At 71.1% G+C, this 223989-nt stretch carries 219 protein-coding genes and 2 tRNA genes (2 of these 221 only partly in view); 133 read left to right on the top strand and 88 right to left on the bottom strand.

Annotated features, from left to right (window positions below; translation table 11 throughout):
- Together ACH54P_RS29265 and crgA are read right to left on the bottom strand one after the other, a co-directional pair.
- Positions 1-290, bottom strand: partial view of a PH domain-containing protein gene (locus ACH54P_RS29265; protein ID WP_489906556.1) — the 5' portion only. The gene continues 88 nt to the left of window position 1, outside the view; 290 of the gene's 378 nt are visible here — the first part of the coding sequence; it begins with the start codon at positions 288-290; its stop codon lies off the left edge, out of view.
- 112 nt (positions 291-402) lie between these two features.
- Positions 403-669, bottom strand: a complete 267-nt coding sequence (gene crgA / locus ACH54P_RS29260) for a cell division protein CrgA (RefSeq protein WP_043787021.1) — start codon at positions 667-669, stop codon at positions 403-405.
- Between the two features lie 243 nt (positions 670-912).
- Between crgA and ACH54P_RS29255 the strand changes: the two genes are divergently transcribed.
- From ACH54P_RS29255 to ACH54P_RS29240, 4 genes are read left to right on the top strand one after another with little or no spacing between them, the layout of a single operon-like run.
- Positions 913-1959: a class E sortase gene (locus tag ACH54P_RS29255; RefSeq protein WP_489906555.1), complete on the top strand. Its 1047-nt coding sequence runs from the start codon at positions 913-915 to the stop codon at positions 1957-1959.
- Positions 1959-2114 carry a hypothetical protein gene (locus ACH54P_RS29250; RefSeq protein WP_489906554.1) on the top strand — a complete coding sequence of 52 codons (156 nt, stop codon included), beginning with the start codon at positions 1959-1961 and terminating at the stop codon, positions 2112-2114. The genes ACH54P_RS29255 and ACH54P_RS29250 overlap by 1 nt, the downstream gene beginning before the upstream one ends.
- A gap of 53 nt (positions 2115-2167) precedes the next feature.
- Positions 2168-2662, top strand: coding sequence for a protein-tyrosine phosphatase family protein (locus ACH54P_RS29245; RefSeq protein WP_489906553.1), 495 nt, complete (start codon positions 2168-2170; stop codon positions 2660-2662).
- Positions 2659-3648 carry an LLM class flavin-dependent oxidoreductase gene (locus ACH54P_RS29240; protein WP_489906552.1) on the top strand — a complete coding sequence of 330 codons (990 nt, stop codon included), beginning with the start codon at positions 2659-2661 and terminating at the stop codon, positions 3646-3648. The genes ACH54P_RS29245 and ACH54P_RS29240 overlap by 4 nt, the downstream gene beginning before the upstream one ends.
- On the opposite strand, the gene ACH54P_RS29235 is transcribed toward ACH54P_RS29240, so the two are convergent.
- The 3 genes from ACH54P_RS29235 to ACH54P_RS29225 form a co-directional block, all read right to left on the bottom strand.
- Positions 3617-4009, bottom strand: a complete 393-nt coding sequence (locus tag ACH54P_RS29235) for an SCO5389 family protein (protein ID WP_257922765.1) — start codon at positions 4007-4009, stop codon at positions 3617-3619. The two genes, ACH54P_RS29240 and ACH54P_RS29235, sit on opposite strands and share 32 nt — an antisense overlap.
- A 99-nt stretch (positions 4010-4108) precedes the next feature.
- Complete coding sequence (locus ACH54P_RS29230; protein ID WP_489906551.1) at positions 4109-4843, bottom strand: ABC transporter permease; 735 nt, start codon at positions 4841-4843, stop codon at positions 4109-4111.
- The gene (locus ACH54P_RS29225; RefSeq protein WP_489906550.1) at positions 4840-5553 is read right to left on the bottom strand and encodes an ABC transporter ATP-binding protein; all 714 of its coding nucleotides are present in this window, start codon (positions 5551-5553) and stop codon (positions 4840-4842) included. Before ACH54P_RS29225 ends, ACH54P_RS29230 begins: the two co-directional genes overlap by 4 nt.
- A 168-nt stretch (positions 5554-5721) precedes the next feature.
- Between ACH54P_RS29225 and ACH54P_RS29220 the strand changes: the two genes are divergently transcribed.
- Together ACH54P_RS29220 and ACH54P_RS29215 are read left to right on the top strand one after the other, a co-directional pair.
- Positions 5722-7542 (top strand): sensor histidine kinase, encoded by a 1821-nt coding sequence (locus ACH54P_RS29220; protein ID WP_489906549.1) that lies wholly within the window; start codon positions 5722-5724, stop codon positions 7540-7542.
- Positions 7482-8138 (top strand): response regulator, encoded by a 657-nt coding sequence (locus ACH54P_RS29215; RefSeq protein ID WP_489906548.1) that lies wholly within the window; start codon positions 7482-7484, stop codon positions 8136-8138. Before ACH54P_RS29220 ends, ACH54P_RS29215 begins: the two co-directional genes overlap by 61 nt.
- Here the strand turns inward: ACH54P_RS29215 and ACH54P_RS29210 are convergent.
- Positions 8135-9454, bottom strand: coding sequence for an FAD-dependent oxidoreductase (locus ACH54P_RS29210; protein WP_489916688.1), 1320 nt, complete (start codon positions 9452-9454; stop codon positions 8135-8137). The two genes, ACH54P_RS29215 and ACH54P_RS29210, sit on opposite strands and share 4 nt — an antisense overlap.
- 112 nt (positions 9455-9566) lie before the next feature.
- Here ACH54P_RS29210 and ACH54P_RS29205 point away from each other — a divergent pair, with 112 nt between their 5' ends.
- The 4 genes from ACH54P_RS29205 to ACH54P_RS29190 all read left to right on the top strand — a co-directional run bounded on the left by ACH54P_RS29205 (position 9567) and on the right by ACH54P_RS29190 (position 12045).
- Complete coding sequence (locus ACH54P_RS29205) at positions 9567-10211, top strand: aminodeoxychorismate/anthranilate synthase component II (protein WP_489916686.1); 645 nt, start codon at positions 9567-9569, stop codon at positions 10209-10211.
- Entirely contained in the window at positions 10208-10999 is a 792-nt protein-coding gene (locus tag ACH54P_RS29200) for an ATP-binding cassette domain-containing protein (RefSeq protein ID WP_489906547.1), read from the top strand. The genes ACH54P_RS29205 and ACH54P_RS29200 overlap by 4 nt, the downstream gene beginning before the upstream one ends.
- Complete coding sequence (locus ACH54P_RS29195) at positions 10987-11628, top strand: hypothetical protein (protein ID WP_489906546.1); 642 nt, start codon at positions 10987-10989, stop codon at positions 11626-11628. Before ACH54P_RS29200 ends, ACH54P_RS29195 begins: the two co-directional genes overlap by 13 nt.
- 99 nt (positions 11629-11727) lie before the next feature.
- Positions 11728-12045: an effector-associated constant component EACC1 gene (locus tag ACH54P_RS29190; RefSeq protein WP_489906545.1), complete on the top strand. Its 318-nt coding sequence runs from the start codon at positions 11728-11730 to the stop codon at positions 12043-12045.
- Positions 12046-12097: 52 nt separating this feature from the next.
- Here ACH54P_RS29190 and pknB read toward each other — a convergent pair whose 3' ends face one another.
- The 7 genes from pknB to ACH54P_RS29155 form a co-directional block, all read right to left on the bottom strand.
- Positions 12098-14071: a Stk1 family PASTA domain-containing Ser/Thr kinase gene (gene pknB / locus ACH54P_RS29185; protein WP_489906544.1), complete on the bottom strand. Its 1974-nt coding sequence runs from the start codon at positions 14069-14071 to the stop codon at positions 12098-12100.
- Positions 14068-15378 (bottom strand): serine/threonine-protein kinase, encoded by a 1311-nt coding sequence (locus ACH54P_RS29180; protein ID WP_489906543.1) that lies wholly within the window; start codon positions 15376-15378, stop codon positions 14068-14070. Before ACH54P_RS29180 ends, pknB begins: the two co-directional genes overlap by 4 nt.
- 3 nt (positions 15379-15381) lie before the next feature.
- A complete protein-coding gene (locus ACH54P_RS29175; RefSeq protein ID WP_489906542.1) occupies positions 15382-16848 on the bottom strand; it encodes a peptidoglycan D,D-transpeptidase FtsI family protein in 1467 nt (488 codons plus the stop codon).
- Positions 16845-18332 carry an FtsW/RodA/SpoVE family cell cycle protein gene (locus ACH54P_RS29170; protein WP_489906541.1) on the bottom strand — a complete coding sequence of 496 codons (1488 nt, stop codon included), beginning with the start codon at positions 18330-18332 and terminating at the stop codon, positions 16845-16847. Before ACH54P_RS29170 ends, ACH54P_RS29175 begins: the two co-directional genes overlap by 4 nt.
- A complete protein-coding gene (locus tag ACH54P_RS29165) occupies positions 18332-19729 on the bottom strand; it encodes a PP2C family protein-serine/threonine phosphatase (protein ID WP_489906540.1) in 1398 nt (465 codons plus the stop codon). Before ACH54P_RS29165 ends, ACH54P_RS29170 begins: the two co-directional genes overlap by 1 nt.
- Positions 19726-20187, bottom strand: a complete 462-nt coding sequence (locus ACH54P_RS29160) for an FHA domain-containing protein FhaB/FipA (protein WP_003079002.1) — start codon at positions 20185-20187, stop codon at positions 19726-19728. Before ACH54P_RS29160 ends, ACH54P_RS29165 begins: the two co-directional genes overlap by 4 nt.
- A gap of 100 nt (positions 20188-20287) precedes the next feature.
- The gene (locus ACH54P_RS29155) at positions 20288-21529 is read right to left on the bottom strand and encodes an FHA domain-containing protein (RefSeq protein ID WP_489906539.1); all 1242 of its coding nucleotides are present in this window, start codon (positions 21527-21529) and stop codon (positions 20288-20290) included.
- A gap of 130 nt (positions 21530-21659) precedes the next feature.
- Here ACH54P_RS29155 and ACH54P_RS29150 point away from each other — a divergent pair.
- Positions 21660-21745: transfer RNA gene (locus ACH54P_RS29150), tRNA-Leu, on the top strand.
- A gap of 194 nt (positions 21746-21939) precedes the next feature.
- Here ACH54P_RS29150 and ACH54P_RS29145 read toward each other — a convergent pair.
- From ACH54P_RS29145 to ACH54P_RS29130, 4 genes are all read right to left on the bottom strand, one after another.
- The gene (locus ACH54P_RS29145) at positions 21940-22680 is read right to left on the bottom strand and encodes a S1 family peptidase (protein WP_489906538.1); all 741 of its coding nucleotides are present in this window, start codon (positions 22678-22680) and stop codon (positions 21940-21942) included.
- A 115-nt stretch (positions 22681-22795) separates the two neighbouring features.
- The gene (locus ACH54P_RS29140) at positions 22796-23548 is read right to left on the bottom strand and encodes a S1 family peptidase (protein WP_489906536.1); all 753 of its coding nucleotides are present in this window, start codon (positions 23546-23548) and stop codon (positions 22796-22798) included.
- A gap of 161 nt (positions 23549-23709) precedes the next feature.
- Positions 23710-24465, bottom strand: coding sequence for a S1 family peptidase (locus ACH54P_RS29135; protein WP_489906535.1), 756 nt, complete (start codon positions 24463-24465; stop codon positions 23710-23712).
- Between the two features lie 89 nt (positions 24466-24554).
- Positions 24555-24929: an FKBP-type peptidyl-prolyl cis-trans isomerase gene (locus tag ACH54P_RS29130; RefSeq protein ID WP_489906534.1), complete on the bottom strand. Its 375-nt coding sequence runs from the start codon at positions 24927-24929 to the stop codon at positions 24555-24557.
- Positions 24930-25069: 140 nt separating this feature from the next.
- Between ACH54P_RS29130 and ACH54P_RS29125 the strand changes: the two genes are divergently transcribed.
- From ACH54P_RS29125 to ACH54P_RS29110, 4 genes are all read left to right on the top strand, one after another.
- Positions 25070-28288, top strand: coding sequence for a penicillin acylase family protein (locus ACH54P_RS29125; RefSeq protein WP_489906533.1), 3219 nt, complete (start codon positions 25070-25072; stop codon positions 28286-28288).
- A gap of 90 nt (positions 28289-28378) precedes the next feature.
- Positions 28379-29419, top strand: coding sequence for a trans-sulfuration enzyme family protein (locus ACH54P_RS29120; protein ID WP_489906531.1), 1041 nt, complete (start codon positions 28379-28381; stop codon positions 29417-29419).
- Between the two features lie 59 nt (positions 29420-29478).
- On the top strand, positions 29479-30231 hold the full coding sequence (locus ACH54P_RS29115; protein WP_489906530.1) for a hypothetical protein: 753 nt from the start codon (positions 29479-29481) through the stop codon (positions 30229-30231).
- Positions 30228-30809: a class F sortase gene (locus tag ACH54P_RS29110; RefSeq protein WP_489906529.1), complete on the top strand. Its 582-nt coding sequence runs from the start codon at positions 30228-30230 to the stop codon at positions 30807-30809. The genes ACH54P_RS29115 and ACH54P_RS29110 overlap by 4 nt, the downstream gene beginning before the upstream one ends.
- On the opposite strand, the gene ACH54P_RS29105 is transcribed toward ACH54P_RS29110, so the two are convergent.
- Positions 30795-31835, bottom strand: a complete 1041-nt coding sequence (locus ACH54P_RS29105; RefSeq protein WP_489906528.1) for a patatin-like phospholipase family protein — start codon at positions 31833-31835, stop codon at positions 30795-30797. The genes ACH54P_RS29110 and ACH54P_RS29105 overlap by 15 nt on opposite strands.
- A gap of 10 nt (positions 31836-31845) precedes the next feature.
- Positions 31846-32592 (bottom strand): FadR/GntR family transcriptional regulator, encoded by a 747-nt coding sequence (locus tag ACH54P_RS29100; RefSeq protein ID WP_489906527.1) that lies wholly within the window; start codon positions 32590-32592, stop codon positions 31846-31848.
- 66 nt (positions 32593-32658) lie between these two features.
- Between ACH54P_RS29100 and ACH54P_RS29095 the strand changes: the two genes are divergently transcribed.
- The 10 genes from ACH54P_RS29095 to ACH54P_RS29050 all read left to right on the top strand — a co-directional run bounded on the left by ACH54P_RS29095 (position 32659) and on the right by ACH54P_RS29050 (position 42371).
- Positions 32659-34146 carry an ABC transporter substrate-binding protein gene (locus ACH54P_RS29095; RefSeq protein WP_489906526.1) on the top strand — a complete coding sequence of 496 codons (1488 nt, stop codon included), beginning with the start codon at positions 32659-32661 and terminating at the stop codon, positions 34144-34146.
- Complete coding sequence (locus tag ACH54P_RS29090; RefSeq protein WP_489906525.1) at positions 34143-35087, top strand: ABC transporter permease; 945 nt, start codon at positions 34143-34145, stop codon at positions 35085-35087. The genes ACH54P_RS29095 and ACH54P_RS29090 overlap by 4 nt, the downstream gene beginning before the upstream one ends.
- Positions 35087-35893 (top strand): ABC transporter permease, encoded by an 807-nt coding sequence (locus ACH54P_RS29085; protein ID WP_489906524.1) that lies wholly within the window; start codon positions 35087-35089, stop codon positions 35891-35893. The genes ACH54P_RS29090 and ACH54P_RS29085 overlap by 1 nt, the downstream gene beginning before the upstream one ends.
- Positions 35890-36621 (top strand): ABC transporter ATP-binding protein, encoded by a 732-nt coding sequence (locus ACH54P_RS29080; protein ID WP_489906523.1) that lies wholly within the window; start codon positions 35890-35892, stop codon positions 36619-36621. The genes ACH54P_RS29085 and ACH54P_RS29080 overlap by 4 nt, the downstream gene beginning before the upstream one ends.
- On the top strand, positions 36618-37388 hold the full coding sequence (locus ACH54P_RS29075; protein WP_489906522.1) for an ABC transporter ATP-binding protein: 771 nt from the start codon (positions 36618-36620) through the stop codon (positions 37386-37388). The genes ACH54P_RS29080 and ACH54P_RS29075 overlap by 4 nt, the downstream gene beginning before the upstream one ends.
- The gene (locus ACH54P_RS29070) at positions 37381-38793 is read left to right on the top strand and encodes an aldehyde dehydrogenase family protein (protein ID WP_489906521.1); all 1413 of its coding nucleotides are present in this window, start codon (positions 37381-37383) and stop codon (positions 38791-38793) included. Before ACH54P_RS29075 ends, ACH54P_RS29070 begins: the two co-directional genes overlap by 8 nt.
- A complete protein-coding gene (locus ACH54P_RS29065; protein ID WP_489906520.1) occupies positions 38790-39545 on the top strand; it encodes an SDR family NAD(P)-dependent oxidoreductase in 756 nt (251 codons plus the stop codon). Before ACH54P_RS29070 ends, ACH54P_RS29065 begins: the two co-directional genes overlap by 4 nt.
- Before the next feature lie 9 nt (positions 39546-39554).
- Positions 39555-40940: an amidase gene (locus tag ACH54P_RS29060; protein ID WP_489906519.1), complete on the top strand. Its 1386-nt coding sequence runs from the start codon at positions 39555-39557 to the stop codon at positions 40938-40940.
- Between the two features lie 62 nt (positions 40941-41002).
- The gene (locus ACH54P_RS29055) at positions 41003-41527 is read left to right on the top strand and encodes an RNA polymerase sigma factor (RefSeq protein WP_489906518.1); all 525 of its coding nucleotides are present in this window, start codon (positions 41003-41005) and stop codon (positions 41525-41527) included.
- The gene (locus ACH54P_RS29050) at positions 41520-42371 is read left to right on the top strand and encodes a CU044_5270 family protein (protein ID WP_489906517.1); all 852 of its coding nucleotides are present in this window, start codon (positions 41520-41522) and stop codon (positions 42369-42371) included. Before ACH54P_RS29055 ends, ACH54P_RS29050 begins: the two co-directional genes overlap by 8 nt.
- 15 nt (positions 42372-42386) lie before the next feature.
- Here ACH54P_RS29050 and ACH54P_RS29045 read toward each other — a convergent pair whose 3' ends face one another.
- Both ACH54P_RS29045 and ACH54P_RS29040 read right to left on the bottom strand, forming a co-directional pair.
- Entirely contained in the window at positions 42387-43244 is an 858-nt protein-coding gene (locus ACH54P_RS29045; protein ID WP_489906516.1) for an HpcH/HpaI aldolase/citrate lyase family protein, read from the bottom strand.
- A complete protein-coding gene (locus ACH54P_RS29040; protein WP_489906515.1) occupies positions 43241-44311 on the bottom strand; it encodes an HpcH/HpaI aldolase/citrate lyase family protein in 1071 nt (356 codons plus the stop codon). Before ACH54P_RS29040 ends, ACH54P_RS29045 begins: the two co-directional genes overlap by 4 nt.
- A 422-nt stretch (positions 44312-44733) precedes the next feature.
- Here ACH54P_RS29040 and ACH54P_RS29035 point away from each other — a divergent pair, with 422 nt between their 5' ends.
- Genes ACH54P_RS29035 through ACH54P_RS29025 form a run of 3 tightly spaced genes read left to right on the top strand, consistent with a single transcriptional unit; the run spans position 44734 to position 47017 of the window.
- The gene (locus ACH54P_RS29035) at positions 44734-45387 is read left to right on the top strand and encodes a hypothetical protein (RefSeq protein ID WP_489906514.1); all 654 of its coding nucleotides are present in this window, start codon (positions 44734-44736) and stop codon (positions 45385-45387) included.
- A 32-nt stretch (positions 45388-45419) separates the two neighbouring features.
- Entirely contained in the window at positions 45420-46070 is a 651-nt protein-coding gene (locus ACH54P_RS29030; RefSeq protein WP_489906513.1) for an SDR family oxidoreductase, read from the top strand.
- Entirely contained in the window at positions 46067-47017 is a 951-nt protein-coding gene (locus ACH54P_RS29025) for a ribose-phosphate diphosphokinase (RefSeq protein ID WP_489906512.1), read from the top strand. Before ACH54P_RS29030 ends, ACH54P_RS29025 begins: the two co-directional genes overlap by 4 nt.
- Here the strand turns inward: ACH54P_RS29025 and ACH54P_RS29020 are convergent.
- A complete protein-coding gene (locus tag ACH54P_RS29020) occupies positions 47014-48312 on the bottom strand; it encodes a D-arabinono-1,4-lactone oxidase (protein WP_489906511.1) in 1299 nt (432 codons plus the stop codon). The genes ACH54P_RS29025 and ACH54P_RS29020 overlap by 4 nt on opposite strands.
- Before the next feature lie 87 nt (positions 48313-48399).
- Between ACH54P_RS29020 and ACH54P_RS29015 the strand changes: the two genes are divergently transcribed.
- A complete protein-coding gene (locus tag ACH54P_RS29015) occupies positions 48400-49584 on the top strand; it encodes an amino acid deaminase/aldolase (RefSeq protein ID WP_489916684.1) in 1185 nt (394 codons plus the stop codon).
- 15 nt (positions 49585-49599) lie between these two features.
- Here the strand turns inward: ACH54P_RS29015 and ACH54P_RS29010 are convergent, their stop codons facing one another.
- Both ACH54P_RS29010 and ACH54P_RS29005 read right to left on the bottom strand, forming a co-directional pair.
- Positions 49600-49905 (bottom strand): hypothetical protein, encoded by a 306-nt coding sequence (locus tag ACH54P_RS29010; protein WP_489906510.1) that lies wholly within the window; start codon positions 49903-49905, stop codon positions 49600-49602.
- 825 nt (positions 49906-50730) lie between these two features.
- Positions 50731-51378: a TetR/AcrR family transcriptional regulator gene (locus tag ACH54P_RS29005; RefSeq protein WP_489906509.1), complete on the bottom strand. Its 648-nt coding sequence runs from the start codon at positions 51376-51378 to the stop codon at positions 50731-50733.
- A gap of 130 nt (positions 51379-51508) precedes the next feature.
- On the opposite strand from ACH54P_RS29005, the gene ACH54P_RS29000 reads away from it, so the two are divergent.
- Complete coding sequence (locus tag ACH54P_RS29000; RefSeq protein ID WP_489906508.1) at positions 51509-52825, top strand: GH1 family beta-glucosidase; 1317 nt, start codon at positions 51509-51511, stop codon at positions 52823-52825.
- Entirely contained in the window at positions 52818-54077 is a 1260-nt protein-coding gene (locus ACH54P_RS28995; RefSeq protein WP_489906507.1) for an MFS transporter, read from the top strand. Before ACH54P_RS29000 ends, ACH54P_RS28995 begins: the two co-directional genes overlap by 8 nt.
- A gap of 322 nt (positions 54078-54399) precedes the next feature.
- Here ACH54P_RS28995 and ACH54P_RS28990 read toward each other — a convergent pair whose 3' ends face one another.
- Together ACH54P_RS28990 and ACH54P_RS28985 are read right to left on the bottom strand one after the other, a co-directional pair.
- Complete coding sequence (locus ACH54P_RS28990) at positions 54400-54819, bottom strand: hypothetical protein (protein WP_489906505.1); 420 nt, start codon at positions 54817-54819, stop codon at positions 54400-54402.
- A 13-nt stretch (positions 54820-54832) separates the two neighbouring features.
- Positions 54833-55177 carry a hypothetical protein gene (locus ACH54P_RS28985; protein ID WP_003069007.1) on the bottom strand — a complete coding sequence of 115 codons (345 nt, stop codon included), beginning with the start codon at positions 55175-55177 and terminating at the stop codon, positions 54833-54835.
- Between the two features lie 318 nt (positions 55178-55495).
- On the opposite strand from ACH54P_RS28985, the gene ACH54P_RS28980 reads away from it, so the two are divergent.
- On the top strand, positions 55496-56881 hold the full coding sequence (locus ACH54P_RS28980) for an NsdA family TPR-like regulatory protein (RefSeq protein ID WP_489906503.1): 1386 nt from the start codon (positions 55496-55498) through the stop codon (positions 56879-56881).
- A 31-nt stretch (positions 56882-56912) separates the two neighbouring features.
- Positions 56913-57800: a phosphotransferase family protein gene (locus ACH54P_RS28975; RefSeq protein ID WP_489906502.1), complete on the top strand. Its 888-nt coding sequence runs from the start codon at positions 56913-56915 to the stop codon at positions 57798-57800.
- 211 nt (positions 57801-58011) lie between these two features.
- On the opposite strand, the gene ACH54P_RS28970 is transcribed toward ACH54P_RS28975, so the two are convergent.
- The 4 genes from ACH54P_RS28970 to ACH54P_RS28955 form a co-directional block, all read right to left on the bottom strand.
- Positions 58012-59040 (bottom strand): copper resistance D family protein, encoded by a 1029-nt coding sequence (locus tag ACH54P_RS28970; protein ID WP_489906501.1) that lies wholly within the window; start codon positions 59038-59040, stop codon positions 58012-58014.
- Positions 59040-59588 (bottom strand): copper resistance CopC family protein, encoded by a 549-nt coding sequence (locus tag ACH54P_RS28965; protein ID WP_489906499.1) that lies wholly within the window; start codon positions 59586-59588, stop codon positions 59040-59042. Before ACH54P_RS28965 ends, ACH54P_RS28970 begins: the two co-directional genes overlap by 1 nt.
- The gene (locus ACH54P_RS28960) at positions 59589-60350 is read right to left on the bottom strand and encodes a YcnI family copper-binding membrane protein (protein WP_489906498.1); all 762 of its coding nucleotides are present in this window, start codon (positions 60348-60350) and stop codon (positions 59589-59591) included. It abuts the gene before it with no gap.
- Between the two features lie 71 nt (positions 60351-60421).
- Positions 60422-60916: a hypothetical protein gene (locus ACH54P_RS28955; protein WP_489916682.1), complete on the bottom strand. Its 495-nt coding sequence runs from the start codon at positions 60914-60916 to the stop codon at positions 60422-60424.
- A 306-nt stretch (positions 60917-61222) separates the two neighbouring features.
- On the opposite strand from ACH54P_RS28955, the gene ACH54P_RS28950 reads away from it, so the two are divergent.
- From ACH54P_RS28950 to ACH54P_RS28935, 4 genes are read left to right on the top strand one after another with little or no spacing between them, the layout of a single operon-like run.
- Complete coding sequence (locus tag ACH54P_RS28950) at positions 61223-61870, top strand: ABC transporter permease (protein ID WP_489906497.1); 648 nt, start codon at positions 61223-61225, stop codon at positions 61868-61870.
- Positions 61863-63029, top strand: coding sequence for an ABC transporter ATP-binding protein (locus ACH54P_RS28945; RefSeq protein WP_489906496.1), 1167 nt, complete (start codon positions 61863-61865; stop codon positions 63027-63029). The genes ACH54P_RS28950 and ACH54P_RS28945 overlap by 8 nt, the downstream gene beginning before the upstream one ends.
- Positions 63026-63808, top strand: a complete 783-nt coding sequence (locus ACH54P_RS28940) for an ABC transporter permease (protein ID WP_489906495.1) — start codon at positions 63026-63028, stop codon at positions 63806-63808. Before ACH54P_RS28945 ends, ACH54P_RS28940 begins: the two co-directional genes overlap by 4 nt.
- Entirely contained in the window at positions 63805-64764 is a 960-nt protein-coding gene (locus ACH54P_RS28935; RefSeq protein WP_489906494.1) for a glycine betaine ABC transporter substrate-binding protein, read from the top strand. Before ACH54P_RS28940 ends, ACH54P_RS28935 begins: the two co-directional genes overlap by 4 nt.
- A 37-nt stretch (positions 64765-64801) precedes the next feature.
- On the opposite strand, the gene ACH54P_RS28930 is transcribed toward ACH54P_RS28935, so the two are convergent.
- Positions 64802-65263: a DUF6474 family protein gene (locus ACH54P_RS28930; RefSeq protein ID WP_489906493.1), complete on the bottom strand. Its 462-nt coding sequence runs from the start codon at positions 65261-65263 to the stop codon at positions 64802-64804.
- Between the two features lie 90 nt (positions 65264-65353).
- Between ACH54P_RS28930 and ACH54P_RS28925 the strand changes: the two genes are divergently transcribed.
- The 3 genes from ACH54P_RS28925 to ACH54P_RS28915 all read left to right on the top strand — a co-directional run bounded on the left by ACH54P_RS28925 (position 65354) and on the right by ACH54P_RS28915 (position 68563).
- Positions 65354-66994, top strand: a complete 1641-nt coding sequence (locus ACH54P_RS28925) for a TM0106 family RecB-like putative nuclease (protein WP_489906492.1) — start codon at positions 65354-65356, stop codon at positions 66992-66994.
- A gap of 83 nt (positions 66995-67077) precedes the next feature.
- Positions 67078-67770, top strand: a complete 693-nt coding sequence (locus ACH54P_RS28920; protein ID WP_489906491.1) for a PadR family transcriptional regulator — start codon at positions 67078-67080, stop codon at positions 67768-67770.
- A 133-nt stretch (positions 67771-67903) separates the two neighbouring features.
- On the top strand, positions 67904-68563 hold the full coding sequence (locus tag ACH54P_RS28915) for a class I SAM-dependent methyltransferase (protein ID WP_489906490.1): 660 nt from the start codon (positions 67904-67906) through the stop codon (positions 68561-68563).
- Between the two features lie 42 nt (positions 68564-68605).
- On the opposite strand, the gene ACH54P_RS28910 is transcribed toward ACH54P_RS28915, so the two are convergent.
- A complete protein-coding gene (locus ACH54P_RS28910) occupies positions 68606-69364 on the bottom strand; it encodes an SDR family NAD(P)-dependent oxidoreductase (protein WP_489906489.1) in 759 nt (252 codons plus the stop codon).
- 142 nt (positions 69365-69506) lie between these two features.
- Here ACH54P_RS28910 and ACH54P_RS28905 point away from each other — a divergent pair, with 142 nt between their 5' ends.
- The 3 genes from ACH54P_RS28905 (at position 69507) to ACH54P_RS28895 (ending at position 73139) form a co-directional block, all read left to right on the top strand.
- A complete protein-coding gene (locus ACH54P_RS28905) occupies positions 69507-70811 on the top strand; it encodes a UDP-glucose dehydrogenase family protein (protein ID WP_489906488.1) in 1305 nt (434 codons plus the stop codon).
- Positions 70812-70958: 147 nt separating this feature from the next.
- Positions 70959-71342, top strand: a complete 384-nt coding sequence (locus ACH54P_RS28900; RefSeq protein ID WP_489906487.1) for a VOC family protein — start codon at positions 70959-70961, stop codon at positions 71340-71342.
- 30 nt (positions 71343-71372) lie between these two features.
- Positions 71373-73139 carry a gamma-glutamyltransferase family protein gene (locus ACH54P_RS28895; protein WP_489906486.1) on the top strand — a complete coding sequence of 589 codons (1767 nt, stop codon included), beginning with the start codon at positions 71373-71375 and terminating at the stop codon, positions 73137-73139.
- On the opposite strand, the gene ACH54P_RS28890 is transcribed toward ACH54P_RS28895, so the two are convergent.
- From ACH54P_RS28890 to ACH54P_RS28875, 4 genes are read right to left on the bottom strand one after another with little or no spacing between them, the layout of a single operon-like run.
- Positions 73136-73531, bottom strand: coding sequence for a hypothetical protein (locus ACH54P_RS28890; protein WP_489906485.1), 396 nt, complete (start codon positions 73529-73531; stop codon positions 73136-73138). The two genes, ACH54P_RS28895 and ACH54P_RS28890, sit on opposite strands and share 4 nt — an antisense overlap.
- 46 nt (positions 73532-73577) lie before the next feature.
- Positions 73578-74465, bottom strand: coding sequence for a VOC family protein (locus ACH54P_RS28885; RefSeq protein WP_489906484.1), 888 nt, complete (start codon positions 74463-74465; stop codon positions 73578-73580).
- On the bottom strand, positions 74458-74982 hold the full coding sequence (locus tag ACH54P_RS28880) for an RNA polymerase sigma factor (protein ID WP_489906483.1): 525 nt from the start codon (positions 74980-74982) through the stop codon (positions 74458-74460). The genes ACH54P_RS28885 and ACH54P_RS28880 overlap by 8 nt, the downstream gene beginning before the upstream one ends.
- Positions 74983-75034: 52 nt before the next feature.
- Positions 75035-76465 carry an MFS transporter gene (locus tag ACH54P_RS28875; protein WP_489906482.1) on the bottom strand — a complete coding sequence of 477 codons (1431 nt, stop codon included), beginning with the start codon at positions 76463-76465 and terminating at the stop codon, positions 75035-75037.
- A 101-nt stretch (positions 76466-76566) separates the two neighbouring features.
- Between ACH54P_RS28875 and ACH54P_RS28870 the strand changes: the two genes are divergently transcribed.
- The 3 genes from ACH54P_RS28870 (at position 76567) to ACH54P_RS28860 (ending at position 79245) form a co-directional block, all read left to right on the top strand.
- The gene (locus ACH54P_RS28870; protein WP_489906481.1) at positions 76567-77400 is read left to right on the top strand and encodes a helix-turn-helix transcriptional regulator; all 834 of its coding nucleotides are present in this window, start codon (positions 76567-76569) and stop codon (positions 77398-77400) included.
- Positions 77401-77476: 76 nt separating this feature from the next.
- Positions 77477-78583, top strand: coding sequence for a sensor histidine kinase (locus tag ACH54P_RS28865; protein WP_489906480.1), 1107 nt, complete (start codon positions 77477-77479; stop codon positions 78581-78583).
- Positions 78580-79245, top strand: a complete 666-nt coding sequence (locus tag ACH54P_RS28860; RefSeq protein WP_489906479.1) for a response regulator — start codon at positions 78580-78582, stop codon at positions 79243-79245. Before ACH54P_RS28865 ends, ACH54P_RS28860 begins: the two co-directional genes overlap by 4 nt.
- Here the strand turns inward: ACH54P_RS28860 and ACH54P_RS28855 are convergent.
- Entirely contained in the window at positions 79226-79819 is a 594-nt protein-coding gene (locus tag ACH54P_RS28855; RefSeq protein ID WP_489906478.1) for a hypothetical protein, read from the bottom strand. The genes ACH54P_RS28860 and ACH54P_RS28855 overlap by 20 nt on opposite strands.
- Before the next feature lie 247 nt (positions 79820-80066).
- On the opposite strand from ACH54P_RS28855, the gene gmd reads away from it, so the two are divergent.
- Both gmd and ACH54P_RS28845 read left to right on the top strand, forming a co-directional pair.
- Entirely contained in the window at positions 80067-81062 is a 996-nt protein-coding gene (gmd, locus tag ACH54P_RS28850) for a GDP-mannose 4,6-dehydratase (protein ID WP_489906477.1), read from the top strand.
- Positions 81059-81979: an FkbM family methyltransferase gene (locus tag ACH54P_RS28845; protein ID WP_489906476.1), complete on the top strand. Its 921-nt coding sequence runs from the start codon at positions 81059-81061 to the stop codon at positions 81977-81979. The genes gmd and ACH54P_RS28845 overlap by 4 nt, the downstream gene beginning before the upstream one ends.
- Here the strand turns inward: ACH54P_RS28845 and ACH54P_RS28840 are convergent.
- From ACH54P_RS28840 to ACH54P_RS28815, 6 genes are all read right to left on the bottom strand, one after another.
- Positions 81973-84330, bottom strand: a complete 2358-nt coding sequence (locus ACH54P_RS28840) for a glycosyltransferase (RefSeq protein ID WP_489906475.1) — start codon at positions 84328-84330, stop codon at positions 81973-81975. The genes ACH54P_RS28845 and ACH54P_RS28840 overlap by 7 nt on opposite strands.
- Positions 84327-85460: a hypothetical protein gene (locus ACH54P_RS28835; RefSeq protein WP_489906474.1), complete on the bottom strand. Its 1134-nt coding sequence runs from the start codon at positions 85458-85460 to the stop codon at positions 84327-84329. The genes ACH54P_RS28840 and ACH54P_RS28835 overlap by 4 nt, the downstream gene beginning before the upstream one ends.
- Positions 85461-85476: 16 nt before the next feature.
- Positions 85477-86760 (bottom strand): alginate O-acetyltransferase AlgX-related protein, encoded by a 1284-nt coding sequence (locus ACH54P_RS28830; RefSeq protein WP_489906473.1) that lies wholly within the window; start codon positions 86758-86760, stop codon positions 85477-85479.
- Positions 86757-89168 (bottom strand): glycosyltransferase, encoded by a 2412-nt coding sequence (locus ACH54P_RS28825; RefSeq protein WP_489906472.1) that lies wholly within the window; start codon positions 89166-89168, stop codon positions 86757-86759. Before ACH54P_RS28825 ends, ACH54P_RS28830 begins: the two co-directional genes overlap by 4 nt.
- A gap of 1 nt (position 89169) precedes the next feature.
- Positions 89170-90378 (bottom strand): hypothetical protein, encoded by a 1209-nt coding sequence (locus ACH54P_RS28820; protein ID WP_489906471.1) that lies wholly within the window; start codon positions 90376-90378, stop codon positions 89170-89172.
- 105 nt (positions 90379-90483) lie between these two features.
- On the bottom strand, positions 90484-91632 hold the full coding sequence (locus ACH54P_RS28815; RefSeq protein ID WP_489906470.1) for a hypothetical protein: 1149 nt from the start codon (positions 91630-91632) through the stop codon (positions 90484-90486).
- Positions 91633-91854: 222 nt separating this feature from the next.
- Between ACH54P_RS28815 and ACH54P_RS28810 the strand changes: the two genes are divergently transcribed.
- The 3 genes from ACH54P_RS28810 to ACH54P_RS28800 all read left to right on the top strand — a co-directional run bounded on the left by ACH54P_RS28810 (position 91855) and on the right by ACH54P_RS28800 (position 95966).
- Positions 91855-93624, top strand: a complete 1770-nt coding sequence (locus ACH54P_RS28810; protein WP_489906469.1) for a hypothetical protein — start codon at positions 91855-91857, stop codon at positions 93622-93624.
- A 98-nt stretch (positions 93625-93722) separates the two neighbouring features.
- Complete coding sequence (locus tag ACH54P_RS28805) at positions 93723-94346, top strand: hypothetical protein (protein ID WP_489906468.1); 624 nt, start codon at positions 93723-93725, stop codon at positions 94344-94346.
- 66 nt (positions 94347-94412) lie between these two features.
- Positions 94413-95966, top strand: coding sequence for a serine/threonine-protein kinase (locus tag ACH54P_RS28800; RefSeq protein WP_489906467.1), 1554 nt, complete (start codon positions 94413-94415; stop codon positions 95964-95966).
- Here ACH54P_RS28800 and ACH54P_RS28795 read toward each other — a convergent pair.
- Positions 95951-96631 (bottom strand): alpha/beta fold hydrolase, encoded by a 681-nt coding sequence (locus ACH54P_RS28795; RefSeq protein WP_489906466.1) that lies wholly within the window; start codon positions 96629-96631, stop codon positions 95951-95953. The two genes, ACH54P_RS28800 and ACH54P_RS28795, sit on opposite strands and share 16 nt — an antisense overlap.
- Before the next feature lie 135 nt (positions 96632-96766).
- Between ACH54P_RS28795 and ACH54P_RS28790 the strand changes: the two genes are divergently transcribed.
- Together ACH54P_RS28790 and ACH54P_RS28785 are read left to right on the top strand one after the other, a co-directional pair.
- Positions 96767-97306, top strand: a complete 540-nt coding sequence (locus ACH54P_RS28790; protein WP_489906465.1) for a DUF2716 domain-containing protein — start codon at positions 96767-96769, stop codon at positions 97304-97306.
- Between the two features lie 42 nt (positions 97307-97348).
- Positions 97349-97750, top strand: a complete 402-nt coding sequence (locus ACH54P_RS28785; RefSeq protein WP_489906464.1) for an immunity 7 family protein — start codon at positions 97349-97351, stop codon at positions 97748-97750.
- A 408-nt stretch (positions 97751-98158) separates the two neighbouring features.
- Here ACH54P_RS28785 and ACH54P_RS28780 read toward each other — a convergent pair.
- Positions 98159-98231: transfer RNA gene (locus tag ACH54P_RS28780), tRNA-Gly, on the bottom strand.
- Positions 98232-98418: 187 nt separating this feature from the next.
- On the opposite strand from ACH54P_RS28780, the gene ACH54P_RS28775 reads away from it, so the two are divergent.
- The 13 genes from ACH54P_RS28775 to ACH54P_RS28715 all read left to right on the top strand — a co-directional run bounded on the left by ACH54P_RS28775 (position 98419) and on the right by ACH54P_RS28715 (position 112342).
- Entirely contained in the window at positions 98419-99981 is a 1563-nt protein-coding gene (locus ACH54P_RS28775; RefSeq protein ID WP_489906463.1) for a sigma-70 family RNA polymerase sigma factor, read from the top strand.
- Positions 99982-100084: 103 nt separating this feature from the next.
- Positions 100085-100525 (top strand): DUF983 domain-containing protein, encoded by a 441-nt coding sequence (locus ACH54P_RS28770; RefSeq protein ID WP_206784122.1) that lies wholly within the window; start codon positions 100085-100087, stop codon positions 100523-100525.
- Between the two features lie 39 nt (positions 100526-100564).
- On the top strand, positions 100565-101425 hold the full coding sequence (locus ACH54P_RS28765) for an Fpg/Nei family DNA glycosylase (RefSeq protein WP_489906462.1): 861 nt from the start codon (positions 100565-100567) through the stop codon (positions 101423-101425).
- 248 nt (positions 101426-101673) lie between these two features.
- Positions 101674-102999: a histidine kinase gene (locus ACH54P_RS28760; RefSeq protein WP_489906461.1), complete on the top strand. Its 1326-nt coding sequence runs from the start codon at positions 101674-101676 to the stop codon at positions 102997-102999.
- A gap of 19 nt (positions 103000-103018) precedes the next feature.
- Positions 103019-103864, top strand: a complete 846-nt coding sequence (locus tag ACH54P_RS28755; RefSeq protein ID WP_489906460.1) for a S49 family peptidase — start codon at positions 103019-103021, stop codon at positions 103862-103864.
- Positions 103865-104022: 158 nt separating this feature from the next.
- A complete protein-coding gene (locus ACH54P_RS28750) occupies positions 104023-105429 on the top strand; it encodes a glycoside hydrolase family 16 protein (protein WP_489906459.1) in 1407 nt (468 codons plus the stop codon).
- A 90-nt stretch (positions 105430-105519) separates the two neighbouring features.
- Positions 105520-106353 (top strand): LytR/AlgR family response regulator transcription factor, encoded by an 834-nt coding sequence (locus ACH54P_RS28745; protein ID WP_489906458.1) that lies wholly within the window; start codon positions 105520-105522, stop codon positions 106351-106353.
- A gap of 13 nt (positions 106354-106366) precedes the next feature.
- On the top strand, positions 106367-106897 hold the full coding sequence (locus tag ACH54P_RS28740) for a hypothetical protein (protein ID WP_489906457.1): 531 nt from the start codon (positions 106367-106369) through the stop codon (positions 106895-106897).
- Between the two features lie 30 nt (positions 106898-106927).
- Complete coding sequence (locus ACH54P_RS28735; protein ID WP_489906456.1) at positions 106928-108718, top strand: sodium/solute symporter; 1791 nt, start codon at positions 106928-106930, stop codon at positions 108716-108718.
- Positions 108719-108922: 204 nt separating this feature from the next.
- Positions 108923-109273 (top strand): DUF485 domain-containing protein, encoded by a 351-nt coding sequence (locus ACH54P_RS28730; RefSeq protein ID WP_489906455.1) that lies wholly within the window; start codon positions 108923-108925, stop codon positions 109271-109273.
- Complete coding sequence (locus ACH54P_RS28725) at positions 109270-110898, top strand: solute symporter family protein (RefSeq protein WP_489906453.1); 1629 nt, start codon at positions 109270-109272, stop codon at positions 110896-110898. The genes ACH54P_RS28730 and ACH54P_RS28725 overlap by 4 nt, the downstream gene beginning before the upstream one ends.
- Positions 110899-110951: 53 nt before the next feature.
- The gene (locus tag ACH54P_RS28720; protein WP_370969930.1) at positions 110952-111311 is read left to right on the top strand and encodes a rhodanese-like domain-containing protein; all 360 of its coding nucleotides are present in this window, start codon (positions 110952-110954) and stop codon (positions 111309-111311) included.
- Between the two features lie 2 nt (positions 111312-111313).
- Positions 111314-112342, top strand: coding sequence for a DUF4328 domain-containing protein (locus ACH54P_RS28715; RefSeq protein WP_489906452.1), 1029 nt, complete (start codon positions 111314-111316; stop codon positions 112340-112342).
- Here ACH54P_RS28715 and ACH54P_RS28710 read toward each other — a convergent pair.
- Positions 112339-112935 (bottom strand): TetR/AcrR family transcriptional regulator, encoded by a 597-nt coding sequence (locus tag ACH54P_RS28710; RefSeq protein ID WP_489906451.1) that lies wholly within the window; start codon positions 112933-112935, stop codon positions 112339-112341. The genes ACH54P_RS28715 and ACH54P_RS28710 overlap by 4 nt on opposite strands.
- A 102-nt stretch (positions 112936-113037) precedes the next feature.
- Here ACH54P_RS28710 and ACH54P_RS28705 point away from each other — a divergent pair, with 102 nt between their 5' ends.
- Entirely contained in the window at positions 113038-114384 is a 1347-nt protein-coding gene (locus tag ACH54P_RS28705) for a DHA2 family efflux MFS transporter permease subunit (protein WP_489906450.1), read from the top strand.
- The gene (gene mca / locus ACH54P_RS28700) at positions 114381-115226 is read left to right on the top strand and encodes a mycothiol conjugate amidase Mca (RefSeq protein ID WP_489906449.1); all 846 of its coding nucleotides are present in this window, start codon (positions 114381-114383) and stop codon (positions 115224-115226) included. Before ACH54P_RS28705 ends, mca begins: the two co-directional genes overlap by 4 nt.
- Positions 115227-115321: 95 nt before the next feature.
- Here the strand turns inward: mca and ACH54P_RS28695 are convergent, their stop codons facing one another.
- Positions 115322-116488 (bottom strand): cytochrome P450, encoded by a 1167-nt coding sequence (locus tag ACH54P_RS28695; RefSeq protein WP_489906448.1) that lies wholly within the window; start codon positions 116486-116488, stop codon positions 115322-115324.
- A gap of 53 nt (positions 116489-116541) precedes the next feature.
- Between ACH54P_RS28695 and ACH54P_RS28690 the strand changes: the two genes are divergently transcribed.
- The 4 genes from ACH54P_RS28690 (at position 116542) to ACH54P_RS28675 (ending at position 119450) form a co-directional block, all read left to right on the top strand.
- A complete protein-coding gene (locus ACH54P_RS28690) occupies positions 116542-117423 on the top strand; it encodes a DUF5926 family protein (protein ID WP_489906447.1) in 882 nt (293 codons plus the stop codon).
- A 129-nt stretch (positions 117424-117552) separates the two neighbouring features.
- Positions 117553-117906, top strand: coding sequence for a DUF952 domain-containing protein (locus ACH54P_RS28685; RefSeq protein WP_489906446.1), 354 nt, complete (start codon positions 117553-117555; stop codon positions 117904-117906).
- 210 nt (positions 117907-118116) lie between these two features.
- Entirely contained in the window at positions 118117-118629 is a 513-nt protein-coding gene (locus tag ACH54P_RS28680) for a SigE family RNA polymerase sigma factor (RefSeq protein WP_489906445.1), read from the top strand.
- Positions 118626-119450, top strand: a complete 825-nt coding sequence (locus tag ACH54P_RS28675; RefSeq protein WP_489906444.1) for a hypothetical protein — start codon at positions 118626-118628, stop codon at positions 119448-119450. Before ACH54P_RS28680 ends, ACH54P_RS28675 begins: the two co-directional genes overlap by 4 nt.
- 77 nt (positions 119451-119527) lie before the next feature.
- Here the strand turns inward: ACH54P_RS28675 and ACH54P_RS28670 are convergent, their stop codons facing one another.
- The 3 genes from ACH54P_RS28670 to ACH54P_RS28660 all read right to left on the bottom strand — a co-directional run bounded on the left by ACH54P_RS28670 (position 119528) and on the right by ACH54P_RS28660 (position 122267).
- Positions 119528-120082 (bottom strand): ferritin, encoded by a 555-nt coding sequence (locus ACH54P_RS28670; protein ID WP_489906443.1) that lies wholly within the window; start codon positions 120080-120082, stop codon positions 119528-119530.
- Between the two features lie 147 nt (positions 120083-120229).
- Entirely contained in the window at positions 120230-121414 is a 1185-nt protein-coding gene (locus ACH54P_RS28665; protein WP_489916680.1) for an arginine deiminase, read from the bottom strand.
- 40 nt (positions 121415-121454) lie between these two features.
- Entirely contained in the window at positions 121455-122267 is an 813-nt protein-coding gene (locus ACH54P_RS28660; RefSeq protein WP_489906442.1) for a CPBP family intramembrane glutamic endopeptidase, read from the bottom strand.
- 22 nt (positions 122268-122289) lie between these two features.
- On the opposite strand from ACH54P_RS28660, the gene ACH54P_RS28655 reads away from it, so the two are divergent.
- Complete coding sequence (locus tag ACH54P_RS28655; RefSeq protein WP_489906441.1) at positions 122290-122751, top strand: PPOX class F420-dependent oxidoreductase; 462 nt, start codon at positions 122290-122292, stop codon at positions 122749-122751.
- Here ACH54P_RS28655 and ACH54P_RS28650 read toward each other — a convergent pair.
- On the bottom strand, positions 122743-123603 hold the full coding sequence (locus ACH54P_RS28650) for a DUF2470 domain-containing protein (RefSeq protein ID WP_489906440.1): 861 nt from the start codon (positions 123601-123603) through the stop codon (positions 122743-122745). The genes ACH54P_RS28655 and ACH54P_RS28650 overlap by 9 nt on opposite strands.
- A gap of 157 nt (positions 123604-123760) precedes the next feature.
- On the opposite strand from ACH54P_RS28650, the gene ACH54P_RS28645 reads away from it, so the two are divergent.
- A complete protein-coding gene (locus tag ACH54P_RS28645; RefSeq protein WP_489906439.1) occupies positions 123761-124786 on the top strand; it encodes a hypothetical protein in 1026 nt (341 codons plus the stop codon).
- On the opposite strand, the gene ACH54P_RS28640 is transcribed toward ACH54P_RS28645, so the two are convergent.
- A complete protein-coding gene (locus ACH54P_RS28640; protein ID WP_489906438.1) occupies positions 124753-125991 on the bottom strand; it encodes an MFS transporter in 1239 nt (412 codons plus the stop codon). The genes ACH54P_RS28645 and ACH54P_RS28640 overlap by 34 nt on opposite strands.
- Positions 125992-126083: 92 nt before the next feature.
- On the opposite strand from ACH54P_RS28640, the gene ACH54P_RS28635 reads away from it, so the two are divergent.
- Positions 126084-126992: a LysR family transcriptional regulator gene (locus tag ACH54P_RS28635; RefSeq protein WP_489906437.1), complete on the top strand. Its 909-nt coding sequence runs from the start codon at positions 126084-126086 to the stop codon at positions 126990-126992.
- Here the strand turns inward: ACH54P_RS28635 and ACH54P_RS28630 are convergent.
- The 3 genes from ACH54P_RS28630 to ACH54P_RS28620 all read right to left on the bottom strand — a co-directional run bounded on the left by ACH54P_RS28630 (position 126989) and on the right by ACH54P_RS28620 (position 130800).
- A complete protein-coding gene (locus tag ACH54P_RS28630) occupies positions 126989-127726 on the bottom strand; it encodes a hypothetical protein (protein ID WP_489906436.1) in 738 nt (245 codons plus the stop codon). The genes ACH54P_RS28635 and ACH54P_RS28630 overlap by 4 nt on opposite strands.
- Positions 127727-127738: 12 nt before the next feature.
- Positions 127739-129547 (bottom strand): substrate-binding and VWA domain-containing protein, encoded by a 1809-nt coding sequence (locus ACH54P_RS28625; RefSeq protein WP_489906435.1) that lies wholly within the window; start codon positions 129545-129547, stop codon positions 127739-127741.
- Between the two features lie 80 nt (positions 129548-129627).
- Positions 129628-130800 (bottom strand): homogentisate 1,2-dioxygenase, encoded by a 1173-nt coding sequence (locus tag ACH54P_RS28620; protein WP_489906434.1) that lies wholly within the window; start codon positions 130798-130800, stop codon positions 129628-129630.
- 85 nt (positions 130801-130885) lie between these two features.
- Here ACH54P_RS28620 and ACH54P_RS28615 point away from each other — a divergent pair, with 85 nt between their 5' ends.
- Both ACH54P_RS28615 and ACH54P_RS28610 read left to right on the top strand, forming a co-directional pair.
- Positions 130886-131740, top strand: coding sequence for a hypothetical protein (locus ACH54P_RS28615; RefSeq protein ID WP_489916678.1), 855 nt, complete (start codon positions 130886-130888; stop codon positions 131738-131740).
- Positions 131737-132378, top strand: a complete 642-nt coding sequence (locus ACH54P_RS28610; protein ID WP_489906433.1) for an IclR family transcriptional regulator — start codon at positions 131737-131739, stop codon at positions 132376-132378. Before ACH54P_RS28615 ends, ACH54P_RS28610 begins: the two co-directional genes overlap by 4 nt.
- On the opposite strand, the gene ACH54P_RS28605 is transcribed toward ACH54P_RS28610, so the two are convergent.
- Positions 132375-133037, bottom strand: a complete 663-nt coding sequence (locus ACH54P_RS28605; protein ID WP_489906432.1) for a DUF998 domain-containing protein — start codon at positions 133035-133037, stop codon at positions 132375-132377. The genes ACH54P_RS28610 and ACH54P_RS28605 overlap by 4 nt on opposite strands.
- 56 nt (positions 133038-133093) lie before the next feature.
- Complete coding sequence (locus ACH54P_RS28600) at positions 133094-133681, bottom strand: TMEM165/GDT1 family protein (RefSeq protein ID WP_489916676.1); 588 nt, start codon at positions 133679-133681, stop codon at positions 133094-133096.
- Between the two features lie 187 nt (positions 133682-133868).
- Here ACH54P_RS28600 and ACH54P_RS28595 point away from each other — a divergent pair, with 187 nt between their 5' ends.
- The 5 genes from ACH54P_RS28595 (at position 133869) to ACH54P_RS28575 (ending at position 142148) form a co-directional block, all read left to right on the top strand.
- Positions 133869-134828, top strand: coding sequence for a S41 family peptidase (locus ACH54P_RS28595; RefSeq protein ID WP_489906431.1), 960 nt, complete (start codon positions 133869-133871; stop codon positions 134826-134828).
- Between the two features lie 79 nt (positions 134829-134907).
- Positions 134908-136383, top strand: coding sequence for a cytochrome ubiquinol oxidase subunit I (locus ACH54P_RS28590; protein WP_489906430.1), 1476 nt, complete (start codon positions 134908-134910; stop codon positions 136381-136383).
- A gap of 163 nt (positions 136384-136546) precedes the next feature.
- On the top strand, positions 136547-137554 hold the full coding sequence (gene cydB / locus ACH54P_RS28585; RefSeq protein WP_489906429.1) for a cytochrome d ubiquinol oxidase subunit II: 1008 nt from the start codon (positions 136547-136549) through the stop codon (positions 137552-137554).
- Positions 137551-140769 (top strand): thiol reductant ABC exporter subunit CydD, encoded by a 3219-nt coding sequence (cydD, locus tag ACH54P_RS28580; RefSeq protein WP_489906428.1) that lies wholly within the window; start codon positions 137551-137553, stop codon positions 140767-140769. Before cydB ends, cydD begins: the two co-directional genes overlap by 4 nt.
- 59 nt (positions 140770-140828) lie before the next feature.
- Positions 140829-142148 carry a GAF domain-containing sensor histidine kinase gene (locus tag ACH54P_RS28575; RefSeq protein WP_489906427.1) on the top strand — a complete coding sequence of 440 codons (1320 nt, stop codon included), beginning with the start codon at positions 140829-140831 and terminating at the stop codon, positions 142146-142148.
- A 215-nt stretch (positions 142149-142363) separates the two neighbouring features.
- On the opposite strand, the gene ACH54P_RS28570 is transcribed toward ACH54P_RS28575, so the two are convergent.
- Positions 142364-142990: a response regulator gene (locus ACH54P_RS28570; RefSeq protein WP_489906426.1), complete on the bottom strand. Its 627-nt coding sequence runs from the start codon at positions 142988-142990 to the stop codon at positions 142364-142366.
- A gap of 296 nt (positions 142991-143286) precedes the next feature.
- On the opposite strand from ACH54P_RS28570, the gene ACH54P_RS28565 reads away from it, so the two are divergent.
- Positions 143287-143775, top strand: a complete 489-nt coding sequence (locus tag ACH54P_RS28565; protein ID WP_489906425.1) for an excalibur calcium-binding domain-containing protein — start codon at positions 143287-143289, stop codon at positions 143773-143775.
- Positions 143772-144422: a class F sortase gene (locus tag ACH54P_RS28560; RefSeq protein WP_489906424.1), complete on the top strand. Its 651-nt coding sequence runs from the start codon at positions 143772-143774 to the stop codon at positions 144420-144422. Before ACH54P_RS28565 ends, ACH54P_RS28560 begins: the two co-directional genes overlap by 4 nt.
- Here the strand turns inward: ACH54P_RS28560 and ACH54P_RS28555 are convergent.
- From ACH54P_RS28555 to ACH54P_RS28530, 6 genes are all read right to left on the bottom strand, one after another.
- Entirely contained in the window at positions 144392-146689 is a 2298-nt protein-coding gene (locus ACH54P_RS28555; protein ID WP_489906423.1) for a helicase-associated domain-containing protein, read from the bottom strand. The two genes, ACH54P_RS28560 and ACH54P_RS28555, sit on opposite strands and share 31 nt — an antisense overlap.
- 38 nt (positions 146690-146727) lie before the next feature.
- Positions 146728-147693, bottom strand: coding sequence for a hypothetical protein (locus ACH54P_RS28550; RefSeq protein WP_489906422.1), 966 nt, complete (start codon positions 147691-147693; stop codon positions 146728-146730).
- Positions 147686-149671 (bottom strand): hypothetical protein, encoded by a 1986-nt coding sequence (locus tag ACH54P_RS28545; protein ID WP_489906421.1) that lies wholly within the window; start codon positions 149669-149671, stop codon positions 147686-147688. Before ACH54P_RS28545 ends, ACH54P_RS28550 begins: the two co-directional genes overlap by 8 nt.
- Positions 149668-150393, bottom strand: coding sequence for a hypothetical protein (locus ACH54P_RS28540; RefSeq protein WP_489906420.1), 726 nt, complete (start codon positions 150391-150393; stop codon positions 149668-149670). The genes ACH54P_RS28545 and ACH54P_RS28540 overlap by 4 nt, the downstream gene beginning before the upstream one ends.
- 127 nt (positions 150394-150520) lie before the next feature.
- Entirely contained in the window at positions 150521-150748 is a 228-nt protein-coding gene (locus tag ACH54P_RS28535) for a helix-turn-helix domain-containing protein (protein ID WP_489906419.1), read from the bottom strand.
- The gene (locus ACH54P_RS28530) at positions 150745-151191 is read right to left on the bottom strand and encodes a Crp/Fnr family transcriptional regulator (protein ID WP_489906418.1); all 447 of its coding nucleotides are present in this window, start codon (positions 151189-151191) and stop codon (positions 150745-150747) included. The genes ACH54P_RS28535 and ACH54P_RS28530 overlap by 4 nt, the downstream gene beginning before the upstream one ends.
- A gap of 97 nt (positions 151192-151288) precedes the next feature.
- On the opposite strand from ACH54P_RS28530, the gene ACH54P_RS28525 reads away from it, so the two are divergent.
- Together ACH54P_RS28525 and ACH54P_RS28520 are read left to right on the top strand one after the other, a co-directional pair.
- Positions 151289-151840, top strand: a complete 552-nt coding sequence (locus ACH54P_RS28525; RefSeq protein WP_489906417.1) for a P-loop nucleotide/nucleoside kinase family protein — start codon at positions 151289-151291, stop codon at positions 151838-151840.
- 23 nt (positions 151841-151863) lie between these two features.
- On the top strand, positions 151864-152181 hold the full coding sequence (locus ACH54P_RS28520) for a DUF3024 domain-containing protein (protein ID WP_489906416.1): 318 nt from the start codon (positions 151864-151866) through the stop codon (positions 152179-152181).
- Here the strand turns inward: ACH54P_RS28520 and ACH54P_RS28515 are convergent.
- Positions 152178-152495, bottom strand: coding sequence for a nucleotide pyrophosphohydrolase (locus tag ACH54P_RS28515; RefSeq protein WP_489906415.1), 318 nt, complete (start codon positions 152493-152495; stop codon positions 152178-152180). The genes ACH54P_RS28520 and ACH54P_RS28515 overlap by 4 nt on opposite strands.
- Positions 152496-152630: 135 nt before the next feature.
- On the opposite strand from ACH54P_RS28515, the gene ACH54P_RS28510 reads away from it, so the two are divergent.
- The 3 genes from ACH54P_RS28510 (at position 152631) to ACH54P_RS28500 (ending at position 156736) form a co-directional block, all read left to right on the top strand.
- Positions 152631-153551, top strand: coding sequence for a nitrate- and nitrite sensing domain-containing protein (locus ACH54P_RS28510; protein WP_489906414.1), 921 nt, complete (start codon positions 152631-152633; stop codon positions 153549-153551).
- Between the two features lie 88 nt (positions 153552-153639).
- On the top strand, positions 153640-154980 hold the full coding sequence (locus tag ACH54P_RS28505; RefSeq protein ID WP_489906413.1) for a hypothetical protein: 1341 nt from the start codon (positions 153640-153642) through the stop codon (positions 154978-154980).
- 247 nt (positions 154981-155227) lie between these two features.
- Positions 155228-156736, top strand: a complete 1509-nt coding sequence (locus ACH54P_RS28500) for a hypothetical protein (RefSeq protein WP_489906412.1) — start codon at positions 155228-155230, stop codon at positions 156734-156736.
- 3 nt (positions 156737-156739) lie between these two features.
- Here ACH54P_RS28500 and ACH54P_RS28495 read toward each other — a convergent pair whose 3' ends face one another.
- The 3 genes from ACH54P_RS28495 to ACH54P_RS28485 form a co-directional block, all read right to left on the bottom strand.
- Positions 156740-156895 (bottom strand): hypothetical protein, encoded by a 156-nt coding sequence (locus ACH54P_RS28495; RefSeq protein WP_489906411.1) that lies wholly within the window; start codon positions 156893-156895, stop codon positions 156740-156742.
- Between the two features lie 228 nt (positions 156896-157123).
- On the bottom strand, positions 157124-158056 hold the full coding sequence (coaA, locus tag ACH54P_RS28490; RefSeq protein WP_489906410.1) for a type I pantothenate kinase: 933 nt from the start codon (positions 158054-158056) through the stop codon (positions 157124-157126).
- Positions 158057-158172: 116 nt separating this feature from the next.
- Complete coding sequence (locus ACH54P_RS28485; RefSeq protein WP_489906409.1) at positions 158173-158793, bottom strand: macro domain-containing protein; 621 nt, start codon at positions 158791-158793, stop codon at positions 158173-158175.
- Positions 158794-158892: 99 nt separating this feature from the next.
- Between ACH54P_RS28485 and pheA the strand changes: the two genes are divergently transcribed.
- From pheA to ACH54P_RS28470, 3 genes are all read left to right on the top strand, one after another.
- On the top strand, positions 158893-159801 hold the full coding sequence (gene pheA / locus ACH54P_RS28480) for a prephenate dehydratase (RefSeq protein WP_489906408.1): 909 nt from the start codon (positions 158893-158895) through the stop codon (positions 159799-159801).
- Positions 159798-160415 (top strand): histidine phosphatase family protein, encoded by a 618-nt coding sequence (locus tag ACH54P_RS28475; RefSeq protein WP_489906407.1) that lies wholly within the window; start codon positions 159798-159800, stop codon positions 160413-160415. The genes pheA and ACH54P_RS28475 overlap by 4 nt, the downstream gene beginning before the upstream one ends.
- Before the next feature lie 153 nt (positions 160416-160568).
- The gene (locus ACH54P_RS28470) at positions 160569-161198 is read left to right on the top strand and encodes a DUF4232 domain-containing protein (RefSeq protein ID WP_489906406.1); all 630 of its coding nucleotides are present in this window, start codon (positions 160569-160571) and stop codon (positions 161196-161198) included.
- A gap of 44 nt (positions 161199-161242) precedes the next feature.
- On the opposite strand, the gene ACH54P_RS28465 is transcribed toward ACH54P_RS28470, so the two are convergent.
- The 4 genes from ACH54P_RS28465 to ACH54P_RS28450 form a co-directional block, all read right to left on the bottom strand.
- On the bottom strand, positions 161243-161728 hold the full coding sequence (locus ACH54P_RS28465) for a hypothetical protein (RefSeq protein ID WP_489906405.1): 486 nt from the start codon (positions 161726-161728) through the stop codon (positions 161243-161245).
- Between the two features lie 39 nt (positions 161729-161767).
- Positions 161768-163009, bottom strand: a complete 1242-nt coding sequence (locus tag ACH54P_RS28460) for an MFS transporter (RefSeq protein WP_489906404.1) — start codon at positions 163007-163009, stop codon at positions 161768-161770.
- A 96-nt stretch (positions 163010-163105) separates the two neighbouring features.
- Positions 163106-163456, bottom strand: coding sequence for a metallopeptidase family protein (locus ACH54P_RS28455; protein WP_372667721.1), 351 nt, complete (start codon positions 163454-163456; stop codon positions 163106-163108).
- Positions 163456-164484 carry a septum formation family protein gene (locus ACH54P_RS28450; RefSeq protein ID WP_489906403.1) on the bottom strand — a complete coding sequence of 343 codons (1029 nt, stop codon included), beginning with the start codon at positions 164482-164484 and terminating at the stop codon, positions 163456-163458. Before ACH54P_RS28450 ends, ACH54P_RS28455 begins: the two co-directional genes overlap by 1 nt.
- Positions 164485-164638: 154 nt before the next feature.
- Between ACH54P_RS28450 and ACH54P_RS28445 the strand changes: the two genes are divergently transcribed.
- From ACH54P_RS28445 to ACH54P_RS28430, 4 genes are all read left to right on the top strand, one after another.
- Entirely contained in the window at positions 164639-165187 is a 549-nt protein-coding gene (locus ACH54P_RS28445; RefSeq protein WP_489906402.1) for a hypothetical protein, read from the top strand.
- A complete protein-coding gene (locus ACH54P_RS28440; protein ID WP_489906401.1) occupies positions 165188-166354 on the top strand; it encodes a glutathionylspermidine synthase family protein in 1167 nt (388 codons plus the stop codon).
- Positions 166355-166399: 45 nt separating this feature from the next.
- On the top strand, positions 166400-166852 hold the full coding sequence (locus ACH54P_RS28435; RefSeq protein WP_489906400.1) for a DUF350 domain-containing protein: 453 nt from the start codon (positions 166400-166402) through the stop codon (positions 166850-166852).
- 66 nt (positions 166853-166918) lie between these two features.
- On the top strand, positions 166919-167824 hold the full coding sequence (locus tag ACH54P_RS28430; protein ID WP_489906399.1) for a haloalkane dehalogenase: 906 nt from the start codon (positions 166919-166921) through the stop codon (positions 167822-167824).
- Positions 167825-168022: 198 nt separating this feature from the next.
- Here ACH54P_RS28430 and ACH54P_RS28425 read toward each other — a convergent pair whose 3' ends face one another.
- A complete protein-coding gene (locus ACH54P_RS28425) occupies positions 168023-169315 on the bottom strand; it encodes an aspartate aminotransferase family protein (RefSeq protein WP_489906398.1) in 1293 nt (430 codons plus the stop codon).
- Between the two features lie 121 nt (positions 169316-169436).
- On the opposite strand from ACH54P_RS28425, the gene serS reads away from it, so the two are divergent.
- Together serS and ACH54P_RS28415 are read left to right on the top strand one after the other, a co-directional pair.
- The gene (gene serS / locus ACH54P_RS28420; protein ID WP_489906397.1) at positions 169437-170699 is read left to right on the top strand and encodes a serine--tRNA ligase; all 1263 of its coding nucleotides are present in this window, start codon (positions 169437-169439) and stop codon (positions 170697-170699) included.
- A 64-nt stretch (positions 170700-170763) separates the two neighbouring features.
- On the top strand, positions 170764-171765 hold the full coding sequence (locus ACH54P_RS28415) for a DUF3558 family protein (RefSeq protein WP_489906396.1): 1002 nt from the start codon (positions 170764-170766) through the stop codon (positions 171763-171765).
- Here ACH54P_RS28415 and lhgO read toward each other — a convergent pair.
- The gene (gene lhgO, locus ACH54P_RS28410; RefSeq protein ID WP_489906395.1) at positions 171762-172952 is read right to left on the bottom strand and encodes an L-2-hydroxyglutarate oxidase; all 1191 of its coding nucleotides are present in this window, start codon (positions 172950-172952) and stop codon (positions 171762-171764) included. The genes ACH54P_RS28415 and lhgO overlap by 4 nt on opposite strands.
- Positions 172953-173030: 78 nt before the next feature.
- Here lhgO and ACH54P_RS28405 point away from each other — a divergent pair, with 78 nt between their 5' ends.
- Together ACH54P_RS28405 and ACH54P_RS28400 are read left to right on the top strand one after the other, a co-directional pair.
- A complete protein-coding gene (locus ACH54P_RS28405; RefSeq protein ID WP_489906394.1) occupies positions 173031-173639 on the top strand; it encodes a TetR/AcrR family transcriptional regulator in 609 nt (202 codons plus the stop codon).
- Positions 173636-174121 (top strand): nuclear transport factor 2 family protein, encoded by a 486-nt coding sequence (locus tag ACH54P_RS28400; RefSeq protein WP_489906393.1) that lies wholly within the window; start codon positions 173636-173638, stop codon positions 174119-174121. The genes ACH54P_RS28405 and ACH54P_RS28400 overlap by 4 nt, the downstream gene beginning before the upstream one ends.
- Positions 174122-174130: 9 nt before the next feature.
- Here ACH54P_RS28400 and ACH54P_RS28395 read toward each other — a convergent pair whose 3' ends face one another.
- Positions 174131-174997, bottom strand: coding sequence for a helix-turn-helix domain-containing protein (locus tag ACH54P_RS28395; RefSeq protein ID WP_489906392.1), 867 nt, complete (start codon positions 174995-174997; stop codon positions 174131-174133).
- Positions 174998-175006: 9 nt separating this feature from the next.
- Positions 175007-178111: an AfsR/SARP family transcriptional regulator gene (locus tag ACH54P_RS28390; RefSeq protein ID WP_489906391.1), complete on the bottom strand. Its 3105-nt coding sequence runs from the start codon at positions 178109-178111 to the stop codon at positions 175007-175009.
- 183 nt (positions 178112-178294) lie between these two features.
- Here ACH54P_RS28390 and ACH54P_RS28385 point away from each other — a divergent pair, with 183 nt between their 5' ends.
- From ACH54P_RS28385 to ACH54P_RS28370, 4 genes are read left to right on the top strand one after another with little or no spacing between them, the layout of a single operon-like run.
- On the top strand, positions 178295-179428 hold the full coding sequence (locus ACH54P_RS28385; protein ID WP_489906390.1) for a DegT/DnrJ/EryC1/StrS family aminotransferase: 1134 nt from the start codon (positions 178295-178297) through the stop codon (positions 179426-179428).
- Between the two features lie 24 nt (positions 179429-179452).
- Positions 179453-180382 (top strand): NAD-dependent epimerase/dehydratase family protein, encoded by a 930-nt coding sequence (locus ACH54P_RS28380; protein ID WP_489906389.1) that lies wholly within the window; start codon positions 179453-179455, stop codon positions 180380-180382.
- A gap of 32 nt (positions 180383-180414) precedes the next feature.
- Positions 180415-181611 carry a glycosyltransferase family 4 protein gene (locus ACH54P_RS28375; protein ID WP_489906388.1) on the top strand — a complete coding sequence of 399 codons (1197 nt, stop codon included), beginning with the start codon at positions 180415-180417 and terminating at the stop codon, positions 181609-181611.
- On the top strand, positions 181598-182224 hold the full coding sequence (locus ACH54P_RS28370; RefSeq protein ID WP_489906387.1) for an acyltransferase: 627 nt from the start codon (positions 181598-181600) through the stop codon (positions 182222-182224). The genes ACH54P_RS28375 and ACH54P_RS28370 overlap by 14 nt, the downstream gene beginning before the upstream one ends.
- A gap of 188 nt (positions 182225-182412) precedes the next feature.
- Here ACH54P_RS28370 and ACH54P_RS28365 read toward each other — a convergent pair whose 3' ends face one another.
- Entirely contained in the window at positions 182413-183039 is a 627-nt protein-coding gene (locus ACH54P_RS28365) for a hypothetical protein (protein WP_489906386.1), read from the bottom strand.
- A gap of 141 nt (positions 183040-183180) precedes the next feature.
- Here ACH54P_RS28365 and ACH54P_RS28360 point away from each other — a divergent pair, with 141 nt between their 5' ends.
- From ACH54P_RS28360 to ACH54P_RS28350, 3 genes are read left to right on the top strand one after another with little or no spacing between them, the layout of a single operon-like run.
- Positions 183181-183690, top strand: coding sequence for a SigE family RNA polymerase sigma factor (locus ACH54P_RS28360; protein WP_489906385.1), 510 nt, complete (start codon positions 183181-183183; stop codon positions 183688-183690).
- A complete protein-coding gene (locus ACH54P_RS28355) occupies positions 183687-184400 on the top strand; it encodes a hypothetical protein (RefSeq protein WP_489906384.1) in 714 nt (237 codons plus the stop codon). Before ACH54P_RS28360 ends, ACH54P_RS28355 begins: the two co-directional genes overlap by 4 nt.
- 55 nt (positions 184401-184455) lie before the next feature.
- Positions 184456-185847, top strand: coding sequence for a M20/M25/M40 family metallo-hydrolase (locus ACH54P_RS28350; RefSeq protein ID WP_489906383.1), 1392 nt, complete (start codon positions 184456-184458; stop codon positions 185845-185847).
- Here the strand turns inward: ACH54P_RS28350 and ACH54P_RS28345 are convergent.
- Together ACH54P_RS28345 and ACH54P_RS28340 are read right to left on the bottom strand one after the other, a co-directional pair.
- Positions 185844-186800, bottom strand: a complete 957-nt coding sequence (locus ACH54P_RS28345; protein ID WP_489906382.1) for a Gfo/Idh/MocA family protein — start codon at positions 186798-186800, stop codon at positions 185844-185846. The genes ACH54P_RS28350 and ACH54P_RS28345 overlap by 4 nt on opposite strands.
- Positions 186797-187903: a DegT/DnrJ/EryC1/StrS family aminotransferase gene (locus tag ACH54P_RS28340; protein ID WP_489906381.1), complete on the bottom strand. Its 1107-nt coding sequence runs from the start codon at positions 187901-187903 to the stop codon at positions 186797-186799. The genes ACH54P_RS28345 and ACH54P_RS28340 overlap by 4 nt, the downstream gene beginning before the upstream one ends.
- A 149-nt stretch (positions 187904-188052) precedes the next feature.
- Here ACH54P_RS28340 and ACH54P_RS28335 point away from each other — a divergent pair, with 149 nt between their 5' ends.
- Genes ACH54P_RS28335 through ACH54P_RS28305 form a run of 7 tightly spaced genes read left to right on the top strand, consistent with a single transcriptional unit; the run spans position 188053 to position 194421 of the window.
- On the top strand, positions 188053-188772 hold the full coding sequence (locus tag ACH54P_RS28335; RefSeq protein ID WP_489906380.1) for an acyl-ACP--UDP-N-acetylglucosamine O-acyltransferase family protein: 720 nt from the start codon (positions 188053-188055) through the stop codon (positions 188770-188772).
- An 11-nt stretch (positions 188773-188783) separates the two neighbouring features.
- Complete coding sequence (locus ACH54P_RS28330) at positions 188784-189029, top strand: acyl carrier protein (RefSeq protein WP_489906379.1); 246 nt, start codon at positions 188784-188786, stop codon at positions 189027-189029.
- Positions 189022-189753 (top strand): SDR family NAD(P)-dependent oxidoreductase, encoded by a 732-nt coding sequence (locus ACH54P_RS28325; RefSeq protein ID WP_489906378.1) that lies wholly within the window; start codon positions 189022-189024, stop codon positions 189751-189753. Before ACH54P_RS28330 ends, ACH54P_RS28325 begins: the two co-directional genes overlap by 8 nt.
- Positions 189750-191144, top strand: a complete 1395-nt coding sequence (locus tag ACH54P_RS28320) for an AMP-binding protein (protein WP_489906377.1) — start codon at positions 189750-189752, stop codon at positions 191142-191144. The genes ACH54P_RS28325 and ACH54P_RS28320 overlap by 4 nt, the downstream gene beginning before the upstream one ends.
- Positions 191141-192193, top strand: coding sequence for a LuxE/PaaK family acyltransferase (locus ACH54P_RS28315; RefSeq protein WP_489906376.1), 1053 nt, complete (start codon positions 191141-191143; stop codon positions 192191-192193). The genes ACH54P_RS28320 and ACH54P_RS28315 overlap by 4 nt, the downstream gene beginning before the upstream one ends.
- Positions 192190-193434, top strand: a complete 1245-nt coding sequence (locus ACH54P_RS28310; RefSeq protein ID WP_489906375.1) for an acyl-CoA reductase — start codon at positions 192190-192192, stop codon at positions 193432-193434. Before ACH54P_RS28315 ends, ACH54P_RS28310 begins: the two co-directional genes overlap by 4 nt.
- A 12-nt stretch (positions 193435-193446) precedes the next feature.
- Positions 193447-194421, top strand: a complete 975-nt coding sequence (locus ACH54P_RS28305; protein WP_489906374.1) for a lysylphosphatidylglycerol synthase transmembrane domain-containing protein — start codon at positions 193447-193449, stop codon at positions 194419-194421.
- Between the two features lie 207 nt (positions 194422-194628).
- Here the strand turns inward: ACH54P_RS28305 and ACH54P_RS28300 are convergent, their stop codons facing one another.
- Positions 194629-196509: a DUF6541 family protein gene (locus tag ACH54P_RS28300; protein ID WP_489906373.1), complete on the bottom strand. Its 1881-nt coding sequence runs from the start codon at positions 196507-196509 to the stop codon at positions 194629-194631.
- A 275-nt stretch (positions 196510-196784) separates the two neighbouring features.
- Here ACH54P_RS28300 and ACH54P_RS28295 point away from each other — a divergent pair, with 275 nt between their 5' ends.
- The 3 genes from ACH54P_RS28295 to ACH54P_RS28285 are packed head-to-tail and all read left to right on the top strand — an operon-like array spanning position 196785 to position 200614.
- Positions 196785-198440: a DUF8728 domain-containing protein gene (locus tag ACH54P_RS28295; protein ID WP_489906372.1), complete on the top strand. Its 1656-nt coding sequence runs from the start codon at positions 196785-196787 to the stop codon at positions 198438-198440.
- Positions 198437-199876: a glycan biosynthesis hexose transferase WsfD gene (gene wsfD, locus ACH54P_RS28290; protein WP_489906371.1), complete on the top strand. Its 1440-nt coding sequence runs from the start codon at positions 198437-198439 to the stop codon at positions 199874-199876. The genes ACH54P_RS28295 and wsfD overlap by 4 nt, the downstream gene beginning before the upstream one ends.
- A gap of 9 nt (positions 199877-199885) precedes the next feature.
- Positions 199886-200614: a lysophospholipid acyltransferase family protein gene (locus ACH54P_RS28285; RefSeq protein ID WP_489906370.1), complete on the top strand. Its 729-nt coding sequence runs from the start codon at positions 199886-199888 to the stop codon at positions 200612-200614.
- On the opposite strand, the gene ACH54P_RS28280 is transcribed toward ACH54P_RS28285, so the two are convergent.
- A complete protein-coding gene (locus tag ACH54P_RS28280; RefSeq protein WP_489916674.1) occupies positions 200611-201411 on the bottom strand; it encodes an HAD family hydrolase in 801 nt (266 codons plus the stop codon). The genes ACH54P_RS28285 and ACH54P_RS28280 overlap by 4 nt on opposite strands.
- A 151-nt stretch (positions 201412-201562) precedes the next feature.
- Between ACH54P_RS28280 and ACH54P_RS28275 the strand changes: the two genes are divergently transcribed.
- The gene (locus ACH54P_RS28275) at positions 201563-202450 is read left to right on the top strand and encodes an LLM class flavin-dependent oxidoreductase (RefSeq protein WP_489906369.1); all 888 of its coding nucleotides are present in this window, start codon (positions 201563-201565) and stop codon (positions 202448-202450) included.
- A gap of 155 nt (positions 202451-202605) precedes the next feature.
- On the opposite strand, the gene ACH54P_RS28270 is transcribed toward ACH54P_RS28275, so the two are convergent.
- Positions 202606-204615, bottom strand: a complete 2010-nt coding sequence (locus tag ACH54P_RS28270; protein WP_489906368.1) for a DUF6541 family protein — start codon at positions 204613-204615, stop codon at positions 202606-202608.
- A 79-nt stretch (positions 204616-204694) separates the two neighbouring features.
- Between ACH54P_RS28270 and glf the strand changes: the two genes are divergently transcribed.
- From glf to ACH54P_RS28245, 5 genes are all read left to right on the top strand, one after another.
- Positions 204695-205918 carry a UDP-galactopyranose mutase gene (glf, locus tag ACH54P_RS28265; RefSeq protein ID WP_489906367.1) on the top strand — a complete coding sequence of 408 codons (1224 nt, stop codon included), beginning with the start codon at positions 204695-204697 and terminating at the stop codon, positions 205916-205918.
- On the top strand, positions 205911-206429 hold the full coding sequence (locus ACH54P_RS28260; protein WP_489906366.1) for a phosphatase PAP2 family protein: 519 nt from the start codon (positions 205911-205913) through the stop codon (positions 206427-206429). The genes glf and ACH54P_RS28260 overlap by 8 nt, the downstream gene beginning before the upstream one ends.
- Positions 206426-207400, top strand: a complete 975-nt coding sequence (locus ACH54P_RS28255; RefSeq protein WP_489906365.1) for a decaprenyl-phosphate phosphoribosyltransferase — start codon at positions 206426-206428, stop codon at positions 207398-207400. Before ACH54P_RS28260 ends, ACH54P_RS28255 begins: the two co-directional genes overlap by 4 nt.
- Before the next feature lie 114 nt (positions 207401-207514).
- Positions 207515-208348, top strand: coding sequence for a hypothetical protein (locus ACH54P_RS28250; RefSeq protein WP_489906364.1), 834 nt, complete (start codon positions 207515-207517; stop codon positions 208346-208348).
- 115 nt (positions 208349-208463) lie between these two features.
- On the top strand, positions 208464-209981 hold the full coding sequence (locus ACH54P_RS28245; protein WP_489906363.1) for a hypothetical protein: 1518 nt from the start codon (positions 208464-208466) through the stop codon (positions 209979-209981).
- Between the two features lie 35 nt (positions 209982-210016).
- Here the strand turns inward: ACH54P_RS28245 and dprE2 are convergent, their stop codons facing one another.
- Both dprE2 and dprE1 read right to left on the bottom strand, forming a co-directional pair.
- Positions 210017-210772, bottom strand: coding sequence for a decaprenylphospho-beta-D-erythro-pentofuranosid-2-ulose 2-reductase (gene dprE2 / locus ACH54P_RS28240; RefSeq protein ID WP_489906362.1), 756 nt, complete (start codon positions 210770-210772; stop codon positions 210017-210019).
- The gene (gene dprE1 / locus ACH54P_RS28235; RefSeq protein WP_489906361.1) at positions 210769-212103 is read right to left on the bottom strand and encodes a decaprenylphosphoryl-beta-D-ribose oxidase; all 1335 of its coding nucleotides are present in this window, start codon (positions 212101-212103) and stop codon (positions 210769-210771) included. Before dprE1 ends, dprE2 begins: the two co-directional genes overlap by 4 nt.
- A 161-nt stretch (positions 212104-212264) precedes the next feature.
- On the opposite strand from dprE1, the gene ACH54P_RS28230 reads away from it, so the two are divergent.
- Complete coding sequence (locus tag ACH54P_RS28230) at positions 212265-212801, top strand: GtrA family protein (RefSeq protein WP_489906360.1); 537 nt, start codon at positions 212265-212267, stop codon at positions 212799-212801.
- Positions 212802-212809: 8 nt separating this feature from the next.
- Positions 212810-214729 carry a glycosyltransferase gene (locus tag ACH54P_RS28225; protein ID WP_489906359.1) on the top strand — a complete coding sequence of 640 codons (1920 nt, stop codon included), beginning with the start codon at positions 212810-212812 and terminating at the stop codon, positions 214727-214729.
- Positions 214730-214783: 54 nt separating this feature from the next.
- On the opposite strand, the gene ACH54P_RS28220 is transcribed toward ACH54P_RS28225, so the two are convergent.
- Entirely contained in the window at positions 214784-215029 is a 246-nt protein-coding gene (locus tag ACH54P_RS28220) for a hypothetical protein (protein ID WP_465442913.1), read from the bottom strand.
- A 132-nt stretch (positions 215030-215161) separates the two neighbouring features.
- On the opposite strand from ACH54P_RS28220, the gene ACH54P_RS28215 reads away from it, so the two are divergent.
- The 4 genes from ACH54P_RS28215 to ACH54P_RS28200 all read left to right on the top strand — a co-directional run bounded on the left by ACH54P_RS28215 (position 215162) and on the right by ACH54P_RS28200 (position 218567).
- Positions 215162-215926, top strand: a complete 765-nt coding sequence (locus ACH54P_RS28215) for an ESX secretion-associated protein EspG (protein WP_489906358.1) — start codon at positions 215162-215164, stop codon at positions 215924-215926.
- A gap of 130 nt (positions 215927-216056) precedes the next feature.
- Positions 216057-216500, top strand: a complete 444-nt coding sequence (locus tag ACH54P_RS28210) for a hypothetical protein (RefSeq protein ID WP_489906357.1) — start codon at positions 216057-216059, stop codon at positions 216498-216500.
- Between the two features lie 4 nt (positions 216501-216504).
- Positions 216505-217077 (top strand): DUF3558 domain-containing protein, encoded by a 573-nt coding sequence (locus ACH54P_RS28205; RefSeq protein ID WP_489906356.1) that lies wholly within the window; start codon positions 216505-216507, stop codon positions 217075-217077.
- Between the two features lie 11 nt (positions 217078-217088).
- A complete protein-coding gene (locus ACH54P_RS28200; protein ID WP_489906355.1) occupies positions 217089-218567 on the top strand; it encodes a hypothetical protein in 1479 nt (492 codons plus the stop codon).
- Between the two features lie 53 nt (positions 218568-218620).
- Here ACH54P_RS28200 and glfT1 read toward each other — a convergent pair whose 3' ends face one another.
- Genes glfT1 through wzm form a run of 3 tightly spaced genes read right to left on the bottom strand, consistent with a single transcriptional unit; the run spans position 218621 to position 221301 of the window.
- Positions 218621-219529, bottom strand: coding sequence for a galactofuranosyltransferase GlfT1 (gene glfT1 / locus ACH54P_RS28195; protein WP_489906354.1), 909 nt, complete (start codon positions 219527-219529; stop codon positions 218621-218623).
- Positions 219529-220344: a galactan export ABC transporter ATP-binding subunit Wzt/RfbE gene (wzt, locus tag ACH54P_RS28190; protein WP_489906353.1), complete on the bottom strand. Its 816-nt coding sequence runs from the start codon at positions 220342-220344 to the stop codon at positions 219529-219531. Before wzt ends, glfT1 begins: the two co-directional genes overlap by 1 nt.
- Positions 220345-220347: 3 nt before the next feature.
- On the bottom strand, positions 220348-221301 hold the full coding sequence (gene wzm / locus ACH54P_RS28185; RefSeq protein ID WP_489906352.1) for a galactan export ABC transporter permease subunit Wzm/RfbD: 954 nt from the start codon (positions 221299-221301) through the stop codon (positions 220348-220350).
- Positions 221302-221445: 144 nt separating this feature from the next.
- Between wzm and ACH54P_RS28180 the strand changes: the two genes are divergently transcribed.
- The 4 genes in view from ACH54P_RS28180 to pseI are tightly spaced (at most 31 nt apart) and all read left to right on the top strand, a layout consistent with a single transcriptional unit that may run on beyond the window.
- The gene (locus tag ACH54P_RS28180; RefSeq protein ID WP_489916672.1) at positions 221446-222072 is read left to right on the top strand and encodes a hypothetical protein; all 627 of its coding nucleotides are present in this window, start codon (positions 221446-221448) and stop codon (positions 222070-222072) included.
- Positions 222073-222103: 31 nt separating this feature from the next.
- A complete protein-coding gene (locus ACH54P_RS28175; protein ID WP_489906351.1) occupies positions 222104-222538 on the top strand; it encodes a hypothetical protein in 435 nt (144 codons plus the stop codon).
- Position 222539: 1 nt separating this feature from the next.
- The gene (locus ACH54P_RS28170; protein WP_489906350.1) at positions 222540-222992 is read left to right on the top strand and encodes a GNAT family N-acetyltransferase; all 453 of its coding nucleotides are present in this window, start codon (positions 222540-222542) and stop codon (positions 222990-222992) included.
- 26 nt (positions 222993-223018) lie between these two features.
- Positions 223019-223989 carry the 5' portion of a pseudaminic acid synthase gene (pseI, locus tag ACH54P_RS28165; RefSeq protein WP_489906349.1) on the top strand. The gene runs 79 nt beyond the window's last position, so 971 of the gene's 1050 nt are visible here — the first part of the coding sequence; the start codon lies at positions 223019-223021; the stop codon falls past the right edge of the window.

The following is a 223989-nucleotide window of genomic DNA, read 5'->3' as shown; positions in this document are numbered from 1 at the left end:
TCGTCGTGCTCGACTTCGAGCGTGACGCCGTCGCGGCCCAGCCGCCGGGTCGTGCGCAGCCGGGTCCGGGTCTGCGCCCACGGCAGCCGGTGCGTGCCGCTCAGCGTGCGGGCCAGGAGGCCCTCGGCGTCGGCGGCGAGCCGCGGCCGGACGAGCGTCGCGTGGGCGGCGAACAGCCCGACGGCCACCGCCGCGAGCGCGAACAGCACCAGTCCGCCGCGGTCGCCGACGAGAGCGTCGGCCACCACGCCGACCAGGAGCAACGCGGTGACGGCCCAGGCCGATACCACAACGGCCTGCCGCGGCGCCCAAGAGGTGGGGTAGTTATCCACAGGGGTTATCCACACTGGGGATGAGTCACACCGGTGTAATTCGGCGTCAAGCCGCCATTCGGAGTAATAATCAGCGCCAGCGCATAGTCATGAGCAACCCGGCGATCATCAGCGCGAACCCGCCGGCGAAGTTCCAGTTGCCCAGGTCGGCCATCCAGGAGATCTTGTCGCCGGCGATGTAGTTCACCAGCAGCCAGACCAGGCCCAGGAGCATCAACCCGAACATCGGGATCTTCCAGGCGAGGCCGGTGGGACCGGCGGCCCGCACCTTCACCGGCGTACGCCGGTCGGCAGGCGGGGTGTAAGCGGTCTTCTTGCGGACCTTGGACTTGGGCATCGTGTGTTCCTCGCGGTGCTGTTCGGGCTCGTCTGGTGGCGATGTCCCGCTGAGGGTGCGCAACCAGCGCCACGTGCACACGTTAACGTAAATGACCGCAGGAAAGCAGCGGCCGGGAGTGGTCGGATTTCCCGTACCGTGACGTCGGGGTCACCAAGTGTTCGACGCGGCTTGAGAGGAGCTTGCGTGGCTACGCGCGAAGGACCGGATGACGACCGGCGCAGAAACCCCGGGCAGCGGCCAGTGCCCCCGCGCCGCACCCCGGCCACGCCCCCGCGCGGACAGGGCCAGGTGCCGCCCCGCCGCCGTCTGCCCGACCAGCCCGTGCGCGGGCCCCGTGACCAGGCACCCCGCCGTCCGCAGGGCCCGCCGCCGCGCCGCTACACCAGCCCGGCCCCGCCGCCCGGCGCCAACGAGGAGACCATCGTCTTCGCCCCGGTCGGCAAGGGCGGCACCGCGACCAAGGAGAAGCCCGCTCCGGCGCCCCTGGGCAAGGGTGGCGTCGCGATCCGGACCGCCGGCGAAATCCTCATCACGCTCGGCCTGGTCGTGCTGCTGTTCATGGTCTACGAGCTCTACGTGACCGACCTGTTCTCGGCGGGCAAGCAGTCCGAGGCGAGCGACCAGCTCGACGGCGAGTGGGCGCACGACCGCACGCTGCACCCCGAGCTGATCGACGGCAAGGCGTTCGCCCGCATCCACATCCCCAGCTTCGGCGTCGACTACAACTTCACGATCCAGGAGGGCACCGACGAGACCGCCCTCGAAGTCGGCCCCGGTCACTACAAGGGCACGGCGCTGCCCGGCGAGCCCGGCAACTTCGCCGTCGCCGGCCACCGCGTCGGCAAGGGTGCCCCGTTCAACGACCTGGACAACCTCTCCTCCTGTGACCAGATCGTGATCGAGACCTCGACCGACTTCTACATCTACAAGGTCCTGCCGTACGACGACGAGGTCGAGAACTGGGCCGGCGGCAAGGGCGCGGACCCGCAGTGCAAGGGCGTCTCGACCCTCCGCGACGCGAACGCCGAGGACGGCGGCGCGTACAGCGAGACGTTCGGCCGCAAGGTCGTCCTGCCCAGCCAGGGCACCGCGGTGAACCCGGTCCCGTACAAGGACGCCGAGGTGCTGCCGAAGGCCCAGCAGGCCGCGCTGCTCACGCTCACCACCTGCCACCCGCAGTTCTCCGCCCGCGAGCGGCTCATCATCACGTCGGTGCTGACCCAGCAGGTGCCGAAGAACCAGGTCAAGGACTACGGCGACCTGCTTTCGAAGATCGGGGAGTCCTGATGTACGCCTGGCTCTGGCGGAAGTTCCCCGGCCCGTTCGCGGTCAAGCTGATGATCGCCGTGGTGCTCGCGCTCGGCGTGGTCGCGCTGCTGATGTTCGTGGTGTTCCCGTGGCTGGAGCCGCGCCTGTGGTTCAACGAGGTCGCGGTCAACTGAGCCGGAACCCGCCGGGCGTGCGGTCCGTTGCCCTTCTCGGGAGAGGGGCCGCCGTGAAGACACGCCAGAAGGACCGGGACAACCCGCCGCCGGAGTCGCCCTGGAACGAGATCCGGCCGGGTCTGTGGATGGGCGGCCACGTCCGCGCGGGCGAGGAACCGGTCGTCGTCGGGCGCGAGTTCGACCTCGTGCTGAGCCTGTACCAGCGCGACGGGCACGGTCCGCCGCCCGGCGTCGAGCACCACTTCGCCGAGATGCCGGACGGGCCGTTGAGCGAGGCGCAGATCGGCGAGGTCGAGCGCTTCGCGGTGCTCGCCGCCGAGGCGGTGCGCGCGGGCCGCAAGACGCTCGTCCGCTGCCACGCCGGGCTCAACCGGTCGGGTCTGGTCGTGGTCCAGGCGCTGGTCGAGCTCGGGCTGGGCGTGCCGGAGGCGATCGCCCTCGTCCGGCAGCGGCGGTCGCCGTGGGCGCTGCACAACCGGCTGTTCGTGCAGTACCTGGAGAGCGGGCTGCCGACCGCGCGGCTGCTCGTCGGGCTGGGATCTTGAGGTTCGGGCTCTTCCTGGTCAGCGGACGCTTCCCCGGCCAGGGGGACGGTGAGGTCCTCCGCCGGTCGGTGCGCGCCGCCGAGCTGGCCGAAGAGGCCGGCTTCGACGACGTCTGGTTCGCCGAGCACCACTTCCTGCCCTACGGTGTGTGCCCGTCGGCGATCACACTGGCCGGGCACGTGCTCGGGCGGACGTCGCGGATCGGCGTCGGGACCGCGGTGAGCGTCCTGTCGACGACGCACCCGGTGGCGCTGGCCGAGCAGTGGGCGATGCTCGACGCCGTCTCCGGCGGGCGGCTGCGGCTCGGTGTCGGGCGCGGCGGGCCGTGGCAGGACCTCGAGGTCTTCGGCACCGGGCTGGACCGCTACGAGACCGGCTTCGAAGAGACCCTCGACGTCTTTCTCGAGGCAACCACCGGCCGGGCACGAGCCAACGGACGGCACTTCGCGTTCCGGGAGGTGCCCGTGGTGCCCGCGCCGGAACGGCGGCCGGACGTCGTCGTCGCGTGTGGTGGGCCGGAGTCGGCCGCCGTGCGCCAAGCCGCCGATCGGGGCCTGCCGCTGCTGCTCGGCCTGCACGCCGACGACGACGAGAAGGCCGCCACCGTCGCCGCCTACGGGAAGCCCGCGGACCACGTCTCGACCGTGCTCTGCCAGGTGGGCGACACCGACGTCGTCCGGAGCGCCCTGCCCGGGTGGCTGAAGGACGGGCTCGGCGCGCACGTCACCGTCGACGGGCGGCCGGGGCCGTCGCGCGATCCGGGGGAGTACACCGAACGGCTCTGCGCGATCCACCCGGTCGGCGACGCGGAGCACTGCGTCCGGACCCTGGAAACGAGCCTCCGGCGCACCGGCGTCTCCCACGTGCTGATGCTCGTGGAAGCGTCGGGTACGCCGGAGGGCACGTACGCGAACATCGCGCGGATCGGCACCGAGGTGCTGCCCGCGCTGCGGGCTAGCAGTCCCGCAGCTCCGGGCTCTGGTTGAGCAGCTGGCCGCGCGGCGAGACGAACGCGCGGTAGCGGTCACCGTCCAGCTCGGAGTTCTTGAACACCGCGACCCGGTGGCAGTTCTGGAAGGCCAGCTTGACGCCGAAGTGCCGCTCGAGGCCACCCCGGATCGCGTCGGAGGCCAGTGCCCGCAGCAGCTGCCCGCGGGCGGCCTCGCTCGGTGGCGGCGTCTCGTTGTCGGCGAAGCCGTCCGCCGCACCCTCGGCGTCGGCGATCACGCCCGTGATGACCTCCCAGGCGTAGGGCAGGGATTCCTTGACGCAGGTGACGAACTCGGCGTCGGTGACCTCCCCGCGCTCGGCCTTCTCCAGCAGCGCGGGTGACACGTCCAGGGACATCGAACCTCCAGTTTGAGCAGGGCCACCTCCCTGGCTACCTGCCCGGTGGTCTCGCCACAAGAGAAAACGATGATCATCACCACTTTGGCGGAAGGGTGGTCACTCCCAGCGGAAGAGCCGCGCCGCCAACGCCGTTCCGCAGACCGCGAAGGCGGCGAGCACGACGAGCTGCAGCGGCTGCACGCCGGTGCCGACCCAGGCGTCCTGCAGCGGCTGCGTGCCCGGCGGGAGGTAGTCGCCGATCCGGCGGAGGACCTCGGGCAGCAGCGGCCGAGGCAGGTACACGCCGCCGAAGAACATCGTCGGGATGAACGCGATCAGCGCGAACCCGCCCGCCGCCTTGGCCGTCCGGGCGACCGCGGCCGCCAGCAGGCCGAACGAAAACATCGAGACCGTGCCGAGCAGCAGCGTCACCAGGAACAGCAGCGGGTGCTTCGGCATCGGGACGTCGTAGGCCGCGTTGGCCGCCGCGAGCACCAGGCCGATGCCCGCCAGCGCGACCACGACGTGGATCAGCAGCTGCGCGCCCAGCAGGTTGACGGGGTGCACCGGCGTCGTGGCCAGCCGGCGCAGCACGCCCTGCTCGCGGTAGGTCGCGACGGCGCCGGGGATTGACTGCAGGGCCAGCATCGCGAGGCTGACGACGACCAGCGACGGCACCCACGCGTCGATGAAGCGGTACCCGCCGGCGGCCGGGCTGGGCTCCGTCATGCCCGGGATGGCGCCGACGGCCAGCAGCACGGCGGTCGGCAGCAGGAGCCCCGCGATCGCCATGAACGGCGAGCGGAGGAAGAGCCGGGTCTCGGTGGCGGTGAGCTTGGCGAAGGTGTTCACAGCGTGCTCCTCGTGAGCGAGACGAACGCGTCGTCCAAAGTGGAGGCTCCGGCCGCGGCGCGGAGCTCGGTCGGGGTGCCCGTGGCGACGACGCGCCCGGCGTCGAAGATCGCGACGCGGTCGCAGAGCCGCTCGGCCTCGTCCATGAAGTGGGTGACCAGCAGGACCGTGACGCCGGTGGCGCGGACGCCTTCGACCAGCCGCCACGTCTCGCGGCGGGCGTGCGGGTCGAGCCCGGTGGTCAGCTCGTCGAGGATCGCCAGCTCGGGGCGGCCCACCAGGGCCAGCGCGATCGACACGCGCTGCTTCTGGCCGCCGGACAGCCTCCCGAAGAAGCTGCGGGCGTGGTCGCGGAGGTCGAGCTGGTCCAGCAGGACGTCGACGTCGGCCGGGTCCGGGTAGAACGAGGCGAACAGCTCCAGCGCCTCGCGCACCCGCAGCTTCGGCGGCAACTGGCTTTCCTGCAGCTGCACGCCGACGCGGCGGGCCAGCGCAGCGCGGTCCGTCGCCGGGTCGAGGCCGAGCACGGAGATCTCCCCGCCGTCGGCCCGGCGCAGGCCCTGGAGGCATTCGACGGTGGTGGTCTTCCCGGCGCCGTTCGTGCCGAGGATGCCGAAGATTTCGCCGCGCTCGACGGTGAACGAAACGCCGTCGACCGCGACCCGGGTGCCGTAGCGCTTGCGGAGATCGGTGACTTCGATGAGGGGCATGGCTACGACGCTACGAAGGTTCGCGGCCGCCGGTAATGACGCTGAATCCCCAGCTCAAGTAGGGTTTTGCTGACGCGGGGGTGGGCCTGGCCCCACCCCGGCCGGGGAGCTTCGGCCAGTGCGCGGACGCGGGTGGTCCGGCGAAGATCCGGGGGAAGGAGGTGCCGGATGACGTACCTGCGTGCGCTCGGGCGGGCCTGCGCGCTGGCCGCGTTCGCGTTCGTCAGCTGGGTCGACGTGCTGGTCGAGCTGATCGCGTTCGCGCTGCTGTGCGTCGGCCTGGTGTTCTTCCTCGACCCCGCGGTCGAATGGACGCGCGGCCGATCGAGGGTGGCGCGGACGCTGGCCGCGCGCTGGTGCGGCATCGAGATCGCCTCGCCGTACCGGCCCGAGCCGCCGGAACCGGTCCGCGAACGCGACGGCTGGTACCGCGACGGCAACCAGCTCTACAAGCGCGCGTTCTGGATCCGCTGGCAGCACCGGCTCACGTGGGCGCTGGAAGACCCGGCGGCGGGCCGCGAGTTCACCTGGCAGCTGGTGAACCCGCCGGTCACGCTGCTGCTGCCGGTCGCCGTCCTGCTCGGCGGCCCGGTGGTGCTGCGCGGCTACGGCCGGTGGACCCGCTGGTGGATCGGCCCCCGGCCGCCCGCCGAGCCGCGCAAGAGTTGGCTCCACCGGCACCTCGAAGCGCTGGGCCACCAGGGCGGCATCTTCGCGCTTTCCCTGGTGCAGCTGATCTTTTCGGTACCGCAGCTGGTCCTCATGGTCGGCTTCCCGCCGTTGGCCGTGCCGGTCGTCCTGTGGACCCGGTCGGTCACGGACACGCTGCGCCGGGAGGCCGGGAACTGGACCGGGGTGCGGATCGCCCGGCCGTACCTGCCGCCACCGGGCTTGCCGGTGCCCCGCCCCGATGGGCTCTACCAGGTCGGCAAGCAGCTGCACGAGGAGCCGTTCTGGCCGGTCCAGCACGCCCGCACGCGGTGGGTCCTGCGCGACCGCGCCACCTGGCGCGACCTCGCCGGCGCCGTGCTCGGCACGCTGGTTTCGTTCGTCCTGCTCCTGCCGACGGTCGTGCTGGTCACCCGGGGACTCATCGGCCTCGGGGCCCTCTGGGTGTGGCGGCCGTTCGTGTCGTCGCCGGTCGGCTGGTTCCCGCTGCCGGAGGTGTCGACGCACCTCGGCGCGCTCGCGCAGACCCCGGTCATGCTGGCGATGGTCGTCGCCGGCCTGTGGCCGGCACCCTGGCTCGCGCGGCAGCAGGCGCGGTTCGCGCGCGGCTGGCTGGGCCCGACGGAGGCGACCCGGCTCGCCGCGCGCGTCGAACGGCTGAAGCAGACCCGCAGCGACGTCACGGTGACGCAGGCGGCGGAGCTGCGGCGGATCGAACGCGACCTGCACGACGGGATCCAGTCGCGGCTGGTCGCGATGGGGATGAAGCTCGGCGCGGTCGAGGCGCTGGTCGACACCGACCCGGCGGCGGCGAAGCGGCTCGCGGCCGAGCTGCGCGCGGCGTCGTCGGAGGCGCTCACCGAACTGCGCGTGCTGATCCGCGGCATCCACCCGCCGGTGCTGTCCGAACGCGGGTTGCTCGACGCCGTGCGCGCGCTCGCTTTGGACAGCCCGCTGAAGACGGAGGTCACCGGCTCGCTGCCGGGCCGGGTCGAGGAGCCGGTCGAGGCGTGCACGTACTTCGCGGTGTCGGAACTGCTGGGCAACGCGGCGAAACACGGCTCGAAGCGCGCGTCGATCGAGGTCGGGTTCGCCGACGACCTGCTGACCGTGGTGGTGACCGACGACGGCCCGGGCGGCGCGAACCCGGCCCGTGGTTCCGGGCTCCGGGGAATCGAGCGCCGGTTGGGCGGCTTCGACGGTAGGTTGACGCTGACCAGCCCGCTCGGCGGCCCGACGAAGGCGACCCTGGAGATCCCGTGTCAGATCGACCCAGAACCGTCGTCGCCGAGGACCAGTACCTCCTCCGAGACGGCTTGACGCACCTGTTGGCAGCACACGGCTTCGACGTCGTCGCGGCGGTCGGCAGTGGCCCGGAACTGGCGGCGGCGTTGCGCTCCCACCGCCCCGAAGTGTCTATTGTGGACGTCCGCATGCCCCCGACGAACACGGACGAAGGGCTGCAGGTCGCGCTGGCGGCCCGGCGCGAAATCCCGGGCTTGCCGATCTTGGTGCTGTCCCAGCACGTCGAGCAGCTGTACGCGCGCGAGCTGCTGGCCGACGGCACCGGCGCGATCGGTTACCTGCTGAAGGACCGGGTCTTCAACGCGGACCAGTTCATCGACGCGGTCCGCCGGGTCGCGGCCGGCGGCACGGTGATGGACCCCGAGGTGATCGCCAAACTGCTGGCGGGCAACGCTTCCGACCCCCTCGCCGCCCTGACCCCGCGCGAACGCGAGGTCCTCGGCCTGATGGCGGAAGGCTGTTCCAACGCGGCGATCGCATCGAGGCTGCACTTCAGCGAGGGCGCGGTCGGCAAGCACACGGCGAACATCTTCGCGAAGCTCGGGATCTCGGCTTCGGACGACACGAACCGCCGCGTGCTCGCCGTACTGGCGTACCTCGGTGCCGCTTAGCCGTGCGAAACCCGGGTCATCTCTTCGCGCTCCACGACCTTGATCCGCTCGCGGCCCGCGGCCAGGCCCAGCGCCTTCTCGTGCGCGTCGAGCTTGCCCCAGCCTTCCCAGGTCGTGAACGGGATGCCCCGCGCCGCCAAGAAGTCCAGGATCGCGTCCGGGGAGCCGTACTTGGGGGCCGTCAGCGTGTCGGTGTCCGCCAGCAGGCTCGCGATCGTCTCCGCCGCGTCGCCCTTCGTGTGGCCGATGAGGCCGATCGGGCCACGCTTGATCCAGCCCGTCACGTACACGCCAGGGACCTGGTTCTCGTCCAGGTCCAGCACGCGGCCGGCCTGGTTGGGGACCACGCCCGCCCCGTGGTCGAACGGCAGCTCCGGCAGGTGCGACGACAGGTAACCCACCGCGCGGTACACCGCCTGGACGTCCCAGTCGTGGAACTCGCCGGTCCCGCGCACGGTGCCGTCGCCGGTCAGCTCGGTGCGTTCCGTGCGCAGGCCCGTCACGCGGCCGTCCTCGCCGAGGACCTCGGAAGGCGAGTGGAAGAAGTGCAGGTGCAGCCGGCGCGGCCGCGACCCCGGCTCGCGGATCGCCCACTCCTGCAGGGTCTTCACGACCATGTCGATCTGCTTCGACGCCCGCAGCGCCGCGATGCTGCCGTCGTCGAACTCGATGTCCTCCGGGGACACGATGACCTCGACGTTCGGCGAGTGGTCCAGCTCCCGCAGCTCCAGCGGCGTGAACTTCGCCTGCGCCGGCCCGCGGCGGCCGAACACGTGGACGTCCGTCACCGGGCTGGTCTTCAGTCCCTGGTAGACGTTGTCCGGGATGTCGGTGGTCAGCAGCTCGTCGGCCGTCTTCGCGAGGATGCGCGCGACGTCCAGCGCCACGTTCCCGACGCCGAGGACCGCGACCGAGGTGGCGTCGAGGGGCCAGTCGCGCGGCACGTCCGGGTGGCCGTCGTACCAGGACACGAAGTCGGCGGCGCCGTGGCTGCCGTCCAGGTCGATGCCCGGGATGTCGAGCGCGCGGTCGGCGGACGCGCCGGTCGAGAAGATCACCGCGTCGTAGAACTCACGCAGCTCGTCGAGCTTGATGTCGGTGCCGTAGTCGATGTTGCCCAGCAGCCGGATGTTCGGCTTGTCCAGCACCTTGTGGAGCGCCGTCACGATGCCCTTGATGCGCGGGTGGTCGGGCGCGACGCCGTACCGGATCAGGCCGAACGGCGCCGGCATCCGTTCGAACAGGTCGATCGTCACATCGGCGTCGGACTTGTCCAGGATGTCGGCGGCGTAGATGCCGGCCGGACCGGCACCCACCACGGCTACACGAAGAGATCGGCTCACTCGCTCCACGGTAAGTTAGGATCACCTAACCTAAAATGTGATTTGGCGTACGGTCCACCAGGTGGGAGCCGGTAAGCTCGTCGCCATGCGCGTTCTCGTCGTCGACAACTACGACAGCTTCGTCTACAACCTGGTCCAGTACCTGGCCCAGCTCGGCGCCGACTGCACGGTCTGGCGCAACGACGTCGTGGACCTCGACCGCGTTCCCGAGTTCGACGCCGTGCTGGTCTCACCCGGCCCCGGGACACCCGAACGCGCCGGTCAGAGCATGGACGTCGTCCGCAAGTGCGCGGAGACGTCGACCCCGATGCTCGGCGTCTGCCTCGGCCACCAGGCGCTCGGCGTCGTCTACGGCGCGACCGTCGACCGCGCGCCCGAGCTGCTCCACGGCAAGACGAGCCAGGTGCGTCACAGCGGTGCCGGCGTCCTCAAGGGCCTCCCGGAAGAGTTCACCGCCACCCGGTACCACTCCCTGACCGTGGTGCCCGACACCATTCCGGACGACGTCTTCGAGGTCACCGGGCGCACGGAGTCCGGCATCGTCATGGGCATGCGCCACCGCGAACTGCCCCTCGAAGGCGTCCAGTTCCACCCGGAGTCCGTGCTCACCGAAGGCGGCCACCGGATGCTCGCGAACTGGATGGCCGCGGCCGGCCACCCGGTCGACCCGGCCCGCGTCGACGAGCTCGAGCGGGCGACCAAGGCCCTGCAGAAGGCCGCCGTTGCGTGATCCGGCTCGCGGGGGTGGGCAAGCGGTACGGACGCGGTGACTTCGTCCTCCGCGACGTCGACCTGACCGTCGAGCCCGGGCACGTCGTCGGTGTCCTCGGCAGCAACGGCTCGGGCAAGTCGACGCTGCTGCGGATCATGGCCGGCGTCTCGCAGCCCACGACCGGGACCCTCACCGGCACGCCGCGGATCGGCTACCTGCCGGACCGCTTCCCGGCCGGCCAGCGCATGGGTGCCCGCGCCTACCTGCGGCACATGGCGCGCATCCACGGCCTGGCCGACCTCTCGGTGATCGACCCGCTGCTCGACCGGCTCGCGCTGGTCGGCGGCCCGACGGCTCCGTTGCGCACCCTCTCCAAGGGCAACGCCCAGAAGGTGGGGCTCGCGCAGGCCGTGATGGTCCGGCCCGACCTGCTGATCCTCGACGAGCCGTGGTCCGGGCTCGACGTCGGCACGCACGCCGTCCTCGGTGAGCTCGTCGCCGAGACGCGGGCGCGCGGGGCGAGCGTCGTGTTCACCGACCACCGGCCGCAGGTGGTGCACGACCACGCCGACGTCGTCCACCTCATGGACCAGGGCCGGCTCACGGCGGAGAGCGCCGAGCCGACCACGCGGATCGTGCTGCGGGGGCGCGGCACCGACTGGGCGGACGAGCCCGGGGTGCGGCACGCGGTCGTCGAAGGCACCCAGGTCGTGCTGACCGTCGAGGTCGGGTCGGTCGACGCCGTGCTGCTGCGAGCCCTCAAGGACGGCTGGTCGGTGCGGGAGGTGGCGCCGTGTTCGCCATGACGCGGTACTACCTGGCGCTGCTCGGCCATTCGCAGCGGTACCTGCCGGCGCTGCTGGCGTACCTCGCGCTGTGCGTGATCCTCTACGCCGACCCGAACTCGCCGCCGCTGCCGCTGTTCGGCGTCAGCGCCGGCGGCCTGCTGGTCGTTTCGTGCTGGCTGACGATCGCGCTGCTCGACATCGAGGACCCGGTGCAGCGGCTGGTCACCTTGAGCCACGCGCGCCACTGGCGGCGGATGATCACCGGGGCGATCCTCACCGTGCTGGCCTGCTCGCTGGTCCTCACCGTGATCACCGAGGTGTGGTCGGCGCTCAAGTCGGTCAAGTTCCAGCCGTCGGCACTGGGCATCGGGCTGCTCGCCCACTTCGCGTGCGCGCTGCTGGGCATCGCGATCGCCCTGCCGTGCTCGCGGCTGCTGGTCAACCGGATCGGCTGGACGGTGCTCGCCGCGGTGATCACGTTGATCGTCGTACTGCTGGCGAAGATCCCGCTGGTCCACCCGCTGCTGCACGCCCTCACCGACGAAGAACCGGTCGGCGGGCCGCTCGTGCTGGCGGTGGTGACGTCGGTGGTGGTGCTCGCCGCCAGCTTCCTCGGTGTCTCCAGGCTCGTGCGCCGTCGCTCCTGACTGCAAATTGCAGAATTCAATTTCCCCCCGGGCTTCCAGCGGGACCACGCGGCCGACTAAGGTTCGGGGCCTCTCCGGTTCCGGGTGAAGGGAGAACGGGTGACGGCAGGGATCGTCGCGATCACCGTGCCAGACTCCGACGGCCGGCTCCCGGAGCTCGCCGCCTGGCTGCGCGGCGAAGACGAACTCCGCGGCCGCGTCCAGCTCATCGACGCCGTCCTGGTCGGCGTGACGAGCAACTCCGCCGGCGTCTTCTGCCGCTCACTCTTCGCGTGGCTGCGGCGCTGCCGCGAAGCCCGCGTCTCCCTGAAGGTGAAACGCTCCGGCGCGGCCGAGGAACTCGAGCTCGACTTCGGCGCCGGAAGCGACGCCGAGCAGGTTCTCGGTGCCGTCCAAGGATTTCTCGACAAACCCTGACCGACGAAGAAGGCCCGCACGGTTCGCCGTGCGGGCCTTCTTCGTCAGCGCGTCAGTTCGTCGGCGTCGTGGTCGTCGGGAACGGGAACCCCCCGTTGCCTTCGGACACCGACACCGAGATGGTCTGGTCCTTGGTGATCGGCGTACCCGGCGGCACGCTCTGCTTGGTGACCGTGCCCTCAGGCTGCTTGCTGGTCTTGTCGGACTGCTGCCGCAGGGTTCCGGTCCAGCCCATGCTCGCCAGCTTCTGCTGGGCGTCGTCGACCGTCATCCCCACCAGGGTCGGCATTTCGATCTGGTTCTGGTTCTCCGGACCCGTCGACACCGTCAACGTGATCGTGGAGTTCACCGCCAGCGACCCGCCGTTGGGGTTCTGCGTGATGACGTTGTCCTTGGGCACCGAGTCGGAAGCCTGCTCGACCTTCTTGGTCTTGAAGCCCTGACCTTCCAGCGCCGCCTTGGCCTGCGAGTACGGCTTGCCGGTGAAGTCCTGGACCTGCTTGAGCTGCTTGGACTTGGCCACCGTGATCTTCACGCTGCTGCCCTGGTCGGCCTCGGACCCCGCGGTCGGCGTCTGCGACTGCACCAGGCCGGCTTGGCTCGGGTCGTCGACCTCGACCTCTTCGACGTTCGGGTCGAGCGTCAGCTTCGTCTCGGTCAGGGCCTGCTCGGCCTGGTCACGCGTCTTGCCCTTGAGGTCGGGCACGCTGGCCTTGCCCGGCGCGACGCCGACGTACAGCGTGATCTTCGTGTTGGTCGCGACGGAGAGGCCGACCCCCGGGTCGATCTTGATGACCCGGTTGACGTCGTCCTGGGTGCACGACGGGCTGCCGTCGGTCGGCTGCACCACGCAGGTCACGTTCTTCGTCTCGACCGTGCCGTTGAAGCCCTTGGTGATCAACGTTTCGCGAGCCTGGGGCACCGTCTGGTGCAGCACGTCCGGGACCGCCGCGGTGGCCGTGTCGTTGTTGCTCTTGAACGAGCCCGACAGCCACATGATCAGCAGCACCGCGCCTAGCACGAACACCGCGGCCAGCGCGGCCAGGATCGTGCGACGGCGGCGCTTCGCCTTCGGGTCTTCGTCGTCCGGCTCGGCGTACTCCTCGTAGCGCTGCGGCTGCCGCCGGTCGGCGTTCATCACCTGCGTGCGCTCGTCTTCGGACATCACCATCGGCGCGACCGGGCGCTGGCCCGACAGGGTGCGCACCAGGTCCGAGCGCATCTCCGCCGCCGACTGGTAGCGGTTCGCCGGGCCCTTGGCCAGCGCCTTCAGCACGACGGCGTCCAGCTCGGGCGCCACCGCCGGGTTCACCGACGACGGCGGGTTCGGGTCTTCCCGGACGTGCTGGTAGGCCACCGCGACCGGGGAGTCCCCGGTGAACGGCGGTTCGCCGGTGATCAGCTCGTACAGCACGCAGCCGGCGGCGTAGACGTCGGAACGGGCGTCGACCGACTCGCCGCGGGCCTGCTCCGGCGACAGGTACTGCGCCGTGCCGATCACCGCGGCCGTCTGGGTCATCGAGGACTGGCCGTCGTGCATCGCGCGCGCGATGCCGAAGTCCATCACCTTGACCGCGCCGTTCTTCGTGATCATCACGTTGGCCGGCTTGACGTCGCGGTGCACGATGCCGTGGCGGTGCGAGAAGTCCAGCGCCGCGCAGACGTCGGCCATGACCTCCATCGCCCGCTTCTGCGACATCGGACCCTCGGTCTTGACGATGTCGCGCAGCGTCCGGCCTTCGACGTACTCCATGACGATGTACGGCAGCGGCCCGAACTCGGTGTTCGCTTCACCCGTGTCGTAGACCGCGACGATCGCCGGGTGGTTCAGCGCGGCGGCGTTCTGCGCCTCACGGCGGAAGCGCTCCTGGAACTGCGGGTCCCTGGCGAGGTCGGCACGGAGGATCTTGATCGCGACTTCACGGCCGAGGCGCACGTCGTGGCCGTGATGGACCTCGGACATGCCTCCGTAGCCGAGCGTCTCGCCCAGCTCGTACCGGTTGGAGAGCAGTCTGGGTGTGCTCATCTCTGGGTGCCGTTCCATTCCGTCCAAGGTGCGGTCATGATGCCTTGCTGGCCATCGTCGGTCGTGCCGGGAGAGTCCGCCGGGTAGGCGCTCGATACGGGCGGGTTCTCCGTGGGCGGCTGTCTGCCCGGGACCACCTGACTCTGCGTCTGGCCGGTGTGCGGCGGCGAACCGGAGCTGCCGATCATCTTCGCCACCAGCACGATGGCCGCCACCAGGACAACGAGCAGGATCGCCGCGAGGAGCGCCCACCAGCCCCACTGGGACTTCTTCCTGGCGACCGGCACCATGGCCGGGCGCATCACGGGCCGCGACGGCGGGCCGATCGCGACCATCGGGTTCACCGCCGGCGACGGCGGGCCGACCGGCATCTGCTGCTGTTGCGGCGGGGGCATCTGCTGCACCGGTTGCTGCTGCTGCGGTTGCTGTCCGGTCGCGTACGCGGCGTTGACCAGCCCGGACGGCGTAGGCAGCGGCAGCCCGGCGCGGACCGCGGCGACGGCGGCCGCGAACTCGCCGCCGTTGTTGTAGCGCTGCCGCGGATCCTTCACCAGCGTCGCCTCGATCACCGCGCGCGCCGCGGGCGGCACGTCGGGCGGCAGCGGCGGCGCGATGTCGCGGATGTGCATCATCGCGACCGTCACGGCGTTCTCGGACAGGAACGGCCGGTGCCCGGCGAGGCATTCGTAACCGCACACGGCCAGGGAGTAGACGTCGGACGCCGGCTCCGCCGGGTGCCCGAGCGCCTGCTCCGGCGCGATGTAGTGCGCGGTGCCCATGACCATGCCGGACCGGGTGACCGGGGCCGCGTCGGCCGCCTTAGCCACCCCGAAGTCGGTGATCTTCACCTGGCCCGCCGGCGTCACCAGGATGTTGCCCGGCTTGACGTCCCGGTGGACCAGGCCCTGCTCGTGCGCGGCCTGCAGCGCGTTGCCCGCCTGCTCGAGCATGTCGAGCGTGAACTCGGCCGACAGGCGCCCGTGCTTGGCCAGCAGCCCGGCCAGCGGGTCGCCGTCGACGAGCTCCATCACCAGGTACGCGATCGACAGGTCGCCGTCGAAGATGGTCTCGCCGTAGTCGTGCACCGCGGCGATACCGGGGTGGTTGAGGGAAGCCGTCATCCGCGCTTCGGTGCGGAAGCGGTGGAGGAACTCGGCGTCGCCGGAGAGTTCGGCCTTGAGGATCTTGACGGCCACGGTCCGGTCCAGCCGGGTGTCGCTGGCCTGCCAGACCTCGCCCATCCCGCCGACGGCGATCCGGCTCGTCAGCTTGTACCTCTCGGCCAGCAGCTGGCCTGAGGACAGCATGCGCTATCCACCCCCGAGCTTGGCGTTGATCGCCGCACGGCCGATTTCCGCGGCGACCGTGCCGCCGGTGGCCGCGAGCCCGCGGTTGCCGCCGTCTTCGACGATGACGGCGACCGCGATCTGCGGGTCGTTCGCCGGGGCGAAGGCGGTGTACCAGGCGTGCGGGGCGGTGTTCTTGGAGTCCGTGCCGTGCTCGGCGGTGCCGGTCTTCGACGCGATCTGGATGTCCGGGCGCTTGCCGCCGCCCTTGGTGAAGCCCTCGGAAGCGATCATCATGTCCTTGAGGATCGCGGCGTTCGACGACGACAGCGCCGCGGTGCCGGTGAGCTCGGTGGGGCTGTAGTCCTCGATGGTCGACAGGTCCGGTGCCAGTACCGACTGCACCAGCTGCGGCTTCATCGCCATCCCGCCGTTGGCCACGGTGGCCGCGAGCAAGCAGTCTTGCAGGGGCGTCAGCCGGACGTCACGCTGGCCGATGCCGCTCTGGTAGAGCGCGCCCTGCGAGTCGAGCGGGCCGACGGTGGACGCCGCGACCTTCATCGGCACGGTCAGGTCGGTCTGCCCGATGCCGAAGTTGGCCGCCGTCTTCTTCATCTTGTCCGCGCCCAGCTGGCCGGCGAACTGCGCGAACGGCACGTTGCAGGAGTGCGCGAGCGCGTCCTTGAACGTGGTGCCGGGGCAGCCCTGGCCGGCGTAGTTCTCCAGCGTGACGTTCGTGCCGGGGAGCTTCGTGTTCGGTGCCGGGTCGATCGGGGTGTCCGGGCCCTTGCCGTCTTCGAGCGCGGCCGACGCGGTGACCAGCTTGAACGTCGAGCCCGGCGGGTAGGTCTCCGAGATCGCCCGGTTCAGCATGGGCTTCTTCGGGTCCTTGTTGTTCGCGTTCCAGGCGTCGGTCTGCGCCTTCGACGTGTGCGAGGCCAGCTGGTTCGGGTCGTACGACGGCGTCGAGACCATCGCCAGGATCCGGCCGGTCTTGGGCTCCATCGCGACGACGGCGCCGGTGTAGCCCTTCTGCGTCATCAGGTCGTACGCGGCCTTCTGCACGGCCGGGTCGATGGTCAGCCGGACGTTGCCACCGCTCGGGTCGCGGCCGGTGACCATGTCCGACAGCCGCCGCACGAACAGCCGCGGGTCCGAGCCGTTGAGGACGTCGTCCTCGGCGCGCTCGAGCCCGCCGGCGCCGTAGTTGATCGAGTAGTAGCCGGTGACCGGCGCGTACATCGGGCCGTCGGCGTAGGTCCGGATGTACTTGTACTTGTCGTTGGACTGGTTGACGTTCGCCAGCACCTCGCCGTTGGGCGACACGATCTTGCCGCGCTGGCGGGCGAACTCGTCGTAGAGCACGCGGGCGTTGCGCGAGTCGGTGCGGTAGTCGTCGGCCTTCACCACCTGGATGTAGGTGGCGTTGGCCAGCAGCAGGACGATCATGACGAGCATCGCCATGCCGACCTTGCGGAGCGGGGTGTTCATGCCTGCGCGCCCCCGTTCGCCGGCGGGCGCTGCACGAGCACCGTGTGCGCTTCCGCGATGGGCGCCTGCGGCTGCTGCTGCGGCTTCGGGCGGGACGCCGGCTTGCGGGCCGCGTCGGAGATGCGGAGCAGCAACGCGACCAGGATGTAGTTCGCGAGCAGCGACGAACCACCCTTGGACAGGAACGGGGCGGTGATACCGGTCTCCGGGATGAGTTTCGTGACCCCGCCGACGACGACGAAGATCTGCATGACCATGGTGAACGCGAGCCCGCCGCCCAGCAGCTTGCCGAACGTGTCGCGCACGGCGAGCGCGCTGCGCATGCCGCGCATCGCGACCAGCAGGTACAGCATGAGCACCGCGGCCAGCCCGATGAAGCCGAGCTCTTCGCCGATCGCCGCGGTGATGAAGTCGGTGGCGGCCTCGGGCACCATGTCCGGCCGCCCGGCACCGAGCCCGGTGCCGCCGACGCCGCCGGTGCCGAGCCCGAACAGGCCCTGCGCGAGCTGGTAGCCGCCGCCGGCCTGGTCGTAGGTGGCCAGCGGGTCCAGCCAGTTCGCGACGCGCTGCTGGACGTGCGTGAAGAGGTTGTACGCGATCACGCAGCCGACGGCGAAGAAGCTGAGGCCGAGGACGACCCAGATGACCCGCTCGGTCGCGACGTACAGCATGACCAGGATGACGCTGAAGAACAGCAGCGAGGTGCCGAGGTCCTTCTCGAACACCAGGATGCCGATGCAGACGAACGCGGCGATGAGGATCGGGCCGAGGTCGCGGGCGCGCGGGAGCTCGACACCGACGAGCTTCTTGCCCGCCACCATGAACAGGTCCCGCTTCGACACCAGGAACGAAGCGAAGAAGATCATCAGCAGGATCTTCGCGAACTCGCCCGGCTGGATCGAGAAGAACGGCAGCTTCAGCCACACCTTGGCGCCGTTGACCTCGGACAGGCTCGACGGCAGCAGAGCGGGCAGCGCCAGCGCGACGATCCCGATCAGGCCGGCCGTGTAGCCGTAGCGGGTCAGCGTGCGGTGGTCGTTCACCACGATCAGCACGACGACGAAGAACACCAGCGAGATCACCGTGAAGAGCACCTGCGCGGTGACGGCGGGCGTGTAGTCCTTGCCGTTCTGCGCGGCCCGTTCGGCCAGCGCCAGGTCGATCCGGTGGATCATGACCAGCCCGATGCCGTTCAGCAGCGCGACGCAGGGGAGCAGCACCGGGTCCGCGTACGGCGCCCACCGGCGGACGGCGAGGTGGGCGGCGCTCAGCACGCCGAGGTAGGCCAGGCCGAGCCAGAGGATCGACGCGGTCAGCTCCTGCTCTTGGTTCGCCTCCACCAGCACCAGGGCGATGGTGACGATGACCGTGGCGAACCCCAGCAGCACCAGCTCGGTGTTGCGGCGGGTCGGGACCTCGCGCGGCGGGTTCGTCTGGAACTGCGCGGCGAGCGGTTCGGCGGCGCGCACGACGGGCTGGCCCATCAGTTACCGCCTCCCGTCGTCGGTGCCGTCGAACTCGGCGTCGAGCAGTCCCTCCCCGCTGGCTGGTTCGCCGACGACGGAGCGGTGGAACCGGCCGGAACCGACGGGGTCGTCGTCGGCGTGACCGAATTGGTCGGCGTCGGCGAGGTCTGACCACCCGTCGGCGCGCAGTTGTTCAGGCGCTTGTGCAGCTGCAGGAAGTCGTCGATGTACTTCCGGGCGTCGTCGAGGCTGTCCTTCTTGACGCCGTTCTGCACCGCCAGCCGCGCGTCCTCCTGGAGCTGGTTGACGCGCAGCTTGTCCGTGCACACCTGGTTGGGCGGGCACGAGCCCTGCTCGTAGGTGTGCAGGTCGATACCGAGGATGCTGCCGGGGACGCCGCGGTAGATCACGACCTCTTCGTCCGCACCCTCGCCGACATAGTACTGACTCAGCACGAAGTACCGGGTCGCGATGGCGGCCGCGGCGAGCACCACGAGCACGACGAGGGCACCGGCCAGCCAGCGGAACCGCTTCCGGCGCCGGGCTTTCGGGTCTTCCCGCGGCTGCGGCAGTTCCGGGCGCTGCTGCGGCGGCGGCTGGGTCAGCGCCCTGGCCCGCGCCGCGGGCGAGTCGCCCTGGTGCAGTTCGTCGCTGCCGTCCCCGGCGGCGCCGCCCACGATGGGCGCGTCCTCGCCGAAGTCGACGTCGACCACGTCGGCGATGATCACCGTGACGTTGTCCGTGCCGCCGCCCTTGAGCGCCAGCTCGATCATCCGGTCCGCGCACTGCTGCGGGTCCGGGATCTGCACGGCCTCGGCCAGCGTCTCGTCGCTGACCATGCCGGACAGGCCGTCCGAGCAGATCAGGTACCGGTCGCCGGCGCGTGCCTCGCGCACGGTCAGGCTCGGCTCGACCTCGTGCCCGGTCAGCGCCTTGAGCAGCAGCGACCGCTGCGGGTGCACCGCCGCTTCTTCGGGCGTGATCCGGCCCTGTTCGAGGAGTTCGTTGACGAAGCTGTCGTCGCGCGTGATCTGCGCGAACTGACCGCCGCGCAACAGGTAGGCCCGCGAGTCGCCGACGTGCACCAGCCCCAGCCGGGTGCCCGCGAACAACACCGCGGTGAGCGTCGTGCCCATGCCGTCGAGGTCGGGGTCCTGCGAGACCAGTTCGGCGATCGCGGCGTTGCCGTTCGCCACCGCCTCGCGCAGCTGGGCGAGGAGGTCGTCGCGCGGTTCGTCGTCGTCGAGCGGGGCGAGCGAGGCGATGACCACCTTGCTGGCCACTTCACCCGCCGCATGCCCACCCATGCCGTCGGCGAGCGCGAGCAGGCGAGGGCCGGCGTACACGGAGTCCTGGTTGCTCGAACGCACCAGGCCCCGGTCGCTGCGGGCTGCGTAGCGGAGGACGAGAGTCATGGGCGAAGCTCGATCACCGTCTTGCCGATCCGGATGGGGACTCCGAGCGGGACCCGGAGGGGTGCAGTGACCTTAGCCCGGTCGAGGTAGGTCCCGTTCGTCGAGCCCAGATCTTCCACGTACCAGTCCTCACCGCGCTGGGCGATCCGAGCGTGCCGGGTCGACGCGTAGTCGTCGTCGAGCACCAGCGTCGAGTCGTCGGCGCGGCCGATCAGGATCGGCCTGCCGTCCAGCGCGATGCGGGTTCCGGCGAGCGCGCCGTGGGTCACCAGCAGCTGCTGCGGTGACTTGCTGTTGCGCGGCTTCTTCTCCTTCTTGCGGCCGAAGGTAGGGACCTGGACGCGCATGCCCGAAGCCGCGTAGAGGTCCGAACGGACGACTCTGAGCGCGGCGAACACGAAGAGCCAGAGCAGCACGAGGAAGCCCACCCTGGTGAGTTGTACGACCAGCTCTGGCACTTGGTGTGTCCGCTCCCGACTCTTCCGCGCAGCCGCGACGCGGGTACGCCGCGGTCCCCCCGCACGTCAATTCTGCGGGAACAGTATTCCGTGTCCCGAGTCAGCCCTGTGTACGGAACACGAGGGACGAATGCCCCACCCGGATGACGTCGCCGTCGGCGAGCTGCCAGGTCTGGACCGGAGTGCCGTTCACGGTCGTGCCGTTGGTCGAGCCGATGTCGGCGAGCGTCGCGCTCTGGCCGTCCCAGGTGATCTCCAGGTGCCGCCGGGAGACGCCGGTGTCGGGCAGCCGGAAGTCGGCGTCCTGGCCGCGGCCCACGACGTTGCCACCCTGCTTCAGGGAGTACGTCCGGTTCGAGCCGTCGTCGAGCTGCAGGCTCGCCGCGAGCTGACGACCCGCCGCGGGCTGGCCGTAGCCGCCCTGCTGCTGCGCGTACGGGTCGGCGGCCGGCTGGCCGTACGCCGCCTGCTGGCCGTACTGGTCGTAGCCGCCACCCGGCTGCTGCTGGCCGTACTGGTCGTACCCGGGCTGCTGGTAGCCGCCCTGGTCGTAGCCGCCGCCCTGGGGCTGGGCGTAGCCACCTTGGTCGTAGCCGCCGCCTTGAGGCTGGGCGTAGCCACCTTGGTCGTAGCCGCCGCCTTGAGGCTGCGCGTACCCGCCCTGGTCGTAGCCGCCGCCCTGGGGCTGCGCGTACCCGCCCTGGTCGTAGCCACCCTGCTGCTGGCCGTACTGGTCGTAACCGCCACCCGGCTGCTGCTGGCCGTACTGGTCGTATCCGCCCTGCTGCTGGCCATAACCCTGGTCGTACCCGGGCTGCTGGCCACCCTGCTGTCCGTAGCCGTACTGGCCCTGCTGGCCGTACGGGTCACCCTGGTCGTATTGGCCGTAGCCGGGGGGCTGGCTCATTGCTGGGTCTCCTGCGTTGCTGGGTCGTGCCGACCGCGGTGAACCGGCGCCTGAGGGGCGGGCGTCGGGATCGACGGACGAACGGGTCTTGAACTGTCCAGTATGCAGCGCCTCGTTGCGCTCGAGTGATACGACGACGTCACCATAGGTGTCCAGGCCTTCGGCGGCGAGGTGTTCCGCCACCGCCTTCGCCAGCACCTGCGTGACGCGTTGCTCGTCACCGGCCATGCGCTCGTGGTCAGCCGCCCCCAAGGACACGATGTAGTGATTCGGGGCGAGCTGCCGACCGCCTGCCAGCTCACGAACGTTCTCCTCACTCTCCCGCTCAAGGGCGATCGCCACTTCCTGCGTGACGACGTTGCCACCGAACATGCGCGCGAAAGTGTTCCCCACCAGGTTCTCGAGTCGCCTGTCGAAACGCTCAGCGCGGCCCACCGGGGAAAACCTCCTCACACGTGTGCTTCCGCACCGATCCTATCCGGGTGAGCGAGCCTCGACACGGCCCCCGGTGAAACCCGTTCAAACGACCTGCTAGTCTTCTCCTCGCTGTCAGAGAGAAGCACTCGGGCGAGTGGCGGAATGGCAGACGCGCACGGTTCAGGTCCGTGTGTCCGAAAGGACGTGAGGGTTCAACTCCCTCCTCGCCCACCATGGAAGAGGCCCCGGCGCTGGCGCGCCGGGGCCTCTTCCCGTTGGCCCTATCTCTCCCGGGGGGCCGACCCCCCCCGGACCCCCCCACGGTGCCGTCCCGCACCTTCCAGCGTGGTTGCGGGAGGGCCTGCTGGTGGGGAATATCACCCGTTTGGCTCTGCGTGGTGTTCGCTCTCGGCGGAGTTTGGGGTGTATCAGGCCGTTGTTTGGGTGATCCAGGGCGCTATTACGTCGGCTCGGGAGGCGGTTTCGATGTCCGCGTGGGGGCAGCCGGGGCCGGTGGCTTCGATGGCCACCAGCTCGTTGGCCGTGAAGTACGGGGCGCCGGAGTCGTAGGTGCACGCGCTCGTCGTGCTATCGGGCGATGCTCCGCGGACGCCCAGCGTCGTCGGCTCCACCTTCGCCACCGTCACCGTGCCCTGCTGCAGGCGGGTGGCCGGCGTCGGGTCCGTGCCCGTCAGGCTGCCCCAGCCCGCCAGCGTGAGCCGCTGGCCGGTCTTCGGGGCCGCTCGGCCGACCCTCAGCGGGACCACGGTGGTCACCGGCGTGTCCAGCCGGATCAGGGCGACGTCGTTCTCCTTGGCCTGGACGACCTCGGTGACCTTGCGGGCGATGCCGGATTCCGTGGCTTCGTCGACCAGGCCCAGCGTCACCGTCGTCGGGTAGGGCGTCTTGCCCGAGACGCGGTTGCGGTGGGCGTCGTGGAAGCAGTGCCCCGTCGTGACGACCCAGGCCGGCGCCACCAGGGCACCGGTGCAGTAACTGCTGTACGTGGAGCCGTCCGGGCGGGGGATCTTCGTCATCGCGAGCTTCGCGACGAACTCGAACTGCCCCGGTGGGACGTCGGAACCGTGCGCGATCCCCGGCGCGGCCAAGGCGGCGGGGGCGGTGGTGATGGTCAGGACGGCAGCGGCGAGCAGGGCGCGCAGGCGCATTCTTCCCCTTCGTCGAATCGGTGGTCGACGTTCGACGTTAGGGCCGGCGCGCGGGCCGGGGAATTCCCTGGCCGGGCGTCACCCGGTGGACCATCGGGTGACGCCCGGCCGGCGGTCAGCCGATGTGCGAGGCGATCCAGTCCGCCACGACGTCCACGCGCGCGGTGGTTTCGAGCTGGTTGTGCGGGCAGTCCGGCCCGGTCGACTCGACGGACACGAGCTGCCCACCGGAGCCGCCCGCGACGAAGTAGGGCGCCCCCGAGTCGTACACGCAGGCACTCGTCGTCGACGTCGGGGCGACGCCCAGCACCCCCAGCGTCGCGGTGGCGACCTGGCCGACCTTCACGGTGCCCTGCTGCAGCTTCGTCGACGGTGCCGGGTTGGTCGCGGTGAGGCTGCCCCAGCCGGTGAGCGTCAGCAGCTGACCGACGGACGGCGTGACCCGGTTGACCGTCAGCGGCGTGATCCCCGTTACGTCGGCGTCGAGCGTCGCGATCGCGATGTCGTTGGCACTCGCCTGGTACACGGTGACGACGCCGCGCGTCACGCCCGGCGTGCTCTGGTCGACCGTGCCGAGCAGCACGGACGTCGGATACGGGACCGGTCCGGAGACCCGGTTGCGGTTGGCGTCGTGGAAGCAGTGGCCGGCCGTGATGATCCACTTCGCGGCGATCAACGCGCCGGAGCAGGCGCTGTTGTACTTGGTGCCGTCGGGCTTCGGGATGTTCGTCATCGTGAGCTTGGCGGCGAAACCGAACTGGCCGGCCGGGACGTCCGAGCCGTTGGCCACGGCCGAAGCGGGAGCCGCGGTGGCGAGACCGGCGGTCAACGTCAAAAGGGCAGCACAAAGCACGGCGCGAACGCGCATCGGTGGATCCCCCTTGTCACGCACCGGCGCCCCGCGCCGGTGATCACCTTCGAGCGTAGCGACGGTTCGCGGGGGCGGAAATGCTCTGCTCGGGGTAAGAAAACGGCCCCGGCGACGCGCGCCGGGGCCGTTTGCCGGAAATGTCCCGGCCCGGAAATCTCTCAGCCGATGAGCGAGGCGATCCAGTCCGCGACCACGTCCACGCGCGCGGTGGTTTCGGCCTGGTCGTGCGGGCAGTCCGGGCCGTCGCTCTCGACCGAGACGATCCGGCCGCCGTTCGTACCCGCCGGGACGAAGTACGGGGCGCCCGAGTCGTACGTGCACGCGCTCGTCGTCGACGTCGGGGCGAAGCCCTTCACGCCGGTGTACAGCGGGTCGACCGTCGCGACCTTCAGCTGGCCCTGCTGGAGCTTCGTGCCCGGCGTCGGGTCGACGGAGGTGAGGCTGCCCCAGCCGGCGAGCGTCACCTTCTGGCCCACGACCGGCGCCCGGTGGCTGACCGACAGCGGTTCGATCCCGTACACCGGCTTGTCGAGCTCCGCGATCGCGATGTCGTTGCTCGGCGATTGGTACACCGTCACGACGTGGCGCGTGACCCCCGGCTTGTCCACGGTGGTCGTGCCCAGCAGCACGGACGTCGGGTACGGCACCGGGCCGGACACCGGGTTGCGGGCCGCGTCGTGGAAGCAGTGGCCGGCCGTGATGATCCACTTCTTGGCGATCAGCGAACCCGAGCAGGCGCTGTTGTACTTCGTGCCGTCGGGCCTCGGGATGTCCGTCATCGTGAGCTTCGCGGCGAACTTGAACGTCCCCTGCGGGACGTCGGCGCCGTTGGCGACCGCGTTCGCCGGCGCGGCGGTGACCACCGCCGCCGCCAGTGCGAAGAGAGTCGCGGAAAGCAGAGCGCGGGTGCGCATGCGGGCCCCCTGGTCCGGTGAATGGTGGGGGCGAGGGTAGCGAAGACGAGGTCGGCGGTGGCGGGAATCCCCGCCACCGCCGACGAAAGTCAGTTAACGCCGACCAGGTCGACGACGAAGATGAGCGTCTCGCCGGGCTTGATGACGCCGCCCGCACCGCGGTCGCCGTAGGCCAGGTGCGGCGGGATGACGAGCTTGCGGCGGCCGCCGATCTTCATCCCCGCGACACCCTGGTCCCAGCCGGAGATGACCTGGCCGGCGCCGAGGCCGAACCGCAGCGGCTCGCCGCGGTTCCAGGACGCGTCGAACTCTTCGCCGGTCGAGTGCGCGACCCCGACGTAGTGCACGGTGACGGTCTTGCCGGGCGTGGCCTCCGCGCCGTCACCGACGGTGATGTCGGTGGTCTCGAGTTCGGCCGGCGGGGGTCCGTCCGGGCGGTCGATGAGGGGCTTTTCCAAGGTCATGGGCCTCACCGTACCCACGCGTGACCGGCTGCGCCGAACGGCCTACGCCCAAGGAGGGAAAAACGCGAAAAGTCTTCACACTTGTCCTACTGCTCGGTAGCGTGCGCTTCGTCACTCTTCTGGACGGAGGGGAGCCCGGCATGCGACGAGGCATCCGCACCCTGAGCTTTACGGCACTGGCGGCCCTCGTGGCCGGGCTCACCCAGGTCGCCGTCACCGCGCCGGCCGCCCAGGCGGCCGGGTCGCCCGACGACTACTGCGGCGGGCAGTGCAGCGACATCCTGCCGCCCGGCGAAAACGGCAACGCCACCCTCGCGGAGATCCTGGCGCACAAGCTGCTCGGCACCAGGCCCGCGCACGCCGCCGACCAGCTGGGGAAGTACTCCTCGCTGGCCAACGGCTACAAGACGCTGAGCACCGGGGCGATCAACCAGTACTTCAACGACTCGTCGTTCGGCGTCCCGGCCGACCAGGTGGCGAGCACGACCAAGCCGCGCGCGGACGTGACGATCGTGCGGGACAAGGCACTCGGCGTCCCGCACATCACCGGGACGACCCGCGCCGGCACCGAGTTCGGCGCCGGGTACGCGGCCGCGCAGGACCGGCTGTGGCTGATGGACGTCCTGCGCCACGCCGCCCGCGGGCAGGTCACCCCGTTCGCCGGCGGCGCCGAAGCCAACCGCGAGCTCGAGCAGCAGTTCTTCTCGAACGCGCCGTACACCGAGGCCGAGCTGCAGCAGCAGATCGACAAGGTCGCCGCGAGCGGTCCGCGCGGTGCGCAGGGCCTCGCCGACGCGCAGGCCTACGTCGAGGGCATCAACAAGTACATCAGCGACTCCTACAACGGCCGGTACTTCCCGGGCGAGTACGTGCTGACCGGGCACGTCGACTCGATCACCAACGCGGGGTCGATCGACCCGTTCAAGCTGACCGACCTGGTCGCGCTCGCCTCGCTGGTCGGCGCCGAGTTCGGCGCGGGCGGCGGCGGCGAGGTGCAGAACGCCATCGCGAAGCTCGCGCTGCAGGAGAAGTACGGCGTCGTGCAGGGCGAGAAGGTGTGGCAGAGCCTGCGCGCGGAGGACGACCCCGAGGCGATCAAGACGCTGCACGACGGCCAGACCTTCCCGTACGGCAAGACGCCGGCCAACGCGGTCGGGCAGGCCCTGCCGGACAAGGGCTCGGTGACGTCGCAGCAGCTGGTGTTCGACAAGACCGGCTCGGCCTCGACCGCGACGCCGTCCACTGTGGACGTCGCCGCCCCCGCCGAGCAGGAACCCGCCCGCGGGATGTTCGAGAACGGCGTGCTGCCCGCGAACATGCTGAGCGAGAAGCACGGCATGTCCAACGCGCTGCTCGTCTCCGGCGCGAAGACCGCCAGCGGTCACCCGGTCGCGGTGTTCGGCCCGCAGACCGGCTACTTCGCCCCGCAGCTGCTGATGTTGCAGGAGCTGCAGGGGCCGGGCATCAGCGCGCGCGGCGCGGCGTTCGCGGGCCTGAGCCTGTACGTGCTCCTCGGCCGCGGCCAGGACTACTCGTGGAGCGCGACGACGTCGGCGCAGGACATCATCGACACCTACGCGCTGCAGCTGTGCGACCCGAGCGGCCAGGCGCCGACGAAGGACTCGAACTACTACACCTACCAGGGCCAGTGCCTCCCGATGGAGACCGTCGAGGTCAAGAACGCGTGGAAGCCGACCGTGGCCGACGGGACCGCGGCGGGCTCGTACACCCTGCGCAGCTACCGGACCAAGTACGGGCCGGTGATGAGCCGGGCGACCGTCGGCGGCAAGCCGGTGGCGTACGCGGCGCTGCGCTCGTCCTACTTCCACGAGGTCGACTCGCTGATCGGCTTCCAGGAGCTGAACGACCCGGGCTTCGTGAAGTCCGCGGCGGACTTCCAGAAGGCCGCGCAGGACATCAACTACACGTTCAACTGGTTCTACGCCGATTCCAAGGACATCGCCTACTACAACTCCGGCGCCAACCCGGCTCGGCAGTCCAATGTGGACCCGAACATGCCGGTGTGGGGCGACCAGGGCCACGACTGGACCGGCTGGAACCCGGCCGGCAACGTCGCGACCTACACGCCGCCGTCGCAGCACCCGCAGTCGATCAACCAGGACTACTACGTCAGCTGGAACAACGCGCAGGCCAACGGCTACGCGGCCGCGGGCGCGGACAAGTCCGCCGTGCACCGCGTCGACCTGCTCGACTCGCGCGTCAAGAAGCTGATTTCCAGCGGCACCAAGGTCACCCGGGTCAACCTGACCCAGGCGATGGAGGAGGCCGCGCTGGCCGACCTGCGGGCCGAACGCGTGCTGCCGCTGCTGCTGCAGGTGCTCGACAAGACACCCACCACCGGCGCGGCGGCGGACGCCGAGGCCAAGCTCAAGACGTGGCTCTCGCACGGTCAGCTGCGGACGGAGACCTCGGCCGGCAGCAAGGCGTACGCCGACGCCGACGCGATCCGGATCTTCGACGCCTGGTGGCCGCTGCTCGTCCAGGCCGAGTTCAAGCCGGGCATGGGCGACAACGCCTACAACGCGATGACCGGCGTGCTGGCCATCAACGAAAGCCCGTCCGGGTGGCAGAACGGCAACGGCCAGCACACCGGCCAGCCGCACAAGGGCTCGTCGTTCCAGTTCGGCTGGTGGGGTTACGTCAGCAAGGACATCCGGCAGGTGCTCGGCCAGCCGGTGGCCGGTCCGCTCGGGCAGACGTTCTGCGGCAACGGCGACGTCACCGCGTGCCGCCAGGCGCTCGTCGACTCGCTGACCACCGCCGCCGGCCAGGCCGCGAACACCGTCTACCCCGGTGACGCGTCCTGCTCCGCGGGCGACCAGTGGTGCGCCGACACGATCGTCCACAACCCGCTCGGCGGCATCACGCAGGACAAGATCAGCTGGCAGAACCGCCCGACGTTCCAGCAGGTTGTCGAGTACGCCGCGCACCGCGGGGACAACGTCGCGAACCTGGCGGCGGCGAAGACGGTCAGCGCCACCAGCGCCGAAACCGGCTTCTACAACTCGCCGGCGTCCAACGCGATCGACGGGAACGCCTCGACCCGGTGGGCCAGCGACTGGAGCGACGACCAGGCGATCACCGTCGACCTCGGTTCGGTGCAGCAGGTCTCGCGGGTGATGCTCAGCTGGGAAGCGGCGTACGGCAAGAGCTACCGGATCCAGCTCTCGCCGGACGCGGTCCACTGGACGGACGCGGCCGTGGTCACCGACGGCGACGGCGGGCAGGACAACGTCTCGTTCGCCACGACGACGGCGAGGTTCGTGAAACTCCAGGGCGTCCAGCGCGGCACGAAGTACGGCTACTCGCTCTACGAGTTCGAGGTCTACGCCCACTGAGAAGCCAGGCCGGCCCGCCCGCGGACGCGGGGGCGGGCCGGCCGTCTTCGTCACAGTGACCGGGGCCGACCTGCGGTTTACCGTGATCGCATGGACGACTGGACGCCCCGCACCAAGGCCATCGCCGCCGGCCGGCCGCACGGACCCGGCGAGCCGCTGAACACCCCGCTCGTCGCCGCCAGCACCTTCGAAGCCGGCGGCGACTTCACGTACGCGCGCAGCGAAGGCACCCCGACCTGGGTGGCGCTCGAAGAAGTCGTCGGCGCGCTGGAGGGTGGCCACGCGACCGCGTTCGCGTCCGGGGTCGCCACGCTGTCCGCGGTGCTGGACCTGCTGCCGGTCGGGTCGCGGGTTGTCGTGCCGACGTTCAGCTACGCCGTGACGCGCGGGGTGCTCGCCCACGCCCAGAAGCTCGGCAAGCTCGCCGTCACCGAGCTCGAGCCGACGGACACCGAAGCCTGGGTGGCCGAGGCCGCGACGTCCGACCTGGTCTGGCTCGAATCGCCGACCAACCCGACCCTCGACGTGATGGACATCGAGACCATCGCCGCGGCCGCGCGCGGCCGCGTCGTCGTCGACAACACCTTCGCGACGCCGTTGCAGCAGCGGCCCCTCGAACTCGGCGCCGACGTCGTCGTGCACAGCGCGACCAAGCTGATCGGCGGGCACAGCGACCTGCTGCTGGGCATCACCGTGGCCAAGGACCCGGCCGTCGCGGCCGAGCTGCGCGGCGCGCGGACGCGCGTCGGCTCGACGCCGGGCGCCCTGGAGGCCTGGCTCGCGCTGCGCGGGCTGCGGACCATGCCGGTCCGGCTCGCCGAGCAGTCCCGCACCGCCGCGCTGCTGGCGGAGCGGCTCGCCGGGCACCCGGCGGTGCGGAAGGTGCGCTACCCCGGTTTCGGGATGATGGTCGCCTTCGACCTGGCCGACGCCGAGACGGCGGACCGGTTCTGCGCGTCGGTCCGACTGATCCGGGCGGCGACGAGCCTCGGCGGTGTCGAGAGCCTGGTCGAGCGGCGGGCGTGGCTGGCGGGCGAGGAGCGGGTCCCGGCCGGGCTGATCCGGTTCAGCGTCGGCCTCGAAGACCCGGAGGACCTCTGGCGGGATTTGACGTTCGCCCTTCCGGAGTAACGCGGACGAGTGAATCCTCGATAGTCGCGGCATTGCAGGTCAACGCCGTGGGAGTCATCGTGGGCAGAACGCTGAGCCGGGTCGCCGGGGTCGTTTTCGCGGGTGCGCTCGCCACCTTCGCCGCCGCGCCGGCCGCGCTCGCGCAGGACGGAACCACCACCACTCCGGCCACGGAAACCAGCACGTCCACCTCGGAAACGACGTCGAGCACCACGGCGGAGTCCCCGACCACGGTGCCTTCGTCCACTTCGGCCATCAGGACCGCCGAGCCGACCGGGACCAGTGACGTCAAGACGACCGAGAAGCGGGTCGCGCCCCCGGCCGGGCCGGAGCTGAAGGAAGACACGCAGGAGCCCCCGAAGGGTGACGACTACCAGGACAAGGCCGGCCACGGCTTCATCGGCCTCGGCGGCGAAGGTGTCCTGGTCATCGCCTGCGCGGCCGGCCGGCCCGGCGGGGTCGCGACCCAGTACCTGAGCGTCACCGGCGGCCCGGACCAGGACGAGGCCGACGGCCGCTACTGGAACTACTCCGTGCGCGTCGTGGACGCGCCCGCGGGGACCACGACCGCCAAGTTCAGCTGGACCTGCGAAGGCGCCGAGGGCAACGGCGTCGTCGAGTTCGAGCAGGAGCAGCCGGAAGAGCCGCCGACGACCAGCACCGCGGCCGGCACGACCAGTGCGTCGCCGTCGACGACCGGGCCGATCACCCCGGCGACGCCGGTCGCGCCGGGCAACAGCGCCCCGAAGGCCCAGGTCAAGGTCGCGCCCAAGGGCGGGGTCGAGACGGGCTTCGGCGGCACGGCCTGGTGACGGTCCGCCGAGCGGGCGCGGCACTCGCGCTCGTCCTGACGCTGGCCGCCTGCAGCACCCCGGGGCCACCCCAGGCGGCGCCGCCACCCGTTCCGCCCTCGGTACCGGTGACGGCGCCGTTCAAGGGGCTCCGGCCGACGGCGGTGAAGATCCCCAAGATCGGGGCGGAGTCCAGCCTGCTCGCGGTGGCGGTCAAGACCGACGGTTCGATCTCCGTCCCGTCGGTGCACACGCCGATGCAGGCCGCCTGGTACAAGCTCTCGCCGGTGCCCGGCGACGTCGGCCCGGCGATCGTCCTCGGGCACGTCGACGGCGACAAGAAACCCGGGATCTTCTTCAAGCTCAAGGACCTCGGGCCCGGCGACGAGGTCGACATCGACCGCAGCGACGGGCAGCGGCTGAAGTTCGTCGTCGACCGCGTCACCCAGGTCCCGAAGGACACGTTCCCGCGCGACGCCGTCTACGGCAACAGCGACCAGCCGGAGCTGCGCCTGATCACGTGCGGTGGCGCGTTCGACCACGCCGAGCACAGCTACCGGGACAACATCGTCGTCTACGCGAAGCTAGCCCACGCCTGAGCCGGGGTAGGGGAACGCCTTCGGCGGGACGGCGGCCGGGTCGACCCACCTGCGCATGCCGGCGTCGCAGACGGCGTAACCCCAGTTGATCAGCTGGTCCTGCACGTTCTCGGACGTCCTCGCGAGCCGCGTCTTCGTCTCGGCGAGCCGCCGGGTCAGCTCGGCGGGCGCGGGCAGGGCGTCCGGCAGCTCGAAGTTCTCGATGTCGCTGTAGGTCGCCCAGTACGCCCCGCCGAACTGCTTGTCCTCGTACGCCTTGAGCAGCGAGCCGGTGCGCAGCTCGCGGACCTGGTTGTCCATCACGGTCAGCACGCGCAGCAGCTGCATCGGCCAGTTGTGCATCGGGTTCGCCTTGGGCTTCATCTTCTTGCCCGCGTCGCTGACCAGGACGACCGCCCGCTGGTTCTCGATCGGGTCGAGGCCGAGGTTGTCGTACACGCCCGCGTCGCTCAGCACGATCTTCCGGTCCGGCTGGTGCGGGTCGGGGATCACGACCGGCGAGAGCATCGGCGGGAAGGCCGACGACGCGGCCACCGCGGTCGCGAGCGGCACCTGCCCGTGCGGGCCGGACTGGCGGAAGAACCACCACAGCGAGCCGTCCTGCAGGCTGGTCGCGGTGAACACGAACTGCGGCCCGGTGGGGTCGAGGTCCGCGAGGCAGCAGTCGCCGAAGAGGTGCTTCGCGTACCGGCGCGCCAGCTCTTCGCCGGCGCTGCGCCACGGGATCAGCATCGCCTTCAGCGTCACCGGGACGTCCAGGCTGGTCCGGGCCAGCTTCCGCAGCGGCTGCACGACCTCCTTGCCGAAGTTCTCCGCGACGCCGTCGTCGCCGAACCACAGCTTGTGCCACGAGTGCGCCAGGACGCCCGCGGCGATCGAACCGCCGGAGACGCTGGAGACGGTGGTCAGCTTGGGCAGCCAGCCGAGTTCGTTGAGCCGCCAGAGCGCGCCGGCGTGGAAGAGCATCGCGCGGTAGCCGCCGCCCGAGAGCGCGAGGCCGACGCCGTCCCGTTTCGCCGCATCCACCCGGCCGAGTTTAGGGCCGCAGCAGCGGCATGAGCAGAGGCCGTTGCGCGGTGGGCACGTATTCGGCGTAGTTGTCGTACAACGCCTGTTTGGCGAGGTGGGCCGCGCCGGCGCCGTCGGCCGCGCGGATCGCGTCGAGCACCTCGGCGTGGTGGGCGAGCCAGGTGCGCATCAGCGACGTCCGGTTGCTGGCGTGCTCGAGCTTGTCCTCGATCAGTTCCAGCACCACCCCGCGCACGACTTCTTCGCTGACCACCAGCAGGGGATTGCGCGAGATGCGCGCGATCACCTCGTGGAAGGCGACGTCGGCGCGGCTGAACTCGGCATAGCCGTGCGAAACGCCTTCGCGCATCGACTCGAAGGCCGCGTCCAGGCCGGTCAGGTCGTCGTCGGTGCGGAGCTCGGCGGCGAGCAGGTGGGCCGAGCCGTCGAGGATCATCCGGAACTGCAGCAGCTCGGCGAGCCCGACGTGGTCGGCGCGCGCGAGCCGGTGCATGGACCGGTGCAGCGCGACGGGCGACGCGGCCAGCACCTCGGGACCGCGTGGATCGCCGGGCCGCGAACGGATCATTTCGGCGGCCTGCAGCACGCGCAGGGCTTCGCGGATCGTCGAGCGGCCGACGCCGAACTGCGTCATCAGTTCGCGTTCGCTGGGCAGGCGCTCTCCCGGTTTGAGCGCGCCGCTGACCACGGCCTGCTCGATCTGCTCGACGACCCGCTCGTACGCGCGGACCGGAGCCACCGGTTCGAACCGCATCCCTTGACCTCGACGTCCTTCGCGTGCAGGCTACTGGTCTGACCAGTGTACTTACCTGGAGGCCGAATGAAAGCCCGGATTCACGTGCTGGCAGCGGCGCTGCTCGTCGTGTCCGGCTGCTCGGCCGGTTCGTCCGCGAGCGTTTCCGCTGGCCCGGACACGCTTTCCGTCGGCTTCACGGCGGAGCCGGCGAACTTCGACTTCACCCGGACCGACGGCGCCGCGATCCCGCAGGCCCTGCTCTACAACGTCTACGAAGGCCTGGTGAGGCTCGACTCGCAGGGCCGGGTGGTGCCGTTGCTCGCCGAGTCCTGGACCATCAGCCCGGATCGCCGGACCTACGACTTCAAGCTGCGCGACGGCGTCAAGTTCAGCAACGGCGCGCCGTTCACCGCCGAGGACGTCAAGTTCTCCCTGCTGCGGGTGAAGACCGACTGGACCATCTCGATCAAGTCCACGATGGACGTCGTCGACCACGTCGACGTCGTGGCGCCGGACCACGCGCGGGTCGTGCTGTCGAAGCCGTCGAACGGCTGGCTGTTCAGCCTCACCAGCCGGCTCGGCGCGATGTTCAGCCCGACCGGCGTCGCGGACCTGGCGAACAAGCCGGTCGGCACCGGGCCGTACGTCGTGGCGGCGCGCAAGCGCGGCGACTCCGTCGTGCTCAAGGCGAATCCCGCGTACTGGGGCCGGAAACCGGCGTACGCCACGGTGGTCCTCAAGTACATCAAGGACCCGACCGCGCTGAACAACGCGCTCTACAGCAACGGGATCGACGTCATCTCGGCGATCACCGCGCCGGACTCGATCCCGCAGTTCCAGGCCGACGACCGGTTCCAGGTCGTCCAGGGCACGTCCAACAGCGAGGTCACGCTCGCCATGAACAACGCGAAGGCGCCGCTCAACGACGTCCGAGTGCGCCAGGCGCTGACGTACGCGATCGACCGGAGGGCGCTGCTCGACACGGCGTGGGCCGGGCGCGGCACGCTGATCGGCAGCATGGTCCCGCCGACCGACCCCTGGTACGAGGACCTCTCGAACGTCTACCCGTTCAATCCCGCGAAGGCCAAGGCGTTGCTGACCGAAGCCGGTGCGACGAACCTGAACCTGCGGATGCGGATCCCGAACCTGCCGTACGCGGTGTCGGCCGCGCAGGTCGTCCAGTCGCAGCTCGCCGACGTCGGGGTGCGGACCTCGATCGAACCGCTCGACTTCCCCGCGGTGTGGCTCAAGCAGGTGTTCACCGACCACGACTACGACCTGTCGATCATCCAGCACGTCGAGGCGCGCGACATCACGACGTTCGGGAAGCCGAAGTACTACTGGGGTTACGACAGCAAGCGCGTCCAGCAGCTGCTCGCCGAGGCCGACAGCGGGACGCCGGAGCAGCAGGTCGCGGACATGAAGCAGGTGGCGCGGCAGATCAACACCGACGCCGCCGCGGACTGGCTGTTCCTGTTCCCCAACGTGATCGTCGCGAAGACGAAGGTCGGCGGGTTCGTGCCGAACCAGGTCAGCGAGTCGTTCGACCTCACCGGGCTGGCGCCGCGATGACCGCCAGGGTGCTGCGCCGGGTGGCGATCTTCGTGGTCAGCGTGCTGGTCGCGTCGGTCGTGGTGTTCCTGTTCATGGCCGTGCTGCCCGGCGACCCGGCGCAGGTCGCGCTCGGCGTCAACGCGACGCCGGAGCTGCTCGCCAAGACCCGTGCGGAGTTCGGCATCGACCGCCCGCTGGTCACGCAGTACTTCGACTGGATCGGCGGCGTGCTGCACGGCGACTTCGGCCGCTCGTACTTCACGCGCGACACCATCGGCCCGCAGCTGCTCGACCGCCTCGGCGTCACGCTCTGGCTGGTCGGCGCCGGGATGGTGGTGGCGCTGGTGATCGCGATCCCGGCGGGTACGTTCGCCGCCGTGAAGCACCGGAAGGCGTCCGGTGCGGGCGTTTCCGGGCTGTCGCAGATCGGCGTCGCGATCCCCGCGTTCCTCGCCGGGATCATCCTGGTGCAGATCTTCGCCGTGCAGCTGCGGTGGCTGCCGTCCGGCGGGTGGACGCCGCCGAACCAGGACTTCGGCGAGTTCTTCCGCGGGCTGGTCCTGCCGGCGTTGTCGCTCGGCCTGGTGCAGGGCGCGGTCCTCACGCGCTATGTGCGGTCGGCGGTGCTCGACACGCTCGGTCAGGACTACCTGCGCACCGCGCGGTCGAAGGGCCTGCGTCCCGGGCAAGCCCTGGTGCGCCACGGCCTGCGCAACGCGTCGGTGCCCGTCGTCACCGTGCTCGGGCTGCAGCTGGCGACCCTGCTGATCGGCGCCGTCGTCGTCGAGCGCGTCTTCGTGCTGCCGGGCTTGGGCTCGATGCTGCTGGACGCCGTCGCCGCGCGTGACCTGCTGACGGTGCAGGGGATCGTGCTCGTGCTGGTGGTCGGTGTGCTGCTGGTCAACTTCGTCGTCGACGTCCTCTACACCGTGCTCGACCCGCGATTGCGAGGTTCGTGATGCGCAATCTCGTCATCGGTGGGGTGCTCGTCGGCCTGGTCGTGCTCGCCGCGCTGCTGTCGTTCCTGTGGACGCCGTTCGACCCGGTGAAGGTCGACGCGACCCACCGGCTGCTCGGCTTCGGCGCGTCCCACTGGTTCGGCACCGACAAGTTCGGGCGCGACCTGCTGAGCCAGCTCATGGTCGGCGCGCGCACCACGCTGTACGTCGGGGTTGTCGCGGTCGGCATCGCCGCGGTCATCGGCACGCCGCTCGGCATCCTCGCCGGGATGTCGCCGCGGTGGCTGGGCGAGTTCGTGATGCGGGTCAACGACCTCGTGCTCGCGTTCCCCGCGCTGCTGCTGGCGATCATGTTCGGCGCGGTGTTCGGCGCGGACACGCTGACCGCGATGGTCGCCATCGGCATCGCCACGATCCCGTCGTTCGCGCGGATCGCCCGCTCCGGGACGCTGCAGGTGATGAGCACCGAGTTCGTGCTCGCCGCCCGCGCCGGCGGCCGGTCGAAGCTCACCATCGCCGTGCGGCACGTGCTGCCGAACATCTCCGGGCTGCTGATCGTCCAGGCGTCGGTGTCGTTCGCGATCGCTGTGCTCGCCGAGGCGGCGCTGTCGTTCCTCGGCTTCGGCACGCGGCCGCCGACGCCGTCCTGGGGCCGGATGCTGCAGGAGTCCCAGGAACTGCTGACCGTGCAGCCGCGGCTGGCGCTGGTGCCGGGCATCGCGATCGCCGTCGCCGTCCTGGGCTTCAACCTCCTCGGCGACGGCCTGCGCGACCGCCTCGACCCCCGATTGGCGGCTCGCGTATGACGCTCACCGTGTCGGGCCTCAGCGTTTCTTCGCTCGTTCGCGACGTCTCCTTCGAGATCGGCGCCGGCGAGCGCGTCGGGCTGATCGGGGAGTCCGGGTCCGGGAAGTCGCTGACGGCGTTGTCGATCATGGGCCTGCTGCCCGAGGAGCTGCGCGCGTCCGGCTCGGTCTCCTTGGCCGGCCGCGAGCTGCTCGGAATGTCCGAAAAGGACCTGTCCCGGCTGCGCGGCGACGAACTGGCGATGGTGTTCCAGGAGCCGATGACGGCGTTGAACCCGGCCATGCGCGTCGGCCGCCAGGTCACCGAGCCCGGCCGGATCCACGGTCGGCGCCGGACCGCCGAAGAGCTGCTCTCCTCCGTCGGACTGCCGGGCACGGCCCGCGCGTACCCGCACCAGCTGTCCGGCGGGCAGCGGCAGCGCGTCGTGTTGGCGATGGCGCTGGCCAACGAGCCGTCGCTGCTGATCTGCGACGAGCCGACGACCGCCCTCGACGTCACCGTGCAGGCCCAGATCCTTTCGCTCATCAAGACGTCGTTGCCTGCCGAGAGCGCCCTGCTCTTCATCACCCACGACCTCGCTGTCGTCGCGTCGGTGTGCGAGCGCGTCCTGGTGATGCTGGACGGCGAGATCGTCGAAGCGGGCTCGACGCGCGAAGTGCTGACGCAGCCGAAGCACGAGTACACGCGAAAGCTCCTCGACGCCTCGGACCTGGAGGCCCGACGATGATCATCGAAGTCCGCGACCTCGAACGCCGGTACGCCCGGCGTGACGTCCACGCACTGCGCGGCGTCAGCTTCGACGTCGAAGCGGGACAGCGGTTCGGCATCGTCGGCGAGTCCGGCTCGGGCAAGTCGACGCTGGTCCGGCTGCTGGCCGCGCTCGACAAGCCGACCGCGGGCACGGTGTCGTTCCAGGGGCGGCGCATCGACGACCTGCCCGAGCGGAAGCTGGGTTTCCTGCGCTCGGAACTGCAGATCGTCTTCCAGGACCCGATGGGTTCGCTCGACCCGCGGATGCGCGTCGCCGACATCATCTCCGAACCGCTGGGCCGCCGGAACCCGAAACTCGTCGACGAGCTGCTGGCGGCGGTCGGGCTCCCCGCGGACGCGGCGGGGCGGTACCCGCACCAGTTCTCCGGCGGCCAGCGGCAGCGGATCTCGATCGCCCGCGCGCTGGCGCCGAACCCGAGCGTGCTGATCGCGGACGAGCCGGTCAGCGCCCTGGACGTCTCCGTGCGCGGCCAGATCCTCGACCTGCTCGGCTCGCTGGTCGAGCAGTTCGCGCTGACGCTGATCTTCGTGTCGCACGACCTCGGCGTCGTCCGGCACGTCTGCGACCGGGTCGCGGTGATGCGCCGCGGCGAGATCGTCGAGCTCGGCGACGTGGCGCAGGTCTACGACGCGCCCGAGCACGAATACACCCGGGAACTCCTCGACGCCGCGCCGAACCTGCGCGCGGAACTGGCCCGGCTGAGCGGAGGTGACGATGCCTGACCACCCGGACGGCCTGCCGGTCGGCGCGGACTGGGTGTCCACTGTGGATACCGCAGAAATCGTTTTCCCCTACGACGGGAGTGTCGTCGGTCGCGCCCCGATCGGCACGCCGGAGCTGGCTACGCGCGCTGTCGATGAAGCTGTCGCTGTCGCGCGCGAAGTGGCTTCGCTGCCTTCGCGGGTACGGCGTTCGCTGCTCAACGACGTCGCCGCCGCGGTGCGTTCCCGCCGCGAGGAGTTCGAAAACCTGCTCGTGCTGGAGACCGGCAAGCCGCTGGTCGACTGCCGCGTCGAGGTCGCCCGCACGATCGTCACCTGGGAGGCCGCGGCCGAAGAGGTGTCGCGGCTGCACGGCGAGACCGTGCCCCTGGATCTCCTGCCCGCGGGCGACGGCCTGGTCGGGTTCTGGAAGCGCAAGCCGATCGGCGTCGTCGTCGGCATCGCGGGCTTCAACTACCCGCTGCTGCTCGCGTCGCACAAGATCGCTCCTGCCATCGCCGCGGGCTGCCCGGTGATCGTCAAGCCCGCACCGCAGACGCCGTTGGCCACGCTCTGGCTGGTCCACCTGGTCCGGCAGCTCGCCCCTCGTCCGGCGATGGTCCAGCTGGTCACCGGCGACGCCTCCGTCGGCGCCGCGCTGACGACCGACCGGCGGATCGGCGCGGTCTCGTTCACCGGCTCGGCCGCGGTCGGCCACCGCATCGCCCGCGACGCGGCCCCCACGAAGACGTTGCTGGAGCTGGGCTCGAACGCGGCGTTGGTCGTCGCCGGCGACGCCGATCTGGACGCCGCGGCCGACGCCGTGCTGCGCGGCGGCTTCTACGCGTCCGGCCAGGCGTGCATCTCGGTGCAGCGGGTCCTGGTTGTCGCTTCGGTCGCCGAGGAGTTCACCGAACGGCTGCTGGCCCGGCTCGACGAAGTCGTCGTCGGCGACCCGCGGGACGAGAAGACGCGGGTGTCCGCGCTGATCGACCCCGCGTCCACCGACCGCGTCGCCGCGTGGATCGAGAAGTCCGGCGCCCGCCGGGTCGGCGGTGGCATCGACGGCACCGTGCTGCGACCGACCGTCCTGCTCGACGTCCCCGACGGCGTCGAGGCCTGGGACGAGGAGATCTTCGGCCCGGTCGTCTGCCTGCGCACGGTGTCCGATGTGGACGAAGCGTTCGCCGCGGTGAACGCGTCCCGCTACGGCCTCCACGCCAGCGTCTACAGCCGGTCGCTGAAGACGGCGTTCCGCGCCCTCGACGAACTCGAGGTCGGCGGCGTCGTCGTCAACGAGGTGCCCGGCTTCCGCTCCGACACCATGCCGTACGGCGGCGTCAAGGACTCCGGCATCGGCCGCGAAGGGCCGCGGTTCGCCGTCGAAGAGCTGACCGTGACGAGGATGGCGGTGCTGCGCCCGTGAACTACGAGACGTTGTTCCGGCTGGACGGCCGCCGGGCCGTGGTCCTCGGCGCCGGCGGGATCGGCCGCGAAGCCGCGCGAGCACTGGCCGCGCACGGCGCCGACGTGGTGTGCGCCGACCGCGACCTCGAAGCCGCGCGCGAGACCGGCGTCGGCGAGGCGTACGAGATCGACCTGCTCGAACCCGGCGCCGTCGACCGCGCGGCGACCGACCTCGGGCCGCAGGACGTCGTCGTGCTGACCGCCGCGACCAACGTCCGCAAACGGTTGCTGGACTACACGCGGGAGGAGTTCGACCGGGTCATCGCGCTGAACCTCGGGGTGTCCTTCGAGGTCGTCCGCGTCTTCGGCGCCGACATGGTCGCGCGCGGCCGGGGGAGCATCATCGGCTTCTCGTCGATCCGCGGCACGACCGTCGAGCCCGGCCAGGGCCCGTACGCGGCGACGAAGGCGGGGCTCGTCCAGCTGTTCCGGACGGCCGCGGCGGAGTTCGGCCCGGCCGGCGTGCGGGTCAACGCGATCGCTCCCGGCGTCGTCGAGACGCCCCTGACCGCGCAGATCAAGGCGAATCCGGAGTGGTACGACGCGTACGCGACGAAGGGTGCGTTGGGGCGCTGGGCGCGTCCGGACGAGCTCGCCGGCGCCGTCGTGTACCTCGCTTCGGACGCTTCGTCGTTCGTGACCGGTTCCGTGCTGGCCGTGGACGGCGGCTGGACCGCCGTCGACGGCCGCTTCGAACCGCCCGCCTCTTGAGGAGCGCTCATGCCTGAGTTGCCGGATCTGACCGCCGTCGAACTCGTCGCGCAGTACCGCGCGAAGACGCTCTCGCCGGTCGAGGTGACCGAAGCCGTCCTCGCGCGCATCGAGGCGCGAGAGCCGGAGCTGCACGCTTTGTACGCGTACGACCCTTCAGGTGCTCTCGACGACGCGAAGGCGTCCGAAGCGCGCTGGGCGTCCGAAGAACCGCTGGGCCCGATCGACGGCGTCCCGCTGACGCTCAAGGAGAACATCGCGACCCGGGGCACGCCGGTGCCGTTGGGCACCGCGGCGACCGCGTTGGTCCCGGCCGTCGAGGACGCTCCGGCGGCCGCGCGGGTCCGCGAGTCCGGCGGCGTCCTGCTGGCCAAGACCACCATGCCGGACTACGGGATGCTGACGTCCGGGCTGTCGAGCTTCCACGCGACCGCGCGGAACCCCTGGCAGCCGTCGGCGACGCCGGGCGGGTCGAGCGCGGGCGCGGGAGCCGCGGCCGCCGCGGGCTACGGCCCGCTGCACGTCGGGACGGACATCGGCGGCTCGATCCGGCTGCCCGCCGGCTGGTGCGGGCTGGTCGGGCTCAAGCCGAGCTTCGGCCGCGTGCCGGTCGACCCGCCGTTCCTCGGCCGCGTCGCCGGCCCGATGACCCGCACGGTCGCGGACACGGCGTTGCTGATGAGCGTCCTTTCGCGCCCGGACGCGCGCGACCACCTCTGCCTGCCCCCGGCCGACCTCCCGTGGTCTTCGCTCGACGGCTCGCTGTCCGGCCTGCGCGTCGGCCTGCACCTCGACCCCGGCGTGGGGCTCCCCGTGGACCCGGCGACGCGCGACGCCGTCACGGCGGCGGCCCGGGCGTTCGAAGCCGCGGGCGCGGTTGTCGAGCCGGTCGGTCCGTTCCTCACGCGTGAAATGCTCAGCGGCCTGGACGTCTTCTGGCGCACCCGTGCCTGGTCGGACCTGGCGGCGTTGCCGCCGAACCGCCGCGCGAAGGTCCTGCCGTACATCGCGGACTGGGCCGCGGGCGGCGCGGACCTGTCCGGAGTGGACGTCTACCGCGGCTTCGCCCAGATCGACGCGATCAGCGTGGCGGCCCTGCGCGCGACGTCGCCGTTCGACGTGGTGCTGTCCCCGACCTGCCCGGTGGCGGCCCCGCCGGCGGAGTGGGCGTCCCCGACGAACGACCCCGCCCGGCCGTTCGAGCACATCGCGTTCACGGTTCCGTACAACATGTCCGGCCAGCCGTCGGTGTCCGTGAACTGCGGCTACACCGACGACGGCCGTCCGATCGGCCTCCAGCTCACGGGCCGCCGCTTCGACGACCTCGGCGTCCTGCGTGCCGCCGCGGCGTACGAACGGATCCGCGAGCCGCAGCGCCCCTGGCCGATCGGGTAGGGAAGAAGTTCCGGGCCCGCGGCGAAGGGGTGGTGAAGCTGTCGCCGACGGGAAGGAACCCCATGACAGAGGCAGCCCCGGTGACCGGCGCCGACCAGTTCACCGAGGCGCACGACCGCCACTTCGCCGAGATCTACCGCTACGTCGCCGGCCGGCTCGGCGTGCAGGTCGCGGAGGACGTCGCGGCCGAGACGTTCCTGGTGGCGTTCGACCGCCGCAAGACGTTCGACCCCGCCCGCGGCGACCTGCGTGCCTGGCTGTTCGGCATCGCGACGAACCTCGTCTCGAGGCACCGCCGCAAGGAAGCCCGGCACTACCGCGCGCTCGCGCGGATCGAGGCGCCCCGCCCGGCCGAAGGCCACGAAAACCGGGTCCTTTCAGCCATCGTGGCCGGGCAGCTGGGCAAGGCGCTGTCCCGGCTTTCCGCCGGCGAACGCGACGTCCTGCTGCTGGTGGCCCTCGGCGAACTCGGTTACGCGGAAGTCGCCGAGGCCCTCGGCATCTCCCCGGGCACCGTCGGCTCCCGGCTGAACCGCGCCCGCAAGAAGCTCACCCCCGTTCTCACCCCGGAGGCCACCGATGAATGACCTCGAGACCTTGCGCACGGCACTCCTGCCCGACGAGCCGGCCCAGGACGTCGTCGACCGCAGCCGCCACCGGCTGCAGAACTACGTGCTGACCGGCGGCCGCAAGCGTGTCCGCCCGCTGGTGATCGGCGCCGGGCTGGTCGCCGCCGCCGCGGCCGCCGCCGTCGTGGTGGCGACCCTGCCCGGCACTCCGGCCGAAGCGCCGCCCCCGGCTCCGCAGGCCGTGGCGCCGGTCGACCCCGGCCGGCAGATCCTGCTGGCGGCGGCCACGGTCGCCGAGCGCGCCCAGGTCGGCACCGGCAAGTACTGGCACTCGACGACGAAGGTCGGCAAGGAGTCCTGGGAGTACTGGACCACCACCGACGGGCAGGAGTGGTACCGCGGCGAGAACACCCACGGCAAGGCCGTGCTCCAGCCTCGCCCGAGGCCCATCCGGCTGAACGGCGACGACGACGTCACGCTCAGCGGGGTGCTGGCGTTGCCCCCGGATCCGGCGGCGCTGCGGAACTGGCTCGCGGACGGGCTGACGCGGCATGGAGTGCCCGCGGACCAGCGCGACGCGATGGTGCTCCAGTCGTTGATCGACCTGGTCTCGGTCGTGCCGGCGCCCCCGGCGGTCCGGGCGGCGGCGTTCCGCGCGATCGCCGCCTACCCGGAGGTGCACGCGGCGCCCGACGGCAAGGGCGTGCAGCTCCCGGGCGGCGGCCGCCTCGTCGTCGACCCGGCGACCGGCCAGGTCGACGGGTTGTCGGTGTTCCTGGGCCCGGACGGCAAACCGGTCACGGACGCGAACGGCGACACGTACGCGGTCAGTGCCGAGTGGACGGACGACCTGCCGGAGTGAGCGTCGCCGAGGCCGTCAGCCCTTGACGGCCTCGGCCAGCGCCAGCACCCGCCGCGCGTTGTCGACGTGCAGGTTCTCGATCATCCGGCCGTCCACAGTCACCACGCCGCGTCCCGCGGCGCGCGCCTCCTCGAAGGCCTCGATGATCCGCCGCGAGCGGTCGACCTCCTCCTCCGACGGCGCGAAGATCCGGTTGCACGGCTCCACCTGCGCGGGGTGGATCAGGGTCTTGCCGTCGAAGCCGTACTGCCGGCCCTGCTGGCACTCCGCTTCGAAGCCTTCGAGGTCCTTCACGTCGTTGTAGACGCCGTCGAGGATGACCTTGCCGGTCGCCCGGGCGGCCAGCAGGCACAGCGAGAGACCGCCGAGCAGCGGGCCGCGGCCCGGGACGAACTCCGCGTGCAGCTCCTTGGCCAGGTCGTTCGTGCCCATCACCAGCACGGTCAGCCGCTCCGACGCCGCCGCGATCTCCTCCGCGTGCAGCATCGCCACCGGCGTCTCGACCATCGCCCAGATCTTCGTGTGGTCCGGGGCCCCGCCCAGCTCGAGCGCGCGCTCGATGTTGTGCACCTCGGCCGCCGAGTTCACCTTCGGCACGACCACGGCAGCCGGGCCGGCCGACGCGGCCGCGCGCAGGTCGGCGTCGTGCCATTCGGTGTCCAAGCCGTTGACGCGGATCGTCACCTCGCGGGAGCCGTAGTTCCCCACGGCCGCGCAGACCCGCTCGCGCGCGGCTTCCTTCGCGTCCGGCGCGACGGCGTCCTCGAGGTCGAGGATCAGCGCGTCCGCCGGGATCGTCTTGGCCTTCTCCAGCGCACGTTCGTTGGCGCCGGGCATGTAGAGGACGGAACGCCTCGGCTTCAGCTCGGTCATCCGAGGGCCTCCTTGGTGGCCGCGTCGTAGGCCGCGGCGAGTTCGGGGTCGTCCGCCGCGAGGGCGTCGGCCAGTTCGGCGACCACGCGGCACTGCTTCACCGACGCGTCGTCCTGCATCTTCCCGTCGATCATCACCGCGCCCGTGCCGTCGCCCATCTCGGCGATCACCCGGCGCGCCCAGGCCACATCGGACGGCGAAGGCGAGAACACCTTCTTCGCGATGTCGATCTGCACCGGGTGCAGGCTCCACGCGCCGACGCAGCCGAGCAGGAACGCGTTGCGGAACTGGTCCTCGCACGCGACGACGTCGCGGATGTCCCCGAACGGGCCGTAGTACGGCAGGATCCCGTGCATCGCGCAGGCGTCGACCATCCGCGCCACCGTGTAGTGCCAGAGGTCCTGCTGGTACGTCGTCCGGCCCTCGGTCAGGTCCTCGCCGACGGGGTCGGTCCGCACCAGGTAGCCGGGGTGCCCGCCGCCGACGCGGGTCGTCTTCATCCGGCGGCTCGCCGCCAGGTCGGCCGGGCCGAGGGAGATGCCCTGCATGCGCGGGCTCGCGCCGGCGATCTCCTCCACGTTGGCCACGCCGCTCGCCGTCTCGAGGATGGCGTGCACGAGCAGCGGCTTCGTCAGGCCGGCGCGCGCCTCGAGCTGGGCCAGCAGCCGGTCGACGTAGTGGATGTCCTGCGCGCCCTCGACCTTCGGCACCATGATCACGTCGAGCTTGTCGCCGATCTCGGTGACCAGCGTGATCAGGTCGTCGAGCACCCACGGCGAGTCGAGGCTGTTGACGCGCGTCCACAGCTGCGTCTTCCCGAAGTCGTTCGCCTTGGCGATCGCGACGAGCCCGGCGCGCGCGGCCTCCTTGCGGTCGGCGCGGACGGCGTCCTCGAGGTTGCCGAGCAGGACGTCGACCTTCTTCGCGATGTCCGGCACCTTCGCCGCCATCTTCTCGTTGCCGGGGTCGAAGAAGTGGATCATCCGGGACGGCGTCACCGGGATCTCCCGCACGGGGGCGGGCGCGCCCAGGGCGAGCGGGGCGAAGAAGTCCTTCGGGGAGCGCATCGGTCCTCCACGGCGACGACTAAGTGACTGGTCGGTAACTTTAGTCGCGGGCGAGCGTGTCCGCTGCGGCGTAGCTCACCGCCGTGTGGGTGACGGCGGACAACCGCAGCTCAGCGGCCCGGGTCCACTGTGGATTTTCCCCGGGTTGCGCCGAACGGGCTAGTCGGATCGGGTTTGCCCGATCGAGCCGCGGGTAACCGGCCGCAACCGGACCGTAATGCCACTCACCCCGCGATCACTCGGTTGGCCGCACCGTTCGACCGAAGTCGGATGACCGCCTACCGACCGGTCATCGACCGCTGGGCGCCGCCGATCGCAGCCACTCGCGCTACCCGGCGACGCCGCGCCGCCGCGCTGTTAGACAAGTGAGGTGCCGGTTTTCCCCGGTCACGAAGCGGTGCAGGTTAGAAGGAGGCGGACTCGTGGCGGCTACACCTCAGAACACCGAGCGCTCGACGGTCGCCGGTGGCGCGAAGCGCAGCCGGTCGATGCCGAGCCGCGTGGTGCCGCCGATCGAGCTCCCCGCGAGCGTCGACGAGCTCGCCGTCGCCGCCGCCGCCCAGCTGGGCTGGAACGGCGTCGTCCTCCCCGAGACCACGATCCTCGGCCGCAAGGTCTGCGTGGTCGCCAAGCTCCGCACCGACGTGCACGCCGAACGCATCGCGATGGGTGCCGGCCCGGTGGCCGACCGTGCCACCGTCGACACCTGGACCTGGCCGGAGCTGGCCGGAACCGCCCCCGCCCCGGCCGCCGAAATCGTCGGCGTCCTGGCCGTCGCGCGCCACTGGCGCACCGCGATGGCCTCCGCGGTTCCGTTCGCCCGCTACGGCGAGGCCGCGATGGTGCTCCCGTCGCCGGCCGTCCTCACCGAGGACTACGTCGGCAACTGCCTGCCGCGCGCCCGCGCGTACGGCCTCGCCGTCGTGACCGCCGACCCCAACGCGGTCGTCGACCTGGACCTCGAGGGCCGCACCGAGCGCGTCGTGCTGGCCGAGGACCCGGTCTCCCGCCTGGTGAACGAGGTCGTCTACGACCACCTCCTCCGCACTGCCGAGGTCCCCGCGTCGCTCGACTGACGGTCGCGTTCACACCGGGATAGGGTCGGCTCATGCGAGTCGTCATTGCAGGTGGACACGGTCAGATCGCGCTGCGGCTCGAGCGGCTGCTCGCCGCGCGCGGCGACGAAGCGGTCGGGATCATCCGGAATCCCGCCCACGCGGCGGACCTCGAGGCCGCCGGCGCCCAGGCCGTCGTGCTCGACCTGGAGAACTCCGATGTGGACGCCGTCGCCGAGGTGCTGAAGGGCGCCGACGCCGCGGTGTTCTCCGCCGGCGCCGGCCCGGGCAGCGGCACCGCCCGCAAGGACACTGTGGACCGCGGCGCCGCGGCGCTGTTCGCCGAAGCGGCCGAGCGGGCCGGGGTCCGGCGCCACGTCCAGGTCGGTTCCATCGGCGCCGACAACCCGGAGAACCCCGACGTCACCGAGGAATTCCGCCACTACCTGCGTGCCAAGCGCGCGGCGGAGGACGACCTCAAGGCGCGCGACCTCGACTGGACGATCCTCCGGCCGGGACAGCTGACCGACGACCCCGGCACCGGCCTGGTCCTGCTGGCCGAGAAGACCGGTCGCGGCCCGATCCCGCGTGACGACGTCGCCGCGGTGCTCGTCGCCCTGCTCGAGACGCCCGCTTCGGCACACCGCACCCTGACGCTGATCTCCGGTGAGACGGCGATCGGTGAAGCGATCTCAGCGCTGTGATCACCCAGGCATCGAGAGAGATCGCCGTCTTCAGCGGCAGCGCGCACCCCGGGCTCGCCGAAGAGATCTGCACCCACCTCGGCGTGCCGCTGCGGCCGGTCGAGATCCAGCGGTTCGCGAACGACTGCCTCGAGGTGCAACTGCAGGCCAACTGCCGCGAGCGGGACGTCTTCATCATCCAGCCGCTGGTCAAGCCGGTGCAGGAGCACCTCGTCGAGCTGCTGCTGATGCTCGACGCGGCGCGCGGCGCCTCGGCGTCGCGGATCACCGCCGTGATGCCGCACTACTCGTACGCGCGCTCGGACAAGAAGGACGCGCCGCGCATCTCGATCGGGGGCCGCCTGGTCGCCGATCTGCTGGTGACGGCGGGTGCGAGCCGCGTGCTCGCGATGACCCTGCACTCGCCGCAGGTGCACGGGTTCTTCAGCGTGCCGGTCGACCACCTGCACGCGCTGCAGGAGCTGGCCAAGCACTTCCGGCAGTACGACCTTTCGCGCACCACCGTCGTCTCGCCCGACCTGGGGAACGCGAAGGAGGCGTCGCACTTCGCGCGGCTCCTCGGCGTCCAGGTCGCGGCCGGGGCGAAGGAGCGCTTCCCGGACGACCGCGTCCAGATCACGTCGGTCATCGGCGAGATCACCGGCCGCGACGTGATCGTGCTCGACGACGAGATCGCCAAGGGCAGCACGGTGCTCGAGCTGCTGGACAGGCTCGCCGAGCTGGAGCCCCGGTCGATCCGGGTCGCCTGCACGCACGGGCTGTTCGCGGCGAAGGCCATCGAGCGGATCGGCGGCCAGCCCGAGGTGCTGGAGATCGTCTGCACCAACACGGTCCCGGTGCCCGAGGAAGAACGCTCCGAGAAGCTGAAGATCCTCTCGATCGCGCCGGCCATGGCCGAGGCGATCCGCCGGATCCACAACGGCGAATCGGTGTCCGCGCTCTTCTAGCCCACCGGTCCGAGCACCCGGTCCAGGTAGGTGTTGGTGAAGACGCCGCTCGGGTCGGTTTCCTTGCGCACGCGCAGGAAGTCGTCGAAGTGCGGGTAGCGCGAGCGGAGGACGCCGGCGTCGAGGTCGTGCATCTTGCCCCAGTGCGGGCGGCCGCCGACCGCGCCGGCGATCTTCTCGAAGGCGCTGAAGTACTCGCGGTACGGCATGCCGACGAACTGGTGGATGGCGATGTAGGCGGAGTCGCGGCCCTGCGCGGTCGACAGCCAGATGTCGTCGGCGGCGGCGACCCGGACCTCGACCGGGAACATCACCGGGTCCTTCAGCTTCGGCACCAGCGCGCGCAGCTCGGCGAGCACGTCGAGCACTGATTCACGTGGAACAGCGTATTCCGTTTCGGTGAACCGGACGTTCCGCGCGGTGACGAAGACGCGGTGCGAGAGGTCGCTGTACTCGCGCGCGGAGAGGACGTTCGACGCGAAGCTGCCGAGGGAGGGCACGAGCCGCGGCATCAGCCGTCCCGTCCGGCAGAGCCCGCCGAACGCGACGTTCTCCATGATCTTGTAGTCGACGAACTCGCGGACCTTGCTCAGCGGCTGGGCCGTCTCGCACCGGTTGTTGCGCTTGACCAGGGCGTTCTTGCCGTAGGGGAACCAGTAGAACTCGAAGTGCTCGTTCTCGTCGGCGAAGTCGTGGAAGCCGTCGAGGACCTGCTCCAGCGGCTCCGGTCGTTCCTGCGCGCGCAGCACGAACGACGGCTCGCACTTGAGCGTCACCGTGGTGATCACCCCGAGCGCGCCGAGACCGACGCGGGCGGCGGCGAAGAGGTCGGGCTTTTCCTGGGCGGAGCAGCTGACGACCGAGCCGTCGGCCAGGACGAGCTCCAGCGCGACGATCTGGGTGGCGATGCCGCCGAGCCGCGCGCCGGTCCCGTGGGTGCCGGTCGAAATCGCGCCGGCGATGGTCTGCGCGTCGATGTCCCCGAGGTTGGTCATGGCCAGCCCGAGCTCGTCGAGCGCGGCGTTGAGCTGCCGGATCGTGGTGCCCGACCGGACGGTGACGTGCCCGGTTTCGACGTCGACGCGCTCGATGCCGGTCCAGAACCGCAGGTCGAGGGCGTCGGAGTCGGCGACGGCGATCGCGGTGAAGGAGTGCCCGCTGCCCCAGGGGCGCACGGTGCGGCCGGCCGCGGCGATGCTCTCGACGGTCGTCGCGATCTCAGCCGTGCTGCGCGGCTGGTGGACGTGCTGCGGCGAGGCGGACGCCGTGCCCGCCCAGTTGGTCCACCGGGTCATGCGCGCGCACCCTTCGTCAGTCGAGTGCTGGAAACAGTAAGTGAATACTATTCGCGTTTCAAGCCTTCGTGTCGTACTTTAGACCTCGTGACCAGTGCGACGGTGTACGACTTGGCGACCAAGGACCTCGATCCGCCCTTGGCCGTCGTCGACTTGGCTGCCTTCGACGCGAACGCCGACGACCTCCGCCGCCGCGCGGCGGGCAAGCCGATCCGCGTGGTCAGCAAGTCCGTGCGTTGCCGCGCGTTGCTGGAGCGCGTGCTCGCGATGCCCGGCTTCGAGGGCCTGATGTGCTATTCGCTCGCCGAGGCGATCTGGCACGCCGAGCAGGGCACGACGACCGACATCGTTGTCGCCTACCCGACGGCCGACCACGAGGCGCTCCGCCGCCTGGCCGCGTCCGAGCAGGCCCGCGCGTCGATCGCGATCATGGTCGACTCGCCGGCGCACCTGGATCTGGTGGACGCGGCCCTCGGCCACGGCCACCCGGAGATCCGCGTCTGCCTGGAACTCGACGCATCGTGGCGCCCTCTGCCAGGAATCCACGTCGGCACGCGGCGCTCGCCGGTGTTCACCCCGAAGCAGGCGTCGACGTTCGCGCGCCAGATCGTGGCCCGCCCGGGCTTCCGCCTGGTGGGCGTGATGGCGTACGAAGGCCAGATCGCCGGCCTCGGCGACGCGGTGGGCCACCGCATCAACCAGGCATTGGTGGGCTGGATGCAGCGCCGTTCGGCGGCCGAGCTGGCCCGCCGCCGCGGCGCAGCGGTCCGCGCGGTCCAGTCGGTAACCCCCTTGGAGTTCGTGAACGGCGGCGGCACCGGCAGCATCGAAACAACGGGCGCGGACGCGGTCGTCACCGAGATAGCGGCCGGCTCAGGCCTGATCGGCCCCACCTTGTTCGACGGCTACAGCCGCTTCAAGCCCCGCCCGGCGGCGCTGTTCGCGTTGCCGGTGGTCCGCCGTCCCACCCGCAACATCGCAACGCTGTTTTCGGGCGGCTACATCGCCTCCGGCCCGACGGGCCCATCGCGGGTCCCGCAGCCATACCTGCCGACGGGCTTGAAGCTGCTGGGCTTCGAAGGCGCGGGCGAAGTCCAGACACCAGTGACGGGCCGGGCAGCCCGAACCCTGCAGCTGGGCGACCGGGTGTGGCTCCGGCACGCAAAGGCGGGGGAGCTGGCGGAGCGGTTCACGCACTACCACCTGGTGATGGGCGACCGGGTGGAGCGAACGGTCCCGACGTACCGAGGTGAGCACCAAAACTTCGGCTGACCTGAGTTGTCGGGGCTACGCGCCTTCGTCCTCCGCTTGGCGCCGAGCGAGGTAGCCAGGCCAGTCAGCGCGCGCGGCGATCACATCGTCAATGGAGAGCTTGACGACGGCACAGCCGCTGAGCGAGCAGGCCCGCGGCGAGGTGGCGTCGATCAGCGAGATGCCGCCGACCTCGTCGCCGTCATCGACGTACGTGCACAAGACGGGATGGAACGAGCAGTCCTCGTATATATCGCCCGGCCGAATCTCCCCAGGTTGCGCCGGGCCCAGGCCTCCATCCATTCCTGGCAGGGTCTCGGCAGCGTCGTTTGTGCTGGTCATGGGGTGATTCCGTAGTGATCGAGGGGTCGGGCGGCGTCGCGGGCCATGTGGGCGATGCGGGTGCGGCCGACGGCGCTGACGGCGAGGTTACGGGAATGGCAATGCCGCGGCTGCGGCGCCGGCGCGGCCGATGGTGTCGCGGACCCAATGCAGCCGGTTCTCGATGCTCTAGTGCCCAGGTGGCGAGGTCGGCGGATCGGTGTCGGTGATGCGGCGGCGATGATCCGGAAAGCCAGTGCCTCGGCTGGGAAGCGGAGGTCTGCTGGGGCGGGCAGGACTTCGACGGTGCGTTGTCCGTGCCCGATCCCGGATCGATTCGAGGAAATACCGCACCCGCCGTACGCGCGGATCAGTTGCCTGCCTGCACCAACACGACTTTGCCGGAACCCGGCCCACCCCCGACAGCAGCCCCGCCCATCCCTGGGGGGCGTCCCCTGTCCAGTCTATCGGCGCCCCCCGACAACCCCGGGCCAAACCGCTCAGTTGTCCACAGCTGTGCATACCTGTGGACAACTTCTGTGGACAGCTAGGTGTGATGCCCAGGGAGGTTGGTCAGGCGGCCCGCTTGCCGCCGGTAGATGAGCGGGCGGTGGTGATCGTGAAATCGCGGCCACGTCCTCGGTGCGGCAGCGGTCGGCCCACTTCCGGGCCGTTCTGGCACCGTGAACGTCTCCGCCGCCGCAATGCAGTGCCAGCCGCAGCGAGGTCCGAGAGCAGCGTGGCGTCAGGGCGGGACACCAGGTCCTCCACAACCGGAGGCCGTCACAGCACGCGCGGGCCGTCGGACCTCACCTCAACCGGCGACCACACCCCCGGACACGACAGCTACGACTGCTCCCCAAACCGCGCCGCCAGATACCCCTTAACCACATACTTAGCCTCAGCGACAATCTTCTCGTCCCCACTGGGCTCCCGCCGGAAAGCCAGCTTCAGCAACGCATCAGCCACCTCATTGGCGATCGTGATCGCGAACCGCAGGTCCTCGACCGGCCGGTCCACCTGGGTCGCCACCAGATCGGTCAGCGAGTCCACGATCACCGCGTTGTTGTCGCGCGTTTCGTCCAGCAGCTGCCGGTCGATGATGTCGCCGAAGTGGACCTTCGAAAACCCGGGCACCGTCCGGTGCATCTCCAGGTAGATGTCGAGGATCGAGTCCACGACGTCCCACCAGTGCTCCGGCCCCAGCTGCTTCAGGCGCTCGTTCACCGCGCCCACGAAGCGCTCCAGATTCCGGGCCGTAAGCGCTTGCACGACCGCGCGCTTGTCCGGGAAGAACTGGTACAGCGAACCTACGGCGACCCCCGCTCGTTTGGCGATCAAGGTTGTCGTCAACGCGTCGTAACCGAGCTCGTCGATCAACGCTGCGCTCGCGTCGAGCATCTGCTCGACCCGCTTCGCGCTGCGTTGCTGAACCGGCTGCCGGCGCAAGGGGGTGGCTTCTGCCGGCACCTTCGCGGCCTGGATGTCGGACACGGCGCTCCTCCTCGTCTGATCTGGGACTTTATCGTGCCGACGGGCTTCCCCACGGACGAGTGAAGACCTAGTATATGAGAACTTTTCATGTTCACCCGTACGGGTGGCCTGACGAAGGGGTCAGCAGCCGGTGCAGAACCCGATCTTCCCGCCCGACTTCCTCTGGGGTGTTTCGACCTCGGCGTTCCAGATCGAAGGCGCCACCAGCGAAGGTGGGCGCGGACCGTCCATCTGGGACACGTTCACCGCGACCGAGGGCAAGATCGCCCGCGGTGAACAAGCCAACGTAGCCGCCGACCACTACCACCGCTACCCCGAAGACATCGCGCTGATGGCGGAACTCGGCGTCGGTGCCTACCGGATGTCCATCGCCTGGCCCCGCATCCAGCCCGACGGCAAGGGCGCGCCCAACCCCGAAGGCCTCGCCTTCTACGACAAGCTCATCGACGCCGTGTGCGAGGCCGGCATCGCACCCGCCGTCACGCTCTACCACTGGGACACCCCGCAGGCCGTCGAAGACGACGGCGGCTGGCTCGTCCGCGACACCGCCGAGCGCTTCGCGGAGTACGCCCGCATCCTCGGGGACCGCTTCGCCGATCGGGTGAAGTTGTGGATTCCGCTCAACGAGCCCATGGTGATGTCCATCTTCGGCTACGCCATCGGCGAGTACGCGCCCGGCAAGACGCTCCTGCTCGACGCCATCCCGACCGCGCACCACCAGAACCTCGCGCACGGCCTCGCCGTCCAGGCCCTCCGCGCCGCGGGGGCGACGAACATCGGGACGGCCAACAACCACTCGCCGATCTGGCCCGTGGACGACAGGGCGAAGGACGCCGCGGTGTGGCTCGACGCGCTCATCAACCGGCTCTACGCCGACCCCGTGCTGCTCGGCAGCTACCCCGAGCAGCTCCACGAACACCTCCCCGCCGGGTTCGCCGACGACCTGCCGACCATCGCGCAGCCCCTCGACTTCTACGGCGTCAACTACTACGAGCCCCAGGGCGTCGCCGAACCCAGCCCCGGCAACCCGCTGCCCTTCGACCTCCGCGCCGTCGAGGGCTACCCGATGACGACGAACGACTCGCCGATCGTGCCGCACGCCCTGCGCGAGCTGCTGCTCGACTTCCACCGGCGCTACCGCGACAACCTGCCGCCCATCCAGATCACCGAGAACGGCTGCAGCTTCGCCGACGAGGTCGCCGGGGACGGCGGCGTCCACGACCCCGAACGCATCGACTTCCTGCACAGCCACCTGGTCGCGCTGCGCGAGGCGATGGACGCCGGCGTCGACGTCCGGGGCTACTTCTGCTGGTCCCTGATGGACAATTTCGAGTGGTCCAAGGGCTACGCGCCGCGCTTCGGCCTGGTGCACGTCGACTACGAGACCCTGCGGCGGACGCCGAAGGACTCGTTCCACTGGTACCGGAAGCTGGTGCGGAATGAGTGAAACGACCCAGGCGCTCCCGGAAGCGCTCGCCGAACCCGTCGTGCGGGTGCGGCCCGGCTGGATGAGCCTGCTGTTCTTCGCGAACATCGCGCTCTGGCTGGGCATCTACGCCCCGATCCAGGTCCTGCTGCCGCAGCAGGCCGAGCTGCTCGACCAGGTGAACAAGGAGTTCGTGCTGGGCCTGGTGATGGGCGTCGGCGCCATCGTGGCGCTCGTCGTCAACCCCACGGTCGGCCTGCTGTCGGACCGGACGTGCTCGCGGTTCGGCCGCCGTCACCCGTGGACGGTGATCGGCGCCGCGGTCGCCGCCGTCGGGCTGCTGGTGCTGGCGTTCGCCCCGAACGTCGCGCTCATGATCGTCGGCTGGTGCCTCGTCCAGGCCGGGCTCAACGGCATGCTCGCCACCCTGATGTCCGCCATCGCCGACCGCGTCCCGGTCGGGCAGCGGGCGCAGGTCGGCGGGCTCGTCGGCATCGCGCAGATGCTCGGCACGGTGCTGGGCGCGGTCGTGGTCGTCGTCATGCTCGGCATCGCCGGGTTGCCGCTGGCCTACGCGGCCTGCGCCGGGATCGTCCTGGTCGGAGCCGCGTTCTTCGTGCTCCGGACGCCGGACGCGCGCCTGCCGGTCGCGTTCCGCCCGTCTTCCCAGGCCGGCGAGGTCATCCGCAACCTGTGGGTCTCGCCGCGGCGGCACCCGGACTTCGCGTGGGCGTGGTCGTGCCACTTCATGATCAACCTCGGCAACGCGTTCGGGACGCTCTACCTGTTGTTCTTCCTCAAGGACGCGGTGCACTACCCGGACCCGGACACCGGACTGCTCATCATGATGGCGCTCTACGGCGTCGCGCTCGTCATCGGTGCGCTGCTCGCGGGGCACTTTTCGGACAAGTCCGGACGGCGCAAGCCGTACGTCCTCTTGGCCTCCGGTGTGATGGCCCTGGCCGCATTGCTGCTGGTCCTCTGGCAGACCTGGCCGGTGGCGCTCGCGGCGTCCCCGCTGCTCGGTGTCGGGTTCGGGGCGTACATGGCTGTCGCGCTGGCGATGCTGACGCAGGTGCTCCCGACGGCGCAGGACCGGGCGAAGGACCTCGGCGTCATCAACATCGCGAACTCGCTGCCGCAGGTGGTGGCCCCGCTGGTGACGCCGTTGGTGCTGGCCTACCTGGGTGGCTACGCGGGCCTCTTCGCCGCCTCGGCCGTCGCGACGTTGCTCGCCGCGGTGCTGGTCCTGAGGGTGAAGGCCGTGCGCTAGACGTGGAACCGCGGGCCGGTGCCGGTCGGGGGAGGGGAGTGCAACGGCACCGGCCCGCGGAATTCGGGGGCCGCTCGAGGCGGGTCCGCAGCGGGTCAGACCCATGATCCCGGCTGCGTGTGATGATCAATCTAGCGGGGGATTACCGCCTGGGCTAGGCCTAACGCGTAATTTTTTCGATTAATCGCGGTGGGGACCGGGAGGTGGCCGAGGACTGGTTCGCACTGCTCGGGGGTGCGGGCGAAACAGTCCTCGGCCCCAGGCGAGAGCCGACGCGGGTCCGATGGGGCGATCGGCCGGCCGCGCTCGCCGGATCAGGGGGTCAGGCCGTGACCGCTCGGCGCGGATTCACCAACGCGTGGCGCCCGGTGGTCTCGGCCGCGGTGGGCGCGGGCGCCGGGTGGCCCGGCGTCGGCACCGGGCTCTTGCGGCGTCCGTGCAGCCGGCCCGCCGGGGCCTGCTGCGGGGCCAGCCCGCCGGCCACCAGGTGTTCGTGCGCCACCTGCCAGACCGAGCACGGCGCCTTGCAGCGGTGCCACCGGGTCGAGCAGGTGGGGCAGTCGCCGCGCTCGTCGGGCTCGTGCATCTTCAGCATCGCGCGCCAGGCCTCCGTCAACCGGGGCAGTTCGGAGCGCGCGACCGAGACGAGCGACTGTGCGTCGGCGCGGTTCGCCAGGTCGGTCAGCATGTCGAGGCGCTCCCAGACCGCATTGCGGAGGACCTGCCCGAGTACCTGATCCATGATCAGCTCACCGTTACCTTTCCGCCATCTTGGCGGCTTCGTTGAGCGCGGCGCGCAGCTGGCCGAGCTGGCCGGACGTCAGCCGCGCGGTCTCGCCGGGGGGCGAGACCAGTACCACCTGGTTGTCTTCGACGAACACCGTCACGGCGCGTTCCCGGCTGATCAGGTCGCCGCACTGCACCCGCCACACGAGCTGACCGCCCTCGTAGTGGCGGACGCTCGCGGTGCGGGGGTCCACCGCGGCGGCGGGCGTGACGGGGCGGACGGCGGAGACGGGAGAGACCGTCGCGACCGCCGGCCGCACGGCGCGGGTGGCCGTGCCGGCATGTCCCCCTGCGAACGAGTCCACGAACTCCACGCCCTTCTCCGCTCTGTCGAAAGTCTTCGAAGATGCCATCTGCAACATCGCTTTGTCACAACGCTGCGGTTTTCGTAGCTCTCCGTGATCGCTGCCGGTGTCCGGGCGGTGACGGAGATCTGACAACTACAGTGAGGTGAAACCGGGTGCGATAGAAGGTCGAAATGGCGTCATAGCGGTGACCGGACCGGGTTCCACGGTAAGCGGTCAACGGACTTCGCCCGGACCGATCAGGGCGCCAGTTCGGCTGTTCACACGGTTTCGCAGGTATGCCTACGCTGTTTCACAGACGCCCGACCGGACAGTGGAGGGGGCGCGATGGACGCCAGTAACGGTGGCAGTGCCGAAGCCCGGCAGAGCCACGCAGTTCCCGCTGACGCGTGGGAGCAGCCGGAGATGAGAGCGGCTCTCGCGAGCCGCGAGATCAGCGGCGTCTACCGGCTCCTGCGCAAGCACGGTGTCTCGCAGCGCCAGATCGCCGCGATGACCGGCCAGTCCCAGTCCGAGGTGTCGGAGATCCTCAAGGGTCGCCAGGTCATGGCGTACGACGTGCTCACGAGGATCGCCGACGGCCTGGGTGTCCCCCGTGGATACATGGGCCTCGCCTACGACGAGGCCACGGCGATACGGGTCGTCGGCTCCGCCGACGGCCAGCAGGCTGAGGAGGACGAGTCCGTGAAGCGACGGAGGTTCCTCGCGCACGCTGCCCAGGTCACGATGGGTGCGGCGGTGTTCGGTCCGGAATCGGGCACCTGGTCGGCCGGGCCGGCCAGGACGCCGGCGCCCGGGCGCATCGGCATGACCGACGTCCGCCAGGTGGAGGCCGCGACGCGCGCCCTCCGGGCCCTGGACTACCAGTACGGCGGCGGGTTCTGCCGCGACGCCGTCGTGGCGCAGCTGTCCTGGGGACAGCAGATGCTCGAGTCGCACGGCACCGACCTGGTGAAGAACCGGCTGTACGTGGCGCTCGCCGACCTCCACTCCCTCGCCGGCTGGACCTCCTTCGACACCGGGCTGATGGACTCCGCGCGCGGCCACTTCGCCAACGCGCTGGACCTCGCCAAGCAGGGTGAGAACCACCCGCTCGTGGCCAACGTGCTGTACCGCATGGGCCGCGTCTACCTGCACCAGGACGCTCCGAACGACGCGCTGAAGCTGTTCCAGCTCGGCCAGATCGCCGCCCAGGAATCCGGTTCCGAGCTGGCGGTCTCCGTGCTGTGCGCGAACGAGGCGTGGGCCTACGCGATGATGGGCAACGAGGAGCAGGCGGTGAAGCTGCTCGGCCGGAGCAAGGACGAGTTCGAGCGCGCCAACCTGGCCGAAGCCGAGTCGTGGGTCAAGTTCTTCACCGAGACCGACGTCTACGCCATGGTCGGCACCGTCCACACGGTCCTCGCGCAGAAGAACGCGGAACACACCAAGTACGCGATCCCCGCGCTGACCAGGGCCGTCGAGTCCTACGACGACGAAATGGCCCGCTCCAAGACGTTCATGCTGAGCGCGCTGGCCACCAACCACCTGCTCGACGGCGACCTCGACCACGGCGCCAAGGTCGGCGGCAAGGCCATCGACTGCGCCGAGGGCATCAAGTCCGAGCGGGTCAAGGACCGCATGCGGCCTCTGCAGGACGAGGCCGAGCGCCGCCGCAACAACGCCGACGCCCGTGACCTCGCCGATCGCCTCAACGCTTTCTACGCCGCCTAGCGCCGGGGGCGGTGGGAGCGCCGGGACAGTCTTGGCCGGCCGGTTCACAGCCGGGAAGCTGCGGGGCGTGCTGGCCGAAACCTGTGCGCTGCTGGGCCTCGACCCGGCGGGCGCGCGGCTGCTGCGGTTCACGAACAACGCCGTGTACGCGCTGGTCACAGCGCCGCTGGTGATCCGGATCGTCGGCTCGACCCGGCTCCGGCACCGCGTCGAAACCGTCGTCCGCGTGGCCCGGCACTTCGAACTCCACGGAGTACCCGCGATCCGGCTCCTCGACACCGTCGAGCAGCCGATGCGGGTCGGCGGGCACCTGGTGACCGTGTGGCACCAGGTGCCGAGCATCGGCCGCCCGGCCACGTCCGCCGACCTCGCCGGGCTCCTGCGCCGGGTCCACGCACTGCCCGCGCCGGACGGCCTCGCCGAGTGGGCGCCGTTCGCCGCGGTGCGGGCCAGGGTGTCCGACGCCGAGGAGATCAGCGACGCCGACCGCGTGTTCCTGCTCGACCGCTGCGCCGAGCTCGAGACCGCGCTGGCCGAGCTGGAGTTTCCGCTGCCCAGGGGCCTGGTCCACGGGGACGCGTACCCCGGCAACGTCATCCCCGGCCCGGACGGGCCGGTGCTCTGCGACTTCGATTCGTCGTGCGTCGGCCCGCCGGAGTGGGACCTGACGCCGCTGGCCGTCGGGCGCGAGCGGTTCGGTGACCCGCCGGTGCGCTACCGGACGTTCGCCGCGGCGTACGGCTTCGACGTGACGTCGTGGCCCGGGTTCGCAGTGCTCCGGGCGATCCGCGAGCTGAAACTGACGACCAGCGTGCTGCCGATCCTGCGCAGCCGGCCGCAGGTGCGGCCTGAGCTGTACCGCCGCCTGGACGATCTCCGGAACGCCAGGACGGCCACGCGGTGGACGCGTTACCGTTGAGCTCCATCTGTCACTTGGTGTGATCGACGCCACAATCTGCACGTGCATTCGCCGACTGCAAATGACCGTTCGTCGCATCCGAAAGGCGGTCCGCTCTGGGTAGAAAGTTCTGCCCGACCAGTCACCCCCAATGGATCACCAGTCATCCCAATGCGCAACTTGCAGCTACTCGGCGTGACGTCACACCGGGTCCTACCTGCGGGGACGAGCTTCAGGACGCGACGACCGGCGCCCGCGTCAGCACCACGGCGAACCCGAACGCCAACCCCATGACGGTCAGCTCGAGCGTCGCCCACGCGGCGAGCGCGGTCCGGTTGTGCCGGATGATCTGCGGCATCAGCCGCCAGCGGACGTTCGCGCCGAGCAGCGCGATGACGCCGGTGCAGACGAGCTTCAGGACGAGCAACTGCCCGTACGGCGTCGTGAAGATCGCGGCCCAGAACCCGATGGTCGGGTTGAGCGAGATCTCGACGAGGCCGTTGAACAGCCCGGTGGCCGCGGAGAGGACGAGGCAGAGCGTCGCCAGCTTCGAGAACCGGGGCAGCGCGTGCGCCAGCAGCGTGCGGTTCGCCACGAGGAGCACCGTCATCGCGCCGAGGCCGCCGGTCCAGGCGACGGCGCTCATCACGTGCAGCTCCATCGAGATCATCGTGTAGTCGTGGTAGTTCCAGTTCGACGCGTGCCCGGTGACCGGCAGCGGCAGCAGCGCGAACAGGCCGAGCCCGACCCGGACCTCGGCCGGCACCTTCTCCCCGAAGCGCAGCGCCAGCGCGCCGATCCCGGCGTGGGCGAGCGCGAGCGCGGCGACGATGACGAGCGCCTTGCCCGCGCCGACGTTCGCGATGTAGCTGCCGATGTCCCCGGCGGTGAGCGTCGACGAGCCGGGCTTGTACTCCGCGGTCTGCAGGATGAGCGCGACGACTGCGGCCGTGGCCCAGACGAGTGCGGCCGCGACGCCGGCCGGCCGGGCCAGCCGCATGATCGGCTCGGTCAGCTTCGGGCGGTCGTAGCCGACGAGCACCGACAGCAGCGCGAGGCCGATGGTCGTGACCGCGGCCAGGTCGAGCAGGACCCGCACGACCGGGATGCCGGCCGAGACCACCGCGCTCGGTTCCACGACACCGGGGACCGGGGTGGTGGACATGAGCGCGACGCCGATCAGGGCGCCGAGCAGGCCCGCCGTCACGACGCAGAGCAGCGTCGAATAGCGGGGTTTCGCGGTGGTCTCGGCCTGGGTCATCAGTTCTTCTCTTCCACCGACCGGCCGGACCGCAGGGCGACCGTCAGCCCGATGGCCAGCAGCACGACGGCGCCGGCGATCCAGACCCAGATCGGCACCCCGGTCGAGCCGGACTGCGGGGCCGCCTGCGAGGAACCGCCCGGCGACTTCGCCGCGTCGACGGTCGCCGGCGTGCCGGTCCCCGCGGTGGTGAGGGTGAAGGTCAGCTCACCGGTCACCGGGTGGCCGTCCGCGGACAGCACCCGGTAGCCCACGGTGTACTTCCCGGCCGGCCCGAGCGGCCGCAGGGGCGCGCTGATGACGTTGTTCACCACGCTGATCGGGCCCTCGGCCCACTGGCCGCCGCCGGGTCCGGTCACCGCGATCTGGTTGACGTCCGCGCCCTGCACGTACTGGTCGAACGTCAGGCTGAGCTTCGGCGGCCCGGCGGCGACGGACGAGCCGTTCGCCGGGTCCGAAGAGATCAGCACGTTGTGCGCCAGCGCCGGGGTGGCCGTGCCGAGCACGGCCACCACCGTCAACGCCAGCGCGACGAGCGCCTTCCGCATCTAGCTGTTGCCTCCCGACTTGGCCGTGGCCTTGCGGGCCCGGACGGTCGCGCCGGCCCCGACGCCGAGACCGATGGCGCCGACGAGGAGGCCGGCCCCGCCGAGCCAGCGGGCCGTGCTGTCGGACGTCGCCGCCGCGGCTTCAGTGTGCTCCCCGGTGGTGGACGCGGTGCCCGCGGCCATCCCGGCGTGCTCGTCACCCTCCGCCGCCTTCGCGGCCAGCTTCACCACCGGCGCCGGGTGCTCCGGCTCTTCGCCGCCCGCCGGGGTCGGCTGGTTCCAGTCGACGACCTTGCCGTCGCTGTAGGTCTGGTGCGCGGGGAACTCGATCTGGTCCACATTGGACGGCAGGGGGCCGAAGCTGACCGAGAACTCCTGGTAGTCGGTGGCCTTGAGCTCACTGCCCGCCTGCGCGGTCCACGTCACCGCCGTGACGGCTTCGGTGATCTGCGTGCCGTTGTCCTTGGTGATCGGCGCCGGCAGCTTCGACTTGGTCACCTCGGCGGTCCAGCCGGGGACCGGCTTCGTCCGCACCGAGCCGATGCCGTAGTCGGCCTTGAAGTCGACGGCCACCTTGGTGGTCGTGGCGGTCGGCTCTTCGCTCGGCACGCGGAACACGATCGCGGCGTACCCGCCCTTCGTGGGCTGCGGGCCGTAGACGTTGGCCGTGACGTGCGCGGAGGCGACGCCCGCGCCGAGGAGACCGGCCACCCCGACGGTGGCGGCGAGGAAACCGGCGCGCGTGAAGACGTGCTGGGACATGGGTTCACTCCTGATGAACTCAAAACGGGGCAGCGGACTCGGGGGTCCGCTGTTCGGGGACGAGCTGGGTTTCAGGAGTGGCCGGGCGGGCCGCGCCGCCCGCGGATCCGGCGCAGGTCGACGCCGACGAGGTGACCCGGCTCCGCGGTGCGGGCGGGGATGAGCGCGGGGGCCGCGGCCGGCACCGGCAGCGGGGTGAGCAGCCGCGGCAGGACCGCGCGCAGCACGGCCAGCACCGTGAGCAGCGTCGCGTCCGCGCGGGCGAGCAGGAGCGCGGTGAGCACGGTCGCGACGCTGTGCGCGGCGACCATGCCGAGGCCGGTGCTGCCGGGCATCGCGTACATGTCGTGGTGGCCGGCGAGCGTGGTGAGCAGCAGGTGCATCACCAGCTGGGCGGCTCCCAGCAGGGTGATCGTGGCGACCGCCCCGCGGGCCCTGCGGGCGAGCGCGGTGGCGGTCCAGCCGAAGAGGCCGGTCAGCAGGACGGTCATCGCCGGGTCGGGCAGGCCGCCGTCGGCGAGCCGGTGCGCGGTGACGGAGAGCGCTGCCGCGCTCACGGCGAGCAACGCACCGCGGGTAGCACCCAGCACGGCGGGTCGCCGGGCCGGAACGCTCATGACGAACAGCCTAAGCGAAGCACCTGCGGGTGATCGTGTGATCCCGGCTAGTGAGCACACGTGAAGTTCACGTCCGCCGGGCGGGATCGGTTCAGCCTTGTTGTTGCCGATCACCGCCGGATGCGGAACGGTGGTCGAAACCAAGAGGCCACAACAGGGGGTTTGGCTTCGGCGCACGGTGGGTACTGAGCCGTCGGTCAGGAGCTAGCCCGTTCGGGTGAGTCTCGACGGACGCGGGCGGGAGTGCGGACACGGATGAATCTCTTCGAGTACATCTCGGACCGGGCGAGCAAGTTGTGGCTGGAGGCCTACCTGCACACCAGCCTGGTGGTGCAGTGCACGATCCTGGCGGCGGTTCTCGGCGTGCTGATCGGGGTCGCGGTCTACCGCAGCCCGGTCGGGTCGGCCGTGGCCACCGCGCTGGCGAGCACGATCTTGACGGTCCCGTCGTTCGCCCTCCTGGGCCTGCTGATCCCGATTTCCGGGCTCGGTCCGACGACGGCCGTCATCGCGCTGGTGCTGTACGGCCTCCTGCCGATCGTCCGGAACACCATCGTCGGGCTCGACGGCGTCGACCCGGCCATCACGGACGCCGCGCGCGGCATCGGCATGAGCCGCTTCGGCGTGCTCACCCGGGTCGAGCTGCGGCTGGCGTGGCCGGCGATCCTCGCCGGCATGCGGGTCGCGACGCAGATGCTGATGGGCATCGCGGTGATCTCCGCCTACGCCAAGGGGCCCGGGTTCGGCGCCGAGGTCTTTTCCGGGCTCACGAACGCGGGGAGCACGAACTCCCTGAACCAAGCCGTCACCGGCACGGTCGGGGTCGTCATCCTCGCCCTGCTCCTCGACGGCGTCTACGTCCTGATCAAGCGCTTCACCATCTCTAGGGGTGTCCGTGGCTGAGAACGAGGAAGTCTCCGGCGTCGAGATCGAGCTGGAGCACGTGACCAAGCGGTACCCCGGCACCCGCGAGCCGGCCGTCGACGACTTCTCGATGGTCGTGCCCGCCGGCAAGATCGTCGTCTTCGTCGGCCCGTCCGGCTGCGGCAAGACCACGACGATGCGGATGATCAACCGGCTGATCGAGCCGACGTCCGGCCGGATCACCATCGGCGGCGACGACGCGCTGAAGCTCGACGTCGACACCCTGCGCCGTCGCATCGGCTACGCCATCCAGCAGGCGGGGCTGTTCCCGCACTTCACCGTCGCGCAGAACATCGCGGTGGTGCCGGGCCTGCTCGGCTGGGACAAGAAGAAGGTCAACGACCGGGTCGAGGAGATGATGGACCTGGTCGGGCTCGACCCGGCCGACTTCCGCGACCGCTTCCCGCGCCAGCTCTCCGGTGGCCAGCAGCAGCGCGTCGGCGTCGCGCGGGCGCTCGCCGCGGACCCGCCGGTGCTGCTGATGGACGAGCCGTTCGGCGCGGTCGACCCGATCACCCGCGGCAACCTCCAGGACGAGCTGCTGCGGCTGCAGAGCGAACTGAAGAAGACGATCGTCTTCGTCACGCACGACTTCGACGAGGCCGTGAAGCTGGGCGACAAGATCGCGGTGCTCGGCAACCAGTCGTCGATCCTGCAGTACGACACGCCCGAAGCGATCTTGGCGAACCCGGCCGACGACACGGTCGCCGGTTTCGTCGGCGCGGGCGCGTCGCTGAAGCAGCTGACGCTGCTGCGGGTCCGCGACGTCGAGCTCCAGCAGGACGCCCTCACCGTGACGGTCGACGAGTCGCCCGCGTCGGTCCGGGAGAAGCTCGACAAGTCCCGGCGGCACTTCGCGCTCGTGCTCGACGCGCGCCGTCGTCCGACGCGGTGGGTGCACGCGCGTGAGCTCACCTCGGCGTCGTCGCTGGCCAACCTCGGCAAGCCGCTGCGCGACATCGTCAGCCTCCAGTCGACGCTGCAGGACGCGCTCGAGGCGATGCTCGCCGAGGGCGGCTCGGTGCCGGTCACCGGCGCGCGCGGCGAGTACGCGGGCACCATCCAGCTGGACACCGTGATCGCGACCATCCAGCAGCTGCGGGAAGAACACACGAACGGTGAAGAGGTGCCCGCATGACGACGGCCGCCGTCGACACCGGGTTCAGCACGGAGTCCGGCTCCAAACGCGCGGAACGCGTCCGGCTGTTCGCCCAGCCCGTCGCGGTGCTGGTGATCGTCGCGGTGACGCTGGTGTCGGTGTTCTCCAGCGGGCTGACCGAGACCGAGAAGGCCACGCTCAACGCGTCTTCGCTGTTCACGGCGTTGTGGGACCACGTGCTGATGACGCTCGTCGTCACCGCGATCGTCGTGCTGGTCGCGGTGCCGCTCGGGGTGATCGTGACGAGGCCGTGGGCGCGTTTCCTCGCCCCGCTCTTCCTGGCGATCGCGAACATCGGCCAGGCCGCGCCCGCGCTGGGCGTGCTGGTGCTGTGGTTCATCGTCACCGGCGCGACCGGCGGGATCTGGGTGGCGGCGCTGCCGCTGGCCTTCTACTCGCTGCTGCCGGTGCTGCGGAACACGATGGTCGGCATCCAGCAGGTCGACCCGGCCCTGATCGACGCGGGCCGCGGTATCGGGATGTCGGCGGGCGCGGTGCTGTGGCGGGTCGAGCTCCCGCTGGCCGTCCCGCTGATCCTGGCCGGCCTGCGCACGTCGCTGGTCCTGGCGGTCGGCACGGCGACGTTCGGCATGTTCGTCAACGCCGGCGGGTTCGGGCTCCTCATCGACACCGGCTACAAGCTGAACCTGACCTCGGTGCTCGTCACCGGCTCGGTGCTGGCCGTCGCGCTGGCGCTGCTGGTGGACTGGCTGGGCGCGGTCGCCGAGCAGTACTTCGGACCGAAGGGGCTGCGATGAAACTCCGGCGACTGTTCTGCGTGGTACTGCTGGGCGCGACGTTGTCGTCGTGCGGGCTGACGGTCAACCAGGCGGTGCCGTACGACATCCGGCCGGGCACGATCCAGCCGATCCCGTCGCTGCAGGGGCTCAAGGTCACGGTGGGCTCGAAGGACTTCACCGAGAACATCATCCTGGCGTACATGGCCGAGATGGCGTTGACGGCGGCGGGCGCGGAGGTCGTCGACCTCTCCGACATCAAGGGCTCCAACTCGTCGCGCCAGGCGCTGCTTTCCGGGCAGACCGACGTCACGTGGGAGTACACGGGCACCGGCTGGATCAACTACCAGGGCAACGAGCTCCCGGTACCGGGCGGCGAGAAGGCCCAGTACGAGGCGACGGCCAAGGCGGACGAGGAGAAGTTCGGCGTCACGTGGCTGAACTACTCGCCGCTGAACGACCAGTACGCCTTCGCGGTGACCGAGGCGTACGGCGCGCAGAACAACCTCAAGACGACGTCCGACCTGGCGGCGTTCATCAAGCAGAAGCCCGACCAGGCGGTGTTCTGCCTGGAGACGGAGTTCACCAGCCGCCAGGACGGCTTCCCGGCGGCGGTCAAGGCGTACGGCTTCCAGAACCCGACGGTGAAGAACTTCGGCATCGGGACGATCTATTCGGCGGTGGCGAGCGGAACCTGCCCGGTCGGCGAGGTCTTCACCACCGACGGCCGCATTTCGGGCCTCAACCTGCGGGTGCTGAAGGACGACAAGAAAGCGTTCCCCCAGTACAACGCGGTGGCCACGCTGCGCACGGAGTTCATCAAGGCTCACCCCGACCTCCGCGGCCCGTTGGAGGCGGTCAGCGCGGCGATCACCAACGACCAGATGGTCGAGCTCTGCAAGCAGGTCGACGTCGACGGCCAGGACGCGGGCAAGGTGGCCCACGACTGGATGGTCAAGAAGGGTTTCGTGAAGTAGCCGATCGGCCGGGCGGCGTCACGCCGCCCGGCCTCGGTCAGATGCCCAGCCGGTGCAGCAGCTGCCCTTCCAGGCGCTCCAGCTCCCCAGCCACCGCCCGGTGCGCCGACTTCCGCCGCGCCGTCGGCATCCGCTCGGCCGCCCGGACCGTCGCCGACAGCTGCTCCAGCGTTCCCAGGGCGTCCTTCGCGAACTCCTTGTCCGCCGTCGACGCCTTCTCGGACTTCTGCAGGTCGCGGCAGCCGTCGGCGATGCCGGCGATCCGCGCGTGCAACGCCGCGCCGCGGCCCGTGTACGTGCCCAGCTGGTCGACCGCGACCCCCAGCTTGCGTGCCTGGTAGCGGTCGTACATCTCCCGCGCCGCGCCCGCCGCGCGCACCGCGAACGGCGCCACCACCGGGATCACGGCCGGGCCGAGCACCTTCGCCACCGCGATGGCGTTCTTCGCCCTCTTAGGGGTGAACCTGGCATCACCCTCGACCTTGGCCTTGCGCGCCATGGCACCTCCTGCGACGTGTCGAGGTCGAACTTACTGGTCGCCTGGGTGGCGGGCATGTCGGCTCGGCGGTGGGAATCTAGAGTGATCTCCATGAAGGGCGAGGTGGTACTCGACGCGGGAGCGGTCAGCCGCTGCCGTCGCCGCGTGCACCTCGAACACGACCCCGCCATGCGGGAGGTACCGCTTTCCCCGCCGGACCCCACCGCGCAGCAGCGGATCGCCGACGCCACCGCGCACCGCGAGGACATCGTCAGCCGGCTGATGGCGGCCAACGCCGACCACTGGGTCAAGATCGGGCGCGACCTGCCGGCCGCCGAGCGCGTCGAGCTCACCGAACGCGCCTTCGCCGAAAAAGCCACCTACATCTGGGGCGCGCTGCTGCCGGTCGACCCGGCCGGGCACCGGCGCGGCGGCATCGACCTGCTCGTCCGCACCGACGGCGGCTACGTCCCGGTGCTCGTCGTGCGCCACCGCATCACCGACCGCGGCACCGGCGCGATCGTCACCGGGATGACCGACCTCGACCCGGCGCACCGCGCGGCCGACGACGGCCGCAAGGTCCGGTCGCAGCCGCGTGACCAGCTCCGGCTCGTGCACATCCGCCGCATGCTGCAGACGCTCGGGCAGGCCGACGAGGGCCTCCCGCTCGGCGGCGTGATCGGCCTCGACGCCGACGTCGTCGTCTGGCACGACCTCGCGGCGGCCACGTGGCCGGGCGGGCGCAGCGCCCTCACCGAGTACCAGGCCCGGTTCGCCGACCGGCTCGCCATCGCCACCGCGGCCGCCAACGGGGACGAGCCGCTGGCCGAGCCGTCGCGCGTGCTGGAGTGCCGCCGCTGCCCGTGGTGGCCGACGTGCGAGGTCGTGCTCACCGAGACCCGTGACGTCAGCCTCGTGGTCCGCGGCGAGGACGCCATGGAGCTGCGCCGCGTCGGCGTGTCCACTGTGGACAAGCTGGCGGCGCTCGACCCGGTGGGCGAGCCGCCGTCGATCAACTGGACGGGTCTGACGTTCCCGGACGCGGTCGTGCTCGCCCGCGCCTGGCTCGCCGACCTGACCCTCGTGCGCCGCGTCGACCGGGTCGAGGTCCCGCGCGCCGACGTCGAGGTCGACGTCGACATGGAGAGCTTCGGCGACGCCGGCGCGTACCTCTGGGGCTGTCTGCTCAGCGGCGCCGACATCGGGCTGGACCGCGGCTACCGCGCCTTCGCGACGTGGGACCCGCTGCCCACCGACGACGAAGCCCGGTCCTTCGCCGAGTTCTGGGCCTGGCTCACCGACGTCCGCGAGCGCACCCGAGCGGCCGGGCTGACCTTCCGCGCCTACTGCTACAACGCGCTCGCCGAGAACCGCTGGCTCTTCGGGTCCGTCGAGCGCTTCGGCGACCACCCCGGCGTGCCCACGAAGAAGGAAATCCAGTCCTTTGTGGACTCGGACGAGTGGGTCGACCTCTTCCGCAGCGTCACCGACCAGTTCCTGTGCTCCCACGGCAAGGGGCTGAAGGTGATCGCCCCGGCCGCCGGGTTCTCCTGGCGCGACCCCGAGGCGGGCGGCGAAGCGTCGATGCGCTGGTACCGCGACGCCGTGGGCATGGACGGCGAGACGCCGGACGACGCCCAGCGCGAGCGGCTGCTGCGCTACAACGAGGACGACGTCCTGGCGACGCGGGCGCTGCGCGAGTGGATCAGCGGGCGGGCCCAGGTCGAGGTCCCGTTCATGTTCGACCTCTGAGTTGCTTCGTCGACTAAGACACTTGTCAACTGACGCGTCCTGGGTAATACTCGTCTGCGAGTACTCGTAGACGAGGAGTCGGGATGAAACGGCGGAAGGTCGGCAACATGCTCGGCCTCGCCGTGCTGTCCGTCGTGCTGGACCGCCCCAGGCACCCGTACGAGATGGCGGCCGTGCTGAAGGAGCGCGGCAAGGACGCCGACATGCCGATCAAGTGGGGCTCGCTCTACACCGTCGTCGCGAACCTCGAAAAGCACGGCTTCATCGAGGCGGTCGAGAGCGTCAAGGACGGCGGACGGCCCGAGCGGACCGTCTACCGGATCACGCCGGCCGGTCACGAGGAGCTAGAGGACTGGGTCCGCGAGCTGGTCGGCACGGTCGAACGGGAACCGCCGCGGTTCCAGGCGGGGCTGTCGATGATGGGCGTCCTCGGCCCGGACCAGACGATCAGCCTGCTCCGGCAGCGCATCGACCAGCTCGGCGACCACATCGAGGCGCAGCGGGCGATGCTCGGGCAGCTGCGGCCGCTGATGCCGCGGATGTTCCTGGTCGAGGTCGAGTACGACCTCGCGATGGCGGAGGCCGAGGCGCGTTGGGTGCGTGCCTTCCTCGACGACCTGACCAGTGGCGCCCTGCCCGGCACCGACGCGTGGCGGCGCTACTACGAGACCGGCGAACCTCCCGCCGACCTGGGGGAGCTCGTGGAACAACCGCTCCCGGGGGTCCGGGTGGCGGAGCCCCCGGCCCGGGGCGAACCCAGGATGTCACCGAGATAGCACGGACCCCGGGAGGTGCTGGCACACCGCCCGGGGTCCTCGACCCCGAACCGAGCACGCCCGGCCACGAGGTGGCACCGCAAGGATAACCGGGTGCGCTCTTCGGTTCGGCTCAACCGAAGAGGAGAGATCCATGGAGACGACCCGCAAGCACAAAGTGCCCGAGATGGAGGGTTTCCAGGCGCGCTGGTACGCCAAGAACCGGGGCACCGAGGCGCAGCTGGTGCAGTACCGGCGGCAGGCGGCCGAGGTGACGGCCGGCCTGGCGGACGGCGCCGAGGTCCTGGAGGTGGCGCCGGGCCCCGGCTTCTTCGCCGTGGAGCTGGCGAAGCGCGGCTTCCGCGTCACCGGGCTCGACATCAGCCACACGATGGTCGAAATCGCGCTCGAGCAGGCCGAGAAGGCCGGCGTGACCGTCGACTTCCGGCAGGGGGACGTGACGAAGGCGCCGTTCGCGGACGAGTCGTTCGACTTCCTGGTCTGCCAGGCCGCCTTCAAGAACTTCCGGCAGCCGGTGACGGCGCTGAACGAGATGCACCGCGTGCTGCGCCCGGGCGGGTTCGCGGTGATCCACGACCTCAACCACGAGGCCACCGGCGCGGACATCGAGCGTGACGTCGCCGGGATGAACCTCGGCGCGGTCAGCGGCTTCACGGTGCGGCAGACGCTGGCGTGGCTGCGGCGCCGCGCGTTCACGCGGGCGCAGTTCGAGGCGCTGGCCGCGGAAAGCGCGTTCGGCCGCTGCTCGGTCACCACCGACGGCATCGGCCTGGAGGTCCGCCTGACCCGCTGACGGCCGGGGGCGGCACTTCCCCGGGAAGTGCCGCCCCCGCGGTCAGCGCGGGGCCATCCGCAGCGAGCCGTCCATGCGGACGACCTCGCCGTTCAGGTAGTCGTGGTCGATCAGCGACAGCGCGAGCTGCGCGTACTCGTCCGGGCGCGCGAGGCGCTTCGGGAACGGGACGCCGGCGGCGAGCGACGCGCGGAACTCGTCGCTGACCGTGGCGAGCATCGGCGTGTCGACGATGCCCGGCGCGATGGTCAGCACGCGGATGCCCTGCGAGGCCAAATCCCGCGCAGCCGGCAACGTCATGCCGACGACACCGCCCTTCGACGACGCGTAGGCGACCTGCCCGATCTGGCCGTCGAAGGCCGCGATGGAGGCGGTGTTGATGATGACGCCGCGGGCGTCGTCGGCCAGGGGCTCGGTCTTCGCGATCGCCTCGGCCGCGACGGTGAGCACGTTGAACGTGCCGACGAGGTTGATTTGGATGACCTTCGCGTACAGCGCGAGGTCGTGGCGGCCCTTCTTGGAGAGGATCCGCGCGGACGGCCCGATGCCGGCGCAGTTCACCACGGTCCGCAGCGGCACGCCGGAGCCCGACGCGGTCGCCACGGCGGCCTCGACCTGCTCGACGTCGGTGACGTCGGCCTCGACGTAGGTGATGCCCTCGATCTGCTCGGCCTGCTCGATCGACGGCGCCAGGTCGAGCGCGAACACCCGCGCGCCCTTGGCCGCGAGGGCCTTCGCCGTCGCTCCGCCGAGGCCGGACGCGCCCCCGGTGACGAGCGCCGCGGTGTCGGTGATCTGCATCTGTGCGGTTCCCTTCGCTGCTCTGACTCCGGACCCAGGTTAACGCTCGTTCGCACGGGCGGTTCGTGTCTTCGCTCACCGCTCCCGGGGGCGACTGTTTCCGTTAGCGTCGTGGTCAACTCCGGCTGTCACCTTCAGCAGCATGACGCCAGCTCGGATCGTGGTGGTAGGAACCGGTTACGTCGGACTGACCACGGGGGCCTGCCTGGCCAGTCTGGGTCATTGCGTCACCTGCGTGGACGTCGACCGCGCGAAGGTGTCCCGGCTGCGCGCGGGGCGCGTCGACATCCTCGAACCGGGGCTGGCCGACCTGGTCACCCGCGGGATCGCGAACGGACGCCTCCAGTTCGTCGTCGGCGCGCGGGACGCGGTCCGCGACGCGCAGGCGGTGTTCCTCTGCGTGCCGACGCCGATGGGCGCGGGCGGCTCCGCGGACCTGCGCGCGGTCGAGGCGGTGGCCGCCGAAATCGGGGACGTCCTGCCCACCGGCTGCGCGCTGGTCACCAAGTCGACCGTGCCGGTCGGCACGTCGGAGCGGATCGCGGAGATGCTCGGCCGGACCGACGTCCCCGTGGTGTCGAACCCCGAGTTCCTCCGCGAAGGCACCGCGGTCGCGGACTTCCTGGGGCCGGACCGGATCGTCGTCGGCTCGGCCGATCTCGCCGCCGCGCGCTGGGTCGGCGAGCTGTACGCCGACCTCGCGGCGCCGGTCGTCGTCTCCGACGCGGCGAGCGCCGAGCTCGTGAAGTACGCCGCGAACTGCTACCTCGCGCTGAAGCTGTCCTACGTCAACTCGATCGCCGAGCTGTGCGAACGGCTGGGCGCGGACATCTCCCTGGTCACCGAGGGGATGGGGTACGACCGGCGGATCGGCCGGACGTTCCTCAAGCCGGGTCCGGGCTGGGGCGGCTCGTGCCTGCCGAAGGACACCAGCGCGCTGGTCAAGGTGGCCGAGTCGGTGAACTACGACTTCAAGATGCTGACCTCCGCGATCGACGAGAACATCGCCCAGCGCGACCGGATCGTCGCGAAGATCGCCGGCGCGGCCGGCGGCACGCTGGCCGGCGCGCGGATCGGCGTGCTGGGCCTGGCCTTCAAGGCGGGCACCAACGACCTGCGCGACTCGCCCGCGCTCGCCGTGTCCTCGGTGCTGTGCGCGCTGGGCGCCGAGCTGATCGCCTACGACCCGGCCGTCGACGGCGAGATCGCCGGGATGACCGTGGTCGACGACGCCTACCAGGTAGCGAAGGACGCGGACGTCGTCGTCGTGCTGACCGAGTGGGACGAGTTCAAGCACCTGGACTGGGCGGCGATGGCCGAGCTGATGGAGGGCATCGACGTCGTCGACACGCGCAACCTGCTCGACCCGCGGGTGGTCGTCGACGCCGGGCTGTCCTGGCAGGGCGTCGGCCGGCCGCGGGCGGCGGCGCGGATCAAGGTGTCTTGAAAAAACACTGCTTGCGCGCTCGATCTTGGCTAGGCTGGCCGCACGGCATCGCGTGTCGGTCACCGGCTGGGTGAGGCATGGAGGTGGCGGGAGTGCCCCGGAGGCATTTCAACCGTGTCGGTATCCGTTTCCGTTGAATTGAACCACTTGATCGTCCCGTCCCGGAACAACCGGGAATCCGCCGAATTCCTGGCGAACCTGCTCGGCCTCGAAGTCGGGGAAGAATGGGGCCCGTTCGTCCCGGTCGAGACCCGCAACGGCGTCCGCCTGGACTTCGCGACCATCCCCGAAGAGGACCTTCGCCTGCAGCACTACTGCTTCCTGATCCCGGAGGACGACTTCGACGCCGTCTTCGCGCGGCTCGTTGAAACCGGCGTGACCTACCACGCCGACCCGATGGGGAAGCAGGTCGGCGAAATCAACCACAACCACGGCGGCCGTGGTGTCTATTTCCTCGATCCCGGCGGGAACGGGATGGAAATCATCACGCAGCCGTACGAGCCGGAGCGGCGGCGTCCGGCGAGCTGGTAGAAGTTCCTTAGCAATGCGTACTATCGAGGCATGTTCACGACGAGGCCGGAGCTGGCCGGCACCTTCGGGATGGTGGCATCGACGCACTGGCTGGCTTCGGCCACCGGGATGGCGGTGCTGGAAGACGGCGGCAACGCGTTCGACGCGGCGGTCGCGGCCGGGTTCGTCCTGCAGGTCGCCGAGCCGCACCTGTGCGGCCCGGCGGGCCAGGTGCCCGGCCTCTTCGTGACGGCGGACGATCCGACCCCGCGGGCGCTGGCGAGCCAGGGCCCGTCGCCCGCGGGGGCCACGCCGTCACACTTCGCCTCCCTGGGGCTGGACCTGATCCCGGGCAGCGGCCTGCTCCCGGCGACCGTCCCGGGCGCCTGGGACGGCTGGCTCCTGCTGCTTCGCGACTACGGCACGAAGTCGCTTCGCACGGTTCTCAGCTACGCGATCGGCTACGCGCGCAACGGCGTCCCGCTGGTGTCGCGGGTCGGGGACACGATCCGCGCCGTCGAGCGGCTGTTCACCGAGCACTGGCCGACGTCGGCGGCGCTCTGGATGCCGGACGGCAAACCGGCGTCGGGCCTGCACCGGAACCCCGTCCTGGCGGACACGTGGGAGCGTCTGCTGCGCGAGGCGGAGTCGGTTTCGGGGCGCGAGGCGCAGATCGACGCGGGCCGTCGTGCCTGGTCGCAGGGGTTCGTCGCCGAGGCGATCGAGGAGTTCAGCCGGACGGCGTTCCGCGACGACTCCGGCCGCGACCACGCGGGCCTGCTGACCGGCGAAGACCTGGCGTCGTGGTCGGCGTCGTACGAGGAACCGGCGTCGGTGGACGTCGGCGACTGGCGCCTGGTCAAGATGGGCGGCTGGACGCAGGGGCCGGCGTTGCTGCAGCAGGCGCTGCTGCTGCACGGCTTGCGCGACCAGTTGTCCTATGTGGACGGCGTACCGTCGGAGCGCACGGTGCACCTGGCGGTCGAAGCGGCGAAGCTGGCCTTCGCGGACCGCGAGGCGTGGTACGGCGACACCGACGTACCCCTGGACGTGCTGTTGTCGGCCGAATACACCGATTCCCGGCGAGCCCTGATCACCGACACGGCGTCGCCCTCACTTCGCCCCGGGGACGCTCGCGGCCCGGCTCGGCTCCCGGCGATCCTGGACTCGCTGCAGGGCGTGCAGGCGGAAGGCGGCGCGACGGGCGAGCCGACGGTCGGCCCCCAGGGCCAGACGCGCGGCGACACGGTCCACCTGGACGTCGTCGACGCGGCGGGCAACCTGGTGTCCCTGACCCCGTCCGGCGGCTGGCTGCAGTCGAGCCCGACCATTCCTTCGCTGGGTTTCTGCCTCGATTCGCGCGGCCAGATGTTCTGGCTGGAGCAGGGCCTGCCGAACTCCCTGGCCCCGCGCAAGCGCCCCCGGATCACGCTGTCGCCGTCCCTGGCGCTGCGCGACGGCGTCCCGACGCTGGCGTTCGGCACCCCCGGCGGCGACCAGCAGGACCAGTGGCAGCTGTGCTTCTGGCTGGCCCACGTGTACGGCGGCTTGAACCTCCAGGAATCGATCGACTCACCGGCCTGGCACACGACCGCGTTCCCGAGCTCGTTCTACCCGCGCTCGTGGAACCCGCGCGAGCTGGTGGTGGAGTCCCGGCTGGGTGCGTCCACTTTGGACGCCCTACGCGCCCGCGGCCACGAGATCGTGGACGCGGGCGACTGGGCCTTGGGCCGCCTCTCGGCGGTCTCGAAGTCCGACGGTCTCCTGCGCGCGGCGGCCAACGCCCGCGGCATGCAGGGCTACGCGGCCGGGCGTTAGAGCGACAGGGAGGCCCAGCCCCCGCCCTCGGCGAGCAACGTGCGCACGCCGAGGGCGTGGTCGGCGAACCCGGCCAGATCACTGTGCAGCAAGGCCATCCGTTCCTCGTCGAGCGGCGTGGTGTCGCCCGCCCACAGCTCGCGGATCCAGCTGGCGGACAGGTGCAGGGACCTGATGAGCCCCGCCACTTCAGCGTCGGCCGACCCGCCCTCGGCCAGGTAGCGGTCGAGGATTTCCTCCGCGGCCCCAATCAGGTCCTGCAGGCCCCGCACGGCTTGGTCGGGGCTGCCGTCCCAGTCCGGCCGGGGCCAGCCGGGCGAGTTGAGCTCGAGCCACAACCGCCAGCCCGCGGTCAGCTCGTCGTGGTCACGTGGCATCCATTGCCCGGCCATGCTTCCGAGTGTGCGCCTGCTCGCGGGCCCCGGCGGATGGGATTCGTCACTTCGACGGCCGCTCCCAGAGCCAGAACTCGATGCCCTGGTTGTCCGTGCAGTCGGCCGTCAGCCCGTACGGGTTGTGTTCGACCTCGCCCGCCTGGCCGCCCTGCTCGCGCACCCGCGCGAGAGCCGCATCGAGGTTGTCGACCGCGTACATCAGCTTCCAGCCCACCTGGCGGTCTCCGCCCCACAGGCCGCCCTCGAGGCCGGGACCCGAGAACTGCCACGCGTCGGACACCGAGCCCGGCGAGAACTGCCAGCCCAAAACCGCGCCGTAGAACGCCTTCGCGGGTGAGGCGTCCGGTACCTGGAACGTGAAGTACATGGCCTCGCCGTGGCGTGCCGGCTTCGGTCCCGCGGCCGGGGCCGCGGCCTGCGACACCAGCCAGCGCTGGCCGAACGGGTCGCGGAACGAGCCGCCCCGGCCGTACGGTGAGTCGCTCACCGCGCGGATCAGGGTCGCGCCGAGCTCGAGGGCCCGGGCCACCGAGGCGTCCACGTCCGGGACCTCGACCCGCACCGACGCGCCCCCCTCGCGCGGCGCCACGTGCCCGATCTCGGGGTGCTCCTCGGCAAGCATCAGCACGGCGTCGCCGATGGCCAGCTCCGCGTGCCCGATGCGGCCGTCGTCCATGACGATCGGGTCGCCGCGGCGGACCGCGCCGAAGACCTCGACGTAGAAGTCGAGTGCCGCGCGAGCGTCGGACACGGCGAGGTAGGGCGTGAGCGAGCGCAGTTCGGCGGCGATGGCCGGCGCCTCGGAAGTGGTCGTCATATCGGCTCCGTTCAAGATGACGCGACGCAGGTTGTCGCGTAGTTCGGCGGCGAAGTCCGGGTCGGGCGCGACCCGCTGGGAGGGACGGCGAAGCGCGTCGAAAGGCTCAGGCATCGCGACCCTCCTTCTCTTCGTAGGCACGGCGGAACGCGGCACGGGCCCGCACGAGCAACGCCTCGGTGGCGTGCACGCTGCGCCCCAGGTGGCCGGCGACCTCGGGGACACCGAGGCCGTCGACGTACCGCAGGGTCAGCGCGGCCCGGTGGTGCGGCCCGAGGGACTCGAGCACCTGTCTCGCGCGCAGGGCGTCGAGCTGTCCGTCCCACGGGTCTTCGACGTCCGGTTCACTGTCGTGGACCAGCCGAAGCCCGCGTTCCTCTCGTTCCTGGCGCCGCCAGTGGTCGGCGAGCTTGTGCCGGGCGACGCCGATCAGCCACCCGGTGCTCACTGGAGGTGCGTATTCCTTGCGACAGGCGGCGACCGCCCCGAGGAACGTCTCGGACGTCAGCTCCTCGGCGAGCGTGCGGTCGCCGCACCGGGACAGCAGGTACCCGTAGACCTCCGGCAGGGCCGTTTCGTACAGCCCGAGCAGCGCGAAGGCCGGGTCCGGTCGTACCCGCGGTTCCGTCACACCCTCATAGTCGTCCGGCGCACCACTTTTCCGACGGGTGAATCCCGGATTTCTACGACCGGGGATCCGGCAGCCGCCGCGCGGTGATCGCCACGATCGCCGCCAGGACGGCCACCACCCCGATCACCAGCGCGAACGCGTCCCGCGCCCCCATCGCGCCCGGCACCGAAAGCGCCGCGTACAGGCTCCCCAGCGTCGCCACACCCAAAGCGAGCGACGTCTGCTGGTTGGTCGTCATCACGCCCGACCCCACCCCGGCCAGGTCGGTCGGCACGTGCGAAAGCACGATCCGGAACAACGTCGTCATCGCCAGGGCGTTCCCGACGCCGATCGCCACCATCGCCGGCGCCAGGTCGAGGATCGTCACGTGCGGCCACGCCGCCAGCGTCGTGCACAGCAGCGCGACCATCCCGAGAGCCGTGATCGCCCCGCCCACCGCGACGACCTTCTGGCCGTAGCGCGTCACCAGGCGGCTGCTCAGCATCGACACCGTGAAGTACGCGACCGCCAGCGGCGTCAGCGCGCCCCCCGCACCCAGCGGGCCGAAGTGCAGGCCCTCCTGCAGCGTCATCGCGAACACGAACATGAACGAGCCGAACGCGCCGAAGAACGGGACCGCCACCATCAGCCCGCGCCGGACGCTCGGCAGCCGCATCACCGACGGCGGCAGCAGCGGGGTGCCGCCGAGCCGCTCCAGACGCCGTTCGACGTGCACGAACGCCGCCGCCGCGAACGGCGAGACCACCAGCAGCGCGATCGTCCACGCCGGCCAGCCCAGCGCCCGGCCCACCATCAGCGGGACCAGCAGCGAAAGCAGCGTCACGGCCAGCAGCGACGTCCCCAGGCGGTCGACGCCGAGCGGGTTGTGCGCGCGGCTCTCGGGCAGCCGGCGCGCCATCACCAGCACGACCAGGCCGATCGGGACGTTCACCAGGAAGATGGGCCGCCAGCCGGTGCCCCACAAGTCGGCCGCCACCAGGGCGCCGCCGAGCAGCTGGCCGACGACCGTCGAGATGCCGCCGGTCGCGCCGAAGAGACCGAGCGCCTTGGACCGCTGCTCACCCGACGTCGTCGCCTGGATGATCGACAGCACCTGCGGCAGCAGCAACGCCGACGCCGCCCCCTGCGCGGCTCGGGCCACCACCAGCGTGCCGGCCGTCGGAGCGATGCCGCAGGCCAAGGACGTCAGGGTGAACAGCCACAGTCCCCAGAAGAACAGCCGGCGCCTGCCGAACGAGTCGCCGAGGCGGCCCCCGACCACCAGCAGCACGGCGTACGCGATGCCGTAGGCAGCCACCACCAGTTCCAGGGTGGCGGTGGACGCGTGCAGGTCGGTATTGATCGTCGGCAGGGCGACGTTGACGATGAAGAAGTCGATGATCGGCAGCGCTGCCCCCAGCAGCACCGTGACCAGGCCGGCGGGGGTCAGTCCCGGCCGAAATTCGGCTCCGGTCGAGCTCGGCGCGAGTTCAGTCGTGGTCATGGGTACTACGATCGGCCTGGTTTGAAACTGGTACCAGTTGTTGTTTATCCGGGTACTGTCACTACCTGGTACCAGGTTCGCGGGCGTGCCATCCTGGCACCATGACCACCGCTGTCGAATCCGAACTCCGCCGCCAGGAGCTGGCGAGGTTCCTGCGGAGCCGGCGTGAACGGATCACGCCCGAGCAGGTCGGCCTCCCGATCATGGGGCGCCGCCGGACGCCGGGGCTGCGCCGCGAAGAGGTCGCGCAGCTCGCCGGCGTGGGGGTCACCTGGTACACGTGGCTCGAGCAGGGCCGCGACATCAACGCGTCCGAGCAGGTGCTGCAGGCGATCGCCCGCACGCTGCGGCTCGACCCGCACGAGCACACCCACCTCTTCCGGCTGGCCGGCGCGCCCGAGCCGGAGAAGGAAAAGGACTGCCAGGTCATCACCCCGTCGATGGAGCTGATGCTCCGGAAGCTCGAGCCGTACCCGGTCGCGGTGCGCAACGCCCGCTGCGACCTGCTGGCCTACAACCGCGGCTACACCTGGCTGATGGGCGACGTCGACGCGATCCCGTTCGAGGACCGGAACACGCTGGTCCAGTGCCTGCTCAACCCGGAATGGCGCAAGCGGATGCTCGACTGGGAGACGAACATCCCGCGCGTGATCGCGTCCTTCCGCGCGGCGATGGCCGACCACGTCGCGGAACCGGCGTGGAAGCAGCTGGTCAAGCGCCTGAAGGTGGAGTCGCCGCTGTTCGCCGAGCTGTGGCCGCACCACGACGTCAACTCGGAGCCGATCCGCACGAAGCGGTACCTGCACCCGGACGTCGGGCTGCTGCAGTTCAACTTCACGTACCTCTACTACGGCCGCCGCTCGGAGATCACCATGTCGACCTACACCCCGGCCGACGAGGAGACGGCGGCGAAGCTGCCGCTCATGTTCGGCTGACTACGGCGCCCGACGTACGCGGGGAGCCGCTCCAAGACGGACGCGGCACCTCCGCGCGAACGGTAGTTTTCGCAGCATGAGATGGCCGCCGTGGGTGGGGCGCGTGGTGCGCACCGTCGTCGTCACCGGGTTCGTGCTCGGGGCGACGAGCGGTGCGTCGCGCTGGCAGCCCGGCTCGCCGCCGATGACCCCGCTCGCCGCCGCGTGGCTCGCCGCCACCGGGCTGACCCTGTTGCTCGTCCACCGCTTCCCGCTGACGCTCTTCCTGGTCACGACGGCGTCCGCGTTCGGCTACTACGCGTCCGGGCTGCCCGGCGGGCCGGTCATCCTGGTGCCGACCATCGCGTTGTTCCTGCTCACCCGGCAACGCGGTCCGCTGACCGCCGGGATCACCGGGTCGGCGGCGCTCGCCGTCCTCTACCTGGTCCACATCGTGACGTCGGGATCGTTCGCGCTGGCGTCCGGCGCCGGGTTCCTCGTCGTCTGGCTCGTCGCGGTGATCGGGGTCGGCACCGCCGTCCGGTACCAGCTCGACGCGCTCGCCGCCCGCCGCGAGCAGGCCGACGAGCACCGCCACCGGCTCGCCGAGCAGGAACGGCTGCGCATCGCCCGCGAGGTGCACGACGTCGTCGCGCACAGCCTGGCCATGATCAACGTCCAGGCGGGCGTCGCCGCGCACGTCGCCGACCGGCGGCCCGAGCAGGCGAAAGAGGCGCTGCTGAACATCAAGGCGGCGAGCGCGTCCGCGCTGAAGGACCTGCGCGCCACCCTGGCGGTGCTGCGGTCCGGCGAGGACAAGGCACCCGCGCCGAGCCTCGCCCAGGCCGCGGAGCTGCTGGAACACGCCCGCGACGCCGGGCTCGCGGTCGACGTCCACGGCGAAGCCGGCGAGCTCCCGGCGCCCGTCGACGGCGCCGCCTACCGGATCCTGCAGGAGTCGCTGACCAACGTCGTCCGGCACGCCGACCAGGCCGGACACGTCGACGTCCGGTTCGAGCGGCGGCCGGGGACCTTCACGCTCCGGGTGCGCGACAACGGCCGCGGCACCACCCGGCCGACGCCGGGCCACGGCCTGCGCGGCATGGGCGAACGCGCCGCGGCCCTCGGCGGCCGGTGCACGGCAGGCCCGGTCGAAGGCGGCTTCGAAGTCTGCGTCGAGCTACCGATCGAGGGAGAAGCATGATCCGCGTCCTGCTGGCCGACGACCAGATCCTGGTCCGCGCCGGGTTCCGCGTCCTGCTGGAGACCGAAGACGGCTTCGAGGTCTGCGGCGAAGCGGGCAACGGTGAGGAGGCCGTCGCGCTCGCGATCGAGCACCACCCCGACATCGTCGTGATGGACATCCGGATGCCCGGCGTCGACGGCCTCGAAGCCACCCGCCGGATCACCGCGAATCCCGACCTCGCCGGGACGAAGGTGCTGGTCTTGACCACCTTCGACATCGACGAGTACGTCTACGAGGCCCTGCGCTCGGGCGCCAGCGGGTTCCTGCTCAAGGACACCGAGCCGGTCGAGCTGCTGCGCGCGCTGCGGGTTGTCGCGAGCGGCGAGGCACTGCTGGCGCCGACGGTCACGCGCCGGCTGATCCAGGAGTTCGTCGGCCGCCCGGAGAACCGGCGCATCGATACCAGCGCCGTCCGCGAGATCACCGACCGCGAGCGCGAGGTGCTCGGCCTGGTGGCGGGCGGCCTGTCGAACGACGAAATAGCGGCCCAGCTGGTGATCTCGACGGCGACGGCCCGCACCCACGTCAGCCGCATCATGACGAAGATCGGCGCGCGGGACCGGGCGCAGCTGGTGGTGCTGGCCTACGAGTCCGGGCTGGTCACACCGCGTCGGCCGTGACCCGGGACCGCCGCAGCGCCACGAGGACGTTGAGCACGAAGACGACCAGGAGCAGGCTCACCGACACCCAGAACCCGAGCCGCAACCCGACGGCCGCGGTCGCCTCGTCGTCCGCGCCACCCTCGCCCGGCGACAGCGACGACACGGCGGCCGAGATCAGGCGCGTGTTGTCGGTGAGGTTCCGGAGGGCGAGCACTTCGGTGACCACGAGCAGCACGGCGCCCGCCCCGGAGATGACGACCGCGGTCAGGGCGCGGGCCTTCGGCGTCCGCAGCAAGGCCGTGCCCAGGCCGAGGACCAGCAGCACCCCGCTGGTGATTGCCAGGACGCGGACCGTGCCCGGCATGTCGAACTTGTCCGCCACCGCGGCCTGCTGCGCCGGGGTCAGGCCGAGGCCGTCGACGCCGGTGAACTTCTGCCGGCCGGTCGCCAGGTCCGCGCCGGAGTAGGTCACCTCGGTGCGGGTGCCGTCGGGCGCTTCGCACGACGCGGCGAGGCACGGCAGGAAGAGGAACAGCAGCAGGGACAGCAGGAAACCGGCGGGCGTGATCCGTCGCGTCACGAGCTTGGGCACGCTGCCGACCCAACCACACGCCGGCGGCTTCAGCCCCGTCTGACGCGGCGCACCACGCGGACCGCTCGCGCCAGGAACACGACCGCGAGGACGGCGACCAGGCAGATCCAGATCACGGCGCCTCCTTCCCCGGCCGATGCTCTGCTCAGGAGGCGTTCGGGGGTGGGATGGCGTTCATCGACACGGGGCAAGCCACACCTTCGGGCTAACCTGCTTGCCCGCGTCGTCACCCGGCTATCCTCAGCGGGTGCGTCGTGCGTTGATCACCGGTATCACCGGTCAAGATGGCCAATACCTTGCCGAGCTTCTCCACGAGAAGCAGTACGAGGTCTTCGGCCTGGTCAAGGGGCAGAACAATCCCCGGATCGACATGATCCGCGCGGGGTACCCGTTCGTCGAGATCGTCGAGGGCGACCTGCAGGACCTCTCGAGCCTGGTCGGGGTGCTGGAGCAGGTGCAGCCGGACGAGGTGTACAACCTCGGCGCCATCTCCTTCGTCGCCCTGAGCTTCAAGCAGGCCGAGCTCACCGCGAACGTCACCGGGCTCGGGGTGCTGCGGCTCCTCGAAGCCGTCCGGATGGTCGGCGGCAGCCAGAACAACCCCATCCGCTTCTACCAGGCCTCCAGTTCCGAGATGTTCGGCAAGGTCCGCGAGTCGCCGCAGACCGAGGCCACCCCCTTCTACCCACGGTCGCCCTACGGCGTCGCGAAGGTGTTCGGGCACGACATCACCGTGAACTACCGCGACAGCTACGACCTGTTCGCCTGCTCGGGCATCCTGTTCAACCACGAGAGCCCGCGCCGCGGCATCGAGTTCGTCACCCGCAAGGTGACCAACGCCGTCGCGCGGATCAAGCTGGGGCTGCAGGAAAAGCTGGTGCTGGGCAACCTCGACCCGCGCCGCGACTGGGGCTTCGCCGGTGACTACGTCCGCGCCATGTGGCAGATGCTGCAGCAGGACGAGCCGCGGGACTACGTCGTCGCGACCGGCCGCACGCACAGCGTCCGCAACTTCGTCGACCTCGCGTTCAAGCACGCCGGCCTCGACGACTGGGAGCGGTTCGTCGAGCAGGACCCGCGGTTCTTCCGCCCCGCCGAGGTCGACCTCCTGGTCGGCGACGCCACCAAGGCCCACACCGAGCTCGGCTGGAAGCCCGAGGTCGGGTTCGAGGACCTCGTCGCCATGATGGTCGACCACGACCTGCGGCTGGAAGCCACGAAGGCCGGGATCTCGCTGCCGTGATCTCCTACGCGCAGAACGCGGAGGACGTCGTCCTGGCCCGGGTTTTCGCCGGCCAGGCCACCGGTCGCTACGTCGACCTCGGTGCGGGCGACCCGGTGGTCGCGTCCGTCACCAAGCACTTCTACGACCGCGGCTGGCGGGGGATCAACGTCGAGCCGCTCCCGGACAAGGCGCGCGAACTGCGGGAAGCCCGGCCCGGTGACCTCACGCTGCAGGTCGCCGTCGGTGCCGCGCCCGGAACGGCGAAGCTGCACGCCGTCGAGGAGGAGTGGGGGTGGTCGACGCTCGACGACGACCTCGCCGTCCGCTACCGCGACGACCGGGACTGGCAGGTCCGCACGGTCGAGGTCGAGGTCACGACGCTCGCCGCCCTGTTCGACGCGCACCCGGGCGAGATCGACTTCCTCAAGATCGACGTCGAAGGCGCCGAGCGCGCGGTGATCGAGGGCGCGGACTGGCGACGGCACCGCCCGCGCGTGCTCGTGGTCGAGGCGACCGAGCCCGGCTCGCCGAAGCCGACGCACGGCGAGTGGGAGCCGATGCTGCTCGACGCCGGCTACCGCTGCGGGTTGTTCGACGGGCTCAACCGCTTCTACGGCCAGGCCGACGACGCCGAGTGCCTGAAGCTGCTTTCCGCACCGGCCAACGTCTTCGACGACTTCGAGCCGTACGCGCTGGCGCGGCTGCGTGAGCAGTTCGCCGCTTCGGAGGCTGCCCGCCCGGGCGAGGTCGGGTACATCCGCCGGCTCGAGGAGACCGTCGAGCGGGTGCAGCAGTCACGCGCCGAGCTGGGTGCGCAGCTGGACGAGACGCGGCGCGAGCTGGAGCAGGCGCGCCGCACCACCGAGGAGACCCGGCGCCGGGCCGCCGCCCTCGAACACCGCGTCGCCGAGCTGGAGGCCCAGCAGCGTCAGTGACGCTCCCGGGCCAGCTGCGCGAGCCTCGTCGTCACAATGCGGCTGACGGCTTCCGGACCGGACCACTCCCGGATCGCCTGGATCGCCCGGCGTCCCATTTCCGTGCGCAGCCGCGGACTTTCGGCGAGCCTGCGCAGCCAGCGCGCGGCCTGTTCGACGTCCGGTTCCGCCCACAGCTGGCCCACGGAGTACCAGTCGCCGAAGCCGCTGCCGCCGAACCGGTGATCGACCGCGGTGATGGGACGGACGTCGTAGCCGACCACGGCCGCCGAGCCCGGTGGCATGAAGTCGGTGTTGCCGCCGAAGCCGGTCGCCACCACGGGCTTGCCCATGGCCATCGCCTCGGCCATGCCGAGCCCGAAGCCCTCGGAGCGGTGCAGCGACGCGTACACGTCGCACGTCGCCAGCAGGGTGTCCATGTCGGCGCGGGACATCTCTCGGCGGATCAGCGTGCCGCCGACCCCGGCGACCGCTTCGCTCAGCGACGCGTCCAGTTCCGGGAACAGCTCCAGGTTGTTCGCCTTGAGCACCAGGTGGGCGTTCGGGCCGCGGCCGCCGGGCGGGAACGCCCGCCGGAACGCCTCGATCACCGCCCACGGGTTCTTCCGGGCGTCGCTCGACGACGCGCTGAAGGTGAACAGCACGATCAGGCCGTCCTCGGGCAGGCCGAACCGCGCCCGGTCGCCGACCGCGTCCGGGACCGGCGGCACGACGTTGGGCACGACCGTCATCGGCTTGTCCGTGATGGTGCGGAAGGCATCCGCGACGAACGACGAGACCACCCACAGCTCGTCGATCCCCGCCAGGTGCGGGCGCGCCTGGACCGGTGGCGACGGCAGTTCCCACGCCCACAGCGCGATCGTGTAGCGGTCCAGCGCGTGGTCGGGGATCAGCTGCCACTCGTTGACGTTGAGCAGCCACAGGTCGACGTCGAACTCCTTGCCGCGCCGCAGCCCGGCGAGTTCCGGCGGGACCGGCACCGTGCGGTAGGGCGCGCGGCTGTCGACCTCGGTGAGCGTCAGGTCGGTACCCGATTCCGCGAGCACCTTGGTCAGCCGGCGCGCGGATTCCGCCAGCCCCGTGGTGGCGCGGACGTCGGCGAACACGTTGACGCCGTGCCGTTCGGGAGGTGACGCCGGTGGCCGGGCCGACAGCGTCCCCTCCACCGCGGCCGCGTACCCGCGCGCCGCGATCGGCCAGGCCGCGTTGTCCGCCGTCCACTTGCGGGCCAGCTCGCCCGCCTCGCGCAGCTCCTCCGGCCAGGACATCCCGCGTTCGAGGATCCGGTACAGCTCGCGCGCCTCGCCCATCGGATCGGTGGGCACGGTGAACAAGAACGCCGGGTCGAAGTGCCGGTGCTGCGGCAGGTCGCTCGTGATCACCGCGCGCCCCGCGCCGAGCGCCTGCATCATCGTCGCGCTGGTCTCGCCCGCCGTCGGCCAGCGCAGGCTGATCACGGCGTCCGAGGCGAGGATCAGCTCGTCGAACCGGTCTTCGTCGGGGGACAGCTCGAGGTGCACGGACTCGGCGGCGCCGGTCTGCTCGATCGTCCGGCGCAGGTCGGCCAGCAGGGCCGGGGTGGCGGCGTGCCCGGCGATGATCAGCCGGGCGTTCGGCCAGCGGCGTCGCAGCTCACCGAACGCCAGCACCGCGGCCGGCACCCGCTTGTGGCCGCCCAGGCCGCCGAACACGCCGAACACGACCTGGTCGTCGGTCCAGCCGAGGCCGGTCCGGATCTCGTCCCGCCGGGACGGGTCGAGCAGGGTCGCGCCGAGCGGCACCGAAAACACCGGGACACCCGGGTAGCGTGCGTTCAGGAACTCCGCCGTGTGCGGGTCGTGCACCAGCACGCCGCGGCTGGCCGTCACGAGCCGGCGTTCCATCGTCAGCGTCCCGCGGTCCAGGGTCGGCACGCCGTCGACCTCGATCACGGGCATCCCGTGCAGCAGAGCGGGATCGTCCTTGCGCCCGTAAATCGGGCCGTGGGCGTAACGCACTTCGGCTTCGAACTCAGGGGTGTGGAAGCCGTCGAAGATCCCGTTGTGGAAGTCCAGCAGCGACGGGTCGTGCAGGACGACCAGGCCGGGCACGTCGAGGGCCCGCCGGTAGATCCACTCGTGGACGCCGGCGTGGTTGCCCATGTGGTAGATGTGCAGGTCGGCCTGGACCTCGTCGCGGTCGACGATCGGCACCCCGCGCGGTGAGCGGGCGGCGCCCGGGGGGTCGGTCACCGCGACGACGTCGGTCAGCTCGGCCAGCGCGGCGAGCAACCGGTAGCTGTAGTCGGCGATGCCGCTGGTCTGCGGCGGCAGTGGCGTCCACATCGCGACGTGCGCGCGGGAGTCCTTCATCGGCGGGCGATCAGGCAGCGGCGCTCGCCGAGCCCGTCGGCCGGCTCCGACGGCCTGACTTCGACGTCGGTGAAGCCCGCCGACTCGGCGACGAACCGCAGGTAGATCGGGTGCGGCGGCGTGGCGGCGAACGGGTCGAGCCCGGCCTCGTCTTCGCCCGGCAGCTCGACGAGGAGCACTCCACCCGGCTGCAGGGCCGTCGCGGCCAGATCGGCGAAGCGGGCGAAGGCGTCGGGCGCCAGCCGTTCGGCGAACCGGAACGCGGTGACCGCGCCCAGCGAGCGGGGCGGAAGAGCGGCCAGCGCGGTCAGCGGCTCGGCGGCTTCGACGTCGAGACCGAGTCCCGCGCAGTGCTGCCGGACGAGCGAGTTGTCCGAAGCAGCCCGGTACGGCACGTCGGCGGAACGCAGGACCTCGAGCCACTCCCCGCGGGCGGGGGCCGCGTCGAACACCGGCCCGGTCGCCCCGGCCTCCCGCGCCGCCGCAACCAGCGGCAGGTGGGCGCGGCGGGCGGCGCGGACCTGGTCGGCGGGCCCGTCGAGCAGCTCCGAAAGCGCGAGCTCGAGGAACGACTCCCGGTCGGCGACCGACGGCGCGACCTCCGGCACCGACCGCCCGGCGCGGATCCGGTCGAGCGCCAGGTCCAGCTGGGCGTGGCGCAGCCGGACGTCGGCCGCCGCCGAGGTCAGGGCGGCGACCTGGGCTTCCAATGACTTCAGGCGCTGCTCGGCGTCCGCACCGGCCTCGGCCTTCTCGGTCTGCTGCAGCCGCAGGTCGCTGAGCTGGGATTCGAGCCGGCCGAGCCCGGAGTACAGCCGCTGGTTCAGGCCGGCCGTCATGGTCTGGTCCTGCTGCCGGAGCTGGTCGAGTTCGCGGGCCAGGTGGTCGACCCGGACCACGCCGTGCCCGCCGGCCTCACCCAGCTGCTCGTGGTGCGCGCGAACCAGCTCGTGGACGGCCACCAGCGCGTCCCGCACGGCGAGGTTGGCCTCGACCTGCCACTTCACCTGGCGCTTCCAGAGGAACCGCATCGCCAGGCGGCCGAGCAGATCGGTCCGGCGCAGCGGCAGGTGCAGCTCGCGGTGTTCGTCGAGGCGAGCCAGTGCGGCGGCCAGGCGGTCAGGAGCCATTCGTCGTTTCCCCCGGTCAGCGAGCGAGCTTGGTGAAGATGTTCTGCTGGACGTTCGGCGACAGCATCGAGACGGAGCCGACGACGAGCCCGCGCTCGGCGAGCTCGATGACGACGACGTCGCTGCGCTGGAGCAGGTCCGCGACCGCCGCGCCGCCGTCGTGGTCGGCCGTGCTGGTGTGCAGCGCGGTCAGGTCGCGGAAGGACGCGGCCAGGTACGGCAGCGCCCGGATGGTGAACGAGTCCCCGAGCCAGGCCGTCCGCAGGCCGTAGGTGCCCTCGCCGGTGGCGGTTTCGGTGTGCACCGGCGGGATGTAGTCGCCGGGCATCGGGCGGGTCTGGTCGGTCTTGCCGTCCGGCATGAGCGCGTAGTGGGTGCCTTCGGTCTGCCCGCTCCGGCCGATCAGCGGCGGCAGGTCGGCCGGCACCTGCCAGTCCTCCTTGGGCTGGATCCGCCAGCCCGCGCTGATGCCCGGCCGCAGCTTTTCGACGACGGCGCGCACCGCGGTGATGGCACCTTCGTCGTTCCAGTGCGCGTCCTGCGGGCCGTAGACCGGCGCACCCTTGCGGTTCGCCCAGTCCTGGATCGGCCGGCGGGGGTCGATCATGAAGTTCTCGGCGTCGACGCGGTGCCAGAAGTCGGCTTCGAGCGCGTCGTGGCAGTCCTTGCCCAGGTAGTTGTCGGGCAGGTGCTGGGGGACCATGCCGACCTTGTCCGGCGCGACCACGACGACCAGCTGCCGTCCGGACGCCTCGATGCCGTCGCGGAAGCTGCGCAGCTGGGCGAACGTCGTGTCGAGGTTCGACGCCTGCACGCAGTGGCTGGTCACCTCGTCGCCGAGGTACAGCCAGCCGTCCTTGCCTTCGATCACGTTGGGGAACTGCCGCCGGTCGTACTTGGGGCCGTTCGGGGACGGCACCGGAACCTGGAGCGGGTTCTGCTGGTTCTCCTGGTTCAGCGGCGGCGGCTCGCCGAACACCCCGCGGCTGATGCCGTCGGCCGCGTGCACCGCCTGCTCGCGGAACACCAGGTGGTCGGTCGCCCACTGGGTGAACTGGGGGAAGAACGACCAGCCCTGCCCGAAGCTCGGGAACGGGGTCAGGGCCCGGTTTTCGAACTGGCTCGGGCGCGCACCCAGTACGGCCGACAGGGCCGGCGTCGCGAGGAAGACGATCGCGCAGATCAGCGCGACGATCTGGTTGCGGCCGTGGCGCGGCCGGTACAGGGCGTGTTCGCGCGGGAGGAAGGCTTCGTAGACCGGCGGCAGCGTCGTCCGGGGGCCTCGTCCGGTCGTGGTCACGGCGCCGCCCGGAGCTTGCGCGCCGCGGCCCGCACCGGGCGCAGCAGACGGCGGGCGCGAGCGACCACCGGGTGCCGGGGTGGCGGTTCGGGGGCCCGGCCGGCCAGCCACGTCCGGTGCGCCGAAGCCAGCCGTTCGCGCATCCACGCCGCGGCCACCTCGGTCGAGCGGGTCCGCAGCACGTGCTCGCGGGCCGCTTGGCCGCGCCGCCGGGCCTTGGCCGGGTCGTCCGCGACGGCACGCATCGCGGCCGCGGCGGCGTCGAGATCGGGCTCCGCCCAGCGCCCGCCGGGCTGGTACGGCGGCCAGCCCGGGCCGACGTCGGTCATCGTGCAGGGGATCGGCCAGCCGTGCTCGGGCCCGAAGAACTCGGTGGTGCTCGAATAGTCGGTGGCGATCACCGGCAACCCCCTGACCATCGCCTCCGCGACCGTGAGCCCGAAACCCTCGCTGCGGTGCAGAGACACGTAGGCATCGGTCCTGGCATACAGGTCACCGAGTTCGGCGACCGTGAGGTACCGCTCCAGCAGCTCGATCCGCGGGTCGTCGCCGATCGCGCGGCGCAACCGCTCGACCGCCGGGGCGTTGCGGTGCCCGTTCGTGGCCTTCAGCACGAGCCGGACGTCGTCGCGGCCCGGAAAGGCGCGGCGGAACGCGTCGGCCACGCCCCACGGGTTCTTCCGGCCGCCGGTGGAGTTGAAGTCGAAGATGAACAGGAACTGCGTCGTGGCACCCGGCTCGCGCACCACCGGACCGGGATCGGGCACCGGCACGGGAATGGTCCGGACCGGCACGGGGGAGTGCGCGGCGATCGCCCGGGTCGCGAAGTCGCTGGGCGTCCAGATCTCGTCGACCAGGGCGAACCCGTCGTGCATCTCGGCGGGGAAGTCTTCCAGCTCCCACGCCCACAGGCCGATCCGGTAGCGGCCGGCGCCGGCGTCCGGGTGGCTGTCGAGGATCAGGCGGGTGAAGTCGGAGTTCACGGTCAGCAGGCTGACGCCGAACCGCGGCGACCCCACGTCGTCCGGGGTCGCCAGGCCGGTGCGGACCGAGCCGGCCAGGGAGTGCTCCTCGACGACCGAAACCATCGGCACCCCCGCGGCCGCGATCGCGCGCCGCACGACCCGGGCCATCTCGCCGAGCCCGAGTTCGGCCGTCAGGTAGCCGACGACGTTGACGCCGAAGTCGTCGACCGGCGGGACCGGCGCGGGCGGAGCGGTCGGCAGCGCCCAGGACGGCAACAGTCCTTCTTGGACACCGTGGGTCGCGCACCACTGCCGGAAGCCCGGGGCGTCCGCGCCGCGCGGGTGCGGGAACACCGCCTGGAGGTCGACCCGGGAGAGCCACACCGCGGCGGCCAGGCGCGTCAGCCCGGTGGCGGCGTCGATCGGGGACGCGGGTTCGGCCAGCCACTGGCGGAACGCGCGGCCGTCGTCGTCGCCGAAGGGGTGCGGCGGCAGCTTGTCGGCGACGACGTCGAGCGGATCCGGGGTGTGGCGCGCGCGTTCGGTGCGGAGCCACGCCTCGTGGTAGAGCTGTCGCATGGGGACGGTCAACGGCGAGCCGTCCGGCAGGGCGGCGAACCGGTCGGAGACGGGCTCGGCGGGGCCGAGGCGTTCGCGGTAGGCGTCGCACAGGCGGCGCAGGACCGGTTCGGTGGACAGGCGCACGCGGGGCCGCTCGGCGCAGTCGCCCGTCAGCAGCCAGGGCCGTTCGGGGTCGAAACCGCGGAACGCGAAGAACCGCAGCGGCTGCCCGGACACGGTCGGCGGGGCACCGGCCAGGCGCCGTTCGTGCAGGTTCCAGTAGCCGACCGCGAGCCCGGGGTCGCGGACCACGTGCAGGTCGAACAGGCCGGCCGCGAGGTCGGGCCACCGCCGGCCGGGGCCGGTCCGGTGCGGCGGGCGGCGGCGGGCGTGGTCGGCCCAGTGGTCGAGGAACGGCCGGGCGGCCTGCCCGGCGGCGAGGAAGCCGTCGAACACGCCGGGGACGTCTTCGGGTTCGAGGCCGTCCTGCGGCAGCGGGGCGAGCAGGGCCGCGGCGGCGACCAGGCCGTGGTCGGCCGCGAGCCGGGTGACGTCCTCGAACGCCGCGTGGACCTCGATGTCCGGGTCGAGCAGGACGACCACGTCGAAGCGGTCGAGCAGCTTCGCGAGCAGCAGCGGGCGCAGGACGTCGGCGAGCTCCGCGCCGGCGTGGCAGGTGACCAGCCGGAAGTACTCGTCGGGGTCGAGGCCCAGGTCCTCGGCCACGGTGTCGGAGTCGGCGACGAGCAGGACGAAGTCGTGGCCCGGGTGGTGGGCGCGGTACGACGCGGCGAGCACGTCGGCGGCGGCCAGCCGATCCCGGGTGACGACGGTGCAGGCGGCCGACCGGGGCCCCGGCCGCCCGGGACGGGGACCCGACATGTCAGCTGTTGGCGGGCAGCTCGGCCAGCTGCTTCGCGAGGATTTCGTCGAACACCTGGGACACGCTGGTCATGTCGGCCCCGTCGACGTGGACCCGGACGACGGTCTGCTTGTGCACGTAGTGCGCGCGCACGAGCGCCTTGCCGTCCTCGCGGACGAGCTGCATCACCTCGACGCCGGGCGGGGTGGTGCCCGTGTACTTCGTGAGCTTGTACTTCGTCTGCAGGTTGATGAGCTTGTCGACCGCGTCGCTCGCGGCGGAGCTGCCGGAGGTCTTGACGGTCAGGACCACGACCGTCGCGCCGGAGGGCAGCGTGGACGCCGACCCGCGGGAAACGGTCGGGTTCGCGCCGGCGAGGGCGTCGTACTCCTCGTCGGTGAGGACCTTCGCGGCCTTCAGGTTGTCGAAGGTCGGGAAGTCGGTGTTCCACTGCACGGTGCCCGGCAGCTTCGCGATCTCCCGGTCGTCCTTCGGCTTCTGCGGGGTCGGCGCCGGGCCGGAGGACGAGGCGACCGGCGGCGTCGGGTTGTTCGAGTCGTTGCCCGAGAACAGGAAGTAGCCACCGACACCCAGGCCGGCGAGGACGACCACCGCGACGACGATCGCGACGATCTTCTTGCCGCCGCCGCTCTTGCGGGACGTCTCGAACGACGGCTCCGGGCCCTGGCCGACCCAGTTGGTGTCGGCCGGGAAGTCGGAGCCGCCCCACGGCGTGCTGGTGTCCTGGCTCGGCACGTTCCACGGCACCTGCTGGCCCTGCGGCGGGTGGTACTGCGGGGGCGGCTGCTGGGCGGGGAACCCACCGGAACCCTGGCCCTGCGGCCGGAAGCCGCCGGCGACCGACTGCGGGGGAACGCCGGGCACGACCTGGGTCCGCTCCGCGTCACCCTGGCCGGCCGGTGCCCACCCCTGGGGCGCGCCGCCCTGGTTGACCGCCTGCGTGCGTTCGGCGTCGCCGAACGAGGCGTTCACGATCTGGGTCTGGTCGGCCGACGGCCCCGCGCCGGCCTGCGGCTGCCCGGGCGCCGGGGTCACCGGGGCGATGATCTGGGTGCTCTCCGCCTGGCCGCCCGCCGCCGGTGCGGCCTGGGGATCGGCGTTGACGGCCGCGGACAGGACACTGTCCCGGCGCACGCGGTAGTCGTCAGCGGAAATCTGGCCAGCGGCCAGCTCCTCGTCCAACCGGCGCAGTTCCTCCTGCCAGGACAAACCCGGCCCCCTTCTCGTCAGCGGTTGCCAGCCGAGCCAGCTCACGCATCATTGTGCACTCAGGGCGCCCACCGAGGTCCGGAGGGTCGATTCGTGACCTGCTGCTCAGCCCGCCGGCAGCACGTCTTCGAACGCCTTCACGGCCCGGTCCTGCTCGCCGCTCAGGCCCAGCTGGCTGTGGTACGGCTGCGCGGTCCCGACGACCACGACGTTGTTGCCCGAGCCGTACCACGTGGTGTTGAGGAACTTGGTGCCGTCGGTGCCGGACACGGTCCGGACCGCCGACTGAACCGGCTTGAACCCGGCGTCGAGCGCCTGCTGGTACAGGGTTTCGACGACGGACTGCGCATTGGCGGCGCTCGTCGTCGGCACGACCACGACCAGGTAGGAGACGTCGCCGTCGCCGGAACCGCGGAAGACCACCTGCGTCGCCCCGTTCCGGGTGAACAGGTCCGCCGTCTCGGGCAGGTAGAGCCCCAGGTCGCGGCCCTTCGCCACGGACATCGTCGAGTTGTTCGGGTTGGCGACGCCGGGCAGCTGCGGAAGCCGGTCCTCGAGCGGGTCCGCCCGCGTCCCGGCCGCGGTCGACGGGGCGCCTGCCGGGGGTTCGGCCTGGGGCGCGGGATCCGAGCCGGAGCCCAGCCACATGGTCCCGGCGACGATCATCGCCAGCACCAGCAGCACGCCGGCGGCCAGGAACAACCAGGTGGGCCGCCGTCGCGAGCCCGCGCCGTCGCGGTGCCGGCCCGCCGGCTCCGGGTGCTCCTCCGGCCGGGGCGGCTCGGGCTGGTCGCGGGACGGCCAGACCTCCGGGAACCGGCTGACGTGGTTGCCCGGCCCCGGTCCTTCGACCCGCAGGTACCGGGTCGGGACGATGTCGGCCGGGCTGGGCGCGGTGGTGAGGTGGTCCGGGACCGCGGGCACGGGGTGGTGGGAGAGCGTTTTCTGCGATCCCGAGTCGGTGCGCTGCCACGGCGGTGCCGGGCGCGGCGGGTGGACTCCCGGGAGCTGGCCGGAGGACGGCGTGTCGACGCGCTGCGGCGGCGCGGTCCGCGGGTCGACCGGCTGCACGGCGGGGTTGGTGCTGTGCCACGTCGCGGTCGGGCGCCGGAGCGGGGAGGCGACGGGCGAGGGCACGGTCGAGCCCGACGCCTGCGCGAGCAGCTCGTCACGCTGTTTCCGGTGCGCAGCCGGCTCGATCCGGCCGGCCGCCAGGTCCGCGTCGAGTCGGCGCAGATCTTCCTGCCAGCTCATCCTTCGACCCCCATCCACCGTTCGGGGCATCAGTCTGGCACGTGCGGCCGACCTGCGAGGTTGCGGTTTGAGGTTGACCGGCAACGTAGCGCAAGTGCCGCGGTTTCGGGAGTCCTTCCTCGCGAGCACGTCCGGCCGGAGCGGCGTCGGCGGTCCGGTAGGGTCCGGCTGCCCTGGTCACGGCGGTGGGAGTGCCGGGCCGGCGTTCAGAGGGGAGCCCACGTGAGCACCGAAGCACCACCGAGGCCGGAGCGAACGCTCAGCCGTCTTCGCCCGTCGCCGAAGGCCCGCGAAGGCCTCTTCGCCCTGCTTGCCGGGTTCGTCATTTCGGGGCTGTTCAACTACCCCGTCGTGCTGCACCCGAAGTCGTTGGTCACGGGCGACCTGGGTGACCCGCTCCTGCAGGCCTGGCAGCTGGCGTGGCAGCACCACTTCGTGACTTCCGGTGGTGCTTTGTGGACGGGCAACACCCTCTACCCGGCCACCGACAGCTACGCCTTCTCGGACTCGCTGCTCGGGTACCTGCCGCTGGGGCTGTTCGGGGACGGCCCGTACGCCGCGATCATGCGGTACAACGCCGTCTTCCTGATTTCCTTCGCGCTCGCCTTCGCCGGGGCGTACGTCCTCATCCGGCAGCTCGGCGGCAACTGGCGGGCGGCGGCCCTCGCCGGCGTCGCGTTCGCCTGGGCGCCCTGGCGGCTGACCCACGCCAGCCACCTCAACATCCTGTCGGCGGGTGGGATCGCTCTGGCCCTGTTCGCGATCGCCCGCGGGCACGGCTATTCGCTGCGTCACGGCCGCCGTCCGGAGCTGTCGCGGCCGTGGTGGGCCTTCGTCGGCTGGGCGGTGGCGGCCTGGCAGGTCACCCTCGGCTTCGCGGTGGGCATGCCGTTCATCTACCTGCTCGGCGTGGTCGGCCTGGTCATCCTGGTCACCGCCGTCCGCCGGTGGCAGGAGTTCGGCACGCGGCTGGCCGTGGCCGACGGTGCCGGCATCGCGGTCTTCCTCGCCGTGACGTACCTGATGACCATCCCCTACCGCCGCGTGGTCGACGAGTACGGCTTCACCCGCTCCTGGAAGGAGGTGCAGCTCTACTCGCCGCCGCCGCAGGGCCTGCTGGCCGCGCCGGACTCGACCTGGCTCTGGCAGAAGGGGCCTTTCAACCTGTTTAGCGGCACCTTCGCCGACCCCGCTTGGGTTTCGCTGCCGGGCGCGTCGGAGAAGCTCCTCTTCCCCGGGCTGGCTCTGCTGCTCGTCGCGCTCGCGGGGCTCTTCTTCAGCGTCTGGTCGGTCCGGGCCCGGGTGGGGCTCGGCGTCGCGACGGTCGTGGTGACGGTGTTCGCCCTCGGGTCGGAGTTCTTCGGCGGCGACTACACCTACTACGTGCTGTGGCGGTACCTCCCGGGCTGGGACGCCCTGCGCACGCCCGGCCGCCTGATGCTCTGGGTGATCCTGCTGCTGGCCGTGCTCGCCGCCGGTGCGCTCACCCGGGCGGCCGAGTGGCTGAACACCCGCGACACGACGTACGACCAGGGCCGGTTCCTCCAGGCCCTGCTCGTCGTGCCCGCCCTGGTCGCGCTGCTGGAGGGCATCCCCGACCAGCCCCACCCCTCGCCGCCGGGCATCCCGCCGGACGTCGCCAAGGCCTTCGAGGCCGATCCGAAGCCGACGCTGGTGCTGCCGATCAGCCAGGACGTCGCGCCGTTCAGCGAGTTCGTCTACCAGTTCTGGTCCACCGACGGCTTCCCGCCGCTGGCCAACGGCCACAACGGGCTCCTGCCGCCGCAGTACGGGGAGATCACCGAGGCGGCCAAGACCTTCCCCGACGCGCACAGCGTCGACGTGCTGCGGAAGTACGGCATCCAGCAGGTGCTGGTGCTGAAGGTCGGCGCCGCCGGCACGCCGTACGAGGCGGCGCTCACCCGGCCGCTGGACGGGCTGCCGCTCAGCCGGGCCGAGTCGACGGACCTCGTCACCTTCACCGTGCGCTAGCCCCCGCCGTCACCCGTCAGGCCCCGGAAACTGTCGTACATATGTTCTAAAATGGGCGTTGTCCAGGGGAGATGCCGCCCGCGTGCGCGGGTGGCGTGATGGAGGAAGGCAGGGCCATGGCCTACATCACCCTGCCCACGTTCGTGGGCTACAGCGCCAGTTCCGGTCCGTCGCGGTCGTCGTTCGTCCGGCGGCAGCGCCGGTTGTACGAGGATCCGGCGCGGGCGGCGTTCAACTACTACCGGCGGGCGGCGAACGCCGTGCGCTCCGGGCGGGCGGCGGGGCAGGACGAGGTCGCGTTGCGCGCGCTCGTCAACGCCGCCGACGAGCGGACGAAACCGCACTACGCGGCGATAGCCGAGGGCTGGCTGCAGTACCTCGGCCGCCGGTCGCCGCGGCTGGTCGAGGTCGGCCGCGGCCGCTGCCGGATCGGCGAGCTCGAGATCGGCGTCAGCCCGCAGCTCGGGCTCCGCAAGAGCGACGGCCGCCGGTACGCGACCTGGCTCTACTTCAAGGAGGAGCCCCTGACGAAGGATTCGGCGCAGCTGGCGCTGTGGGTCCTGGAACAGGCGATGCCGGACATCCTGCCCGGCGGGGAGGCGCTGGTGGTCGACGTCCGCCGGGCGAAGGAGTACCGGCTTTCGACCCGTGACCGCGAACGGCTGCGGCCCTGGGCGCGCAGCGAAGCATCGGCGTTCCTCACGCTCTGGGACGCCGCCTGAGCCAGGGGAGGCGCCGGGGCCGCCCGGCGCCTCCCCTAGCATCGCTCCCGACCTTCAGGGGGCGGGATGAGACTGGTCGCGGGGCGGTACGCGATCTCGGCCGAACTGGGCCGGGGCGGGATGGGCGTCGTCTGGCGCGCCGAAGACAGGGTGCTGGGCCGTCCGGTCGCGCTGAAGGAGCTGGCCACCCCGCCGGGCACCAACCTCGAACGCGTCATGCGCGAAGCCCGCACGGCCGGGCGCCTCAACGATCCCGCCGTCGTCACGGTGTACGACGTCGTCCGCGAGCACGGCGCCACGTTCATCGTGATGGAGCTCGTGGTCGCGCCGACCCTCGCCGACGTCGTCGGGCGGGAAGGATCCCTGGACAACAGCCGCGTCGCCGCGCTCGGGCTGCAGGTGCTCGGCGCGCTGGAGAGCGCGCACGCGGCCGGCATCGTGCACCGGGACGTCAAGCCCAGCAACATCATGGTGCTGCCCGGTGACCGCGTGAAGCTCGCCGACTTCGGCATCGCGCGGGCGATGGACGACCCGTCGCTGACGCAGACCGGCGGCGTCATGGGCTCGCCCGGCTACATGGCGCCCGAGCTGTTCGCCGGCGCCGGGCCGTCGCCCGCGTCGGACCTCTGGTCGCTCGGCGCGACGCTGTTCCACGCCGCCGAAGGCCGCGCGCCGTTCCAACGCACCACCACAGCCGCGACCCTGCACGCGATCATGTACGACCAGCCGGTGTTCGAGCACTGCCGCGGCCCGCTCGCCGACGCCGTGCGCGGGCTGCTCACCCAGTCCACTTCGGACCGGCTGGGCGCGCCCGGTCTGCGGCGGCTGCTGGAAACCGCGCGCACCGCGATCACCGACGCGCCGACGCGGGCGGTCGACCCGGCCGAGCTGCCGACGATCGTCTTCCCGCCGGTGACGGCCAAGGTCGCCACGCCGTCACCGACCACAGTGGACTGGCAGCCGCCGTCGCCGAAGAAGCGCCGCCTGCCGCTGGTGCTGACCGGCGTCGCGGTCGCCGTCGTGGCCGCGCTCGGCGCGATCTTCCTGCTCAAGCCGGACGACACCACGCCGGTGGCCGCGGGCGCGCCGGGTCCCGCGCCGACGTCGGCCTCCCCGACGCCGACCACCAAGAAATCCACCTCCAAGAAGCCGACGCCGTCCGCGAGCACGTCCGCCCTGCCCGGCGCGAGCTCCGCCGCCCCGCCTCCGTCGTCCGCGGGGAAGGAACCGGGCAAGGAGCCGGCCAAGGTGCCCCTGACCCGCTTCCACCACCCGGACGGCGGCCACTTCAGCGGGACGAAGAAGGTCGGCCCGCCGGCGGGCTTCACCAAGGAAGGCGTGTTCGGCTCCCTGGTCGCGACGGCCGAGCCGGGCACGCGGAAGCTGTTCGCCTGCAAGGTGAAGGACCAGAAAGACTGGTTCACCTCGCCCGACCAGTCCGGCAAGTGCGAAGGCCAGCAGGCCCTCGGCCTCCTCGGGTACGCCTACGCCAACCCGCCGTCCTGGGCGGCGGCGCGGGCGATCTACCGCTGCAACGCGGGCGCGAGCCACTTCGACTCGCTCGACCCGGGCTGCGAGGGCAAGACCAAGGAGTTCCTGATGGGCTACGTCGTCGTCTGAGCGAGCAGCACCTCGGCCAGCAGCTCCGGCCGCGTGACGAACGGGTGGTGCGCCACCGGCAGCTCGACGACGCCGGTCGCGCGCGCCGCCTGCTCCCGCTGCTTTTCGGGTGGCGTCGCGCGGTCTTCGCCGCAGACGACGTAGGTCGACGGGATCGTTCGCCACGCCGCCGCGGTCACGGGCTGGCCGAACACCACTTCGTTCTGGGCCGTGAGCCGGTCGGCCGCCCCGGCGTAGGTGGCATCGTCGAAATCCTGCGCGAACAGGGGCCGTACCAGCTCTTCCCGGACGCCGGCGGTGCCGTCGCCGTGGCTGACGTGCCACGGCGGTGGCTCGGCGCCGCCGAAGTCCGCGAGCGCCTGGCCCGCGTCCGGCAGGAACGACGTCACGTACACCAGCCGCCGGACCGCGGGGTGGTCGCCGGCCTCGGTGATCACCATCCCGCCGTAGGAGTGCCCGACGAGCAACGCCGGCTCGTCGGAGGCGTCGAGGAGCGCGCGGACGGCCGTCGCGTCGTCGTGCAGGTCGCCCCGCGGCTCGGCTTCGCAGCTCGGCAGGACCGCCGCTGAACTGCGCAGACCGTGCCGGGCGAGTACGTCCGCGGTCGGCTGCCACCACCAGGCGCCGTCGCGGACGAACGCGCCGTGGACGAAGAGGAGTCTCATGGTGACAAACTGGCAGAACACACCCGGTCGAGTGACACCGTTCGCGGCGGGCGGACGGGGACTGGACAAACCGGAGACCGAACACGAAGCTTTCGCGTGTTCTTCCGTGCCTGGCCGAACTTCGAGGTCGTAACCGTGAACGCTGCCTGGGAAGCCGTCTCCCGCGTCGCCGACGAGCCCGCGTGGTACTGGGTGTACGACAAGCTGGGGTTCTGGCCGAGCACCTACGCCCACGCGTGGCCGGGCTTCCGCGAGCCCACGCCGTCGCGGACGTGGGACCTTTCGCCCGGCGACCTGGACCGCGCTTCGGCCGAGTTCCGGCTCGGCCCGTACGCGGTCGAGGAGCACCAGGTCGCGGCGATCGCGCTGGCCGCGTTCCGCGAGGCCTGTGGTCCGGACGACTGGATGTGGGCGCTGCACTGGCAGCACCAGTCCTACCGCGTCCGGCCGCACCTGATGACGGAGGGCGCGCGGTGGCCGGTGCCGGTGTTCCCGCGCGCCGACTACCACCTGTTCCTGGCGCGGGACTTCTCGTTCGGGACGCTGGGCCACCCGTGGGAGCGCACGCTGTGCGTGTTCGGCGAGCGGCTGGTGCCCGCGTTCGAGCGGCTCGGCGAAGGGGTGCTGAAGAACTTCTTGCGCCGCGACGGGAAGCCGTCCGCGCTGGCCCGCTGAGCCCGGCATCTGCGCTGGTTGATCTCTTGCTACCGTTCTGCGGTGTTCGAATATCACGGCTGGGTGACCATCCAGGCGACCGCGAGCGGCGATGACGACGCGGCGCTCCTGGAGCGCTTGGTCGACCGCGTGCACCGCGCCATCCGCGACGCGGGTGACTTCGACCTGGTCGACCTCCGCTGGAGCGCGGGCATGCCGATGCTCCACTTCGGCGGTTTCGACAAACACGGCGGCCGCCTGGGTCCCGAGCTGCTGGACCTCTTCACGCGCGTGGGCGAGCTGGCCGCAGGCTCCTACGGCCTCCTCTACATCTGGGACGACCAGGACCCCGAGCACGACAACGAGTTCCAGGTCCACCGAATGGCCCGAGGCCAGGTAACCGAGCGCGAAGACCCCCACCTGACCCCGGTGGCCCCCACTGCCTTGGACATCTACGAGCTCTGAGAAAAACCAAGATCACCCGCAAAGGTGATTCCCCGGCGGCCAAAGCCCCGGCCGACCCGGCAAGCGGCAGCCCGCCCGAGCCACGCCACAGCAGGGCCAAAAAGCCCGCCCGAATCGCGCCACGGCAGCCCCCGAACGCCCGCCTGAGTCCCCGCCGGCGGCAGCCGCGGAAGTCTGGCTGAGTTCCCGCCGGCGGCAGCCCCGAAAGGCCGCCCGAGTCCCGGCAGCGGCGGAAGTCTGGCTGTGTTCCCGCCGGCGGCAGCCCGGGAAGCCCGCCCGAGTCCCGGCAGCGGCAGCCCCGAAAGTCTGGTTACGGCACCGTGGGGGGTCCGGGGGGCTCGGCCCCCCGGGTGAAATGGCGAGGGGCCGCGGTTGGCGTTTTCCGCCAACACACGACCCCTGGTCCCGAGCGGATGACGGGATTCGAACCCGCGACCCTCACCTTGGCAAGGTGATGCGCTACCAGCTGCGCTACATCCGCGTTGTCTTGCTGATGGAAGCACTCTATACCCACCGTCCGGCGCTCCGATGAGCGGGTCCCCCGTGTCCCTGACCCGGTGCTTCGGTGTCACAGCTGGCGTACAAGGGGTGACGACGGCTGATTCCCTCCGTATGGTGTCCCCATTCGACCGAATGGGGAGACCTTCGGGGAGGAGGTGCCGGGCCGGATGACCGAGCTGGGCACGGTGCCGCCACCAGCGGCCTCGGAATCCGACGAGCAGGCACTGCTGCAACGGCTTCGCAACGGTGAGGACGCGGCCTTCGGGGAGCTGTTCGAGCTGCACGCCGCCGCGGTCCGCCGGCTCGCGCAGAGCTTGGCGTCCGACCGGTCCGAGGCCGAGGACATCACCGCGGAGACGTTCTTCCGCGTGCTGCAGGCTCTCCGTCGTGGCGCCGGCCCGAGGGACTACGTCCGCGCCTACCTCCTGACCGTCGCCCGCCGGGTCTCGTGGGAGTGGCACGGTGCCCGCCGGGACGTCCCGGTTTCGGACGACGAACTGACTTTCCGCGCCGGTGCGGGTGCCGACACGCACGCCCGGACGGCGGAGCACACGCTGATCACCACGGCGTTCACGAGCCTGCCCGAGCGCTGGCGGACGGTGCTGTGGCAGACCGAGGTCGAGGGCGAGCAGCCCGCCATGGTCGCGCCCCACTTCGGGTTGAGCGCGAACGCGACCGCGGCGCTGGCGCGCCGGGCCCGCCAGGGGCTGCGCGCCGCCTACCTGCAGGCGCACCTGTCGGTGAACCGCGGGCCGGATTCGTGCCGCGCGGTCGTGGAGAAGCTCGGCGGGTTCACCGCGGGCAGCGTCACCGGCGCCGAGGCGGAGCGGATCAAGGCGCACCTGCTCGGCTGCTCGTCGTGCCGCGCGACCCAGGACGAGCTGCGTGACGTCTGCTCGTCGCTGCGCGCGCACGCCGGGGTGCTGGTGCTGCTGGTGCCGGCCGCCGCGTCGCTGGGCGGCAGCGGGGTGCTGGCCGGGCTGGGTGCGACGGTCCAGGGTGTCCTGGTCGGCTCGAAGGTCAAGATCGGGCTGGCGCTGGCGTCGACCGCGGCCGTGGGCGTCGTCGGCGTCGCGGCCGGGCCGGTGCTGTTCGGCTCCACGCCGGTGCAGGACGTCGGGTTGACCGGCGGCGCGCCCGAGCTCGTGGTGGTGCCGCCGACCGACCACCAGCCACCGCCGCAGCCGCAGCAGGACCCGCGGATCGGCATCGGCGTGCTCAACGGCCGCGGCACCGGGATCGCGGTCCCGGTCCGGCCGCGCAGCGGTGGCGGTGAGCTGGCCGCGAACGAGGTGCCGGCCGTGCCCGTCGCGGGGGACGTCCCGGTCGGGGACACGGGTGCCGCTGACGGCGTGCCCGCCCCGCGCGACGACCTCACGTCGTCGACCTTCCGCGCGACCGACCAGCCGGCGACGTCGCCGCGGCTGGACACGACGCGTCCCGAGCTGACGATCACGACCGAGTCCACCGACCCGACCGCGCCGGAGAGCGCCGACGCGCCCGAGCTGTCGCCCACGGACGGTTCGACCGCACCGGCCGGCAGGCCGGCGCCGACGGACGGCGGAACGGGGACCACGACGACCGGCGAGCCGACGACCAACGAGCCGACGAACACGGTGACGCCGACGTCCGGGAAACCGTGCCCGAGCAGCGCCACGTCCGACGTCACTGGTTCGGGCGAACCGCCCGAACCGGCCTCGACCAGTCCCTCGGTTCCTGATCAGCGGTGATCGACTTCGCCGGGCGGGATGTCCGATTCCTCCCTCGCGCGGGTGAGCCCGCGCAAGGTACCGTTGAGGTGCTCACCCTGCGGGCGCCCCGGGAGGCAACTGAATGAACCGGCTGGTACGCGGCGAAGACGGCCGCGACTGGGTGGTCCGTGCCCAGATGGAATGGCGTGCGCCGGCCACGGCCGACGACTTCGAGCACGACGTCGCCGGCAGCTACGGCCCCGGCATCGCGATGATCGTCGTGACGGCCCTGCTGGCCGTGATCCTCGTGGTGTGGACGCCGGACCAGGTCAACATCCCGGCGTGGGTCTTGCTGGCGTTGCTGCTCGTCGTGCTGTTCTTCCCGCTGCGGTGGATCCTGCGCCGTCCGTGGACCGTGGTCGCGGAGACCGAGGGCGACGTGACCGGTGACCGGCCGTCCGAGCGCTGGGTCGGCACCATCCGCGGCATGTTCACCGTGCAGGGCGAGGTCAAGAAGATCTCCAAGACCATCCAGCGGCACTCGCTGCCGGACTTCGACGGGCCGCTGCACCCGGTCGAGTAGCCGGTACCGGAATTCGGCCGGAGGGGTGAAACTGGGGGCATGCCCGAGCTACCCGAGGTCGAAGCGCTGGCCCACCACCTGCGCGAGAACGCCGTCGGCCGGACCATCTTCCGGATCGACGTCGCGTCCCTGAGCGTGCTGAAGACGGCGACTCCGCCGTGGACCGATCTGCACGGCCGCGAGATCACCGCCGCGACCCGGTACGGCAAGCACCTCGACGTCGTCGCCGGTGACCTGCACCTGGTGGTCCACCTGGCGCGCGCGGGCTGGCTGCGCTGGTCCGACGGCCTGGCCGCGGCGCCGCTCAAGCCGGGCAAGGGCCCGATCTCGCTGCGGGTGCACCTCGAGTCCGCCACCGGGCCCGGCTTCGACCTCACCGAGGCGGGCACGAAGAAGGGCCTCGCCGTGTGGGTCGTCAAGGACCCGCAGGAGATCGCGAGCGTGGCGCGCCTGGGTCCGGACGCGCTGGCGTTGGACGCCAGCCGGCTGCGGGACCTGTTCGCCGGGAAGAACACCCGGCTCAAGTGGGCGCTCACCGACCAGTCGCTCATCGCCGGGATCGGCAACGCCTACTCCGACGAGATCATGCACCGCGCGAAGCTCTCCCCGTACGCCACGATCGGCAAGCTCGACGACGGCGCGCTCGAGACCCTCGCCGAGGCGATCCACGAGATCGAGACCGACGCCGTCGAGCGCTCGGTGGGGCAGAAGGCGGCGCGGCTGAAGGGGGAGAAGCGCTCGGGCCTGCGGGTCCACGCGCGCACCGGGCTGCCGTGCCCGGTCTGCGGCGACACGATCCGCGAGATCTCCTTCGCCGACAAGTCGTTCCAGTACTGCCCGACCTGCCAGACCGGCGGCAAGCCGCTGGCCGATCGCCGGATGTCCCGCCTGCTCAAGTAGCGAAGATTCGCCCGTTCGGCCGCACGTGCTGCGCCGGGCGTCGACGACGCCGGGCTCGAAGCCGGCGAAACCGCGTTCTTCCTGCCGCTATCCCCGAAGCGGTGGAACAGGAGCGGCCTCCCGCGTGTTGCGGACAGTGACCGCGAAGGGACACTTCGGACTCTGGGTAGGGTGCTCTCCACCCTCGGTCATCACAGTTGGACAGAAAGTGGGATCAGGCCTTGCACCCGGTTGGTCGAGCGCAGAGCATGGACGCCGTGTCCGGGTTTCCGCTTGCGCAGATCGTCCCGTGGGGTCTCGCGGTGCTGCTCGGCATCGTGGTGATCGTGCTGCTCGTGAAACAGCGCAAGCCGGCCAGCGTGGTGGAGGACGCCATGCTGCAGGCGGTGCACCGGATGTCGAAGGCGGCGCCGAACCTCCGCTCGGGCCTCGACGAAGACGCCGCGGACAAGATCACCACCCAGCTGCTGCAGATGCTCGACTGCGTCGCCGTCGGGATCACCGACAGCGAGGGCACGCTGCTGTCGTGGGACGGCGAGGCGAACGAGCACTACGTCGACCTCGTCGACGCCATCGGCGCGGCCATCCGCAAGCACCGCCGCGAGGTCGTGGCGCACGACCGGATGCCGTGCAACCACCGCGGCACGTGCCGGATGAAGACGGCGGTCATCGTGCCGCTGCTGGTCGAGGGCGAGACCGAGGCGGCGCTGATCGTCGTCGGCCGCACCCGCGGCCGGCTGGTGCAGATGGCCGACGCCGTCGCCCAGTTCGTCTGCACGCAGTTCGAGCTGGCGCGGCTCGACGAGTCCAAGCACCAGCTCCAGCAGGCCGAGATCAAGGCGCTGCGGGCGCAGATCTCGCCGCACTTCGTCTACAACGCGCTCAACACGATCTCCGCGCTGATCCGCACGGACCCCGAAGAGGCGCGAGAGCTGCTTCAGGACTTCGCCGACTTCACGCGGTACTCGTTCCGGACGTCGGGCATGTTCACCTCGCTCGCCGAGGAGCTGCGGAACATCGACCGCTACCTGACCATCGAGAACGCCCGCTTCGGCGGCCGGCTCGAGGTGCGGATGAAGATCGCGCCCGAGGTGCTCAGCGTGGTCGTGCCGTTCCTGATCATCCAGCCGCTGGTGGAGAACGCGGTCAAGCACGGGCTGGCCAGCAAGCCCAGCGGCGGCTGCGTCACGGTGATCGCGCAGGACTACGGCACCGAGGCGCTGATCAGCGTCGAGGACGACGGCATCGGCATGGACCCGCGGCGGCTCAACGACCTGAAGAGCGCCCACCGCACCGGCGCGCACGTCGGGCTGGGCAACATCAACCAGCGCATGCAGCAGGTCTTCGGCGGCGACTACGCGGTGATGGTCGAGACCGCGCCGGGCGCCGGGATGAAGGTGACGCTGCGGGTGCCGAAGTTCGTCCCCGGCGTCCGGCCGAACATGCCGGACTACAGCTCCGACGCCGACGCGGGCGAGGCCGACGTCCCGTCGCAGGGTGGCCGGCCCCAGCTCAACGGCGCCGAGGTGAACGGCGTCAACGGCACGCGCTCCGGCATCCTCCCCATGGGCTGAATCCCGCTAGCCTGGCTTTATGAGCGTTACGGACAAACTGGCTTCGCGGATCCCGGTGCTCGCCGACCGGGTCGAGCGCAAGGACGTCGTGGCCGTGGTGAAGCTGCACGGCGTGATCACGCCGTCGCCGTCGCCGCTGGCCAGGGGCGCGATCAACCTGGCCGCCGTCGAGACGGCGCTGACCAGGGCGTTCGGCCACGACCGGCTGAAGGCGGTCGCGTTGCTGGTGAACTCGCCGGGTGGCGCGCCGACGCAGTCGGGGCTGGTCGCCGAGCGGATCCGCCAGCTGGCCGACGAAAAGGGCGTCCCGGTGCTGGCGTTCTGCGAGGACGTCGCCGCGTCGGGCGGGTACTGGCTGGCCTGCGCGGCCGACGAGATCTACGCGCACCGGACGTCGATGGTCGGCTCGATCGGCGTGATCAGCGGCGGGTTCGGGTTCACCGGCCTGCTGGAGCGGTTCGGCATCGAACGGCGGCTGCACACGGCGGGCGCGAACAAGTCGCGCCTCGACCCGTTCTCGCCGGAGAAGCCCGAAGACGTCGAGTGGCTGAAGAAGATGCACACCCAGCTCCACGAGCTGTTCGTGAACTGGGTCAAGGAGCGCCGCGGCGATCGGCTGACGGACACCGAGGACCTGTTCACCGGCGACGTCTGGCTCGGCGCGAAGGCGGTCGAGCTCGGGCTGGTCGACGGCCTGGGCAGCCTCCGGCAGATCATCACCGAGCGCTACCCGGACGCGGAGATCTCGGTGGCCGAGCCGAAGAAGCCGCTGCTCGCCCGCCTCGGCCTCGGTGCGCCGGCCGCGGCTGCCGCGGTTTTGGACGCGGTGACGCAGAAGGCGGCGTGGTCCCGCTTCGGCCTCTGAAACGGGTGTCCGGTTTGGGTACTTCCGGGCACACTTTGTGACCTGGGTCACCCAACCTTGGTAACGCCTCTGGAGTTTCGCGTGGGGCGTCGGGTTTCCTCGGGCACGGGCTTTGTTGCGATCGGCAACAAATCCGGCCGACGAGGAGGTCGTACCCGATGCCCCACCTCTCCCGCTCCCCAAGACGGCTCGTGCTCGGCGCGGGCGCCGTGCTCGGTGCCGCGCTCATCGCCCTCCCGCTGACCATCCCCGCCGCGGCGTCGATCCCGCCGCCGGAATCGGGCTGGACCACCGTGTTCGCCGACGACTTCACGGGTGGCTCCGGCTCGCTGCCGTCCGGTGCGAACTGGATCGTCGACACCGGCCACAGCTACCCCGGCGGCCCCGCCAACTGGGGCACCGGCGAGATCCAGAACTACACCGCGAGCCCCGGCAACCTGTCGCTGGACGGCGCCGGCAACCTCCGCATCACGCCGTTGCGCGACGGCTCGGGCAACTGGACGTCGGCCCGGGTCGAAACCCAGCGCGCCGACTTCAAGCCGCCGGCGGGAGGGGTCATGCGGATCGAGAGCCGCATCCAGATGCCGAACGTCACCGGCGCGGCCGCGCTCGGCTACTGGCCCGCGTTCTGGGCGCTCGGCGGCCCGTACCGCGGCAACTGGTGGAACTGGCCCGCCATCGGCGAGTTCGACATCATGGAGAACGTCAACGGGATCAACTCCGTCTGGGGCGTCCTGCACTGCGGCGTCAACCCCGGCGGCCCGTGCAACGAGACGACCGGCCTGCCCGCCAACCGCGCGTGCCCCGGCAGCAGCTGCCAGTCGGCCTTCCACACCTACCGCTTCGAATGGGACGCGAGCACCAGCCCGCAGGTGTTCCGCTGGTTCGTCGACGGGCAGCAGTTCCACTCGGTGAGCCAGAACCAGGTCGACGCGACGACGTGGGCCAACATGACCACGCACCAGGGCTACTTCGTGCTGCTGAACGTCGCCATCGGCGGCGCGTTCCCCAACAACAACTCCGGCACGACCACGCCGGGGCCGGGGATCGTGCCGGGGCACCCGATGGTCGTCGACTACGTGACGGTGACCACTCGCGGTGGCGGTGGCGGCACCACGACCCCGCCGACCACGACCACGCCGCCCAGCGGGGGCGGCAGCGCGTACAGCACCATCCAGGCCGAGTCGTACAGCCAGCAGAACGGCCTGGCCAAGCAGACGACCAGCGACACGGGCGGCGGCCAGAACATCGGGCCCGCCGGCAACGGCGACTGGGCGCTCTACAGCGGCGTCGACTTCGGCAGCAGCGCGGCGACCAACTTCCAGGCGCGGGTGGCGTCCGGTGCCGCCGGCGGCGTCAGCGGGCTGGTGGAGGTGCGGCTGGACAGCCTCTCCAACGCGCCGATCGGCAGCTTCGCCGTCGCCAACACGGGCGGCTGGCAGAGCTGGCGGACCGTCCCGGCCAACATCAGCGCGGTCACCGGGGTGCACAACGTGTACCTGACGTTCACGAGCGGCCAGCCCGCCGACTTCGTGAACCTCAACTGGTTCACGTTCGTGCACTGATAGGGAGGGGCCCGCGGGCGGCGTCGCCGGCCGCGGGCTCGCCCACTTCAGGCAGACGGGGGCTGGACATTGCACTCGGCAATGGGCAGGATGCGTTTCACTGTGAGTGCTCACGATGACACCCGGAAGCTCGTGGTCCTGGCTGTGGACGACGAGCCGAACGGTCTTGACGAACTGGTCCACTGCCTGCGCAACAGCCCGCACGTGGCCAAGGTGTTCCCGGCGATCGACGCCTCCGAGGCGCTGAGGCTGCTGTCCACCGACGACCCGAGGCTGCGCGAACGCAAGGACCGCGGCCTGCCGATCGTCGACGCGGTGTTCGCCGACATCGACATGCCCGGCCTGTCCGGCATGGAGATGTCGCGCGTGTTCGCCGCGCTCCGGCCCTCGCCCGCGCTGGTGTTCGTCACCGGGCACGCGGAGGAGGCCGTCAACGCCTTCGACCTCGGCGCGCTCGACTACGTGCTCAAGCCGTACCAGCAGGACCGCCTCGACCGCGCGATCTCGCGCGTGCTCGACAAGCTGGCCGCCGCCGCGGCGCCCCCGCCCGGTGCCATGGGCGGCGAGCCGGTGAAGAACGACGACGAGGTCATCCCGGTCGAGCTGGCCGGCACCACCAAGCTCATCCCGCGCTCCTCGGTCCGCTGGGTCGAGGCGCAGGGCGACTACGCGCGGCTGTTCACCACCGAAGGCAGCCACCTGGTCCGCATCCCGCTGGCCCAGCTCGAGGAACGCTGGGAGAAGGCCGGGTTCGTCCGGATCCACCGGTCGTTCCTCGTCGCGCTGCCGCTGATCACCGAGCTGCGCATGGGCCAGGGCGGCTACCAGGTCGTCATCGGCAACGAGGAGAAGGTGCTGCCGGTGAGCCGGCGGCACACCCGCGCGCTGAAGGACCGGCTGGTCGGTTCGGGCCGGAACGGCTGAGCCGGGCCCGGTCATGACCGACGACTTCTACGAGCGCCGCGCGAACGGCGTCCGCGAACCGGATCCCACGCTCGGCAGGCGAGCCCGCCAGCGGCCCCTGCCGCAGCCGACCGACCGGGCCGTCGTCGAGTCGCTCCCGCCCGCGCCGGAGAACGAGCCGCCGCCGAAGCCGGAGCACCACGCCAGACCCAAGCGGGAACGGGTGATCCTCAACGACCCGCGTCGCGGCGCCGGCACCCTGCGCGCCCGCGTCGAGCTGGAAGAGCAGACCAGCTGGGGGAAGCTGCTCGTCCGCGACCACCTGGTGAAGGTGCAGCTGCGGACGGCGCTGCTGCTCTCGCTGCTCGTCGTCGCCGTGTTCGGCTCGCTGCCGGTGCTGTTCTACCTGGTGCCCGGGTTCTCGCAGCTGAGCGTGGTCGGCATCCCGGTGGCCTGGCTGATCCTCGGCGTGCTGCCGTTCCCGTTCCTGTTCGGCGTCGGAATCTGGTACAACCGGCTGGCCGAACGCAACGAACGCGCGTTCGTGGACATGATCGAAAACTAGTTTCGCACTGACTCGTGCGAGGATTCCCCCGTGCAGCTGAACCCGTGGGCCTTGACCGGCATCGTGCTGGTCGCCGTGGTGACGTTCTTCATCGGTCACCGTTCCGCGCGGTCGGCGACCAGCACGCACGACTTCCTGGTCGCCCGGCGCACCGTGCGGTCCCGGCGCAACGCCGCCGCGATCTCGGGTGAATACCTGTCCGCGGCGTCGTTCCTCGGCATCGCCGGGATCGTGCTCAAGGACGGCGCCGACGCGCTGTGGTTCCCGATCGGCTTCACCGCGGGCTATCTCGCCCTGATGCTCTTCGTGGCGGCGCCGCTGCGCCGCTCCGGCGCGTACACGTTGCCCGACTTCGTCGAGATGCGGCTCGGGTCGACGGGCCTGCGCCGGTTCTCGACGGCGTTCGTCGTGTTCATCGGCATCCTCTACATGGTCCCGCAGCTGCAGGGCGCCGGCCTGACGCTCGCGACGATCCTGCCGGTGCCCGTGTGGGCGGGCGCGGTCGCGGTGATGGTCCTGGTGGCGTTCAACGTGATCGCCGGCGGCATGCGCGCGATCACCGTCGTCCAGGCGTTCCAGTACTGGCTCAAGCTGTTCGCGATCTCGGTGCCCGCGTTCGTGCTGTGCATGGTCTTCTTCGCCGGCGGCGGCCCGGACGGCTTCCGCCCGCTCGGCACGCCCGCGCCCCCGGTGTTCATCAGCGACACCACGGTCGACGTGCAGACCGACGTCACGCTCCACGTCCAGGGTGACACCTACCTCTGGGCCTACGGCCGCACCGACAACGGCCCGGCCGCCGGGCCGACGCACTGGACGCCGCTGGCGCCGCACACCGTTTCCGAGGGCACGAAGCTGAAGTTCATGGCCGGCACGCCGGTGCCGGTGGTGAGCGACTCCGTCGCGGACAACTCGAAGTGGCTGCACCCGGGCTCGGGCACCCTCACCGACCTGCTCCAGACGTACTCGCTGATGTTCGCGACGTTCCTCGGCACGATGGGCCTGCCGCACGTGCTGGTCCGCTTCTACACCAACCCCGACGGCAAGGCGGCGCGCCGCACCACCGTGCACGTCCTGCTGCTGCTCGGGTTGTTCTACCTGTTCCCGACGCTGCTCGGCGCGCTGTCCCGGATGTACGTCCCGGAGCTGCTGGTCACCGGCAAGACGGACGCGGCCATCCTGCGGTTGCCCTCGGCGATGCTGCCGGGCGTCGGCGGCCAGATCCTCGGCGCGGTCACCGCGGCGGGCGCGTTCGCCGCGTTCCTCTCCAGCACGTCCGGGCTGCTGGTGAGCGTCGCCGGGGTGGTGTCGACCGACCTGCTTCCCGGCCGGGTGCGCGACTTCCGCGTCGCGACCGGGCTGGTCGCGCTGTTCCCCATCGCGCTGGCGGTCGCGCTGCGGCCGGAGGACATCTCGCTGTCGATCGGGCTGACGTTCGCGCTCGCCGCGTCGACGTTCAGCCCCCTGCTGGTGCTGGGCATCTGGTGGCGCAAGCTGTCCTGGCCGGGCGCGCTCGCCGGGATGTTCGCCGGCGGCGGCCTGGTGCTGGCCGCGCTGGTGGTCAACGTCGTGAGCGGGTACACCGGCGGCTGGGCGCCCTGGTTCGTCAACCAACCGGCGCTGATCACCGTGCCGGTCGCCTTCGTGACGACGTATCTCGTCAGCCGCGTGACCGGGTACGGCCGGCCGGACCACGTGCACGACATCATGCTGCGGCTGCACGCGCCCGATCCGCTGGGATTCATGCGCGACCGGGCCGTCGCGCGGTTCGGCCAGGCCGAGGAAAAGACGCGGATCGCCGGCCGGGGCCGGCACCGCAAGTAATGCGCTGACAGCCGGTCAGAAATTCTTTACCCGATCGAGTGACCGCCGGTCAGCTAAACGGACATCGTGCGCGAATCTCTCAGTGGGTTTCTACTTATGGTCAAGCGCCCGATTGGGGGCTTACCAACTCAACCGTCAACTCTTTACGGTCCGTTGGCTTCAAACAGTACGGCCAGTACGAGAACGGGAAGGTGGAGATCCGCTGTGAGCAGCACCGAACAAGACGTCGGTGGCGCGGAGCCGCAGACCGACTGGGAGAAGATCCAGGGGAGCGCCGAATTCACGGACCTGCGCCGCAGGTTGCGGGTGTTCGTGTTCCCGATGACCGCCCTCTTCCTGCTCTGGTACCTGCTGTACGTGCTGCTCGCCGACTACGCGCACGGCTTCATGAGCACCAAGCTGTTCGGCAACATCACCGTCGGCCTGGTCTTCGGCCTCCTGCAGTTCGTCTCGACGTTCGTCATCACCGGGCTGTACGTCCGCTACGCCAACCGCAGGCTCGACCCGGTCGCCGACGGGATCCGCGCGCAGATCGAAGGGGAGCCGGGCCGATGAACCTCGCGGCGGGCGTGGAGGGCAGCAACTCCACCCTGAACATCATCATCTTCCTCGTCTTCGTCGCGATCACGCTGGTGATCGTGTTCCGGGCCAGCCGCAACACGAAGACGGCGTCGGACTACTACGCCGCCGGGCGCGCGTTCACCGGTCCGCAGAACGGCATCGCGATTTCCGGTGACTACCTTTCGGCGGCCTCGTTCCTCGGCATCGCGGGCGCGATCGCCATCAACGGGTACGACGGTTTCCTCTATTCGATCGGCTTCCTGGTCGCCTGGCTCGTCGCCTTGCTGCTGGTCGCGGAACTGCTCCGCAACACCGGCAAGTTCACGATGGGCGACGTCCTCGCGTTCCGGATGAAGCAGACGCCGGTGCGCGCGGCGGCGGCGGTTTCGACGCTGGCCGTTTCGTTCTTCTACCTGCTCGCGCAGATGGCGGGCGCCGGCGGCCTGGTCAACCTGCTGCTCGGCATTTCCGGTGAGGCGGGGCAGGACGTCGTGATCGCCGTCGTCGGCGTGATCATGATCCTGTACGTGCTGATCGGCGGGATGAAGGGCACCACGTGGGTGCAGATCATCAAGGCGGCGCTGCTGATCGTCGGCGCGTTCGCGATGACGCTGTGGGTGCTCGGCAAGTACGGCTTCAACCTGTCCAGCCTGTTCCAGGCCGCGGTCGACAAGGGCGGCAAGGGCGGCGCGGCACTGCTCGACCCGGGCAAGCAGTACGGCAAGACGGGCACGACGAAGCTCGACTTCCTCTCGCTCGGCATCGCGCTCGTGCTGGGCACGGCGGGCCTGCCGCACGTCCTGATGCGCTTCTACACCGTCCCGACGGCCCGCGACGCGCGCCGCTCGGTGGTCTGGGCGATCGTGCTGATCGGCGTGTTCTACCTGTTCACGCTGGTGCTCGGCTACGGCGCCGGCGCGCTCGTCGGGCCGGACAAGATCTCGAAGGCGCCGGGCACGACGAACTCGGCGGCGCCCCTGCTGGCCCTCGAGCTGGGCGGCCCGGTGCTGCTCGGGTTCATCTCCGCGGTCGCGTTCGCGACGATCCTCGCGGTGGTCGCCGGTCTGACGATCACGGCGTCGGCGTCCTTCGCGCACGACGTCTACGCGAGCGTGCTGAAGAAGGGCCAGGTCTCGACGGGCGGCGAGGTCCGCGTCGCGCGGATCACGGCTCTGGTGATCGGCGCGCTGGCCATCGCCGGCGGCATCCTGGCGAAGAGCCAGAACGTGGCCTTCCTGGTGGCGCTGGCGTTCGCCGTGGCGGCGTCGGCGAACCTGCCGACCATCCTGTATTCGCTGTTCTGGAAGCGGTTCAACACCCAGGGCGCGCTGTGGTCGATCTACGGCGGCCTGCTCGTCACGATCGTGCTGATCGTCTTCTCCCCGGCGGTTTCCGGGAAGCCGGTGGACGCCAAGACGGGCAAGAGCGCGTCGATGATCCAGGGCGTCGACTTCCACTGGTTCCCGCTCGACAACCCGGGCCTGGTCTCGATCCCGGCGGCGTTCCTGCTCGGCTGGCTCGGCACGGTCCTGTCGAAGGAGCGGAACGCGGCGAAGTACGCGGAAATGGAGGTGCGCGCGCTGACCGGCGCGGGTGCCGAGAAGGCTGTCTCGCACTGACCGCTTTGCGGGGGCGTCTACCTCACGCGCGGGCAACGCCCCCGCATGGCAGCATGGAGATCGTGGTGAGCCCTGCTGAACTGCCGACCGCCGAGGTCCGCGACCTGCCCAAGGACGGCCTCGTGCTGCTCGACGTCCGCGAAGACGACGAGTGGGCCGCCGGGCACGCGCCCGGCGCCGTGCACATCCCGATGGGGGAGCTGCCCGCCCGCGTCGGCGAGCTGACGGACCTGCCCGACGACCAGCCGATCCACGTGATCTGCCGCAGCGGCGGCCGGTCCGCGCGGGCGGCCGCGTGGCTCAACCAGAGCGGCTGGGACGCGGTGAACGTCGCCGGCGGCATGGGCGCGTGGCAGCGCGAAGGCCGTCCGATGGTCGGCGAGCACCCCGGCATCGAACCCGAAGTGATCTAGCCTTGCACCCGGGTCAGCCTCCGCAGTACCCCCCGGGGTACTGGCCGCGCCAGGCGCCGCCGCCGACCGCCCAGCAGCTGCACGGCCGGACGCTGGCCGCCCAGCCGGAGCCGTACCCGTACCACCACCGTCCGGTCCACCGGCCGAAGCTGCGCTGGGTGGCGACCCCGCCGCCGGGTGCGTGGCCGCGGCGCCGGGTCGTGCCGCCCGAGCGGTACCTCGGTCCGCCGTCGTACCCGGTGCCGCCGCGTTGGGGTTTCCCGAACCTGGTCTGGCGCCGTCCGACGTCGGTGCCCGGCACGGCGTCCGACGAGATCCGGCCGATCGACCGGGTCCCGGTGCTCAGCCGCAGCCTGATCGGCGTCCTCTTCGGGTTCGCGGTCCTCGCCGTGGTCGCCGCCGGCGCGGAGATCTGGCGGTACGTGCTGCTCGTCCAGGGCCGCGACTCCGCGCTGACCCGCTCGGTGGTGTCCTTCTCCGACGGTTTCGTGCTGACGGCCGGGCTGCTGGCCTCGATCCTCGCGCTGCTGCCCGCCGGGCTGTCGCTCTGGTGGCTGCTGGTCGCCCGTCAGGCGGCCGCGGACGTCTCCGGCGACGACCCGCCGCGTCCGGTGTGGCAGGTGCTGGTCGGCGTCCTCGTGCCGGTGGCGAACCTGCCGATGGCGCTCTCGGTCGTCGGCGAGCTGGAGCACGCGGTGCTGAGCCGGCCGCGTGACGTCCGCCCGAAGCCGTCCCGCCAGGTGCTGGTCTGGTGGGGCGCCTGGCTGCTGAACTGGGTGCTGCTCGGCGTCTCGATCGTCTGGCGCTTCCGCGACGACGTGCAGTCGATGGCCGACAGCGTCGTCCTGGTCGCGCTGACCGACCTGTCGGCGGCTCTGCTCGCCGTCGTGACCGCCCTGGTCGTGCGGCGGTTCTCGGCGTTGCTGGCGCCGTCCGACGCGCGGGACGTGCGCGAGATGCGCGTCCTGAAGGTGCGCGGCGCGCCGGAGCCGGAACTGCGGAACTCGCGGCCCGCCGGCGCGGCGCGCTAGTAGCCGCCGAAGACCGGTTCGAGCTGGTCGAAGGCCTGTTCCGCGGCCGGCCACACGGCGTCGACGATCTCGTTCTTCGGCTGGGCTTCAAGTGTCCGGTCGAAGACGTCCTGGAAGAGCACCCGCAGCAGCGTCGTGAGGTGGGCCGCCGCGAAGACCGGCTTGAGGCCGTCGGCGGGGTGCCGGCCGGTCAGCAGCGCGGTCAGGCTCGCTTCGCGCTCGCGGTGCAGCTCGTGCAGCGCGTTCCTCAGGACCGGGCTCTGCTTGATCATCCGCGCGAAGCCCCGGCCCGAGAAGCCGACCAGCGCGTGCTGGGCGTCCAGGGCTTCGAAGTAGAGCTCGCGGGTGTCGTGGAAGACGCTGTCGTGGATCAACGTCGCCGGCCACGCCGTGAAGTCCGCGCGGATGTCGAAGACCAGGTCCTCCTTGCGCGGGAAGTGGTTCGTCACGGTCATCTTGGCGACCCGCGCTTCGGCGGCGATCTCGGCGATCGTCACGTCCTCGAAGCCGTCGCGGATGAACAGGCGGGTCGCGACGTCGGAGATGTTCCTCCTGGTCTCGTGCTTCTTCTGGGCTCGGAGTCCCTCACTCATGCGCGTCACTCTACTGGGTCGGACCCAAGATTGTGCTTGACCTAGTCGATGGGTCGAACCTAATCTGAGGTTCGACCTAATTTCCGGTTCCTGGGGGTGGATGTGACGACGGCAGTCCGACCGGACGCGGCTTTGTGGCGGCTCGGCGGCGTCCTGATCATGGGCGCGGTGCTGTCGATCCTCGACGCGACGATCGTGACCGTCGGGATCGACTCGATCGCCCGCGACCTGGGCAGTCCGTTGCCGACGGTGCAATGGGTGGCCAGCGCGTACCTGCTCGCGGCCGCGGCGGCGATCCCGCTGTCGGGCTGGCTGGCCGACCGGTTCGGCGGCCGCGCGGTGTGGCTGACGGCGGTGGCGCTCTTCACCGCGGGCACGCTGCTGTGCGGCTTCGCCTGGTCGGCGCCGGCCCTGATCGCCTTCCGGGTGCTCCACGGCCTGGGCGGCGGGCTGATGCAGCCGGTCGGGCAGGCGGTCTTCGCGCAGGCGGCGGGCCCGGCGCTGGGCCGGATGATCGGCGTGATCACGCTGCCGGCGACGGTGGCGCCGGTGCTGGGTCCGATGCTCGGCGGCGCGCTCGTGGCGGACCTCGGGTGGCGCTGGATGTTCTTCGGCGTCGTCCCGCTGGGCGTGGCGACGTTCCTCTTCGCACGCTCGGTGCTTCCGGCTCCGGCGTCGTCCGGTGCTCGTTCGCCGCTCGACGTCCGCGGGGTGCTGCTGCTTTCGCCGGGGCTCGCCGCGTTCGTCTACGGCCTGGCCGAGGGAGTGCCCGTCGCGTGGGTGGCCGGAGCCGTGCTGCTGGTGGCGTACGGCGTCCACGCGTCCCGGACGCCGTCGGCGGTGCTGGACCTGAAGCTGTTCCGGGACAAGGGTTTCAGGGTGGCGTCGGCCAGCACGTTCCTGCTGGGCGCGTCGCTGTACAGCTCGATGTTGGTGCTGCCGCTGTACTACCAGCAGGTCGAGCGCGCGAGCGCGCTGCGAGCCGGTCTGCTGCTGGCGCCCCAGGCCCTCGGCTCGGCGGCGGTCATGCTCGCGGGCGGCCGGCTCCTGGCCCGCTTCGGCCCTCGCCGGATGATGCTCGCCGGCGTCTTCTTGTCGCTGCTCGGCACGGTGGCGTTCACCCAGCTCGGCTCGGCGCCCGGCGGAGTCCTGTTGACCCTGTCCCTCCTGGTCCGCGGCGCCGGCCTGGGCGCGGCCACCGCCCCCGGCATGACCACGCTGTACGGCTCGTTGGACCGCTCCCGCATCCCACGCGCGGCCAGCGCGTTCAACGTGATCAACCGGATCGGCGGCTCGTTGGGCACCGCCCTGCTGGCCGCGATCCTCCACACCGAACTCCTGTCTTCGCCGGAGCCCGCGGCCTTCGGCACCACGTTCACGTGGGCGCTGGCGTTGTCCGCGCTGGCGCTGGTCCCCGCCGCCTTCTTCCCGGCAAGGAGCCCGAAATGACCTACCGCCTCTTGAGCGTCCACGCCCACCCCGACGACGAGTCCAGCAAGGGCGCGGCCACGTTGGCCCGCTACGCCGCCGAAGGCGTCGACGTCCTGGTCGCCACCTGCACGGGCGGCGAACGCGGCGACGTCCTCAACCCGGCCATGGACACCCCCGAGACGAGGGCCGACCTCCCGTCGATCCGCCGTCGCGAGATGGCCGCGGCCGCCGAGATCCTGGGCGTGCGCCAGCGTTTCCTCGGCCTGGTCGACTCCGGCTTGGGCGAGCCGTTGCCCGAAGGGTGCTTCGCGGCCCTGCCGCTGGAAGAGGCGGCCGTTCCGCTGGTCGCGCTGATCCGGGAGTTCCGCCCGCACGTGGTGATCACGTACGACGAAACCGGCGGCTACCCCCACCCGGATCACGTCCGCACCCACGAGGTGACAAGGGAAGCCTTCACAGCAGCCCCCGACCCGGCCCGCTACCCCGGCACCGGCCCGCCGTGGCGCCCGCAAAAGCTGTACTACCAAGCGGTCCTGAGCCGCGCCTGGTTCCAGGCCCTCCACGACGCCACCCTGGCCGCCGGCCTCGAGTCAGCGATGGGCCCAGTCCTCGAGGAACTCCCGACGGAGGAAACTCTGACGGTCACCACCCGAATCCGCTGCGAGTCCCACTTCGCCACCCGCGACCGAGCCCTCCTGGCCCACGCCACCCAAGTGGACCCCGCCCACCCGTTCTTCGCCCACTCCCGCGAAATCGAACGAAAAGTCTGGCCCCACGAGGACTACCACCGAGCCCACCCACCGCCCGGCCCAACCCCCGAAGACGACCTATTCGCCGGAGTAACCGATGACCTCACGTGATGCCCGTCCAGTCACGCGAGATGCCCTCCCAATCACGCGAGATGCCTCCCCCATCACGCGAGTTCCGGGTCCAGTCACGCGAGACCCGCCCCGGATCACGCGGTGACCCGAAGCTCCCGCAGTCCGCGGATCACGAACTCCGGCCGTCGCGGCGGTGCCTCCACCAACCGCAGCCCCGGCAGCCTCGATGCCAAGGCGCTCAACGCCGCGGCGATCTCCACCCGAGCGAGAGGAGCGCCCACGCAGTAATGAATCCCCAGGCCGAAACCCAGGTGCGCGTTCGGCGTCCGGCCGATGTCGAGCCGGTCCGGGTCGTCGAACACCTTCGGGTCGCGGGCCGCCGCTCCCAGCAAGGCGCCGATCTTCTGGCCACGCGAGACGACATATCCGCAGATCGACACGTCCTCGGTCGCGGTGCGCTCGAACAGCTGCAACGGCGCGTCGAAGCGGATCAGCTCTTCGACGCACGAGTCGAGAAGGGATGGTGACGCCAGCAAGCGCTCCCACTGGTCCCGGTGCGTGAGCAGCGCCGTGATGCCGTTGCCGAGTACGTTCACCGTTGCCTCGTGGCCCGCCATCAGGAGCAACACCGCGGTCGCGACCAGCTCGTCCGGCGTCAGCTCGCTGCGGAGGAGGTCGCTGATGATGTCGTCGCCCGGGGACGAAGCCCGGGCCGAGGCGACCGAGCGGACGTACGTGACGAACTCGGCAGCCGCCTGCTCGGCGGCGTCGCGGCCCTCCTCGGGGAGGCCGTACTCGTACATCTTCACGATCGCGTTGGACAGCTCGACCATGCGTGGCCCGTCCGTGCCGGGCACGCCCAGGAGCTCGGCGATCACGGCCACCGGCAGCGGCTGGGCCAGGTGCTCGAGCAGGTCGGCGCTGCCGTCGGCGGCGATCGCGGCGGCCAGGTCGTCGACCATCCGGGTGGCGAGCTTCGCGACCATCGGCTGGAGCCGCTGGACGTGTCCGCGGCCGAACGCGCCCGCGATGAGCCGGCGGAGGCGGGTGTGGGCCGGGGGCTCGTTCTCCAGCAGGGAGTTGCGGTGCAGGAGGTTGAACGAGGCGAACCGTTCGAGTGGCTGGGCGTCCTGCCAGATCCGGCCCAGGCCGCGATGCCGCAGCACCGCCGACGACGCGGCGTGCGACACCGCCACCGCCAGGCCGAGCCCGTCGTGGAAATGGACGTCGCCTCGCGAGCGGAGGGCGGCGAACGCCGGGTACGGGTCTTCCAGGAACGCGGGATCGCGGGGGTCGAACACGTCGCGAGGGTAACCCTTCGATAGCGTCTCAAGCCGAGCCAGAGGAGGCAGCCGTGGGCAAGGGCGCGCGCAAGAAGGGTCCCAAGCAGGCGTCGGACCGCAAGCCGAAGGTGCGCGACGTCTTCGTCGGCCAGCCGTTCGAAGGGCTGGCGGCGGAGCCCGAGCTGATCGCGCTGCGCGAGTTCGTGCCGTCCGCGACGGCCAAGCTGACCCTCGCCGACGGTGGTGACGTCACCCTCGGGACCGTGCTGCCGATGGCCGCGGCCGCGTTCGTCCGCTCGGACGGCGAGCGTTACCTCGGCCTGCAGGTGCAGACCCGCTCCTCCGACATCAGCCGCGACCTCGGCCGCTCGCTGAAGTGGCTGCTGGACGCCAAGGAGGGTGACGTCCTCGGCGTGCCGGACACCACCACGCCCCCCACCGCCGACGAGCACTCCCGCCTCCAGGACCTGCTGGCCCCGGGCGCGGAACTCGACGTCACGCTGCACACCGACTTCGCCTGGTGGCTGCCCGAGGACGCGGACGCCACCGGTGACGTCGCGGTCTCCCTCGAGCGCGCCAACGCCGCGATCATGCCGACCGAACGGCTCGGCTCGGGCGCCTACTGGGTCCTGGCCGGCGAGAAGGCGCACCTGCGCTGGGTCCGTCCGGAGCCGGAGAACCTGCTGCTCCAGGCCCTGGCCCGGCTGTCTGCGGCCGGCGAGCTGGGCCTCGGCGAGGGCTCGCGCTACGCGGGCTCGTTCCGCGCGCACGGCCTGCTGGTCCCGGTCTGGGACCTGGACTCCGAAGCCCACGCCCGCGAGTGGGCCGAGGCGAAGGACGCCCTCGGCGCCCGGCTCGACACGGCGTTCAAGTCGCTCGACGCCGAACCGCTGAACGCCGCCGAGCGGCGGGCTCGCGACGGCCTGATCGGGCGTCAGCTGACCCTGCGCTGACCGCCGTCAGCAAGCGACGGACTACCGGTCTGGACCGGTGGTCCGTCACCGCTCGATGAGCGTTCAACCAGGCACTATGTGGTGTACGAGACACCGCCGCCGGATCGTGGCGGTGGGACGATTCTCGGTGTGATACTCCACATCTGCGGGGCGGCCGAGTGGGCCGAAGTGGGCGAAGGCGGCGAGTACCGGCCGTCTTCACTGGGGGAGGTCGGGTTCATCCACTGTTCCGACTTCGGCACGGCGCACCTGCCGGCCAACGTGCGCTACCGGGGCCGCACCGATCTGGTGCTCCTCGAAATCGACCCGGTGAAGGTCGGGTCCCCGGTTCGCTGGGAAGACGGCGTGCCGCCGCATCCGGCGGGAATCTGGTTCCCGCACGTCTACGGCCCGATCCCGCACGCGGCGGTGGTCGGCGTGCACGAGTTCCGCGAGTCCGAAGGCGGCGGTTTCCGGCTGCCCGACTCGCTCGCCCACCGCTGACGTGGGCAGATCGACACCCGGCCGAACGATCGCGAATTCGGCCGGGTACGCGGGCAACCTGAGGGGGCTGTGATGCGTGTTGGGGAGGAAGGTGACTCGGCTTCCGGCTACCCGACCCCGATGGGAGGCGATACGGTGACCGCTGCGGCACCCGTCTTCACCGGGGGAGATACCTGGGTGACCAGTGCAGGCCGAGGGAGGGCTGCGACGTTGCCGGGTGAGTTGGTCGACTTCGGCGACTTCGTGCAGGCCACCCTGCCCGGATTGCTGCGGTACGGCCACGCGCTCACCGGCAACCCGCACGACGCCGCGGACCTGGTGCAGACCGTCCTGGAGAAGATCGGTTCGCGCTGGGCCTACGTGCACGAGAAGACCGGCGACCCGCTGGCCTACGTCCGCCGCTCGATGGCGAACGCGCACGTCAGCCGCTGGCGCCGCACGCGCCGCGAGAACCTGGTCGCCGACCTGCCGGACACCAGCCCGCACGTGCCGGCCGACCCGTTCGAGCACGAGCCGCTGTGGCGTGCGTTACGAACGCTGCCGCCGAGACAACGTGCCGTCATGGTGCTGCGTTACTACGAAGGTCTCTCGGAAGCCGAGATCGCCGGTGCACTGGGCGTCACCCAGGGCACCGTCAAGAGCCAAGCCAGCAAGGCGATCGCGTCGCTGCGGATGAAACTGCGAGCGGCCGACAGCGAAGGCGAAGGGAGTGGTGCGGGTTGAACATCTCCGAGGACGAACTGGAGCAGCGCCTGCGCGCCCTGTTCGCCGACGAGCGGCTGGACCTGCCGCCGCCGCCCGACGCCGGCACGGTCATCGTCGCCGGTGCGCGACGTCGTCGCCGCCGGCACCGGGCCGCACTGGCCGCGGCGGGCGTCGCCGCGGCCGTGGTGGCCGTCTCGGGTGGGCTGACGATCTTTCGGCTCCACACCGAGGACGGCACCGCGATGATGACGCCCGGCGACGGCGTGATCAGCGTCAAGCCCCCCGAAAACCTCACAGCGGGCCGGTCGTCGCAGCCGTCGGTACCGGGTCCGACCAGCACCCAGAGCATCCAGATCTCCTCGCCGCCGGATTCGCCCTCGGCGAAACCCCCGCGGCCGTCATCCACCCCCCGGGCGTCGACGCCTTCGCGGGCGCCGGGCGGGCCGCTGCTCGCGGCCGACGGCTTCGGCAAGCTCACCCTCGGCATGTCCGAGGCCGAGGTGACCGCCCAGGCCGTCACGCTCAGCAAGCCGCAGGCCGGCGCGAGCTGCACCGTCTACCAGGTGCAGGGCAGCGGGGTCCCGGCGTCGGCGCGCATCGTCATTTCGAAGGCGGCCGGGCTGGTCGTCGTCACCCCCGACACCGCCGCGCACACCGCCGAGGGCATCGGCGCCGGATCCACCAGGGAACAGGTGCTCGCCACCTACCCCGCGGCCAGGACCGAGTCCGGCGGCATCGCCGCCCCGGCCGGCGCCGCCGCCGAGTACCACTTCACGTTCGACGAGACCGGAGTCGTCCAGACGAGTCTCATGAGCGTCAACCAGGACTGCGCCGGCTGAACTGCCGGCCACATGCGGAAACCCGGGCTGTCCACAGGGGGAGAGCCCGGGTTTCGGCGTTTACGGGGGAGGCCGCGTCAGAGCGCTCCGCCGGCCACCGGCGGCATCTGCGAGTCGGAGCCACCGTCGCCGATGGACTCGCGGTACAGGTGCGCCTCGACCTCGAACAGGTTGCCGTTCGCGCGCTTGACGACGTTCAGCAGCGTGCTCATCTGCGAGATCTCTTCGACCTGCTCCTTGAGGAACCACTGCGTGAACTGCTCGCTGATGTAGTCCTCTTCGGCGCGAGCGGCCTTGACCATCGCGGAGATGTCGGTGGCGACCTCCTTCTCCTGGTTCAGCGCGAGCTCGATGAGCTCGGTGACGCCGGAGAAGTCGTTGCGCACCTCCCCGGTGCCGGGGATCTCGACGTGGTGGTCGCGGTCGAGCATGTACTGCACGAGCGCCATCGCGTGGTTGCGCTCCTCGACGGACTGCTTGTAGAAGTGCTTCGCCAGCTGCGGCAGGTCCTCGGCGTCGAACCACACCGCGAGCGCGATGTACTGCTGGGACGCGTTGAACTCGTTGTGGATCTGCGCCTGCAGCAGTTCGTAGAACTTCGAGCGCGGTTCTTTCTTCTTGGTGAGGGCCATGACGCACACGATACGACAGAATTCGATTTTCTTCCAGTTGTGACTGGTGATCTGCCCCCTATTAGGGTTAGCATTCCTAAAGAAGACTCACCTAATTAAAGTAAGCCTTCCCTAAATTGTTGTGCGCAATTTAGGAAAGGCTTGCTTTTACAGGGGGTCGCGGCGGACGGGGCACGACATGCAGCGCGGCCCGCCCCGGCCGGAGCCGAGTTCGGAGCCCGCGATCGGCAGTACCTCGATGCCCGCCGCTTCCAGGCGCTCGTTCGTCTCGGCGTTCCGCTCGTACCCGACGACCACGCCCGGTGCCAGGGCGAGCGTGTTGTTGCCGTCGTCCCACTGCTCGCGTTCGGCCGTCACCGGGTCCAGGCCGGTATCGATGACACGCAGCCGGTCGATTTCCATCGCTTCCGCCGCGGCCACCAGGAACGGTGCCGGGCCGGCCACCTTGACGCCGCCGTCGCCGGTCGGGCGCAGCGTGAACGCCGTGAGCGAGTCGCGGGCGAGCGGGTACATCACCACCGCGTCGGCGTCGACCATCGTGCACACCGTGTCGAGGTGCATGGTCGCGCGGGATTGCTCGATCGGGACCGCCAGCACGGTGTGCGCGATGCCGTCGGCGAACACCGACCGAGCGAGCGACTCCGCGCCGGCCGCGGTCGTGCGCTCGCCGACGCCGATGGCGAGCACGCCCGGCGCCAGCAGCATCACGTCGCCGCCTTCGATCGGCGCGGAATGGGCGCCGTACGCGCGGGCGGCGTGGCGGAACTGCGGGTGGTAGGCGTAGATCAGGTCCAGCACCGCGGTTTCGCGGCGGCGGGCGGGCATGGTCAGCGACGAAATCGCCACCCGGTCGGCGATCCACACCGACGAGTCGCGGGTGAACAGCAGGTTCGGCAGCGGGTCGACGGCGAAGTCGTGCGGGTGGTTCATCATCCGCACCAGCGACGCGCCCTCCGCCGACGGCAGCTCCTCGAAGGTCATCCCGGCCATCAGCACCTCGGCGAGGCCGGCCGCGTCGACGCCGGACAGGTGCGACCGCAGCGAGTCGGCCAGGTCGCCGCCGAGCCGCCGGTCGTCGACCGCCGCGTGCACGCCGGCCGCGTGGGCCCGGTCGTCGTCCAGCGCCGTCCGGAGCGCGTCGGCCAGCAGCAGGACCTCGACCCCGCGGCTGCGCAGCACCTCGGCGAACGCGTCGTGCTCGTCCTGGGCCCGGTCGACCCACGGGATCGAGTCGAACAGGAGCTGGTCGTTGTTGCGGGGCGTCAGCCTTTTGAGCTCGTTGCCGGGCCGGTGCAGCAGCACCGCGCGCAGGGGTCCGACTTCGCTGTCCACCCGGGGAGGTGTCGTTTCGTCGATCACCCCCCGAGCCTAGTCAGGGAAGCCAGGAAACGTGCCCCTTCAACAGGGCGTATCCGACGAAGGAGACGAAGTCGAACAGCGTGTGCGCCGCGACCAGCGGCCACAGCCGGTTGGTCTTCTGCCACAGCCGTCCGAACACGAGCCCCATGACGAAGTTGCCGACGAACCCGCCGAAGCCCTGGTACAGGTGGTAGGACCCGCGCAGCACGGCCGCGCCGAACACGGCGGTGTTCTCCCGGACGCCGAGCTGCCGCAGCCGCGTCAGCAGGTAGCCGATGACCAGGACCTCCTCGGCGAAGGCGTTGCCGAACGCCGAGAGCGTCAGCGAGATCGGCCGCCACCACGTGTCGCCCAAAGTGGACGGTTGCACGGCGAGGCTGAACCCCAGGTGGTAGGAGACGAAGTACAGCGCCAGGCCCGGGATGCCGATCAACGCGGCGAGCGCGACGGTCAGCAGCGCGTCCCGGCCCGGCGACCGGCGGTCCAGCCCCAGCCGGGTGATCTTGATGCCCGCGCGCCACAGCAGGTACAGCCCGAGCGCGCCCCAGCCGACCAGCTGCGCCGCCGAGAGCAGCTGCTTGAGCAGGTCGATCAGGCTCGCCGCGGCCTGCGGCACGTTCAGCTGCGTCTGCTGCTGGGCCAGTGGCACCGGCTGCAGCAGCGAGTCCACAAGGGACAGCAGGCTGCGCACCCCGGACAGGCCGAGCGTGATGCCGAAGACGATCAGCAGCTCGAGCTTGATCGCGCGGCGCTCGGCCGGGTCCTCGACCGTTCCGGGGAACTCGGGACGGGCCGGGGCCAGCCACGATCGCGCGGTGAACGTCATGAGCGCACGCTACCTTCGGGGTATGCCGAGGAGCATCGCCACCAACGAAACCGTCGACCGCGCCGCGCTGGTCGAGTTCCTGTCCACCCGCCACCGCGCGATCCTGCTGACCACGAAGGCCGACGGCGGCCCGCAGCTGTCGCCGGTCACCTGCGGCGTCGACGCCGAGGGCAGGCTGGTCATTTCGACCTACCCGAAGCGCGCCAAGGTCGTGAACGTCAAGCGCAACCCGCAGGTCTCGGCCTGCGTTCTGTCCGACGAGTGGAACGACCAGTGGGTCCAGCTGAACGGCACCGCCGAGGTGCTGGACATCCCGGATTCGGTCGAGCCGCTCGTGGAGTACTTCCGCGCCATTTCCGGCGAACACCCGGACTGGGACGAATACCGCGAAGCCATGGTCAAGCAGGGCAAGAGCATCATCCGCGTCACGATCGAGAGCTGGGGCCCGATCGCGAAGGGCGGGTTCCCCGCCGAGCTAGCCTGACGCACCGCGCAGGAACGGGCAGCCGACCAGCCGCCGCAGCTCCATCGCGAGCTGCGGCGGGCTGTCGACGGACTTCGAGAACGCCAGCCGGACGTCGTGGTCGCCCGCGTCGGACTCGACGCGCAGCCGCAGCCCGAACCGGTCGAGCCCGAGCGGGCGGATCCGGCCGCCGCGCAGCTCCGCCGGCAGGTGCTTGGCCAGCTGGTCGACGACGTCGGAGTGGTCGCTCTCCAGGTGCCGCAGCCACTGGGCTTCGTAGTCGTGGAACGGGTCCGGCGGCGCGGCGCTGAACATGTGCGGGCGCAGCGAGTGCGTGCCTTCGGCGTCGGCGAGCACGAGCGACGCGGGGGTGAGCCGCAGCAGCGTGACGCCGTGGCCGACGTCGAGGAGCCGCTCGTCGGGCCGGGACTCGGCGATCGCCACCGCCCGCGCGCGGGCCGACACCGGCGAGAGCGGCCGCAGCCAGCCGGTGATCCACAGCAGCCCGCGGATCGGTTCCCGCAGGTCGACCGGCGCCTGGTCGGCGAGCTCCACCAGCACGGCCAGCTCGCCGCGCTGGGTCTGCTTGGCCGCGCCGACCATCGGGTGGTCGTCGGGCAGCAGCACGCTGACGCTGCCGCTGTGGTGCACGTGGTGCAGGACCGGGACGACGCGCTCGCCGTCGAGACCCGCGCGATCGCACGTCGGCACCCCTTGCTCTGGGGGGTCCAGGGGGCTCGCCCCCGGCTGGGGTCCGGGGTTCGACCCCAGGGTGCGCAGGGCCGCCGGACCGTTGCGGGTCGCGATCGTCTTGGCGCGCTCGGCGGGGTTCGGCGCCGGCGGGCGGCGGATGGATGTCGGTGCCTCGGTCACGGCTCACCTCCTACTTAGGTGAGCCTAACCTGAATCGCACGGTCTGGGTAGTCACCCGGTCGCGACGGCCGTCACGCTCACCGGGACCACCCCGTAACGCCGGTGTGCAATTCGCCGAAAAGGCGGGTGACCAGTGCCGACACGGTGGGGGCCCAGCGTGCAGATCGTCCCGGTTCCCGAACGCGTGCGAGCGTTCGAACTCGACTCCGCCATGCCGTCCGGCGCGCTGCCGATCTTCGGCGAGTACCTCGACCGGATCGGCCGGAACACCGCGAACCAGCGGCTGCTGTCCTGGCTGTTCGTGGCCTTCGGCGTCGCGCAGTTCTTCACCGGCGTGGGGGTGGCGTTCCCGGTGGGCACGATCGCGCTGGCCGGCTCGGTCGAGGCGTGGTGGCTCTACCGCGCGCACGTCCGGGTGCCCGAAACGCGGCTGAAGCGGGAAGCGTTCCGGCAGGTGGACATCACCGCCGACGGGTTGGTCGCGGCCGGGCGGACGGTCGGCGTGCGCCTGCCGGACGGCCGGTGGCTGCACGTCCGGCTCGGCGAGGCCTACCGGTTGCTGCTGGCCGGGCACCGCCGGGTCTGGCTGCTGGGCCGCGGGGCGAAGGTGTTCGTCGGCTTCTCCGGGGTGCTGCGGGTCCGCCGGGCCCGGATCCACGGTGTGCCACCGGCGGGCGCCGTGACGATGCCCGCGCCGGCCGGCTCGGGGTCGCCGAGGCTCGACCCCGTGCTGACCGCGCACCGCCGCCAGATCGCCCGCGAGCTGCGCGCGACGGCGGCGTTCCTGCTGGTCCTGGCCGCTTTTGCGCTCTGGGTGCGGCACGACTACCCGCCGACGAGGTGGATCGCCTGGACGTTCGCGGCCGGCGCGTTGCTGGCCGCGCTCGCGGCGGCCGTGCGCTCGTTCACCTACGGCCGCCCGCTCCTGGCCGACCACTGGACGGAGCTGCGCGCGGTCCTGGACGGCCCGGTCCGCATGGGCCGCCGCTCCGCCCGGGTGAGCGGCCTGACGATGCTGGCCGACGGAACGGTGATCGGCTTCCGCCTGCCCAAGGTGGACCCGTCGATGGCCGCGAACATCGCGGCGACGGGCCGGCTGTGGATCGCGGGCGTGCCCCGCCCGGGCCCGGCGACGACGGGACTGCCGGGTTACCCGGTGCTCGGGACCGTCTGGCTCGGCTGAGCGGGCGTCCGGTCGCGCCGCGGCAGCAGGAACGGCGTCGCCAGCACCAGGACGCCGGCGATGCCGATCGCGACGCGGGGGCCGGTGAGGCCGGCGAGCACACCCCACACCGCGGTCAGCGCCGCGATGCTCGCCTTGGTGCTGACCGACCACGCCGAGAGCGTCCGCGCGATGCGGTCCGCCGGGAGCTGCTCGAGCCGGTAGGTGGACAGCACCGGGTTGAACACGCTGCAGCAGACGATCAGGCCGAGTTCGACGACCATGACGAAGGCCAGCCTGCCCGCGCCGGCCGGGAGGAAGGCCAGCGCGAGCAGCCAGCACGCCCGCAGGGCGCCGGCCGTCAGCAGCACGGGGTGCCGCCCGAACCGCGCGACGAGCCGCGGGGTCAGCCGCGAGCCGGCGAGCCCGCCGAGGCACGGCACCGCGAACGCGAGCCCGTACTGCCACGGCGTGAACCCCAGCTGGTTCAGCATCAGCACGGCGAGCAGCGGCTCGGTCCCCATGATCAGGCCGTTGAACAGCAGGACGTTGAAGTAGAGCGGCCGCAGCCCGGGGTGGGTCAGGATCGTGCGCCAGCCGTCGGCCAGGTCCCGCGCGCGGAGCCGGGTCGAGTGCCGCGGGCGGGGTTCGTCCCCGCCGATGGCCCGGATCCCCAGTGCCGAGAGCAGGAAGCTGACGGCGTTGGCGGCCACCGACGTCACCGGGCCGAAGATCGCGAACGCGGCCCCGCCGAGCGGCGGGCCGAGCGCGGTGGCCGTCCAGTTCGTCGACTCGAACCGGCCGTTCGCGACGAGCAGGTCTTCCGGTGCCACGAGCCCCTTCAGGTAGGCGCCGCTCGCCGCCGTGAAGGTGATGTCCGCCGCGGCGACCGTCACCGAGACGACGAGCAGCTGCCCGAAGCTGAGCAGGTCCAGGGCGTACGCGCCCGGCACGCTGATGAGCGCGGCGAACCGCACGACGTCCATCGCCACCATCACCGGCCGCTTGCGCCGGTGGTCGACCCACGGGCCCAGCGGCACGGCCACCAGCGCGCCCACCGCCGGCCCGACCGCGGCGAGCGCCGAGACCGCCGCCGGTCCGGAGTGCAGGACGAGGATCGCCAACATCGGGAAGGCGCCGAAGCCGAGCCACGTGCCGAACGCGCTCACGGCGTAAGCCGACCAAAGCCACCCGAACCGCCGCCCCAGCGACCGCCTGCGCATCACCGGGAGATCAAAGCGAGGAACGGCGGCGCGGGGCAAACAACCGACGTGGCGGCGAGCCACAACGCCGCGTTGTGAATCTAGAGTCGGTCGCCGTGGACCTCGACGCCGTGCGCACCTTCGTTGCCGCGGTGGAGGCGGGCCGGTTCCAGGACGCCGCCACCGACCTGGCGATCACGCAGCAAGCCGTCTCCAAGCGCATCGCCGCCCTGGAGAAGGCGCTGGGCGTCCGGTTGTTCACGCGCACCGCTCGCGGTGCCGTGCTCACCGGCGACGGCGAGGCGTTCCTGCCGCACGCCCGCGAGCTGCTGTCGGCGGAGGCCCGCGCGGTGGCGTCGGTGCGGTCCGGACGGCGACCGTTGCGCGTGGACGTGATCGGCCGGCGCCTCGGCCCGGCCGCCCTGCTGCGGGGCTTCCACGAAGCCCACCCGGAGGTCGCCCTGGAGGTGGTGACGCTCTTCGACGCCGAGACGGCGATCGCGGCGGTCCTGGAGGGTTCGCTCGACGCCTCGTTCCGCGCGGTGGCGGCCCTGCCCGGCGGCATCGAGGCGAGCTGGGTCCTCGACGAGCCGCTCCAGCTGCTCACCGGACCGGCCCACGCCCTGGCGACGCGGTCCCCGGTCACGCCGGCGGAGCTGGCCGGGCACCGGATCTGGATGCCCGGCATCGTGGAGGGCACGGAATGGGGTGCGTACTACGCCGAGTTCGCGGCGGCGTTCGGGCTCTCGATCGACGCCGCCGGCCCGAACTTCGGCACCGAGGTGGTGCTGGACGTGCTCGCGGAGTCGGCCGAGGTGGCGACCCTGGTCGGGACCGGCGTGCGCTTGCTGTGGCCGTCGGGTCACGACCTGCGCCGGATCCCGATCGAACAGCCGACGCCGGTGTACCCGCATTCGCTGCTCTGGCGCCGCGACAACGCGCACCCGGCGCTGGCGGCGCTGCGCGACCACCTCCGGCGCGGCCGGCGCGTCGCCGGGGCCTGGCGGCCGAGCTGGGCGGGTTAGCCCAGCGACTTCCGCGTCGCCTGTTCCGTCTCGAGGACGCCCTGCCGGATGCCCTCCAGCTGGTCGCTGAGCTCGCGCACCGCGCCGGTGTCGATCGCGACGTCCGTGGTCGCCGCCGTCAGCTCCGCGACGCGGGCCACCAGGCTGTCCAGCCCGAGCGCGCCGGACTGCAGCTGTGCCAGCAGCTTGTCCCGCGCGCCGGAGAGGCGGGCGTGCACGTCCACCTGGGCCTGCACCGCCGTCAGCGCCTGCTCGAGGTCGCCTCGGACCTCCTCGCGCGCCGACGCCAGCGACTGCCGCAGCCGCTTCCGTTCCCGCGTGACGGCGTCGAGGTCGACCCGGGCCAGTGCCTTGCCGGTCGCCGACGCGCGGCCGGCCAGCCGGCGGAGGGTCGACAGGGTCTCCTGGACCACCGGTTCCATGTCCGCGACGCGGTCGGCGAGCGGCCCGGCGTCGAGGGAGCCGCTGAGCGAGCCGAAGCCCTCGGCCGCGCTCTCCGCCCGGCGCAGCCAGGTGTCCTCGGCCGATCCGGGCGCGACGTCGAGCACTCGCGCTTCACGCCGTTCCGGCTCCTTCTCGCGGGTTGCGACGGCCACGCCCGCCCGTGCGGCGAGCACCGCCACCCCGACCCCGACCGCGGCGACAACCGGCAGCTGCACGGCCCACGCCATTCCGGCCGACGTGGCGGCGAGCAGCAGCCCCCACGGTTCGGCGAGCTCACGGGCGAACTTCATGACCGGAGGATCTCAGAAATTCGAGATCACGGACGTGAAGACCTGGTTGATCGAGTCCGGTTTGGACGAGTCGTACTCCGATCCCTCGGTCGCCTCGGCGATCTGCTTCAGCACGTTCTGGTCGGCGTCCGAGCCGTAGGCGATCGTGAACAGCCGGACCGTCTCCGCGTTGCCCTCCGGCCGCAGCTGCGGCACCAGGTGCTCGAGGTCGACGCCGCCGGAGTCCTCGTTGCGGCCGTCGGTGAGCACCACGACCGCGTTGATCGCCGCCGGGTCGAGGTGGGCGTTCAGGTACTCGTACGCGGCCAGCGACGAGTCGTACAGCCCGGTGCCCGCCTGCGGCGTCAGCCCGCTCAGCCGCATCGCGAGGGTCTCCTTGCCGTTGGGACCGAGCGGCTGCACCGGCAGCAGCTCCTGGTAGTCCTTGTCGCCGTCGAGGTGGGTCGAGAACTGCCAGAGCCCGACCTGGTCCCGCGGCACGAACTGGCCGAGCGAGTCGATCGCGGCCTGCTTGGCCAGGTCGATCTTGCTCTTGCCGGTGCCCTTCACCTCGTCGCCCATCGAGCCGGAAACGTCGACGACGAGCAGCAAGTTCGCCTTCTTGCGCAGGTCGGTCCAGGAGCCCAGCAGCTTCGACAGCACCGTGGGCGACGGCGGCTGCAGGAAGGTGATCTTCGCGTCGGGCTGGACGCCGTTCGCGGTCGTCACCTGCGGCCCCGGCTTGCCGTCGAAGGACCGGAAGCCCAGCGCGGCGAACTTCGCCTGCGTCTCCTCGCCGCGCAGGTAGCCCAGGAAGTCCGCGGCGACCTGCTTGCGCGTCTGGTCGGCCCAGTTCAGCGTGACGAACGGGTGGTCGGAGTTCAGCGTCCCGTCACCCGGGTAGATCGCCACCAGCGGCACCTTCGGCGGCGCGTGCTGGCCGACCTTGGCCGGGTCGTTCGTCGGGTTGCCCTGGTTGTAGCCGATCAGCGAGTTCTCCTCGACGGTGACCGCCGAGATGTACGAGAGCGCGGCGCCCTTGTCGTCGGCCTTCTGCAGGTTGGTCAGGAAGGTGAGCGTCGTGTCGCCGTAGTGCACGATCGCCTGCTCGATGTTCGTGACGAACTGCTTCGCCTCGGGCTTCTCTAGTGCGGCCGCGGTGAGGTCGGACGACGTGCCGGTGGCGGCGTAGTAGGCGCCGATGGTGGCGTTGAGCCCGGACGTCGAGATGTTCGGGTTCGTCTTGCCCAGCCGGAACTTCCCCCACTCCGGGTGGCCGTACTTCGCCCAGCCCGCGGGGTCGGTGGCCAGCGCGGCGAGGTCCTTCCAGCCGATCGCCTTGCCCGGCCAGCCGAGCGCCTCGGCCATCGGCTTGGGCATCGCGACGACCAGCGGCGAGTTGGCGACCGCCTGCGGATCGCCGTCGGGCACGATCGAGCCGGTGTCGCCCTTCGCGTTGACGCGCAGCAGGTTGACCCAGCCGCTCGCGGCCGGCGTCCAGACGTCCGGGCGCGGCCCGTCGGTGGCTTCGTTCCAGCCGTTCGCCAGTGCCTGCATGGCGACGCCGGACGACTTCGAGCGCACGACGACGTCGACGCAGTGCCCGGCGACCGACCGTCCCGAGTAGGCCTTCGCGGCCTCTTGGACGATGCCCGCCTTCTCCGGCGATGACGCGATGTTCAGCGCCACCGCGTCCGAGCCCGTGCACTTGGGCTGGTCCGCGTCGTCGCTCGAGTCACTGGTCCAGTAGCGGATCCCGATGATCAGCCCGGCGGCGACCACGATCGCGGCCACGAAGGGGAGAATTTTTCTCTTGCGCCGCGCTGGTTGGGAATTGATCATCGAACCCTCCCCGTTCCGCCACCCGGAATGCCATTATCCGGGCCGCGGTTCAGGGAGGGGGCCGCGTTGCGCAAACTTGACTATTGCTTAGGGCCGCGGCGCGACCACGTCCAGGCGTAACCGGGGTCTTCGGAGGCGTCGGCGGCTTCGCCCAGGTCCAGCGGCGCGAAGGTGTCGACCATGACGGCGGTCTCGTCGAAGAACTCCGCGCCGATCGACGCCTCCGCCGCGCCCGGCTGCGGGCCGTGCGTGAAGCCGGACGGGTGCAGCGAAAGGGAGCCGATCCCGATTCCGGAGCCCTTCCGGGCCTCGTAGTCGCCGCGCACGTAGAACAGCAGCTCGTCGGAATCGACGTTCGCGTGGTTGTACGGCACCGGGATCGAATTCTCGTGGTAGTCGACCTTCCGCGGGCAGAAGGAGCAGACGACGAAGTTCGGGCCCTCGAACGTCTGGTGCACGGGCGGCGGCTGGTGGACGCGGCCGGTGATGGGCTCGAAGTCGTCGATGTTGAACACCCACGGGTACAGGCAGCCGTCCCAGCCGACGACGTCGAAGGGGTGCGTCGCGTACGTGTAGCGCGTCAGCCCGGCGCGGTGCCGCACGAGCACCTCGACGTCCTCGCCGTCGGCGAGCAGCGGCTCCGACGGCCCGCGGATGTCGCGCTCGCAGTACGGCGAGTGCTCGAGGAACTGCCCCTTCGCCGACAGGTAGCGCTTCGGCGGCCCGATGTGGCCGCGCGCCTCCAGCGTGAAGAGGTTGACCTCGCCGTGGGGGAGGACGCGGTAGGTGCACGACGTCGGGATCACGAGGTAGTCGCCGTCGCCGACCTCGAGGCTGCCGTAGATCGTCTCGACGGTCGCGGAGCCGCCGTGGACGTAGAACAGCTCGTCGCCCGCCGCGTTGCGGTACAGCGGGCTGGGCGCGGTCGCGGTGACGAAGCCGATGGTGACGTCGGCGTTGCCGAACAGCCGGCGCCGGTCGGTCACGGCGTCGGTCTCGCCGCCGAACTTGAGGTCCTGCGTCTTGAAGTGCCGCGGCTTGAGCGGGTGGTTCGGGGTGAGCGACCCGCGGTCCTCCTCGACGGCCACGGCGTCGACGATCGCCGTCGGCATCCCGCGGTGGTACAGCAGCGCGGAGTCGGCGGAGAAGCCCTCGACGCCCATCAGCTCCTCGGCGTAGAGCCCGCCGTCCGGCTTGCGGAACGCGGTGTGCCGCTTGTGCGGGATCTCGCCTACTCGCCGGTAGTAAGGCATCGACGTCCCCTTCGAACGTGTCCGTTGTGCGAACGATTTTGTCCTGATGTCGTACGCTACTAGCGTGTCAGTCGTGTCAAGCGCTGTGGAACTCACTCCCCCCGGCCCCCGTGGAATTCCTCCTCTGTTCGCGAGGCTCGTCGACGACTCGGCGCTGTTCCCTCCGGGCGATGCGGGCATGCCCGAAGCGCTTCGTGCGCACTTCGCGAGCCGGGAGTCCGAACACGCCGGTGTACTGGGGGTTTTCCTCTGCCAGGCGTCCCGGCTGCCGGAGCTGATCACCGAGCTGATCAAGATCAAGCCGAAGCAGCCGCTGCCGCTTTCGCTGATCATCGACACCGGTCTCGGCGGCGTCCCGAAGGCGATCTCCATCGTCGAGTCGCGCAGTGAGCTGCTCGCGCTGCGGATGGTCGAGATGCCCGCGCCGTCGGACGTCGACGAGGTCTGGCTGGAGCGCGTCTCGGAGTTCGTCCCGGAGGACGTCATCCGCGTGGTCGAGCCGCGGCGCGGCGTCGGCTGGCTGGACGGCGTGCGGAAGGTGATCGAGCACGGCAGCTGGCCGAAGATCCGCTGCGGTGGCCAGGCCGGCGAGAACTTCCCCAGCGTCGACGAGGTCGCGGATTTCCTCGCGGTGGTCAGCGGGTCCAGCGGGGCGTCGTTCAAGGCGACGAACAGCCTGCACCGCGCGGTCCGGCACACCGACCCCGGCACCGGCTTCGTGCACCACGGCTTCCTGAACCTGCTCGTGGCCTCCGCGCGCAGCCTTTCCGGCGGCGACGTCCGGGCGGCCCTGGAGTCGACCGACGGCCAAGCGCTGGCCGACGAGGCCCGTGCGCTGTCCGAGCCGGCGGCGAAGGCGGTGAGGGCGCTCTTCGCGTCCTACGCGGCGGCGTCGTTCGACGAGCCGGTCGCGGACATGGGCGAACTCGGCTTGCTGTGACCAGCCGGGAGGGGTCGCTGACGCTCGACCGGGGCTTGGCGCTGCTGCAGGCAGTGGCCGACGCGGGCGGCGACGCGGCGACGATCTCCGAGCTGGCCGTGGCCATCGGGGCCAGCCGCGCGGCCGTCTACCGGCTGCTGGTGCCGCTGTCGGAGCGCGGGCTGGTCTGGCGGGACGGCACCAAGGTCCGGCTCGGCGTCGGCCTGCTCCGGCTGGCCGGGCAGGTGCTCCCGCAGCTGCGGGACGCGGCCGGGCCGGTGCTGCGCGAGCTGGCCGAGAAGGTCGGCGCGACGGCCCACCTGTCGGTCGCGCAGGGGTCGCAAGCGCTTGCGGTGGCCGTCGTCGAGCCGTCGTGGACGAGTTTCCACGTCGCCTACCGCGTCGGGAGCCGGCACGCGCTGACCGCCGGCGCGGCCGGCAAGGCGATGACGCTGCGCCCCGGCGGCGACGGCTGGGTGACGTCGACCGGCGAGCTCGAGGCCGGGGCGTCCGGCGTCGCGGCGCCGGTCCGCGGGGTGCCGGGGCTGCGGGCGAGCGTCGGCGTCATCTCCCTGGAGCCCCTCAAGGCCGCCGACGTCGGGCCGCAGGTCGTGGCGGCCGCCGCGCGGCTGGCCGACATCCTGCGCACGGACGCCTAACGGCGGGAGACCGCCAGCAGCGGCCGGACCATGGTCAGCAGCAGGGCGACGTCGACCGAGAACAGCAGCCGCTCGAACAGGCCCAGCGTGACGTCCTGCTGCGCCGGGCCGAGGACGAGCGTGAGGACGAACCCGCCGAGCACGACGCCGACGCTGGCGAAGCTCGCCGCGGCCAGGCGCCGGATCGTCGTCCGGCGCGGTTCCCACGGGCAGCGGTCGCGGCCCTTCTTCGTCAGCACGAACGCGGCCGCGGGCAGCGCGACGAACGCCGTCAGCGCGGCGAGGTTGTGGACCTGTCCGGACAGCGAACGCGCCTGCCCGTCCGGGTCGACGGGCACGAGACCGCACACCAGCAGCCCGGCCGACCAGACGCCGAGCAGGACGCAGACGGCGGTGGTGCCCGGCCGGTGGGCCTTCGCGATCCCGGCGAGCAGCGCGACCGAGCCGAGCGACAGGGCCAGGCACATGACGCTGAACAGGGGAGCGGCCGAGGACGTGCCGAGCTTGCCGTAGACGTACTCCGAGAGCGTCTGCCAGATCGGGCTGACCTGGCCGGAGAGCCGCAGGTGCAGGTCGATCGAGATGGCGACGGCGAGGCCGATGCCGCCGAGCGCGAGCTTGCCGTGCAGCGGCGAGACCGCGGTCGAGGGCTTGTTCACCTGGCGCTCTCCCTTTCGTTTCCGAAAGGTTACCGGGCGAACCTGTGAAAGATCGGTCAGAAGGCCAGCTGGAGCAGGGCGAACCCGGCGAACCCGGCGAAGACGAACCCGGCGCAGCGCTGGATCAGCTTCGGCCGGATCCGGCTGCGGATCTTCGCGCCGATGAAGACCGCCAGCCCGGCGACCACCACGAGCGCGGCGAACGCGCCGACCCCGACGGCGACCGGGTTGCCGATCCGCGCGGTGAGGCTCGCCGTCGCGAGCTGGGAGGCGTCGCCCCACTCGGCGGCGAAGAGGACGCCGAACGACGTCATCGCGGAGCGCGCGAAGGACAACGGCAGCGGGCCGACGCGCGAGGCGTCATCCCCGGCTTCGTCCGCTTCGCTGAATCCCTCGCGAAGGAGCATGAAAGCGCCGAGGCCGAACATCGCGGCGACGGCCAGGGAAAGCACCACGTCCGGTAACAGCGTCAACACGCTGCCGAACGCGGCCGCGATGACGCATTGCACGGCGAACGCCGCGCAGACCCCGGCGAAAACCGGCCAGCCGCGGAAACGGGTGGTCAGCACCAGGGTCGCGACGAGCGTCTTGTCCGGCAGCTCCACGGCGAGGACCAGGCCGAACGCGCTGATCAGCGCCACCATCGCGGCAGTCATGAGTATTTCTTCGCCCCTTTCACTGCAACGATAAAGCGGAAAATGCGCGCGTCGCAAGCTGATGGCTTCCGCGAAATTGCCGGATCGGTGGCCATGAAATTGGCACACCGCCGCGTCACACAAATTTTTTCGGCATGCCGAAAACCGCTTTGTGGCCTGCGGTAGGTTGACGGGCATGGGGTCTGAAGCGCGTGCTGCGCAGGTCGAAGAGGTCATCCGCAGGCTGGAAGCCCACTACGTCTTCCCGGACGTCGCGGCGAAGCTGGTCGAGGTGCTTCGCCAGCGGCTCGGCGACGGCGCGTACGCGGACCTCGGCGACGCCGAATTCGCGACGGCGGTCACAGCCGATCTGCAGTCGGTGAACGGCGACCAGCACCTGCGGCTCCGCCACCACGCCGACCCGGTCGCCGACGACGGCGACGCGGCCATGAACTCCGAGGGGTTCCGGCTCGAGGCCGAGCTGGAGGGCTTCGGCATCGCGGAGGTCCGGCGGCTGGCGGGCAACGTCGGCTACCTCGACACGACGATGCTCTACCCGCCCGAGCTGGCCGGTCCCGCGATCGCGGCGGCGATGACGCTGCTCGCGCCGACCGACGCGCTGCTGCTGGACGTGCGCCGCAACCGCGGCGGCAGCCCCGGTACCAGCGCGCTGCTGCAGACCTACCTCGTCGACGAGCAGGTCCACTACCTCAGCATCTACGAGCGCGAGGGCCACAAGACGTCGCAGATGTGGACGCTGCCGTACGTGCCGGGCCTGCGGTTCGGCGGCACCAAGCCGGTCTGGGTGCTGACCGGCCCGAAGACGTTCTCCGGCGGCGAGGACCTCGCGTTCTCGCTCCAGCAGCAGGGCCGGGCGAAGACCGTGGGCGAGGCCACCCGCGGCGGCGCCCACCCGCGCGAGCAGTACAAAGTGGACACCTACCTCGACGTGACCGTGTCGATCGCGCGCTCGTTCCACCCGGAGACGGGCGAGAACTGGGAAGGCACCGGCGTCCACCCGGACCTCCCGGTGGCGGCGGACAAGGCGTTCGACACGGCGTACGAGCTGGCGCTTTCGCACGTCCTCGAGCTGGGAGGTGCCGGCCCTCGGCGGCCGGTGGCCGACGAGGCGCGGCAGGCGCTCGACCAGCTGTAGTCACCCAGGACGTTGGTCCTGGGCCGGACGGGACCAGTTGATCTGGCTGGGCACCCGGCCCCGGAGCACGCTGGACCACGTGGAGGTCCTGGAGCTAGCGCGGTGGCAGTTCGGCATCACCACCGTCTACCACTTCCTGATGGTCCCGCTGACCATCGGGCTGTCGATCCTGGTCGCGGCGATGCAGACCCGCTGGGTCCGCACCGGCGAGCTGCGGCACCTGAAGATGACCAAGTTCTGGGGCAAGCTGCTGCTGGTCAACTTCGCCATGGGCGTGGTGACCGGGATCGTGCAGGAGTTCCAGTTCGGGATGAACTGGAGCGCCTACTCCCGCTTCGTCGGCGACGTCTTCGGTGCGCCGCTCGCGATGGAAGGACTCGTCGCGTTCTTCGTCGAGTCGACCTTCCTCGGCCTCTGGATCTTCGGCTGGGACCGGCTGCCGAAGAAGGTGCACCTGGCGTGCGCCTGGGCGTTTTCGCTGGCCACGATGGCTTCGGCGTACTTCATCCTGGCCGCGAACTCGTGGATGCAGCACCCGGTGGGCGTGACGTTCGAGAACGGCAAGCCGACCATGAACTCGATCTGGGCGGTGCTGACGAACAACACGGCGCTGGCCGCGATCCCGCACACGCTCGCCGGCGCGTTCTCGGTGGCGGCGGCCTTCCTGGTCGGTGTCGCGGGCTGGCACCTGTGGCGGCGCGGCGACCACGCCGAGGTGTGGCGGTCGTCGCTGCGCCTCGGCGGCTGGGTCGGCATCGCGGCGTTCGCGGTCCTCGCGATCACCGGCGACACGCAGGGCAAGCTGATGTTCGAGCAGCAGCCGATGAAGATGGCGTCGGCGGAAGCGCTGTGCCACACGGAAAAGCCCGCGAGCTTCTCGATCATCGCGATCGGCGACGTCGCCGGCGCGAACTGCGAGGACGTCAAGACGTTCAACGTGCCGGCGCTGCTGTCGTTCCTGGCGCACAACGACTTCAAGACCGAGGTCAAGGGCGTCGAGGACCTGATCACCGAGTACCAGGCGAAGTACGGGACGAACTACCCGGACGACCCGGCGCTGGGCTCGCTGGCGGGCAAGCCGATCGACTACGTGCCGAACCTCCCGGTGACGTACTGGGGCTTCCGCATGATGATCGGCTTCGGCGCGGTGTCGGCGGGCATCGGCCTGCTGGCCCTGTGGCTGACCCGCCGGGACAGGATTCCGCGCGGCCGCTGGTTCCCGCTGCTGGTCCTCGGCGGCATCGCGACGCCGTTCCTCGGCAACAGCGCGGGCTGGATCTTCACGGAGATGGGCCGTCAGCCGTTCGTGGTGGCGCCCAACCCGACCGGCGTCGACGGCGTGTGGATGTTCACGGCCCAGGCGGTCTCCCACGTGACGACCGGCGAGGTGTGGACGTCGCTCATCGCCCTGACCACGGTGTACGCGGCCCTCGGCGTGGTCGAGCTGTACCTGATGCGCAAGTACATCCGCGGCGGCGTCGACGCGGTGATGCCCCCGGAGAAGCCGAAGGACGCCGACAAACCGGGCGAGGACACCCTCGCCTTCGCCTACTGAGGAGCCAGGCAATGGACTCCAAGCCAGCCCCCACCCTTCCCGGGGGGCGTCCCCGAACCCAGTGTATCGGCTCGGTCACTCTCCCGGGTTACCCACAGCAAATCTGTGGACAACTCGACCCACTGTGGATAACTCACGGCCACCGGTCGGCCGGAGGTGCCCGATGACCCTCGAAACCGTCTGGTTCGTCGTCATCGCCTTCTTCTGGCTCGGCTACCTCTTCCTCGAAGGCTTCGACTTCGGCGTCGGCATGCTGCTGCCCGTCCTCGGACGCGACAACACCGAGCGCCGCGTCATGGTCAACACCATCGGGCCCGTCTGGGACGGCAACGAGGTCTGGATCATCGTCGCCGGCGGCGCCATGTTCGCGGCCTTCCCCGGCTGGTACGCCAGCCTGTTCTCCGCCGCCTACCTGCCGCTCCTGCTCGTGCTGCTCGCCCTCATCGGCCGCGGCGTCGCCTTCGAATACCGCGGCAAGGTCGACTCCGACCGCTGGCGGCGCACCTGGGACCGCGTCATCATGGCCGGCTCGTGGATCCCGCCGCTGGGCGTCGGCCTCATCCTCGCGACCACCGTCCTCGGCCTGCCGCTCGACGCCGAGGGCAACCGCGCCGGCTCCGCGTTCGCCGCCTTCCGCTGGGACACCCTGCTCGGCGCGGTCGCGATCGCCTCCTTCTCGATCACCCACGGCGCCGCGTTCCTCGCCCTCAAGACCAGCGGTGACCTGCGGGAACGCGCGCGCACCCTGGCGCTGAGGCTGCTGCCGGCCGCCATGGTGCCGATGGTCGCGTTCCTCTCGGTCGTCCAGTGGCGCGCCGGGACGCTGTGGACGCTGCTCGCGTTCGGCGTCAGCGCCGTCGCCGCGGCGGTCGCCTGGCTGCGGCTGCGCGCCGACCGCGACGGGCAGGCGTTCGCCGCGCTCGGCGTCGTCATCGCCGGGGCCGCCGTCACGATGTTCGGCTCGCTGTTCCCGAACGTGCTGCCGTCGACCCTCGACGTCGCCAACACGCTGACCATCGAAGGCGCCGCGTCGAGCCCGTACACGCTGACCGTCATGACCTGGGTCGCCGTCTTCGGCGCCCCGGCCGTGCTGATCTACCAGGGCTGGACGTACTGGGTGTTCCGCAAGCGCATCGGCACCCAGCACATCCCGGCGGTTCACGCACCATGAGCAAGCTTCCCGGGCGCGCTCCCCTTTCCGCCTCGGAGTCCACAGTGGACTCGGCGCGGCCGGGAAAGGGCCCGCTCGGCGCATTGCCGGCCCTCGTGCCGGCCGTGCGCCGGGCGTTGGCCCTGGTGGGGTTCCTGTCCTTCCTCCACGCCGCCGCGCTGGTGGCCCAGGCATTCCTGCTCGCGGACGTCCTCGCGGGGATCGTCGGAGCAGGTTCCGGGGGACGCACCGCCCAGCTGGCCGCGCTGCTCGCGCTCGTCGCGACGCGCGCGCTCACCGGCTGGGCGGTGCGCACGGTCTCCGCCCGCGCCGCCGCGACCGCCCAACGCGAGCTGCGCGCGCGAGCCGTCGACCACGCGCTGCGCCTCGGTCCCGAGTGGATCGCCCGCCGCGGCCACGGCGAGCTGACCGCATTGACGACCCGCGGCCTCGACGCGCTCGACGCCTACTTCCGCGAATACCTGCCCGCCCTGGTGACGGCGGCCGTCGTGCCGCTCGGCGCCGGCGCGGCGATCCTGTTCGCCGACTGGCCGTCCGGTGTGATCGTCGCGCTGACCGTGCCGCTGCTGCCGATGTTCGCCATCCTGGTCGGCAAGTACACCGCCGGCCGCGTCGCCGGCGCGACCGACGCGACGCACCGGATGTCGGAACGGCTCCTCGAACTCGTGCGCGTGCTTCCGGTGCTGACCGCGTTCCGCCGCGCCACCGCGCAGGCCGCGACCGTCCGCCGGCTGTCCGAACGCCACCGCCGCGCGACGCTCAAGACGTTGAAGGTCGCCTTCTCCTCGGCGTTCGTGCTGGAACTGATCGCGACGCTGTCGGTCGCGCTGGTCGCGGTGGCGATCGGCGTCCGGCTCGTCGGCGGGCACCTGCCGCTCGCCGTCGGGCTCGGCGTGCTGATCCTCGCGCCCGAGTGCTACCAGCCGCTGCGTGCGGTCGGCGCCGCGTTCCACGCCAGCGAGGACGGCGTCGAAGCGGTCCGGCGCGTCGCCGACCTGCTGGCTCTTCCGGTGCCCCCTTCGGGGACCGCGGTCCCGTCGCGGGGCGAGGTGCGGGTGACTTCCCTCCGGGTGGCGCGACGCGGCGGCTTCGCACCGGACGGCGGGTCGTTATCCGTCCGTCCCGGCGAGACGGTCTGGCTTCGCGCCCCGAGCGGTGGCGGCAAGTCGACGACGCTCTCGGCGCTGCTCGGTTTCGTCCCGGCGCACGACGGCGCGATCACGGTCGGGCCGACGAACCTCGCCGTCGCCGACCTCGAGCGCTGGCGCGAGCAGGTCGCGTGGGTGCCGCAGTCGCCCGTGTTCACCGGGGGCACGGTCCGCGAGGAAGTCGGCTCCGAGGCCTTGCTCGCCGAACTCGGGCTGAGCGGGCTCGCGGACCGCCCGGTGGCGAAGCTTTCGCTCGGGCAACGTCAGCGCGTCGCCGTCGCCCGCGCGTTGCACCGCGTCCGGAGCGGCGCCTGGCTGCTCCTGCTCGACGAGCCGACAGCGCACCTCGACGAAGCCAGCGCCCGGCTGGTGCTCGACGCGGTGCAGCGCGCCGTCGACGACGGCGCCGCGGCGATCATCGCGGCGCACGAACGCACGGCCGCGGTCGACGTGCCCTCCGACGTCACACCGGTCGCGGAAGCGTCCACAGTGGACACCTCGCGGCTGCCGCTGGCGTGGCGCGCACTCCTGGACGGCAGGCTCTTCGGCGGGGCGGTGCTGGGTGCGGTCGCGCTGCTCGCCGGGGTGGCGCTGACCGCGACGTCGGGCTGGCTCATCGCCAAGGCGTCGCAGCAGCCGCCGATCCTGACCTTGACGGTCGCGGTGGTCGGCGTCCGCGCGTTCGGGCTGGGCCGCGCCGGGCTCAGGTACGTCGAGCGGCTGGTCACGCACGACGCCGCGTTCCGCATCGCCGGCCGCCTGCGCGTCCGGCTGTGGAACTCGCTGGTCCGGCTCGGACCGGCGCGGAGCCTGCGCGCGGGCGAGGGGCAGCGTCGCCTGGTCGCCGACGTCGACACCGTGCGCGACCTGCTGCCCCGGGTGGTGTCGCCGCCGCTGGTGGTCGCGCTGGTCGCGGCCGGGGCGATCGCCGTGCAGACGTGGGTCCTGCCCGCGGCCGGGCTGGCGCTCGCGGTGGCGGTGGCGCTCGGGCTGTGCGCGCCGTGGGTCGCGCTGCGAGCCGAACGCCGGGCGACGTCGGCACTGGCGGACGGCCGTCGCGAAGTGGCTTCGCGAGTCTTGGTCCTGTTCGAAGCCGCGGCCGAGTTGCTCGCCTTCGGCGGGGCTCGGGAGCACCGTCGCGCCCTCACGGACGCCGATACCCGGTTGGTGGCGCAGGCGCGTCGCCAGGCATTCGGCGCCGGCGCGGCGGAAGCCCTGGTCACGCTGGTCTGCGGCGCGGCCACGGTCGTCAGCACAGCGCTCGCCGCCGCCGCGGTCGCCGAGGGACGGCTCGAACCGGTGCTGGCGCCGCTGCTGGCGCTGGTGCCGCTCGCGCTGGCGGAGGTTCTCGCGTTGCTGCCGCCGGTGGCGCAGCACTGGGACACGCTGCAGCGGGCGCGTCGCCGCCTCGCGGACGTCCCGGAGGAACCGGGCGCGGTGGTGCCTGCACCGGTGGTCTCGCTCCGGGGCGCCGATCTCGGCTGGCCCGGCGGGCCGGTGGTGCTGCGCGATGTCGACGTCGAGCTGACGCCGGGGAGCTACGTCGCCGTCGTCGGGCCGAGTGGCGCCGGCAAGTCGACGCTCGTCGCCGCGCTCCTGGGGTTCCTCGCGCCCCGGCGGGGCGTGGTCGCCGTCCCGGACGGGGTCGCGTGGGCACCGCAGGAGCCGATGCTCGCCGCCACGACGGTCGGCGAGAACCTCCGGCTCGCCCAGCCGACCGCGACCGAGGACGAGCTGCGCGAGGCCCTGCGGCAGGCCGCCCTCGACGACGTCTCGCCGGAGACGCTGCTCGGCAGCGGCGGCACGGGCCTGTCCGGCGGCCAGGCGCAGCGCGTGGCGCTGGCGCGGGCGCTGCTCGGCGCGCCGTCGGCGGGGCTGGTGCTGCTCGACGAGCCGACCGCGCACCTCGACGAACCGACGGCCCAGGTCGTGCGCGCGAACCTGCGCGAGGCGCTGGCGGGCCGCACGGTGGTGCACGTGACCCACCGCGCCGACGAGGCCGACGGCGCGGACGTGGTCCTCGAGGTCCGCGACGGCCGGGTCGTCGCGCGGGTGCCCGTGCCGTGATCGATTCCCGCGGTGTCCTTGCCGCGCTGCCACCGCGCCGCGCGATAATGACGGAACTCATGGATCCGACGCTTGCCGCGCGGGCACTGTCCGCCGCCACCGAGATCACGAGCACCGCCCTTTCCGGCGACGACCCGGGCGCGGTGCTGGACACGGTCGTCGCCAGAGCAGCCGAACTCGCCGACGCCGACCTGGGCCTGGCAATGGTGAGCGCCGACGACGGCCGGGTCGTGGTGGAGGCAGCGCACTACGCCACGGCCCACCCCGAGGCCGACGGGATCGGCACGCGAGCCACGTGGAGCGCTGAGACGCCGACTCCGCGCGGTGGCGGTAGCGCGAACAGCGGCGATGGCTCGGGCACTGACGACCGGCCTGTCCCGTCTGACGAGTCCGGTCCCGGCGGACCGAATCGCACCTCCGGCGAGGCCGCTTTCGCGAGCGGCGAGTCGCTGCGCGGCCTGGCCCTCCCCGCGGATTCCGCCGCCGGGCGGGTGGCTCGGGGCGGGGAACCCGTCGCCAGTGATGACTTCATCGTCGATCCGCGGACCGCGCCCTACGTGCCCGCCGAACTCCACGGCTATGGGCCCTTCGCCGCCGCGCCGTTCGGGTCTGGGGGGCGGGTCCTCGGTGCGCTCACCGTCTACCGGAAGCGGGGTCGTGAGCCGTTCTCCGCCGGGACCGTGGAGATGCTGGTCGCCTTTGCCGCGCAGGCCGGTGTCGTGCTCGCGCTCGCCGAGGGCGCCAATGCGCGCCACCGCGTCGCGCTCTACGAAGAGCGGGAGCGCATCGCCCGTGAGCTCCACGACGTCATCGTCCAGCGGCTCTACGGCGCCGGCATGCAGCTGGACCGGGTCCGGCGCAACATGCGCAAGCGGTTCGCCCAGGCCGACGGCGCTCGGCTGTCCGACGCGATCGACCAGCTCGACCAGACCATCGAGGAGATCCGCGGCACCGTGCGCGCGCTCAGGTCACCGGAGCCTCGCCACGACACCGGCACGCCCACCGACCTCGCCGAGTCGGCGCGCGGCGAGGTCCGCATCGCCGGCGAACTGCTCGGGTACCCGCCGACCCTGGAGCTGTCGGGCGAATTCGCCGACATCCCCGCGGAACGCGCCGACCACATCCGGGCCGCCCTGCGCGAAGCACTGTCCAATGTGGTCAGACACTCCGGAGCCAGCGAAACCCGCGTGACACTGACCAGGGACTCCGGTGGCGTGAAACTCCGCGTCCGGGACAACGGTTCCGGCGTTCCCCAAGGTGTCGCCACCCGTGGCCTGCGTCATCTCGCCGAACGCGCGGACGCCGCGGGCGGGAAGTTCTTCCTGAACTCCTCACCCAGTCTCGGCACGCTCGTCGCGTTCGACCTTCCACTCGACTGACTGACCGATTACTGCTGCGCGATCTATCCTTCTCGGGTCATCCAGCCTCCCTTCCTCGCCCTCGAGAAAGATCTTACCGGCTCGTCGAACATATATTCGACTCACGTTCGAGTGAATCTCTGCCGACGAAATCCCTGATCGAGATGGCTTTCCGTGACCGCGGCCGAAAAGGACGCAGCGAACGGCGGCTTGCGGACACCGCGAACCGCGCGGAGTTACTTCTCGCGCCGGGCGATCCAGGCGGCCGCCTGCGTGCGGCGCTGCATGCCGAGCTTCGCGAGCACGGACGTGACGTAGTTCTTGACCGTCTTCTCGGCGAGGAACAGCCGCTCGGCGATCTCGCGGTTCGACAGGCCCTGGCCGATCAGCTCCAGCACGTCCCGTTCGCGCTCGGTCAGCGCGGCCAGCTCGTCCGTCGGCGGGTGCCGCATCTTGTCCAGCACCCGCGCGGTGCTCACCGGGTCCAGCAGCGACCGCCCGGCCGCCACCTCGCGGACCGCGTTCACCACGTCCTGCCCCCGCACCTGCTTCAACAGGTAGCCCGCGGCCCCGGCCATGATCGCGCCGACCATCGCCTCTTCGTCGTCGAACGCCGTGAGCATCAGGCACGCCGGCGGGTTCGGCTTGGACCGCAGTTCCCGGCAGAGCGTGACGCCGTCGCCGTCGCCCAAGCGGACGTCGACCACCGCGACCTCCGGTTCGACGTGCATCGCCACCGCCAGCGCCTCTTCGACGCTGCTCGCCTCGGCGACGACCTCGATGTCGGGCTCGTCGCTCAGGAGGTCGCGCAGCCCGCGGCGGACCACCTCGTGGTTGTCGACGAGCAGTACCTGGATCGGCATACCCCGAGGTTACGGGGTGTGCGGACGCCGTGGTGACGGCTGGTCGGCGCCGTCACAGCGGCGACGGGCGTTCGATTACCTCAAACGTGTCATCCTGCACGCGTAACATTCCGGCCGGTACGCATTCCGGGAGCGCGATTCCGCAGGTCACCGCGAAAATGGGGAAGAATCACGAGACGGCTCGGTTCTCGTTGGGGGCTGGCCTTTCCGAAATTCCGGAAAGGTCCGTAACAGGCCCGCAGCGGCCGCGATAGTAACCACACAATCACTCCGATTCTCCTCTGGAAGGACTTCCGTTGTCCTTGTTTCGTCGTGCCCTGACGACGGCCGCGGCCGTCGCCGGGCTCGCTCTCCTCGGCCCCGTCCCCTTCGCTTCCGCGCAGCTCGCGACGCCCCTCGTCGGCGACCTGGACTGCAAGGACTTCAAGTACCAGGAAGACGCGCAAGCGGTTTACAACCAGGATCCGTCCGACCCGAACGGTCTCGACGGCGCACCCAAGGACGGCATCGCCTGCGAATCGCTGCCCAAGCGCGGGCAACAGAACACCACGACGACGCCGACGTCCGAAAAGCCGTCGACCACGACGCACACCGTGCCGAAGTCGACGGCCGCCAAAAAGCCCGCCACGGGCGGCCAGGTGAAGGTGAAGCCGGTCGGCGGCGTGGCCACCGGCGGCGGTGAGCCGGACGAGGACACCCCGGGATTCCTGGTGCTCAGCGGCACCCTGCTCGCCGCGGCGGCGTCCGGCGGCATGGTGCTCTACCTGCGCCGGCGTCCGAGTTGAGGCACCCGCGCCTGTGGCCCGCCGTCACGGCGGTCGCCGCCGCGCTCGGCGTGGTCCTGGCCGTGGCCCTCGTCCTCGTCCTCTCCCCGAAGACGCCGGAGCAGATCGCCCCGCCGAGCCCGGCCGCCAGGACCGCCACGAGCGCCACGAGCGCGCCGGGCACCGCGGCCGGGACCACCGGCGGTCTCCCGGCGGCGAGACCGGCGTCACTGACCATCCCGGCGATCGGCGTGCGGGCCCAGGGCATCAAGGACCTGGGCCTGACGCCGAACGGCGAACTGGAGGTGCCGGGCGACGCCACGACGGTCGGCTGGTTCACCGGCGCGCCGTCGCCAGGGGAGGCCGGCCCGGCGGTGCTCGCCGCGCACGTCGACTACAAGCACGTGCCCGGCGCCTTCTCACGGCTCAAGGACCTGCGCCCCGGCGAACAGGCCAGGGTCGGCCGCGCCGACGGCCGGACGGCGGTCTTCACCGTCTACCGCGTCGACCGCTACGCGAAGGCCGAGTTCCCGACGGACCAGGTGTACGGCGACACGGTGGAGCCCGAGCTGCGGCTCATCACCTGCGGCGGGGCGTTCGACCGGTCGAGCGGCAACTACCTCGACAACGTCGTGGCCTACGCGCGGCTCACCGCCGTCGAGGCTTGAGCCAGGTCGATCCGCGCGAGCTCGAGCCGGCGGTAGGCGCGCTCGCCGAGCGACCAGACGTCCAGGACGTCGCCGTCGAGCTCGGGGTGGGCGATCACCAGCCGGGCGGGCTCGTCCCCGTCCGCGCGGTACACGACGTCCACCGGGATCCCGGCTTCGAGCTGCCAGCACAACTGCTGCTGCTTCGGCGTGAGCCGGCCCGCGTAGCGGTCGCTCATGGCCCGTGCGAGCTGCCCGCGCAGCAGCGCCGGGCCGCTCGACGGCGCCGCCAGCAGCCGTTCGGCGTGGTCGAGGGGATCGGGTGGCCGTTCGCCGGGGCCGGCGTCGCGGACGGCGGCCGTCGGCTCGGCCTGTTCGCGGACGGGCAGCACGATGCTGCCGTCGGCGGCGTGGCGGGTCGGCGCGTAACCGGCCGCGCGCAACGCCTCGAGCGTGCCGGAAGCGTCCACAGTGGACGTAAGGACGGTCGGCGCCACCGCGCGCAGCCCGAGTTTGGCGAGCTTGCGGTGCGCAGCCAGCTCCGCGAGCACCGCGGGTTCGCCGACGACGACGCTCGCGACGTCGACCACCTGCGCCTCCCCGTGCCGCCGCGCGACGTCGTTGACCAGGTACACCAGCGGTTGCGGCAGCTCGCCCGCCGCGATCTCGCCCAGCTCGCCGAGGAGCTCGGCCGCCGTCGCGCCGTGGTCGAACGCCCGCCGGACGGACGCGGGGGAGAACCGCCAGCTGGTCGCGGTGCCCTGGGCCTCGCGGTCGGCGACGCGGTCCAGTGACGCGGCGAGCCGGGCGTCGGGCGAGCCCGGCACGATCGCGGTCAGGTCGGTGCCGAACAACGCCGTCGTCCGCGCGCGGGAGACCAGCTCGTCGGTGATCTCGACGAGCCCGGCCGGTTCGAGCAGGGCACGCCCGGCCGCGGTCACGGCGCCGTGCGCGACGACGCCCAGCAGTTCGCCCTCGGCGAGCGCGTCCCGGACGTGGCCGGCGAGGTCCTCGGTCGGCAGCATCGGCGCGTGCCACGCGGCGAGCCGGGCCAGCTCGTCGACGCCGGTGATCGCGTCGCCGGGGCCGAGGCGGGCCAGCAGCCGCACGACCAGCCGCCGCACCAGCGCGGTGACGTCGGTCTCGAAGTCCGGGGGCGCCGGGTCCCACCAGGTCGTCAGCAGCAGGCGGTAGAGCAGCGCCGGGGCGGGCCGGGCGAGGTCCGGGTCGGGCGCGAGCGTGGGCGCCGCCGCCTTCTGCCCCCGCCGCGGCGGGGGCGGCTCGTCGGCCAGCAGCAGCCCCGCCTGGGCCGCGAGGTCGATGGCCAGCTCGATCTCCGCCGGGGTGCCGCCCGTCTCCTTGGCGATCTTCTTGACCAGCCGCGCCCCGATCGTGCCGTCCTTGAGCAGCGGGAACGGCTCCGCGGCGCCCAGGTCGAGGATCGCCGACACGCGGTCGAGCAGCCGCAGCGCCGCGGCCGACGACGCCGCTTCGGCCGGCTCGCTGCCGGTGTGGGTGACGGCGTACCCGGGTTCCCCGGGCGTGAACGGCAGCCGGTGGTCGGGGCCGCGCAGCGCCAGCGACACCTCGATCGGCATGGCCGCGCTGCCGTAGTAGGTCCCGAACAGGAAACCGTGGTCGAACGCCCAGCCCTCCGGGGTGTGGAACGACGCCACGCCGTCGACCTCGGGAACGCCGTCGGCCATGTCCCGCAACAACTTCCGCGCCTCCTCGGGCGCGGTGGCGAAGACCTCTCGCACGCGGTCGCCGTCACGGAAGAAACGCACGAGCTCCGGCAGCGGCCGTCCGGTGTCCGGCAGCCCGAGGGTGCGCGACAGCCGCGTGAGCCGCGTCGTGCCGAGCTCCCCGAGCAGGTTCGCGACCGGCTGACCGAGGCCCTCGGCGCGGAAGCTGTTCTTGTGCAGCAGGTCCGGCAGCGTGACGGCGTCGGCGTCGCGCCACAGCAGCGCCCGCTCGGCCAGTTCGTCCACAAGGGACTCGACGGTCGCCGGTTCCGCGCCGAGCAGCCGCGCGACCTCCGCGAGGGGCGTGGGCCGCTGCCCCAGCGCGTAAGCCAGCTGCACGGCGCGCACGACCTGGACGAGCGGCATCGACAACCCGAGCAGGGCCTCGTTGACGGACTCGGCGGACGCCAGCCGCGCGGCGACGACGTCGAGCCGCCGCGGCCACGGCTCCTGGAGCACGTCCGGCCGGTGGGCCAGCACCTTCGCCAGGCCTTCCCGGTCGAGCCCCGCGAGCCTGCCGAGCAGTTCGTCGGCGGTGGTCATCGGCCCAGGTTAGATCACCAGCTGATCGGGACGGTCTGCTAGGGCGTCCGGCCATTGTTCAACGTGCTGGTATCGGCGCCGAGCGTCTCGTCGAGCGAGTCCCGCAGCCGGTTGAGCTCACTTTCGCGGCTCCGGCTGGTGAGGTCGGACAGCCAGGCTAGGCGCATCTCGTGAAGGTCGAAGTCGTCGGCTTCACTCATCATCCGGCCGACGGCGTTACGGAACGGATCTTCGGCGTCGAGCACGGATCGCCCGACCGGGATGTCGTACAGATGAATTTGGCTGAGCACGTCGCGGACCGAAGTCGTGTCATTGCTCAGCATCATCGCGAGAAGGCTAACCTTGCCGGAATCGATCACGTCGGCGTAGAACTTGATTCGCTCCCGGTCCATGTCGCGGCGTTCACGGTCGATGATGCGGGCTCGCCGGATCTCCTCCAGGGAGTAGCGGTGGAGCGAACCCTCCCCCGTAAGCCGGAACATGGAATCGACTTCACCCCAAGAGATCGTGCCTCCCGTCAGTGAACGCATGATTTTCAGTTGCTCGTCGACCTTGATCGCCAGCTTCTCGACCTCGTCGATGGTGGTCTTGCGCACCAGCGGACGGAGGATATCCTCTATTTCGGCGCGAATGGTGTCGACGTGGTCTGCCTTCGGTTGCTTGATCAGCGCGATGGGATCGGTGATGCGCCAGCGGACGGTGATGACGCCCTCGACGATCGCCCCTTCCTGGTCCGTCTCGAACACGCTGCGGAAGGTGGAAGTGCTGCTGGAAACGTCGACTTCGTACAGCCGCAGGATACTCTTCGCCAACCCGACGCCGAGCTTCTGGACCTGGGTCGTTGCACCCAGATGGAGATCGCTGGAGGCCCACCGACCGTCGTCGCACTCGGCGATGAGCACAGTGGTCCCGCGCTTGCGCAACTGGTGCCGGAGAATGCTCCTAGTCGGACGGGCGCAGCGGCGTACACCTCGCCACGCGACGTTCTCAGTTTCTTCACTCATCGGGCAGCTCCTTCAGGACTTCGGCGGTCAACGCGGCGAGCGGGGCGGTGGCCCTGCGGTCTTCATCGAAGGATTTCCGCAAGAAGTACGAGAACCGCCGCACGAGGACTTCGTCGGGCGCGTTCAGCAATAGCTCGAGGACTCGGCTCACGTCTCGTCGCAGGTCGGCGTGGGCGCCGGCGCTGATGGCCCAGGTGGTCAGCCCGACCAGGACCTGTCGGCGACGGCGGGGTTTCTCGAGCAGAACTGTGAACAAGATTCGAACTGCCACGGCGTCTCGGTCGCGGAACTGTGGCGCCTTGCTTTTCTCCAGTGACAGCGCGTAAATAGCGCACCGGGTGGCGATGTCCTGCTGAGTAGCGCCGCCGTGGAGGATCCAGACGGGCAGCGTGCTGAGGACAAGACCACGGTTGCTGGGTTCGTTGAGCATCGTCTTCAACGAACGCGCTATCTCGTCCTGCAGGTATCCGTCACATTTCCTCGTCAGTTTCCTGAGCTGGTGCAACGCGAATTCGGGGTGGCACTGCCCGAAGGTGTTACGGCAGACCAGTGCTGCCGTGAAGCGGAACTTCTCGTTGATCAGGTGTCGTGACCACGAATTCACCCGGTTCTTCACGCCCTGCACGTAGTCGCTGTTCTCGCACAGGGCACTCAGGATCAACGCCGCCGCCGACTGCTGAAACCTCGACCCCGTCACCCATGGTCGTACCCAGCTGAACGGATCCGGTTCGGCGGCTTTCGCGAGCATCCGGCCGAAGCGGCTCATGGCTTCGTCATGCCGTTCGGACATCCAGGGGAGTTCGTCGTCCAGATCTCCCATCCAGGACTGGAGCATCGGCCTGATGCGTTCGTACTCCTTCCATGCGTAGGCGAGCAGCCTCGCTCCCCAACCCGGCCTGGAGAACCTGACCGGTTCACGGTCGATCAGCTGCCAGCTCTTCGGAGGTTGGAGCCGGGCACGAATCCGGCGGAGCCGTTCGGCGCGGGTCTCCTCGAAGAGGTCCGGCGGCAGAAACGGCCAAAGTTCGTCGCTCTCAGGGTTGCTGAGGAGGTCCTCGAGTTTCTTCGCCGCAGCTGCGACGTCGTTGTACCCGCTCCCTTCCATCAGTGCCACGGTGATCGCCAGGGCTCGAGCCGGGACATCCTCGTTGTCCGCGAACCAGGCGGCTACGTCTTCGTCACCGCGTCGTCGGATGGTTGCCTTGATGTCGTCTTCCGAGAACCGCCCATCCTCCATCGCACCCAGCAGCCGGGCAATCTCGGAGGCTCTCCAGGGGGCACAGTCCGTGAGGTCGGTTTCCTCGTCCAACGTCTTCAGAAGGTCGGTTCGGTACCCGTTGGCCCGCAGGTGGGCCCGGACGATCTCGGCCGGCTCGGCGGGTACGAGCTCGGCGACGTAGGGACGAGCACGTTCGAGATCGATGTCCTCATTGGCGAAAGTGACCACCAGGTAGGCATCGAGTTCGATGAGGGTATGGGCCAGTTGGCCGAGGACGTGGTAGTCGAGTTCGCCGCACCAGGCGTCCGCGTTCACGTCGTTCCACACGTACCCGGCGGTGCCGTCGACCCGCTGTAGGCCGAGCAGCTCACGGGCTTCCTGGGTCGGGTCGAGCCGTTTGAGATCGTGCAGGTTTGCATCGATCAGCAGCCGTACGCCGGCCAGGCTGCGGCCGCTCGACCGGCCGCACAGGAGTACCAACCGGTGTTCGGCGAGAATCCGGCTTGCCTGACCGTAGCCACCTGGAACGCAGAACGCGGTCACCGCCTGTTCCACCAAGGAGTCCGCCACCGGCCCGTAGACCAGGCCGGTCTTAACCTCTTTGTCCTCGTCCGGCTCATCGGAGGTGTAGAGGTTCTCAGCGTAGATGCCGTTGTTCGTCAGAACCTTGGGCTTGTCTGGTTCCGGCGGGGGTGATTCCGGGGCGTATTGATCCGACGGTGTCGCACTGGGCGGGTCCATTTCGGCTGCCGCGGTCATGAACGTTTCCGGCCGAGGTAGTTGTTGACGATGGGGCCGGTGTTCGTGCCGATGAACCCGGTGCCTTGTACTCCGCCGTTGATCACCTGGCCGCTCTCGGCCGAGCGAGGCGTGACTAGCTCGGGATGCGGCTGGGGGCCGCTCGCGGCGGTGGAGCTCGAGCTGTCGAGCACTACGCCGGGGATCCAAACCCACGAGGGGTCTTCGAACTCCTTGTTGCTGATTTCGAGCTGGCTGAAGTCGTGCGGGAGCAGTCTGTTTGTGTGGCCGGCGCGGACCGCGACCCTGTAGGCCTGTGCGGACAGGATCGTGACTACTGTCACGGGCCGATGCTCGCCGAGGCGCCGGACGATGGCTTTCACCTGCGGGGCGTCCAACAAGCGGGCGAGTTCGATCATCGGACGCTGGAAGCTGTCGCCGTTCACGACCTTGATCGGCGCGGCGTGGACGGCGAGTCGGAGCCCGATCGGCGGAGCGAACCGGCGGTTGCGCAGGTACACCCGGCCGTGGAGGAAGTGGGCCGCGTCGATCAGAGCCGGCAGGCTCTGTTCGGGAAATGCCGCCAGGTAGCCGTCGCCGGTGCCCGAGTGGTTGACCCGAGCGGCGACGTCAACACCGGTGTGCTCGAAAGCTTCGCTCACCAACGCGGTCGCTGTCTGCCTGATCTCTTCGAGCTGGTCGTCGTCGTTGCTCGACGACCCGATGACGTCGAACCCGAACAACGCTCTAGTCGTGGGCATCCCACTCATCCAGCCACCCCTTCTCGTCGGTGGAGGCAGTCTTCGGTATGCCCACGGTGAGTCACCACCGGAAATCCGGGAGACAGAACCTCTCCCGCGTGCCTAAAGCTCAAGCCTCTACGGACGCTCGCAACCCCCGGATGTCACGGAGGAGGAACCACTTCTTGTCGGTGGCTATGACCCCCTCCGCGGTCAGCGCCGACAGGACGTCATCGACCGTCTTCTCCGACGCTGCGATGCTCTGGGCGAGGTCACGCCGAGAAAACCCGGCGATTTCGATGCCGCTGGGACTTTCCCTACCGTACTGGTCTGCCCAGTAGATGAACTTCCGAATCACCCGTACCCGCACTCCGTCGGAAAGATAAGAGAGCCGCTCACGATCGGCGCGTGCAGCCGGATCTGCACTGTTCTCAGCACGTGTTGCATCGCTGTCGGATGGCGGCCGATGAAGGCCCGGAACTCGGCTCCGGGGATTTCCGTGACCGATCCGCCCGTGCGGCCCCGGCCGCTGGCAGAACGAGGCGACCGGTCCATCGCGCTCAGCTCGCAGAGCAGCTCGCCGCGGCCGTAGATGCCCAAGATCAGCTCCTTGCCGTTGCCCGCCGTCACATACACCTTGATCAGGCCGGATTCGACGAGAAAGACACTCCCTGACGAGTCGTGTTCCATGAACAACTGATCATTTTCGCCGAATCTGCGGGTAACGCCTTTGGTTCTCAACTCACTCAACGCCGCGCGGCCGATCTTGGCGCCGAAAGAATCCGAGTTTCCCCTGTCCATCCGTCCAGTCTCAGCAACCACCCCGGGTGAATCAACGGCGCCGAACGGGTGGTTTGGCTGCTCCTCGTGGTGACTCGGTGGTGGTACCGTCGATGCGGTGCCGAGACTGATCCACTTGAACGGGCCGTCCGGGATCGGGAAGTCGACGATCGCCCGGTGCTACGCCGAGCGGCACCCCGGGGTGCTCAACCTCGACACCGATCGGGTCGTCTGCCTCATCGGCGGCTGGCGGGACACCTTCTTCGAGACCTTCAAGGCCGCGCAGCTGCTCACCCTCGCCATGGCGGAGACGCACCTGCGGACCGGGCACGACGTCGTCATGCCGCAGCTCGCCACCCGCGTCGTCGACATCGAGGCGTTCGAGCGCGTCGCGGCGGGCTGCGGAGCCGAGTACCGCGAAATCCTGCTCACCGCCGGCAAGCCCGTGGCCCTGCGGCGGTTCGCCGAGCGCGCCGCGGCGGGGGATGCCTCGACCAAGGGGATCGACGACGTCCTGGCCGAACGCGGGGGCACTGCCGTGGTCGAACGGATCCACGACCAGCTCACCGCCTACCTGCCGCAGCGGCCCGCGTGCGTCGTGGTGCCGACCGACGGGCGGGCGCCCGCGGAAACCTACGAAGCCGTGCTCGCCCACCTGCGCGCGCGGTGACCGGGTCCGGTTCACTGGTCGGCATGGCGGGCATCCCGGAATTCGCGCTGCGGCAGATCGAGCGCTGGTGCGCCCGGCGCGTGCCCGAGCACCTGCGCGACCGGGTGCGGGTCGAGTGCCGGACGCGGGGCCGGGCCGTCACCATCGTCGAGCGGCGGGCGCAGGCCGGGCCGGAGTGGACGGAGCAGAAGATCGCGCAGTTGCGCGTCGACGACTTCGGCATCTGGTCGGTGCGGTGGGCCGACGCGGGTGGCCGGTGGCTGGCGCAGCAGGACGCGCCGGTCGCCAGCACGCCGCCGCCGTTGCTGGCCGAGATCGAACGGCGCTGCGATCGGGACTAGGCCGGCGGCGGGAAGCGGACCTCGTTCCGGTCGATCTTCGCGTGCGCCGCGGCGGCGAGGTCGACGCCGAGGCGGTCCGCCAGCTGGAGAAGGTACAGCGTGACGTCCGCGATCTCGTCGAGGACCTTCGCCTCCAGGTCGGGGTCCTCGCGCCACGCGTCGGACTCCTCCGGCGTGAGCCACTGGAAGAGCGAGGTCAGCTCGCCGACCTCGCCGGAAAGCGCCATCACGAGGTTCTTCGGGGTGTGGTACGGCTCCCAGGAGCGGGCCGCCGCGAAGCCGCGGAGGCGCTGGGTCACGTCGTCGAAGGTCACGGCGCCGATTGTCCCCGGTGGTCACGGTGCGCTAACGGCCGTATGGCGGACTGGCGTTGACCGGTGAATCTCTCACTCAATAGGTTGAACTTTGTCGGGATGCTTGCGGGGACTTGAGGCTGGGAAAGGAACGTCTTGAAGTACCTGCGATCCGTCCGCGGCCGCATGCTGTGCATCGCGTTCATCCCCGGCGGAGCGCTCGTCGTCGTCGCCTTGGTGATCGCCACTTTGCTGGTGCACCAAGCCCTTCGCACGCGCGACCTCGCGCTGGAGACGGCGGGCGCCGCGGATCGGACGGCCCGTGCCGTGGTCGCCCTGCAGAGCCAGCGGAGCGACGCGATGGCCTCGCCCGACCGGCGGACGTCCGCGTACGCCGATTTCACCCAGCGGATCGACACCGCCATCGCCGGCCTCCGCGACTACGCGCGTCGCGCCCCGGACGCCGAATCCGGCTACCAGCAGCTGACCGCCGTCGAGCTGCTTTCCGTCGCCGAAGGCATGTACCGCGCCGATTCCCTCGCCCTCGTCGGGCTCGACAGCGTGACGCGGCCGTCGTTCGCCGCCGCCGTGGCCGCCTACCGGGCCGAACTGGCCCGGGTCGGCCCGCAGCTCACCGACAGTGGCCGGACGGCGTACGAGTCGATCACGCGAAGCGCCGACTGGAGCAGGCTCGCCGCCGTCGAGGACGCGCTCGCCGCCGCCGAACCGCTGCCCGTCCCCGGCTCCACGTGGCGCAGCGCCGCGTACACCGTCTCCGAGCAGCTCGGCCGGCTGTACTCCCAGCAGAGCCAGTACGCCGTGCAGCTCACCCTCGACGACGGCCGCCGCACCCTCGGCGGCGCGCTCGCCGCGGGGACGGCGCTCCTGCTGTTCGCCGCGCTGCTGCTGGTCGTCGTTCGGCGGCTGGTCGCGCGGGTCCCGGTGCCGGTCGTCCCGATCATGGTGCCGACGCTCCGCGCGGCCATCCCGCAACCCCGGCACGCACGGTCACGAAGACCCCGGGTGCCGGAACCGTGGCCGCTGAAAGCCGTGCTCGACGACTTGCGACGTCGATGAGCCGTTCACGGAACGTCATGGATTACTCCGAAAAGAGCACGCGGTTGGCCCACACGCGCGTTCGGCGGGGTGGGGCAGACTGGTGCGCGTGAGTCCCGTCTCGGATCTTCGCCCCTACCTGCGCACTTTGGACGCGGAGACGCTGGTGGACCTGCTGCACGCCCAGGCCGAGCGTGACCCTGAGTTGCGTCATTCACTCGAACTCCGTGCCGCCACCCAATCCGGTGACGTCACCGAGGCGCACCGGCTGCTGGACACCGCGGTCACCGACGAAAACGGCGAGTACGCCGCGAAGGTCGGGGCGGTCCTCGACACGCTGCAGCGGATGCTCGACGCCGGCAGCCGCGCCGACCTGGCCCCGCTCGCCCGCCGCACGGTCGATGACATCAGCGAAGTGCTGGAACAGTCCGGCGACCACGCCGGCGACCTCGGCGACCGGCTCGACCGGGCCGTGGAGCTGTACGCCCGCGCGTGCGCCGCCCGGCCGCCGGACCCGGAGAAGCTGGCGGACTGGATCCTCGAAGTCGAGTTCGACGGGCCCGGCCGTCCGGTCATCGACCTCGCCGAGTTCGCGACGGCGCTGGGCGAGACCGGGCTCCGCCGGATCAAGTCCACAGTGGACGACGTGCTTTCGGCGAGCGAGGCCGGCCACCGCCGTGACGTGGCCGAACGGCTCCGCGAGCAGCTGGCCGAGGTGCTCGGCGACGTCGACGAGCTGGTCGCGATCCTGTCGGCCAAGCCGCCGCGGCGCGACGTCAGCCTCAAGATCGTCCGGGTCCTGCGGGCCGCCGGGCGGCACAGCGAGGCCATCGCGCACGCCGCCCGCGCGCTCACCCACGACAAGAACGGCCACGCGCCTGCCCCTGAGCCGCCGCCCGAGGACGACGAGGTTTCCCGGCGACGCAAGGACTTCGACGCCCGCCCGGACCGCGAAACGTACGCGGCGCTGCGTGAGGCGGCGCAGGCCGCGGGGAAGTGGACGACGCAACGGCGGGCCGCGCTGGCCCGGCTGCGCGAACTGGCGGCGGACGGCGTCGAGCAGGCCGACGAACTGGCCCGCGTGCTGCTCGACGACGGCCGTCCCGACGAGGCCTGGCGCGCGTGCGTCCGGTTCGGCGGGTCGCCGCGGCTCCGGCTCGAGCTGGCCGAGCAGCGGGCGGCCGAGCACCCGGCCGAGACGATCCCGGTCTTCCGCGAAGAGGTCGAAGAGCTCATCGAGCGCAAGGACCCGCAGGCCTACGCCGAGGCCGCGCGTCGGCTGAAGCTGTTGCGCACCTTGCACAAACGCGCCGAAACCCCGGACGAATTCACCGCTTACCTGGCTGCCCTGGTGGAAACCCACCGCCGGAAAACCCGCCTGATCACGGAAATCCGCACGGCCCGCATCGCCCTGCCCAAGGCCGTAACCTCGCCGCGCCCCCCTCGTTGACCGGGGTGAACCGGTGTTACACGTGCACCGGGGCACCGCAAGCCCGCCAAGGCGGTCACCCGCTCTGGCCAGCGACGTCGCGGTGGCCCTGTTCCGCCGTCCGGCTCGGCGCCTCCCCGTCGAGCAGCCGGCGGGACCCGCGCCAGGGCCACCGCGACCGGCCCTGTGACATCCGGGGCTTCGCCCCGGGCCGGGGCTCCGCCACCCGGACCCCCGCAAGCAGCCGGGCAGGTGAAAACATAGGCCCATGAGCCCGGTCAGTCGCGCCCGCAAGAAGGCCCCCCAGCCCGTCACCCACAGCGTGACCGGCTTGTTCAAGGAAATCCTGAACGACTTCTCGGCGCTGGGCGCCGACCCCGCGCCGGTCGACGTCGAACTGCTCGCTTCCGAGGTGCTCGGCCAGTTCCACGACGTGCCCGTCGAGGACGGCGAAGAACCGCTCGGCCTCGAACTGATCGCCTTCGCGCAGCGCAAGATCACCCCGGGCGCGGCCGCGCTGCTGGCCGCGCTGAAGGTCGTCGCGGAGACCGACGTCGAGCGCAAGGCCGCCGACGACGGCCTGCAGGTCGTCCTCGGCCGCGGCATCCCCGCGCCCGCCTGGGCCGCCGGCCTCGGCCGCGTCACCGCCGGCGAGTGCTGGCGGACCGGCGACGTCTACGGCGACGAGACGTCCCTGCTCTGCGTCTTCTCCCACGGCGACCAGGCGTACGGCCTGCTCGCGCTGCTCGACTTCACCGAGGCCGGCCGGGTGCGGGACCTCGTCGTGATCGAGCAGCCCGGCGACGTCCTCCGGGAGATGCGGGAGCAGGCCGACGCCGACCCGGAGCTGGTCCTGCTGGAGGCCGTCGACCCCGCCGAGGCGCACCGCCTGATCGCGGACGGCCTCGCGGCGACCGACCACCTCGACGAGGCCGACGTCAGCGAGGACTACGCCCGCTTCCACGCCGTCGCCCTCACCTGGTGCCGCGCGCTGCCGGAGCCCGCGCTCGTGCCCGAGGTGGCCGCGTGGTCCGACGACGAGCGCGCCGCGGTCGTCGAGCAGTTCGTCGCGGCGAGCGGCGAGGACGCCGGTGCCGCCCGCGCGATCGGCGGCCTGCTGCTGGAGCACGGGCTGCGCACCGACCCCGGTAACCCGCTGCGCATCGGCCCGGAGAAGGTCGCGCGGTTCCTCGAGGGCCTGCTGGGCGAGGAGTACGAGCTCGACGCCGACCACGAGGACGCCGTGGAGCCGGTCGTGCTGGCCTGGGTGCAGTGGACGGCGGAGCGGGCCGGGCTGTCCGAGACCGCCGTCGCCGCGCTCGACGAGGCCGTCGCGGACTACCTGAGCGAGTACACCGACGAAGACGACTCGCCGCTCGAGCGCTACTTCGGCGACGTCGGCGACCTGTCGCCGACCGAGCTGGCGGACGCGCTGGAGCGCCGGATGTTCGCCGTGCCGTCGCTGACCACGGAAATCGACGAGGAAGAGGTCGACCTCGACCCGACCGACGTCGACCAGCGCCGGGCGCTAGTCATCGCCGAAGCGGACGAAGACGAGGAAGAGCAGCGGCTGGTGCTGCGGGCGACGATCGTCGACCAGCTGTGGGACGACGAGCCCGCCGAGGTCTGGCTGGCCGTCCAGCGCCTGCAGGAGGGCGAGCTCGACCGCGACGAGATCTTCGAGCAGCTGATCGACGCACTGGAAGGCAGCCTGCTGGACACGGAAACGCTCGAATACGACGCCGACGGGTACCTCGAGGCGCTGGCCGAACTCTGACGGCTAGGTGAGGGGGTTGGCCGGTTCGGCGGGCTTCTCCTTGCGGCGGCGCTCCTGCAGCCGGTCGTCGAAGTCGACGACGAAGGTTCCCGCGGCCATCGCGATCAGCAAGGCCAGACCGAGCACCGCACCGACCCACGTGAGGATCATCGTGAACATCGTGGGCCTCCTCCCCAGCTCAGAGCCGTTTTCCTGACTCCTTCAGGGTCGCTTTCACGAGCGGCCGGGGGTATCGGCCAACCGGTTACGGCTGAACGGCCCGCCTCGGCCGATCGGCCGGATTCCGGCGCGGAGAGTCGCAAGCCCGCGACGAATCGTGGCCGCGCACTCGCACAGCGTGCGAATGCGCGGCATATGGGTGACGGACCGCGTCACCGATCCGACGGATCAGAGTTTGCGGAGCCGGACCCGGTTGATGGTGTGGTCGGCGTCCTTGCGGAGCACGAGCGTCGCCCGCGGCCGCGTCGGCTTGATGTTCTCCATCAGGTTCGGCTCGTTGATGGACCGCCACAGGTGCCGCGCCTCGGCGCGGGCCTCGTCGTCGGGCAGGCCGGCGAAGTGGTGGAAGTGCGACGCCGGGTCCGCGAACGCCGTGTGCCGCAGCTCCAGGAAGCGCTCGATGTACCAGCGCTGGATGTCGTCGGTGTGCGCGTCGACGTAGATGGAGAAGTCGAAGAGGTCGGACACCATCAGCCGTGGCCCCGGCTGCAGCACGTTCAGGCCCTCGAGGATGAGGATGTCGGGCTGCTGCACGACCTGCTCCTGACCGGGCAGGATGTCGTAGGCCAGGTGCGAGTACACCGGCGCGGTGACGCGCTCGGCGCCCGACTTGACCTCGGTGACGAACCGCAGCAGCGCACGGCGGTCGTAGCTCTCCGGGAAGCCCTTGCGGTGCATGATCCCGCGGCGCATCAGCTCGGCGCGCGGGTGCAGGAACCCGTCGGTGGTGACCAGGTCGACGCGGGGGTGGTCCGGCCAGCGGGCGAGCAGTGTGCGCAGGATGCGGGCGGTGGTCGACTTGCCGACCGCCACGCTCCCGGCGATGCCGATCACGTACGGGACCTTCGTGCCGCGACAGTCCTCGCCGAGGAACGTCGTCGTCGCCTCGTAGAGCCGCTGGCGCGCGGCGACCTGCAGGTTGATCAGGCGGGAAAGGGGGAGGTAGACGTCGGCCACCTCGGCCAGGTCGACCTGCTCGCCGAGACCGCGCAGCCGCTGCAGCTCCGCCGCCGTCAACGGCAACGGCGTCGAACTTCGCAGTTCTTTCCATTGTTCCCGGTGCAGCTCGACATACGGGCTGAGTTCGCGGACCCGGGTCATCGCACACTCCTCCGGCCGTCGCCTGCACTGGCGGACGTTTCACCTGCGTGATTAACGGTAGGGCTTACGGCTGGTGAACGCCCTGTGATGTAGTCCACCCCCTGACTTTCGGGGGATCACCGAGCGTGACGGTTCCCGAAGACCTCGTCCCAGGCCGCCGCGACCTGGCGGGCGCACGTGGCGGGGTCGACGCCGCCGACGCCGGTGCCGAGCCCCGGCATCGCGATCGTCTCGACGAACTCCCGCACCGGGCCGTGGTCGAGCCGGCCGTCGCGCCACTGGAGGAACACCGCGCGGGCCGCGAGGTAGGGGTGCACGGTGTCGGCGGGCAGCTGCTCGCCGGGCTCCCGCATGGTCGGCGCGCTGATGAGCCACGCCGGTTCGGCTTCGCCGGTCGGGACGATCACGGCCTCGCCGATCGGTAGCTCACCGCCGTGAAACGCCAGGACGGCGCTGCGGACGCTCTGCTCGACGCCGGGGAACGCCCGCGCGTAGACGGCGTCGATGCCGCCGCGCATCCAGCCGTAGGAGTTGGCCGGGCTGACCACGGCCTGGGCGACGACGTCGAGCACCGACCCGCGGTGCACCCGGACCCGGCCGGCCAGCTTTTCGGCGGCGGCTGTCCAGGCGGTGGCGAGTGGTTCATCGACGGCGCACAGCACCAGCTCCGGTGTGCGAGGGGAGACCGGCGGGTGGGTGCCCTCACGGCCGGTGTGCGTGCCCGAGTCGGCGGTCACACCCCTAAGCATCGCAAAAAAAGCCACCCGGCGTAACCGGTTCCCGTACCGGCTGTCCGAGTGAAAGTCGCCACGGCGAGGCCCCGTAGCCTGGGTTCTGTGTCACGGATCGCATACTTCGGCCCCCAAGGGACCTTCACCGAACAGGCCGCGCGGGTCCTCGCCGCCGGCGACGAACTGATTCCGGTCGAGACCGTCCGGCTGGCGATGACGGCCGTCCGCAAGGGCGAGGCGGACGCCGCGTGCGTCCCCATCGAGAACTCGGTCGAGGGCGTGGTGCCCGCCACGCTCGACGGCCTCAGCGAGTCGACGCCGCTGGTCGCCGTCGCCGAAGCCATCCTGCCGATCCACTTCAGCGTGCTGACCCGGCCCGGCGACCGGGAGATCCGGACCGTCGCCAGCCACCCGCACGCGCTCGCCCAGGTCCGCGACTGGCTGGAGGTCAACCTGCCGGACGCGCACCCGGTGGCGTCGTCGTCGACGTCGGCGGCCGCGGTCGGCGTGCTCGAGGGCCAGTTCGACGCCGCGGTCTGCGCGCCGGTCGCCGTCGAGCACTACGACCTCGAGGTGCTGGCCACCGAGGTCGCCGACGTCGACGACGCGGCGACGCGGTTCCTGCTGGTCCGCCCACCGGGCGAGCTGCCGGAGCCGACGGGCGCGGACCGGACGTCCGTGGTCGCCGCGGCCGCGAACCGGACCGGCACGCTCGCCGAGCTGCTCACCGAGCTGGCCACCCGCGGGATCAACCTGACCCGCCTCGACGCCCGGCCGACGCGGAACAACTTCGGCGAGTACCGGTTCTTCATCGACTTCGAGGGCCACGTGGCCGAGCCGCGGATCCTCGACGCGCTGACGGCGTTGCGCCGCCACTGCCGCCAGCTGCGGTTCCTGGGCTCGCACCCGCGGGCCGACGGAATCCGCACCACGATCGAGCCCGGCTTCGGCAACGACGACTTCGTCGAAGCGGCCGCCTGGTCCGAAGCGGTCCGCAAGGGGGACCTGGCGTGAGGCTGCTGCTCATCCGCCACGGCCAGACCGAAGGGAACGTCCGCGGCGCGCTCGACACCGCCCTGCCCGGCCCGCCGCTGACCGAGCTCGGCCGCTCACAGGCCGCGGAGCTGGCGGTGCGGCTGTCGGGCGAGCCGATCGTCGCGGTCTACGCGTCCCAGGCGACCCGCGCCCAGCAGACGGCCGCGCCCCTGGCGGCGCAGTTCTCCCTGGACGTCCAGGTCATCGACGGCGTCCACGAGGTCGTCGCGGGCGATCTGGAGGGCCACACCGAGCACGCGTCGATCCGGATCTACATGGACACGGTCCGGCGCTGGACCCTGGGCGAGCTGACCCCGTCACTGCCCGGCGGCGAGAGCGGCACGAGCGTGCGCACCCGCATGCTCGACGCGGTGGGCCGCCTCCGCGCAAAGCACGAACAGGCCGACCCGGACGGCGTGATAGCCCTGGTCAGCCACGGCGGCGCGATCCGCCTGTCGGCCGAATGGCTGGCCCCGAACGTCCACGCGGACGTCGCCAACGCGGCGCTGATCCCGAACACGGGACTGGTGGAGCTGGACGCCCGCCCGGACGGCCAGTGGCACTGCCTGACCTGGGTGGACACCCCGCTCTGACTCTCTCGCCGTGATCACCGGAACGTGTCCGCACGAAGCGCGAAAGTGCACCACATGGAAATAGAGTGTGTGGGTAATTAACTGATGGGAGCCAACCCATCCGGGGTTCGGTACGTCTACCGACCAGGAGCACCAACAAGGGAGGCGAGTGAAATGAAGCTTTCACGGTTGTTCCCGGTCCTCGCGGCTTCGGCCGGCGTCCTCGCGCTGTCCGCCTGCGGGAGTGGCGGCACCACCCCGGCGGCCAGCAGCTCGACGCCGTCGACCTCGGCGTCGCCCACCTCGACCACGGTCACCGCGACTTCGACCCCGAGCACTTCGGCGCCCGCCGCGCCGCCGGTGGCCGCGCCGGCGGACGACGGGCTCTGCAAGTCGGGGGACGTCAAGCTCTCGCTCGGCCAGGGTGACGCCGGGGCCGGGTCGGTCTACCGGCCACTGCTCATCACGAACTCCAGCGGGAAACCGTGCACCATCCAGGGGTTCCCCGGGGTGTCCTACGTGGCCGGTGAAGACGGGCACCAGGTCGGCAAGGACGCCTTCCGCGACGGCACCAAGGGCAACGCCGTCAAGCTGAACCCCGGCCAGACCGCCGCCGCCGACATCCAGTTCGTGAACGTGCGGAACTTCGACCCGGGCACCTGCCAGCCGACAGCGGTGAAGGGCCTGCGGATCTACCTGCCGCAGGAGACCGCGTCGAACTTCGTGCCCGCCGACGGAACCGGCTGCGCCAGCACGAAGATCCCCGGCAACCAGCTCGCGGTGAAGACGGTCCACCCGGCCTAACCCGGGCCCCGCCCACCTTCAACGGACGGGCTTCGCCCGGCTGTTCAGATCCTGGCGCAGATCTCCTGCGCTTGAACCAGGTGCCGCTGGCCGGAGATGTCGTTGAAGTGCAGGCTCAGCACCATCCGGCTGACGCCGTCGATGTGGTCGGCCAGCGGCTGGTAGTTCGCGTTGACCTGGGCGGCGGCCGCGGACAGGGCGCGCGCCGCCGTCATCCGCTGCAGCCGCTCGCCGCTGAGGCCGGGCGTCAGCGACGGCTGCGCGTCCCGGCTCGTGTCGGGCAGCTCGCCGACGCGGTCGAGCGCCTGGCACGCCGCGACGGCGTCTTCGAGCGCGCCGGCGTGCACGCCGGACAGCCCCCAGAGCAGGCCGATCACGCTGCCGCCCAGCACGAAGCCCGCCACGGCGCACAGCACCAGCAGCCGGCGTGACGGCGAGGCCGTCCTCGGCTCGTCGGGGTCGCCCGAAGACTCGTCGAAGTCGGGACCGGCGTCGGTGCCGGTGCCGGTGCCCGGGTCCACGGTGCGCATAGCCGCCTCCTCACCACCTGGGTGAGGAGACATTTCAGCTCACAATCCGGGATCGTGGTGCGTCAGCGCCGTGGCTGAGTCCGATTTGTCATCGAGCGAGAACCGCCGCAGCGCCGCGAACGCGAACGCGGCGATCACCAGCATCGCCACCCCGGACACGGCGAACGTCCGCGCCGCCGAGCCGAGTTGCCTGGTCAGCACCCCGCCGAGCAGGGCGCCCAGCGGGATCGCGCCCCAGACGACCGTGCGCCACACCCCGAGCACCCGGCCGAGGAGCTCGCCGGGCACCAGCGTGTGCCGGGCGGTCGCGAGGACGACGTTCACCGCGACGACGGCGGCCGCGAACAGGCCGAACAGCGCCGCGCCGGCGACCGGCGAGCGCACCAGGCCCATCCCGCCGAAGCCGGCGCCGCAGCCGAGGATCCCGCCGACCACGACCGCGCGACGGCCGGCCGCGCGCACCAGCCGCGGGGCGACGCCCGCGCCGAGCAGCCCGCCGATCCCGCCGACGAACGCGAAGAACCCGAACGTCGCGTCGGACAGGTGGAGGTCGTCGAGCGCGTAGAGCACCAGCTGCGCCTGCGCGAGCTCACTGACCAGGCTGAGCAGCCCGGCGATGACGACCAGCCGCAGCAGCAGCGCGTGGCCGCGCAGCCAGCGCAGGCCGTCGGCCAGCTCGGTGCGCAGCGGGGCCGGCGGTTCCTCGCCGCGACCGCGGTAGGTGCCGGCCAGCCCGAGCAGCACCGCGGCCGCGACCGCGAAGCCGGCGGAGTTGAGGATGAACGGGAAGGCGGCGAAGAGCGCGAAGGTCAGGCTGCCGACCGGGCCGCCGAGGAACGTCTGGCCGACGATCTCGCACGCCTGCAGCTTGCTGTTGGCCGCGTCGAGCGAGCCGTCGCCGACGACCGCCGGGATCAGGGCGTTGGCGGCGCTGTCCGCGATGGTCTCGGCCGTGCCGATGATCAGCGCGGTCAGGTAGACCAGCCAGATCGTCATACCGCCGGCGGCGACGAGCCCGGCCAGCACGCCGACGGCGACGGCGCGGGCGGTGTTCGCGACGATCATCGCGCGCCGCCGGTCGATCCGGTCGACCAGCGCGCCGGCGACCGCGGCGAACAGCAGCCACGGCAGGAACTGCGTGGCCGACAGCCCGGCGATGAGCACCGGGTCGTGCGTCAGGGTCGTGGCCAGCAGCGGCAGCGCGACCTTGCCCATCCCGTCCCCCAGGTGGGACGCCGCGCTCGACGTCAGCAGCCACGTGAGTCTTCGAGGAGGGTTCATCGGGGCCCCCACACTCATCGCAGTCGCCCAATGACTTCGGGTAACAGGATAAGGGTGTCGTCACCCGATCGTGGTCACAGAGTCACTACTAGTGGCTCAACCCCACCCGAGCTCGTGCAGCCGGGCGTCATCGATGCCGAAGTGGTGGCCCAGCTCGTGCACGACGGTGATGAGCACTTCCTCGACAACCTCGTCCTCGTCTTCGCACATCGAGAGGATCGGCTGCCGGTAGATCGAGATCCGGTCGGGCAGCACACCGCCGTACGACGACGTCCGCTCGGTCAGCGCGATCCCGTGGTAGAGCCCGAGGATGTCCGGCGCCTCGTCGTTGAACTCCTCGACCAGCACGACGACGTTGTCCATCGCCCGCGCGAACTCGGGCGGCACCTCGTCCAGCGCCTCGGAGACCAGTTCTTCGAACCGCTCCCGGCTCATCTCGACGGGCATCAGCCGCTCTGCTTCGTCGACGGCGGGGCGGAGTTCGCCGTGGCCGGGCCGCCGCCCCCGTCCGACGGCGGGCCGCCGTCCTGGGGCTGGCCGCCGTCGGCGCCCGCCGGGGCCGCCTTGATGCTGCCGGTTACCGCCTGAAGGCCGCTGTTGTCCGGCAGCTTCGCCGCCACCTTGCAGTTGACCTTGGTCGAGCCGGCGTCCCAGCTTTCCTGCTCGCGCAGGTCCCAGGTGAGGATCAGGTGCTTGGCGTCGAGGTCGGCGCCGCCGGTGTAGTCCGAGGCCGCCTTGTTGCACTCGGTGTCGAGCCAGCTCTTCTGGTCGTCCTGCGAGGGGTAGCCGTCCTTGAACTTCGACTTGAGGTCGAGGGTCGCGACGATCTCGTAGGAGTGCGGCTTCGCGCAGTCGACCGGATCGCCGACGCCCTTGCCGAGCAGCCCCAGGCAGGTGCCCGGCTCGAAGACCAGCGACTGGTCCTGCTCCTTGGCCGGCCCGGTCGTCGGCAGCAGCTTGCCGCCGGCGCCCGCCCACTGGAGGCCGCACCGCAGCTGCCGGTCGCCGTCCTCCCACTGCGACGGCGTCGGGCGCAGCAGGTTCGTCGTGAGCTTGCCGTACGGATCGAGGTTGTGCCCGAGGTACGGCTTGACGTCCGAGCTGCACTTCGACTGCGCGATCTGCTGCCACTGCTCCAGCGTCGGCACCGGCGCGCCCTCCGGGAACTGGGGGCCGATGTCCACGAGCGCGGTCACCTCGAACAGGTGCGCCTCGGTGCAGGCCACCTTGCGCGCGTCGCTCGCGTCCGGGTTGTCCCAGGTCAGACAGCTGCCCGGGGGCGAGTGGAAGGCTTCTTCGGCGGCCGCGGACAGCTTGCCGGCGCCACCTCCGGACCCGCCGGTGATGCCGTCGCTCCAGGAGAAGACGACACTGAGGGCGAGCGCGATGAGCGCGCCCGCGAAGATCCCGCCCATCACGACGCGGGTGCGCAGCGTCTGCGTGGCGGTGGGGAACCGATCGGCGCTGGGAGACATCGCAGTCCATGATGCCCGCGCCGCGCGCGACGTGCGCGATCCGGGTGGTTAGGGTGGGTCACGGTTTCGTGGTGGCCGGGATTACGGAGCGCACATGACGCAGGACAGCAACACTGGGGACCAGCCGCCCCCCGAGCCGCCGAAGCGCGGATCGATGAGATTCCAGGACTCGAACACGCAGCCTCGGCAGCCCTCGGTGGCCGAGCAGCGCGCGCGCCGGCAGGCGCTCGCCCAGGAGGAACGCGACCAGGAACTGGCGCGCCAAGCCGACGCCAAGGCGTCCACGCGGCGCAAGATCCTGATCGGCAGCGGTGTCACCGTCGGGCTCGTCGGTCTGGTCGCGACGTTCTACACGGTCGCGAAGCCGAACAACGTGACCGCGGTCTGCACCGACGCGGGCGGCGTCGTCCAGAACGACGACTACTGCGACGACAACTACGTCACCAGCCACGGCGGCTACCACAGCGGCGGCTTCCTGTTCCTCCCGATCGGTGGTGGCGGCTACAACAGCTACCGCTACAACTACGGCGGCACCGGCGTCATCGGGCAGCGCGTGTCCGGCGGCTCCTACGACCCGCCGTCGTCGCGGACCAACGTCAACACGAAGTCCGGCAAGTCCGTCCAGCGCGGCGGCTTCGGCATCAGCGGCAAGAGCGGCAGCACCGGGGGCACCGGCGGCAGCGGCAAGAGCGGGGGATCGTAGGTGTACCGGGACCGGCGTGAGCCGCGGCGCGACTGGCAGCGGATCGTCGAGGAGCAGGGACTCGTCTACGGCACGCCGGCCCGCGACAGCAGCGGCCGGGTGCGGCCGTACTGGGACGAGTCGGTGCACTACGTCTTCGACATGGACGAGGTCCTGTCGCTCGAGGCCGACGTCGAACTGCTCCACTCGATGTGCCTCGAAGCCGTCGACAACGTCGTGACCACCGAGGGCTACCAGCGGTTCGGCATCCCCGAGTGGGTCTGGCCGCACATCGCCGAGTCGTGGAAGCGGCAGGACCCGCACGTCTACGGCCGGTTCGACCTGCGCTACGACGGCAAGTCGCCGGCGAAGCTGCTGGAGTACAACGCGGACACGCCGACCACGCTGCTGGAGGCGTCGCTGCTGCAGTGGCACTGGAAGACCGACGTCTTCCCGGACGACAACCAGTGGAACTCGATCCACGAGAAGCTCGTCGAGCGCTGGTCGGCGCTGCAGGACAAGCTGCCGTCGAACGAGCTGCACTTCACCTGGTCGGCGGCCGATCCGAGCGGCGAGGACAACGTCACCACGGCGTACCTGCAGGAGACGGCGGCCGAGGCCGGGCTCGACACGGTGGGGCTGGCGATCGAGGAGATCGGCTGGGACCCGGTGCTCAAGCGGTTCGTCGACCTCGAAGAGCGGCAGATGGCGACCGTGCTGAAGCTGTACCCGTGGGAGTGGGTGGTCGACGAGGAGTTCGGCCGCCACGCCGTCGAGTCCCTGCCGCGGACGCTGTGGATCGAGCCGCTCTGGAAGATGATCCTCTCCAACAAGACGCTCCTGGCGATCCTGTGGGAGAACTACCCGGGCCACCCGAACCTGCTGCCCGCGTTCGCCGACGACCCCGGTCTGCTCACCGAGTACGTCCGCAAGCCGAAGCTGGGCCGTGAAGGCGCGAACGTGCAGATCGTCGCCACCGGGTACGAGACCCAGACCGACGGCGTCTACGGCGCCGAAGGCTTCGTCTACCAGGCGTTCGACCCGCTGCCCGAGTTCGACGGCTACCGGCCGGCGCTCGGCGCGTGGATCGTCGGCGACAGCTCCGCCGGCCTGGGGATCCGGGAGACCGGGGGGCTGGTCACCGACGACGGTGCGGCATTTGTCCCACATCGCATCCCCGAGTCGTGATACAACACCGCTGCTGATCAGCTCTTTTCTCCTGGGAGACAATTCGTGAACACGACCCTTGCGCTGTCCGACACGTTCGGCTCCGACCTCGTGCGGGGGATCGGCGCGATCCTGCTCTACGGCGTCATCGGCCTGCTGCTGATGTTCGCCGGCTTCTACGCGATCGACTGGACCACGCCGGGCAAGCTGTCGAAGCTCGTGACGAAGGGCCTGCCCAACGCGGTGATCGTGACCGCGTCCGGGATGCTCTCGATGGCGTTCATCGTCGTCGTGGCGATCTTCAACTCGGCGAGCGACCTCACCGAGGGCCTGATCACCTCGCTGGTCTACGGCCTGCTCGGGATCATCGTCCAGGTGATCGCGGTCCGGCTGCTGGAGTGGGCGACCCGCATCGACGTCGCGTCGACCATCGAGAGCGAGAAGTTCGCCCCGGTGAGCATCGTCGTCGCGGCCGCGCACATCGGGCTGGGCCTCGTGGTGGCGGTCGGCATCTCCTGAGCCGGCCACCGGGGCGGTCGGGCGCGACCGTGGCCGCGTTCGGCCGTTCGCACTAGCGTGGGGTCCGTGCGCCTGCTGAGGACACCGGACGACCGGTTCACGGACCTGCCCGCCTTCCCCTTCGAGCCTCGCTACGCCGAGCTGGCCGACCCGCACGGCGGCGTGATCAGAGTGGGCTACGTCGAGGCAGGCCCGGCCGACGGGGCGCCCGTCCTGCTGCTGCACGGCGAACCCAGCTGGTCGTTCCTGTACCGCAAGATGCTGCCGGTCCTGGCCGGCGCCGGGCTGCGCGCGATCGCCCCGGACCTGGTCGGCTTCGGCCGCTCCGACAAGCCGAACGACCTGGCCGACCACAGCTACGCCCGGCACGTCGAGTGGATGCGCGCCTTCGCGTTCGACGCGCTGGACCTGCGCGACGTGACCCTGGTCGGCCAGGACTGGGGCGGCCTGATCGGGCTGCGCCTGGTCGCGGAGCACCCGTCACGCTTTTCCCGCGTGGTGGCGGCCAACACCGGCCTGCCGACCGGCGACACCGACATGCCCGCGGTCTGGCACTCGTTCCGCGAGGCCATGCAGAAGGCCCCGGTGCTGGACATCGCCCGGTTCGTCCAGTCAGGCTGCACGTCCCCGCTGCCGCCCGAGGTCCGCGCGGCGTACGACGCACCGTTCCCGAACGAGATGTACAAGGCAGGCCCGAGGGCAATGCCGGGCCTGGTGCCATTCCGCCCGGACGACCCGGCCTCGCCGGCCAACCGCGCGGCTTGGAAGACACTGACGGAGCTGGAAATCCCGTTCCTGGTGGCGTTTTCCGACGGCGACCCGATCACCGGCGGAATGGCCCCGGTGCTGAAACGCGCGATGCGCGGCGCGCAGGGCCTAGAGCACCCGGTGATCGCGGGAGCAGGGCACTTCCTGCAGGAAGATGCGGGCGAGGAACTGGCCGAGCACGTGGCGAGGTTCGTGCGAGGCTGAGCAAACCGCCGGACGGCAGCACAAGACGACCACGAGGTCGGACCCGCCCTGGCGTGGCAGAACGCTCTGCTGCGGCAGACCCGCTCTAGCCGCAGCAGACCCGCTCTGCCGTGGCAGAGCGAAGTCGGCGGCAGAACAAAGAACTGTCCTCGCCGGACGGGCAGGCTCTGGGATGACCACCCGGCTCCTTTGTTTTGGTCAGGCCAGTGCTGCGTGTGTTGCCGCCAGGGCGTCCACCAGGATGTCCAGGCCCTCCTGGGCCTCTTCCGCCGTCAACGTCATCGGGGGGCCTAGGCGCAGCACGTTTCCGTGCAAGCCGCCCTTGCCGATCAGCAGGCCGCGCTTCTTCGTCTCCTCCAGCATCCTTGCCGCCGCTGGGACGTTGGGCTCGGTTGTGCCCGGCTTGATCAGCTCCACTCCGATCATCAGGCCCTTGCCGCGCACCTCGGCCACCAGCGGTGACGACGCCGAACGCAGACCGGACAGCAGCTGCGCACCCCGGGCTGCGCAGTTCGCCTGGAGGTTGTGGTCCTTGATGTAGTCCAGCACCGCCGTCGCGCCCGCCATCGACACCGGGTTGCCGCCGAACGTCGAGAACGACTGGGCCTGGAAGCAGTCCAGGACGTCGCCTCGCGCCACCACGCCGCCGACCGCGAGGCCGTTGCCGAGGCCCTTGGCGAAGGTCATCATGTCCGGCGTCACGCCGTGCGCTTCGATGCCCCAGAAGTGCTCGCCCGTGCGGCCCCAGCCCGTCTGGACCTCGTCGGAGATGAACAGGACGCCGTACTCGTCCAGCACCTCCTTCATCGCCCGGAACAGCCCGTCCGGCGGCAGGCTGAACCCGCCGACGCCCTGGATCGGCTCGGCGATCAGGCACGCGACGTCGCCCGCGGTCGCCGTGTCGAGGACGTCCACCAGGTCCGCGACGCACGCGTCGATGTAGTCCGCGTCCGAAAGGTCCCGGAACGGGCTGCGATAGCGGTACCCGCCGTGGACGTAGTTGACCTTGACCGGGCTCAGCGCCGACGCCGACCAGCCGCGGTTGCCCGTGATCGCGACCGTCCCGAACGAGCGCCCGTGGTAGGAGTTCCGCATCGCCAGCACCTGGTTGCTGCGCCGGTACTGCGTCGCGAGCATCAACGCCGTGTCGTTGGCCTCGCTGCCGGAGTTGGTGAAGAACACCTTGGCGTCCGGGATGCCGGACAGCGAGGCGATCCGCTCGGCCAGCTCGACCTGGGAACGGATCAGGTAGAGGGTCGACGTGTGCAGGATGCCCGTGTCGAGCTGCTTGCGGACCGCGTCGCCGATCTCGGCGACGTCGTAGCCCATCGAATTGGTCAGCACCCCGGCGAAGAAGTCGAGGTAGGTGCGCCCCTGGGAGTCCGTCATCCGCCGGTCGTGGGCGTGCACGATCTCGATCGGCTCTTCGTAGAGCAGGGACATCCAGGACGGCATGACAGCGCGGTGCCGGGCGAGCAGCTCGTCGGTCATCGGGGCGCCTCCTCAGGGGTTTCCCTGGAGTATGGGGACGCCGTGAACAGCGCTTCAACGATCAGACTGTCGGGATAACCCAGTAGGGCCGCACAGTCTGTACGGACTACCCTCTGTCTTCGTGATTGACCCCAGGACTCTGCGCGATGACCCGGAAGCCGTGCGCGCGTCGCAGCGCGCTCGTGGTGAAGACGAGGGAGTGGTCGACAAGCTGCTCTCCCTCGACACCCGGCGGCGGTCTTCGATCGCGGCCGCCGACAAGCTGCGCAACGAGCAGAAGGTGCTGGGCAAGCAGATCCCGAAGGCACCGCCGGAGGAGAAGCAGCAGCTGCTGGCGACGGCCAAGGAGCTCGCCGCGCAGGTCAAGGCGGCCGAGGTGGAGCAGAACACCGCGTCGGAGGAGTTCGACCAGCTCTACCGCACCCTGCCGAACCTCGTGCACCCCGACGCGCCGATCGGCGGCGAAGACGACTTCACCGTGCTCAAGCACGTCGGCGAGCCGACGAAGCTCGGCTTCACCCCGAAGGACCACCTCGAGCTGCTCGAAGGGCTCGGCGGTGTCGACATGGAGCGCGGCGCGAAGGTCTCGGGTTCGCGGTTCTACTTCCTCACCGGCGTCGGCGCCCAGCTGCAGCTCGGCCTGCTCAACATGGCCATCGCGCAGGCGCTCGAGAACGGCTTCACGCCGATGATCACGCCGTCGCTGGTGCGCCCGGAGATCATGGCCGGCACCGGCTTCCTCGGCCAGCACTCGAGCGAGATCTACCACCTCGAGGACGACGACCTGTACCTCGTCGGCACGTCGGAGGTGCCCCTGGCCGGCTTCCACGCCGACGAGATCCTCGACCTCAACGACGGCGCGAAGCGCTACGCGGGCTGGTCGTCCTGCTACCGGCGCGAGGCCGGGTCGTACGGCAAGGACACCCGCGGCATCATCCGCGTCCACCAGTTCGACAAGGTCGAGATGTTCGTCTACGCCAAGCCGGCGGACGCCGAGGCGGAGCACGCCCGGCTGCTCGGCTGGGAAGAGGAGATGCTCGCGAAGATCGAGGTGCCCTACCGGGTCATCGACACCGCGACCGGCGACCTCGGCACGTCCGCGCACCGCAAGTTCGACTGCGAGGCGTGGATCCCGACGCAGGAGACCTACCGCGAGCTGACCTCGACGTCCAACTGCACGACGTTCCAGGCCCGCCGCCTCTCGGTCCGCTACCGCGACGACAACGGCAAGCCCCAGATCGCCGCGACGCTCAACGGCACCCTGGCCACCACCCGCTGGATCGTCGCGATCGTCGAGAACCACCAGCAGGAGGACGGCTCCGTCCGCGTGCCGGAGGCGCTGCGCCCGTTCGTCGGCGGCAAGGAAGTCCTCACGCCCCGCTGAATCGGGTGGATCCGCGGTGCTCCCCCGTTCGTCCCAGTAGTGTCCGGGCCGAACGGGAGGATTCATGCGCATGAAGTGGCAGGTCGTGGCGGTGGTGGCGGCCCTGACCGTGGTGTCCGGCTGCTCGGTGGCCGTCAACGGGACGGCGGCGCCCGTGCCGGGTCAGGGCCCGATCGTGACGGCCGTCGACGCCTGCACGCTGCTCGACCAGGAACAGGTCGACGCGCTCGGCTACGAGTCCCCCGGCCGGTCGGTCAAGGAGGAAAAGGAGCGGCTGCAGGCGCCGATGTGCCTGTGGAGCACGAAGGACGACATCGAGCCGTCGGCCACGCTCAACATCGGCTACACGACGGACCTGGACTTCAACGAGTACATCGCCGGCGCCGTCCCGAAGTCCGGCCCGCAGCAGCTCGGCGGCTTCACCTGGACGCAGTACCCGTCGATCCTCGCCGACGACTGCGTGTTCTACGCCATCCTCGGTGACCAGTCCTTCGCCTTCGTCAGCGTCTCGGGCCCGGAGCTGACGAAGTCGTGCGAGCTGGCCAAGACCGTGGTCCCGCAGGTCGCGGCCCACCTGCCCGGCGGGCAGCCGGCGCCGCCGATCACCCCGGCCGGGCCGAAGAAGGTGGAGCCGGGCGGCCCGCTGCTGTCGGTCGACCCGTGCACGATGCTGAAGCCGGACCAGGTGGCGCAGCTGAAGAACATCTCGCCCACCGGGGAGAGGGACAACTCCTCGGTGGTGCCGAACGCGTCCTACTGCCTCTGGGACGACACCGACGGCGACGACGGCCAGAAGGCGTTCGAGGTCTGGCTCGGCCCCAGCACGCCGATGACCGCCTGGCCGGGCGTGAAGGGCGTCACCCCGCTCGAGACCGTCGACGTCGGCGGCAAGAAGTGGGGCGTCTACCCGAACCTGGGCGGCCTGCGCGTGACCTGCGGCGCGTTCCTGCCGATCACCGAAACGTCGTCGGTGCAGGTGGTCAGCGGGTTCATCGGCGACGACGCCAAGACCTGCGACCTCGTCAAGCAGGGCCTGCCGCTGGTGACGGCGAACCTGCCGGGCTAGCTCTCGGAAGACACCTGGTCGGCGATGTGGCGCGCGATCTCCAGCGCGCTCGTCGCGGCCGGTGACGGCGCGTTCAGGACGTGCACCTGGTCGCGCGCCGTCTCGATCAGGAAGTCGTCGACGAGCGAGCCGTCACGGCGCATCGCCTGCGCGCGCACGCCGGAGCCGTGGCGGACGATGTCGTCCTCGGTCACAGCCGGGACGAGCCGGGCGAGGCTCGCGGCGAACCGCTTCTTCGAGAACGAGCGGCGGACCTCGTCGAGGCCGGTCGGGAACGCGTACTTGCGCGCGAGCCGCCAGACGCCGGGGAAGGCCGCGACCTCGGCGACGTCCTTCGCGGAGAAGTCACTCCAGCGGTAGCCCTCGCGGCGCAGCGCGAGCACGGCGTTCGGGCCGGCGTGCACGCTGCCGTCGAGCATCCGCGTGAGGTGCACGCCGAGGAACGGCAACGTGGGGTCCGGCACGGGGTAGATCAGGCCCTTGACCAGGTGCCGCCGGTCCGGCTTGAGCTCGTAGTACTCGCCGCGGAAGGGCACGATCTTCGCGGACGGCGTCAGCCCGGCGAGCCGCGCGACGCGGTCGGAGTGCAGGCCGGCGCAGTTCACGAGCGCGTCAGCCTGGACGACGTCTTCTCCGGTCGCGACCTCGACCCCGCCGTTCGCCCCGGCGCGGATGGCCAGCACCGGGCTGTTCAGCCTTAGGTCGACGCCGGTCTCGTCGAGCAGGCGGACGAGCGCCTCGCAGACGCCGGGGAAGTCGATGATCCCGGTCGATTCGACCCGCAGCGCGGCGACGCAGGCGACCTCGGGCTCGTACTCGCGCGCTTCGGCGGGTGAGATCTTCTTCGCCGGGACGCCGTTGGCCTCGGCCCGCTCGGCGAGCGTGTCGAGCGCGGGGAGCTCCTTCTCGTCGGTGGCGACGACGAGCTTCCCGCACACCTCGACGGGCACGCCGTACTGGCGCGCGAAGTCCACGATGGACCGGTTGCCGGCGACGGACATGCGCGCCTTGAAGGACCCGGGCTTGTAGTAGAGCCCGGCGTGGACGACGTTCGAGTTGTGCCCGGTCTGGTGCGCCGCCCACCGCGGCTCCTTCTCCAGCACCGTGACGTCCAGCCCGCGCCTGGTCAGCTCCCAGGCCACGGCCAGACCGACGATCCCGCCCCCGACGACCACCACGTTGCGCACGATCGACCAGGCTACGCGAGTCCCGGCCGGAGGTGTTCCTGGCGTTACCTAACGCTCGTCAGGTACGGTACCTAACCGATGTCAGGTAAGCGATTGACGCGGGAAGCGCGGCGTGAGCGGATCCTCGCCGCGGCCGCGGAAGTGTTCGCATCGGCGGGTTACGACGCAGCCGGCATGCGCGAGGTCGCCGCGGCCGCCGGGATCAGCACGCCGGTGCTCTACGACCACTTCCCGGCGAAGGCGCAGCTGTACGCGGCGCTCTTGGAGTCCGAAGTGGACGGCTTGCTGGCCGGCTGGGGCTCGCTCCCGCCGTCGGACGATCCGGAGGTGCTGCTGCGAAGCCGCGTCTCGGCGATCTTCGCGTGGATCGAGTCCCACGAGCGCGGCTGGCGGATGATCTTCGCGGAGACGCCGTCGGACCCCGCGGTCGCCTCGGTGCACCGCCGCGGTCAGGAGCGGTCCACGGCCAACCTGGCCGCGTTGTTCGACGGGATACCGCTGGACCTCACGGCCCGCATCCCGCGCCCGCTGGCCGACGAGGTGCTGGCGGAGGCCTGCAAGAGCGCGCTCAACGCGGTCGCGACGTGGTGGTGGAACCACCGCGAAATCCCGCGCGACGAGGTCGTGGCGCTGACGGTCGACCTGCTGTGGCGAGGACTCGCCACGCTGATCAAGGGGGAACGATGAGCACGGAAACGTATCGCCGCGCGGCCGAAGCGGGGGACGTGGACCTGGCGATGACGGCGTTCGCGCCGGACGCGGTGCTGCATTCGCCGCTGACGTCCCGCGTGCGCTTCACCGGGCACGCGCAGCTGCGGCCGCTGATCGAGGTGGCGTACGCGCACCTGTCGGACATCCGCTTCCACACCGACGTCGGCGACGAGCGGACGCGGGTGGTGGTCTACACCGCCCGCATCGGCGGGGAGCCGATCGAGGAGGCGACGGTGGTGCACCTGAACGACGAGGGGCTGATCGAAGAGGCGACGCTGTTCGTGCGGACGCTGCCGGCCCTGGTGACGTTGATGGACCGGTTCGGCCCGGACATCGCCCGGCGCAACGGACGGCCGGTGGCCGCGCGGGTGCTGGGCGTGCTGGCGAAGCCGCTGCTGGCGATGGTCCGCTCGGGGGACCGGCACGCGGTTCCGCTGGTCAGCGGCCGCGGCGCGTGAGAAAAGGGGCTACTCGTCCGCCAAGCTGGATTCCGCGACACCCTCGATCTCGTCCGCGAGCCGGGCGATGAAACCCGCGGACTCGGCCGGGCTCAACGCGGCCGCCCGGATCTTCCTGAGCCCCGCGCGGTACACCCCGACGTCGTAGTCGTCGGGGACGAAGGCGCTGGAACTCAAATGCTCGAAGTAGAGCACGGAAGTCCGGTCGGTCAGCGTGTAGAGGATGAACGGGCCCGCGAGACCGGGGTGCCAGCCGCAGCTCGCCGGCACGACTCGCACGGTGGTGGTCGGCAGCGCCGCCTTCTCGACGAGTGAGTGCAGCTGGTCGAACATCGTGGCCGGAGTACCGATCCGATCCCGCAGGGCGGCTTCCCCGATCAAGGCTTCGAAGGAGGCTCCGGCCAGGAGCCGCTGGCGGTCGAGGCGCACCGCGAGCTGTTCGTCCGCCTGCTCGCGCGGAAGGCCGAACGCGGTGAAGGTGGCGCGGGCGTAGGCGGAGGTCTGCAACACCCCCGGGATCCCCATCGGCGCCCACTCGACGACCGACTCCGCCGCCTTCTCGCACTCGATCACCGCGGCCAGCTGCTGCGGGGTCCCCGGCGTGCCGTAGGTGATCCAGCACGGCTCGGCCGCGCCCTTCGCCAGGGTCAGGATCTGCTGCTTGCGATCGCCGATCACCCCGAGGGCGCCCAGGATGGCGGTCACGTCCTCCAGGCGCGGGATCCGCACCCCGAGTTCCCACTGGCTCAGCAGCTGCGGGCTGATCCCGATCCGGCGGGCCAGCTCGCGCAGGCCGAACTTGGCGTCGCTGCGCACCGCACGGATGGACGCCGCCAGGGTGCGCGTTCTCGGGGTGACGGTGTCCGTCCTCGGCATGGCCGCAATCTAGGTGTCCCCACCTGCTGGACGCCCATCCTCGATCGAGTGCTTCATCCCGAGTCCGGCGCCGTAGGCCCGTTCGAAACCGTGCGCCCCCAGTGATTCCCGCGCCCGGGTCCGCACCGACGACGCGTCCGGGTCGCCGATGATCGCCGTCCCGCGGACCCCGGCCGCCGCTCCCAGCAGCGCCGCCGCCTGGTCCGGGCCGGCCGCCGCGCCCGCCAGGCCCTCCAGTGCGAACGCCACCACGTCACCCGCGTGCCACCGGCGTCCCATGACCAGCGCCGAGCGGTGCAGCTGAGCCGCTTCGGACAGCCGGCCCTCGGCGACCGCGAGCCAGCCCAGCGAGATCATCGCCGTGGCCCGGACCGTCTCCGCCGCGAACGAGCCGCCCGCGCACTCCTCCAGCGCGCGCTCGCACAGCCGTCGCGCCGCCGCCAGATCGCCTTCGTACCGGGACAGGTTCGCCAGCCCGATGTACGCCGACGCGCGGGTTTCGGGCATGCCCGACCGGCGGGCCGTCGCCGCCGCCCGTTCGTAGTCCGCGTGAGCGGCGGCGAAGTCGCCCTGCAGGAGGTGGGTCCACGCGCGGCGGCAGATCAGGTCCGCGGCGTCGTCCGTCGCGCCGATCTCGTGCATCAGGCCCAGGGCCTCGTCCATCAGTGGCAACGCGGCGTCGTGCTCCCCGCGCCAGGTCAGCAGCTGCGACAGGTGATCGAGCGCCATCGACAAGCCCCACCGCTCGCCCAGCGCCCGGAACTGCGCCGCGCCCTCGCGCAGGCCTTCCTCGGCCCCGGCCAGGTCGCCCGTCATCATCGCCCGCAGGCCCATGCCCGTCGGCAGCAGCGCCCAGCCCCACGCGTCGCCGTTGGCCAGCAGGGCTTCGCCGCGGTTGAGCAGCTCGTCGTCGTCACCCGGCGGGCCGACGACCACGCCCAGCAGCAGGACCAGCACCGGGTTGCGGGGCGCCCAGTTCCCGTCCTTCGCGTACCGGCGGACCAGGGGCAGGTACTGCTCCAGCGACTCGTGCGGCGAACCGGACATCGCCCCGAGCACGCAGACCAGGAACTCCTCGAGGTACTCCTCGCGCACCTCCGGCGGGCACCGCTCCACGACCGCCAGCGACAGCCCGGCGCCTTCGAACCGCCGCCCGCGCATCCACCAGTACATCGCCAGCAACGGCACCAGCCGCAGCGCGAGCACGACGTCGTGCTCGGTCGCCCAGCGCAGCGCGGCCAGGAGGTTGTCGTACTCGGCGTCGATCCGGTCCAGCCACTCCAGCTGCGCCGCCGTCCGCAGCATCGGGTCGGCTTCTTCGGCGAACCGCAGGAAGTACTCGGCGTGCGCGCGGTGGAACGTCTCGGTCTCGCCCGCTTCGGCGAGCTTCTCCGCGCCGAACGCGCGGATCGTCTCCAGCATCCGGAACCGCCCGCCGACGGCTTCGAGCAGCGACTTGTCGGCCAGCTCCGGCAGCAGGTCGACGTCCGCGCCGCACACCTCGGCGGCGGCCGCGGCGGTCGCGCCGCCGGGGAACACGGTCAGCCGCCGCGCCAGCTCGCGCTCCTCGTCACCGAGCAGGTCCCAGCTCCACTCGACGACGCCGCGCAGCGAGCGGTGCCGCGCCTCGGCCGTCCGGCTGCCGCGGGCGAGCAGCCGGAACCGGTCGTCGAGCCGCGTCGCGATCTCGCCGAGCGCCAGGGTCCGGACGCGTGCCGCGGCCAGCTCCAGGGCCAGCGGCAGGCCGTCGAGAGCGGCGCAGATGTGCTGGACGTCGCCGATCGTCGACTCGTCGAGGGCGAACGCGGGATCGCTCGAGGCCGCGCGGTCCGCGAAGAGCCGGATCGCGGCGAACTCCCGGGCCCGTGCGGCGGACGTCCCGGGCGGCGGCACGGCCAGCCGCGGCACCGGCGCCAGCTGCTCGCCGGTGATGCCGAGCGGCTCGCGGCTGGTGGCCAGCACCCGCAGCCCCGGGCACGCGGCGAGCAGCCGCGCGGCCAGCCGGGCCACGACGTCGACGACGTGCTCGCAGTTGTCGAGCACCAGCAGGGTCGTGCGGTCGCGCAGGGCGGCGATCAGCCGCTCGGCCGGGTCCTTCGGGCCGCCGCGCGTCGTCAGCGGGGCGTCGCGCAGGCCGAGCGTGCCCAGCACCGCGCGGACGACGTCGCTGCCCTCGTGCGGGGCGAGCTCGACGAACGCGACCGGCCCGGCTTCGGCGGCGGCGAGTTCGACGGCCAGCCGCGTCTTGCCGGTGCCGCCCGGCCCGGTGAGCGTCACGAGCCGGCTGCGTTCCAGCAGCTCCGCGACCTGCCGCAGCTCGGCGTCCCGGCCGACGAAGCTGGTCAGCTGCGCGGGCAACGCCGGGATCACCGGCTTTTCGGTTTCGCCGCGAAGCACGGCGAGGTGCGCTTCGGCGAGTTCCGGACCGGGGTCGGCGCCCAGCTCGTCGGCCAGCGTGCGGCGGGCGTCTTCGAACGCGGCGAGCGCGTCGGCCGGCCGCCCCGCGGCACCCAGCGCGCGGACCAGCTGCGCGCGCGGCCGTTCGCGCAGCGGCTGCGCGGCGACCGTCTCCCGCAGCCCGGCGAGGACGTCTTCGGCCTGGCCGAGCGCCAGCCGGGCTTCGACGTGGTCGTCCGCCGCGTCCGCCCGCAGCTCCTCGAGCCGGGCCGCTTGGCCGGCGGCGAAGGGCGCGTCCGTCAGATCGCTGAACGCCGGCCCGCGCCACAACGCCAGTGCCTCGCCCAGCACGTTCGCCGCCCGCGCGTGCTCGCCGTTCTTCAGCAGCGCCCGGCCTTCGCGCGCGAGCCGCTCGAACGAGAGAACGTCCACTTCGTCCGGTTCGACGGCCAGCCGGTACCCGGCCGCCGTGAACTCGACCGGGGCCAGCTCCTTGAGCGCCGTCCGCAACCGCGACACCTGGGACTGGAGGGCGTTGGCCGCGCCGTCCGGCGGGTGCTCGCCGTACATGCCGTCGATCAGCCGCTCGGCCGGGACGAACCGGCCGGCTTCGAGGGCGAGCAGGGCCAGCAGCGTCCGCGAGCGCGGGCCGCCCACCGCCACCTGCGTGCCGTCCGGGTGCCACGCGGCGACGGCCCCCAGCACCCCGAATCGCATGCGCCCAGCCTAGAACGTGGTTTCGGGGGTCCGGGTGGCGAAGCCCCCGGCTCGGGGCGAAGCCCCGGATGTCACAGCCGACCTGCGGAAGGTGTCACTCGAAAGTGGACTTCGCCGTGGGCCTGTGAATCAGCTGAGCGTGCGTCTATACACTTCGGCGGGTCCCCACGCAATGGGAGAGGTATGCCGTCCGACAGCATTGCCCTAGGTCAGCCGACGGTGGGCGAAGAGGAGCTCGCCGCCGTCGCCGAGGTCTTCCGATCCGGCTGGCTGGCCGGAGCCGGGCCGGCGTGCCGTCGGTTCGAGGAGCGGTTCGCCCAGGTCACGGGCACCGCGCACGCGTTGACGACCGCGAACTGCGGTTCGGCGCTCTTCCTGGGCCTCAAGGTGCTCGGCGTGCAGCCGGGCGACGAGGTGATCGTCGGCGACTACACGTTCCCGGCGACCGGCCACGCCGTCGTGCAGGCCGGCGCGACGCCGGTGTTCGCCGACATCCGCCCGGACGTCTTCAGCGCCGACCCGGCCCACGTCGAGGCCCTGATCACGCCGAAGACCGTCGGCATCCTCGCCGTCGACGTCGCGGGCCAGCCCGGTGACTTCGACGAGTACCGCGCGATCGCCGACAAGCACGGCCTCTGGCTGTTCGAGGACGCAGCGTGCGCCGCGGGCGCGACGTACCGGACGCGCCCGGCCGGCAGCCTCGCCGACCTCGCCGCGTTCTCCTTCCACGGCCGCAAGGGCATCACCGCCGGTGAGGGCGGCGCGCTGGTCTCGGACCGCGAGGACCTCATCGCGCACGCGCGCAAGCTGCACACCTACGGCATCGAGCCGGCGATCAGCCGCGAAGGCTCCAACACGCTGCCGATCCCGGAGTTCCACGAGCTCGGCTACAACTTCCGCATGTCGGACGTCCAGGCCGCGATCATGAACGTCCAGCTCGACCGCCTGCCGGACCTCCTCGCCGCGCGCCGCTCGGTCGCGAAGCGCTACCACGAGGCTTTCGCGGACGTCGACGCCTTGACCGTCCCCGTCGAGCTGCCCGACCGCGAGCACCCGTGGCAGGCCTACCTGCTCACGGTCGCGCCGGAGATCAGCCGGGACACCCTGGCGCTGCGCATCCGCGAGCAGGGCGTCCAGTGCAACTTCGGCACGTACGCCTCGCACCTCCAGCCGATCTACGGGCCTCAGGCCCCGCTGCCCGTCTCCGCCGACGCGTTCGCGCGTCAGCTCGCCGTCCCCATGCACGCCAACCTCACCGACGCCGAAGTCACGCGCGTCGGCGAAGTGGTGCGCGAAGCCGTGCAGTCCCTGTCCTGAAGCCGCCCTACCGAGGAGAATTTGGTGTCCGACAAGAAGGTGTTCTTCACCGGGGGCGGTGGGTTCATCGCCGCGCACGTCATCCCGTTGCTCATCGAGGGCGGCTACACGGTCCGGATCTTCGACAACATGACCCGCGGCGACCGCACCCGCGTCAACGAGTTCGTGGCGACCGGCAAGGTCGAGCTGGTCGAGAAGGACGTCCGCTACGGCGGCGCGGTGCGCGAGGCGATGCGCGGCTGCACGCACGTCGTCCACTTCGCGACGGTGTCGATCAACAAGTCGATCGCCGACCCCCACGAGTCGATCGACATCAACATGACCGGCAACCACAACGTGTTCGCCGCGGCCGCGGACGAAGGCGTCGAGCGGCTCGTGTTCGCTTCGACCGCGTCGGTCTACGGCGAACCGAAGCGGCTGCCGATGCACGAGGACGACGAGCTGCGCCCGCTCACGCCGTACTGCATCTCGAAGCGCGCGGGCGAGGACCTGCTCGGCTTCTACGAGCGCACCAAGGGCCTGTCCTGGAACGCGCTGCGGTTCTTCAACGTGTACGGCCCCGGCCAGAAGATCGAGGCCTACTACACCTCGGTGATCAACCACTTCATCCAGCGCCTGCGCGCCGGCCAGCCGCCGGTCATCGACGGCCGCGGCGACCAGTCGATGGACTTCGTGCACGTCACCGACCTCGCGCGGGCCGTCGTCGCGGCGCTGGAGTCGGAGCGGGCGAACCTGCCGATCAACATCGGCACCGGCATCGACACGTCGATCGCCGCGCTGGCCAAGATCCTCATCGAGGCCGTCGGCGTCGACGTCGAGCCGCAGTTCAACGAGCGCGAGGTGCTGGTCTCGCGCCGCGCTGCCGACATCAGCCGGGCCCGCGAGGTGCTGGGCTGGGAGCCGCGGATCACCGTCGAGAACGGGATGCGGGAACTGGTCAGGGCATCGGTGTGAACGCCACTGCGGGGCCGGCCCGGGGGCGCGCGATGCGCATCGCGGTGGTGAACAACTTCTTCCCGCCCCGCGTGGGCGGCAGCGCGCACATGTCGGCGTCGCTGGCGGCCCAGTTCGTCCAGGCCGGGCACGAGGTGCTGGCGATCACGGCCGCCTACGCGGAGGCCCCGGCCGAGGAGGAGCGCGACGGCTACCGCGTCGTGCGCCTCCCGGCGACGAAGATGCCGCAGATCGGGCTGTCGATCGACTTCGACATGAGCTTCGCGTCGCTGCGGCCGGGGAACTGGCGGCGGCTGTGGAAGCTGCTGGACGAGTTCAAGCCGGACGCGATCCACCTGCACGGCCAGTTCTTCGACCTGTCGTGGCTGGCCGGGATCTACGCGCGGCGGCACGACATCCCGACGCTGCTCACCATCCACACGCTCCTGATCAGCGACAACAAGCTGTACGGCGGGGTGTTCCGGCTGCTCGACGCGGTGCTCGTCCGGCCGATCCTCAGCTACCTCAAGCCGCGGTACGTCATCCTCGACAAGCTCGGCGTCGACTACTGCGTCGAGCGCTACGGCACCAGCGACGCGAACTCGGAGTACTTCCCGATCGCGGTCGACACGGGCCACTTCGCGAAGCCGGTGACGAAGGACGTCCGCGCGGAGCACGAGATCGGCGACGCGCCGCTGATCGTCTCCCTGGGGCACGTGATCCCGCTGCGCAACCGGCTGCCGCTGATCGAGGCCCTGCCGTCCATTTTGGACAAGCACCCGGGCGTCCGGGTGATCGTGGTCGGCCGCGTCTACCACGACGCCTTCCTGAAGCGGGCCGCCGAGCTGGGCGTTTCGGACGCGCTCGTCGTCACGGGCGCGGTGCCGAAGGAGGACGTCCCGGCGTACTTCGCGGCGGCGGACATCGTCACGCACGACCTCAACGGCGGCTGCGGCACGGCGTCGCTGGAGGCGATGCTGTCCGGCACGGCGACGATCGCGTCGGTCACCGAGGACAACTACCCGGGCATCGAGCTGCGCAACGGCGAGAACGTCCTGCTCGTGCGTCCGGACGATGCGGAAGCCGTGGCGCGCACGGTGATCGAGCTGCTCGACGACCCGGAGCGGCGGGCGCTGATCGCGCAGCGCGAGAGCGAGATGGTGCGGTCGAACTTCGGCCTCGACGTCGTCGCGGAAGAACACTTGAGGACGTTCGAGAAGCTGGTGTCGGAAGCCGATGTTCTTCGATGACGAGCGCAGCCACCGGCTGCGCCCGCAGATCCTGACCGAGCTCGTCTCGCAGTACATGAACGACGCCGAGCGGGCGGCGTTCTACGGCCTGCCGTCGACGTGCCGGGTACGCGAGCGCGTGAAGATCATCAGCCCCGAGAACCTCTCGATGGGCGACCACTGCTGGATCGGCGAAGGCGCGGCGCTCGACGCGAGCGGCGGCCTGGAGATCGGCGAGCACACCAGCATCGGGCTGAACACGCTGATCTTCACGCACTCCAGCTGGCTGGCGAACATGACGCTGCAGAACCACTCGGGCAGCGACCTGATCGAGCGCAAGCCGGTGAAGATCGGCAGGGGCTGCTTCATCGGCGGCCTGGTGGTGATCATGGCCGGTGTGACGATCGGCGACTTCGCGACGGTGCAGCCGAACTCCGTGGTGGCGAAGGACGTCCCGCCGCGCACGCTGGTCGCGGGCAACCCGGCCCGGGTGTTCCAGCGCTACGACGAGGAGTACATCCAGTCCGAGGTGGAGCGGGTACGGGCGGAGAACGCCCGCCGCCGCGCGATCGCCGAGGAACGCGGCGGCGACGCGTCCGGCTGGGGCGCCCCTTCGGGCGACTTCTCGGAGTAGCTTCGGTCACCCGCCGGCGGTGGCTCGCCGACGTGGATGACGGCGACGCCGGCGTGGTCGCCGGCGCCGCCGTCGGGGAGCCGCCTCACCGTGCTCGACCATGGGGCGGCGAAGAATTCCCCCGAATTGCGCACGCAGGACAATCTAGCTCTCGGTAACGCCCCGTGGGATTGCGGTTACGCAACGTTTCAGCCGTGGCCGACACCCGTGTCGCCGGCCGGGAGCTCGTTGCCCGCCGCGTCGTAGGCCTTCAGGTCCTCCGGGTCGGCCACGCCCGGGTCGAACCAGAACACGACCACGTTCGGGTCGACGCTCCAGCGGGCCTGGTGCGCCTCGCCGGTCGTGCCGTGGATCCGCCCGGTGATCTTCGCGGCGGGTCCGGAGTAGTAGCCGAAGGACGGCACGTCGTACTCGTTGATGTTCAGGCCGCCGGACACCGCGTGGAAGCCCGGTGCCTTCTCGGGCCCCGACGTCTCGTTCGTGACGACCAGGTCGGTCAGGCCGCCGGCCGCGCCCCGCGCGCCGGCCATGATGCCGAACGTCGTGCCGGGCAGCCGCGGCTCCTGCACCTTCACGCCGTAGAAGACCAGGTCGCCGAAGCCCGAGGGGATGACCTCGCCGAGCACCTCGTGCCCGGACGCGGCGACCTCGGCCGACGGTGCCACCGGCGCAGCCGCGGCCGGAGCGGTGGGCGCGGTGGGCGCGGCGGGCGCGACCGGTGCGGACGCGGCGTTCGCCGTGGTCAGCACGCCGGACAACGCCAGCGCACCGCACGCGGCGGCGACCGTGCCGGCGATGACGAGACGTTTCCTCATGGGCTTTCTCCCTCGGTCGGCTCCCCGGCCGGGCCGGGCAGCAAGATCGTCCGCAGGGGGTTACGGGCGTACCCTCGGAAAGGTTGAGAGGCAACCTTTCCCGGGCCCGGCCGTCGCTGGGGGAGACGGAACGAGGTGGGCATGGCGCGCGGCGACGACGAGTTCGCGGAGTTCGTGCGCGCGTCGTCGGCGCGGCTGACCCACGCCGCGTTCCTGCTCACCGGTGACCGCCACCAGGCGGAGGACGCCGCCCAGACGGCCTTCACCCGCACGTACGCGGCCTGGTCGCGGGTCCGGCACAAGGACGCCTACGGCTACGCCCGCACGGTCCTGATGAACCACGTCATCGACGGCTGGCGGCGCCCGATCCGCGAGTACGCCACCGAGGCGATGCCCGAGCAGCAGGACCGCCACGACGTCGGCAAGGTCGTCACCCAGCGCGCGTGGCTCACCGCCGTGCTCAAGAAGCTGACCGACCGGGAACGCGCCGTCGTCGTGCTGCGGCACTTCTTCGACCTGCCCGAAGCGGACGTGGCCCGTGAGCTCGGCGTTTCACTGGGTACCGTGAAGAGCACGAACTCGCGGGCCCTGGCCAAGCTGCGGGTCGAAGCGGATCCCGAGGACACGCTGATCGGAGGGAGCGGGCGATGAACGACCTCGACGACTTCCGAGCCGCCCTCCGGCAACCGCCCGACGAGCCCTTCGCCGAGCCGGACCTGGCCCGGATCATGGCCGACGGCACGCGCCTCCGGCGTCGCCGCCGCGTGCTGACGAGCGCCGCCGGTGCCGCCGCCGCGGCCGCCGTCGTGCTCGTCGTCGTGTTCGCCGTCCAGCTGCGGCAGCCCGCACCCGCGCCGGTCGCGCAACCGCCGTCGCCGGTGTCGGTCACGCCGACGACGACCGGCGGGCCGCCGGAGGCGCAGGTGCTCGGTGACGTCGTCGGGACCGGGATCCGGACGTCCGCGGGCGAGCTGGTTCTCTTCGCGCGGGCCCTCGACGAACCGCAGTTGCTGCCGGACATCCACTTCAGCCTGGTGGCCGGGTTCCGGTCCGGGACCTCCCTGCAGGCCGCACTGGCCTCGAACGAGATCCGCGGCTCGGACCGGTCGTTCGGCTTCCACGCCACCGATGGCGGCGAGCTCATCGGTGACCAGGTCATCCCGGTTTTCGGCTACTTCGCGGGCCCGGCGGCGAAGATCACGACGACGGTGCACGGCTTCACCGTCGAAGCCAAGCTGGCGAAGTGGACCGAGGACCCGAACGTGGTCTTCTTCTGGTTCCACCCCGACGCCGTCCCGGACTCCGCGTCGCTGACCCCGTTGATCGCCTACGACGCCGACGGAAAGCGCCTCACCAAGTAGCCCGACGTCCGGTCGGCGGTACACGGCGGCCCCGCGCGGGCGTAAGACCGGATCCGTGACCTCTCGACGAGCTTTCCTCACCGCGTCGGCCGTACTGGGAGTGGCGTCCGTGGCCGGAGTCCCGGCCGGCGCCGCCGAACTCGGGGACCGCGGGCCGGGTGGCCCGGTGCGGCCGCAGCGTCCCGGCCCGGAGCTGCGGGCGCTGCTCAGGCAGGTCGACGAACGCCGGGTCGAAGTGACCGTGCGGCGGCTGGCCGCCTTCGGCACCCGGCACACGCTCTCCGCGCAGGACGACCCGGTCCGCGGCATCGGCGCGGCGCGCGACTGGCTCTTCGCGCAGTTCCAGCAGATCGCGGCGGCCTCGGGCGGCCGGCTGAGCGTCGAGCTGCAGTCGTACGTCCAGCCACCCGCCGACCGGATCCCGGTGCCGACGAAGATCACCAACGTCGTCGCGACGCTCCACGGCGCCACCGACCCCGGCCGCGTGTACGTCGTTTCGGGGCACTACGACTCGCGCTGCAGCGACGTCATGGACTTCACCAGCGACGCGCCTGGCGCGGACGACGACGCGTCGGGCGTCGCTGTCTCCCTGGAGCTGGCGCGGGTGCTCTCGACGCGGCAACCGGCCGCGACCATCGTCTTCGCCGCCGTCGCGGGGGAAGAACAGGGCCTCTACGGCTCGCGGTACCTGGCGCAGCAGTTCAAGGCGGGCGGCACCGACGTCCAGGCGATGTTCACCAACGACATCGTCGGCTCGAGCCGCGCCGACGACGGCACGCGCGACCCGTTCACGATCCGCCTGTTCGCCGAAGGCGTCCCGACGGCGGAGACGCCGGCCGAGGCGAACCTGCGCCGCAGCATCGGGGGCGAGAACGACTCCCCGCCGCGTCAGCTGGCCCGGTTCGTGAAGTCCGTCGCGGAGAACGACGCGACCGGCATGGCGGTCCGGGTGATCTACCGGCGCGACCGCTACCTGCGCGGCGGTGACCACATCGGCTTCCTCGAGCAGGGCTACCCGGCGGCGCGGTTCACCGAGCCGAACGAGGACTTCGCGCACCAGCACCAGAACGTCCGGGTCGAGAACGGCGTCCAGTACGGCGACCTGCCGGAGTTCTGCGACTTCCCGTTCATCGCGCGGGTGGCGCGCGTGAACGGCGCGGCGCTGTGGTCGCTGGCGACGGCGCCGGGCACGCCGAAGGGCGTGAAGATCCGCACGGCGGCGCTGACCAACGACTCGGAGCTGCTGTGGACGGCCACGCCGGGCGCGGCGAGGTACGAGGTGCTCTGGCGCGAGACGACGGCCCCGGACTGGACGCACGCCATCGACGTCGGCCCGGCGTTGACGGCGAAGATCGACCTGTCGAAGGACAACGTCTTCTTCGGCGTCCGCGCGGTCGGCCCGGACGGCCGCCGCAGCCCGGCCGCGTTCCCGGCGCCGGTGAGCTAGGCCGCGGCCTGCGTCAGCACCTGCTCGACGACGTGGTGCGAAGGCAGGATCAGGTCGCGCTCGGCGTCGGCGTCGACCTTGCCTTCGAGGAGGTCGCAGAACCGGTCCAGCTGCGTGGCGAGCGGTTCCCGGGCCGTGACGAGCTCCGGGATCTCGATCACCGTCTGCTGCCGGTAGCCGAGGCCGTCCGGGGTGACGGAGTCGTGCGACACGTGCCGGTAGATCGTGACGTCGCGGCGCAGCAGGTCGATCTCGATCAGCCGGTCCAGCTCCGAAACGACCAGCGACCGGACCTTCTTCTGCCCGAGCCGCGAGGCCGACACCGTGGCGAGGCCGGTCGGGAACGACAGCACCGTTTCGATGGTGTCCTCGGCGCCCTCGACCGACTGCGGGTGGAAGTAGCCCGCGCCGGACGTCACGCGCGACGGCGTCGCGCCGCCGAAGAACTGGATCGCCAGGTCGACGTCGTGCACCAGCAGGTCCCACGCGACGCCGGTCTTGATCCGCGGCGCGTACGGGCCGTGGCGGCGCGCCATCAGGTGCACCGGCTCGTTCACCAGCGCCCGCGCGGTCATGACCGCCGGGTTGTACCGCTCCAGCAGCCCGCACATCAGCGGGATGTTCTTCTTCGCCGACAGCGCGACGATCTCCCGCGAGAGCTCGTAGCTGTTGCACACCGGCTTTTCGACCAGCATCGGCTTGCCCTGGCCGAGGATCTCCTGCGCCAGGTCGTAGTGCGCCTCGGTGGCCGACGCCAGCACCACGGCGTCCACATCGGACAGTGAGCCGATCTCCGGCGTCCACCGCGTCTCGTACCGCTCGGCGACGGCCTTGCCCGCGTCCTCCCGCGGATCGATCACGCGGACCAGGTCGACGCGGTCGTTGCCGGCGAGCACGCGCGCGTGCAGCGATCCCATGTTCCCGGTCCCGACGAGAGCGATCCGGTGCGTCACGCCCCCAGTACCTCGCGAACCGTCTCGATGATGGTTTCCAGGTCGGCCTCGGACAGGTGCGGGTGCACCGGCAGCGAAAGCGCCTGGTCCGCCACCGTGCGCGCCACCGGGAAGTCCTCGACGCGGGCGCCCGGGACGAGGTCGTGCCCGGCGTAGCAGTCGTAGTCGAAGACGAGCTTCGGGTAGTAGATGCCGTTGCCGACGCCGCGCTCGGTCAGCGCCGCGGCCAGCTCGTCGCGTGAGAGGAACGCGTGCGGCCCGACGAGCACGGTGTACTGGTGCCACACGTGCTCGCGGCCCGGCAGCACCTGCGGGACGTCCAAGCCGGGGGTGCCGGCGAGCCCCTCCGACAGCCGCTTCGCGTTCGCCTGGCGGACGGCGGTCAGCTGGTCGAGCTTCGCCAGCTGCGGGATGCCGACGGCGGCGTGCAGGTCGGTCATCCGGTAGTTGTGCCCGGCGACCTCGTACTGGTAGCGGGCGCGCATGCCTTGGTTGCGCAGCACGCGCAGCCGGTCCGCCAGCTCGTCGTCGTCCGTCGTGACGATGCCGCCTTCGGCGGTCGTGATGTTCTTCGTCGCGTACAGCGAAAAGCAGCCGGTGCCGAACGACCCGGCCGGCTTGCCCTCGAACGACGCGCCGACGGCCTGCGCGGCGTCCTCGATGACCTGCAGCCCGTGCTCGGCGGCCAGGGGACCCAGCTTGCCCATGTCCGCGGTCTGGCCGTAGAGGTGCACCGGCATGAGCACCTTCGTGCGGTCGGTGACGGCCCCGGCGACGGCGTCGGGGTCCAGCGCGAAATCGTCGCGCCGGATGTCGGCGAACCGCACGGTCGCGCCGGCCTCGAGGATCGCGTTCAGCGTCGCGACGAAGGTGAAGGGAGAGGTGACGACCTCGTCGCCCGGCCGCAGGTCCAGCACCTGGAGCGCGGCGACCAGCGCCGTGGTCCCGCTGTTGACCGCGATCGCGTGCTTCGTCCCGGAGACCGCCGCGAAGGCGGCTTCGAAGCGCTTGACCATCGGCCCCTGTGCGATGTCGCCGGAGCGCAGCACCTCGACGACGAGGTCCTCCGCATCACGGACGTCGACCACGGTGATGGGGATCATGGGCAGTCTCTCTCGGCAGGCGATTTCGGTGCGTCCGGTACAGTGAACCGCCGGTTCTGCGCCCGGCCGCCCTGCATGAACGCGGGCCACACGTTACCGGGCGCGGTCGTACCCCCAGTACCCAGCCGCTGACGAACGGATACCCGCCCGTGGCCAACCGCATCCACCCGACCGCCGTCGTCGGCGAAGGCGTCGAACTCGGCGAGGACAACGTGATCGGGCCGTTCGCGGTGGTGGTCGGCCCGGCCCGGATCGGCGACGGGAACTGGATCGGCCCGCACGTGACGATCGGCACGCCGGGCGAGGACCGGGCCCGCCCGCACCCGGCGGCGTGGGACGACGCGCCGTCCGGTGACCCGGACCACGACGGCCACGGCGTCGTGATCGGCAGCCGCAACCGGATCCGCGAGTACGTGAGCGTCCACCAAGGGACCTGGCGGACGACGACGCTCGGCAGCGACGGCTACTACCTGCGCAACTCCCACATCGCGCACGACTGCCTGGTCGGCGACGGCGTGACGGTCGCGTCCAACGCCGTCACGGGTGGCCACTGCCACATCTGGGACGGCGCGAACCTCGGCATGGGCACGGTCCTGCACCAGAAGGTCGTGATCGGCCCCGGCGCGATGATCGGGATGGGCTCGGCGGTGCGCCGCGAGATCGGCGCGTTCACCATCGCCGTCGGCAACCCGGCCCGCGTCACCGGCATCAACGTCGTCGGCCTCGCCCGCCGCGGGGTCGACGAGGCGACGATCGAAGCGCTCGGACCCTGGCTGAAGGGCAAGGAAGGTCTCCCGGACGCCACGCTGCCCGGCGACCTCTCTACCTTGGTCAAGGCGTGGGACGCCCGCCCGCGCGAGGGACACTAGGAGCTGTGAACATGTCGGATGTCGCCCCCAAGCTGCGCGAGGTCTTCGTCGAAGCGCTCGACCTCGACGGCGACGTGGACGTCGAGAACCTGAAGTACCGCGACCTCGAGGCGTGGGACTCGGTCGGCCACATGGCGCTGGTCGCGGCCATCGAGGACGAGTTCGACGTCGAGTTCGACACCGACCAGGTCATCGACATGTCGAGCTTCAAGGTCGCCGTCGACATGGTGACCGAGCTCCAGGCGAAGAATGCCTGATCTGACCGGTCGCGTCGCGCTCGTCACCGGCGGGACGCGGGGGATCGGCCTGGCCACCGTGCGCGCGCTCGCCGAGGCGGGCGCGACGGTGGTGCTCACCGGCCGCGACGAGGCCCGCGCGAAGGAAGCGGCCGCCGCCGCGGGCGCCGCGAGCGGGCTCGCTCTCGACGTCACGGACGCCAAGGCAGTGTCTTCGCTGGTCAGGAGCGTCGCGAAGGAGCACGGCCGGCTCGACGTCGTCGTCGCGAACGCCGGGATCATGGAAGACGCGCTGCTCGGGATGATCCGCGAGGAGCTCGTCGACACCACGCTGAGCACGAACGTCGCCGGCACGCTGCACACCGTGCAGGCCGCCGCCCGGGCGATGATGCGCAAGAAGACGGGCGCGATCGTGGTGCTCGCGTCTATCGTCGGCGAGTACGGAAGCGCCGGTCAGACCGTGTACGCGGCGTCGAAGGCGGCGGTGGCGAACATCGCGCGTTCGGCGGCGAAGGAACTCGGGCGGTCCGGCATCCGCGTGAACGCGGTCGCGCCGGGCGTGATCGAGACCGACCTGACCGCTGGCCTGAGCGAGGACGCGAAGGCGGAGAACGCCGGCCGGACGCCGCTCGGGCGGCTCGGCCGGCCCGAAGAAGTCGCGAACGCGATCCGGTTCCTGGTGAGTGACGAAGCGTCCTTCATCACCGGACAGGTGCTGGGGATCGACGGAGGCTTGGTGCTGTGACGTTGCTGGGTGCGGGCGCTCGGCTGGTGGACGTGGCCGGGGGCCGCACACTGGCGGGCGCGGAACTGTCGGCCGGGGTCGGGCGGAAGATGGACGGGCTGGCCTCGTTGCCGGCCGGCGTCGTGTTCGCGCGGATGTCGATCGACCTCGACAGCGTGCTGACCTACCTCGGCGCGTTCGAATCCGGCCGGGCGATCGCGCTGATCGACCCGGCGCTGGACGCCGACGTGCTGGCCGGGCTGGTCGCGCGCTTCCGCCCGGCGGCGGTGCTCTCGGCGTCCGGCGACGCGCCTCCCGGGTACGACCTGCGCGGCGCGGACTGGGTGCGTGCGTCGGCGGACGGGGTCCGGCCGCACCCCGACCTGGCCGTCCTGCTCCCGACCAGCGGGTCCACCGGGAACCCGAAGCTCGTCCGGCTCTCGCGGCAGGCGATCCTGACCAACGCCGACGCCATCGCGCAGGTGCTGCACATCGACGCGGACGAGGTCGCGCCGACCTGCCTCCCGCTGCACTACAGCTACGGCCTGTCGGTGCTGAATTCGCACCTGGTGCGGGACGCGACCGTCGTGATCGAGCCGTCCGGGGTGCTCGGCCGCGGCTTCTGGGACGCGGTGGACACCCACGGCGTCACGTCCCTCGCGGGTGTCCCGTACCACTACGAAATGCTGCGGCGGCTCAAGTTCGACCCCGCGAAGCACCCGACGCTGCGCACGCTCACGCAGGCGGGCGGGAAGCTGCGCGACGAGCTGATCGCCGAGTTCAACGACAAGATGCGCGCGGCCGGCGGCCGGATGTACGTGATGTACGGCCAGACCGAGGCCTCGCCGCGGATGACGACGGTGCCCGCCGAGAGGCTGGCCGAAAAGCTCGGTTCCGCCGGGCCGGCGCTGCCGGGCGGCCGGTTCGCGGTGCGCCGGGACGACGGGTCGGAGACCACGCACCCGAAAATTGTCGGTGAGGTCGTCTACCGTGGGCCCAACGTGATGATGGGCTACGCGGACGACGAGTCCGGCCTGGCCAAGGGTGACGAATGCGGCGGCGTGCTGGCCACCGGTGACCTCGGGTACCTCGACGAAGAGGGGTACCTGTTCATCACCGGGCGGCTCAAGCGCATCGGCAAGGTGTTCGGCAACCGCGTCAGCCTCGACGATCTCGAGCAGGCCGTGCGCGTGGCGGCGGTGGGGATCGACGTGGTGGCGGCGGTGGCCGCCGGCGACAAGGTCGTGCTGTTCGCCGAGGGCGCGGACACCGGCATCTGCAAGGACGCGTCGCGGGCGCTGTCCGAGCGGCTGCACCTGCACACCAGCGGGTTCGACGTGCGCCCGATCGAGACCGTGCCGCTGCTGGCCAGCGGCAAGATCGACTACCGGTCGTTGGAGGGGAAGGTATGAGCGTGTTCACTCGGTCGCAGGCCGACCGGGAGGCCTTGCTGCTGCCCGAACTCGCCGCCCTGACCTCTCACCACCGGGCGAACTCCGAGGGCTACGAACGGATCTTGTCGTCGCTGGGCATCGCGCCGTCGGCGGCTTTCGGCTCGATCGCCGACCTGCCGTGGCTGCCGGTGCGGATGTTCAAGACGCACGACCTGAAGTCCATCCCGGACGACGAGGTGTTCAAGACCCTGACGTCGTCGGGCACCACCGGCGCCGGTGCGTCGCGGATCTACCTCGACAAGGAGGCGGCGGGCGCGCAGACCAAGCAGCTGGGCGCGACGCTGCAGGAGGTCCTCGGCGGCGAGCGGCTGCCGATGCTGATGGTCGACACGATCGGCATCATCAAGAACCGCCGCTCGTTCTCCGCGCGTGGCGCTGGCGTGCTGGGCATGGCGAACTTCGGCCGCAAGCACACGTACGTGCTCGACGAGAACGACCAGCCGGACGTCGAAGCGGTCAAGAAGTTCCTGGCCGAGTACGGCGACCGGCCGTTCCTGATCTTCGGCTTCACGTTCATGGTCTGGCTGTACCTCTACGAGGTCGCCCGCGACCACGGGCTCGACCTGTCCAACGGGATCTTGATCCATTCCGGTGGCTGGAAGAAGCTGATCGATCGCGCGGTGGACAACACCGAGTTCCGGCGGCGGTTCAAGGAGGACACCGGGCTCACCCGGATCCACAACTACTACGGGATGATCGAGCAGATCGGCACCGTGTTCCTCGAGGGACCGTCCGGGAACTCGCTGTACTGCCCCGACTTCGCCGACGTGGTGATCCGCGACCCGTCGACGTGGGAGGAGCAGCCGGTCGGCGAGCCGGGCGTGATCGAGGTCGTCTCGACGCTGCCGCGGTCGTACCCCGGGCACGTGCTGCTCACCGAAGACCTCGGGGTGTACAACGGGATCGACGACGGCGACTGGCCGGGCAAGCACTTCTCCGTGCTCGGCCGGCTGCCCAAGGCCGAGGCGCGCGGGTGCTCGGACACGTTCTCCGGGGCCGCGGCGTGAGCGTCTTGACTCAGCGTTTTCCCGCTGCCGCTCCGGTATCCGTGAGCGACCTGGTCGGCGAGCTGCGTGCGGCGCCGCCGGGCGGACGGCTGCGCGTCGGCGACTCGCGGATCGTCGAGTTCGTCACGAAGTTCGCGCGCAAGCTGCTGGCCCCGGCCACCGCGCGCCGGTTCCCGGAGCTGGCGTCGCTCGGGTTCTTCCTGCGCAAGGGCGAGATCGCCAAGGCGCTGTCCACTCTGGACACGTCCGGGAGTGCGCTGCGGTTCCCGCGCGGGCTGGTGTTCCACGTGCCGCCGGCGAACGTCGACACGATCTTCGTCTACTCGTGGGCGCTGTCCGCACTGGCGGGGAACCACAACGTCGTGCGCGTCTCGTCGCGCTCGGCGGGGGCCGCCGAGGCCGTGCTGGAGGCGCTGAACGCGGCACTGTCCGAAGTGGACTCCGACGTGGCGGACGTGGTCCGGGCGACCCAGCGGATGGTGACGTACGACCGCAGCGACGAGGTGAGCGGCGCCCTGTCGCTGGCCGCCGACCTGCGCGTCATCTGGGGCGGCGACGGGTCGGTCGCGGCGCTGCGGAAGTACCCGCTCGCGCCGCACGCGCGTGACCTGACGTTCCCGGACCGTTCGTCGTTCGCCGTCGCCTCGGTGGCCGGCTGGCAGCGGGCGTCCGCGGAGGAGCGGCGGGCGGCGGCCGAGGGCTTCTACAACGACTCGTACTGGTTCGACCAGGCCGCCTGCTCGTCGCCGCGCGCGGTGTTCTGGGTCGGCGACTCCGCCGGCGCCCAGGCCGCCGGGCAGGAGTTCCGCACGCTGCTGGCGTCGGTGCTGGAGGCGAAACAGCACGTCACCGAGCCGGCGATGGCGGTGCAGAAGCGCGTCTCGGCGTACGGCGCGGCGGTCGACGGGCTGGTCAAGGAGATCGCGTTCGAGGGCAACGGACTGGCCACGCTGGAGCTGACCGACCCGGCGTCGCTGCCGCGCGAGTGGCTCGGGGCGGGCACGTTCGCGAACGCGCGTGTGGCTTCGTTGTCCGATTTGGTCCCGATCGTCCTGCGGAAGGACCAGACGGTCAGCCAGTTCGGCTTCACCGCCGAGGAGCTGACGGCGTTCGCGCACGAGCTGGCGGGCCGCGGCGTCGACCGGATCGTGCCCTTCGGCTCGGCCCTGACCTTCTCCGCGGTGTGGGACGGTTACGATCTGCTGGCCGAATTCAGCCGCCTGGTCACGGTACAGGCCTGAGGAGACCCGTCGATGACGACAGTTGAGACGCCGGGGACGCCGGCTGCCGGAAAGCAGCCGAAGTCCACCAAGGCGAAGATCATCGACGTCGTCCGGTGGGTCGCGATCCTGCTGGTCGTCGGTTTCGCGGCGAAGCAGCTGGCCTCGCATTGGGGCGAGTTCTGGCACACCCTGCGTGACGTCGCCTGGCAGTCGTCACTGCTGAGCCTGGTGGCCCTGGTCGCGGCGATCATGGTGTCCACCTGGGGCTGGCAGGTGATGGTCGACAACCTGGGCAAGCCGATCGGCTACGCCCGCGGCGCGCAGATCTGCCTGGTCGGCTCGCTCGGCAAGTACGTGCCGGGCTCGGTCTGGGCGTACCTGCTGCAGATGGAGCTGGGCCGCAAGGCGGGCCTGGCCCGCGCCCGGATCTTCACGGGCTCCCTGATCCAGCTCGGCGTCGGCGTGGTGTCGGCGCTGGTGGTGTCGCTGCTGGCGGCCCCGGCGGTGTTCAGCAACAGCCCGCGCGCGCTGTGGCTGTTCGTCCTCATCCCGGTCGGCCTGGCGATGCTGCACCCGAAGATCCTGACGTGGGGCACGTCACTGGTCCTCCGGATCCTCCGCCGCCCGCCGCTGGCCCACCCCCTGGGCTGGCGAGTGGTGGGCAAGGTCTTCGGCGCCTCGACGGCGGCGTGGTGCCTGCAGGGAGTCCACCTGTGGCTCCTGGCGAACTCGGTGGGCGCCCCCGGCTTCAGCGGCTTCGTGCTGTGCGTGGGCGCGATGGCGGTGGCGATGACGGTGGGCACGTTCGCGTTCATCCTCCCGAGCGGAGTGGGCGTCCGCGAGGTGGCCCAGGTAGCGGTCCTGACGGCCAGCGGCCTGACGGTGGGCCAGGCGACGGCGTTCGCGGTGGCCTCCCGCGTGATGTTCACGCTGGCCGACCTCCTGACGGCCGGCCTGGCCGCAATAGCGGCCCGCTCGACCCGCCCGGCGCCCACGCCCGCTTGATCCGCACGGCCTAGCCGAGGCCACTCCTGCTCGACGCGCGTGGCTGAGCCGAGTGGTCGGAAGCCGCGGCGCGCTCGCCGGTCCCGCTTGCTTGATCCGCACGACCTGGCTGCGGCCCGCTCGACCCGCCGGCGGCCACGCCCGCCTGAGCGGTTGTCCACCGCCTGTCCCCAAGTTGTCCACAGGGTTTACGCACATGTGGACAACTCACGGGACAAGTCGATAAATCACCGCGTCCGGATTGCGGTAAGCCTCCGTCAGGAACGGCTCACCCGCCAACCCGGTCAATCCCGGCTGATAAGGCTTCCCCGGCACCGTCGACGGCTTCCCCAAAATCACCCAATGGATGTTCAACCGCCGAACCGCGGCCCGCACCGAAGGGTCTGTCTCGTAATCGCGGAACCGGTCCGCCAGCAACAGCGCGTCCTTCGGCAGCCACGTCTCGTCGAAATGGCCGGCCACCGTGCGCACGCCCGACAACGCGTACGTCCAGGCCGTTCCGTCGAAGCGGTCGTTCATCGCCCACTCGCCCGGTTTCGCCAGGTTGCCGAGTTCCGCCATCGCCGCGGCCTCGCCGGGCGTCACGCGCAGCTTCGAAACGTCCGCCGCCTGGTAGCCCGGGTACACCCGGGCGCCGTTGGAGCGGAAGTACAACCCGTTCGAAAGCAGCACGAATCCCACCAGCACCACCACCGCAACGCCCACCGCGGGTAGGTGGAACCGGTCGCGAAGCCAGGCCTGCGTCGAAGCCAGACCGTGCGCCGCCAGCACGCTCAAGGGGATCGCCGCCATCGAGAAGAACCGGTACGGGTCGTCCCACCACGGGCGGGACAGCGCCATCACGATCGGCGCGTTCGACGACGCCACCGCGATGTACGCCAGGCCCGTGACCGCCGCCGTCAGGCCGATCCAGCGCAACGCGCCCGCGCGCGCGAAGAACACGAACCCCAGGAACAGCGCCACCGACAGCCACAACTGCGGCTGCGGCTCGTAGTGCTGGAAGCCCAGCAGCGCACCCAGTGCCGCCGTCGCGCGGTACTCGCTCGGCCAGCCGTAGTACGGCAGATCGCCCGTCGCCAGCCCGAGCGCGCCGAACAGCTGCAGCCACGCCACCAGCAGCGCCGCCGCCGCGATCGGCAGCAACGCCAGCAGGTCCCGGCCGAGCCGACGCCATCCCGCGAGCCAGCGCTGCACCAGCAGCGGCCCGGCGAACAGCATCCCGCCGAACAACGTCGACGAGTGGATGCACAGCAAACCTGCCGCCGCCAGCAGGAGCACCAGCCCCGTGTCCGGCGCGACCCGCTCCAGGTACCGCCGCAGCGCGACCGCGGCCAGCGGCGTCAGCGCCACCCCCAGCGCGAACGGCAGCAGCGGCCCGCGGTCCATCGACTCGTAGAGGCTCATCACCGGCGCCACCGCCGTCAGCGCCACCGCGCCCGCCAGCACCGCGCGCCCCCGGAACTCCCGCACCAGCGTCACCAGCGACAGCGCCAGCAAACCCGGCAGCAGCACGGTGTTCGCGTCCAGCGTCTCCGGAACGGACGCCCCGCTGAGCCGGTACGTCACCGCCGCCAGCAGGTGGTAGGCGTTGGGGTAGAACACCGGCGCCGCGTCGCCGTACCAGTTCACGTGGCCGGTGCCGAACAGGCCGCCGTCGCCCGTGTCGGCGATGTAGCGGACCGCGTTGCCGTGGTACACCGCGTCGAAACCCTGCGGCAGCGCGCCGATGTGCCCCAGGCCGAGCAGCGTCGCGTAGCAGCCGACGGCCGAGGCGAACAGCAGGCACGCCACCACGGCCAGGTGACCGCGGCGCGCCCACAGCACCGGATCCGGCTCCGGGGACCAGCGGCGGACCGTCCCTTGCCGGACGCCGAAAGCGATCCCGGCGAACAAGACGGTCGAAACGGCGTACGTGACTGCGTTGAACGGCAAGCCCACTGCCGCGGCCCACGGCCCGGTCAAGCCGCCGATGGCGTAACTCAGCAACGGCGCCGACCCGGCGAGCGCCCAGCCGCGCAAACCCGCGGCGAGACCGGTCAGCAGGCCCGGGACGGCGATGACGGCAATGGCAACGCAGACGGTGAGCACGGTGGAGACTAAGCCCGCATTGATAGGCCGTATGCGCGGGGTCGATACTCCGTTTAGCGCAATTGCGGGACGTCGCTTCGGCCGTCCAAGGCAACACCCGATCGGGTTATATTGAGGGCTGCTTTTGCTGCTTGACTGGCGCGGGCGGAGTGAACCACTGGTCTTTCGGGGGCGTCGTGAGCCCGAAAGAAACGCATCGACGCCGATGATCGCTAGCCTGGCGAGGTCGCCCGCCGGAGGGCCGGGCAGGCGCGGTGACGAGGTGAGGGGGCCGGGTGGTCTACGCGGTCGTGGTGGCGTGGCTGGTCCTCGCCGCGATCGTGGTGCTGACCTGGGGCCGCCTCGACACCGACCGCGGCTGGCGTGGCTTCGTCCTCGCCCTCACCCTCGGGCTTTCGCTGCTCCATCAGCTGCTGTTCGCGACCGTCACGGAGGACGCGTTCGTTTCGTTCCGCTACGCGCAGAACATCGCCGACGGCAACGGCCCGGTCTTCAACCCCGGTGAACGCGTCGAGGGCTACACGAACTTCCTCTGGCTGGTGCTGATCGCCCTGCCGCGCGCCGCCTTCGGCGCGGACGTGCGCACCACCGCCGTCGTGTTCGGCGTCGTCTCCGCACTGGCCTCTGTGCTCGTGGCCTGCTTCCTGGCCAACCGGATCGTCGCCGCGGCCGCGCCGGCGGGCGCCGAGCCGCGCCCCGCGATCGGCGTCGCCGCCGCGGTGCTCACCGCGAGTGCCGGCGGGCTCGCCGTCTACGGGCCGTCCGGTTCCGAGGTCGCGCTGTTCGTCCTGCTCGTGCTCGCCGTCTGCTACTCGCTCGCGGCGCGCCGCCCGGTGGTCGCCGGTGTGCTCGTCGCGTTCGCCGTCATGACCAGCCCGCAGGGTGTGCTGGTCGCCGTGCTCGCCGGCCTCTGGCTGGTCGGCGCCGCGCTGAGGAAGAAGCACAGCTGGTGGGCGCCCGCGGGCTACACGCTGGGCGCGCTCGTGTTCCTGGTACCCCGGCTCGCCTGGCGGGTGACGTTCTACCAGCACTTCCTCCCCGCGCCGCTGGCCGCGAAGCTGGCGGGCCCGCTCGGTGCGCAGGTCGCCACCGGCTGGCCCTACCTGTCCGGGTTCGCCTTGGCGCACCAGGGTTTCCTGCTGCTCGGCCTGGTCGCCGCGGTCGCGTTGCTGCTGCGCCGCACCCAGGCCCTCGAGGCCCGCGCGTTGATCTGGCTGCTGTTCGCGAACGTCGTCGGGCTCGCCGCCGTCGCCGTGCTGGCGGGCGGCGACCTGGGACCGTCCTGGCGGCTGCTGGCCCCCGTGCCGCCGCTGCTGGCTGTCGCCTCGGTCGCGGCGTACGGCGTGCTCACCGTGGACGTCGCGGGAAAGCCGTCGCCCCAGCCGAAGGCCTGGCCCGCCGCGACGCGCCTGGTCCCGGTGACCGCGTGCGGGCTGGCCGGGATCGCGGTGCTCGTCTCCGTGTTCAGCCCCGAAATGCTCGACCGCGTGCGCGACTGGCGCGCGCACGGCAACCAGCTCACCGAGATCGGCGGCTGGCTCGGCGAGTACCTGCCGCCCGGGTCCGTGGTCAGCGCCGCCGCGCCCGGCGCGCTCGCCGCCCGGGGCGGGCAGCTGCTGATCATCGACGTCCTCGGCCGCACCGACAACCACATCGCCCGCGACGGGCGCCACGACGGCGGCGTCTCGACCGATTACGACTACATCGTCAACGGCCGCCGTCCGACCGTCGCCGTGCCCGACGGCGGCTACGCCGACCGCCAGCACTGCGCCATCGACCCCGTCTACGCGGGCAAGTACGAGGTCGCCACCTTCCGCCGCGTCGGCACGCCGTACTGGGTCGCCGTGTACCCGCGCGCGGAGCAGGCGAAGTCCTTGGTCATCGACCTCGACCAGGGCCCGGACTTCCGCTACGTACCCTGTCCTTCGTGAAACTCGCGGTCGCGCAACGGCAGCTGGGCACCGAAGCGCGGCTCGGGATCGGGGTCTTCGTGACAGCGCTCGCCCTGTTCGTGGTGCGGTTCCTCGTGCCGCGCCCGATCGCGATGTCGAACAACGGCGACGGCGGCCGCGTGCTCTGCGGAGCCGGGATCACCTGGCACGGCCTGCCGGAGCCGTTCATCCACCTCGCCTACACGGTCGAGCCCGGTCCGCCGCCGTGCCGGCCGACGTACCTGCTCTCGCAGAGCTGGCTCGCGGACCTGGCCGTCCGCATCGGACGGCTGATCGGCCTCCACACGACGTTGAGCCTGGTCGTGCTGGGCCTGCTGAGCAGTGTCATCGCCGCGGCCGCCGTGACGGCGATCGTGCTCGGCCTGCCCTACCGGCTTCGCGTCCGGCTGGCCGTGGCGGCCGGGCTCCTGCTGGTCGTCGCCGACTCGGCGTTCTTCGGCTACTTCGCCGCGGTGCTCGGCGAAGGCGCGGCCTTCCTCGGCCTGCTCCTGGCCGTCGGCGGCCTGCTGCTGACCGCTCGGGAAGGCGCGTGGAGCTACGCGGGCATGGCGGTGACGCTCGCGGGCGGCGTCCTGGCGGTCAACGCCAAGGTCCAGACGCTGACCATCCTGCCGATCCTCGCGCTCGCGGTGCTCCTGGTCCGGCCGGGCACGCTGCGCGGGGCGAAGCGGTGGGCGGCGGCGGTGCTGGTCGTCGGCGGCCTCGGAGCCGTCACGCTCCACGCGCAGCAGAGCGTGGAACCGGCCCTCGCCCCCGACGGCACGTTCGCCGAGCGCCCGGGGGACGACTCCCGCGAGATCAACATGTTCAACTCGATCTTCCTGAACATCGTCGACGGCAGGCACGACACCCAGGCCGACCTCGCCGCCCTCGGGCTGCCGCCGTCGTTCGCGCAGTACGCGGGCAACGGCTGGTGGCACCCGCACCCGGCGACCATGGACCCCCAGTACCCGCGGTACCGCGCCCAGATGAGCCGCCGGAACGTCGTGACGTACTTCGCGACCCACCCCGGCCGGACCCTGGCCGTGCTCAACCGGGCGGCGACCGACCAGCTCACCGCCCGCCCGGACTACCTCGGCAGCTTCGACCAGACCGCCGGGTTCCCGCCCCACGCGCAGGAGCACCGGCTGCCGGTGGTGTCGTGGCTGACCGGCCTGATCGCCCCGCTCGGCCTGTTCGCGCTGGTGCCGATCTGGGTGTTCGTGCTGGTCAGGGCGTGGTTCCAGCGGCGGAACGCGCTGGGGGTCGTGCTGGCGTTCCTGTTCGCCGTCTCGGTCACGCAGTTCGGCACCGCGGCTTTGGGGGACGGCATCGAGGGCATCAAGCACCAGTCCGTCGCCCTGTTCGCGCTCCTGCTGGCCCTCGTTTTGTGTTCTCCCTCGCTGAACAGCCGTCAACAACCTACGGTCCCGTAACCTTGCTGGATGGCTGACCTGGTTTACCCGCCCGTGATCGCAGCAGCCCGGACGATGTTCCGGCTTCTGGACAACCGCATCCGGGTCGAGGGTGCGGAGCACATCCCGCGCCGCGGCGGCGCGGTCATCGCGTGCAACCACGTGAGCTACCTCGACTTCATCTTCTGCGGCCTCGGCGCGCGCCCGGCCAAGCGGCTGACGCGGTTCATGGCGAAGAAGGAGATCTTCGACAACAAGATCGCCGGTCCGCTGATGCGCGGGATGCACCACATCTCCGTCGACCGCTCCGCCGGCCTGGCCTCCTACCGCGCGGCGCTCGGAAAGCTGCAGGCGGGCGAGGTCGTCGGCGTCTTCCCCGAAGCCACCATCAGCCGCTCGTTCACGGTCAAGGAGATCAAGTCCGGTGCCGTCCGGATGGCCGCGGCGGCCGACGTCCCGGTCGTGCCGATGGCCCTGTGGGGCACCCAGCGCCTGTGGACGAAGGGCCGTCCGAAGGACCTGACCCGACGGCACGTGCCGATCTCGATCCTCATCGGCGAGCCGATGCACCCGGCGAAGGGCGACGACTGGGACGTCGTGACGAAGGAGCTGCGCACCCGGATGAGCGCGCTGCTCGACCGGGCCCAGGCCGAGTACCCGGACCAGCCCGCGTCCGACGAGGACCGCTGGTGGCTGCCCGCGCACCTGGGCGGGACGGCGCCGACCCCGGCCGAAGCGGCCGAGCTCGACAACCGCTAGAACCAGCGCTCGAGCACCTGCGCGACGCCGTCTTCGCCGGCCGGGCCGGTGACCTCGTCGGCCACCGCGAGCACCGCCGGGTGCCCGTTCTCCATCGCGACGCCGTGGCCGGCCCAGCGGAGCATCTCGACGTCGTTGGGCATGTCGCCGAACGCGGTCACCTGCTCGGGCTCGACCGCGAGCCGTTCGACGACGTCGACGAGGCCCGTGGCCTTGGTGATCCCGTGCGCGGACAGCTCCACCAGGCCGCCGGACGACGAATAGGTGACGTCGACGTCGCGGTCGAACAGCGCGTTCACCGCGTCGGCCATCTCGTCCGACGACATCCCGCGGTGGCTGACCAGCAGCTTGATCGCCGGGTGCCCGAGCACCTCGGCGCGCGGCGCGGTGCGGCCTTCGCCGTCGCCCCACGGGTTGTGGTAGTCCGGCTCGATCACGAAGTTGCGCATGTCGTGGTCGACCGCGCCGGTGCTGACCCGCTCGGTGGCCAGCCGGCAGCCCGGCAACGCCTTGTCGAGCGCGCTCGCGATGTCGTGCAGCAGCTCGGGCCGGAGCAGACCGTGCACCTCGACGATCTCTTCTCGGCCGCAGTCGTACAGGACGGCGCCGTTCGCGCACACCGCGTACCCGGTCAGCTCGAGGGGCTTGGCGATCGGAGCGATCCAGCGCGGCGGCCGCCCGCTGGCCAGGACGAACGGCACCCCGGCCTCGATCGCCCGGCGGACGGTCGCGATGGTGCGGCCGGTGAGGGTTTCGGAGGGGCCGAGCAGGGTGCCGTCGACGTCGGACGCGATCAACTGGGGTCTCTCCACCCGGCCATTGTCCCTGACCCGTTCGGGTGGGGCCCCGCCCGTCCGTGCGACTGCCGGTAGGTACCGCTACCTCCGCCTTCCTCCCCACCACCACCCTCAACGGAGAAGCTTCGCTTCACTGTTACCTTGCGGAACTGTGCGAGTAGGCATCGTGATTCTTCCGGAAGATCGTTGGTGGGCCGCCGAGCCGAAGTGGCGCGCCGCCGAGGAGTACGGCTTCGACCACGCCTGGACGTATGACCACCTGGGGTGGCGCAACCTGGTCGACGGTCCGTGGTTCTCCGCGATCCCGACCCTCACCGCGGCGGCGATGGTGACGTCCCGCATCCGGCTCGGCACCTTCGTGGCGTCGCCGGTCGCCCGGCACCCGGTGCCGTTCATGCGCGAGCTCAACACCCTCGACGACATCTCCGACGGCCGGTTCGTCCTCGGCGTCGGCGCGGGCGTCGACCACCTGCACTACGACGGCGCGGTGCTCGACACGCCGGAGCTGACGGCGAAGCAGCGCGCCGACCGGTTCACCGAGTTCGTCGAGGCCCTCGACGGGCTGCTGATGACCGACAAGTTCGACTTCGACGGCGAGTACTACCGGGCCCGCGAGGCCCGCAACCTGCCGGGGCCGGTCCAGCGGCCGCGGCTGCCCTTCGTCGTCGCGGCGAACGGCCCGCGCACGATGACGCTGGCGGCGCGCTTCGGCGCGGGCTGGGTGACCACGGGCAAGGGCGGCGCGACGGCCGACGACTGGTGGCGCGGCATCAAGGAGCTCACCGAGCTGTTCGACCAGCGCCTGGACGCGGCCGGCCGCGAGCGGGCGAGCATCCAGCGGTACCTCAGCCTGGACGCCTCCCCGGTGTTCTCGCTGAGCAGCGTGGAGGCGTTCCGCGACGCGGCGGGCCGCGCGGGGGAGCTGGGCTTCACCGACGTCATCGCGCACTGGCCGCGGTCGTCGTCGCCGTACGAAGGCCGCGAAACCGTCCTGGAGCAGGTCGCGAGCGACGTCCTGCCGGAGCTCCACGGCGGCTGATCGCTAGGCCGAACGAGTGACATCCGGATGACCGGGAAACCGATTGCCGTCCCTGAGGCGTCGTTCATTGCAGACGACCGAGATCACCCCGGGGGTGGTTGGGGGACGGGAGGGCCCTCGTGGCCGCGGCACGGGGCGCCGCGGCCACGAGGGTTTTACTTCACGATCCGGTAGATCACGGCACCCGGGTTCCGGTAGACGGGCTTGACGAAGTCGTGCCCGTCCAGGTGCTGCAGACCCGGCGCGATCGGGGTGTCCCGGCGGATCGTGCCGCTGCCGACCAGCACGTAGTGCACGTTCAGCCGCCGAACCGCCGCCCGGACCTCGGGGTCGGAGTCGTAGTCGCGGAAGTGCCCGGCCAGGTAGAGGGCGTCCGGCGGCGCCACGCCCGCGTCGTAGTGGCCGGCCACCGGGTGCACGCCGGTGAGCGCGTACATCCAGGCCGTGCCGTCCATGCGGTCGTTGAGCACCTTCTGGTCCGCGGGGATCCCCAGCGTGCCGAGGTGGTCCATCGCGTCGATCTCGTCCTGGCTGACCGGCGGGACCGTCTCGCCGGGCAGGCCGTTGTAGTACAGCAGCGACACCGTCTTGGCGTTGGCCGCGCGGTAGAACCCGCCGGTCAGCACGCCCATCGCGACCACCAGCAGCACCGCCGTCGCCAGCCCGACCCGGCCGGTCAGCCACGGCCGCGCCCGCACCCAGGCTCGGCCGCTCGCCACCTTCGCCAGCCACTGCTGGGCCTCGCTCATCCCGTGCGCGGCGAGCAGGCACATCGGGATCGCCGCCAGCGCCATCAGCCGGAACCGGTCGTTCCACCACGGCCGCGACAGCGAGATCACCCAGTCTTCGCCGCCGAAGCACGCGACGACGATGAACAGCGCCGACAGGACCAGCGCCGAGAGCCCCACCCAGCGCATGCGCCGCAGCCGCACCAGCGTGAACACGCCGATCGCGAGGAACACCGTGAGCCAGATCTGCGGCACCGGCAGCACCTGCTTGAAGGTCGCCAGCATGGCCAGCGCCTTCCAGACCGGCATGTGCGAGCCCCAGGCGTGGTACGGGTACGACCCGGACGTGAAGGTGATCGCGCCGAGGATCATCGGCGCGGCCAGTGCGCCCGCGGCCACCATCACCGGCACCACCCGCAGGACGTCGCCGCCGACGACCCGCCAGGCCGGGCGGCCCTCGGGCACGCCGTCCGCGCGCCTGCCCCGCAGCGCCCGGTACCAGCGCTGCACGACAACCGGGAACGCGAAGAGGATCGCCCCGAACAGCGCGCTCGAGTGCGCGGCGAGCAGGCCGGTCGCGCTCAGCGCCAGCACCGCGCCGGTGTCGACGCCCGGCCGCACGACGAACCGCTGCAGCGCGACCACCGCCAGCGGCGTCAGCACGATGCCCAGCGCGAACGGCAGCAGGCCGCTCGACACCGACTCGTACGCCCCGGTCGTCGCGCCGCCGGCGACCAGCGCGGCGCTGCCGGCGAACACCGCGCGGCCGCCGAGCTGGCGCACCAGCGCGGCCATGGCCAGCGCGAACAGCCCGGCGATCGGCATCGTGACGGCGTTCAGCGTGACCGGGATCGACGTCCCGGAAAGCTCGTAGACCAGGGCGCCGACCAGGTGGTAGGCGTTCGGGTAGAAGGAGCCGTCCGGGTACCAGTTGATGGTGCCCATGCCGGTCAGGGAGCCGTCGCCGGTCTCGGCGATGTAGCGGATGCCGTTCGCGTGGAAGACGGTGTCCCAGCGCTGGAACACCGCGGTCGTCCCGCCGCGGCCGGAGACCACCACCGCGATCGACACGGCCACGGCGATCGCGACGCAGGCACCGACGGCCAGGTGCGCCCGCCGCGTCCACGGCAGCGGCGGCTCCTCGGCGCCCGGTGTCATCCAGCCCCGCGCGACGGCGAGCCGCCGGAGACCGAACAGCGCGGCGGCGAGCAGCGCGGTGCACGCGGCGACGCTCGCCGTGCCGTACGGCACGTGGGCGATCGCCAGCCAGGGGCCGGCCAGGCCGGTGATGGCGTAGCTGAGCAGCGGCGCGAGCCCGGCCAGTGCCCAGCCGCGGACACCGGCCGCCCACCCCACGACGCCGCCAGGCACCGCCAGTACGGCCAGATAGGTGGCCACCGCGGCGAAGTAGCTCCAGAAGTCCTCGGGTGCAGGCACTGCTTTCCAGGTGTGTCGTAGGCCGAAATGTGATAGTCGGGTGCGGGCCGTGTGACCGACCTGCGTACCCTCGACGCCCGTGAGCGCGCACACGAACCCCGCACAGATTACTGAAGACGATTTCGCAGGTTACGACCTCGTCGTCGTCGGGTCCGGTTTCTTCGGCCTGACCGTTGCCGAACGGGCCGCGGCCGAGCTGGGCAAGAAGGTCCTCATCCTGGAGCGGCGCAGCCACCTGGGCGGCAACGCGTACTCGGAGCCCGATCCGGAGACCGGCATCGAGGTGCACAAGTACGGTGCGCACCTGTTCCACACGTCGAACAAGCGCGTCTGGGAGTACGTGAACCGGTTCACCGAGTTCACGAACTACCAGCACCGGGTGTTCGCGCGGGTCAAGGACCAGGTCTACTCGTTCCCGATGAACCTGGCGCTGATCAACCAGTTCTTCGGCAAGTCGCACACGCCGGACGAGGCCCGCGAGCTCATCGCCAAGCAGGCGTCGGAGTTCGACACCAACGCGGCGGAGAACCTCGAGGAGAAGGCCATCTCGCTGGTCGGCCGTCCCCTCTACGAAGCGTTCATCCGCGGTTACACCGCGAAGCAGTGGGAGAACGACCCCAAGAACCTGGGCGCCAACATCATCACGCGCCTGCCGGTCCGGTACACCTTCGACAACCGGTACTTCAACGACACCTACGAGGGCCTGCCCGTCAACGGGTACACCGCGTGGCTCGAGAAGATGGCCGAGCACGAGAACATCGAGATCCGGCTGAACGTCGACTACTTCGACGTGCGCGAGCACATCCCGGCGGGCACCCCGACCGTCTACACCGGGCCGCTGGACCGCTACTTCGGCTACTCGGCGGGCCGGTTCACCTGGCGCACCGTCGACTTCGAGTCCGAGGTCGCCGAGACCGGTGACTTCCAGGGCACCTCGGTCGTCAACTACAACGACCAGGAAGTCCCGTACACCCGGATCATCGAGTTCCGCCACTTCCACCCGGAGCGGGACTACCCCAAGGACAAGACGGTCATCTTCCGCGAGTACTCGCGCTTCGCGGGCGAGGACGACGAGCCGTACTACCCGATCAACACCCCGGAGAACCGCGAGAAGCTCGAGGCCTACCGCGAGCTGGCCAAGGCCGAGGCGCGCGAGAAGAACGTCCTGTTCGGCGGCCGGCTGGGGACGTACAAGTACCTCGACATGCACATGGCGATCGGGTCGGCGCTGTCGGCGTTCGACAACAAGATCGCCCCGCACCTGACCGACGGCGCGCCGCTCGACGGGTCCCTCGATGCTTGAGAAGGGTCAGCCCACCGGTGAGGTGGCGGTCCTGGCCAAGGCGCAGGGCTTTCTGAAGAGTGAAGCTTCGGTGAAAGCCGCGCGCGGCCTGTCGCACTTCGGCGAGCACAGCGCCGGGTGGTTCGCCCTCGGCCTGCTCGGCGCGGCGGTCGACAAGAAGCGCCGCAAGGACTGGCTGGTCGCGTCGGCGGGCGTCGTCGGCGCCCACGCCGCGTCGATCGCGGTGAAACGCGTGGTCAGGCGGCCGCGACCGGATCACCCGAGCGTCGAGGTCCTGGTCGGCACGCCGAGCAAGCTGAGCTTCCCGTCGTCGCACGCGACGTCCACGACGGCGGCGGCGGTGCTCTACTCCGGCTTGACCGGGCGTAACCTGGTGCCCGCCCTGGTGCCGCCGATGCTCGCCTCGCGGCTGGTGCTCGGCGTTCACTATCCGACAGACGTTCTGGCCGGTGCAGCTCTCGGGGGGCTCGTCGGCGGTCTGATACGACGGAAGCTGAAGAAGAACCCATGAGCGAAACGACCGAGCAGCGCAACAGCGACGAGACGGCCGTGACTCCTGAGGCACCGGAGACCCCGGTGACGGCGGAGGCGGCCGCACGCGGGCCGTTCGGCCTGGTCGGCGGCGTCGTCAAGACGGCGCGGCCGCGGCAGTGGGTGAAGAACGTCCTGGTCTTCGCGGCCCCGTTCTTCGCGTTCTCGAAGTCGACCGACCGCACGGGCCTCCTGCTCGACGCGATCGTCGCCTTCGTGGCCTTTTCGCTGGTGGCGAGCTCGGTCTACCTGATCAACGACGCCATCGACGTCGAGGCCGACCGGGCCCACCCGACCAAGCGGAACCGGCCGATCGCGGCCGGGATCGTGCCGGTCCCCGTCGCGTACGGGGCCGCGGTCGTGTTCTTCCTGGCCGGTCTCGGCGTGTCGTTCTTCGCGAGCTGGCAGCTCGCCGTCGTGCTGGGGGTCTACGAGGCCGTCCAGCTCGGTTACTGCTTCGGCCTGAAGCACCAGCCGGTGGTCGACCTGGCCATCGTCGGCTCGGGCTTCCTGATGCGCTCGATCGCCGGCGGTGTCGCGGGCGGCATCGCGCTTTCGCAGTGGTTCCTGCTGGTCACGGCGTTCGGCTCGCTGTTCATGGTGGCCGGGAAGCGCTACGCGGAGATCATGCTGTTCGAGCGCACGGGCGCGAAGATCCGCTCGTCCCTGAAGAAGTATTCGGCCAGCTACCTGCGGTTCGTCTGGGCGACGTCGGCGGCCATCCTGATCATGTCGTACTGCCTGTGGGCGTTCGAGATCCGCCAGACCGAGCACAACTCGGTGTGGGCGCTCATCTCGATGGTCCCGTTCGTGGTGGCGGTGTTGCGCTACGCCGTCGACGTCGACGGCGGCATCGCGGGCGAGCCCGAGGAGATCGCGCTCAAGGACCGCATCCTGCAGGTGCTCGGCGCGACCTGGGTGGTGACTCTCTTCCTGTCGTTCTACCTGTGAATCCTCACGCATGGGTAATCGACAGGTCCGGTTCAGCTTGTCCACAGCTGAGCGGCGCACCCTGAGGTGGTGGGGGCGGGCAGTGCGCTCGTCCCCGTGACCACAGGAGCGACCATGAACGACCAGCCGCGCGACCCGAAGCAGGTCCCGCCCGACGCGGGCGCGGAGCAACCCACCGTCGAACAGCCCACGTCCCAGGCCGGCGCAGCTGAGCAGCCGACGAAGGCCCACGGAGCGCCCCCGGCCGCGGGCCAGGATGAGCCTGCCGCGCAGGGCACGCCCGCCGCGGCCACTCCCGCGGCGCAGGGCCAGGGCGAGCCCACCGCCGCGTCGCCGTCCACCGGCGGCGGTGCCACGCCCGCTGAGCCTGCCGCGTCGGGCCAGGATGAGCCCGCTGCCGCGTCCACCGGCGGTGCCACGCCCGCTGGGCCTGCCGCGTCGGGCCGGGATGAGCCCGCTGCCGCGTCCACCGGCGGTGCCACGCCCGCTGAGCCTGCCGCGCCGTCGGCCGCCGCGGCGGCGGACCAGACCGCCGTCCACGGCCAGCAGCCGCCACCTGGCGCGCAGCCCGGTCCCGCGGCCGCGGCGCCACCCACCCCGCAGCTGTCCCAGCCCGGCCCCGGCCAGGCCTACGGCGCCTGGGGCCCGCCCCCGGCGTCCGCCCGGCCCGGTGGGTTCCGCCGGTTCGTCGGGCACCGCGCCACCCAGCTGGTCGGCGTCGGCGTGCTCGGCCTCCTGATCGGCGGCGGCATCGTCGGCGGGATCGCGGCGGCGACCGGCCACCACGGCGCCCGCGACGGCCGGCCGGGCATCCACCGCCAGTACGACGGCCCGAACGGCAACGGCCACGGCGGCGCCAACGGCCACGGCCCGGGCTTCGGCGGCCGCGGCGGCGGCAACTCCGGCAACTCCGGAAGCACCGGCTCCGGCTCCGGCGACGGCATCTGACCCCGGCCCCGGCCCGGCACTTCCCCGCGATGTAGCCGGGCCGGCCGCTGTGGGCTGCGCCACCGGCCTTCCGCTCAGATCACGGAAGCATCACGGGCAAGGTACGGTGTCCGGGATGCGAAGCGCCTCCGCAGAACTCCCCAAAGCCGCCCGTGCGCTGCCGGCGGCCCTGCCCGCCGTCCGTTCCTGGGCCTTGCCCGCGGGCGCCGCGGCGGCCTCCGCTCTGATGTTCGCCCTGGTCAGCAACCATCTCATCGATGACACGTACATCACGCTGTCCTACGCGAAGAACCTCGCCTTCCACGCTCACTGGGGCCTGATCGAACAGGGGACGGCGAACACCGCGACGTCCCCGCTGAACGTCCTGGCCCTCGGCGCGGTCACGTTCGTCGTCCGCGACGCCGTGCTGGCCGCCGGGATCGTGTTCGTCGCCGCGCAGGTGCTGCTCGTGCTGGGCCTGCGCCGCCTCGGTGAGCGCACCGGCCTGCCGGCGGCGTTCGCGCCGCTGACGTTCGCGTTGCTGCTGCTCAACCCGCTGCTGCTGTCGTCGGTCGGGCTGGAGGTCGCGCTCGGCGCCACCGGCGTCGTCTGGACCCTCGTCTACGCCGGCGAGCGCAAGGCGGGACGGCTCGGCGTGGTGATCGGGCTGCTCGCCCTCGTCCGGATCGACCTGCTGCTGATCGCGGCGGTGCTGTTCGCGGCCCGCCGCGAGTTCTGGGTGGGCATCTGGCGGACGGCGTTCGCGGCGGTCGCGGTGACGCTGCCGTGGTTCGGGTTCAGCTGGGTGGTGCTCGGCTCGGCCGTGCCGGACACGCTGGTCATCAAGATCAGCCAGCAGTCGTGGGGGCCGTTCAGCTTCACCAACGGCCCGCTGCTGTACTGGCGCAACTTCCCGGCCGCGGCCGCGCTGTCGTTCCTGCCGCTGCTGCTCGCCGCCCTGGCCGGGGTGGTCTGGGTCGTCCAGTACCGCCGCGGCTCCGAAACCGCCCGCCGCCTGACGCCGTTCGCGGCGCTCGCCGTCGCGGGTGCCCTGCACTACCTGGCCTACAGCCGGCTCGGCGTGCCGCCGTACCACTGGTACTACGCCCCGAGCATCATCGGCGCGACGATCTTCCTCGCCGCCTGCGCGTCCGCGGTCCCGGAACGGGTGCGCCGCGGAACGTGGACGCTGGCCGGCGCGGTCCTCGCGGCGAGCGTCGCGGTGTACGCGCTGCCAGGGCTCCCACGCCAGTTCGCCCCGATCACCAGCAACCACGCATCGACGGACGAGTACCGCGAAATCGGCCAGCAGCTGGCAGCGATCGCCCACGGCCGCAAGGTGGAAACGGCGGGCGAGGTGGGCGCACTGGCGTACGCCTGCGACTGCGAGCTGGTGGACGAGTTCTCCGACCGCGGCGCAGTCGACCCGGCGATCACGGAGACAAAGCGCCGCAGCGGCGACGTCGGCCGGGCGCTGCTGGAAGCCAACTTCCACAACTTCGACCACAGCGTGGGCCCGCTCAGCCCGGACCTGGTCCTGGCGACAACCCGCCGCGCCCCACCACCGGCCGCACTGGCGAGCTGGCGGATCGATTCACCGTGGATGGGCAGCCAGAACCTCTACCTGATGCCCGCCCACGCCGCCGGCAGCTGAGTCAACCTGTCTCCAGGAACGCCCAGGGCGAGCCGTCAGATCGGGAGCTTGCGGAAGATCGGCCGCGGGACGTGCCGCAGTGCCGACATCACCAGGCGGAACTGCGCCGGCGCCCACACCAGGTCCTTGCCCGCGCGAGCGGCCGTCACGGCGGTCTCGGCGACCTGCTCGGCCGTCTGCGCCAAGGGTGCGTCCTTCAGGCCCTCGGTCATCTTCGTCTTGACGTGACCGGGTCGCACGACCGTCACCTTCACCCCGGACGGCGCGAGCGCCTCACCGAGGCCCAGGTAGAAGCCGTCGAAGCCGGCCTTGGTCGAGCCGTAGACGAAGTTGGACCGGCGGACGCGCTCGCCCGCCACCGACGACAGCGCGATCACCGTGCCGTGGCCCTGTGCCTTGAGCTTCTCCGACAGCGCGACGCCGACCGAGACCGCGGCGGTGTAGTTCACCGTGGCCAGTTCGACGGCCTTCGCGTGGTCCTGCCAGACCTCTTCCGGGTCGCCGAGGAGGCCGAACGCCACGACCGCGACGTCGATGTCGCCGCCCTCGAACGCCTTGGCCAGCACGCCGGGGTGCGAGGCCGTGTCCTTGGCGTCGAAGTCCACCGTGGACACCTCGGCGCCGCGGTCCTTCAGGCGCTGCACGGCCGCTTCGAGGCGCGGCGACGGCCGGGCGGCCAGCACGACCCGCAGCGGCTTCCCGGCCAGGTACTTCTCGGCGATCGCCAGCGCGATGTCGGACGTGCCGCCGAGCAGGAGAAGGGACTGGGGGTTGCCCACCGCGTCGATCACAGTTCGAGCCTCCGGCTCATGTCAGAGGCGAAAACGCCTTCGGGGTCGATGGAAGCGCGGACCTTGCGCCATTCTTCGAGCCGCGGGTACATCTTCGCGAACGTCTCGGGCGAGGTGCGCGAGTCCTTCGCGGTGTACAGCCGGCCGCCCAGCTCCAGGACGTCGTCGTCGAGCTCCTGGCAGAACCGGCCGAGGCCGTCCTTGATCGGGAAGTCGACGCAGACCATCCAGCCCGGGTGCGGGAACGACAGCGGCGCCGCGTTGCCCTCGCCCATCCGCTTGAAGACGTTGAGGAAGGACACGTGCCCTGACTCGGCGATCTTCTTGACGATCCGGCGCAACGGCTCGTGCGCGTTCGGCGGCGTCGAGAACTGGTACTGCAGGAAGCCCTTCGAGCCGTAGGCCCGGTTCCACTCGCCGAACAGGTCCAGCGGGTGGTAGAAGGCGGTCAGGTTCTGGATCACGCCGCGGGCTTCCTTCGGCGTCTTCCGGTAGTACAGCTCGCCGATGGCGCCGAAGGTCAGCTTGTTCGCCAGACCGTTCGGGAAGACGTCCGGCAGGGTCGCCAGCTGCGGCGCGTCGAACTTGAGGGGCTCGGCGCGCAGCTTCGGCGGCAGCTCGTCCAGCTTGGCCAGCGAGCCGCGGCCGAAGGCGGCGCGGCCCAGCTTCGAGCCGGTGGAGATCGTGTCGAACCACGCCGACGAGTACGTGTAGTTGTCGTCGGAGCCGTTGCTGACCAGCTCGAGCGTCTCGTCGAGGTTGTTCGTCCGCTCGTTGTCGGCCTTGAAGTACGCCGTCTCGGTCTTGGTCATCCGGATCGTCGCCCGGACGATGATCCCGGTCAGGCCGATGCCCGCCACGGTCGCCCAGAACAGCTCGGCGTCCGGGCCCTCCGGCGTCAGCGTGCGGATCTGCCCGTCCGCGGTGATCAGGTCCATCGACACGACGTGGTTGCCGAAGCTGCCCGCGCTGTGGTGGTTCTTGCCGTGGATGTCGTTGGCGATCGCGCCGCCGATCGTCACCTGCCGGGTGCCCGGCAGCACCGGGACCCACAGGCCGTACGGCAGCGCCTCGCGCATCAGCTGGTCCAGGCTCACGCCGGCGTCGACGACGACGAGCGCGGAGTCGGGGTCGATCGAGTGGATCCGGTTCAGCGCGGTCATGTCGACGACGAGGCCGCCGGCGTTCTGCGCCGGGTCGCCGTAGGACCGGCCGAGGCCGCGCGCGATGACGCCGCGTGCACCGGCCTGGGCCACCGCGCGGGCGATCACCTCCACATCGGCGGTGGTCAGCACGTCGGCGGTGGTCGGTGACGTCCGCGCCCAGCCCATGAGCGTGCGACGCTGTGTATCGGGTGCATGGGTCACTCGACCAGGGTAGCCACGCCGACTGACGCCCGGAACGTGACCCTGAAGTGCCCGCTTCTACACTTTGCGCATCAAGGCACAAGCGCCCGCCCGGGTGACCATGACTCAGGCAACGAGGTAAAGCAGTGGTGGCGACCGATCCGCAAGCCGACGTAACGGCTGCTCAGTCATCCCCTGGACTACTGGGCCAGCTCATCCGCTTCGCCCTGATCGGCGGCTTCTGCGCGCTGGTCGACCTGGGCACCTACACCCTGCTGACCCAGGCGGCCGGGATGGCCGCTTCACCGTGGGTCGACGTCGCTCGCGCTATCAGTTTCATCGTGGGCACCACCACGGCCTTCTTCCTGAACCGGAAGTTCACCTTCGCCGGCGGGCGCCGTGACGGGAAGGCGCAGGTCGGCTCGTTCGTCCTGCTCTACACCGTCACGTTCTTCGTCGCGGTCGGGGTGAACCAGCTCATGCTGCAGGTGCTGCCGGAGTCCGCGTGGCAGCACACGCTGTGCTGGGCCGTGTCGCAGGCCACCGCCACCGTGATCAATTTCGTGATGCTCAAGTGGGTCGTCTTCCGCGAGGCTCCGTCCTCTGGGGCCGAGCCCCAGGCCCCAGCCGGGGGGCGAGCCCCCCTGGACCCCCCAAAAGCGCTGCCGACTGAGGAGAACTGAGGAACTTCATGCCCGGTAAAACAGCAACCCCGGCGCCGACCACCCAAGCCGGCGCGGCCGCCGAGACGCGGTTCACCGAGCACACTCCGCAGGGTCGCCTGACGGCGCAGCGCGGGCTGTACGCCGGCCCGGCGCCGATCGTCAGCAAGGACCTGTACGCCGAGCTCGAATGGGGCTCGGCCGTGCGGGAACGTGCGGTGCTGACCCTCGAGCCCGCCTCCAAGGTGTCCGGCAACACGTACTTCGGCCGGTTCCCGGCCAGCTACTGGCAGCGCTGGACGAACGTGTCCGAGGTCTCGGTGGAGGCCGTCGTCACCGGCACCGGGCAGCTGTCGATGGGCGCCTCGGACGTCGAGGGCGAGCCGCGCGTCGTCGCGGCGGAGCTGGTCGCGGACGCCAAGCAGGCGAAGGTGACGCTGACCGGCAAGCTGGACAAGTTCTACGACGGCGGCGCGCTCTGGCTCGACCTCGAGACCGAAGGCGGGCAGACCCTGCGCGTCGAGCAGGTCCGCTGGACCGTCGAGGCACCCGAGAAGATCCGCCCGACCGCGGTGACCATCTGCACGATGAACCGCGCCGACGACTGCCTGAAGAACCTCCAGGCCCTCGCCGCGGACGTGTCGTCGCTGGAGACCCTGGACGCCATCTACGTCGCCGACCAGGGCACCGACCTCGTCGAGTCCCGTGAGGGCTTCGAGCAGGTCGCCAAGGACCTGGCCGACAAGCTGCACTACATCAAGCAGCCCAACCTCGGCGGCGCCGGCGGCTTCACCCGCGGCCTGTTCGAGGTGGCCGGCCACACCGCCACCGAGCACGCGAACGTGCTGTTCATGGACGACGACGTGCTGCTGGAGCCGGACCTGGTGATCCGGATGACGGCGTTCTCCAACCGCGCCGCCCACCCGATCATCGTCGGCGGCCAGATGCTGAACCTGTTCCACCCGAACCAGCTGCACGTCGGCGCCGAGTACGCCCGGCTCAACACGCTCGAGCCCGGCCAGCCGGTCGAGCACTCCCTGACCACCGCCGACCTGCTCGGCGTGGACGAGGAGACGCTGAAGCCGAACCGCCAGGAACGCCGCCTCGACGCCGGCTACAACGGCTGGTGGTCGTGCCTGATCCCCTACGAGGTCGTGCAGGCCACCGGCTACCCGCTGCCGTTCTTCTTCCAGTGGGACGACGCCGAGTACTCCTACCGGGCCCGCGCGCACGGCTTCCCGACCGTGACGCTGCCGGGCGCGGGCGTGTGGCACGCGGACTTCCACATGAAGGACTGGGACGAGTGGCACCGGTACTTCAACCTGCGCAACTCGATCATCACCGCGGCGCTGCACTCGCCGTTCAACCTCAACCTGCTGTCCCGCGTGCTGCTCGCGCAGCTGGTCCGCTACCTGCTCGGCATGCAGTACGGCCTGTCGGCGACGCTGATCAAGGCCGTCGAGGACTTCCTCGAGGGCCCGCAGATCCTGCGTGACGGCGGCGTCGAGGCGATGAAGGAGATCCGCCGCATCCGCGACGAGTACCCGGAGACCAAGCGCCACAAGGCGACCGACGTCCCGGGCATCGCGTCCAACGACATCGGCATCATCAACAGCGCGCCGCGGCCCAGCATGCAGCGCCTGGTGCTGATCAAGCGGGTCCTCGACCGGGTGCTCGGCCGCAGCCGGTTCGGGCTCGGCGCGGTGCCGATCGACGAGGCGAACTGGTGGCACATCGCCCTGTTCGACACCGCGGTGGTCACCGACGCGAACCAGGAAGGCGTCCGCGTCCGGCACTACGACCGGGCGAAGATGTTCGAGCTGGCCAAGCGCGGCGCGAAGGTCGTCCAGCGGCTGCGCAAGGAAGGCGCGGCGGTGCAGGAGCAGTACAAGCGGGCCATGCCCGAGCTGACCTCGCGCGAGAACTGGAAGCGCCTGTACAAGCTCTGATCCCGGCTTGCCGCGAAGGCCGTCTCACGCTCGCCGTGAGGCGGCCTTCGCGCGTCAGCCGTGCATGCCGAAGACGGTGCTCTTGCGGGTGAGGTCGTCGACGTACGCGGCGGCGACGTGGGCGAAGTTGATCGCGACCTCCGAGTGGTCCTTGGTGGTCACCGTCTCGACCGCGCCGGACCGGACGAGCTGGGCGAGCTTGCCCGCCAGCTTCCCGGACTCTTCGGTCGTCAGGGCGAACAGCAGCGGCTCGCCACCGGTGGCGAGGTGCAGCACGAGTGCGGGTTTCGGGTCAGCCATGCCTCCATCGGACCAGCGGCGATCTTCGCGCGGCAAGGCGGTTCGCTGAGGGCGGAGCATCCGGCTGCGGGCGGCGCGCGCGGTGGACTACCGTTTTCCCGAAGGCCGGAAGAACCCCGGGGGGAAGAAGCGATGCCGCACTCGTTCTCGCTGTCACTGGCAGCGGTGGACATCCTGCTCGAACAGCTCGGGCTGGGTCGCGCGCCGACGCCGTTCGAGGTGCCGCACGTCGGCACGACCGTCGAGCAGCGCGCGATGATCCGCGACGCCGTCATCCGCGACCTGACCGGCCGCGGGCTGTGGCAGCGCGGCCGCCTCGACGCGGACGCCGAGCTGGCCCTGGCCACCTTCGTCCGGGGCAGCGTGGTGATCAACGCGGCCGCCGAGCTGGGCGACCGGCACCTGTTCGCCCGCGTGGCGTCCGACGGCCAGTTCGCGGTGCTCGCCCGGCAGGAGGAGAACCTCATCGTCTTCGAGGAGGTCCGCCCGACCGGCATCGTGCCGGCGATCGTCGACCTGCTCCCGCTCACCCCGGCCGCGCCCGGCCAGTCCGTCACCATCTCGCGCCCGGTGGAGCAGCCCCGCCACCAGCGCCGCGACGACACGTACGACCCGTTCGCCGGCGTCTCCGGCCCGCGCTCGAACAGCAGTGCCGGCGGCCCCCAGGTCCGGATGATCGAGCGCGTCTTCCAGGAACCGAAGAAGCGCGTCGGCCAGTTCACGGCCCAGACCCGCGGCGGCACGTTCCCCCCGCTGGCCTGGTTCGACACGCCGTCCGGCCGCTGGCTGATGTCGTCGCGCGCGGCCGCCGACGGTCAGCGCTGGATCACCTACGCCCCGGCCGACAACGCGCGGCTCGCCCAGCAGTTGTACGCCCAGCTCGAAGGCCAGTTCTGAGGGAACCGCCCGGCGCCGCCCCGCGTCCCAGGTGAAGATCGGTGAACGGCGGTTGCGCCGAGTGCCCGGCTAGTAGACTTCCGGGTGCACACGCACGGTGAAGCGAATTCGGGGTGGCACAGCGATGCAAATGGCTGACGGCGGGGGCAGCGCCTCCATCACGGACCTCATCAATCCGCTTTCTTCCGGCGCCATGGGCGCCGCGGTGCAGGCCGCCAAGGCGGAAACCGACAAGCTGGTCGCCGCGGCGGCGAGCGGTGGCTTCAAGATCACGCCGGAGGGCGTGAAGCCGATCCGCGACGCGCTGACCGCGCTGGTCAAGGACCTCGACGGCCTTGGGCACAAGGTGTACGCGCTGGACCAGGCGCCGCAGCTCGGGAGCCACCCGTACGGGCAGACTGTCGCCTCGCACGACCAGAAGAGCGCCACCGAAGCCACGGGGTCGGCGCGGGCCGTGCTGAACCAGCTCCGGGAAGTGGCCACGCAGGCCGACCAGGCCCTGGCCAGGGCAGCCGGCCTCTACACCGCCACCGAAGACGAAGCATTCTCCGCGTTCAAGACCAAGCAGGCCTGAGGTAATGACGAAACTCTTCGTTCGCATCGTTCTTCCGCTCGTCGCCGGCGGGGCACTGCTGGCCGGGTGCACCACCACCCAGGGCGGAACCGCGTCACCCGCGCAGTCGTCGCCTGCCGGGTCGTCGCAGGCGCCGGAGACTTCGTCCGCGGGCGGCGGCGGGACCCAGTCGATCACCGATCCCTGCTCGCTCCTCGCCATGAGCGACCTGACCGGCTACGGCCAGTTCGACGCACCGGAGAACGGCAAGATCGGCACCGCGCGGTCGTGCACGTACCAGAAGCAGATCGCCTCGGCGAGCGACAAGTCCATGGTGATCGGGGCGAACGTCCGTGACGACGCCTCGATCGACCAGGTCAGGGACACCGGCCGCGGGGTGACCGACAAGGACGTCAACGGCCGCAAGGCGAAGGAATCGCCGGACGGCGTCGCGCCCGGGTGCACGCTGGCCCTGGCCGTCGGCGACTCGTCCCGGGTGGACGTGGAGGTCACGGCGGTCGCTTCGTCGGACGAGGCGTGCCAGATCGCCGAAGAAGTGGCCACGAAGGCCGTCGAGCCGAAGCTGCCCAAGGGGTAAGGGGAGTTCAGATGACCACGCGACAGAGCCCGCCGCCGAAGACGGCGGACAAGACGCCCCAAGAAGTGCAGGACATGGCTCCTGCCGAGCGCGATGCCTACCTCCAGCAGAAAGCGGAAGAGGGCGTCGACCCCGGCAGCTGGCTGTTCGGTCCGGTCCAGCAGTGGATCGCCCAAGCCAAGGCGAAGAACCAGGCCCAGGAGATGGGCGACAAGAACGTCGCGGAGGCCACCAAGGGCCGTGACGTCGAGTACGTGCAGGGCCTGCACGCGCCGAACGCGGACTACAAGGGCACCGACCACACCCAGCTCCAGGGGTTCCTCGAGAGCAACCTCAACGTCGAGCAGGTCTCCGAGGTTTCGACCGCCTACCACCAGGTCCACCAGGTCTTCGACAAGTTCGCCCAGTCGATGACCACCGCCGTCAACGCGTCCAAGGGCACCTGGGAAGGCAGCGCCGCCGACAGCGCGCAGCAGTACTTCTCCAGCCTCAGCAAGTGGTCCGACGCCAACTCGCAGAACGCGAAGCTGGCTTCGGAGACCATCTACGACCAGGGCCAGGCCGCGGCCACGGCGAAGAACTCGATGCCCGCCCCGATCCCGTTCAGCTGGAAGGACGAGTTCGGTTCCTGGGCGACGTCGAACCCGTTCAACCTGGCCGACAACGTCGACAAGTCCCTCCAGAAGCAGAAGGACAGCCAGGCGGCGCACGAGCAGGCCGCCGGCGTCATGTCGACCTACGACAAGAACCTCTACGAGGCCGCGTCGAAGCAGCCCGCGTTCGCGCCGCCGCCCAGCTTCAGTGCCGGCGGCGGCTCCGACGACCCCAACGGCACCGGGGACAAGCGGGGGATCCAGGACCACTCCGGCGTCACCATGCCGGGCGGCAACCCGGTGAACACGCCGAGCGGGACGAACAACAACTTCACCACCGGCGACATCCCGGGCGCCAACGTCACGCCGCACATCTCCGGCCCCGGCTCGACCACCGGGTCGGGTTTCGTGCCGGCGGGCACCACGACGCCGTCCAGCTTCACGCCGGGCTCGATCCCGGGTGGGTCGACGCCGAACCCGAACCAGCAGTTCGGCGGGATGCCCCCGATGAGCCCGATGCCGATGGGCGGCATGAACTTCGGCGGCGACGAGGCGTACAACTCCAAGGTCGGCGGCGGCGGCGGCCGGGGCGGCGGCGGCTTCGGCCCCGGCGGCTCGGGGGCCGGCAACGCGACGGGCGCGGGCGCCGCGTCGGGTGCGGCCCGGCCGGGCGGCATCGGCGCGGCCGAGGCGGCGGCGGGCCGCGGCATGGGTGGCCTCGGCTCGGGCGCCGGCGGCCGCGGTGGCATGGGCCCGGGCGGCGGCATGGGCCGTGGCCAGAAGGGCGAAGGCGACGAGGACACGGAGCACTCGCGCCCGACGTACCTGGTCGAGGGTGACCCCGACGAGGTCTTCGGCACCGACATGCGCACGGCTCCGCCGGTCATCGGCGAATAAGGACCGAACTAAAAGGGCCCCCGCGAACGCGGGGGCCCTTTTCGCATGCGGGTTCAGTAGCGGTAGAACTTCTCCGCCCGGCCCTGCCGGACCAGCTTCAGCCACTGCAGGAACGCCTTCGGGTCCCGCTTCACGCCCACGAAGTACAGGCCGAACCGGACGATCTCCAGCGCGCCGATCTTGCGCATGCCCGGCTGGGACAGCAGGTACCCGCGGTTGCGGTACGTGTAGTAGCGCTTGACCTCGTTCTCCGGGTCCTGCGCGTGGAACTTGCCGCCCAGCATCGGCTTGAACTCGTCGGAGCCGTCCGGGTGCAGGTACTTCGTCTTGAGCGACGTGCCGAACGGGAGCCCGGAGCGGACGAGCCGCCGGTGCAGTTCGACCTCGTCGCCGCGGAAGAACAGACGGAGGTCCGGCACACCGACGACGTCCAAAGTGGACGCGCGGAAGAGCGCGCCGTTCATCAGGGACGCGATGCCGGGCAGGAAGTCCAGGCCCAGCTCCGCCTGCGACCGCTTCCAGGTGAGGCCGCGGCGCAGCGGGAACGCCAGCTTGTCCGGCGCGTCGATGTTCGACACCACCGGCGAAATCTCCGCCAGGTTCCGCTTTTCCGCTTCCGCCAGCAGGATCGCGAGCACGTTCTCGTCGGCTGGGCGCCCGTCGTCGTCGGCCAGCCAGACCCAGTCCGCGCCCAGCGACAGCGCGTGCAGCATGCCCAGCGCGAACCCGCCGGCACCGCCGAGGTTCCGGTGCGACGGCAGGTACGTGACCGGCAGCGGGTAGTTCTCGACGACTTCGCGAGCCGAGTCGTCCGGCCCGTTGTCCACCACGACCAGGTGGTCGACCGGCCGGGTCTGGGCCGCGATGACCTTCAGCGAGTCCGCGAGCAGCTCGCGCCGGTGCCGCGTGACGACCACGCCGACAACCGCGCCGTCGGGCAGCTGCCGGGTCTCGCTGACCATCATTCCCCGCCGTTCGTCGTCGCCACCGGCTCGATGCCGAAGCGCTCCAGGGTTTCCTTGCTCATGTTCTCGAACGGGTCGCGGCCCTTGTAGGACGTGAGGACGTCTCGCAGCGAACCCTGTTGCTTGAGGTGCCCCTCGTCCATCCAGATCGCCGAGTCGCACAGCTCGAACAGGAACTCGTCCGAGTGGCTGGCGAACACCAGGATGCCCGAGCGCTTGACCAGGTCCTTGAGCCGGTCGCGGGCCTTGTTGAGGAACGCCGCGTCGACCGCGCCGATGCCCTCGTCGAGGATGAGGATCTCGGGGTCGATGGAGGTGACGACACCCAGCGCCAGCCGCACGCGCATACCCGTCGAGTACGTCCGCAGCGGCATCTGGAGGTAGTCGCCGAGCTCGGTGAACTCCGCGATGTCGTCGACCCGCTTCTCCATCTCCTTGGCCGTCATGCCGAGGAAGAGACCGCGGATGATGATGTTCTCCTCGCCGGAGATCTCCGGGTCCATGCCGACCCCGAGGTCGAACACCGGCGCGATCTTCCCCTGGATCCGCGACGAACCCCGGGTCGGCTCGTAGATCCCGGCCAGCAGCCGCAGCAGCGTCGACTTGCCGGCGCCGTTGTGCCCGACGAGCCCGACGCGGTCGCCTTCGCGGAGGTTCAGGGTCACGTCGTGCAGGGCTTCGATGATCGGCACCTTGGTGTCGGTGCCGATCTTGCCGCCGACCTTGCCGAGGACCTTCTTCTTCATCGACCGGGTCTTCGCGTCGAAGATCGGGAAGTCGACGAAGGCGTTCTGAACGTCAATGCTGACCATTTGTCACACCCAGTAGGAGACGCGAGCACGGTAGTTGCGCATCGCGACGAGCGCGAGCGCCCAGCCGACGATGGTGATGGAGCCGACCACGATCCAGTTGCCCGGTGTGAACGACTGGCCGATCAGCGGCGCCCGGACCACCTGCATGAAGTGGTACAGCGGGTTCGCCTGGATGATCGGCAGCACCCACGAGATGCCCGACCGCGCCCCGCCGCCCATCAGCTGGTCGACCGGCCACACGATGGGTGTGCCGTAGAACAGCAGCTGGATCAGCGAGTTGATGACCTGCGGGATGTCGCGGAACCGGGTGGAGATGATGCCCAGCAGCAGCGTCACCCAGCCCGCGTTCAGCGCCAGCAGGAAGAAGCCCGGGATCGCGAGCAGGATGTTCCAGCTCAGGCCGGGGTGGCAGTACAGGCCCGCGTGGCAGAGGCCGTCCGGCGAGCCCAGCGAGTACCGGTTGTCCAGCGCGCTGAAGAAGATCACCAGGATCACGACGTAGACGATCATGTTGTGCGCCAGCAGCAGCGTCTGCCGCCACACGGTGCGCAGCATGTACACGCTCAGCGGCGCCGGGAGCTGCTTGATCAGCCCCTCGTTGGAGATGAAGGTCTCCATGCCCTCGGCGAGGCAGCCGCTGATGAAGCCCCACAGGATGAAACCGGTGGACAGGTAGGGCAGGAACACCTGGATGGGCGAGTTGAACAGCTGCGAGTACAGCAGCCCGAGCCCGAGCGCGATGACGGCTTGGCTGATCGTGATCCAGAAGGGCCCGATCACCGAGCGGCGGTAGCGCTGCTTGATGTCCTGCCAGCCGAGGTGACCCCACAGCTCGCGGGCGCGGAAACCGGCCTTGATGTCGGCGAAGGCACGCGCGAACGTCTTGCTGTCCGACGTCGGTGGAGCCGACGTCGTTACGGGTGAGTCCGCGGCCTGAACCGTGCTGGTGGCATGCACGTGGACGAGGGTACCGATGGGATGAGCGGCGTCCGGGCCACCCCGCCCGTGTGGTAGAGGTTAGGGGCCGCTACGCGGCGGGGTGTGTCCTGCGTGCTGGTACTTTCTCGGCTTATGACTGCTGCTCTCGGCGCGGCGAGCCTGATGGTCAACCTGCTCGCGGCCTACGCCGACCGGCCGGATCCGCGAGCGGTGGCCGTCGTCGGCAACCAGCCGCTCCCGCCCGACCCCCAGCGCGCGAAGGCGATCGACGCGTGCGACCTGGTGATCCGGGTCAACGGCTTCGTCGTCGACAAGCCTGGCGAGGAGATCGTCGGCAGCCGGACGCACGTCGTGGTGTTCAACCGGGCGATCCGGGCCACCCCGTACGTGTTCCAGGACTACCGCAAGCGCCTCTACCTGCTGGTCGAGCCCGGCCGGATGCACTGGGAGCCGGAAGACCTGCCGGGCTGGTGGCCCGCGGACCTCGGCGCGGTCCCGGTGTCCAACCGCGAGGTCGTGCTGCCGCTGTCGGACGCGCTGGGCCTGCCGACCCGCACCGAGCCGACGTGGTCGACCACCGGCACGCTGGCGGCGTGGATCGCGCGGACGTCGTTCCCGACCGCGCAGCTCGTGCTCACCGGGTTCTCGTTCATCGACAACCCCGACCAGACCTCGTGGGAGCACGCCGCCGGCGACTCCTGCATCGTCGGCCCGGAGCACCAGATCGCCGCCGAAGGGCGGCTGCTGGACTCCTGGACCAAGACCGGCGACACCACCCTCCTGCGCTGAGCGCGCGTCCCACTCACGTAAGGAACACCCCATGGCAGTGCAGAAGCTGGGCAGAGGCCTGATCGACCGGATCGTCCGGGTCGTGGACTTCCGGGTCGACGAACGCACGCGCGGCCTCGCCGACCGCGTCAACAACCTCGAGCACGCGACCGCCGACCACCGGCGCCGGCTCGACAACGCCGAGCACGGCCTCGAGCAGGCCCGTGGCGACCTGCGCTGGGCGCGCGCCGAGCTCGACCGGCTGATCCCGCACGTGGCCGCCCAGGAAGGGCGCCTGGAGACGCTGCGCGAGTCGATCTCGCTGGTGCCGAACGCCGACGCCCCGCAGATCGCCGAGGCCCGCACGCTGATCGAGGAGATCCAGCGGCAGCACGCGCAGATCCGCGTCCGGCTCGCGGGCATCTCCCGCTACGAGGACCGGCTCCGCCGGCTCGAGGACCGGGCCGAGCAGCCCGTCGCCCAGTAGCTTGCGCGCCAGGGAGGCCACCGCGTCGGACGCCGAGCTGCTGCTGAGCTGGCGGAACGACCCCCGGACCCGGGAGTCGTCGCGTTCGACGGCGGTGGTCGCCCTGGACGAGCACCTGGCCTGGCTGCGCGGCGTGCTCGCGGACCCGGACCGGCAGCTGCTCGTCGTGGACCACGAGGACGCGCCGGTCGGCACCGTCCGCTTCGACCGGCGCGACGGCGACGGCTGGGAGGTCAGCATCACGCTGGCGCCCGAAAGCCGTGGTCGTGGCCTGTCCGGCGCGGTGCTCGCCGAGGGGGAGCGGACGGCCCGGGACCGCCTCGGCGTCCGGGTCGTGTTCGCCGCCGTCCACCAGGACAACGCCGCTTCGGCGAAGCTGTTCGAGAAGGCGGGGTACGCCGAAGCCGCGCCTGCCGTCGGCGGCTTCCGGCAGCTGCGCAAGACTCTGAGCTGACCCGCAGTCCACCCCGGGGAGGCACCATGCACGACGTCCGGATCGGCGCGCACTCGATCGGCCCCGGCCACGCGCCGTTCGTCATCGCCGAGATGTCCGGCAACCACAACGGCGACCTCGACCGGGCCCTGGCCATCGTCGACGCGATCGCGGAGACCGGCGCGCACGCGGTCAAGCTGCAGACCTACCGGCCCGACACGATCACCATCGACGTCGACACCCCGGCGTTCCGGATCGGCTCCGGCCACGAGCTCTGGGGCGGCGAGAACCTGTACAAGCTGTACGAAAAGGCGCACACGCCGTGGGAGTGGCACGAACCGCTCTTCGAGCGCGCCCGTGCGCGTGGCCTCGAGATCTTCTCCAGCCCGTTCGACCCGACCGCGGTCGAGCTGCTGGAGTCCCTCGGCGCGCCGGCGTACAAGATCGCGTCGTCGGAGATCGTCGACTTGCCGCTGGTCGAGCTGTGCGCGCGCACCGGCAAGCCGCTGGTCATCTCGACCGGCATGGCGAACGTCGCGGAGATCGACGCGGCGGTGCGCACGGCGCGGGAAGCGGGCAACGACCAGCTGATCGTGCTCGGCTGCACGGCGAGCTACCCGGCGTCACCCCGCGAGAGCAACCTGCGCGGCCTGCCGCTGCTGGCGGGCTTGACCCAGTCGCTGGTCGGCCTCTCCGACCACACCCCGGGCATCGGGGCGCCGGTCGCCGCCGTCGCACTGGGCGCGGTGGCGATCGAGAAGCACGTCACGCTGGCCCGCGCGGACGGCGGCGTCGACTCGGAGTTCTCGCTGGAGCCGGCCGAGCTGGCCGCACTGGTCACCGAGACGCACCGGGCGTGGGAAGCGCTGGGCGAGCCGGTGCTGGGCCCGCGCGAGAGCGAGAAGGAGGGCCTGCGGCTGCGCCGGTCCCTCTACGTCGTCGAGGACGTCCTGGCCGGGGACGAGGTCACCGCGGCGAACGTCCGGTCGATCCGGCCCGCGGGCGGGCTGGCCCCGGC

The sequence above is a fragment of the Amycolatopsis sp. N2S4-7 genome (assembly GCF_058119595.1).
Note: the sequence above shows the minus strand (reverse complement) of the source record. Positions and strands in the feature narration are given on the sequence as shown.

What these genes read in the sequence shown, in the direction of transcription:
- ACH54P_RS28935 (WP_489906494.1), top strand. Translation starts at nt 63,805, where the DNA reads ATGAAACTCCGGCGACTGTTCTGCGTGGTACTGCTGGGCGCGACGTTG.
- pknB (WP_489906544.1), bottom strand. Translation starts at nt 14,071, where the DNA reads ATGAGCACACCCAGACTGCTCTCCAACCGGTACGAGCTGGGCGAGACG.
- ACH54P_RS28175 (WP_489906351.1), top strand. Translation starts at nt 222,104, where the DNA reads ATGGCAGTGCAGAAGCTGGGCAGAGGCCTGATCGACCGGATCGTCCGG.
- ACH54P_RS28800 (WP_489906467.1), top strand. Translation starts at nt 94,413, where the DNA reads ATGAGACTGGTCGCGGGGCGGTACGCGATCTCGGCCGAACTGGGCCGG.
- ACH54P_RS28595 (WP_489906431.1), top strand. Translation starts at nt 133,869, where the DNA reads ATGGGGTCTGAAGCGCGTGCTGCGCAGGTCGAAGAGGTCATCCGCAGG.
- ACH54P_RS29030 (WP_489906513.1), top strand. Translation starts at nt 45,420, where the DNA reads ATGCGAGTCGTCATTGCAGGTGGACACGGTCAGATCGCGCTGCGGCTC.
- ACH54P_RS28400 (WP_489906393.1), top strand. Translation starts at nt 173,636, where the DNA reads ATGAGCACGGAAACGTATCGCCGCGCGGCCGAAGCGGGGGACGTGGAC.
- ACH54P_RS29250 (WP_489906554.1), top strand. Translation starts at nt 1,959, where the DNA reads ATGTACGCCTGGCTCTGGCGGAAGTTCCCCGGCCCGTTCGCGGTCAAG.
- ACH54P_RS28815 (WP_489906470.1), bottom strand. Translation starts at nt 91,632, where the DNA reads ATGAGCTGGCAGGAAGATCTGCGCCGACTCGACGCGGACCTGGCGGCC.
- ACH54P_RS28200 (WP_489906355.1), top strand. Translation starts at nt 217,089, where the DNA reads ATGACCACGCGACAGAGCCCGCCGCCGAAGACGGCGGACAAGACGCCC.
- ACH54P_RS28775 (WP_489906463.1), top strand. Translation starts at nt 98,419, where the DNA reads ATGACCGAGCTGGGCACGGTGCCGCCACCAGCGGCCTCGGAATCCGAC.
- ACH54P_RS28555 (WP_489906423.1), bottom strand. Translation starts at nt 146,689, where the DNA reads ATGACCACCGCCGACGAACTGCTCGGCAGGCTCGCGGGGCTCGACCGG.
- ACH54P_RS28220 (WP_465442913.1), bottom strand. Translation starts at nt 215,029, where the DNA reads ATGGCTGACCCGAAACCCGCACTCGTGCTGCACCTCGCCACCGGTGGC.
- ACH54P_RS28890 (WP_489906485.1), bottom strand. Translation starts at nt 73,531, where the DNA reads ATGGCCGGGCAATGGATGCCACGTGACCACGACGAGCTGACCGCGGGC.
- ACH54P_RS29045 (WP_489906516.1), bottom strand. Translation starts at nt 43,244, where the DNA reads ATGACCGAGCTGAAGCCGAGGCGTTCCGTCCTCTACATGCCCGGCGCC.
- ACH54P_RS29165 (WP_489906540.1), bottom strand. Translation starts at nt 19,729, where the DNA reads ATGACTCTCGTCCTCCGCTACGCAGCCCGCAGCGACCGGGGCCTGGTG.
- ACH54P_RS28455 (WP_372667721.1), bottom strand. Translation starts at nt 163,456, where the DNA reads ATGCCCGTCGAGATGAGCCGGGAGCGGTTCGAAGAACTGGTCTCCGAG.
- ACH54P_RS28875 (WP_489906482.1), bottom strand. Translation starts at nt 76,465, where the DNA reads ATGACCACGACTGAACTCGCGCCGAGCTCGACCGGAGCCGAATTTCGG.
- ACH54P_RS28915 (WP_489906490.1), top strand. Translation starts at nt 67,904, where the DNA reads ATGGAGACGACCCGCAAGCACAAAGTGCCCGAGATGGAGGGTTTCCAG.
- ACH54P_RS28470 (WP_489906406.1), top strand. Translation starts at nt 160,569, where the DNA reads ATGAAGCTTTCACGGTTGTTCCCGGTCCTCGCGGCTTCGGCCGGCGTC.
- ACH54P_RS29180 (WP_489906543.1), bottom strand. Translation starts at nt 15,378, where the DNA reads ATGCTGTCCTCAGGCCAGCTGCTGGCCGAGAGGTACAAGCTGACGAGC.
- ACH54P_RS29060 (WP_489906519.1), top strand. Translation starts at nt 39,555, where the DNA reads ATGCCTGAGTTGCCGGATCTGACCGCCGTCGAACTCGTCGCGCAGTAC.
- ACH54P_RS28760 (WP_489906461.1), top strand. Translation starts at nt 101,674, where the DNA reads ATGGACGCCGTGTCCGGGTTTCCGCTTGCGCAGATCGTCCCGTGGGGT.
- ACH54P_RS28825 (WP_489906472.1), bottom strand. Translation starts at nt 89,168, where the DNA reads ATGTCGGGTCCCCGTCCCGGGCGGCCGGGGCCCCGGTCGGCCGCCTGC.
- ACH54P_RS28500 (WP_489906412.1), top strand. Translation starts at nt 155,228, where the DNA reads ATGAGCCCGGTCAGTCGCGCCCGCAAGAAGGCCCCCCAGCCCGTCACC.
- cydB (WP_489906429.1), top strand. Translation starts at nt 136,547, where the DNA reads ATGACCCTCGAAACCGTCTGGTTCGTCGTCATCGCCTTCTTCTGGCTC.
- ACH54P_RS28720 (WP_370969930.1), top strand. Translation starts at nt 110,952, where the DNA reads ATGGAGATCGTGGTGAGCCCTGCTGAACTGCCGACCGCCGAGGTCCGC.
- ACH54P_RS28360 (WP_489906385.1), top strand. Translation starts at nt 183,181, where the DNA reads ATGGCGCGCGGCGACGACGAGTTCGCGGAGTTCGTGCGCGCGTCGTCG.
- ACH54P_RS28385 (WP_489906390.1), top strand. Translation starts at nt 178,295, where the DNA reads ATGCCGTCCGACAGCATTGCCCTAGGTCAGCCGACGGTGGGCGAAGAG.
- ACH54P_RS29235 (WP_257922765.1), bottom strand. Translation starts at nt 4,009, where the DNA reads ATGTCCCTGGACGTGTCACCCGCGCTGCTGGAGAAGGCCGAGCGCGGG.
- ACH54P_RS28450 (WP_489906403.1), bottom strand. Translation starts at nt 164,484, where the DNA reads ATGTCTCCCAGCGCCGATCGGTTCCCCACCGCCACGCAGACGCTGCGC.
- ACH54P_RS28370 (WP_489906387.1), top strand. Translation starts at nt 181,598, where the DNA reads ATGTTCTTCGATGACGAGCGCAGCCACCGGCTGCGCCCGCAGATCCTG.
- ACH54P_RS29095 (WP_489906526.1), top strand. Translation starts at nt 32,659, where the DNA reads ATGAAAGCCCGGATTCACGTGCTGGCAGCGGCGCTGCTCGTCGTGTCC.
- ACH54P_RS29075 (WP_489906522.1), top strand. Translation starts at nt 36,618, where the DNA reads ATGATCATCGAAGTCCGCGACCTCGAACGCCGGTACGCCCGGCGTGAC.
- ACH54P_RS28465 (WP_489906405.1), bottom strand. Translation starts at nt 161,728, where the DNA reads ATGCGCACCGTGGACCCGGGCACCGGCACCGGCACCGACGCCGGTCCC.
- ACH54P_RS28460 (WP_489906404.1), bottom strand. Translation starts at nt 163,009, where the DNA reads ATGAACCCTCCTCGAAGACTCACGTGGCTGCTGACGTCGAGCGCGGCG.
- ACH54P_RS29010 (WP_489906510.1), bottom strand. Translation starts at nt 49,905, where the DNA reads ATGACCAGCACAAACGACGCTGCCGAGACCCTGCCAGGAATGGATGGA.
- ACH54P_RS28545 (WP_489906421.1), bottom strand. Translation starts at nt 149,671, where the DNA reads ATGACCGCGGCAGCCGAAATGGACCCGCCCAGTGCGACACCGTCGGAT.
- ACH54P_RS28305 (WP_489906374.1), top strand. Translation starts at nt 193,447, where the DNA reads ATGACGACAGTTGAGACGCCGGGGACGCCGGCTGCCGGAAAGCAGCCG.
- cydD (WP_489906428.1), top strand. Translation starts at nt 137,551, where the DNA reads ATGAGCAAGCTTCCCGGGCGCGCTCCCCTTTCCGCCTCGGAGTCCACA.
- ACH54P_RS28600 (WP_489916676.1), bottom strand. Translation starts at nt 133,681, where the DNA reads ATGGTGGCGCTGATCAGCGCGTTCGGCCTGGTCCTCGCCGTGGAGCTG.
- ACH54P_RS28625 (WP_489906435.1), bottom strand. Translation starts at nt 129,547, where the DNA reads ATGATCAATTCCCAACCAGCGCGGCGCAAGAGAAAAATTCTCCCCTTC.
- wzt (WP_489906353.1), bottom strand. Translation starts at nt 220,344, where the DNA reads ATGGTCAGCATTGACGTTCAGAACGCCTTCGTCGACTTCCCGATCTTC.
- ACH54P_RS28210 (WP_489906357.1), top strand. Translation starts at nt 216,057, where the DNA reads ATGGCTGACGGCGGGGGCAGCGCCTCCATCACGGACCTCATCAATCCG.
- ACH54P_RS28725 (WP_489906453.1), top strand. Translation starts at nt 109,270, where the DNA reads ATGAACCTCGCGGCGGGCGTGGAGGGCAGCAACTCCACCCTGAACATC.
- ACH54P_RS28495 (WP_489906411.1), bottom strand. Translation starts at nt 156,895, where the DNA reads ATGTTCACGATGATCCTCACGTGGGTCGGTGCGGTGCTCGGTCTGGCC.
- ACH54P_RS29050 (WP_489906517.1), top strand. Translation starts at nt 41,520, where the DNA reads ATGAATGACCTCGAGACCTTGCGCACGGCACTCCTGCCCGACGAGCCG.
- ACH54P_RS28250 (WP_489906364.1), top strand. Translation starts at nt 207,515, where the DNA reads ATGAACGACCAGCCGCGCGACCCGAAGCAGGTCCCGCCCGACGCGGGC.
- coaA (WP_489906410.1), bottom strand. Translation starts at nt 158,056, where the DNA reads ATGACCCGGGTCCGCGAACTCAGCCCGTATGTCGAGCTGCACCGGGAA.
- ACH54P_RS28960 (WP_489906498.1), bottom strand. Translation starts at nt 60,350, where the DNA reads ATGTCCCAGCACGTCTTCACGCGCGCCGGTTTCCTCGCCGCCACCGTC.
- ACH54P_RS28390 (WP_489906391.1), bottom strand. Translation starts at nt 178,111, where the DNA reads ATGCGATTCGGGGTGCTGGGGGCCGTCGCCGCGTGGCACCCGGACGGC.
- ACH54P_RS29055 (WP_489906518.1), top strand. Translation starts at nt 41,003, where the DNA reads ATGACAGAGGCAGCCCCGGTGACCGGCGCCGACCAGTTCACCGAGGCG.
- ACH54P_RS28860 (WP_489906479.1), top strand. Translation starts at nt 78,580, where the DNA reads ATGATCCGCGTCCTGCTGGCCGACGACCAGATCCTGGTCCGCGCCGGG.
- ACH54P_RS28750 (WP_489906459.1), top strand. Translation starts at nt 104,023, where the DNA reads ATGCCCCACCTCTCCCGCTCCCCAAGACGGCTCGTGCTCGGCGCGGGC.
- ACH54P_RS28655 (WP_489906441.1), top strand. Translation starts at nt 122,290, where the DNA reads ATGCCGAGGAGCATCGCCACCAACGAAACCGTCGACCGCGCCGCGCTG.
- ACH54P_RS28405 (WP_489906394.1), top strand. Translation starts at nt 173,031, where the DNA reads ATGTCAGGTAAGCGATTGACGCGGGAAGCGCGGCGTGAGCGGATCCTC.
- ACH54P_RS29220 (WP_489906549.1), top strand. Translation starts at nt 5,722, where the DNA reads ATGACGTACCTGCGTGCGCTCGGGCGGGCCTGCGCGCTGGCCGCGTTC.
- ACH54P_RS28520 (WP_489906416.1), top strand. Translation starts at nt 151,864, where the DNA reads ATGGCGGGCATCCCGGAATTCGCGCTGCGGCAGATCGAGCGCTGGTGC.
- ACH54P_RS28670 (WP_489906443.1), bottom strand. Translation starts at nt 120,082, where the DNA reads ATGGCCCTCACCAAGAAGAAAGAACCGCGCTCGAAGTTCTACGAACTG.
- ACH54P_RS29125 (WP_489906533.1), top strand. Translation starts at nt 25,070, where the DNA reads ATGCGACGAGGCATCCGCACCCTGAGCTTTACGGCACTGGCGGCCCTC.
- ACH54P_RS28330 (WP_489906379.1), top strand. Translation starts at nt 188,784, where the DNA reads ATGTCGGATGTCGCCCCCAAGCTGCGCGAGGTCTTCGTCGAAGCGCTC.
- ACH54P_RS28710 (WP_489906451.1), bottom strand. Translation starts at nt 112,935, where the DNA reads ATGAGTGAGGGACTCCGAGCCCAGAAGAAGCACGAGACCAGGAGGAAC.
- ACH54P_RS28425 (WP_489906398.1), bottom strand. Translation starts at nt 169,315, where the DNA reads ATGACCGACGAGCTGCTCGCCCGGCACCGCGCTGTCATGCCGTCCTGG.
- ACH54P_RS28865 (WP_489906480.1), top strand. Translation starts at nt 77,477, where the DNA reads ATGAGATGGCCGCCGTGGGTGGGGCGCGTGGTGCGCACCGTCGTCGTC.
- ACH54P_RS29170 (WP_489906541.1), bottom strand. Translation starts at nt 18,332, where the DNA reads ATGGGCCAGCCCGTCGTGCGCGCCGCCGAACCGCTCGCCGCGCAGTTC.
- ACH54P_RS29120 (WP_489906531.1), top strand. Translation starts at nt 28,379, where the DNA reads ATGGACGACTGGACGCCCCGCACCAAGGCCATCGCCGCCGGCCGGCCG.
- ACH54P_RS28355 (WP_489906384.1), top strand. Translation starts at nt 183,687, where the DNA reads ATGAACGACCTCGACGACTTCCGAGCCGCCCTCCGGCAACCGCCCGAC.
- ACH54P_RS28620 (WP_489906434.1), bottom strand. Translation starts at nt 130,800, where the DNA reads ATGCCTTACTACCGGCGAGTAGGCGAGATCCCGCACAAGCGGCACACC.
- ACH54P_RS29020 (WP_489906511.1), bottom strand. Translation starts at nt 48,312, where the DNA reads ATGACCCGGTGGACCAACTGGGCGGGCACGGCGTCCGCCTCGCCGCAG.
- ACH54P_RS29175 (WP_489906542.1), bottom strand. Translation starts at nt 16,848, where the DNA reads ATGAACACCCCGCTCCGCAAGGTCGGCATGGCGATGCTCGTCATGATC.
- ACH54P_RS28180 (WP_489916672.1), top strand. Translation starts at nt 221,446, where the DNA reads ATGGTCAACCTGCTCGCGGCCTACGCCGACCGGCCGGATCCGCGAGCG.
- ACH54P_RS28905 (WP_489906488.1), top strand. Translation starts at nt 69,507, where the DNA reads ATGACGCCAGCTCGGATCGTGGTGGTAGGAACCGGTTACGTCGGACTG.
- ACH54P_RS28415 (WP_489906396.1), top strand. Translation starts at nt 170,764, where the DNA reads ATGCGCATGAAGTGGCAGGTCGTGGCGGTGGTGGCGGCCCTGACCGTG.
- ACH54P_RS28245 (WP_489906363.1), top strand. Translation starts at nt 208,464, where the DNA reads ATGCGAAGCGCCTCCGCAGAACTCCCCAAAGCCGCCCGTGCGCTGCCG.
- ACH54P_RS28895 (WP_489906486.1), top strand. Translation starts at nt 71,373, where the DNA reads ATGTTCACGACGAGGCCGGAGCTGGCCGGCACCTTCGGGATGGTGGCA.
- ACH54P_RS28965 (WP_489906499.1), bottom strand. Translation starts at nt 59,588, where the DNA reads ATGCGGAAGGCGCTCGTCGCGCTGGCGTTGACGGTGGTGGCCGTGCTC.
- ACH54P_RS28925 (WP_489906492.1), top strand. Translation starts at nt 65,354, where the DNA reads ATGAAGGGCGAGGTGGTACTCGACGCGGGAGCGGTCAGCCGCTGCCGT.
- ACH54P_RS28575 (WP_489906427.1), top strand. Translation starts at nt 140,829, where the DNA reads ATGGATCCGACGCTTGCCGCGCGGGCACTGTCCGCCGCCACCGAGATC.
- ACH54P_RS28835 (WP_489906474.1), bottom strand. Translation starts at nt 85,460, where the DNA reads ATGGCTCCTGACCGCCTGGCCGCCGCACTGGCTCGCCTCGACGAACAC.
- ACH54P_RS28980 (WP_489906503.1), top strand. Translation starts at nt 55,496, where the DNA reads ATGGACGCCAGTAACGGTGGCAGTGCCGAAGCCCGGCAGAGCCACGCA.
- ACH54P_RS29040 (WP_489906515.1), bottom strand. Translation starts at nt 44,311, where the DNA reads ATGCGCTCCCCGAAGGACTTCTTCGCCCCGCTCGCCCTGGGCGCGCCC.
- ACH54P_RS28205 (WP_489906356.1), top strand. Translation starts at nt 216,505, where the DNA reads ATGACGAAACTCTTCGTTCGCATCGTTCTTCCGCTCGTCGCCGGCGGG.
- ACH54P_RS29080 (WP_489906523.1), top strand. Translation starts at nt 35,890, where the DNA reads ATGACGCTCACCGTGTCGGGCCTCAGCGTTTCTTCGCTCGTTCGCGAC.
- ACH54P_RS28285 (WP_489906370.1), top strand. Translation starts at nt 199,886, where the DNA reads ATGGCTGACCTGGTTTACCCGCCCGTGATCGCAGCAGCCCGGACGATG.
- ACH54P_RS28940 (WP_489906495.1), top strand. Translation starts at nt 63,026, where the DNA reads ATGACGACGGCCGCCGTCGACACCGGGTTCAGCACGGAGTCCGGCTCC.
- ACH54P_RS29085 (WP_489906524.1), top strand. Translation starts at nt 35,087, where the DNA reads ATGCGCAATCTCGTCATCGGTGGGGTGCTCGTCGGCCTGGTCGTGCTC.
- ACH54P_RS28755 (WP_489906460.1), top strand. Translation starts at nt 103,019, where the DNA reads ATGAGCGTTACGGACAAACTGGCTTCGCGGATCCCGGTGCTCGCCGAC.
- ACH54P_RS29205 (WP_489916686.1), top strand. Translation starts at nt 9,567, where the DNA reads ATGCGCGTTCTCGTCGTCGACAACTACGACAGCTTCGTCTACAACCTG.
- ACH54P_RS28630 (WP_489906436.1), bottom strand. Translation starts at nt 127,726, where the DNA reads ATGAAGTTCGCCCGTGAGCTCGCCGAACCGTGGGGGCTGCTGCTCGCC.
- ACH54P_RS28990 (WP_489906505.1), bottom strand. Translation starts at nt 54,819, where the DNA reads ATGGATCAGGTACTCGGGCAGGTCCTCCGCAATGCGGTCTGGGAGCGC.
- ACH54P_RS28885 (WP_489906484.1), bottom strand. Translation starts at nt 74,465, where the DNA reads ATGCCTGAGCCTTTCGACGCGCTTCGCCGTCCCTCCCAGCGGGTCGCG.
- ACH54P_RS29100 (WP_489906527.1), bottom strand. Translation starts at nt 32,592, where the DNA reads ATGCGGTTCGAACCGGTGGCTCCGGTCCGCGCGTACGAGCGGGTCGTC.
- ACH54P_RS28215 (WP_489906358.1), top strand. Translation starts at nt 215,162, where the DNA reads ATGCCGCACTCGTTCTCGCTGTCACTGGCAGCGGTGGACATCCTGCTC.
- ACH54P_RS28995 (WP_489906507.1), top strand. Translation starts at nt 52,818, where the DNA reads ATGAGTGAAACGACCCAGGCGCTCCCGGAAGCGCTCGCCGAACCCGTC.
- ACH54P_RS28840 (WP_489906475.1), bottom strand. Translation starts at nt 84,330, where the DNA reads ATGAAGGACTCCCGCGCGCACGTCGCGATGTGGACGCCACTGCCGCCG.
- ACH54P_RS28950 (WP_489906497.1), top strand. Translation starts at nt 61,223, where the DNA reads ATGAATCTCTTCGAGTACATCTCGGACCGGGCGAGCAAGTTGTGGCTG.
- ACH54P_RS28445 (WP_489906402.1), top strand. Translation starts at nt 164,639, where the DNA reads ATGAGATTCCAGGACTCGAACACGCAGCCTCGGCAGCCCTCGGTGGCC.
- dprE1 (WP_489906361.1), bottom strand. Translation starts at nt 212,103, where the DNA reads ATGGGCTGGGCGCGGACGTCACCGACCACCGCCGACGTGCTGACCACC.
- ACH54P_RS29145 (WP_489906538.1), bottom strand. Translation starts at nt 22,680, where the DNA reads ATGCGCCTGCGCGCCCTGCTCGCCGCTGCCGTCCTGACCATCACCACC.
- ACH54P_RS28550 (WP_489906422.1), bottom strand. Translation starts at nt 147,693, where the DNA reads ATGAGTGAAGAAACTGAGAACGTCGCGTGGCGAGGTGTACGCCGCTGC.
- ACH54P_RS29135 (WP_489906535.1), bottom strand. Translation starts at nt 24,465, where the DNA reads ATGCGCACCCGCGCTCTGCTTTCCGCGACTCTCTTCGCACTGGCGGCG.
- ACH54P_RS28570 (WP_489906426.1), bottom strand. Translation starts at nt 142,990, where the DNA reads ATGCCGATCCAGGTACTGCTCGTCGACAACCACGAGGTGGTCCGCCGC.
- ACH54P_RS28910 (WP_489906489.1), bottom strand. Translation starts at nt 69,364, where the DNA reads ATGCAGATCACCGACACCGCGGCGCTCGTCACCGGGGGCGCGTCCGGC.
- mca (WP_489906449.1), top strand. Translation starts at nt 114,381, where the DNA reads ATGACCTACCGCCTCTTGAGCGTCCACGCCCACCCCGACGACGAGTCC.
- ACH54P_RS28255 (WP_489906365.1), top strand. Translation starts at nt 206,426, where the DNA reads ATGAGCGAAACGACCGAGCAGCGCAACAGCGACGAGACGGCCGTGACT.
- ACH54P_RS28770 (WP_206784122.1), top strand. Translation starts at nt 100,085, where the DNA reads ATGAACCGGCTGGTACGCGGCGAAGACGGCCGCGACTGGGTGGTCCGT.
- ACH54P_RS28970 (WP_489906501.1), bottom strand. Translation starts at nt 59,040, where the DNA reads ATGACCCAGGCCGAGACCACCGCGAAACCCCGCTATTCGACGCTGCTC.
- ACH54P_RS28765 (WP_489906462.1), top strand. Translation starts at nt 100,565, where the DNA reads ATGCCCGAGCTACCCGAGGTCGAAGCGCTGGCCCACCACCTGCGCGAG.
- glfT1 (WP_489906354.1), bottom strand. Translation starts at nt 219,529, where the DNA reads ATGGTCAGCGAGACCCGGCAGCTGCCCGACGGCGCGGTTGTCGGCGTG.
- crgA (WP_043787021.1), bottom strand. Translation starts at nt 669, where the DNA reads ATGCCCAAGTCCAAGGTCCGCAAGAAGACCGCTTACACCCCGCCTGCC.
- ACH54P_RS28395 (WP_489906392.1), bottom strand. Translation starts at nt 174,997, where the DNA reads ATGCCGAGGACGGACACCGTCACCCCGAGAACGCGCACCCTGGCGGCG.
- ACH54P_RS28365 (WP_489906386.1), bottom strand. Translation starts at nt 183,039, where the DNA reads ATGAGGAAACGTCTCGTCATCGCCGGCACGGTCGCCGCCGCGTGCGGT.
- ACH54P_RS29140 (WP_489906536.1), bottom strand. Translation starts at nt 23,548, where the DNA reads ATGCGCGTTCGCGCCGTGCTTTGTGCTGCCCTTTTGACGTTGACCGCC.
- ACH54P_RS28375 (WP_489906388.1), top strand. Translation starts at nt 180,415, where the DNA reads ATGCGCATCGCGGTGGTGAACAACTTCTTCCCGCCCCGCGTGGGCGGC.
- ACH54P_RS28930 (WP_489906493.1), bottom strand. Translation starts at nt 65,263, where the DNA reads ATGGCGCGCAAGGCCAAGGTCGAGGGTGATGCCAGGTTCACCCCTAAG.
- ACH54P_RS28920 (WP_489906491.1), top strand. Translation starts at nt 67,078, where the DNA reads ATGAAACGGCGGAAGGTCGGCAACATGCTCGGCCTCGCCGTGCTGTCC.
- ACH54P_RS28795 (WP_489906466.1), bottom strand. Translation starts at nt 96,631, where the DNA reads ATGAGACTCCTCTTCGTCCACGGCGCGTTCGTCCGCGACGGCGCCTGG.
- ACH54P_RS28260 (WP_489906366.1), top strand. Translation starts at nt 205,911, where the DNA reads ATGCTTGAGAAGGGTCAGCCCACCGGTGAGGTGGCGGTCCTGGCCAAG.
- ACH54P_RS28740 (WP_489906457.1), top strand. Translation starts at nt 106,367, where the DNA reads ATGACCGACGACTTCTACGAGCGCCGCGCGAACGGCGTCCGCGAACCG.
- ACH54P_RS28870 (WP_489906481.1), top strand. Translation starts at nt 76,567, where the DNA reads ATGACCACCGCTGTCGAATCCGAACTCCGCCGCCAGGAGCTGGCGAGG.
- ACH54P_RS28660 (WP_489906442.1), bottom strand. Translation starts at nt 122,267, where the DNA reads ATGACGTTCACCGCGCGATCGTGGCTGGCCCCGGCCCGTCCCGAGTTC.
- ACH54P_RS29070 (WP_489906521.1), top strand. Translation starts at nt 37,381, where the DNA reads ATGCCTGACCACCCGGACGGCCTGCCGGTCGGCGCGGACTGGGTGTCC.
- ACH54P_RS28530 (WP_489906418.1), bottom strand. Translation starts at nt 151,191, where the DNA reads ATGGACAGGGGAAACTCGGATTCTTTCGGCGCCAAGATCGGCCGCGCG.
- ACH54P_RS28325 (WP_489906378.1), top strand. Translation starts at nt 189,022, where the DNA reads ATGCCTGATCTGACCGGTCGCGTCGCGCTCGTCACCGGCGGGACGCGG.
- ACH54P_RS28805 (WP_489906468.1), top strand. Translation starts at nt 93,723, where the DNA reads ATGGAGGAAGGCAGGGCCATGGCCTACATCACCCTGCCCACGTTCGTG.
- ACH54P_RS28315 (WP_489906376.1), top strand. Translation starts at nt 191,141, where the DNA reads ATGAGCGTGTTCACTCGGTCGCAGGCCGACCGGGAGGCCTTGCTGCTG.
- ACH54P_RS28340 (WP_489906381.1), bottom strand. Translation starts at nt 187,903, where the DNA reads ATGATCCCCATCACCGTGGTCGACGTCCGTGATGCGGAGGACCTCGTC.
- ACH54P_RS28225 (WP_489906359.1), top strand. Translation starts at nt 212,810, where the DNA reads ATGCCCGGTAAAACAGCAACCCCGGCGCCGACCACCCAAGCCGGCGCG.
- ACH54P_RS29090 (WP_489906525.1), top strand. Translation starts at nt 34,143, where the DNA reads ATGACCGCCAGGGTGCTGCGCCGGGTGGCGATCTTCGTGGTCAGCGTG.
- ACH54P_RS29130 (WP_489906534.1), bottom strand. Translation starts at nt 24,929, where the DNA reads ATGACCTTGGAAAAGCCCCTCATCGACCGCCCGGACGGACCCCCGCCG.
- ACH54P_RS28745 (WP_489906458.1), top strand. Translation starts at nt 105,520, where the DNA reads ATGCGTTTCACTGTGAGTGCTCACGATGACACCCGGAAGCTCGTGGTC.
- ACH54P_RS29225 (WP_489906550.1), bottom strand. Translation starts at nt 5,553, where the DNA reads ATGCCCCTCATCGAAGTCACCGATCTCCGCAAGCGCTACGGCACCCGG.